General features: G+C 60.0%; 219 protein-coding genes, 2 tRNA genes and 1 riboswitch (1 of these 222 only partly in view). Of the genes, 98 read left to right on the forward strand and 123 right to left on the reverse strand.

The features are described from left to right. The coding region (locus tag TL5118_RS18500) for an IS5 family transposase (RefSeq protein ID WP_058260712.1) at window positions 1-292 on the reverse strand (292 nt) is incomplete at its 3' end. A gap of 151 nt (window positions 293-443) precedes the next feature. Beyond that, on the reverse strand, window positions 444-1652 hold the full coding sequence (locus TL5118_RS18505; RefSeq protein ID WP_058242342.1) for an aminopeptidase P family protein: 1209 nt from the start codon (window positions 1650-1652) through the stop codon (window positions 444-446). 193 nt (window positions 1653-1845) lie between these two features. Here TL5118_RS18505 and TL5118_RS18510 point away from each other — a divergent pair, with 193 nt between their 5' ends. Continuing rightward, window positions 1846-2847, forward strand: coding sequence for a P1 family peptidase (locus TL5118_RS18510; RefSeq protein WP_058242341.1), 1002 nt, complete (start codon window positions 1846-1848; stop codon window positions 2845-2847). An 82-nt stretch (window positions 2848-2929) separates the two neighbouring features. On the opposite strand, the gene TL5118_RS18515 is transcribed toward TL5118_RS18510, so the two are convergent. Next, window positions 2930-3721 carry a hormone-sensitive lipase gene (locus TL5118_RS18515; protein ID WP_058242340.1) on the reverse strand — a complete coding sequence of 264 codons (792 nt, stop codon included), beginning with the start codon at window positions 3719-3721 and terminating at the stop codon, window positions 2930-2932. Between the two features lie 109 nt (window positions 3722-3830). Here TL5118_RS18515 and TL5118_RS18520 point away from each other — a divergent pair, with 109 nt between their 5' ends. Continuing rightward, window positions 3831-5312 carry an NAD-dependent succinate-semialdehyde dehydrogenase gene (locus TL5118_RS18520; RefSeq protein WP_058242339.1) on the forward strand — a complete coding sequence of 494 codons (1482 nt, stop codon included), beginning with the start codon at window positions 3831-3833 and terminating at the stop codon, window positions 5310-5312. Window positions 5313-5369: 57 nt separating this feature from the next. On the opposite strand, the gene TL5118_RS18525 is transcribed toward TL5118_RS18520, so the two are convergent. After that, entirely contained in the window at window positions 5370-6584 is a 1215-nt protein-coding gene (locus tag TL5118_RS18525) for an aminotransferase-like domain-containing protein (RefSeq protein ID WP_058242338.1), read from the reverse strand. A gap of 158 nt (window positions 6585-6742) precedes the next feature. Here TL5118_RS18525 and TL5118_RS18530 point away from each other — a divergent pair, with 158 nt between their 5' ends. Together TL5118_RS18530 and TL5118_RS18535 are read left to right on the forward strand one after the other, a co-directional pair. Next, window positions 6743-8929, forward strand: a complete 2187-nt coding sequence (locus TL5118_RS18530; RefSeq protein ID WP_058242337.1) for an esterase-like activity of phytase family protein — start codon at window positions 6743-6745, stop codon at window positions 8927-8929. A 64-nt stretch (window positions 8930-8993) separates the two neighbouring features. Then, window positions 8994-10067: an NAD(P)-dependent alcohol dehydrogenase gene (locus TL5118_RS18535; protein ID WP_082638150.1), complete on the forward strand. Its 1074-nt coding sequence runs from the start codon at window positions 8994-8996 to the stop codon at window positions 10065-10067. 94 nt (window positions 10068-10161) lie between these two features. On the opposite strand, the gene TL5118_RS18540 is transcribed toward TL5118_RS18535, so the two are convergent. From TL5118_RS18540 to TL5118_RS18560, 5 genes are all read right to left on the reverse strand, one after another. Then, window positions 10162-10632: an Hsp20 family protein gene (locus TL5118_RS18540; RefSeq protein WP_058242335.1), complete on the reverse strand. Its 471-nt coding sequence runs from the start codon at window positions 10630-10632 to the stop codon at window positions 10162-10164. A 122-nt stretch (window positions 10633-10754) separates the two neighbouring features. Beyond that, the gene (locus TL5118_RS18545) at window positions 10755-11636 is read right to left on the reverse strand and encodes a trypsin-like serine peptidase (protein ID WP_058242334.1); all 882 of its coding nucleotides are present in this window, start codon (window positions 11634-11636) and stop codon (window positions 10755-10757) included. Between the two features lie 78 nt (window positions 11637-11714). Continuing rightward, on the reverse strand, window positions 11715-13040 hold the full coding sequence (gene glcF, locus TL5118_RS18550) for a glycolate oxidase subunit GlcF (RefSeq protein ID WP_058242333.1): 1326 nt from the start codon (window positions 13038-13040) through the stop codon (window positions 11715-11717). Between the two features lie 3 nt (window positions 13041-13043). Next, window positions 13044-14165: an FAD-binding protein gene (locus TL5118_RS18555; protein ID WP_058242332.1), complete on the reverse strand. Its 1122-nt coding sequence runs from the start codon at window positions 14163-14165 to the stop codon at window positions 13044-13046. A 101-nt stretch (window positions 14166-14266) separates the two neighbouring features. Next, window positions 14267-15706, reverse strand: coding sequence for an FAD-linked oxidase C-terminal domain-containing protein (locus tag TL5118_RS18560; protein WP_058242331.1), 1440 nt, complete (start codon window positions 15704-15706; stop codon window positions 14267-14269). 118 nt (window positions 15707-15824) lie between these two features. On the opposite strand from TL5118_RS18560, the gene TL5118_RS18565 reads away from it, so the two are divergent. From TL5118_RS18565 to TL5118_RS18575, 3 genes are all read left to right on the forward strand, one after another. Next, entirely contained in the window at window positions 15825-16235 is a 411-nt protein-coding gene (locus tag TL5118_RS18565) for a CopD family protein (protein WP_058242330.1), read from the forward strand. 15 nt (window positions 16236-16250) lie between these two features. Next, complete coding sequence (locus TL5118_RS18570; RefSeq protein ID WP_058242329.1) at window positions 16251-16982, forward strand: DUF599 domain-containing protein; 732 nt, start codon at window positions 16251-16253, stop codon at window positions 16980-16982. 69 nt (window positions 16983-17051) lie between these two features. Further along, window positions 17052-17420 carry a hypothetical protein gene (locus TL5118_RS18575; protein ID WP_058242328.1) on the forward strand — a complete coding sequence of 123 codons (369 nt, stop codon included), beginning with the start codon at window positions 17052-17054 and terminating at the stop codon, window positions 17418-17420. 2 nt (window positions 17421-17422) lie between these two features. Here the strand turns inward: TL5118_RS18575 and TL5118_RS18580 are convergent, their stop codons facing one another. Genes TL5118_RS18580 through TL5118_RS18595 form a run of 4 tightly spaced genes read right to left on the reverse strand, consistent with a single transcriptional unit; the run spans window position 17423 to window position 24115 of the window. Next, window positions 17423-19471, reverse strand: coding sequence for a hypothetical protein (locus TL5118_RS18580; RefSeq protein WP_058242327.1), 2049 nt, complete (start codon window positions 19469-19471; stop codon window positions 17423-17425). After that, window positions 19468-22236, reverse strand: coding sequence for a DUF4159 domain-containing protein (locus TL5118_RS18585; RefSeq protein ID WP_058242499.1), 2769 nt, complete (start codon window positions 22234-22236; stop codon window positions 19468-19470). Before TL5118_RS18585 ends, TL5118_RS18580 begins: the two co-directional genes overlap by 4 nt. Then, the gene (locus TL5118_RS18590; protein WP_058242326.1) at window positions 22236-23111 is read right to left on the reverse strand and encodes a DUF58 domain-containing protein; all 876 of its coding nucleotides are present in this window, start codon (window positions 23109-23111) and stop codon (window positions 22236-22238) included. The genes TL5118_RS18585 and TL5118_RS18590 overlap by 1 nt, the downstream gene beginning before the upstream one ends. Then, window positions 23108-24115: an AAA family ATPase gene (locus TL5118_RS18595; protein ID WP_058242325.1), complete on the reverse strand. Its 1008-nt coding sequence runs from the start codon at window positions 24113-24115 to the stop codon at window positions 23108-23110. Before TL5118_RS18595 ends, TL5118_RS18590 begins: the two co-directional genes overlap by 4 nt. 68 nt (window positions 24116-24183) lie before the next feature. Here TL5118_RS18595 and TL5118_RS18600 point away from each other — a divergent pair, with 68 nt between their 5' ends. The 3 genes from TL5118_RS18600 (at window position 24184) to TL5118_RS18610 (ending at window position 25941) form a co-directional block, all read left to right on the forward strand. Continuing rightward, the gene (locus TL5118_RS18600; protein ID WP_058242324.1) at window positions 24184-24777 is read left to right on the forward strand and encodes a DUF1285 domain-containing protein; all 594 of its coding nucleotides are present in this window, start codon (window positions 24184-24186) and stop codon (window positions 24775-24777) included. Between the two features lie 85 nt (window positions 24778-24862). Next, complete coding sequence (locus TL5118_RS18605) at window positions 24863-25255, forward strand: VOC family protein (protein ID WP_058242323.1); 393 nt, start codon at window positions 24863-24865, stop codon at window positions 25253-25255. Then, window positions 25255-25941, forward strand: coding sequence for a helix-turn-helix transcriptional regulator (locus tag TL5118_RS18610; protein WP_058242322.1), 687 nt, complete (start codon window positions 25255-25257; stop codon window positions 25939-25941). Before TL5118_RS18605 ends, TL5118_RS18610 begins: the two co-directional genes overlap by 1 nt. Window positions 25942-25949: 8 nt before the next feature. Here the strand turns inward: TL5118_RS18610 and TL5118_RS18615 are convergent, their stop codons facing one another. From TL5118_RS18615 to smpB, 4 genes are all read right to left on the reverse strand, one after another. Next, entirely contained in the window at window positions 25950-26831 is an 882-nt protein-coding gene (locus TL5118_RS18615; protein WP_179945274.1) for an acyl-CoA thioesterase, read from the reverse strand. Window positions 26832-27003: 172 nt separating this feature from the next. Beyond that, complete coding sequence (locus TL5118_RS18620) at window positions 27004-28188, reverse strand: amino acid aminotransferase (protein ID WP_058242321.1); 1185 nt, start codon at window positions 28186-28188, stop codon at window positions 27004-27006. A 4-nt stretch (window positions 28189-28192) separates the two neighbouring features. Beyond that, complete coding sequence (sseA, locus tag TL5118_RS18625) at window positions 28193-29050, reverse strand: 3-mercaptopyruvate sulfurtransferase (RefSeq protein WP_058242320.1); 858 nt, start codon at window positions 29048-29050, stop codon at window positions 28193-28195. A gap of 227 nt (window positions 29051-29277) precedes the next feature. After that, entirely contained in the window at window positions 29278-29757 is a 480-nt protein-coding gene (smpB, locus tag TL5118_RS18630; protein WP_058242319.1) for an SsrA-binding protein SmpB, read from the reverse strand. Between the two features lie 150 nt (window positions 29758-29907). Between smpB and TL5118_RS18635 the strand changes: the two genes are divergently transcribed. From TL5118_RS18635 to TL5118_RS18650, 4 genes are all read left to right on the forward strand, one after another. Then, the gene (locus tag TL5118_RS18635) at window positions 29908-30747 is read left to right on the forward strand and encodes an RNA polymerase sigma factor (protein ID WP_058242318.1); all 840 of its coding nucleotides are present in this window, start codon (window positions 29908-29910) and stop codon (window positions 30745-30747) included. A gap of 62 nt (window positions 30748-30809) precedes the next feature. After that, window positions 30810-31295: a YybH family protein gene (locus tag TL5118_RS18640; protein ID WP_058242317.1), complete on the forward strand. Its 486-nt coding sequence runs from the start codon at window positions 30810-30812 to the stop codon at window positions 31293-31295. A gap of 126 nt (window positions 31296-31421) precedes the next feature. Beyond that, window positions 31422-33173, forward strand: a complete 1752-nt coding sequence (locus tag TL5118_RS18645; RefSeq protein ID WP_058242316.1) for a SulP family inorganic anion transporter — start codon at window positions 31422-31424, stop codon at window positions 33171-33173. An 81-nt stretch (window positions 33174-33254) separates the two neighbouring features. Then, window positions 33255-34142 carry a DMT family transporter gene (locus TL5118_RS18650; RefSeq protein WP_058242315.1) on the forward strand — a complete coding sequence of 296 codons (888 nt, stop codon included), beginning with the start codon at window positions 33255-33257 and terminating at the stop codon, window positions 34140-34142. A 56-nt stretch (window positions 34143-34198) separates the two neighbouring features. On the opposite strand, the gene dapA is transcribed toward TL5118_RS18650, so the two are convergent. Continuing rightward, window positions 34199-35071 (reverse strand): 4-hydroxy-tetrahydrodipicolinate synthase, encoded by an 873-nt coding sequence (gene dapA, locus TL5118_RS18655; RefSeq protein ID WP_058242314.1) that lies wholly within the window; start codon window positions 35069-35071, stop codon window positions 34199-34201. A gap of 171 nt (window positions 35072-35242) precedes the next feature. On the opposite strand from dapA, the gene TL5118_RS18660 reads away from it, so the two are divergent. Continuing rightward, window positions 35243-37216: a lytic transglycosylase domain-containing protein gene (locus TL5118_RS18660; RefSeq protein ID WP_058242313.1), complete on the forward strand. Its 1974-nt coding sequence runs from the start codon at window positions 35243-35245 to the stop codon at window positions 37214-37216. Here TL5118_RS18660 and TL5118_RS18665 read toward each other — a convergent pair. Both TL5118_RS18665 and mnmC2 read right to left on the reverse strand, forming a co-directional pair. After that, the gene (locus TL5118_RS18665; RefSeq protein WP_058242312.1) at window positions 37190-38056 is read right to left on the reverse strand and encodes a DMT family transporter; all 867 of its coding nucleotides are present in this window, start codon (window positions 38054-38056) and stop codon (window positions 37190-37192) included. The genes TL5118_RS18660 and TL5118_RS18665 overlap by 27 nt on opposite strands. 22 nt (window positions 38057-38078) lie before the next feature. Then, window positions 38079-38768 carry a tRNA (5-methylaminomethyl-2-thiouridine)(34)-methyltransferase MnmC2 gene (gene mnmC2, locus TL5118_RS18670; RefSeq protein WP_058242311.1) on the reverse strand — a complete coding sequence of 230 codons (690 nt, stop codon included), beginning with the start codon at window positions 38766-38768 and terminating at the stop codon, window positions 38079-38081. Window positions 38769-38834: 66 nt separating this feature from the next. Between mnmC2 and TL5118_RS18675 the strand changes: the two genes are divergently transcribed. Beyond that, on the forward strand, window positions 38835-39887 hold the full coding sequence (locus tag TL5118_RS18675) for an NAD(P)/FAD-dependent oxidoreductase (RefSeq protein WP_058242310.1): 1053 nt from the start codon (window positions 38835-38837) through the stop codon (window positions 39885-39887). 225 nt (window positions 39888-40112) lie between these two features. Here TL5118_RS18675 and TL5118_RS18680 read toward each other — a convergent pair whose 3' ends face one another. The 3 genes from TL5118_RS18680 to TL5118_RS18690 form a co-directional block, all read right to left on the reverse strand. After that, window positions 40113-41099: an adenosine kinase gene (locus TL5118_RS18680; protein ID WP_058242309.1), complete on the reverse strand. Its 987-nt coding sequence runs from the start codon at window positions 41097-41099 to the stop codon at window positions 40113-40115. Beyond that, a complete protein-coding gene (gene nth, locus TL5118_RS18685; protein ID WP_058242308.1) occupies window positions 41096-41740 on the reverse strand; it encodes an endonuclease III in 645 nt (214 codons plus the stop codon). The genes TL5118_RS18680 and nth overlap by 4 nt, the downstream gene beginning before the upstream one ends. A gap of 91 nt (window positions 41741-41831) precedes the next feature. Continuing rightward, entirely contained in the window at window positions 41832-42710 is an 879-nt protein-coding gene (locus TL5118_RS18690) for a serine hydrolase domain-containing protein (RefSeq protein ID WP_131727461.1), read from the reverse strand. 101 nt (window positions 42711-42811) lie between these two features. On the opposite strand from TL5118_RS18690, the gene TL5118_RS18695 reads away from it, so the two are divergent. From TL5118_RS18695 to TL5118_RS18705, 3 genes are all read left to right on the forward strand, one after another. After that, entirely contained in the window at window positions 42812-43666 is an 855-nt protein-coding gene (locus tag TL5118_RS18695) for a methylated-DNA--[protein]-cysteine S-methyltransferase (RefSeq protein ID WP_058242306.1), read from the forward strand. 171 nt (window positions 43667-43837) lie between these two features. Continuing rightward, window positions 43838-44494 carry a YiaD family glycine zipper/OmpA-like lipoprotein gene (locus TL5118_RS18700; protein ID WP_058242305.1) on the forward strand — a complete coding sequence of 219 codons (657 nt, stop codon included), beginning with the start codon at window positions 43838-43840 and terminating at the stop codon, window positions 44492-44494. Between the two features lie 149 nt (window positions 44495-44643). Beyond that, a complete protein-coding gene (locus TL5118_RS18705; protein ID WP_306345403.1) occupies window positions 44644-45120 on the forward strand; it encodes an NADPH-dependent FMN reductase in 477 nt (158 codons plus the stop codon). A 61-nt stretch (window positions 45121-45181) separates the two neighbouring features. Here TL5118_RS18705 and TL5118_RS18710 read toward each other — a convergent pair whose 3' ends face one another. Beyond that, window positions 45182-45580, reverse strand: a complete 399-nt coding sequence (locus tag TL5118_RS18710; RefSeq protein ID WP_058242304.1) for a VOC family protein — start codon at window positions 45578-45580, stop codon at window positions 45182-45184. Between the two features lie 41 nt (window positions 45581-45621). Between TL5118_RS18710 and TL5118_RS18715 the strand changes: the two genes are divergently transcribed. Next, window positions 45622-46449 (forward strand): HTD2 family dehydratase, encoded by an 828-nt coding sequence (locus tag TL5118_RS18715; protein ID WP_058242303.1) that lies wholly within the window; start codon window positions 45622-45624, stop codon window positions 46447-46449. Window positions 46450-46474: 25 nt separating this feature from the next. Here the strand turns inward: TL5118_RS18715 and TL5118_RS18720 are convergent, their stop codons facing one another. Continuing rightward, a complete protein-coding gene (locus tag TL5118_RS18720) occupies window positions 46475-47293 on the reverse strand; it encodes a sulfotransferase family protein (protein WP_058242302.1) in 819 nt (272 codons plus the stop codon). A 143-nt stretch (window positions 47294-47436) separates the two neighbouring features. On the opposite strand from TL5118_RS18720, the gene TL5118_RS18725 reads away from it, so the two are divergent. From TL5118_RS18725 to TL5118_RS18735, 3 genes are all read left to right on the forward strand, one after another. Continuing rightward, window positions 47437-49014 carry a DUF5928 domain-containing protein gene (locus TL5118_RS18725; RefSeq protein WP_058242301.1) on the forward strand — a complete coding sequence of 526 codons (1578 nt, stop codon included), beginning with the start codon at window positions 47437-47439 and terminating at the stop codon, window positions 49012-49014. A gap of 8 nt (window positions 49015-49022) precedes the next feature. Beyond that, window positions 49023-49406, forward strand: coding sequence for a histidine triad nucleotide-binding protein (locus TL5118_RS18730; RefSeq protein WP_058242300.1), 384 nt, complete (start codon window positions 49023-49025; stop codon window positions 49404-49406). Between the two features lie 69 nt (window positions 49407-49475). Continuing rightward, a complete protein-coding gene (locus TL5118_RS18735) occupies window positions 49476-49943 on the forward strand; it encodes a DUF1203 domain-containing protein (protein ID WP_058242299.1) in 468 nt (155 codons plus the stop codon). Between the two features lie 9 nt (window positions 49944-49952). Here the strand turns inward: TL5118_RS18735 and rsmD are convergent, their stop codons facing one another. Continuing rightward, the gene (gene rsmD, locus TL5118_RS18740; RefSeq protein ID WP_058242298.1) at window positions 49953-50510 is read right to left on the reverse strand and encodes a 16S rRNA (guanine(966)-N(2))-methyltransferase RsmD; all 558 of its coding nucleotides are present in this window, start codon (window positions 50508-50510) and stop codon (window positions 49953-49955) included. Beyond that, a complete protein-coding gene (locus TL5118_RS18745) occupies window positions 50507-51718 on the reverse strand; it encodes an NAD(P)/FAD-dependent oxidoreductase (RefSeq protein ID WP_058242297.1) in 1212 nt (403 codons plus the stop codon). Before TL5118_RS18745 ends, rsmD begins: the two co-directional genes overlap by 4 nt. Before the next feature lie 91 nt (window positions 51719-51809). Here TL5118_RS18745 and TL5118_RS18750 point away from each other — a divergent pair, with 91 nt between their 5' ends. After that, on the forward strand, window positions 51810-52298 hold the full coding sequence (locus TL5118_RS18750) for a peroxiredoxin (RefSeq protein ID WP_058242296.1): 489 nt from the start codon (window positions 51810-51812) through the stop codon (window positions 52296-52298). 39 nt (window positions 52299-52337) lie between these two features. On the opposite strand, the gene TL5118_RS18755 is transcribed toward TL5118_RS18750, so the two are convergent. Next, entirely contained in the window at window positions 52338-52985 is a 648-nt protein-coding gene (locus TL5118_RS18755) for a hypothetical protein (protein ID WP_131727611.1), read from the reverse strand. A gap of 386 nt (window positions 52986-53371) precedes the next feature. Between TL5118_RS18755 and TL5118_RS18760 the strand changes: the two genes are divergently transcribed. Next, window positions 53372-54487, forward strand: coding sequence for an EF-hand domain-containing protein (locus TL5118_RS18760; RefSeq protein ID WP_131727463.1), 1116 nt, complete (start codon window positions 53372-53374; stop codon window positions 54485-54487). A gap of 64 nt (window positions 54488-54551) precedes the next feature. Here the strand turns inward: TL5118_RS18760 and TL5118_RS18765 are convergent, their stop codons facing one another. The 7 genes from TL5118_RS18765 to TL5118_RS18795 all read right to left on the reverse strand — a co-directional run bounded on the left by TL5118_RS18765 (window position 54552) and on the right by TL5118_RS18795 (window position 61291). Further along, the gene (locus tag TL5118_RS18765; protein WP_058242293.1) at window positions 54552-55400 is read right to left on the reverse strand and encodes a mechanosensitive ion channel family protein; all 849 of its coding nucleotides are present in this window, start codon (window positions 55398-55400) and stop codon (window positions 54552-54554) included. Then, window positions 55397-55693, reverse strand: a complete 297-nt coding sequence (locus tag TL5118_RS18770) for a 4a-hydroxytetrahydrobiopterin dehydratase (protein ID WP_058242292.1) — start codon at window positions 55691-55693, stop codon at window positions 55397-55399. Before TL5118_RS18770 ends, TL5118_RS18765 begins: the two co-directional genes overlap by 4 nt. Continuing rightward, window positions 55690-56886 carry a GNAT family N-acetyltransferase gene (locus TL5118_RS18775; RefSeq protein WP_058242291.1) on the reverse strand — a complete coding sequence of 399 codons (1197 nt, stop codon included), beginning with the start codon at window positions 56884-56886 and terminating at the stop codon, window positions 55690-55692. Before TL5118_RS18775 ends, TL5118_RS18770 begins: the two co-directional genes overlap by 4 nt. Before the next feature lie 49 nt (window positions 56887-56935). Beyond that, a complete protein-coding gene (locus TL5118_RS18780; RefSeq protein WP_058242290.1) occupies window positions 56936-57703 on the reverse strand; it encodes a glycerophosphodiester phosphodiesterase family protein in 768 nt (255 codons plus the stop codon). Continuing rightward, on the reverse strand, window positions 57700-58164 hold the full coding sequence (locus tag TL5118_RS18785; protein WP_058242289.1) for a RidA family protein: 465 nt from the start codon (window positions 58162-58164) through the stop codon (window positions 57700-57702). The genes TL5118_RS18780 and TL5118_RS18785 overlap by 4 nt, the downstream gene beginning before the upstream one ends. 95 nt (window positions 58165-58259) lie before the next feature. Continuing rightward, window positions 58260-59555, reverse strand: coding sequence for an HlyD family type I secretion periplasmic adaptor subunit (locus TL5118_RS18790; protein ID WP_058242288.1), 1296 nt, complete (start codon window positions 59553-59555; stop codon window positions 58260-58262). Beyond that, entirely contained in the window at window positions 59552-61291 is a 1740-nt protein-coding gene (locus TL5118_RS18795) for a type I secretion system permease/ATPase (protein WP_058242287.1), read from the reverse strand. Before TL5118_RS18795 ends, TL5118_RS18790 begins: the two co-directional genes overlap by 4 nt. A gap of 310 nt (window positions 61292-61601) precedes the next feature. Here TL5118_RS18795 and TL5118_RS18800 point away from each other — a divergent pair, with 310 nt between their 5' ends. Beyond that, on the forward strand, window positions 61602-62273 hold the full coding sequence (locus TL5118_RS18800; RefSeq protein WP_106404246.1) for an MlaA family lipoprotein: 672 nt from the start codon (window positions 61602-61604) through the stop codon (window positions 62271-62273). Beyond that, complete coding sequence (locus TL5118_RS18805) at window positions 62274-62879, forward strand: MlaC/ttg2D family ABC transporter substrate-binding protein (protein WP_058242285.1); 606 nt, start codon at window positions 62274-62276, stop codon at window positions 62877-62879. Window positions 62880-62937: 58 nt separating this feature from the next. Here the strand turns inward: TL5118_RS18805 and TL5118_RS18810 are convergent, their stop codons facing one another. Beyond that, window positions 62938-65163 carry a transglycosylase domain-containing protein gene (locus TL5118_RS18810; RefSeq protein WP_058242284.1) on the reverse strand — a complete coding sequence of 742 codons (2226 nt, stop codon included), beginning with the start codon at window positions 65161-65163 and terminating at the stop codon, window positions 62938-62940. Window positions 65164-65469: 306 nt separating this feature from the next. Here TL5118_RS18810 and TL5118_RS18815 point away from each other — a divergent pair, with 306 nt between their 5' ends. Together TL5118_RS18815 and TL5118_RS18820 are read left to right on the forward strand one after the other, a co-directional pair. Then, window positions 65470-65808 carry a P-II family nitrogen regulator gene (locus tag TL5118_RS18815; RefSeq protein WP_058242283.1) on the forward strand — a complete coding sequence of 113 codons (339 nt, stop codon included), beginning with the start codon at window positions 65470-65472 and terminating at the stop codon, window positions 65806-65808. A gap of 26 nt (window positions 65809-65834) precedes the next feature. Beyond that, on the forward strand, window positions 65835-67172 hold the full coding sequence (locus tag TL5118_RS18820) for an ammonium transporter AmtB (protein ID WP_058242282.1): 1338 nt from the start codon (window positions 65835-65837) through the stop codon (window positions 67170-67172). A 133-nt stretch (window positions 67173-67305) separates the two neighbouring features. Here TL5118_RS18820 and TL5118_RS18825 read toward each other — a convergent pair whose 3' ends face one another. Together TL5118_RS18825 and TL5118_RS18830 are read right to left on the reverse strand one after the other, a co-directional pair. Continuing rightward, window positions 67306-67803 carry a DUF2478 domain-containing protein gene (locus TL5118_RS18825; protein WP_058242281.1) on the reverse strand — a complete coding sequence of 166 codons (498 nt, stop codon included), beginning with the start codon at window positions 67801-67803 and terminating at the stop codon, window positions 67306-67308. A gap of 27 nt (window positions 67804-67830) precedes the next feature. Beyond that, window positions 67831-70170, reverse strand: coding sequence for a Tex family protein (locus TL5118_RS18830; RefSeq protein ID WP_058242280.1), 2340 nt, complete (start codon window positions 70168-70170; stop codon window positions 67831-67833). A 147-nt stretch (window positions 70171-70317) separates the two neighbouring features. Here TL5118_RS18830 and ade point away from each other — a divergent pair, with 147 nt between their 5' ends. Then, window positions 70318-72024, forward strand: coding sequence for an adenine deaminase (gene ade / locus TL5118_RS18835; protein WP_058242279.1), 1707 nt, complete (start codon window positions 70318-70320; stop codon window positions 72022-72024). 151 nt (window positions 72025-72175) lie between these two features. Continuing rightward, a complete protein-coding gene (locus tag TL5118_RS18840) occupies window positions 72176-74275 on the forward strand; it encodes a 3-hydroxyacyl-CoA dehydrogenase NAD-binding domain-containing protein (RefSeq protein WP_058242278.1) in 2100 nt (699 codons plus the stop codon). Between the two features lie 88 nt (window positions 74276-74363). Here TL5118_RS18840 and polA read toward each other — a convergent pair whose 3' ends face one another. The 3 genes from polA to TL5118_RS18855 form a co-directional block, all read right to left on the reverse strand. Then, entirely contained in the window at window positions 74364-77174 is a 2811-nt protein-coding gene (gene polA, locus TL5118_RS18845) for a DNA polymerase I (protein WP_058242277.1), read from the reverse strand. A gap of 357 nt (window positions 77175-77531) precedes the next feature. Continuing rightward, window positions 77532-78218 carry a TIGR02117 family protein gene (locus TL5118_RS18850; RefSeq protein WP_058242276.1) on the reverse strand — a complete coding sequence of 229 codons (687 nt, stop codon included), beginning with the start codon at window positions 78216-78218 and terminating at the stop codon, window positions 77532-77534. 21 nt (window positions 78219-78239) lie between these two features. Continuing rightward, the gene (locus TL5118_RS18855) at window positions 78240-78422 is read right to left on the reverse strand and encodes a zinc-finger domain-containing protein (protein ID WP_058242275.1); all 183 of its coding nucleotides are present in this window, start codon (window positions 78420-78422) and stop codon (window positions 78240-78242) included. 76 nt (window positions 78423-78498) lie between these two features. Between TL5118_RS18855 and TL5118_RS18860 the strand changes: the two genes are divergently transcribed. Then, complete coding sequence (locus tag TL5118_RS18860) at window positions 78499-79452, forward strand: ABC transporter ATP-binding protein (protein WP_058242274.1); 954 nt, start codon at window positions 78499-78501, stop codon at window positions 79450-79452. 2 nt (window positions 79453-79454) lie between these two features. Here the strand turns inward: TL5118_RS18860 and TL5118_RS18865 are convergent, their stop codons facing one another. Then, window positions 79455-80153 (reverse strand): SDR family oxidoreductase, encoded by a 699-nt coding sequence (locus tag TL5118_RS18865; protein WP_058242273.1) that lies wholly within the window; start codon window positions 80151-80153, stop codon window positions 79455-79457. Between the two features lie 109 nt (window positions 80154-80262). Between TL5118_RS18865 and TL5118_RS18870 the strand changes: the two genes are divergently transcribed. The 4 genes from TL5118_RS18870 to TL5118_RS18885 all read left to right on the forward strand — a co-directional run bounded on the left by TL5118_RS18870 (window position 80263) and on the right by TL5118_RS18885 (window position 85339). Beyond that, entirely contained in the window at window positions 80263-81141 is an 879-nt protein-coding gene (locus TL5118_RS18870; RefSeq protein ID WP_058242272.1) for a LysR substrate-binding domain-containing protein, read from the forward strand. Between the two features lie 70 nt (window positions 81142-81211). Further along, a complete protein-coding gene (locus TL5118_RS18875) occupies window positions 81212-81913 on the forward strand; it encodes a 2-dehydro-3-deoxygalactonokinase (RefSeq protein WP_058242271.1) in 702 nt (233 codons plus the stop codon). Between the two features lie 36 nt (window positions 81914-81949). Continuing rightward, window positions 81950-82951 (forward strand): deoxyribose-phosphate aldolase, encoded by a 1002-nt coding sequence (gene deoC, locus TL5118_RS18880; RefSeq protein ID WP_370701694.1) that lies wholly within the window; start codon window positions 81950-81952, stop codon window positions 82949-82951. A gap of 42 nt (window positions 82952-82993) precedes the next feature. Then, on the forward strand, window positions 82994-85339 hold the full coding sequence (locus TL5118_RS18885; RefSeq protein WP_058242270.1) for an aldehyde dehydrogenase family protein: 2346 nt from the start codon (window positions 82994-82996) through the stop codon (window positions 85337-85339). 86 nt (window positions 85340-85425) lie between these two features. Here the strand turns inward: TL5118_RS18885 and TL5118_RS18890 are convergent, their stop codons facing one another. Beyond that, window positions 85426-86586 (reverse strand): helix-turn-helix domain-containing protein, encoded by a 1161-nt coding sequence (locus TL5118_RS18890; protein ID WP_242601826.1) that lies wholly within the window; start codon window positions 86584-86586, stop codon window positions 85426-85428. Window positions 86587-86944: 358 nt separating this feature from the next. On the opposite strand from TL5118_RS18890, the gene TL5118_RS18895 reads away from it, so the two are divergent. Continuing rightward, window positions 86945-87271, forward strand: coding sequence for a hypothetical protein (locus TL5118_RS18895; protein WP_058242269.1), 327 nt, complete (start codon window positions 86945-86947; stop codon window positions 87269-87271). Between the two features lie 62 nt (window positions 87272-87333). On the opposite strand, the gene TL5118_RS18900 is transcribed toward TL5118_RS18895, so the two are convergent. From TL5118_RS18900 to TL5118_RS18930, 7 genes are all read right to left on the reverse strand, one after another. Then, entirely contained in the window at window positions 87334-88635 is a 1302-nt protein-coding gene (locus tag TL5118_RS18900; protein WP_058242268.1) for a M16 family metallopeptidase, read from the reverse strand. 2 nt (window positions 88636-88637) lie between these two features. Next, entirely contained in the window at window positions 88638-89981 is a 1344-nt protein-coding gene (locus tag TL5118_RS18905) for a M16 family metallopeptidase (RefSeq protein ID WP_058242267.1), read from the reverse strand. Window positions 89982-90078: 97 nt separating this feature from the next. Continuing rightward, the gene (locus TL5118_RS18910) at window positions 90079-90600 is read right to left on the reverse strand and encodes a DUF3035 domain-containing protein (RefSeq protein WP_058242266.1); all 522 of its coding nucleotides are present in this window, start codon (window positions 90598-90600) and stop codon (window positions 90079-90081) included. A gap of 52 nt (window positions 90601-90652) precedes the next feature. Next, a complete protein-coding gene (gene lspA, locus TL5118_RS18915) occupies window positions 90653-91123 on the reverse strand; it encodes a signal peptidase II (protein ID WP_058242265.1) in 471 nt (156 codons plus the stop codon). 128 nt (window positions 91124-91251) lie between these two features. Then, a complete protein-coding gene (gene purH, locus TL5118_RS18920; RefSeq protein ID WP_058242264.1) occupies window positions 91252-92841 on the reverse strand; it encodes a bifunctional phosphoribosylaminoimidazolecarboxamide formyltransferase/IMP cyclohydrolase in 1590 nt (529 codons plus the stop codon). Window positions 92842-92863: 22 nt separating this feature from the next. Beyond that, complete coding sequence (locus TL5118_RS18925) at window positions 92864-94555, reverse strand: heparinase II/III family protein (protein ID WP_058242495.1); 1692 nt, start codon at window positions 94553-94555, stop codon at window positions 92864-92866. Window positions 94556-94794: 239 nt separating this feature from the next. After that, window positions 94795-96060: an RsmB/NOP family class I SAM-dependent RNA methyltransferase gene (locus TL5118_RS18930; RefSeq protein ID WP_058242494.1), complete on the reverse strand. Its 1266-nt coding sequence runs from the start codon at window positions 96058-96060 to the stop codon at window positions 94795-94797. 223 nt (window positions 96061-96283) lie between these two features. On the opposite strand from TL5118_RS18930, the gene TL5118_RS18935 reads away from it, so the two are divergent. Next, window positions 96284-96463 carry a DUF1674 domain-containing protein gene (locus TL5118_RS18935; RefSeq protein ID WP_058242263.1) on the forward strand — a complete coding sequence of 60 codons (180 nt, stop codon included), beginning with the start codon at window positions 96284-96286 and terminating at the stop codon, window positions 96461-96463. 20 nt (window positions 96464-96483) lie between these two features. Here TL5118_RS18935 and TL5118_RS18940 read toward each other — a convergent pair whose 3' ends face one another. Both TL5118_RS18940 and dapB read right to left on the reverse strand, forming a co-directional pair. Then, on the reverse strand, window positions 96484-96867 hold the full coding sequence (locus TL5118_RS18940) for a hypothetical protein (RefSeq protein ID WP_058242262.1): 384 nt from the start codon (window positions 96865-96867) through the stop codon (window positions 96484-96486). A gap of 95 nt (window positions 96868-96962) precedes the next feature. Beyond that, a complete protein-coding gene (gene dapB, locus TL5118_RS18945) occupies window positions 96963-97772 on the reverse strand; it encodes a 4-hydroxy-tetrahydrodipicolinate reductase (protein ID WP_058242261.1) in 810 nt (269 codons plus the stop codon). A gap of 91 nt (window positions 97773-97863) precedes the next feature. Here dapB and rbfA point away from each other — a divergent pair, with 91 nt between their 5' ends. The 3 genes from rbfA to truB all read left to right on the forward strand — a co-directional run bounded on the left by rbfA (window position 97864) and on the right by truB (window position 100042). Continuing rightward, window positions 97864-98295 carry a 30S ribosome-binding factor RbfA gene (rbfA, locus tag TL5118_RS18950; RefSeq protein ID WP_058242493.1) on the forward strand — a complete coding sequence of 144 codons (432 nt, stop codon included), beginning with the start codon at window positions 97864-97866 and terminating at the stop codon, window positions 98293-98295. Between the two features lie 6 nt (window positions 98296-98301). Then, window positions 98302-99054 carry a phosphodiester glycosidase family protein gene (locus TL5118_RS18955; RefSeq protein ID WP_058242260.1) on the forward strand — a complete coding sequence of 251 codons (753 nt, stop codon included), beginning with the start codon at window positions 98302-98304 and terminating at the stop codon, window positions 99052-99054. 76 nt (window positions 99055-99130) lie between these two features. Then, window positions 99131-100042, forward strand: coding sequence for a tRNA pseudouridine(55) synthase TruB (gene truB, locus TL5118_RS18960; protein WP_058242259.1), 912 nt, complete (start codon window positions 99131-99133; stop codon window positions 100040-100042). 15 nt (window positions 100043-100057) lie between these two features. Here truB and TL5118_RS18965 read toward each other — a convergent pair whose 3' ends face one another. Then, window positions 100058-101410: a calcium-binding protein gene (locus TL5118_RS18965; protein ID WP_058242258.1), complete on the reverse strand. Its 1353-nt coding sequence runs from the start codon at window positions 101408-101410 to the stop codon at window positions 100058-100060. Between the two features lie 114 nt (window positions 101411-101524). Further along, window positions 101525-102337 carry a calcium-binding protein gene (locus TL5118_RS21440; RefSeq protein WP_058242257.1) on the reverse strand — a complete coding sequence of 271 codons (813 nt, stop codon included), beginning with the start codon at window positions 102335-102337 and terminating at the stop codon, window positions 101525-101527. A gap of 182 nt (window positions 102338-102519) precedes the next feature. Here TL5118_RS21440 and TL5118_RS18975 point away from each other — a divergent pair, with 182 nt between their 5' ends. The 4 genes from TL5118_RS18975 to rpsO all read left to right on the forward strand — a co-directional run bounded on the left by TL5118_RS18975 (window position 102520) and on the right by rpsO (window position 105026). Continuing rightward, entirely contained in the window at window positions 102520-103035 is a 516-nt protein-coding gene (locus TL5118_RS18975; protein WP_058242256.1) for a DUF1643 domain-containing protein, read from the forward strand. Window positions 103036-103054: 19 nt separating this feature from the next. Continuing rightward, window positions 103055-103378, forward strand: a complete 324-nt coding sequence (locus tag TL5118_RS18980) for a DUF5665 domain-containing protein (protein ID WP_058242255.1) — start codon at window positions 103055-103057, stop codon at window positions 103376-103378. Between the two features lie 99 nt (window positions 103379-103477). Next, a complete protein-coding gene (locus TL5118_RS18985; RefSeq protein ID WP_058242254.1) occupies window positions 103478-104575 on the forward strand; it encodes a calcium-binding protein in 1098 nt (365 codons plus the stop codon). Window positions 104576-104756: 181 nt separating this feature from the next. Further along, window positions 104757-105026, forward strand: a complete 270-nt coding sequence (gene rpsO, locus TL5118_RS18990) for a 30S ribosomal protein S15 (protein WP_058242253.1) — start codon at window positions 104757-104759, stop codon at window positions 105024-105026. Between the two features lie 61 nt (window positions 105027-105087). On the opposite strand, the gene TL5118_RS18995 is transcribed toward rpsO, so the two are convergent. After that, a complete protein-coding gene (locus TL5118_RS18995) occupies window positions 105088-105945 on the reverse strand; it encodes an NAD(P)-dependent oxidoreductase (protein WP_058242252.1) in 858 nt (285 codons plus the stop codon). 105 nt (window positions 105946-106050) lie between these two features. Between TL5118_RS18995 and TL5118_RS19000 the strand changes: the two genes are divergently transcribed. Further along, a complete protein-coding gene (locus TL5118_RS19000) occupies window positions 106051-106971 on the forward strand; it encodes a LysR family transcriptional regulator (protein WP_058242251.1) in 921 nt (306 codons plus the stop codon). Here the strand turns inward: TL5118_RS19000 and TL5118_RS19005 are convergent. After that, complete coding sequence (locus TL5118_RS19005; protein WP_058242250.1) at window positions 106925-108283, reverse strand: pyridoxal phosphate-dependent decarboxylase family protein; 1359 nt, start codon at window positions 108281-108283, stop codon at window positions 106925-106927. The two genes, TL5118_RS19000 and TL5118_RS19005, sit on opposite strands and share 47 nt — an antisense overlap. 58 nt (window positions 108284-108341) lie before the next feature. Here TL5118_RS19005 and TL5118_RS19010 point away from each other — a divergent pair, with 58 nt between their 5' ends. The 5 genes from TL5118_RS19010 to pnp all read left to right on the forward strand — a co-directional run bounded on the left by TL5118_RS19010 (window position 108342) and on the right by pnp (window position 113393). After that, a complete protein-coding gene (locus TL5118_RS19010) occupies window positions 108342-108671 on the forward strand; it encodes an ArsR/SmtB family transcription factor (protein WP_082626156.1) in 330 nt (109 codons plus the stop codon). Window positions 108672-108747: 76 nt separating this feature from the next. After that, window positions 108748-109467 (forward strand): sterol desaturase family protein, encoded by a 720-nt coding sequence (locus TL5118_RS19015; protein WP_058242249.1) that lies wholly within the window; start codon window positions 108748-108750, stop codon window positions 109465-109467. Between the two features lie 107 nt (window positions 109468-109574). Next, window positions 109575-110813, forward strand: a complete 1239-nt coding sequence (locus tag TL5118_RS19020) for a GTP-binding protein (protein WP_058242248.1) — start codon at window positions 109575-109577, stop codon at window positions 110811-110813. After that, a complete protein-coding gene (locus TL5118_RS19025; RefSeq protein ID WP_058242247.1) occupies window positions 110813-111094 on the forward strand; it encodes a DUF6525 family protein in 282 nt (93 codons plus the stop codon). Before TL5118_RS19020 ends, TL5118_RS19025 begins: the two co-directional genes overlap by 1 nt. A 172-nt stretch (window positions 111095-111266) precedes the next feature. Continuing rightward, a complete protein-coding gene (gene pnp, locus TL5118_RS19030; RefSeq protein WP_058242246.1) occupies window positions 111267-113393 on the forward strand; it encodes a polyribonucleotide nucleotidyltransferase in 2127 nt (708 codons plus the stop codon). Window positions 113394-113512: 119 nt separating this feature from the next. Here pnp and TL5118_RS19035 read toward each other — a convergent pair whose 3' ends face one another. Together TL5118_RS19035 and TL5118_RS19040 are read right to left on the reverse strand one after the other, a co-directional pair. Next, on the reverse strand, window positions 113513-114505 hold the full coding sequence (locus tag TL5118_RS19035) for a polysaccharide pyruvyl transferase family protein (RefSeq protein ID WP_058260818.1): 993 nt from the start codon (window positions 114503-114505) through the stop codon (window positions 113513-113515). A 98-nt stretch (window positions 114506-114603) separates the two neighbouring features. After that, entirely contained in the window at window positions 114604-115230 is a 627-nt protein-coding gene (locus TL5118_RS19040; protein WP_131727464.1) for a hypothetical protein, read from the reverse strand. Between the two features lie 48 nt (window positions 115231-115278). Here TL5118_RS19040 and TL5118_RS19045 point away from each other — a divergent pair, with 48 nt between their 5' ends. Both TL5118_RS19045 and TL5118_RS19050 read left to right on the forward strand, forming a co-directional pair. Further along, window positions 115279-116316 carry a hypothetical protein gene (locus TL5118_RS19045; RefSeq protein ID WP_242601821.1) on the forward strand — a complete coding sequence of 346 codons (1038 nt, stop codon included), beginning with the start codon at window positions 115279-115281 and terminating at the stop codon, window positions 116314-116316. 112 nt (window positions 116317-116428) lie between these two features. Then, the gene (locus TL5118_RS19050; protein ID WP_242601822.1) at window positions 116429-117175 is read left to right on the forward strand and encodes a glycosyltransferase family 2 protein; all 747 of its coding nucleotides are present in this window, start codon (window positions 116429-116431) and stop codon (window positions 117173-117175) included. A gap of 54 nt (window positions 117176-117229) precedes the next feature. Here TL5118_RS19050 and TL5118_RS19055 read toward each other — a convergent pair whose 3' ends face one another. After that, complete coding sequence (locus TL5118_RS19055; RefSeq protein ID WP_058244435.1) at window positions 117230-117883, reverse strand: peroxiredoxin; 654 nt, start codon at window positions 117881-117883, stop codon at window positions 117230-117232. Window positions 117884-118195: 312 nt separating this feature from the next. Here TL5118_RS19055 and TL5118_RS19060 point away from each other — a divergent pair, with 312 nt between their 5' ends. The 4 genes from TL5118_RS19060 to TL5118_RS21450 all read left to right on the forward strand — a co-directional run bounded on the left by TL5118_RS19060 (window position 118196) and on the right by TL5118_RS21450 (window position 120701). Continuing rightward, window positions 118196-119635 carry an aldehyde dehydrogenase family protein gene (locus TL5118_RS19060; RefSeq protein WP_058244436.1) on the forward strand — a complete coding sequence of 480 codons (1440 nt, stop codon included), beginning with the start codon at window positions 118196-118198 and terminating at the stop codon, window positions 119633-119635. A 186-nt stretch (window positions 119636-119821) separates the two neighbouring features. Beyond that, the gene (locus TL5118_RS19065; RefSeq protein WP_058244437.1) at window positions 119822-120298 is read left to right on the forward strand and encodes a TetR/AcrR family transcriptional regulator; all 477 of its coding nucleotides are present in this window, start codon (window positions 119822-119824) and stop codon (window positions 120296-120298) included. Window positions 120299-120358: 60 nt separating this feature from the next. After that, window positions 120359-120511: a MerR family DNA-binding transcriptional regulator gene (locus tag TL5118_RS21805; protein ID WP_370701691.1), complete on the forward strand. Its 153-nt coding sequence runs from the start codon at window positions 120359-120361 to the stop codon at window positions 120509-120511. A 52-nt stretch (window positions 120512-120563) separates the two neighbouring features. Continuing rightward, the gene (locus tag TL5118_RS21450) at window positions 120564-120701 is read left to right on the forward strand and encodes a hypothetical protein (RefSeq protein ID WP_165590069.1); all 138 of its coding nucleotides are present in this window, start codon (window positions 120564-120566) and stop codon (window positions 120699-120701) included. Here the strand turns inward: TL5118_RS21450 and TL5118_RS19070 are convergent. The 6 genes from TL5118_RS19070 to TL5118_RS19095 all read right to left on the reverse strand — a co-directional run bounded on the left by TL5118_RS19070 (window position 120698) and on the right by TL5118_RS19095 (window position 125701). Beyond that, window positions 120698-121348 (reverse strand): RluA family pseudouridine synthase, encoded by a 651-nt coding sequence (locus tag TL5118_RS19070; protein WP_179945298.1) that lies wholly within the window; start codon window positions 121346-121348, stop codon window positions 120698-120700. The two genes, TL5118_RS21450 and TL5118_RS19070, sit on opposite strands and share 4 nt — an antisense overlap. Before the next feature lie 36 nt (window positions 121349-121384). Continuing rightward, window positions 121385-122287 carry an EamA family transporter RarD gene (gene rarD / locus TL5118_RS19075; protein WP_058244438.1) on the reverse strand — a complete coding sequence of 301 codons (903 nt, stop codon included), beginning with the start codon at window positions 122285-122287 and terminating at the stop codon, window positions 121385-121387. Window positions 122288-122392: 105 nt separating this feature from the next. Beyond that, window positions 122393-122776 carry a GFA family protein gene (locus TL5118_RS19080; RefSeq protein WP_058244439.1) on the reverse strand — a complete coding sequence of 128 codons (384 nt, stop codon included), beginning with the start codon at window positions 122774-122776 and terminating at the stop codon, window positions 122393-122395. Continuing rightward, complete coding sequence (gene msrC, locus TL5118_RS19085) at window positions 122777-123247, reverse strand: free L-methionine (R)-S-oxide reductase MsrC (protein WP_058244440.1); 471 nt, start codon at window positions 123245-123247, stop codon at window positions 122777-122779. 111 nt (window positions 123248-123358) lie between these two features. Further along, window positions 123359-124393 carry an alpha/beta hydrolase gene (locus TL5118_RS19090; protein WP_058244441.1) on the reverse strand — a complete coding sequence of 345 codons (1035 nt, stop codon included), beginning with the start codon at window positions 124391-124393 and terminating at the stop codon, window positions 123359-123361. 135 nt (window positions 124394-124528) lie between these two features. Beyond that, window positions 124529-125701, reverse strand: a complete 1173-nt coding sequence (locus TL5118_RS19095) for a thiolase family protein (RefSeq protein WP_058244442.1) — start codon at window positions 125699-125701, stop codon at window positions 124529-124531. Window positions 125702-126057: 356 nt separating this feature from the next. On the opposite strand from TL5118_RS19095, the gene TL5118_RS19100 reads away from it, so the two are divergent. Then, a complete protein-coding gene (locus tag TL5118_RS19100) occupies window positions 126058-127632 on the forward strand; it encodes a gamma-glutamyltransferase family protein (RefSeq protein ID WP_058244443.1) in 1575 nt (524 codons plus the stop codon). Between the two features lie 61 nt (window positions 127633-127693). Here TL5118_RS19100 and hspQ read toward each other — a convergent pair whose 3' ends face one another. Continuing rightward, window positions 127694-128020: a heat shock protein HspQ gene (gene hspQ / locus TL5118_RS19105; RefSeq protein WP_058244472.1), complete on the reverse strand. Its 327-nt coding sequence runs from the start codon at window positions 128018-128020 to the stop codon at window positions 127694-127696. A gap of 83 nt (window positions 128021-128103) precedes the next feature. Between hspQ and TL5118_RS19110 the strand changes: the two genes are divergently transcribed. Further along, window positions 128104-128985 (forward strand): AEC family transporter, encoded by an 882-nt coding sequence (locus tag TL5118_RS19110; RefSeq protein ID WP_058244444.1) that lies wholly within the window; start codon window positions 128104-128106, stop codon window positions 128983-128985. A gap of 98 nt (window positions 128986-129083) precedes the next feature. Beyond that, window positions 129084-129668, forward strand: coding sequence for a transglycosylase SLT domain-containing protein (locus TL5118_RS19115; protein WP_058244445.1), 585 nt, complete (start codon window positions 129084-129086; stop codon window positions 129666-129668). Between the two features lie 84 nt (window positions 129669-129752). Here TL5118_RS19115 and TL5118_RS19120 read toward each other — a convergent pair whose 3' ends face one another. The 4 genes from TL5118_RS19120 to TL5118_RS19135 form a co-directional block, all read right to left on the reverse strand. After that, window positions 129753-130355: a LolA family protein gene (locus tag TL5118_RS19120; protein ID WP_058244446.1), complete on the reverse strand. Its 603-nt coding sequence runs from the start codon at window positions 130353-130355 to the stop codon at window positions 129753-129755. A gap of 110 nt (window positions 130356-130465) precedes the next feature. Next, window positions 130466-133552: a DNA translocase FtsK gene (locus TL5118_RS19125; RefSeq protein WP_058244447.1), complete on the reverse strand. Its 3087-nt coding sequence runs from the start codon at window positions 133550-133552 to the stop codon at window positions 130466-130468. 15 nt (window positions 133553-133567) lie between these two features. Further along, on the reverse strand, window positions 133568-134746 hold the full coding sequence (locus tag TL5118_RS19130; protein ID WP_058244448.1) for an aminotransferase class I/II-fold pyridoxal phosphate-dependent enzyme: 1179 nt from the start codon (window positions 134744-134746) through the stop codon (window positions 133568-133570). Window positions 134747-134905: 159 nt separating this feature from the next. After that, window positions 134906-136240 (reverse strand): amidase, encoded by a 1335-nt coding sequence (locus TL5118_RS19135; RefSeq protein ID WP_058244449.1) that lies wholly within the window; start codon window positions 136238-136240, stop codon window positions 134906-134908. A gap of 48 nt (window positions 136241-136288) precedes the next feature. Here TL5118_RS19135 and TL5118_RS19140 point away from each other — a divergent pair, with 48 nt between their 5' ends. Continuing rightward, window positions 136289-137542: a UbiH/UbiF/VisC/COQ6 family ubiquinone biosynthesis hydroxylase gene (locus TL5118_RS19140; protein WP_082626355.1), complete on the forward strand. Its 1254-nt coding sequence runs from the start codon at window positions 136289-136291 to the stop codon at window positions 137540-137542. Between the two features lie 127 nt (window positions 137543-137669). Here the strand turns inward: TL5118_RS19140 and lpxK are convergent, their stop codons facing one another. The 7 genes from lpxK to TL5118_RS19175 all read right to left on the reverse strand — a co-directional run bounded on the left by lpxK (window position 137670) and on the right by TL5118_RS19175 (window position 144493). After that, the gene (gene lpxK / locus TL5118_RS19145) at window positions 137670-138689 is read right to left on the reverse strand and encodes a tetraacyldisaccharide 4'-kinase (RefSeq protein ID WP_058244451.1); all 1020 of its coding nucleotides are present in this window, start codon (window positions 138687-138689) and stop codon (window positions 137670-137672) included. Further along, window positions 138689-139906, reverse strand: a complete 1218-nt coding sequence (locus TL5118_RS19150) for a 3-deoxy-D-manno-octulosonic acid transferase (RefSeq protein WP_058244452.1) — start codon at window positions 139904-139906, stop codon at window positions 138689-138691. The genes lpxK and TL5118_RS19150 overlap by 1 nt, the downstream gene beginning before the upstream one ends. 12 nt (window positions 139907-139918) lie before the next feature. Further along, window positions 139919-140161: a DUF4170 domain-containing protein gene (locus TL5118_RS19155; RefSeq protein WP_058244453.1), complete on the reverse strand. Its 243-nt coding sequence runs from the start codon at window positions 140159-140161 to the stop codon at window positions 139919-139921. Window positions 140162-140272: 111 nt separating this feature from the next. Further along, window positions 140273-140662, reverse strand: coding sequence for a rhodanese-like domain-containing protein (locus TL5118_RS19160; protein WP_058244454.1), 390 nt, complete (start codon window positions 140660-140662; stop codon window positions 140273-140275). Between the two features lie 13 nt (window positions 140663-140675). After that, complete coding sequence (locus TL5118_RS19165; protein WP_058244455.1) at window positions 140676-141470, reverse strand: inositol monophosphatase family protein; 795 nt, start codon at window positions 141468-141470, stop codon at window positions 140676-140678. Continuing rightward, the gene (locus TL5118_RS19170) at window positions 141457-142803 is read right to left on the reverse strand and encodes a TldD/PmbA family protein (RefSeq protein ID WP_058244456.1); all 1347 of its coding nucleotides are present in this window, start codon (window positions 142801-142803) and stop codon (window positions 141457-141459) included. The genes TL5118_RS19165 and TL5118_RS19170 overlap by 14 nt, the downstream gene beginning before the upstream one ends. A gap of 184 nt (window positions 142804-142987) precedes the next feature. Beyond that, window positions 142988-144493: a DUF2125 domain-containing protein gene (locus tag TL5118_RS19175; protein ID WP_058244457.1), complete on the reverse strand. Its 1506-nt coding sequence runs from the start codon at window positions 144491-144493 to the stop codon at window positions 142988-142990. A 131-nt stretch (window positions 144494-144624) separates the two neighbouring features. Between TL5118_RS19175 and TL5118_RS19180 the strand changes: the two genes are divergently transcribed. The 3 genes from TL5118_RS19180 to TL5118_RS19190 are packed head-to-tail and all read left to right on the forward strand — an operon-like array spanning window position 144625 to window position 146546. Continuing rightward, a complete protein-coding gene (locus tag TL5118_RS19180; protein ID WP_058244473.1) occupies window positions 144625-145371 on the forward strand; it encodes an SDR family oxidoreductase in 747 nt (248 codons plus the stop codon). After that, window positions 145368-145991 carry an enoyl-CoA hydratase/isomerase family protein gene (locus TL5118_RS19185; protein WP_058244458.1) on the forward strand — a complete coding sequence of 208 codons (624 nt, stop codon included), beginning with the start codon at window positions 145368-145370 and terminating at the stop codon, window positions 145989-145991. Before TL5118_RS19180 ends, TL5118_RS19185 begins: the two co-directional genes overlap by 4 nt. A gap of 3 nt (window positions 145992-145994) precedes the next feature. Then, on the forward strand, window positions 145995-146546 hold the full coding sequence (locus TL5118_RS19190) for a hypothetical protein (RefSeq protein WP_058244459.1): 552 nt from the start codon (window positions 145995-145997) through the stop codon (window positions 146544-146546). Between the two features lie 54 nt (window positions 146547-146600). Here the strand turns inward: TL5118_RS19190 and TL5118_RS19195 are convergent, their stop codons facing one another. Further along, on the reverse strand, window positions 146601-146900 hold the full coding sequence (locus TL5118_RS19195) for a hypothetical protein (RefSeq protein ID WP_058244474.1): 300 nt from the start codon (window positions 146898-146900) through the stop codon (window positions 146601-146603). 94 nt (window positions 146901-146994) lie between these two features. On the opposite strand from TL5118_RS19195, the gene TL5118_RS19200 reads away from it, so the two are divergent. Further along, a complete protein-coding gene (locus tag TL5118_RS19200) occupies window positions 146995-148317 on the forward strand; it encodes a mechanosensitive ion channel family protein (protein WP_058244460.1) in 1323 nt (440 codons plus the stop codon). Continuing rightward, complete coding sequence (locus tag TL5118_RS19205; protein WP_058244461.1) at window positions 148314-149486, forward strand: TIGR03862 family flavoprotein; 1173 nt, start codon at window positions 148314-148316, stop codon at window positions 149484-149486. The genes TL5118_RS19200 and TL5118_RS19205 overlap by 4 nt, the downstream gene beginning before the upstream one ends. Window positions 149487-149602: 116 nt before the next feature. Here TL5118_RS19205 and TL5118_RS19210 read toward each other — a convergent pair. Beyond that, a tRNA-Lys gene (locus TL5118_RS19210) sits at window positions 149603-149678 on the reverse strand. 248 nt (window positions 149679-149926) lie between these two features. Here TL5118_RS19210 and dapF point away from each other — a divergent pair. From dapF to TL5118_RS19235, 5 genes are all read left to right on the forward strand, one after another. Then, window positions 149927-150763, forward strand: coding sequence for a diaminopimelate epimerase (dapF, locus tag TL5118_RS19215; protein ID WP_058244462.1), 837 nt, complete (start codon window positions 149927-149929; stop codon window positions 150761-150763). Then, on the forward strand, window positions 150760-152019 hold the full coding sequence (gene mtaB / locus TL5118_RS19220; RefSeq protein ID WP_058244463.1) for a tRNA (N(6)-L-threonylcarbamoyladenosine(37)-C(2))-methylthiotransferase MtaB: 1260 nt from the start codon (window positions 150760-150762) through the stop codon (window positions 152017-152019). The genes dapF and mtaB overlap by 4 nt, the downstream gene beginning before the upstream one ends. Continuing rightward, window positions 152016-152654: a glutathione S-transferase gene (locus TL5118_RS19225; protein ID WP_058244464.1), complete on the forward strand. Its 639-nt coding sequence runs from the start codon at window positions 152016-152018 to the stop codon at window positions 152652-152654. Before mtaB ends, TL5118_RS19225 begins: the two co-directional genes overlap by 4 nt. 57 nt (window positions 152655-152711) lie before the next feature. Continuing rightward, complete coding sequence (locus TL5118_RS19230; RefSeq protein WP_058244465.1) at window positions 152712-153335, forward strand: FMN-binding negative transcriptional regulator; 624 nt, start codon at window positions 152712-152714, stop codon at window positions 153333-153335. Window positions 153336-153419: 84 nt separating this feature from the next. Further along, a complete protein-coding gene (locus tag TL5118_RS19235; protein WP_058244466.1) occupies window positions 153420-154025 on the forward strand; it encodes a glutathione S-transferase in 606 nt (201 codons plus the stop codon). Between the two features lie 68 nt (window positions 154026-154093). Here the strand turns inward: TL5118_RS19235 and TL5118_RS19240 are convergent, their stop codons facing one another. Further along, a complete protein-coding gene (locus TL5118_RS19240) occupies window positions 154094-154759 on the reverse strand; it encodes an outer membrane protein (RefSeq protein ID WP_058244467.1) in 666 nt (221 codons plus the stop codon). 228 nt (window positions 154760-154987) lie between these two features. Between TL5118_RS19240 and petA the strand changes: the two genes are divergently transcribed. Genes petA through TL5118_RS19255 form a run of 3 tightly spaced genes read left to right on the forward strand, consistent with a single transcriptional unit; the run spans window position 154988 to window position 157693 of the window. Beyond that, window positions 154988-155551 carry a ubiquinol-cytochrome c reductase iron-sulfur subunit gene (petA, locus tag TL5118_RS19245; RefSeq protein WP_058244468.1) on the forward strand — a complete coding sequence of 188 codons (564 nt, stop codon included), beginning with the start codon at window positions 154988-154990 and terminating at the stop codon, window positions 155549-155551. Window positions 155552-155561: 10 nt separating this feature from the next. After that, entirely contained in the window at window positions 155562-156887 is a 1326-nt protein-coding gene (gene petB / locus TL5118_RS19250) for a cytochrome b (protein WP_058244469.1), read from the forward strand. 14 nt (window positions 156888-156901) lie between these two features. Then, complete coding sequence (locus TL5118_RS19255; RefSeq protein ID WP_058244470.1) at window positions 156902-157693, forward strand: cytochrome c1; 792 nt, start codon at window positions 156902-156904, stop codon at window positions 157691-157693. A 168-nt stretch (window positions 157694-157861) separates the two neighbouring features. Here the strand turns inward: TL5118_RS19255 and TL5118_RS19260 are convergent, their stop codons facing one another. Continuing rightward, on the reverse strand, window positions 157862-158362 hold the full coding sequence (locus TL5118_RS19260; protein WP_179945284.1) for a L,D-transpeptidase family protein: 501 nt from the start codon (window positions 158360-158362) through the stop codon (window positions 157862-157864). Then, the gene (gene ribA, locus TL5118_RS19265) at window positions 158359-159450 is read right to left on the reverse strand and encodes a GTP cyclohydrolase II (protein ID WP_058243638.1); all 1092 of its coding nucleotides are present in this window, start codon (window positions 159448-159450) and stop codon (window positions 158359-158361) included. Before ribA ends, TL5118_RS19260 begins: the two co-directional genes overlap by 4 nt. Before the next feature lie 159 nt (window positions 159451-159609). Between ribA and TL5118_RS19270 the strand changes: the two genes are divergently transcribed. Then, entirely contained in the window at window positions 159610-160296 is a 687-nt protein-coding gene (locus tag TL5118_RS19270) for a response regulator transcription factor (RefSeq protein WP_058243637.1), read from the forward strand. A 199-nt stretch (window positions 160297-160495) separates the two neighbouring features. On the opposite strand, the gene TL5118_RS19275 is transcribed toward TL5118_RS19270, so the two are convergent. The 3 genes from TL5118_RS19275 to TL5118_RS19285 all read right to left on the reverse strand — a co-directional run bounded on the left by TL5118_RS19275 (window position 160496) and on the right by TL5118_RS19285 (window position 162863). Continuing rightward, the gene (locus TL5118_RS19275; RefSeq protein ID WP_082626278.1) at window positions 160496-161197 is read right to left on the reverse strand and encodes a sugar transferase; all 702 of its coding nucleotides are present in this window, start codon (window positions 161195-161197) and stop codon (window positions 160496-160498) included. 113 nt (window positions 161198-161310) lie between these two features. Further along, entirely contained in the window at window positions 161311-161556 is a 246-nt protein-coding gene (locus tag TL5118_RS19280; protein ID WP_058243636.1) for a hypothetical protein, read from the reverse strand. Window positions 161557-161756: 200 nt separating this feature from the next. Further along, window positions 161757-162863, reverse strand: coding sequence for a TauD/TfdA family dioxygenase (locus tag TL5118_RS19285; RefSeq protein ID WP_058243645.1), 1107 nt, complete (start codon window positions 162861-162863; stop codon window positions 161757-161759). A 300-nt stretch (window positions 162864-163163) separates the two neighbouring features. On the opposite strand from TL5118_RS19285, the gene TL5118_RS19290 reads away from it, so the two are divergent. From TL5118_RS19290 to TL5118_RS19305, 4 genes are all read left to right on the forward strand, one after another. Then, entirely contained in the window at window positions 163164-163952 is a 789-nt protein-coding gene (locus TL5118_RS19290; RefSeq protein ID WP_058243635.1) for an exodeoxyribonuclease III, read from the forward strand. A 93-nt stretch (window positions 163953-164045) separates the two neighbouring features. After that, on the forward strand, window positions 164046-164972 hold the full coding sequence (locus TL5118_RS19295; RefSeq protein WP_058243634.1) for a thioredoxin family protein: 927 nt from the start codon (window positions 164046-164048) through the stop codon (window positions 164970-164972). A 28-nt stretch (window positions 164973-165000) separates the two neighbouring features. Then, entirely contained in the window at window positions 165001-165648 is a 648-nt protein-coding gene (locus TL5118_RS19300) for an LON peptidase substrate-binding domain-containing protein (RefSeq protein ID WP_058243633.1), read from the forward strand. Then, window positions 165645-165827, forward strand: coding sequence for a Trm112 family protein (locus TL5118_RS19305; RefSeq protein ID WP_058243632.1), 183 nt, complete (start codon window positions 165645-165647; stop codon window positions 165825-165827). Before TL5118_RS19300 ends, TL5118_RS19305 begins: the two co-directional genes overlap by 4 nt. A 4-nt stretch (window positions 165828-165831) precedes the next feature. On the opposite strand, the gene thiQ is transcribed toward TL5118_RS19305, so the two are convergent. Genes thiQ through thiB form a run of 3 tightly spaced genes read right to left on the reverse strand, consistent with a single transcriptional unit; the run spans window position 165832 to window position 169038 of the window. After that, window positions 165832-166527 carry a thiamine ABC transporter ATP-binding protein gene (gene thiQ, locus TL5118_RS19310; RefSeq protein ID WP_058243631.1) on the reverse strand — a complete coding sequence of 232 codons (696 nt, stop codon included), beginning with the start codon at window positions 166525-166527 and terminating at the stop codon, window positions 165832-165834. Next, window positions 166514-168058: a thiamine/thiamine pyrophosphate ABC transporter permease ThiP gene (locus TL5118_RS19315; protein WP_058243630.1), complete on the reverse strand. Its 1545-nt coding sequence runs from the start codon at window positions 168056-168058 to the stop codon at window positions 166514-166516. Before TL5118_RS19315 ends, thiQ begins: the two co-directional genes overlap by 14 nt. Further along, complete coding sequence (gene thiB / locus TL5118_RS19320) at window positions 168055-169038, reverse strand: thiamine ABC transporter substrate binding subunit (protein WP_058243629.1); 984 nt, start codon at window positions 169036-169038, stop codon at window positions 168055-168057. The genes TL5118_RS19315 and thiB overlap by 4 nt, the downstream gene beginning before the upstream one ends. Before the next feature lie 47 nt (window positions 169039-169085). After that, a riboswitch (TPP riboswitch) is annotated at window positions 169086-169188 on the reverse strand. Window positions 169189-169384: 196 nt separating this feature from the next. Between thiB and aroC the strand changes: the two genes are divergently transcribed. From aroC to TL5118_RS19335, 3 genes are read left to right on the forward strand one after another with little or no spacing between them, the layout of a single operon-like run. After that, on the forward strand, window positions 169385-170491 hold the full coding sequence (aroC, locus tag TL5118_RS19325; RefSeq protein ID WP_058243628.1) for a chorismate synthase: 1107 nt from the start codon (window positions 169385-169387) through the stop codon (window positions 170489-170491). After that, complete coding sequence (locus tag TL5118_RS19330) at window positions 170491-171153, forward strand: HD domain-containing protein (RefSeq protein ID WP_058243627.1); 663 nt, start codon at window positions 170491-170493, stop codon at window positions 171151-171153. The genes aroC and TL5118_RS19330 overlap by 1 nt, the downstream gene beginning before the upstream one ends. A 1-nt stretch (window position 171154) precedes the next feature. Beyond that, the gene (locus TL5118_RS19335) at window positions 171155-172099 is read left to right on the forward strand and encodes an AEC family transporter (RefSeq protein WP_058243626.1); all 945 of its coding nucleotides are present in this window, start codon (window positions 171155-171157) and stop codon (window positions 172097-172099) included. Window positions 172100-172115: 16 nt separating this feature from the next. Here the strand turns inward: TL5118_RS19335 and TL5118_RS19340 are convergent, their stop codons facing one another. The 3 genes from TL5118_RS19340 to TL5118_RS19350 form a co-directional block, all read right to left on the reverse strand. Then, a complete protein-coding gene (locus TL5118_RS19340; protein ID WP_058243625.1) occupies window positions 172116-172523 on the reverse strand; it encodes a thioredoxin family protein in 408 nt (135 codons plus the stop codon). A 14-nt stretch (window positions 172524-172537) separates the two neighbouring features. Beyond that, on the reverse strand, window positions 172538-173251 hold the full coding sequence (locus TL5118_RS19345; protein WP_058243644.1) for a cytochrome c biogenesis CcdA family protein: 714 nt from the start codon (window positions 173249-173251) through the stop codon (window positions 172538-172540). 75 nt (window positions 173252-173326) lie between these two features. Further along, window positions 173327-174196, reverse strand: coding sequence for a DMT family transporter (locus tag TL5118_RS19350; RefSeq protein WP_058243624.1), 870 nt, complete (start codon window positions 174194-174196; stop codon window positions 173327-173329). A 91-nt stretch (window positions 174197-174287) separates the two neighbouring features. Here TL5118_RS19350 and TL5118_RS19355 point away from each other — a divergent pair, with 91 nt between their 5' ends. Beyond that, window positions 174288-174656: a VOC family protein gene (locus TL5118_RS19355; RefSeq protein ID WP_165590070.1), complete on the forward strand. Its 369-nt coding sequence runs from the start codon at window positions 174288-174290 to the stop codon at window positions 174654-174656. 78 nt (window positions 174657-174734) lie between these two features. Here the strand turns inward: TL5118_RS19355 and TL5118_RS19360 are convergent, their stop codons facing one another. Then, complete coding sequence (locus tag TL5118_RS19360) at window positions 174735-175022, reverse strand: HU family DNA-binding protein (protein ID WP_058243622.1); 288 nt, start codon at window positions 175020-175022, stop codon at window positions 174735-174737. A 133-nt stretch (window positions 175023-175155) separates the two neighbouring features. After that, on the reverse strand, window positions 175156-176640 hold the full coding sequence (locus TL5118_RS19365; protein ID WP_058243621.1) for an AMP nucleosidase: 1485 nt from the start codon (window positions 176638-176640) through the stop codon (window positions 175156-175158). 244 nt (window positions 176641-176884) lie between these two features. Here TL5118_RS19365 and TL5118_RS19370 point away from each other — a divergent pair, with 244 nt between their 5' ends. Both TL5118_RS19370 and TL5118_RS19375 read left to right on the forward strand, forming a co-directional pair. After that, complete coding sequence (locus TL5118_RS19370; protein ID WP_058243620.1) at window positions 176885-177313, forward strand: DUF1810 domain-containing protein; 429 nt, start codon at window positions 176885-176887, stop codon at window positions 177311-177313. A 25-nt stretch (window positions 177314-177338) separates the two neighbouring features. Then, the gene (locus TL5118_RS19375) at window positions 177339-178196 is read left to right on the forward strand and encodes an SDR family oxidoreductase (RefSeq protein ID WP_058243619.1); all 858 of its coding nucleotides are present in this window, start codon (window positions 177339-177341) and stop codon (window positions 178194-178196) included. A 49-nt stretch (window positions 178197-178245) separates the two neighbouring features. On the opposite strand, the gene TL5118_RS19380 is transcribed toward TL5118_RS19375, so the two are convergent. The 8 genes from TL5118_RS19380 to TL5118_RS19415 form a co-directional block, all read right to left on the reverse strand. After that, window positions 178246-178461, reverse strand: a complete 216-nt coding sequence (locus TL5118_RS19380; RefSeq protein WP_058243618.1) for a hypothetical protein — start codon at window positions 178459-178461, stop codon at window positions 178246-178248. Between the two features lie 183 nt (window positions 178462-178644). Then, window positions 178645-178863: a hypothetical protein gene (locus TL5118_RS19385; protein ID WP_058243617.1), complete on the reverse strand. Its 219-nt coding sequence runs from the start codon at window positions 178861-178863 to the stop codon at window positions 178645-178647. A 119-nt stretch (window positions 178864-178982) separates the two neighbouring features. Next, on the reverse strand, window positions 178983-179195 hold the full coding sequence (locus TL5118_RS19390) for a hypothetical protein (RefSeq protein WP_131727465.1): 213 nt from the start codon (window positions 179193-179195) through the stop codon (window positions 178983-178985). A 254-nt stretch (window positions 179196-179449) separates the two neighbouring features. Further along, a complete protein-coding gene (dxs, locus tag TL5118_RS19395) occupies window positions 179450-181378 on the reverse strand; it encodes a 1-deoxy-D-xylulose-5-phosphate synthase (RefSeq protein WP_058243615.1) in 1929 nt (642 codons plus the stop codon). A 21-nt stretch (window positions 181379-181399) separates the two neighbouring features. Next, window positions 181400-182269 carry a polyprenyl synthetase family protein gene (locus TL5118_RS19400; RefSeq protein ID WP_058243614.1) on the reverse strand — a complete coding sequence of 290 codons (870 nt, stop codon included), beginning with the start codon at window positions 182267-182269 and terminating at the stop codon, window positions 181400-181402. After that, window positions 182270-182512: an exodeoxyribonuclease VII small subunit gene (locus TL5118_RS19405; protein WP_058243613.1), complete on the reverse strand. Its 243-nt coding sequence runs from the start codon at window positions 182510-182512 to the stop codon at window positions 182270-182272. 91 nt (window positions 182513-182603) lie between these two features. Next, a complete protein-coding gene (locus tag TL5118_RS19410; RefSeq protein ID WP_058243612.1) occupies window positions 182604-183305 on the reverse strand; it encodes a response regulator in 702 nt (233 codons plus the stop codon). Continuing rightward, the gene (locus tag TL5118_RS19415; protein WP_058243611.1) at window positions 183302-183799 is read right to left on the reverse strand and encodes a MarR family winged helix-turn-helix transcriptional regulator; all 498 of its coding nucleotides are present in this window, start codon (window positions 183797-183799) and stop codon (window positions 183302-183304) included. Before TL5118_RS19415 ends, TL5118_RS19410 begins: the two co-directional genes overlap by 4 nt. Before the next feature lie 173 nt (window positions 183800-183972). Here TL5118_RS19415 and TL5118_RS19420 point away from each other — a divergent pair, with 173 nt between their 5' ends. Next, window positions 183973-184839 carry a branched-chain amino acid aminotransferase gene (locus tag TL5118_RS19420; RefSeq protein ID WP_058243610.1) on the forward strand — a complete coding sequence of 289 codons (867 nt, stop codon included), beginning with the start codon at window positions 183973-183975 and terminating at the stop codon, window positions 184837-184839. Between the two features lie 177 nt (window positions 184840-185016). Here TL5118_RS19420 and TL5118_RS19425 read toward each other — a convergent pair whose 3' ends face one another. The 7 genes from TL5118_RS19425 to TL5118_RS19455 form a co-directional block, all read right to left on the reverse strand. Further along, the gene (locus TL5118_RS19425) at window positions 185017-186228 is read right to left on the reverse strand and encodes an ABC transporter permease (RefSeq protein WP_058243609.1); all 1212 of its coding nucleotides are present in this window, start codon (window positions 186226-186228) and stop codon (window positions 185017-185019) included. A 5-nt stretch (window positions 186229-186233) separates the two neighbouring features. Continuing rightward, window positions 186234-187517: an ABC transporter permease gene (locus TL5118_RS19430; protein ID WP_058243608.1), complete on the reverse strand. Its 1284-nt coding sequence runs from the start codon at window positions 187515-187517 to the stop codon at window positions 186234-186236. An 80-nt stretch (window positions 187518-187597) separates the two neighbouring features. Continuing rightward, window positions 187598-188701 carry an extracellular solute-binding protein gene (locus tag TL5118_RS19435; protein ID WP_058243607.1) on the reverse strand — a complete coding sequence of 368 codons (1104 nt, stop codon included), beginning with the start codon at window positions 188699-188701 and terminating at the stop codon, window positions 187598-187600. Between the two features lie 120 nt (window positions 188702-188821). Then, window positions 188822-189922 carry an ABC transporter ATP-binding protein gene (locus TL5118_RS19440; RefSeq protein ID WP_058243606.1) on the reverse strand — a complete coding sequence of 367 codons (1101 nt, stop codon included), beginning with the start codon at window positions 189920-189922 and terminating at the stop codon, window positions 188822-188824. Between the two features lie 213 nt (window positions 189923-190135). Beyond that, entirely contained in the window at window positions 190136-191212 is a 1077-nt protein-coding gene (locus tag TL5118_RS19445; RefSeq protein WP_058243605.1) for an SMP-30/gluconolactonase/LRE family protein, read from the reverse strand. 38 nt (window positions 191213-191250) lie between these two features. Beyond that, entirely contained in the window at window positions 191251-192648 is a 1398-nt protein-coding gene (locus TL5118_RS19450; protein WP_058243604.1) for an aspartate aminotransferase family protein, read from the reverse strand. 111 nt (window positions 192649-192759) lie between these two features. Next, the gene (locus TL5118_RS19455; protein WP_370701692.1) at window positions 192760-193455 is read right to left on the reverse strand and encodes a GntR family transcriptional regulator; all 696 of its coding nucleotides are present in this window, start codon (window positions 193453-193455) and stop codon (window positions 192760-192762) included. A gap of 128 nt (window positions 193456-193583) precedes the next feature. Here TL5118_RS19455 and TL5118_RS19460 point away from each other — a divergent pair, with 128 nt between their 5' ends. The 4 genes from TL5118_RS19460 to TL5118_RS19475 are packed head-to-tail and all read left to right on the forward strand — an operon-like array spanning window position 193584 to window position 197559. Further along, window positions 193584-194669 (forward strand): polyamine ABC transporter substrate-binding protein, encoded by a 1086-nt coding sequence (locus TL5118_RS19460; RefSeq protein ID WP_058243602.1) that lies wholly within the window; start codon window positions 193584-193586, stop codon window positions 194667-194669. A 60-nt stretch (window positions 194670-194729) separates the two neighbouring features. Then, window positions 194730-195857, forward strand: a complete 1128-nt coding sequence (locus TL5118_RS19465) for an ABC transporter ATP-binding protein (RefSeq protein WP_058243601.1) — start codon at window positions 194730-194732, stop codon at window positions 195855-195857. A 2-nt stretch (window positions 195858-195859) separates the two neighbouring features. Further along, window positions 195860-196750: an ABC transporter permease subunit gene (locus TL5118_RS19470; protein WP_058243600.1), complete on the forward strand. Its 891-nt coding sequence runs from the start codon at window positions 195860-195862 to the stop codon at window positions 196748-196750. Then, a complete protein-coding gene (locus TL5118_RS19475; protein ID WP_058243599.1) occupies window positions 196747-197559 on the forward strand; it encodes an ABC transporter permease in 813 nt (270 codons plus the stop codon). The genes TL5118_RS19470 and TL5118_RS19475 overlap by 4 nt, the downstream gene beginning before the upstream one ends. A 200-nt stretch (window positions 197560-197759) precedes the next feature. Here the strand turns inward: TL5118_RS19475 and TL5118_RS19480 are convergent, their stop codons facing one another. Continuing rightward, a complete protein-coding gene (locus TL5118_RS19480) occupies window positions 197760-198683 on the reverse strand; it encodes a DMT family transporter (protein WP_058243598.1) in 924 nt (307 codons plus the stop codon). A 94-nt stretch (window positions 198684-198777) separates the two neighbouring features. On the opposite strand from TL5118_RS19480, the gene TL5118_RS19485 reads away from it, so the two are divergent. Then, entirely contained in the window at window positions 198778-200286 is a 1509-nt protein-coding gene (locus tag TL5118_RS19485) for a malonate--CoA ligase (RefSeq protein ID WP_058243597.1), read from the forward strand. Window positions 200287-200539: 253 nt separating this feature from the next. Next, complete coding sequence (locus tag TL5118_RS19490; protein WP_058243596.1) at window positions 200540-201118, forward strand: outer membrane protein; 579 nt, start codon at window positions 200540-200542, stop codon at window positions 201116-201118. A 77-nt stretch (window positions 201119-201195) separates the two neighbouring features. Here the strand turns inward: TL5118_RS19490 and msrA are convergent, their stop codons facing one another. The 9 genes from msrA to TL5118_RS19535 form a co-directional block, all read right to left on the reverse strand. Then, on the reverse strand, window positions 201196-201693 hold the full coding sequence (msrA, locus tag TL5118_RS19495) for a peptide-methionine (S)-S-oxide reductase MsrA (RefSeq protein ID WP_058243595.1): 498 nt from the start codon (window positions 201691-201693) through the stop codon (window positions 201196-201198). Further along, window positions 201693-202139, reverse strand: coding sequence for a peptide-methionine (R)-S-oxide reductase MsrB (msrB, locus tag TL5118_RS19500; protein ID WP_058243594.1), 447 nt, complete (start codon window positions 202137-202139; stop codon window positions 201693-201695). Before msrB ends, msrA begins: the two co-directional genes overlap by 1 nt. A 62-nt stretch (window positions 202140-202201) precedes the next feature. Then, entirely contained in the window at window positions 202202-203257 is a 1056-nt protein-coding gene (gene queG, locus TL5118_RS19505; RefSeq protein WP_058243593.1) for a tRNA epoxyqueuosine(34) reductase QueG, read from the reverse strand. 74 nt (window positions 203258-203331) lie between these two features. Beyond that, window positions 203332-203997: an FtsZ-binding protein FzlA gene (gene fzlA, locus TL5118_RS19510; RefSeq protein WP_058243592.1), complete on the reverse strand. Its 666-nt coding sequence runs from the start codon at window positions 203995-203997 to the stop codon at window positions 203332-203334. A gap of 73 nt (window positions 203998-204070) precedes the next feature. Next, on the reverse strand, window positions 204071-204811 hold the full coding sequence (mtgA, locus tag TL5118_RS19515) for a monofunctional biosynthetic peptidoglycan transglycosylase (protein ID WP_082626276.1): 741 nt from the start codon (window positions 204809-204811) through the stop codon (window positions 204071-204073). A gap of 67 nt (window positions 204812-204878) precedes the next feature. Beyond that, the gene (locus tag TL5118_RS19520) at window positions 204879-205250 is read right to left on the reverse strand and encodes a DUF4189 domain-containing protein (RefSeq protein ID WP_058243591.1); all 372 of its coding nucleotides are present in this window, start codon (window positions 205248-205250) and stop codon (window positions 204879-204881) included. 168 nt (window positions 205251-205418) lie between these two features. Next, the gene (gltB, locus tag TL5118_RS19525; RefSeq protein ID WP_058243590.1) at window positions 205419-209954 is read right to left on the reverse strand and encodes a glutamate synthase large subunit; all 4536 of its coding nucleotides are present in this window, start codon (window positions 209952-209954) and stop codon (window positions 205419-205421) included. Next, window positions 209951-210730 (reverse strand): alpha/beta hydrolase, encoded by a 780-nt coding sequence (locus tag TL5118_RS19530; protein ID WP_058243589.1) that lies wholly within the window; start codon window positions 210728-210730, stop codon window positions 209951-209953. The genes gltB and TL5118_RS19530 overlap by 4 nt, the downstream gene beginning before the upstream one ends. A 61-nt stretch (window positions 210731-210791) precedes the next feature. Beyond that, window positions 210792-212231, reverse strand: coding sequence for an NAD(P)-dependent oxidoreductase (locus TL5118_RS19535; protein ID WP_058243588.1), 1440 nt, complete (start codon window positions 212229-212231; stop codon window positions 210792-210794). 223 nt (window positions 212232-212454) lie between these two features. Between TL5118_RS19535 and TL5118_RS19540 the strand changes: the two genes are divergently transcribed. Further along, entirely contained in the window at window positions 212455-213261 is an 807-nt protein-coding gene (locus TL5118_RS19540) for an undecaprenyl-diphosphate phosphatase (protein WP_058243587.1), read from the forward strand. Window positions 213262-213324: 63 nt separating this feature from the next. Here the strand turns inward: TL5118_RS19540 and TL5118_RS19545 are convergent, their stop codons facing one another. After that, window positions 213325-214302: a complex I NDUFA9 subunit family protein gene (locus TL5118_RS19545; protein WP_058243586.1), complete on the reverse strand. Its 978-nt coding sequence runs from the start codon at window positions 214300-214302 to the stop codon at window positions 213325-213327. A 147-nt stretch (window positions 214303-214449) separates the two neighbouring features. Here TL5118_RS19545 and TL5118_RS19550 point away from each other — a divergent pair. The 3 genes from TL5118_RS19550 (at window position 214450) to TL5118_RS19560 (ending at window position 216039) form a co-directional block, all read left to right on the forward strand. Further along, window positions 214450-214536, forward strand: a tRNA-Leu gene (locus tag TL5118_RS19550). 163 nt (window positions 214537-214699) lie between these two features. Continuing rightward, complete coding sequence (gene speB / locus TL5118_RS19555; protein WP_058243585.1) at window positions 214700-215644, forward strand: agmatinase; 945 nt, start codon at window positions 214700-214702, stop codon at window positions 215642-215644. Window positions 215645-215754: 110 nt separating this feature from the next. Next, a complete protein-coding gene (locus tag TL5118_RS19560; RefSeq protein ID WP_058243584.1) occupies window positions 215755-216039 on the forward strand; it encodes a DUF2218 domain-containing protein in 285 nt (94 codons plus the stop codon). Window positions 216040-216063: 24 nt separating this feature from the next. Here TL5118_RS19560 and TL5118_RS19565 read toward each other — a convergent pair whose 3' ends face one another. Further along, a complete protein-coding gene (locus TL5118_RS19565) occupies window positions 216064-216540 on the reverse strand; it encodes a hypothetical protein (protein WP_058243583.1) in 477 nt (158 codons plus the stop codon). Between the two features lie 167 nt (window positions 216541-216707). After that, on the reverse strand, window positions 216708-217280 hold the full coding sequence (locus TL5118_RS19570; protein ID WP_058243582.1) for a hypothetical protein: 573 nt from the start codon (window positions 217278-217280) through the stop codon (window positions 216708-216710). 371 nt (window positions 217281-217651) lie between these two features. Between TL5118_RS19570 and TL5118_RS19575 the strand changes: the two genes are divergently transcribed. Together TL5118_RS19575 and TL5118_RS19580 are read left to right on the forward strand one after the other, a co-directional pair. Further along, on the forward strand, window positions 217652-218581 hold the full coding sequence (locus tag TL5118_RS19575; protein ID WP_058243581.1) for a carbohydrate kinase family protein: 930 nt from the start codon (window positions 217652-217654) through the stop codon (window positions 218579-218581). Window positions 218582-218701: 120 nt separating this feature from the next. Further along, window positions 218702-220081, forward strand: a complete 1380-nt coding sequence (locus TL5118_RS19580; protein WP_058243580.1) for a DUF3179 domain-containing (seleno)protein — start codon at window positions 218702-218704, stop codon at window positions 220079-220081. A 27-nt stretch (window positions 220082-220108) separates the two neighbouring features. Here the strand turns inward: TL5118_RS19580 and TL5118_RS19585 are convergent, their stop codons facing one another. Both TL5118_RS19585 and TL5118_RS19590 read right to left on the reverse strand, forming a co-directional pair. Next, window positions 220109-222397: a hypothetical protein gene (locus TL5118_RS19585; protein WP_058243579.1), complete on the reverse strand. Its 2289-nt coding sequence runs from the start codon at window positions 222395-222397 to the stop codon at window positions 220109-220111. 1213 nt (window positions 222398-223610) lie between these two features. Then, window positions 223611-224457, reverse strand: partial view of a mannitol dehydrogenase family protein gene (locus TL5118_RS19590; protein WP_058243578.1) — the 3' portion only. The gene runs 611 nt beyond the window's last position; 847 of the gene's 1458 nt are visible here — the last part of the coding sequence; its start codon lies beyond the right edge, outside the window — the gene reads right to left on this strand; it ends in the stop codon at window positions 223611-223613.

Below are 224457 nucleotides of genomic sequence, written 5' to 3' on the forward strand. Positions count from 1 at the left end.
TCAGATAAGTGGCGTCGATCATCACGGTCTTCTCTTCCCCGTGCTCGGCTGCTAAACCCGCCATCATCCGAGCAAAGATTCCCTTGTCGCTCCACCGCTTCCAACGGTTGTACAGCGTCTTGTGAGGGCCATAGGCAGCAGGCGCGTCACGCCATCGTAAGCCATTGCGATTGATGAAGATAATTCCGCTTAACACACGACGGTCATCAACGCGTGGCTTGCCGTGGGACTTCGGGAAGAAGGGCTCAAGACGCGCCATCTGCGCTTCGCTTAACCAGAAAAGATCAGACATGTTCACCGCTCGTTTTTCGAACTGTGAATCACGCCCCTACGCGGAAATCAATGGGTCCTGACCCTAGCAATCAGCATATAGCGCCCCTACTCACAGCCACAAAAAAAGGGAGGGCAATTCGCCCTCCCTTCCTTGCTTTTAGAAAGCGGCCTCAGCCAACCACGTTGAACTCCGGTCCGTAGGGGTAGCCGGTGATGTTTTCATTGCCGTCTTCGGTGATGATCAGGATGTCATGTTCGCGGTAGCCACCCGCGCCCGGCTGGCCGTCTGCAATGGTCAGCATCGGCTCCATCGAGATCACCATGCCCGGCTCCAGCACTGTGTCGATGTCTTCGCGCAGTTCCAGACCCGCCTCGCGGCCATAGTAATGCGACAGCACCCCGAAGGAATGGCCATATCCAAAGGTCCGGTATTGCAGCATGTCGCGTTCGGCGAAGAACTCATTGATCTGATGGGTCACCTCGGCGCAGCTGGCCCCGGGTTTCAGCAGCGAAATCCCCAATTCATGGGCGCCGACATTGGCCTGCCAGTAGTTCAGGCTGGCGTCATCCACCTCACCAACAAACATCGTGCGTTCCAGCGCGGTGTAATAGCCCGAAATCATCGGGAAGGTGTTCAGCGACAGGATATCGCCGCGTTGCAACCGGCGCGAGGTCACCGGGTTGTGGGCGCCATCGGTGTTGATGCCGGATTGGAACCAGACCCAGGTGTCACGGTATTCGGCATCGGGGAAGCGTTTGGCAATCTCCAGCTCCATCGCGTCACGGCCGGCCATGGCCACGTCAATCTCACGCACGCCTTCCTTCACGGCGTCACGGATCGCATAGCCGCCCACATCTGCCACAGCGGCCCCGGCGCGGATCATCTCCAGCTCGGCGGCAGATTTGTGCATCCGCTGGCGCATGGTCGGCTCATAAAGGTCAACGGTTTTGGCGGGGCTCAGGAAGGCATCCAGCTTGGATTTCTGCAGCAGGCTCAGGTGGTCGCTCTCATAGCCGATCACCTTGCCAGACCCGGTGACCGACAGGATGGCGCGCCAGTAGTTGTCACGCTGCCAGTCGGTGTAGGTGATGTTGTCGCCATAGCAGCGCCGCCAGGGCTGACCGGCATCAATACCGGCCGAGATGGTCACACATTCGCTGGCCGTCACCACCAGCGCATAGGGCCGTCCAAAGGCGCAGTAGGTGAAGCCCGAATAGTAAGAGATGTTGTGCATTGAGGAAAACACAGCCGCGTCAGCCCCTGTGTCGATCAGGATCTTGCGCAGCCCTGCGACACGCGCGGCATATTCGCTGTCTGCAAATTGCAGGGCAGCTTTTTCCCCATTGTGGAAACGATAGAACTCAGGACGAGATGTCATTTGTTGACCCTCCTTAACGAAAAGAAAGGTCCCGGCGTTCAGGACGGATTGCACGGTGGCCCATTGTTCTGGCTTGCCTCAGGCAAGCAACAATGCGGGCGACGCCATCGCCCAGCCCCGTATATGCCACAACTTGCCGATCCCGCAGATTCAGGCAAGATGTTTTGCGACCTATTTGACGGAAAAACGAACTATGCCCGAAAAATCTGACCCCGGCCCACGTAATCTGATCACCGACGTAGCGGGGCTGCGTGTTGGCAACGCCGAAGATCCCCATATCAAAACCGGTGTGACCGTGCTGCTGGGCGATCAACCCTTCACATGCGGGGTGCATGTCATGGGCGGCGCGCCCGGCACCCGCGAAACCGATCTGCTGGCGCCGGATAAAACTGTGGAACAGGTCGACGCGCTGGTCTTGTCCGGCGGTTCGGCCTTTGGGCTGGATGCGCCCTCGGGCGTTGCCGACGCACTGCGGGCCCAGGGGCGCGGCTTTAAGGTGGGCGATCAACTGGTGCCGATCGTGCCCGGCGCGATCCTGTTTGACCTGATCAACGGGGGGGACAAGAACTGGACCGAAAACCCCTATAAGCGCCTCGGCGCCAGCGCGTTGACCAATGCTAGCGAAGATTTTGCCCTCGGATCCGTCGGGGCTGGCACCGGCGCAACCACCGCCAATCTGAAAGGGGGGCTTGGATCGGCCTCCTTCACCCTACCCTCAGGCCACACCGTGGCGGCGCTGGTTGCGGTGAACGCGCTGGGATCCGCGGTTGTCGGCGACGGCCCGCAGTTCTGGGCCGCGCCCTTTGAACAGACAGCGGAATTTGGCGGTAAAGGCGTGGCGCAGCACTACCCTGAGACCCACGTGCCGCCCACAAAACTGGCTGCCCATGCCAACACCACCATTGGTATCATCGCCACGGACGCTACATTGACCCAGGCGCAATGCACCCGTTTGGCCACCGCCGCCCATGATGGCTACGCCCGGGCGCTGTTTCCGGCCCATACGCCGATGGATGGGGATCTGATTTTCGCCGCCAGTACCGGCAAGAAACCCCTGACCGATCCAGTTGCCGATACGCTCTATCTGGGCCATGCGGCCGCAACCGTGATGGCGCGCGCCATTGCCCGCGCGATCTTTCACGCCAGCGAACAGCCCAATGACGCCCAGCCCACCTGGGCCGCGCGCCACGGTTAGGGCCGTGCCTCTTTCAACGTTTCAAAAATACTCCCGCCGGAGGCTCCGACACAGCCACCGGCGGGATGCTTAATACGGGGCGCTAGCCCAGCAACCGGGTGATCATCCGCCCGTCGCGCTCCTGCAAACCGTCGATCACGTCGAAATGGTGTTTGCCAGCATCGATCACACAGTCACAGCCCCAGGCCTCCCCAAGGGCGGTGGCCTGTTCCAGAAACACCGGACGCTCTTCACCGCCAACCCAGGCGATGACCTCAACACCCTCCAGCGGTTGCTGTAGCACCGGGCTTTCGGCGCGGGCATCGCTGTCGTCCATCTTGAACTTTTCATTCATGGAGGTCTTCAACAACGGGCGCAGGTCGGCCACCGGCGAAATTGGCATCACCCGCTTGACCCGGGCTGCCACGGCCTCCGGCAACAGCCCCGGCACCACCATCCGGGCCACCAGATGCCCCCCCGCCGAATGACCCGCCAAATGGATCGGTCCAGCCACCATTTCTGCCGCCACCGGCACCATACGGGCAATCTGATGGGTGATCTCGGCGATCGAGACATCGGGGCACAGATCATAAGACGGCATCGCCACGGCCCAGCCGGCCTCCACCGCGCCTTGGGCAAAATGGGACCAGCTGGATTTGTCAAAGGCCAGCCAATAGCCGCCGTGCACAAAAACCAACAGCCCCTTGGCCTGACCTTCGGGCTTGAACAGATCAAACCGATGCCGCGCGCCCTCGCCATAGGACAGGTCCAGTTCGGCCAGCCCGGCCTCCATCATACCTTCGCGAAACCCAGCAGCGGCGGCGGCCCAGCGGGGCGGGAATGCCTCAGCTCCTTCGATATAGGCGCCATTGGCATATGCGTCGTCCAGTTCCATCACGTCTTCCCTGTCGAATTTGATCACTTTTTCTGGACAATCCTAGCGCCAGATGCTCTGCCTGTGCCAGAGCTAATCAGCGCCATGAGAATTTCCGGGAGGGTACCACATGCTCGATAAAGCCACCGATCTGAAATCGCTTCTGAAGGACCCAAGCCTGCTGGCCACGCAGGCCTATATTGCAGGGGACTGGGTCGACAGTGACACCGGTGCGACCTACCCGGTAACCAACCCGGCCCGCGGCGATGTGATCGCCGAAGTAGCAGACCCCAGCCGCGCGCAGGTGGCTGAGGCCATCGCCAAGGCAGAGGTTGCCCAGAAAGAATGGGCCAGCTGGACCGGTAAAGAGCGCGCTGCAGTGCTGCGCCGCTGGTTTGACCTGATGATGGAACATCAGGACGATCTGGGCACCATCCTGACCGCCGAACAGGGCAAACCGCTGGCTGAGGCAAAGGGTGAGATTGCCTATGGCGCCTCTTTCATTGAATTTTTCGCCGAAGAGGCCAAACGAGTCTACGGCGAAACCATTCCCGGCCACCAGCGCGACAAGCGCATCATGGTGATGAAGCAGCCTATCGGCGTTGCCGCCTCGATCACGCCGTGGAATTTCCCCAACGCGATGATCACCCGCAAGGCAGGCCCTGCACTGGCCGCCGGCTGTGCCTTTGTGGCCCGCCCGTCCGAGCTGACACCGCTGTCGGCGCTGGCACTGGGTGTACTGGCCGATCGCGCCGGTCTGCCCAAGGGCATCTTGTCGATCCTGCCAACCACGGATGCCCCCGGCACCGGCCAGGAATTCTGTGAAAACCCGATTGTGCGTAAACTGACCTTCACCGGCTCCACCAATGTGGGCCGCATCCTGATGCGTCAGGCCGCCGATCAGGTGATGAAGTGCTCGATGGAACTGGGCGGCAACGCGCCATTCATCGTCTTTGATGACGCCGATCTGGACGAGGCGGTGGCGGGTGCCATCATGTGCAAGTTCCGCAACAATGGCCAGACCTGCGTCTGTGCCAACCGGATCTACGTGCAGGACGGCGTTTACGATGCCTTTGCAGCCAAGCTGAAGGCAGCCGTTGAGAAAATGACCGTCGGCGATGGTCTGGAGGCCGGCACTGACTTTGGTCCGCTGATCAACGACAAGGCCATCGCCAAAGTGCAGGAACATATCGCAGACGCCACCGCCAAAGGCGCTGAGGTCATCCTAGGGGGTGGTGAGGCGCTGCAGGGCGCGGGCCACTTCCTGCCGCCAACCATCGTGACAGGCGCCACCAAAGACATGCAGTTTGCCACGGACGAAACCTTTGGCCCGCTGGCCCCTCTGTTCCGTTTCAAGGACGAAGACGAGGTAATTGAACTGGCCAATGACACGATCTTCGGTCTGGCCAGCTACTTCTACGCCAAAGACCTGAGCCGTGTGTACAAGGTGGCCGAGGCGTTGGAATACGGCATCGTTGGCGTGAACACCGGCATCATCTCAACCGAACTGGCCCCGTTTGGTGGCGTCAAACAGTCCGGTCTGGGCCGCGAAGGCAGCCGCCACGGCATGGAAGACTACATGGAAATGAAATACGTCTGCCTGTCGATCTAAACAGACGCATCCGTATGGACCAGAAACGGCCCCATCTTGGGGCCGTTTTTTGTGGACTTAAGCCAGTGCCTCTGTGATCACCCGGCCCAGCCGGGCAATGCCTTCATCGATCTGTACCTGGTCCGGGCTGGAGAAGTTGAGGCGCAGCGTGTTGCGCCCATCGTCATCGGGGTAAAACGCCCCGCCGGGCACAAAGGCCACCTTTTCATCCCGCAGCGCCGTCGCCAGCAGATCAGCGCCATCCATCCCCGCAGGCAGGGTCATCCAGACAAACATGCCGCCCTCAGGGTGGGTCCAGTCAACGCCGTCTGGCATGTGACGCGTCAAAGCCGCCAGCATCCGATCCCGCCGCGCCTTGTAATGGGCACAGAGCCGTTGCGTGTGCTCCTCAAACCCGTCCGCAGCGACATGGGCCACAGCCATCTGGTTCAGCGTTGCCGTGTGCAGATCTCCCGCCTGTTTCAACAGCACCATCTGATCAATCACCGGCCGCGCCGCACAGACCCAGCCGATACGCAGCCCCGGCGACAGAGTTTTGGAAAAAGACCCGCAGTAAATCGTGCGACACTGATCCAGATCACCCTTCTCAGCCAGTTCCAGCGCCAGGATCGGCGGGATATCTTCGCCCTCATAGCGCAGCGATTGATAGGCGGCATCTTCGATCACCACGCAATCCAAGGCCTCGGCCTGGGCCAGAACTTTTTGCCGTTCCTCCAGTGACAAGGTGATGCCTGTAGGATTGGCGAAATCTGGGGACAGGTAGCTGAATTTCACCCGCCCCCCTGCGGCCTCTGCCTCGGCGCGCAGCTCATCGGCGGATCGATTTCCCATCGGGTCCAGCCGGTCAAAACGGGGTTCATAGGCGTTAAACGCCCCCAGCGCGCCCAGATAGGTTGGCCATCCAACAAGGGCCGTGTCGCCGGGTGATAGGAACAGTTTACCCAGATAGTCCAGCGCCTGCTGCGAGCCTGAGGTGATCAGGATATTGTCCGCGCCGCACGGCACCCCCAGCTGCGTCATCCGTTCCGCGATCCACTGCCGCAGGGGTGGATAGCCTTCTGAGGTGGAGTATTGCAGCGACAGGGCGTGCTGCCCGTCAGACAACGCAACCGCCATCGCATCGCGGAATTTTTCGGCCGGAAAAAGCGCCGGATCAGGAATGCCCCCGGCAAAGGAAATCACATCCGGCTGATCCAGAAGTTTCAAAAGCTCACGGATTTCCGATGCTTTCATGCGCGAATTGCGGGTTGCAAAGAACGAATCGATCTTCATAAGGCTGCCTCCATGGGTTTGGACCCTGCGCGGCGACCTGAGGTAAGTCAATATAGCTGACATAAATCGTGATCAGTCTGAAATGCTTCATCAAACCGTCACCTGCCTGTCATCCGGCCCGTGCAAGGCCTGCCACAGATATGACAAGGGAGAGCCCTATGACCTTTCGCACGATCTGCCTGACCTCCGCGATTGCCCTAACGGCGGCAGCGGCCAGCGCTGAACAGAACTTCAACCGCATCGCCTCTTTCGCGACGCCGCTGAACATGGCCGCAGGCGAAGACCGCAACCGCGAAACCTCGGCTGAAATCATTGCCGCCACCGCCGATGGCATGACGCTGGCCTATACCGACAGCCCGCTGGGCGTGCTGGGCCTGATCGACATCACCGATCCCGCCAACCCACAGCCGCTGGGCAATATCGCGCTGGACGGTGAGCCGACGTCGGTCGCGATTATCGGACAAACCGCCTATGTGGGCGTGAACACCTCGGAAAGCTACACAGCGCCGTCGGGCCACCTGTCGGTCATTGACCTGACCAGCAAGGCAGAACTGGCCCGTTGTGATCTGGGTGGCCAGCCTGACAGCGTAGCCGTTGCCAAAGACGGCAGCTTCGCCGCCATCGCAATTGAAAATGAACGGGATGAGGATCTGGGTGACGGCCGCACCGGCCAGCTGCCCGCCGGCTTCCTGTCGCTGGTGCAGATCAAAGATGGCACTGCCGATTGCGGCACCGTGCAGGCGGTTGATCTGACCGGTTTGGCCGCAGTGGACGGCCACGATCCTGAGCCGGAATTCGTTGACATCAACACCAAGGGTGAGGTTGTTGTATCGCTGCAGGAAAACAACCACATGGTGGTGGTTGCCAAAGACGGCAGCATTCTGAACCACTTCTCCGCAGGTGCCGTGGATCTGGACGGGATCGACACCAAAGACGAACGCGGCGCGCTGATCTTCACCGATGCGCAGGCGCAGGTGGCGCGTGAACCGGACGCAGTCAAATGGCTGGATGATGACCACTTCGCCACCGCCAACGAAGGCGACATGGACGGCGGTTCGCGCGGCTGGACCCTGTTCCACAAGGATGGCAGCGTTGTTTACGAAAGCGGTGTCAGCTTTGAACACGCGCTGGTTCAAATCGGCCACTACCCCGACAAACGCTCAGACAGCAAAGGTGTTGAGCCCGAGTCGATCGAAACCGCCACCTTTGGCGGCACGCCGATGGTCTTTGTCGGCTCCGAACGCGGCTCTGCTGTTGGGGTCTATGACGTGACCACCCCCGCTGCGCCTGAACTGACCCAGATCCTGCCCTCAGGTGTTGGTCCCGAAGGCTATGTCGCGATCCCGGCGCGCAACCTGCTGATCTCGGCCAATGAAAAGGACCTGATCGAAGACAAAGGCCCGCGCAGCCATGTGATGATCTACGAATATCAGGACGCGCCCGCACAGTATCCGATGCTGACCTCCGAAGGCACGGATGAGCTGATCGGCTGGGGCGCGATCTCCGGCATGGTCGCGGACAGCGACGGCATGATCTACGCGGTGAACGACAGCTTCTATGGCTTCCAGCCGTCGATCTTCAAAATTGATCCCAGCCAGACGCCCGCCCGCATCGTGGATGTGATCCGCGTGCACCGTGCCAACGGTCAGCCGGCACAGAAACTGGATCTGGAAGGTATCACCCTGGACGGCAAAGGCGGCTTCTGGCTGGCCTCAGAGGGCCGCACGGACCGCGCCATCCCACATGCGATCTACCACGTTGACAGCAAGGGCCTGATCAAGAGCCACAAGCAGGAATTTGGCCTTCCGGCTGAGCTGATGGCGGTGGAAAAACGTTTCGGCTTTGAAGGCATCACCAAGGTTGGTGACACGCTGTGGATGGCGGTGCAGCGTGAATGGAAAGATGATCCCAAGGACCACGTCAAGCTGGTCGCCTATAACACCAAGACCAAGGAATGGGGTGCCGTGCATTACCCCAAAGCCGCACCTGCCAAGGGCTGGGTCGGCCTGTCCGAGATCGTGGCGCATGGCAACTACGTCTATGTGATCGAACGCGACAACCAGATCGGGGCCAATGCGGTGACAAAGAAGATCTACCGTATCCCCGCCGCCGACATGGTGCCGGCCCCGCTGGGTGGTGCGCTGCCTGTGGTCAGCAAAGAAGAGGTGCGCGACCTGCTGCCCGACCTGAAACAGCTGAACGGCTACGTGCAGGACAAGGTGGAAGGTCTGGCGATCCTGCCCACCGGTGAGGCCATCGTCTCAACCGACAACGACGGGGTGGATGACCATTCGGGCGAAACCCTGTTCTTCTCCATCGGTCAGATCAACAAAGACGCCTCCTAAGCGACGGTCTGATCTGATGTGAAGGGCGCCCTATCTGGGGCGCCCTTTCTATTTGGCGAAGGCGATGATCCAAACATTTCTGCATGGAACCCAACCGAAGTTCGCCAATTCGCAGGCTTGGATCTCGCGCCTATGTTGCGTGCAACCGATGTTGACCAAGGACACTCCGATGCGTGCGATGATCTACCGCCACTATGGCCCCGCCGAAAACGTGCAGCCCGCCGAACGCCCCAAACCCAGCCCCCGCCGGGGTGAGGTTTTGGTGAAACTGACCACCAGCAGCGTGACGACCGCCGATTGGCGTTTGCGCGCTTCGGCCTTTCCAGGGGGCCTCTGGCTGCTGGGCCGGTTGATGTTTGGGCTGTTTCGCCCCCGCCAACAGGTGCTGGGCGGCGAGTTTGCCGGCCGGGTTGAGGCCTGTGGTGAAGGTGTCAGCGATTTTGCCCCCGGCGACCGCGTCTTTGGCTTCGCCGGCCACGGGGCACATGCGGAATATCTGACCATCAAGGCCAAAAGCTGCATCGTCAAAACCCCGGAAACCCTCAGCGATGAAGAGGCCGCGGCCCTGCCCTTCGGCGGGTTGGCCGCTTTGGTGTTCCTGCGCGATATCGCCAAGGTGCAACCGGGTGAAGAGGTCCTGATTCCTGGCGCCAGCGGCGGCGTGGGTCTTTATGCAGTGCAGATCGCCAAGGCACTGGGGACCAAGGTGACCGCCGTGGGCAGCACCGGGTCCCTGGCCCAGCTGCGTCAGCTGGGCGCGGACCGGGTGATCGACTATACCCAGCAAAACCTAAGCGCCGCCGGACGTGACTATGACGTCATTCTGGATCCTGCTGGTTTCCTGCCCTTCCCCAAAGGGCGCAGCCTGCTGAAACCTGACGGTCGCTTTGTAGCGTTGAATTTTGGCTGTGCCGAATTTGGTCAGATGATCGCCAATAAATTCCGGCAAGGCCCGCGTCTGATCATCGGGGTGAATGAGGACAAGCAGGAGGACCTGCGCGCTTTGCTGCGGATGGTCCGTGATGGTCAGGTCCGTCCGGTGATCGGTCACCGGTTTGACCTTGCCGATATTCAATCCGCCTACCGTCTGGTCGAAAGCCGCCGCCGCAACGGTGCGGTTCTGCTGCGGATCGCCTGACCCACAAACGAAGAAGGGCAGAGCCGAAGCTCTGCCCATGGCCCTGACAGGCCATCCGACGGGGAACGTCGGGGGGGGAGGAGTATGGAGGGGGTTAGTTCACCGCTTTGGCGTCAACCACATCCTTCTCAACCGCAGCACCGGTGGTGATGGCAATGCGGCGCGGCTTCAGTGCTTCGGGCACTTCGCGGGTCAGTTCGATATGCAGCAGACCATCCTGATGGATGGCGCCGGTGACACGCACGTGATCGGCCAGGGTAAAGCGGCGCTCAAAGGCACGGGTGGCGATGCCACGGTGCAGGTACTGAGCGGCTTTGTCATCTTTTTCACCCTTACGGGCAGCGATGATCAGCGCGTTTTCCTTGACCTCAACGGTCAGGTCGCTTTCGGAAAAACCAGCAACGGCAATCGAGATGCGATAGGCGTTTTCGTCGGTTTTTTCGATGTTATAGGGGGGGTAGCTCGGCTGCGGCGCGTCATTGGTAAAGACGCGGTCCATCATGTCGGCGATTTGGTCAAAACCAACAGAGGCGCGGTAGAGCGGGGCAAAGTCAAAAGAACGCATTATGGGTATCCTCCATCTGAGCGAAACCAGTGTTAACTGCCTTCCATCTTGGACAGGCAGGGGGTCCGAGGCCCATCATTGGCGCCCCGATGCATCAGATGTGGGAAGCGTTTTTCGGGGTTTCAACCCCCTCCGACAGAAACGAATTTCGCGCCGATATTTGCGCGGTTTTTCTCGGTTGCGGCATTGCCACGGGTGACGGTTGGGCGGGTGACACCCACCCCGGATTTCAACTGCGTCCGCAGCAGATCCACTGACGCATCCAACTGGCTGCCCAACGCCACTTTCTCACCCTCAGCTTCGGCCTTGGCCGAGATCACCGAAACGATCCGCGGGATGCCACCAGACATGGAAAACACCGGCGCCCCGGAGGAGCCAAAATCAACATCGCAGGACAGAACAAAGACCCCCTGCTGCTGCCCCATGACCGAACAGATCTCTTGCACAGACGGGGCTTCGGCCCGGTCATGCGCGTAGGAGACAACGCCCACCCGGTCCCCGGTGCCTGCGTCGCGCATCACCTGAAACGGCTCAATCGCTCCATTGCGGATGGGATGCGCCAGTTCCAGCAGGGCCAGGTCAGCGCGCACCCGTTCGGCGGTCACCGGCCCTTCGAACCGGTATGAGGGATGCATCACCACCCGGCGCACCTGGCGGTAGGCCTCGGCCCGGCCGTTGCGCATACCGGCCTGAAACTCAATCTTTGAGGTATCGATCTGCGCGCCGCTTTGGCGGTCAAACAGGCAATGGGCCGCGGTCAGCACCAGATCCGGCGCAATCAGCGCCCCGGTGCAAAATCCACGTCCGGCCAGATCCAGCCGACCGACCGCTTCCCAGCCTTTGCTGTCCTCACCGGTATCCAAACGGCGCAGGCGACTGTCCTGCGCGGCCAGTTGCCCAGCCCCCATCGGAACGGCCAGCATCACGCCAAACACCAATAAAGGTGCCTTTTTGACCAACGGGGTCAGGGCTAATTCAATCGCCGAAGCCAAGAAACGCAGCATACAAGAATCCTCTCTCTGCGACCCTCTTAGCCAAGGCTTAGGGCGAAAATGGGGCAGTGAAGCGCCCCATTTCCGACGTCACTTCAGGATCGGCACGCCGGTATGGCGCTTCTCTGCCCCGTCGCACAGGGCTGGCGGCTTGGGGCCACCATTAGCCCAATCCAGCAGCTCAACCGTATGTACAATCGGCACTTCGGTGGCAGATCCGATCTGCATCATGCAGCCAATATTGCCTGCAGCGATGACATCAGGGTTCCTTGCCTCCAACGTCCGCACCTTGCGCTGTTTTAGCTGGCCCGAGATTTCAGGCTGCATCAAATTGTAGGTCCCGGCCGAGCCACAGCACAGGTGGCTGTCGGCAGGTTCCACCACGGTGAAGCCCGCCTTTTTCAGCAAGTCCTTGGGATAGGTCTTGATTTTCTGCCCATGCTGCAGTGAACAGGCGGCGTGATAGGCAATGGTCATGCCTTTGTCCGCACCTTCCGGCAGGTCCAGTTTCATCAAGACCTCAGAGACATCCATCGCAATCTCGCTCACCCGTTTGGCCTCGGCGGCTAGGGGATCATTGCGGAACATGTGGCCGTAGTCCTTCACCGTGGTGCCGCAGCCTGAGGTGTTGATGACAATGGCGTCCAGCCCTTCACCATCCATCTCCGCGACCCAGGCGAGGATATTCTTGGCCGCCGTTGCGTGGCTGTCAGATGTTTTGCCCATGTGATGGGTCAGCGCACCGCAACAACCTGCTCCTTCGGCAATCACCACGTCACAGCCCATGCGTTTCAGCAGCCGGATGGTGGCATCGTTGATATCGGTGTTCAGCGCCTTCTGCGCGCAACCCGTCATCAGGGCCACACGCATCTTGCGCGGCTGTTCAGCAGGGAACGTCTGCGGATCATCATTGCGGCTCACTGGCGGGATCACCTTCGGCGCCATCTCCAGCATCGCCCGCAACCGCGCATCCGGCATCAACCGGGCAAAGGGCCGCCCGATCTTGGCCCCCAGCAGCGCCATACGGAAGCGCATGGGATAGGGCAGGATCTGCGCCAGCACCCAACGCAACGCCCGGTCGGTGAAGGGGCGCTTATAGTTGTTCTCAATATACTCACGCGCATGATCTACCAGATGCATGTAGTGCACGCCCGAGGGGCAGGTGGTCATACAGGCCAGGCAGCTGAGGCAACGATCCACATGTTTCACCGTCTTCTCATCCGGCACCCGTTCGTTTTCCAGCATATCTTTGATCTGATAGATCCGCCCACGCGGGCTATCCAGTTCATCCCCCAGTACCTGATAGGTTGGGCAGGTTGCGGTACAAAAGCCGCAATGCACACAGGCGCGCAGGATTTCATTGGCCCGCTGGATGCCGGGATCCTGCAGCTGTTCTTCGGTAAAAGTGGTCTGCATATCTTACCCCATCAGCCCTGCGTTCAGGATCCCGCGTGGATCGTATTTCTGCCGAATGCCCTTGCTCAGCGCCGCCACGGGGGCCGGTTCAGGCTGCAACATCGCCACCCGCGCTTTGGTCTCGGATGAGGCGCGCACCAAACTGGCATGGCCTCCCATATCAGACAGCGCTGACCGAATATCGCGTCCCGCAGGCATCAAGACCCAGACGAGACCTCCGCCCCAATCATAGACCACCGCCTTGGCGTCCAGCGCCGCAGCCACCTTGGGCCCATCCGACGGTTTCACCGAGATCCGCCAAACATCGCCCTCCTGACCGGCAAAGGCCTCGACATCCCGGATCCACTTCCAGCCTGCCGCCAAACGCTCTGGCGCGGTCTCCACGCTCAGGTCACCAAAGCCCCCCAAGAGACTCTTCAACTGCTCCGCCCGATAAGCCACGGAGCCTTCAAAGCCTTCAACGCGGATCATCGTCACCGGCGCGCCGTCTACGCCCACAGGTGCATGGGCCGCACCCGTCACATCAAACGGCGATCCTAACGCCGCCGACATCGCCTGTACCGCCACGTCATCTGACAGCCCTTCGATCAACACGCAGGCAGCAGCTTCGGGCTGCGGCAACACCTTGAAGCTCACTTCGGTCAGCACCCCCAAAGTGCCGTAAGATCCGGCCATCAGCTTGACCAGATCGTAGCCGGTGACATTCTTCATCACCCGCCCGCCATTCTTCAGCGCAACACCGTTGCCATCGACAAACCGCACGCCCAGCAGATAATCCCGACAGGCCCCCGCCTGGACTCGGCGCGGGCCCGAGATATTGGCAGCCACCACACCACCCATCGTCGGCACCCCCGTAGTGCCCAGCAGCGCGCGATGATCCATCGGTTCAAAAGGCAGGCGCTGGCCTTCGGTCGCCAGCAGCGCCTCAACCTCAGCCACCGGGGTGCCGGCCTTCACCACCAGCGTCAGCGCGCCGGGCTCATAAAGCTCCACCCCCGACAATCCGCCGGTTTCCAAAACGTCACCTTCAGGCGCCATGCCCCGTGTATTGCCGCCCCGGATGGACAGCGGCGCAGCGGCGCCTTTGATGATCTCGGCCAGTTCGGCCTCTGTTTCAGGTCTCATGTTCACTGTTTCCAAAATGCTCCGGGGTGAATGGGGTCATCGCCAGATGACCGCAGAGGGGCAGCGCCCCTCTCACCACTGCAAAACCCCGATTGTCCCTGTCACTCTGCCGCGATCCGGCGGGTTTCACTGGTCGCCAGCGGGAAGACCTTGGCGGGATTGAGCAACCACTTCGGGTCAAACACATCCTTCACCGCCATCTGTGCTTCCATGTCCTGCGGTTCAAACTGGTCGACCATCAGGTCCCGTTTTTCGATACCAACGCCATGTTCACCGGTCAGGCAGCCGCCCACCTCCACACAAAGCTTCAGGATATCGGCGCCAAAGGCTTCGCATTTCTCCAGATCGCCCGGCTTGTTGGCATTGAACAGGATCAGCGGATGCATATTGCCGTCGCCCGCGTGGAACACATTGCCAACACCCAAGCCATATTCTTGGCTCATCTCGCCAATCCGGCGCAGCACATAGGGCAGCTGGTTCACGGGGATTGTGCCATCGAGACACATGTAATCGTTGATCTGCCCCATCGCACCAAAGGCCGATTTCCGGCCCAGCCAGATGCGGGCGCTTTCATCGGCACTGGTGCTTTCGCGCAGCTCCACCGGGTTGTGCGACCGGGCGATGGCCAGGATCTTGTCCAGCTGTTCGGTGATTTCCCCGTCGCTGCCTTCGACCTCAACGATCAGCAACGCCTCGCAATCCGGGTAGCCTGCCCCGGCAAAGGCTTCGGTGGCGCGGATACAGGGGCGGTCCATGAACTCAATCGCCACCGGCAGCACGCCGGCCTTGATGATGTCACTGACGCATTGGCCGGCCACTTCATTGCTGTCAAAGCCCATCAGAACCGGTCGCGCCCCTTCAGGTTTGCGCAGGATGCGCAGGGTGGCTTCGGTCACCACACCCAGCTGCCCTTCGGATCCGCAGATCACCCCCAGCAGGTCCAGCCCACCGCTGTCCAGATGGGCGCCGCCAATCTCGACCACAGTGCCATCCATCAGCACCATGGTGACCCCCAGCAGATTATTGGTGGTCACACCGTATTTCAGGCAATGCGCCCCGCCCGAGTTCATCGCGATATTGCCAGAAATGGCACAGGCCAGCTGCGACGAGGGATCAGGCGCGTAGAAGAAATCCTCTTCCTCCACCGCGCCGGACACGCTGAGGTTGGTGCGGCCGGTCTGCACCCGAATGAACCGGTTGTCATAGTCGGTTTCCAGCACGTCATTCATCCGCGCCACGCCCAGGATCACCGAATCCGCCGTGGGCAGGGATCCTCCCGCCAATGAGGTGCCCGCCCCGCGTGGCACCACAGGCACATTCATGTCGTGGCAGATCTTCAGAACCGCTGCGACCTCTTCGGTATTGCGCGGCAAAACGGCGGCAAGTGGCGGGCAGCGATAGGCCGTCAGCGCGTCACACTCATAGGCGCGGGTCTCGGCCTCTTCATGGATCACCGCATCCTGCGGCAGAACCTCTTGCAGTTTTTTGACCAATACCGGCTTCAGAGCCAGCACATCTGGGTCGGGTTTGGGCATTTCCATAAGCACCTCCCTGGAATTGGTAAGTTTATATAACCAAAAATTTCCGCACTGCAAATCTTTTTGCAGATGTGACCGGGGCGCACTTGTGCAGGTATCCACAAAACGGGCAGAAGGAGGCATGGAATGGGTCAAAATTATACATATCCTCTGCGTCATGGGCTGGATGACCAGCATCTTTGCGGTGCCGCGTGCGCTGATTTACTGGAAACGGGAATATGACCGGCTGGGGGAATTTGGCCCCCTGGGCGATCTGACCGTGCGGCTCTATCGATTCTCAGCGGGGCTTGGCGTGATTGCGCTGGGAACCGGGCTGTGGCTTGGATGGGATCTGGATTTCCCGGCATGGGTCTGGCTGAAGCTGACGCTCGTCGGTGCCCTCGCCGCGCATTACATCTGGACCGGCAAACTGGTCATCGCCGCGCGCCGGGGCGTCTTTCGCGAAAGTGAGATGTTCCTGCGCATCTTCAACGAAGTCAGCGTCTTCGGTGCCATTGCCATCCTCTGGGTGGTGGTGGTTAAACCGTTCTGATCCGGAGCGGCCGCAATGACCCCCAGCCTCACCCCTGTTGAGATTGCCCGCCTGTTTGACTGGCTGGATCTGGCCGCGTTGGGACTGTTGTTCTTTGCCTGGATGCTGATCGGCTGGCTGATCCAAAACCCTCCGAAATCACGACCCTCCGTTTCCGTTCTGATGGCGGAATACCGGCGCGAATGGATGCGCCAGATGGTGACACGGCAGCCGCGGATCTTTGACGCGCAGACCCTTTCTACCCTGCGGCAGGGCACATCGTTTTTTGCCTCAGCCGCGATGCTGGCCATCGGGGCGGCGCTGGCGGCCATTGGCAATGCCGAACAGCTGGTTGGGGTGGCCAATGACCTGTCGCTCAACAGCGATCCTAAGTTTGTGTTCGAAGCCAAGCTGATCGTGGTGCTGTTTTTCCTGACCAATGCGTTTTTGAAATTCGTCTGGTCGCACCGGCTGTTCGGCTACTGTGCCGTCCTGATGGGCGCGGTACCGAATGAAGTGGACGATCCGGTTTCAATCCCACGGGCGATGAAGGCGGCGGAGATCAACATCACCGGCGCGCGCAGCTACAATCAGGGCCTGCGATCGATCTATTTCGCGCTGGCCAGCACCGTCTGGATGATCGGACCCATCGGGCTGATCCTGGCCACATGCATCACCTTCGGCGTGTTGTGGCGGCGCGATTTTGCCTCGCGTTCCCGCGAAGCATTGATGGCGCTGACAGATGACATAGGGCACCGCAAATCCTGAAGCAGGGCTGACATATCTCACACGCCATCGTGACCCCTGAATGCCACCCGGGCTGATACACTACTGCACATGACCTGTTTCCTTCGTTCCGTGATCGCCGCGCTGTTGATTTGCAGCGCCACCGCCACCCTGGCCGACGCGCCAGAAATCATCACTGTCAGTGCCGAACGCTCTGGTATGGGGTGGCGCATCGATGTCACCATCCGCCACAATGACACGGGCTGGGATCACTATGCTGATGGTTGGGAGATTCTGGATGCCAATGGCAAACGTCTGGGTCTGCGCAAACTGATGCATCCACATGTGGACGAACAGCCTTTCACCCGCTCACTGCGCTCGGTCATGGTGCCCGATGGGACGGAGGTGATCTATATCCGCGCCCGCTGTTCAACCGATGGCTGGCACGGCGATCAGGTCGCCGTCCCCCTCAGCCACTAGGCTCAGCGCCGGCCTTCCCGCAGCCAGGCGGCCAGGGTCAGCCCCAAAACCAAAAGCATTACCAGCCAGGGCGGCATCAGCGGCAGACGGGTCACCGCCAGTGTCTCCGTCGCTTCGCGCGGGGTCAGCCCCAGCCAACCACGCCCCGCCGCGGGGCGGCCCGGGCGCACATCGCGCAAGCGGGGGGTGCCCTCCTCCATCAGCCACACACCACCGCGCGCTTCAGCCATCAGCGGGGCCAGCGGCGCCGCACTGGCAATGGTTTCTTCAAACTCACGTGGGGCGGCCGGGCCAAGGCCAATCACCGCTTCGACATCGTCCTGATTAAGACGATAAAGCCCGATCTCCGGCCCCTCATAGGTGGCCTCATAAGACCCCGGGCCAGTTTGCAGCATCTCAACATCCACCACATCCCCGTCAGGGGTCGTGATGCTGAGCGGCCCAACCTCTTCGCCCAAGGTGCGGCGCAGGATCCGCATTTCCTGCCCAATCGCGCTGGCGGACAGGGTTTCCTCCTCCAGCTCAGGTTCTTTCATCATCCAATGGGCCAGACGGCGCAGCAGCTCCAGCTGCGGTCCACCGCCCTCAAAGCCGCGATCCCACAGCCAGGCCTGATCCGAACCCAAGAGCGCAATCCGCCCTTCGCCCACCCGGTCAAGGATCAGCAGCGGCTCATCATCAACGCCGGACATCACAACCGATCCGGCCTCCGGCGCCAGTTGCACCTGCCGCATCCAGCGCCCCCAATCCGGACCATCAGGCGCCTGCAGCCCCGCCGTTACAGGGTGGCGTTGCCCCAGATCGGTGACCTCAGGCTGATAGCCCTCATCAATGACACGCGCTGTAGGACGCCCCGGAAGAATAGTGCCAAGCGGGGAGCGATAGAGCGAATCCGCGCTGGCAAAATCCGGCCCCGCCGCCACCAGTACCGCACCGCCATCACTGACATAACGCCGGACGTTTTCCAGATAGATCGATGGCAGGATCCCACGCCGTTTATAGCGGTCAAAGATGATCAGATCGAAATCATCGATCTTTTCCAGAAACAGCTCACGCGTCGGAAAGGCAATCAGCGACAGTTCCGCCACTGGCACGCCATCCTGTTTTTCAGGCGGACGCAGAATGGTGAAATGCACCAGATCGACCGAGCTGTCTGATTTCAAAAGGTTGCGCCAGGTGCGCCCACCCGGATGCGGCTCCCCGCTGACCAGCAGGACCCGCAGGCGGTCCCGCACCCCGTTGATCTGCACGATGGCGGCATTGTTGCGCGCCGTCAATTCCCCCGCCGCTTCGGGCACGGCGAACTGGATCACGTTGCGCCCACCATGGCTAAGGGTGATCGGCACCTCAAAGGTCTGCCCCAGTGGCACTGCCGTCACGAACGGCGCCTCACCATCGACAGACAGGGACAGCTCCACCAACCCGATGCCGGGCGGTGGGTTGCCCTGATCCTCCACCCGCAGGGACAGAACAACAGGTTCGCCCAGAATCGCAAAGGCCGGGGCGTTTTCGACGATCAGACGGCGGTCCCAGTCGCCCGCGACCCCGCTTTGCAGCAGATGCATCGGTGCAGGCAGATCGGGCACCTGATCCAGATCGTGCACGCGGCCATCACTCAAAGCAAAGACACCGGCGATGCGGGCGCGTGGCTCCTCTGCCAGGGCGGCGTTCAGGGCGCTCAGCAGCTGGGTGCCGCTGTTGTCGGCGCCGTCGCCCACGGTGATACGGCGCACCTCCGTGTTAGGGCGGGCGGTCAGCGTCGCCTCAAGCGCGTCTGCAGCGGCTTGCGTTTGTTGTGCCCGCGCCGCCAGAGTCTGACTGGCAGACTGATCCACCAACATCAGCACAATATCCGAGAGCGTCGCGCGCTGCTCCTGCCGCAGCGACGGTCCGGCCAAGGCTGCCAGCACAACCAACCCGGCCAGAAGCCGCAGCGCCCAACCAGACAGTCCGCGCGCCCAGGCCAGCACCGCTGCGCCCAGAACCACCGCTGCCAAAACAGCAATCAGCGTCAGCGACAGAAGCGGGTCAAATGTGATCTCAGCCGTCATTGTCCCAACCTGTCCAGCAGCGCAGGCACGTGCACCTGATCCGATTTGTAGTTCCCAGTCAGCACATGCATGACCAGATTGACCCCAAAACGATAGGCCAGTTCGCGCTGGCGTTCGCCGGAAAACCCACGCCCGATCGGGAACATCGCATTACCCCGCGCATCCATCGCCCAGGCCGCAGCCCAGTCATTGCCGCCAATCACCACCGGGGTGACGCCATCATTCAGGTTGCGAAACGGCATGCCCTCAACCTGTTCAGCGTCTGCCGGTGCGGCCTCCACCCAAATGTCACGCCCCATATGGCGGCCGGGGAAATCCTGCAGCAGATAGAAGGTGCGGGTCAGTACATGGTCCACCGGCAAAGGCTCCAACGCGGGGATGTCCAGCGGTTCCGCCAACCGGCGCAGTTTGCGCCCATTGGGGCTGGAGGTGCCAAATCCCGCCACATCAGCGTCACGAGTGTCAAACAGGATCATGCCGCCAGACCGCAGGTAGCGGTTCAGCCGCGCATAGGCCTCCACCGAGGGGATCGACTGCGCCTCTGTGATGGGCCAGTAGAGGAAGGGGAACAGCGCCAACTCATCCCGCTCCAGATCCACGCCGATGGGCTCGGCAGGCTCCACCGAGGTGCGGAAAAACAGGGTTTCGCTGAGGCCACGCAAACCAGCCTCTGACACTTGATCGACGCCCGCATCACCAGTGCGGATATAGCCCAAAGCCAGTTCAGCCGTGGCCCGCAGTGCAAAGGAATCATCGGCATGGGCAGGCTGCGGTTGGGCCAGTGGTAAGGCCAACAGAAGCAGGACCGCCGCCTTGTTTGGCCGAAGGGCCAGCCGCCCCGAAAGGGCCAAGGCCGCAATCACATCCAGCAACAACAGGATCAAAGCCAAGGCCAACAGATAGCCCGCCAACATCAGCGGTTCGGCCCGTTCCAGCCCCTCAACCCGGACGGAGGAGGGCCATTCAGCCGCCACGATCTGTTGATCCGGCTGCATGACATTGCGTGCCAGCGTGCGTGTCGGCCCTTGATAAAGGCCGGGGTGCACCTGCGGCCCCAAAGGCGCCTCGACCAGATCTTCGCCCGCGATGCCCGGCAAGGTGCCTGCGTCGTGCAACCGGCCAAAACCATCCAGCACCCGCTGCGGCTGCCAGGTGGTGCCGGCCAGATCCGCAGCCTCCGGTTGCCCGGTGACGGAGGAGACCGCCAGACGGTCCAGCATCTGCACAAACAGCCCCGACAGCGGCAAAGACGACCATTCCGCATTGGCCGAGACATGCACCAGCACAACCCGTCCCTGCCCTAAAGGTTTGCGTGTCACCAGGGGGGTGCCATCACTCAGTTCTGCGATCACACGTTCGGCCAGCGTTGGGTCCGGCTGCGCCACCACCTGGGCGGAGATCGAAACATCCTCTGGCACGGGCAGGCCGTAAAACGGGCTTTCTTCTTTGAAAGGGGCCAATGCCTTGGGCGCGCCCCAGCTCATCGCGCCGCCAACCGTGCGCCCACCTGAACGCAAACGCACAGGCAGCAACGGGTGTTCTTCGCTGCGGGCCAGATCGCTGGCCGCCAGACGCGGCCCGGCAAAGCGCAACAGCAGCCCACCCTCTTCGACCCAAGTGACCAGCGCGGTTTCCTCCGCCGGGGTTAGGTCCGCCACATCCGCCAGGATAATCACATCCGGGTTTGCCGGAATGACCTCTTCAATCGCGCCGTCCAGCAGATCAGCGCTGGGGGCGAGGGCTTGATGCAGGTAATGCAGCGGCGACAGCAGCTCCAGCCCTTCGCGGTCCTGCCGCCCGGTGATCAGCGCCACTTCGCGCCGGCGCAGGCTGTCATCGCTCAGCACCACGGCACCGGCGCTGCGGGTACCCTGCAGATCAAACCGGCTGACCCGCGCCCGCAGTTCCGCCGGCAGCGACAGGCGCACTTCAGCCGCATCCTGCCCCGCAGCAAACTGCAGGGGCACCGTCGCCAACACCCGACTGACGCCTGCCGGATCCCGCCCATGGGCGCGCATCACATGGTCCGAGGCCAGCGAGGACCGGCTGCGGGTGGCGCTGATCAGGATCTCACCATCCGCAAACTGCGCCGGGTGCAGCGCCACCACGGCACTATCGCTTTCAAACACGGTAACCGGGCCGCGATCCTCCGCCATCTGCAGGACCGCCGCGCGTCCGGGGTAGCTCACCCCGTCTGACATCCACAGGGTTTCAAACTCGCCTCCCACGACGGACAGGATAGCTGCAGCACGTGACAGGGTTTCAGCACTTGGCCCCCAGGCACGGGGTTCAACCCCTTCCAACTGGCTGGCGATCACATCTGCGGGCTGAAAGCTGACCGGGCGCGGATCGCTTAGCGACAAAACAGCTGCCACACGGCCCTCACGCCCAGCCTCACGCAGCAATTGCCCCGCCAGTTCCATCCGACGTGGCCACCCTTCGGCACCTGCCCAGCTGCCGTCAAAAATAACCACCAGTGGCGCGTCGCCCTGTTGCTCAGCCGTGTCCGGGTTCAGGATCGGCCCGGCAAGGCCGATGATCACCGCTGCCGCTGCCAGCATGCGCAACAGGATCAACCACCACGGTGTCTTGTCGCTGACGGTGTCTTCGTCGCTCAACCCCAAGAGCAGGATCACCCCAGGGAAGCGGCGCCGGATCGGCGCAGGCGGCACGGCGCGCAACAGGATCCACAGAACCGGCAGCCCGACCAGCGCCCAAAGCAGCCAGGGCGTGGCAAATCCAATGTGCGACAGGGTGGCGAACATCACGCGGTCCCCCGGTTTATCGCCTGCCACAGCCACATCAGCGCCATCTGCGCGGCGTCATTGCTGTGATGACAGTGATATTGCCAGCCCGTCCGCAATGCCAATTGACCCAACTCATCCTTGCGCTGCGCCAGCCGACGCAGGTAGCGATCCCGCAGTTCACCCGCTTTCAGCGTTTCATGGCGCAGGCTGCCACCCATGCTTTCAAAAATGGTGCGCCCGCGGAAAGGAAAGGATTCCTCACTGGGGTCCAGCACCTGTAACAACACCCCGCGCACACCGCGATCTGCGGCTTTGGTCAGCGCCTCGCGCAGCGGTGTCAAATCCCCCATGAAGTCTGAAACAAACAGACCCCGGGCCTGCGGCAGCATCGCGCGGGCCTCCGGTACGCCGTAATCCTCTGCGCTCTCGGTGCTGAAAAACTCGGCCAGACGCAGGATCTGATTGTTGCCCCGGCGCGGTGGCAACAGGGTGCCAGACAGGCCCACACGTTCGCCGCCACGGATCAGCAGGATCGCTGTTGCCAGTGCCAAAACACGGGCCCGCTCCAGCTTGCTGGGCAGTGATTTATCGGATGAAAACTGCATCGAGGCCGATTGATCCACCCAGAGGATCACACTCTGCGCGATCTGCCATTCACGTTCGCGCACAAACTGCGCATCCCCCCGTGCCGAGCGGCGCCAGTCAATCATCCGGCGGCTGTCACCAGCCTGCACCGGACGGTACTGCCAGAAATCATCCCCCATGCCCGCGCGACGGCGGCCATGTTCGCCCAGCAGTACGGTTCCGGCCAGATGTTCAGCCCGCGCCAGCAGAGGCGGCAGGCTGGCGGCCTGCGCCTCGGCGCGCGCCCTGAGGGATGCCTCTGGACTCACGCGGCGGCCTCAACCCGCATGATCCGGGCAACGGTTTCCTCAATCAGCTCAGCCAGGCTATCGCCGCGCGCCCGGGCGGCAAAATTCAGCGCCATCCTATGGCTCAGCACCGGCTGCGCCATCGCCGCCACATCTTCGACGGAGGGGGCCAAACGCCCCTGTAACATCGCGCGCGCGCGCACTGTCAGCATGAGCGCCTGCGCCGCACGGGGGCCGGGCCCCCAGGCCACGGTTTCACGCACCCGCGCATCGGCGCTGTCATCTTCGGGCCGGAAGGCCCGCACCAGATCAAGGATCGCCTCTACCACGCTGTCCCCGACGGGCATCTGCCGCAGCAGGGTTTGGGCACGGATCAGCTCCTCAGCGGTGAACACTTCATGCGCCTCTTCTTCCTCGACACCTGTTGTGGCCAGCAGAATGTCACGTTCCGTTGCGCGGTCAGGATAATGCACGTCGATCTGAACCAGGAATCGGTCCAGCTGCGCCTCGGGCAGCGGATAGGTGCCTTCTTGTTCAATGGGGTTCTGGGTGGCCAGCACGTGGAACGGCGGTGACAGTGGCCGATCCTCACCCGCGACGGTCACGTGCCGTTCCTGCATGGCCTGCAGCAAGGCCGATTGGGTCCGTGGCGAGGCGCGGTTGATCTCATCCGCCATCAGCAATTGGCAAAAAATCGGTCCCGGCACAAAACGGAAGGCCCGCCTGCCATCACCTTCGGTGTCCAGTACTTCAGACCCCAGAATATCAGCAGGCATCAGGTCCGGCGTAAACTGGATGCGGTTGCCGTTGAGCCCCATCACAGTGCTCAGCGTGTCAACCAAACGGGTTTTCCCCAAACCCGGCAGGCCGATCAGCAGCGCATGGCCACCGCACAGCAAGGCAGATAGCGTCAGGTCCACCACCTGTTCCTGCCCGATGAAACGCCGGGTGATCGATTGCTTGGCTTTTGCCAGTTTTTCCTCGACCGCTTCGATTTCGACCACCAGGTCGGTTGCGTCACTCATGGTCAAACTCCACTCTCGGCCCTATCTTTGACTTAACTCTATCGCAGCAAATTCAAATGGCAAAAGTTATGAGCGAACAAATGCGTGAGATTCCCTCGGCCGATGGCATCGCCAAAGCGGCCAAAGCCGCCGCAAAGGGCAAAGGTCTGCCGCCGGTACATCTGTGGAACCCTGAGTTTTGTGGCGATCTGGACATGCGGATCGCCCGGGATGGCACATGGTTCTATCTGGGCACCCCAATCGGACGGCCCGAGCTGGTGCGGCTGTTTTCCACCATCCTGCGCAAAGACGACGATAAATACTTTCTGGTCACCCCGGTGGAGAAGGTTGGCATCACCGTCGATGACGCCCCTTTTGTTGCGGTCGATTTTACCGTGACGGGCACAGGTGCCGAACAAAAGCTGCAGTTTGTCACCAACCTTGGCGATGAAATGACCGCCGGGGCGGCGGCGCCGATCAGGGTGGTGCGCGATCCCGACACGGGTGAGCCATCGCCCTATGTGCTGGTGCGCAGCAACCTCGAAGCGCTGATCGACCGCAAAAGCTTCTACCGGCTGGTGGACATCGGCGCGCACAAAGATCATGAGGGCAGCCGTTGGTTTGGCCTCTGGTCCTCCGGGCAGTTTTTCCCAGTGATCCCCTCCGACGAACTGGAAGAATAAATCACCGACGCTGACAGGCTCCTGACAGAAGGCTGTCAGGAGGGCTGTGCCATTAAGACGCCGTCATTAAACAAAGGAGATTCCCATGACGGCTGCAGAAACCCTCCCTGAAACCGCGCGTCCCGTTCTTGTCTGGGCGGAAATCCCGGTCACCGATTTGGAGAAGGCAATGGAATTTTACGCCAAGGTCTTTGATTACAAAATGACGGTCGACACCAACGGCCCGAACCCCATTTCGTTTTTCAACAACGATATGAACGGCACCGGCGGCCACCTTTATCCCGGCAAAGCGGCCAAGGAAGGTCAGGGCCCGACTGTGCATCTGCAGATCCCCGACACGCTGGAAGAGGCAACAGTGCGCGTGACCGAAGCAGGTGGCACCTTGATCGGTGGCCCCGTGCCGCTGCCCGTGGGCCGGTTCCACTACGCGCAGGATCTTGATGGCAACTCCATCGGCCTGTTTGAGGTCACCGCCTGATGCGCCGCGCCGACCGCCTGTTTCAGATCGTGCAGTACCTGCGCGGCGGGCGGTTGGTCACGGCTGCGCAATTGGCCGAAAAGCTGGAGGTCACGCCGCGGACGATTTACCGCGACGTGGCCGATCTGATCGGCTCAGGCGTGCCGATTGAGGGGGAGGCAGGTGTCGGCTACCTGATGCGGGACGGCTACGATCTGCCGCCGCTAATGTTCACCTCAGACGAAATTGTGGCACTGGTGGCAGGTGCCCGGCTGCTGCGCGCCTTTGGGGGCGCCAAAATGGCCGCCAGCGCCGAAGAAGCGCTGGTCAAAATCAACGCCGTTCTACCCGACACGGCCCGCGCCCGGTCCGAGGCGGTGCAGGTCCATGCCATCAACGCTGAGGAAATGACGCCAGAGCTGCGCAATCGAATCGATCAGATTGAGGCCGCCGTCAACGCCCAGCTGTTGCTGCACATGGCCTATGCAGACGAAGACCAACGTCCCAGCCAGCGCGTGGTACGTCCGCTGGGTCTGTGGTTCTGGGGCAAGGTCTGGACGCTGGTTTCATGGTGTGAGCTGCGACAGGACTTCCGCATGTTCCGCATTGATCGCATTCAGACCCTGCAGGAAGGCGACCGGTTCAAACACCGCCCAGGCCAAACGCTGCGCGATTTTTACCGCCGCGATGCCTGCTGGGATGACTAAGTCGTCCGTTACCCTTTCGGCGTCACCTCCCGCACCAGACCTTCCTGTGCGGTGCTTGCCACCAGGCGACCGTCACGGCTGTAGATCTGACCACGGTTAAAGCCACGCGCGCCACCAGTCCAGGGGCTGTCCATCGAATAGAGCTGCCATTCATCCATGCGGAAATCGTCATGGAACCAGACCGCGTGATCGAGGCTGGCAAATTGCATATCCGGATCGATGAAGGCTTTACCCCAGGGCAGAACCGAGGTGCCCAACAGGCCAAAGTCCGACACATAAGACAGCGCCGCGCGATGCATCGCCACGGTATCGCCCAGATCGCCACGGATGCGCATCCAGATATGCTGCATCGGGCCTTGTGCTTCGCGGGTGAAAGGCGGACGCAACCCAACCGGCCGCAACTCAATCGGGCGCGGTGATTTCAACCAGGCCAGATAGGCCTCAGGCAGCTGCTCGGCGAAACGTTCGCCCAGCTGCACCTCATTTTCCAACTCTTCCGGGGCGGGCACATCGGGCATGGTGGATTGCTGGAACAGCCCTTCTTCTTTCACATGGAACGAGGCCGCAAGGTTCAGGATCGGCTTGCCCGACTGCACCGCCACCACCCGCCGGGTGGCAAAACTGCGCCCGTCGCGGTCCCGCTCCACGCGGTAAAGCACCGGTTTGGTGGCATCTCCGGGGCGCATGAAATAGGCGTGTAGCGAATGCACCGGGCGGTCGTCCCCCACGGTTTTGATCGCAGACATCAGCGCCTGCCCAATCACCTGACCGCCGAAACTGCGGCCGCGCCCTTTGGGGGTTGCCATACCGCGGAAGAAATTGTCTTCGACCGCTTCAACCTGCAACAGATCGTGCAAATAGCGGGTGATGTCAGAAGGGGAGGTGCTCATGGGGTTTGCCTTTGGTGTGCTCTGCCGGGAAGTCCCCATTCGATGCGATTTTCCAAGCCACCGCAAGCCGCAACATAACGGCACATCCAAGCGGCAAGCGGTTCTGACCGGCTGCCAGAAACAACAAAGGGCGCCACCTGGGCGCCCTTGCAATCTTCGTCAACTCAGTGGCTTAGACGCCGGCGTCGATGATCGCCTTGGCCAAAATCGGCACCGAGGTTTTGTTGAGACCGGCAATGTTCATCCGCGAATCGCCCACCATGTAGATGGCGTGTTCTTTGCGCATGACCTCAACCAGCTCCGGCGTGGTGCCAAGACGTGAGAACATGCCGCGGTGCTGCGCCAAGAAGCCGAAACGGTCCGAGCCCGACAGGCGCTGCAACTCACCCGCCAGCTGCTCACGCAAGCCCAGCATCGAAAGGCGCACCTCTTCCAGCTCAGCCGCCCAATCCGCGCGCAGCGCCGGATCCTGCAGGATCATGGTGACAACACGGGCGCCGTGATCCGGCGGGAAGGAGTAGTTCTGACGGTTGAGGAAATTGAGCGAGCCCTGGGTCAGACCCTTCAGGCCTTTGTCCGCAGCAATCGCCATCAGGATACCGGTCCGCTCACGGTAAACCCCGAAGTTTTTCGAGCAGCTGGCCGCGATCAGGCATTCCGGTACCGAGGAGGCCACCAAACGGGTTGCCTGCGCATCTTCTTCCAGACCATCGCCAAAGCCCTGATAGGCAATGTCGATCATCGGGATCGCGCCGGTCTCCAAGAGAACCGCAACAACCTCTTTCCACTGCGCCAAGTTCAGGTTGGCACCGGTCGGGTTGTGGCAGCAGCCATGCAGCAGAACCACGTCGCCTTTCTTGGCCTGTTTCAGATCCGCCAGCATGCCTTCGAAATCCACCCCACGGGTGTCATTGTCGAAATAGCGGTATTCCACAGTCTCGATGTTCAGGAACTTCAGGATCGAAATGTGGTTCGGCCAGGTCGGGTTCGACACGAAAACACGCGCCTCAGGATTGGCCCAACGGATCATCTCAAACGCCTGACGGCAGGCGCCAGTGCCGCCGGGGGTCGCCGCCGCGGCGATGGTGTCACGCGCAACGCTGTCGCCCAGCACCAGATCGATCATTGCATCGGCAAAACCGGGATCGCCGGCCAGACCAACGTAGCTTTTGCTGTCCTGCTGTTCCCACAGCTGCTTTTCCGCAGCTTTCACCGCGCGCATCACCGGGGTCACCCCTTCGGCGTTTTTATAGACCCCAACCCCAAGATCGATCTTGGTGTCACGCGGATCTTCGCGATAGGCCTGCATCAGGGCCAGGATTTTGTCGGCGGGTTGTTGTTTCAGATTGCTGAACATGGTCTCAGGCTTCTCCAGTGGCGACGGGGACAGTGGGGAAGGCCCCCCATTCCGTCCAGGATCCGTCATAAAGCGAATGATCGGTCTTGCCCGTGGCTTCCAGTGCCAGGCTCAGCACTGCGGCGGTCACGCCAGAGCCACAGCTGGTGATCACGGGTTTAGAAAGGTCAACGCCCGCAGCCGCAAAGATCGCAGTGACCTCGGCCGGGGATTTCATGGTCTGATCGCCATTGAGCAGCGATTTGAAAAACACGTTCTTGGAGCCAGGAATGTGGCCGGCGCGCAGGCCTTCGCGCGGCTCCGGCACATCGCCGCGGAACCGTTCCGGGGCGCGGGCATCAACGATTTCATAATCGCCCAGCTTCGCGGCTGAGCTGACCTGGGTCACATCCTTCACCATATCGGCGCGGCGGCGCACGGTCATATGGCGATCCCGGATCACCGGCTCCTCATCACTGACCGGGCGGCCTTCGGACTGCCACTTGGGCAGACCGCCGTCCAGAACCGCGATATTGTCCTGGCCCATCAGCTTGAACAGCCACCAGACCCGCGCCGCCGAAAAGATGCCTGAACCATCATAGACAACCACCTGATGGCCATCACCGACCCCCATGGCGCGCAGCCGGGACATAAACTTTTCCACCGGCGGCGCCATATGCGGCAGATCCGAGCGGTGATCGCTGACATCATCGATATCGAAAAAACGGGCGTTCGGGATATGCGCCTTATCGAACTCCGCCTTCGCATCCCGCGCCTCAGCCGGCATATACCAGCTGGCATCCAGAATACGCAGATCGGGATCTTTCAGATGCGCGGCCAACCATTCGGTTGAGACCAGCGTCTTCGGATCATCATAGGCCATCACTACCCCCCTCGATCAGTTCACAACCGACCTACAGAACAAGGGCGATAGAGGCAAGAGGGCCGCGCGGCCTGCGCCCAGGGCTCAGACCGAAACGCGGATCTAAATGGGGGAATTTGAGTATTTAAGGATCATTGAAAGGCGCTTTCAACGTTTCGAAAAATACTCCGGGGGTTGAATTGGCGTCAGCCAAGAAGGGGGCAGCGCCCCCTTGCCGCCCTTGCCCCTTACTCGCCGTGGCGCAGCAGGCGCTGTTTCTGGCGGCCCCAATCGCGTTTGGCTTCGGTGGCGCGTTTGTCGTGCAGCTTCTTACCTTTGGCGATGCCGATCTTCAGCTTGGCCAGACCTTTGTGGTTGAAGTAGAGCACCATCGGCACCAGCGTCATGCCCTTGCGCTGGGTGTCGTTCCACATCCGGGCCAGCTCTTTCTTGCTGACCAGCAACTTGCGGCGGCGGCGCTCTTCGTGGCCCCAGGTCTTGGCCTGCTCATAAGGGGCGATGTAGCCGTTGATCAACCACAGCTCACCATCTTCGACCGAAGCGTAGCTTTCGGCGATATTGGCTGAGTTTTCACGCAGGGATTTCACCTCGGATCCTTGCAAGATGATACCGCATTCGATGTCATCCTCGATCGCATAGTCAAAGCGGGCGCGCCGGTTTTCGGCCACCACTTTGTAGTTCGGATCTGCGTTTTTCTTCTGTGCCATGGGGCTGTCCTACTGCGCTTGGGGGCCACTGTCCATGCTGCGGCCTCTCCTCAGATCGGCACCCGATGAAATTTTTTCAAGAAAATCTGTCACACCTCGGCACATCGCGCGGTCTAACCTTATATCAGTCATTGAGATGAGGGCGCAGAGATGGCCAAAGAGAGCAAACAAATCCCCCCCACTGTGATCGCCGCAGCGCAGGCCGGTGAGGCACAGGCGCTTGAGGCGCTGGTGCGTGCGGTGCAGGACAGGGTGCATCACCTGGCCCTGCGGATGCTGGCGGATCCGGCCCTGGCGCAGGATGCGACGCAGGAAATTCTGATCCGTGTGGTTACCAAGCTTTCGACCTTTCGGGGGGAGGCGCGGTTTTCGACCTGGGTCTACCGGATCGCCACCAACTACCTGCTGACCGCCCGCAAGGTGCTGGCCCGCGATCCCGGCCTGAGTTTTGAGATGTTTGAGGTAGATCTGCTGGATGGTCTGGCGGATCCGGCACAGGCCGCGCCTGAAGATCATGTGATGCTGAATGAGTTGCGGCTGCGCTGCACCATGGCGATGCTCCTGTGCCTCGACCGCGACCATCGCGCCGCCTATGTGCTAGGCGATATTCTGGAACTGTCACAGTCAGAGGCCGCGGATGCTCTGGAGATCACCCCTGCCAATTACCGTCAGCGCCTGAGCCGGGCCCGCACCAAAGTCACCGATTTCACCGCCCGCAGCTGTGGCGTTGCCCGCGCCGGGGCGGCCTGTTCCTGCCCCCGGCGCCTGCCGGCGGCACAGACCATGGGCCGGCTGGGGGACCAGCCCGATCCCCTGTTGGCAGGCGCGCAGGGCTATGAAGCGGCCGTGCAGATGGCCCGTGAGACCAGCGCCGATCTGGTCGCCAGCAAATTACAACAGGGTGCCGCCCCGAAGGAGGCGCCGGTGGACTACGCCCGCGCCATCCTGCGCATGGTCGAAACCCATGCGGAAACGCCGCCGCCCAGCTAACACGACCGGTTAAGCCCACCGGCTAACCACAACATTCCCAACCATCAGAACAGGAGATCCTGATGAAACACGTCCCGACGTGGCTGAAGACCTGCGCGCTTTCGATCGCGCTGCCCTTGGCCAGCCTGCCCCAAACCCTAACCGCAGAAGGAGAGATTTCCATGCAAGACCAAGCCATCCTCACCGCCATTGAAACCATGACCAGCGCCTTTGAGGCCGGCAATATGGACCGGGTGATGCAAAGCTATGAGCCTGAGGCCGCAATTGCCTTTGAGCCCGGCCAGCCGATCAGCGATGCCGCGATGGCCCGCGCCGCCTTTGAAGGGTTTGCTCAGGTGAACCCGGAGTTCACATACTCAGGTCATGAGGTCATCCGAGCCGGTGACATCGCCCTGCATATCGCGCCCTGGTCGATGGTGGGCCAGACCCCGGACGGGCAGGAAATCCGGCAGTCCGGACTGTCGGTTGCGGTTTTGCGCCAACAGGGTGACGGCAGCTGGCGCATGGTGATCGACAATCCGCACGGCGCACATCTGATGCAGCGGTAAGCCGCTTCGGGCGGGCTCTTGCGGCCCGCCCCCTCCCTTCAAGAAAAGCTACATTTCAAATTTACCCCTTCACTTATTCTTCTTTTTGAATATATAAGCATCCTTAACACGTACAGGATGACCCCCATGCCCTTCTCAACGCCCCTTGCCGAAACCCTGCGGCGCAACCTGCCCATCCTAAACTGGGCCAAGGACTACGATCGTGACACGCTGACCAGCGATCTGGTGGCGGCGGTGATTGTAACGATCATGCTGATCCCACAGTCGCTGGCCTATGCCTTGCTGGCTGGCCTGCCGCCTGAGATGGGGCTTTATGCGTCAATCCTGCCGCTGGTTGCTTATGCGATTTTCGGCACCAGCCGCGCGCTGGCCGTTGGGCCGGTGGCGGTCGTGTCGCTGATGACCGCAGCAGCGGTGGGCAATCTAGCGCTACAGGGCACTGCGGAATATGCGCTGGCGGCCATTACGCTGGCCTTCATGTCCGGTGTGATGCTCTTGGTGATGGGGATCTTCCGCCTTGGGTTTCTGGCCAATTTCCTCAGCCATCCGGTGATTGCTGGGTTTATCACCGCTTCAGGCGTGCTGATCGCCACATCACAGCTGAAACATATCTTTGGCATCGATGCCCATGGTCACACGATGGTCGAGTTGCTGGGATCGCTGTTTGAAAACCAACATCTGACCAATCCGATCACCCTGTTGATCGGCGGTTTGACTGTTGGTTTCCTTTTTTGGGTGCGCAAGGGCATGAAATCGATGCTGCTGGGCCTGGGTCTGAAACCACGGCTGGCGGACGTTTTGACCAAAGCAGGCCCGGTTCTGGCTGTGGTGGTCACCACATTGGTCACCTGGGGCTTTGATCTGGAAGCGCAGGGCGTCAAGATCGTGGGGGAGGTGCCTATGGGCCTGCCGCCGCTCAGCGCGCCATCGTTCAGCGCCGAAATCTGGGGATCGCTGTTTGTCTCGGCATTGCTGATCTCGGTCATCGGGTTTGTTGAATCGGTCTCCGTGGCGCAAACCCTGGCCGCCAAAAGACGCCAACGCATTGTTCCCGATCAGGAGTTGATCGGTCTGGGTGCATCGAACATCGCCTCGGCGATTTCGGGGGGCTACCCGGTCACTGGCGGCTTTGCCCGGTCGGTGGTGAACTTCGATGCCGGGGCTGAAACACCGGCAGCGGGGGCCTTCACCGCAGTTGGGATCCTGCTGGCCGCGCTGCTGCTGACACCGCTGCTGTTCTTCCTGCCGAAGGCAACGCTGGCCGCCACCATTATCGTTGCGGTGCTCAGCCTGGTGGACTTCTCAATCCTCAGCAAAGCCTGGACCTATTCCAAAATCGATTTCACCGCCGTGGCCGCGACGATCTTCCTGACCCTCGGCATGGGGGTGGAGATTGGGGTCTCAGCCGGGGTGGCGCTGTCGATCTTCCTGTTCCTCTACAAAACCTCGCGCCCGCATGTGGCCGAGGTGGGGCTGGTGCCTGGCACCCAGCATTTCCGCAATATTCTGCGCCATGAGGTGGAAACCCATCCTGAGCTGGTGACGCTGCGAATCGATGAAAGCCTCTATTTCGCCAATGCGCGGTTCCTGGAGGACTACGTTTATGACCGCATCGCCTGTGATGAGCCGATCAAACATGTGGTGCTGCTGTGTTCGGCGGTGAATGAGATCGACATGTCCGCGCTGGAAAGTCTGGAAGAGATCAACCACCGCCTGCGCGATGTTGGCATCAAGCTGCACCTGTCTGAGGTCAAAGGCCCGGTGATGGACCGGCTGCAGCGCAGTCACTTCCTCGACGAACTGACAGGAACTGTCTTTTTGTCGCATTATGAGGCGGTCTGCGCTCTGACCGGGGATTGCGCAGAGGCCGCGAAGTAAGGGGCGCGACCTCTGCGCCCCTTGCACCTACCCACAATCTGTGGTGGCTCTTGCACGACACGTCTCGTGAAAGGCCACCGCATGACCACCGCTGCCACCGACCTGCGCCAAGCAAATTTGATCGGCGCCCTTTGGATGGTGCTGGCTATGGTGCTGTTTGCCATTGAAGATGCGCTGCTGAAACAGGCGGCGCTGACGGTTTCCGTCGGGCAGGTGATGCTGTGTTTTGGCTTTGGTGGGGCGGTTGTGTTTGCACTGCACCTCTTGGCCACCGGACAACGGCTGTTTCACCCTGATGTGCTGTCCCTGCCGATGCGCATCCGCGTGGTGTTTGAGGTGCTGGGCCGTCTGTTTTACGTGCTGGCCGTTGCCTTGGCCCCGCTGTCCTCGGCCACAGTGATCCTGCAGGCCACGCCGCTGGTCGTTGTGGCCGCGGCGGCGCTGATTTTTGGCGAAAAGGTGGGCTGGCGGCGCTGGTTAGCGATTCTGATCGGCCTGACTGGCGTTCTGGTGATTCTGCGCCCGACCGGGGACAGTTTCACCATGTTATCGGTTCTGGCGGTGCTGGGGATGCTGGGGTTCGCCGGGCGCGATCTGGCCAGCCGCGCCGCGCCAGGAACGCTCAGCACATCGACGCTGGGGCTTTACGGGTTCCTGTCGCTGGCCACGGCGGGCGGGCTGTTCCTGATTTGGGAAGGCAAACCGCTGGTAACACCCACACAAACCGACCTTGGCCTGATGGCCATTGTGATCTTCGTTGGCATCTTCGCCTATAGTTCCCTGATGAAAGCCATGCGCACCGGCGAGGTTTCCGCCGTCACCCCCTTCCGCTATTCGCGCCTGCTGTTTGGCGTCGGGATCGGCGTGGTCTGGTTTGACGAAAGCTTTGACGGCTATATGGCCATCGGCAGCGGTCTGATCGTCCTCTCCGGCCTGTTCATCCTGTGGCGCGGCAAACAGGCGCGCTAAACGAAAACACCCGGACCAAAGGCCCGGGTGATCCGTATTTCTAACAACGCTGCGGCTTAGAGCAGACCAGCGTGGGCCAGCGCGGCGTCCAGCGCCTCTTTGGTGCTGTCGCTCAGGCCGGTCAGCGGCAGACGCACCTCTTCGCTGCACAAGCCCAGTTTCGACATGGCGTATTTGGCGCCAACCAGACCTGGCTCGATAAAGATCGCTTCGTGCAGCGGCATCAGCTTATCCTGATATTCCAATGCTTTGGCGTAATCGCCTGCCAGGGTGGCGGCCTGGAATTCGGCGCAGAGCTTCGGCGCAACGTTTGCAGTGACCGAGATGCAGCCAACCCCGCCATGCGCGTTGAAGCCCAGTGCGGTCGCGTCTTCACCCGACATTTGCACAAAATCTGCACCGCAGGCAGCGCGCTGCTGGCTGACGCGGGCGATATCGCCGGTGGCATCTTTCACACCGATGATGCGCGGCAGTTTGGCCAGCTCACCCATAGTTTCCGGGGTCATGTCGATCACCGAACGACCCGGAATATTGTAGATGATGATCGGCAATTCGCAGCAATCATGCAGCGCGGTGAAATGCGCAATCAAGCCGCGCTGAGTCGGCTTGTTGTAGTAAGGGGTCACAACCAGTGCCGCATCTGCACCCACCTTTTCGGCGTGCTGCATGAAACGGATGCCTTCCAGCGTGTTGTTGCTGCCGGCACCTGCGATCACCGGCACACGGCCAGCGGAGGCTTTCACCACCTCTTCGATCACAGTTTCATGCTCTTCATGCGTCAGGGTGGGGCTTTCGCCCGTGGTGCCAACCGGCACAAACCCGTTGGTGCCTTCACCAATATGCCACTCGATCAGCTTCTTGAGCGTCTCCAGATCCAGCTCGCCGTTTTTGAACGGCGTGACCAATGCAGGAAAAGATCCTTTGAACATGCGACACTCCTTCTTCGTCGTGGCGGGCAACAGGCCCGGATGATTAATCGTGGCTTACCGGCGGGATGGTCCAAAGGGTGGCGGGATGTCGCCGTCGTGATTTGCCCCATAGGACCGCCGGACATAAGCTGCGGTTGTCTATCCCCGGATCCTTTGGAAACGCAAGTCATCATGCGCCTCTTTCCCCTTCTTCTTTGCATTTCCTTGTCCAGTGGTGCGCTGGCGCAAGCGTCTGGCACCCCCGAATCGGGGGCAGCGGCCGGGCCCAAGCCCCTTGCGGCGGCACTGAATGCGGTTGCCTCCAAAGATTGGACCAAGGCCGAGGCACTGGCGGCCCGCGCGGGTGGTGCGGTGGCCACGGATCTGGTGGAATGGCATCGGCTGCGCGCTGCTGAGGGCACCGCAGCTGACGTTAGCGCGTTTTTGGAGAGGCGCGGCGATTGGCCGGGGCTGAAACTGCTGCGCAAACGGATGGAACCAGCGATGGCCAAGGGATCCGCGGCGCAGATCATCACCTTTTACGCGCCGCAGCCACCGCAAACCGGTGTTGGATTGCTGAGCTATGCCAAAGCCTTGCAGTCCGCCGGCAAACAAGCTGAGGCTGAGGCCGCCGTGATTGCAGGCTGGCGCAGCATCTCGCTCAAATCTGGCGAAAACACGGCCCTTAGGGCGGAATTTGGCAAGGTTCTGGCGCCCCATCACACCGCACGGCTGGACATGGCGCTGTGGAAAGGCTGGCAGCAAAACACCGCAGATATGGTGCCCCTTGTCGGAAAAGACTGGCAGGCCCTGGCCGCCGCACGGCGCGGTTTGCAGCGCAATGTCAAAGGGGTCGACGGTCTGATCGCCGCTGTGCCCGCAACGCTCGCGAATGATCCCGGGCTGGCCTATGAGCGGTATCAATGGCGGCTGCGCAAAGGGCGGCGCGCGGATGCGATTGAGCTGATGTTGGACCGCAGCCCCGACCAGCTGGGGCAGGCGGACAATTGGGGCCGGTCGCGCCGCGACCTGACCCGCCGCTTGATGCGCGCTGGTGAGATGAAGAAGGCCTATCAGCTGGCCTCGCAACACGGGCTGACGACGGGGCGCAACTTTGCCGATCTGGAATGGCTGTCGGGCTATCTGGCGCTGCGGTTCCTGAACCGCCCCGATCTGGCCAAGACCCATTTTGAAAACTTCCGCGCGGACGTCTTCACCCCCATTTCGCTGGGTCGCGCCGGCTATTGGCAGGGCCGCGCTGAGGAGGCCATGGGCAACTCCGAGGCTGCCAAAGCCGCATATGCGTTTGGAGCGCAGTATCAGACCAGTTTTTACGGTCTGCTGGCGGCCGAAAAGGCTGGGGTGGGGTTTGATCCCGCGCTGACCGGACAGACGCGCCACCCGGGCTGGCAGCAGGCTGGCTTTGCGGGCTCCAGCAACTTTGAGGCCGCACTGCTGCTGATAAACGCCGGGGACCTGGTGCTGGCTGAACGATTCCTGCGCCATATGACCGAAACCCTGCCCGAAGCTGAGATTCACCAATTGGGGGATCTGCTGATCGAGCTGGGACAGCCACATCTGGCGGTGATGGTGGGCAAACAGGCTGCCCAACGGGGGTTGACCATCGCAAACCCCTATTACCCGCTGCACCCGTTGACCCAGACCCAACTGGCGGCGCAGCCGGAAATGGCATTGGCCATCGCCAGACGTGAAAGCGAATTTGATCCCTCAGTGGTGTCCCATGCTGGGGCGGAGGGGCTGATGCAGGTGATGCCCGCCACTGCCAAACTGGTGGCGAAGCGGATAGGCGTCAAACATGATCCGGCGGCGATGCTGACGAACTGGCAGTATAACGCGCTGCTAGGGGCGGCCTATCTGGCGCAGTTGGGGGAGGAATTTGATGGCAATGTGCTGCTGGTCTCGGCGGGCTATAACGCCGGGCCGAAACGGCCGATCCGCTGGATGCAGGACCGCGGCGATCCTCGATCAGCCAAAGTGGATGTGATCGACTGGATTGAGTTCATCCCGTTTAATGAGACCCGCAATTACGTCATGCGCGTGGCCGAAAGCCTGCCGATCTACCGCGCGCAACTGGGCAAGGATCCCCTGCCGCAGCCCTTTACCGATGAGCTGAAAGGCTCAAGCGTTTTGCCGCTCTCGCCATAGGGTGAAGAGGCCTGCCGCCACAATGATCGAAGCGCCAAGCGCCACGTTCCAACGGATCGTTTCGTCAAAGAGCGTGACCCCTAGCGCAGAGGCAAAAACCAGCTGCAGATAGGCAAAGGGCTGCACTGCGCTGGCCTCGGCCACCTCATAGCATTTGATCAGCAGGAAGTGGCCAAAGGCGCCGCTGACACAGAGGGTTGCCATCCAGATCCAATCCCCGCCTGACATCGGCTGCCAAAACCAGATGCCTACCGCGGTCATCGCCACCGAACCCACCGTGCCGGTCCAGAAAAATGAGGTGCTGGCGCTGTCCTTGCGGGCCACATAACGGGTCAGCAGACCGTAAAGTGCAAACATCAGGGCCGACAGGAACGGCACCAAGGCCTCAACCTGAAAGACACCAAAGCCGGGCTGCAGAATGATCAGTACTCCGACAAAGCCAAAGCCGATCGCCACCCAGCGCCGCCAGCCGACGCTTTCGCCCAGAACCGGCCCGCTGAGGGCGGCAATCATCAGGGGATAAGCGGCAAAAACCGCGTGGCTTTCGACCAGGCCCAACAGGGTAAATCCGTAAACCGCCACACAAATTTCTGCCACCAGCAGCACCGCGCGAAAGCTTTGCATCAGCGGTTGATCCGTACGCGCCGCCTGTTTCAGACCGCCCGAGGCGCGGCTGGCAATGGCGATCACAAAGGCCGCAAAGAACCAGTAACGGATCATGATCACCATGAAGGTGTTATATTCCGCCGCCAGATGTTTCGAGATGCCATCCTGCAGTGCAAAGACCAGCGTCGTGGCGGCCATCAGAATGATGCCCAGCTTGGTGTTATTGCCACTCATGCGCTGCCCTCCGCTGCTGTGGTTAGCCCTGCGCGGCCGGCCCAGACATGCGAGCCACCGTCATATGCCTTTTACGGCCATAGCCAGGGATACGCTCTACCGTAAAACCCGCATCGGTCAGACCACGCCGCACGAAACCCGCCGCAGTGTAAGTTGCCGCCGTTCCATCCGGTGCCGTATGGGCGCCAACCGCCCACATCAGCTCGGGCGACCAAAGCTCGGGATTTTTGGCCGGCGAAAACCCATCCAGGAACCAGGCATCCGCCCTGCCCTGCCACAGCGGCAAAGTTTCGCGCGCATCGCCACGCACCATTTCAAATTCCAGATCGGGCAGGGAAATCCGATGCAGATCGTCAGACCAATGCGGTTCCAGATCCGCCGCCACATCCGCAATTTCGGGGAAGGCTGCCTGCGCCCGGATCATTTCCGCAGGCGTCATCGGAAAGGCCTCAAACGTGGTGAAATGCAGCTTGCCCGCCACGCCGGAGGCGCGCCACATCTGCAACGCTGCCAGCAGGTTGAGACCGGTGCCAAAGCCCAGTTCTGCCACATGAAACCCATCGCGGAACCGCGCCGGCAGGTCATTGCCCGCCAGAAACACATGGCCGGTTTCAGCCAGGCCGTTTTCCAGTGAGAAATACGGATCATCAAACCGGGTCGAGACCGGAATACGGTCCTCGCGCCATTCCAACTCGGCACGCTGGTCTTGCATCTGGGGATCCCTTAAGGAAGCTGGTGAACAAGGCCGGGACAATGCAGCGGGGCGAGGGTAATGGCAATGGCGGATGTGACGATCTATGGCGCAGGCATCTTTGGCCTGTCGATCGGCTGGACCTGCCTGCAGCGTGGCGCAAGCGTGCGTGTCATCGATCCTTTTGGGCCGGGGGCCGGATCCAGCGGCGGGGTCGTCGGCGCCTTGGCCCCGCATGTGCCCGAAAACTGGAACACCAAGAAGGCGTTTCAATTCGACAGCCTGATCATGGCGCAGGGGTTCTGGCAGGCGGTGGAGGATGCCGGCGGCAAAAGCGCGGGCTATGGCCGGACCGGGCGGCTGCAACCGATAGCAGATGAGCACGCGCTGGACCTAGCAAGGGCAAGGGCCGAAACCGCGCAGGATCTGTGGCGCGGTCTGGCGCAGTGGCTGGTCATCCCGGCGGCTGAGGCCGGTGATTGGGCCCCGATCAGCCCAACAGGGTTTCTGATCCACGACACGCTGACCGCCCGGATGCATCCCCGCCGCGCCTGCGCCGCCCTGGTCGCCGCGATCCGCGCCAAGGGTGGCGAGGTTGTCAGCGAAGGCGTGGCAGAGGGTCAGGTTCTATGGGCCACCGGTGTGGCGGATTTGCAGGCAATCACTGCGGCGCGACCGCGGATTTTTGGCAATGGTATCAAGGGGCAAGGCGCCTCGCTACGGGTTGAGCCGGATGCGCGTGACGCCTTGAAGACCGCACCACAGCTTTTTGCTGATTCCGTTCATGTCGTGCCGCATGCGGACGGTACGGTGGCCATCGGCTCGACCAGTGAGCGTGAGTATGAGGATCCAACATCGGTTGATGACCAGTTGGAGGCCGTGATTGAACGTGCCCGTCAGGCGGTGCCCCTTTTGCGCGACGCCGAAGTTGTTGATCGCTGGGCGGGGGTGCGCCCACGCAGCCGGTCCCGCGCCCCGGTTCTGGGGGCCCATCCGCTGCATCCCGGTCAGTTCATCGCAAACGGTGGCTTCAAGATCGGCTTTGGCATGGCGCCAAAGGTGGCCGAGGTCATGGCCGATCTGTTGCTGGAGGATGTGGATAGGATCCCCGAGGCATTCCGGCCAGAAGCAAGTTTTTAGACGGAAGCAACCAACAACCTCAGGTTCGCGCCCGAACCCGAGGGCGGCTCAATGCAGGCGCACACGCTCTTTTCACCCGCGACATTTCGATGGCTAACACCGTTGCAAATCGCGCCCGCCCTTGGGGGCGGGGTCGGGCGCGAACCGGACCGCTTCGCGATCCGGTGGATCGAAAAAGGGGCGCCGCAGCGCCCCTTTCCAAACTCCCGAAGGTCCCTCAACCCATCAGTCGATCAGACCCGCCTGACGGAACAGGCCGGGCAGGTTTGCCTCGGGCCGGGCACCGAAGTGGCTGATCACCTCGGCCGCGGCGATACAGCCCATGCGGCCAGCAACCTCCAGCGAGGCACCGGTGGCATAGCCATAGAGGAACCCGGCGGCGAACTGATCACCTGCGCCAGTGGCGTCAACCGGGGTGATTTCATTTACGGGCACGCTGACCTTTTCATCGCCGCGCAACAGAACCACATCGTGGCCGGACCGGGTGCAGACCACCATGCCAGCATCCTGCGCGGCCTGCTCGAGGGCGGAGGACAGATCGGTTTCATAAAGCGAGGACCATTCGTGCTCATTGCCGATCACGTAATCCAGTTCCTTCACCAGACGGCGGAAATCGCCCCGGTGACGGTCCACACAGAACGGATCAGACAGGGCGATACCGGCTTTACCACCGGCGGCCTGGCACAGTTTGGCTGCGCGCTCAAAGGCCTCTTTGCCTTTGGGCTTGTCGTAGAGATACCCCTCAAGGAACAGGATCTCGGTATCACCTGCAACCTCATCCGAGACGTCATCCGGGCCCAGCTCGGACGAGATGCCAAGATAGGTGTTCATCGAGCGTTCGCCATCGGGCGAGACAAAGATCATCGAGCGTGAGGTGGGCAGTTCGCCCCCGGCCACCGGTGGGTTCACGAAGGTGGAGCCGTCTTTTGCCATTTCCTCAGCATAGAACCGGCCCAGCGCATCGTCATGAACGCGGCCGATGAAGCCGGTGGTCAGCCCCAGATTGCCAAGCCCCGCCAGCGTGTTGGCAACAGAACCACCCGGCACCTGCTTGCGGTTTTCCATGGCGCCATACAGCAGTTCACCACGTTCGCGTTCAACCAGCTGCATAATGCCTTTCTGAATGCCCATCAGATCCAGGAAACTGTCATCTGACTGGCTGAGAACATCAACGATGGCGTTGCCGATGCCGACAACCTGATACTTTTTCATGGGGTTTTATCCTCAAATTGGCACAGGTCACGGATGTGGCATGCGTTGCATTTGGGCTTGCGTGCTGTGCAGATGTAGCGCCCATGCAGGATCATCCAATGATGGGCGTGTTGTTGAAAGTCGGTGGGGATGTGATCCTCGATGGCGCGTTCCACGGCCACCACATCTTTGCCCGGGCAGACGCCCGAGCGATTGCCGAAGCGAAAGATATGGGTGTCCACCGCCTGTGCGGGGTAGTGCCACCACATGTTGAGAACCACATTGGCTGTCTTGCGACCGACCCCTGGCAGGCTTTCGAGGGCGGCGCGGCTGTTGGGCACTTCGCCGCCGTACTCTTCGACCAGAATGCGGCTGAGCTTGATGACATTTTTGGCCTTGTTGCGATAAAGGCCGATGGTTTTGATATGCTCGATCAACTGTTCTTCACCCAGATCCAGCATCTTTTGCGGCGTGTCTGCGATCTTGAACAGCTCCGCCGTTGCCTTGTTGACCCCCTTGTCCGTTGCCTGCGCCGAAAGGGCCACAGCCACCACCAGCGTATAGGCATTCACATGATCCAGCTCCCCTTTGGGTTCGGCTTCGGAGGCCTGAAACCGGGTGAAGATCTCGCGGATGGTGTGATAGTCAAGTTGCTTGGCCATAAGAAAGGGCGGGTCCGATTGCTGTTGGCGTCTGGCTGTCGAAGTCTGCCCGGTGGGGGCCTTCTTCCAGTAACGGCTCACCCATTGTTTTTCAACGAGAAGAGATCACCCGCAACGCTTCCCATTCGGCTGGGGCCTCATCCCCGCCGCGGGAAAAACTGGCGACGGTGACGCCTGACTGCGGGAAATAGGCCACCAGATTGCCCGACATCGGGCCACACCCCGCATGACCGATCCCCAACCCGTGGTGTTCCGTTTGCCCGATCATCAGCCCCAGACCATAACCGGCGGTGCGCCATATCCGGCCATCAATTGCCCCTTCGTTCAGCGACAGCTGCATCATCTGTTCTTTCTCAGCCGCGCTGAGCAGATCACCGTGCAAAATGCCGTAAAGCAAACGCGCCGCATCTGCAGGCGACCCGATCATACACCCGTGGTAGACCCAACCGGGATGGTAACCATCCGCATCCCAGGTGAGTGCGGCAAAATCCGCAGGGGTCATGGCCATACGGGGGGATTTCAGGCCAAGCGGCGCGATCAGGCGGCGATGGATCACCTCCCCCAGCGGGGCGCCTTCGCTGACCTCTAGGGCAAAGCGCAGGAACATATAGCCGATGTTGGAATAGCACCATTTTCTGCCCGGCGGGCCCAGCGGATCGTCGGCGCGGGCCTCCTGCAGCAGTTTGGCCACCGGCCAGGGATCTTCCCCAGCGGAAACCGCCTGCTGATAGGTGCCCACCGGCCCGTAATCCCGCAGCCCGCTGGTATGGGTCATCAACTGACGCAGGCTGTAGGGCCGGCCCGGCATTTCCGCATCCAGATCCATAAACCCTTCGCGCGCGCGGATCAGGACACAGGCCGCAATCAGCGTTTTGGTAAAGCTCCACCAAGGCAGCAGCGCCCCGGGCGCATCATCGCGAAAGACACGGCCGTCACCGTCCAGCCCGGCAGAGAGAAATCGATCTGTCATGTCGGCCACCTTGCGCAGGTCTGGCGCATTGCGCAAGATCCGGGTCGTGCATCGGCGTGACGCCCCCTAAGGTCGGATCGCAAGACACGAGGGAGAGCAAGATGAGCACCGAGGATCAGAGCTACCATTATCAGGTGATGCGTCGGGCCATTGATCTGATCGACGATGGTGCGCCCAATCAGAGCCTCAGCGATCTTGCCGCCCAATTGGGGATGAGCCCGGCACATTTCCAGCGGATCTTTTCGCGCTGGGTCGGTGTCTCGCCCAAACGCTACCAACAATATCTGACGCTGGACCACGCCAAGTCACTGCTGCGCGATCACATGACCACGCTTGAGGTCAGCCATGAGGTGGGCCTGTCGGGCAATTCACGCCTGCATGATCTGTTCATCCGGTGGGAGGCGATGAGCCCCGGCGAATATGCCCGTGGTGGGGAAGGTCTGACCGTCTATTGGGGCTGGTATGACAGCCCCTTTGGGCTGGCGCTGGTGATGGGCACGGAAAAGGGGCTGTGCGGCCTCGCCTTTGCCGCCGAAACCGGCACAGAACCGGCGATGGAGGATATGCTGTCCCGTTGGCCCAAAGCGACCTATGTGGAGGATCCAATGATGCTGCGCCCGCTGGTCGATGCCGCCTTTGCCCAGAGCGGTCAGACCGCACTGCATATGATCGGCGCTCCCTTTCAGATCAAAGTCTGGGAGGCGTTGCTGCGCATTCCATCGGGTCAGGTCACCACCTATTCGGAAATCGCCCAGTCGATCGGCAATCCCAAAGCGGTGCGCGCCGTCGGCACAGCGGTGGGGCGCAACCCGGTCAGCTGGCTTATTCCCTGCCACCGCGCGCTGCGCAAATCCGGCGCACTTGGCGGCTACCACTGGGGTCTGCCGGTGAAACGTGCGCTGCTGGCCTATGAGGCCGCTCGCGCCGAAGGTGACAGCCAGAGCGACGCAGCCTGACAGGCGTGACACCGCGCCGCTGTCACAGGGTGCACAGGATCAAAGATCACAGGGATTTGCGCGGAATACTGCCGAGTTTTTCCCCCTGATCTGGTCAAGCGCTATTATGATAGGTCTAAGATACCGCCAACCCGCGTAGGCGGAGCGACAATTATGATATTGAGGCCTCACATGATCCGAGCATCGAAACTCTCCCTTCTTTTGGCAGGCGCGTCGTTGCTGACCGTCACCGCCTGTATGGACACCCGTTACCTGGGTGAGGATGACCCCAACAAAAACACCCGCGAAGGCGCCATTCTGGGTGGTCTGGTCGGCGCTGTCTCCGGTGCGATCATCGCGGATGACAACAAAAAGGGCGCGATCATCGGTGGCATCGCAGGGGCCGCGCTTGGCGGTGCAATTGGTCAGCGTCTTGACGCCCAGGAGGCCGAGCTGCGCCAAAGCCTGGACAACCGCGTCACCATCACCAACACCGGCGACCGCCTGATCGTGACCATGCCGCAGGACATCCTGTTTGCCGTCGACAGCACCTTTGTATCCGGCGCGCTGCGCGATGATCTGGCCGCTATGGCCACCAGCCTGAACCGTTACCCGGAAAGCACCGTGCAGGTGCTGGGCCACACCGACAACACCGGTTCGGCCGAATATAACCTGGATCTCAGCCAGCGCCGCGCCAATTCTGTGGCGGCCATTCTGGTCGATAGTGGCGTCAGTGACTACCGCGTCCGCCCCATTGGCCGCGGCGAAGATCAGCCGGTGGCTTCAAACCTGACCCCGGAAGGGCGGGCACAGAACCGTCGGGTCGACATTGTGATTCTGCCGAACTGATCGACGCAACATCCAAACGCACAAGAGCGCCCCAAAAAGGGCGCTCTTTTTGCATCAGCGCACAGTCGCTTTGCGCTGCAGGCGGTTTATTTCTGTGCCCCTACAGAGTTAGATCGCCCTCAGCGAACAAGACATTTTGAGGAAATATCGTGAACATTCTCACCATTTCCGGCTCCCTGCGGGGTGACAGCGTGAACCGCAAACTTCTGGCCGAAGCAGCAACGCTTTACGGCGGTGAGGTGGTTGAAGCCGATCTGAACCTGCCGCTTTATGATGGCGATCTGGAAGCCGCCGAAGGCCTGCCCGCAAAGGTAAAAACCCTGGCTGATCAGGTGCTGAACGCTGAGGCCATCCTGATTTCCACCCCGGAATACAACAAGGCCCCGTCAGGCGTGTTGAAAAACGCGCTGGATTGGTTGAGCCGCGACAGCCGCAAGGTGCTGTCCGGCAAACCCGTTGCCGTGATGTCGGCCGCCGCTGGTCGCACCGGGGGTGAGACAGCACAATATGTGCTGCGCAACTTCCTGACGCCGCTGCGCGCCAATGTCGTGGCCGGGCCAGCGGTCTGCGTGGCCTTTGCAGGCAAGGAACTGAAACAGGTCGGTTGGAAAACGAACGCTACCTGATCGCCCTGGAAGAACTGACGACCCTGCTGAAAGACACGGTCGCCAACCAGAGTGTTCCGGCCTAAGCGCGATTGCTGACTTCGATCAGATTGCCGTCAGGATCCCGCAGATAGAGTGAGGTGATCGGCCCTGTGGCGCCGCTGCGCGGCACCGGGCCATCCTCAACCGCAATGCCCAGCGCGGCGAAATGGGCCAGCCAGTCCGCCAGCGGTTCCTCACTGAGGAAACACAGATCGGCGGATCCGGGGGTGGCCAACCGGGCCTTAGGCTCAAACTCATGCCCTGCCTGATGCAGGTTGATCTTCTGCGCCCCAAAGCGGAGCGCCCAGCGGTTGCTGCCATCCGTCGCCCGGAACCGCTGCATCTCCATGCCCAGAACATCAGTGTAAAAGGCCACAGTTGCAGAAAGATCCGCAACGGTGAGCACCAAATGATCCAGCCCCGAAACTTTCACAGCCATATCGGTTTGCCCCTTTGCTGACAGACGCCTAACCTGACGCCATGGAAAATCTGGCCCAAAATGCCCCGCCCCATGAGATGCGTCAAACCGATGTGATGGACCCTGCCCGTGCCGCCGCCTTGCTGGCGACACTTGGCCGTCCGGCTGCGGTGCAAACAGGTGACGCGCTACCGCCGTTTTTTCATCAGATCTACTTCTGGCAGGCGCTGCCACCGGCTGAGTTGGGCCGCGACGGTCACCCAGCCACGGGGGCCTCAGACAACAGCGTGATCCCCGACCTTGGCCTACCCCGGCGGATGTGGGCCGGTGGGCGGTTGGAGTTTCACGCCCCCCTGCGTGCAGGCCTTGCGGCCGAGAAGATCACCACCGTTGCCGATATCAGCCGCAAGACCGGGCGCAGCGGGCCCTTGGGCTTTGTCACGCTGCAGCATGACATTATGCAGGACGGCCAGCTGACCACCCGTGAGTATCAGGATCTGGTCTACCGCGAAGACCCCGCACCTGATGCCGCCAAGCCGCAGCCGCCGATTGCCCCGGTTGATGAGACACATGCGGAGCCCGCAATCTTCGATACCACGCTGCTGTTTCGCTATTCCGCCCTGACCTTCAATGGCCACCGCATCCATTATGATGAGGCCTACAGCCGCCAGACCGAGGGCTATGATGGGCTGGTCAGCCACGGCCCTTTGCTGGCGCAACTGTTGATGTTGCTGGCGGAACGTCAGCTTGGCCCGCTCAGCCGTTTTGAATTTCGCGCCACCTCACCGCTGATGCATCATGAGGCGGCGACGCTGTGTTGGCGTGAAGATGGTACGCTGTGGGTGCGCGGCCCGGACGGCCGTCAGAACATGACGGCCAAAGCCAGCTGATCCTGGTGCGGCAAAAACTCAGTGCTTAATCGCCGAGTTTGGCGTGCACCTCATCCAGATCGATTTCCCCGATGGGCATCTTGTTGCCGGGGTTTTCGAAGTCATATTTGAACAGCTCAAAATCCCGTTTGTAGATTTCATAGACCAAATGCATCGACAGGTCGTCGAAGTAGTCTTCGACCGGATGCGCACGTTTGGGGCCATGGCCTTCGGACTCGTTGAACCGCGGGATTTCGCTCAGGTCGACCTCAAACGGGGTTTCGATGTGATCCAACACCTCTTGCATGCCGCCATTGAAATCCTCGGTCCAGAAGATCTGATCATACTGGCCGCCATTGGCGATAAAGGTCGAGACATGGCCTGACATCGCCGACCAGTGGATATCGGGATCCATCGGTTTGCGCCACCGAATGGTGTCGCGCGCAAACAGCAGGAACCGGCGGAAGCTGGCGATCTGGTCAAACTCCTGCTTGCCGTCATCGCCGCCTACCTCAATCCCGTATTTCTGCACCAGCATCGGCACCAGATTGCCGCGATAGCGGCGGCCGTTGCGCTGGATGCCGCAGATCTTGTCAAAGAAGCTGGACAGGATCCGGGTGTAGGGATTGCGCACGCAAGTGAACGCATAGGACTGATGGCTGGTCACATTGTGACTGATCGGGCCGTGGCTCTCTTCGAAGGCCCATTTGTGCATGCCCGATTTTGCGTCATGGATATCGCCATCAAAGAACGCACCATGGTCGGAATAGAACATGATCTGTCCGATGGTCGAACAGGCGCATTTGGGAACAACGCGGTACACCACGCTTTCACTCTCGGTCATCCAAGTGCCGGGAAAACCCATACTGCTGTGCCTCCTTGGCCTCACCCCATGTGGGGGAACTTTATGCTTTTGTTCACAAAACCAAAGTTAACTGGTTTATTCAATCTCACTTCCGCCGTATCTATATAAACAATCTTGGATTAAAGGGGCGATCGTTTCCAAAAATGGCAAGAATTGCGTTCATCCTTCTGTGCCATAAGGATCCAGAGGCGATCATCCAGCAGGCTGAGCGTCTGACGGCGGCTGGCGACTATATGTCGATCCACTTTGACGCGCGTGCCAAACCGGCCCATTTCCAGCAGATTCAGGACGCGTTGGGCGACAACCCCAATGTGACCTTCGCCAAAAAGCGCATCAAATGTGGCTGGGGTGAGTGGTCGCTGGTGCAAGCCTCGCTAAACGCGATTGAGACCGCGATGGAGGCGTTTCCGCGCGCCACCCATTTCTACATGCTGTCCGGCGACTGTATGGCGATCAAATCGGCGCAGTACATTCACCAGTTCCTGGAACAGAATCACCGCGACTTCATCGAAAGCTTTGATTTCTTTGAAAGTGACTGGATCAAAACCGGTATGAAGGAAGACCGGCTGATCTATCGCCACTACTTCAACGAACGCACCCAGCCCAAACGCTACTACTGGGCCTATCAGTTGCAGAAGAAATTCGGCCTGGAACGTGAGATCCCCCATGACATTCAGGTGCAGATCGGCAGCCAGTGGTGGTGTCTGCGCCGCCGTACGATTGAATGGATCATCGATTTCACCAAGAAGCGCAAAGACGTCATGGCGTTTTTCCGCACCACCTGGATCCCGGATGAAACCTTCTTCCAGACCCTGGTGCGCCACCTGATCCCGGAAGAAGAGATTGAAACGCGTACGCTGACCTTCCTGATGTTTTCCGACTACGGCATGCCGGTGTCATTTTACAATGACCACTACGATATGCTGCTCAGTCAGGACTTCCTCTTTGCCCGTAAAATCAGCCCCGAAGCACGGGAGCTTCGGGCGCGGCTGGGCGCGCTCTATGCGGCGGAAGGGGTTGAGTTCAAAATCTCGGGCGAGGGGCGCAGCCTGTTCAAGTTCCTCACAGGTCGGGGCCGTGTCGGGCGGCGGTTTGGAATGCGCTTCTGGGAAACCGAAAGCTCACTGGGGCGCGAACGTGAGCTGCTGATCGTGATCTGCAAAAAATGGCACGTGGCCAAGCGGCTGGTCGAGCAGATCCGCCAGCAGACCAACATCCCAGCCATTGAATACCTCTTCAACGAAGAGGGCACCCCCCTGCCCGATCTGGGCGGCATTCAGAAAACCATCGGCAAACGTCACCGCCACCGCCGGGCGCTGATGCGAATGCTGTTTGACTATTTTGAAACCGATCGCTTGATCATTTGCCTTGATCCGGACGCGCTGGATCTGCTGCGTGACTTTTGTGGCGACCGTTCGACCACCCGCCTGTTGGAGGTTGAGGTCAACTTCTCCGAGGATTACCTGAAAGGCCACGCCATGCGTATCGGACTGGCCGGGGATCAAACACCGAAGGAAACGCTGGAACGGCTGCTGCCCACCATCCGCCACGACCTGACCTTTGAAAGCGATCAGATTCGTGACGCAAACTTCGGCAATCATGACTACCTGCGCGAAAGTGATGGGCGCGATGCCCATGCCCGGGCCGTGTCACAATTTCTTGCCATTCCCGAATCCACGGCGCATGACATTGTGAACATTGACTATCTGTTTACCGACTGAGGTGCCCCATGGCTTATGTCTATGACGAGCAAAATATTTTCGCCAAGATCCTGCGCGGAGAGATCCCCAATAAAACCGTGCTGGAAACCGAGCATGCGCTGGCCTTCCATGACATCCAGCCACAGGCACCGGTCCATGTGCTGGTGATCCCCAAGGGGCCTTACGTCTGCTACGATCACTTTGCCCTGGAAGCATCGGACGCGGAAATCGTTGGTTTCAACCGCGCGGTTGGAGAGGTCTGCAAAATGCTGGAGATTCAGCCCGGCGAAGGCGGTGACGGGTACCGGGTCATTTCGAACGCTGGCGAAAACGGCGTGCAGGAGGTGCCGCATCTTCATGTGCACGTTCTGGGTGGTCGCTGGTTGGGCCGCATGCTGAAGAAAGCCGATTAAGCAAGAAACGGATCGTTTGCGCGGTCGCGCTGCGGCTAGGACTCTCCACAACGAATAAGGAGAGACCTGATGCCATTGTCCTATGAGGCCCTGCCGACTGAGATCGCCCGCCACTATCAACGCGGTGGCGCTGACGCGAACGGCCAATCCCCGGAACGCGCGCTGAGTGATGGCGCCGGGGTGCCGTGCCGCCATTGCATGAAGATCGTGCCTGCCGGACAGGAATATCTGATCCTCAGCCACCGCCCATTCCCGGCCCCGCAGCCCTATGCGGAACAGGGTCCGATCTTCGTCTGTGCGCAGGAATGTAAGCGTGGGGACACCGCCGCCTTCCCGGCATTCCTGCTGTCAGACAGCTACATCCTGCGGGGTTATTCAGATACGGACCGGATCGTTTACGGCACCGGGGCTGTCACCGCGACCACGGATATTCCTGACGCGGCCGAAACGCTGCTGGCCCGACAGGATGTCGCCTATCTGCATGTGCGATCGGCCCAGAACAACTGCTACCATCTGCGCATTGAAAAGGCGGGGTGATCAGGGCGCTTAAGCTTCCAGAATGGTGATCGTGGTATCGCCATAACGGCGCTCATCCAGATAGGTGAGCGCCTTTGGCACGGTGATCGCAGCGCTTTCTTCCCAGACGACCAGCGCCCCCTCGGCCAGCCAGCCACCGGCCAGCGCGACCTCAATCGCTTTTTCGCCCAGCCCCTTACCATAGGGGGGATCCAGAAAGATCAGATCACAGGGCGCACCGGTGTTTTCCGGCAGTTTGCGCGCATCGCGGCGGATCACCTGCACCTCATCACGGGCCTGACAGATCTGTATGTTTTCCTTAAGCAGCGCGTTTGATTTGCGGCCGTCATCCACGAAGGTCACATGCGCTGCACCACGGCTCAGCGCCTCCAACCCCAAGGCGCCGGTTCCGGCAAAGAGGTCCAGCACACGGGCGCCATCAATCGGATCGCCGAAACGGCCACCGCCCAGCATGTTGAACAGGCTTTCCCGGGTGCGGTCCGTGGTTGGGCGCAGATGCGCCGCCGGATCACCCTTGCCCACCGCGGCCAGTGCCCGGCCTTTGAAACGGCCCGCGACAATCCTCATGCGCGCAGCAGGGATTTGAGGTCCGTGGCAGGATCTGCCAGCAGATCGGGCGCGGGCGATTTACCGCCGTCAATCAAACGTTTGCCCACCATGTAGGCGCGGGGATCATTGGCTGCATCAACCGCCAGCAGCGTGTCCCCCTGATAATACCAGAAAGACATCGCACCATCTTTGTCACCGGCACGGGTGATGATGCGATCATAACCAGTGTTCAGCCCGGCAATCTGCAGTTTGACATCATACTGATCTGACCAGAACCAAGGCTGCGGCACATAGGTCTTTTCAGCGCCCAGCAGGTTTTCGGCGACACATTCCGCCTGATCAATGGCATTCGGCACCGATTCAAGGCGCAGACGCCCGTCCCGATAGGGGAAGGAGGCACAGTCCCCCGCTGCCCAGATCGCCGGATCCGAGGTGCGCCCCAGCGCATCGGTCTTGATGCCATTGTCAATCTCCAGACCGGCAGCTTCGGCCAGATCGGTGCCGGGGGTGATGCCAACGCCAACGATGACGAAATCAACCTCCAGCGTGGTGCCATCACTCAGCTCAGCGCCCGACACACGCGTGTCGCCGGTCAGTCGTGTCAGCCCCACACTTTCCAGGATCTCGACCCCATGCGATTGATGCAGGGCCCGGAAATAGTCCGAGGTTTCTGGCGCCGCGACACGTTGCAAAATGCGATCTGCCATTTCGACCAGCGTGACCTTCAGGCCTTTCTTGGCGGCCACCGCTGCAGCCTCCAGCCCGATGTAGCCGCCGCCGACGATCAACACCGATTTGCCGTCGCCAAACTCAGGCCCCATCGCGTCAACATCTGCCAGACCGCGCACCACATGAACGCCCTCCAGCGCGCCACCAATGGCGGCGGGCAGATGCCGTGGCGCAGACCCGGTGGTCAGGACCAGTGCGTCATAGTCAATCGCGCCCTCGGCCAGTTGCACCGTTTTGGCAGCGCGATCAATACTGGTGACCTCAGCCCCCAGACGCAGGGTGATGTTGTTGTCGGCATAGAAGCTCTCCGGCCGCAGGTAGAGCCGTTCCAGCGCCATATCCCCCAACAGATAGGCCTTGGACAGCGGAGGCCGTTGATAGGGCAGCACGGGTTCGGCCCCAATCAGGGTCACCTCACCGTCAAACCCAAGGCTGCGCAGCTTGGCCACCAGCGATGCCCCGGCCTGCCCGGCCCCCACAACAACAATCTTCTGCATTCCGGGCCCTTTCTGCGGAATTTTCTGGCTGCAACTTGACGCGACCCTATATGAGGCGTGAGTGAAAACGCAAACAGGGAACGATCACAAAATGACACTGAATGTTGGTGATAAACTGCCAGAAGCCACCTTTCCAATGATGGGCGCCGAAGGGCCCGGCACCATCGCTCTGGCCGAGAAGCTGGCCGGTCGCAAGGTGGTGATTTTCGGCCTGCCCGGTGCCTTCTCGCGCACCTGTGACGCGGCGCATATGCCCAGCTTTATCCGCACCAAAGATGACTTTGCCGCCAAAGGTGTGGATGAGATCATGTGCCTGTCTGTGAACGATCCCTTCGTGATGAAGGCCTGGGGCGCATCAACCGGCGCGGACGATGCCGGGATCACCATGTTGGCCGATGCGGATGGCGGGTTCACCAAAGCGGTTGGTATGGATTTTGACGCCGGTGTCGTTGGGTTTTACGGCCGGTCCAAACGTTACGCGATGGTGGTAGACGATGGGGTTGTGACCCACCTCAACATCGAACCCGAACAGGGATGCACCATCTCCGGCGGCGAGGCGCTGCTGGACACGATGAGTTAAGGATCAGAGGTTAAGGCGTGCTGGCGGTAGCGGCAGGCCTCAGCCCACCAACAAAACCTCTTGCAGCGCGTCATAGCGCTGCTGGCTTTCCGGGGTGAGGTTTTCAACCTCAAACGCGGTAAGCTTTGGCATTTGAGCCCGCGGGTCAAATGCTGTCGGCAGGTCCAGCGGCACATCCTCTGTGGCATCCGACAACAGAGACAGAGATTGCACCTCAGGCAGTTTGGACATCATCAGATTGGTGAAGGTTTGCTGCGAAATCACCGCCTCCTGCCCTGATGATGCGTCCACATGCACGCTGACCTCTTGCAGATGGGCGTGCTCCACCGGGCGGGTCAGGAAAAACGGGCCACACAGATCCAGCATCCGCAGATTGGGCGCAGCATTAAACACAGGCGTGATGTCGCCAATGCGGCAGGCCCGCACCGAGCTGTTGTAGAGGACAAACATATCGCCAAGGCAGAGGCTGCGCAGATTGGGCAGGTGGCGGCCTTTGAACAGGCTCATCACCTTGCCCAGATCAAACCCCTCGGCAGGTCTGCGCGCTGCATAGAGCTGTGAGGTGCCGATTTTCAGGGTCGAGACCTGCTGCGCCTCAGGCGATTGCAGGAAATCACTGATCAATTCGATCTGTGCGGGGCCTTCCAGAAAGGCCACGGTATCCAACTGATCCGGGAGATTGCGCACCGCGCTACGTAACTCACCCTCCGGGCCGAGACCGACCAAAAGCGCACCCTGCATGCTGCTGCATCGACGATAGCCAAACCGGCGCAGCGACCGGCCAAACCGGGTGGTTGACCGATGGCAGCCAGACTGCCGGATAACTTTTTTTAAAGGCTTAAACGCCGCTGTGACCCTGCACATCTTCCACTCGATCCCCTGCTACCCCTTGCAATCTAACCAACTAGAATCGTGCAGGAATAGAGGAAAACCATGCCTTGCTGATTGTAAAACTTGAATGTCAAAAATCCACCGTAGCCGCAAAAGGCGCCTTCGCAGGGATTAAACAGAATCGGGCAACAGTCCGTATGGGTAGATCAGTGATTGTTGTGTTTTCGGAAAGGGCTGCGGCGATGCAAGTCTCATCCTCGGTATCCATGTCAGCGAGCTATGCCTCGGTAAGTTTCAGCGCCACCCGAGTGAGCGCCAGCCAGCAGGCCAGCCAGCAGGTCAGCCAGGCTGCGCCAGAAGTTGCTGATGAGAAACCCAAATCAGACGTCTCGATTGACGTTGGCAACCAGCGCAAACGTGGCCATGGCGGTGGACACGCCTATGCCCATGGTCATGAACGGGGGCATCGGGCCCGCGGTTATGGTGGCGGCCTTGCGGGCAACCTCATCCGCAAAATGGATGAAAATCGCGACGGTGGAGCCTCCCTTTCTGAGGTGCAAAACTCACGCTTTGGCAATCGAATCAGCGAAGAGAAATTCGCCAAAATTGACAGCGATGGTGACGGTCAAATGACGGCCAAGGAGTTGCGCTCGCACTTCCGCCAGTCACTTTTTGGCGAAAGCGGTAGCGGTTCGGTCGATGAATCCCCGGAAGTAAGCGATCCCGCCGAAACCGGCAGTGCCGGCAGCGTGGCCCAGATTGCCAGCCAGCAAGCACTGGCGACGGTTACATCGGTTTCGGTTTCTGTATCGGTGGCCTCTGCGTCCTATTCCAGTACCTCTGGCAGCTTTGGTGGCACGGTTGGGGATGCTGAGGTCCCGCAGGAACCGATGGTGGGGGAGGCTCCAACCGAACTGGCCCCGGTTGGCGATGACAAGCCAAGCGCAGCCATGGAAGAACTGGCCAAGATCAAAGCCGAAGCTGCTGCCGAAGCTGAAGAGGTGGATGATGACGGCGATGATGTTGAGATCGAAGATCTTGGCGACCTGATGGAGATGATGGCCTCGGGCGCATTGGATGAGATGGATCCGATGAAACTGATCGAGGAAATCGCCGAGTTGATGGGCGTTGAGTTTGAGGTCGAAGATGACGGCGAAGAGGGTATGAACATCGGCTCCCTTGGTGGTGAGGTCGATGCCAGTTTTGCCGCTTCTGAGGTCTCGCTGGAGGCGTTCAGCTTTGAGGCCAGCCTGACCACAGCAACCTTTGCGGACGGATCCTCGGCCACGTCAATGTCGGTGAACTTCACCGCCATCTCGGCCTATGCGCGCACAATGGAATTTAGCGCCGCAGCCTAACACAATTTCCCAGAACCAGATGCAAAAGGGGCGGCCTGTTGAGCCGCCCCTTGGTGTTTGATGATCAGCTTGGCTGAATAAGCGTCTGCGTCGGGAAGGGGATATCGACCCCGGCCTCATCCAGTGCCTCTTTCACGGCCCGTTTCATATCAGCCTGATAGGCAAAGTAATCAGACGACTTGACCCAGACCCGCGCCAGAAAATCGACCGAGAAATCGCCGAGATTGTTCACCTGCAGGAAGGGTTCCGGATCCTGCATGGCGCGTGGGTCACTCAGCAGGGTTTTGCGAATGACCTCTTCGGCTTTTTTCAGATCAGCGTCATAGGCCACGCCAAAGATCCATTCCGCCCGGCGGGTTTCATAGATCGAGAAGTTGGTGATCGTGTTGCCCCAGACATTGGCGTTGGGGATGATGGTCTGCACGTTGTCGGTGCTGGCCAGCTCGGTATAGTTCAGTGAGATCGATTTGACCGTGCCGCTCTGGCCGCCCACCGTGACGAAATCCCCCAGTTTGATGGGGCGGAAGACGATGATCATCACACCCGCTGCCACGTTGGAAAGCGTGCCCTGCAGCGCCAGACCGATGGCCAGACCAGCGGCACCGATGACGGCCACGATGGAGGTGGTCTTGATCCCAAATGTGTTCAGCACGAACAGCAGCGCAAAGCCGATGATGGCATAGCGGGTGATGTTGCCAATGAAGATGAACAGCGTGTCATCCAACGCCTCATACTGGAGGCCCAGCTTGGTAATCCGCCGTCGGGCCCAGCCCGCGACGATGAAACCAAGGATCAGCATCACCACCGCGCCCAGCAATGAGCCGGCAAAAGAGGTGAGAACGTTAAGCGTCATCAGGTCTGCAAGGCTTTGGCCATTCCAGATCTGGGTATTCAGAATGTCAGTGAGGGTCATGTAACCAATTGATCCAATTTTCGCGCCAGCTTGGCATCCAATGCGCTCAAGCCGCCGACGTCATGCGTTGTGAGGGTCACATGCACTGTTTTGTAAACGTTTGTCCATTCCGGATGATGGTTCCATTTCTCCGCCCAAAGCGCCGCGCGGGTCATAAAGGCGAAAGCTTCGGTGAAATCGGCAAATTGGTAGGTCTTGGAAATCGCATCCCGATCCGCCTCAATCTGCCAGCCGGCCTTGCACAATGGGTCCAGCATGGTTTTGCGGCCCGTGTCGCTCAGAAGTTCGGTCATTCTCTTTCCTCCCCTTGATCCTTTCGAAACGGGCCATAGGCGGTAAGGATTTCAATCTCCTCCTCCACCGCGGTCCGTTCAGCCTGCAGAAACTGTGCAACCGCGCCTGCAAATCCGGGATGCCCGACCCAATGCAGCGAATGGGTGGTCACCGGCAGATATCCCCGCGCCAGCTTATGTTCGCCCTGCGCTCCCGCCTCAACCCGGGCCAGACCCTGATCAATGGCGAAATCCATAGCGCGATAATAGCACGCTTCGAAATGCAGACAGGCATGATCTTCGATGCAGCCCCAATAGCGACCATAAAGCGTTTGGGCGCCGATGAAGTTCAAGGCACCGGCCACTGGCTGCCCCGCGCGGCTGGCCAGCACCAGCAGCATGTCGTCACGCAGCGTTTGCTGCGCGATGTCAAAGAAGGCGCGGGTCAGATAGGGGCTGCCCCATTTGCGCGCGCCGGTGTCCTGATAAAACCGCCAGAAAGCATCCCAATGATGTGCTTGGATCTGATCGCCGTTCAGCATCTCAATCTCACCGCCAAAGGCATTGGCGGTGCGGCGTTCCTTGCGGATCATCTTGCGTTTGCGGCTGCTGAGACTGGCCAGAAAATCATCGAAACTGGCGTAGCCGGCGTTTTCCCAATGGAACTGCTGCCCGGTGCGAGCCATCAGCCCCATCTGTTCCCCTGCCAGCGCCTCGGCCTCGGTGCAGAAGGTTACGTGGAGCGAGCTGAGTTCGTTTTCCGCGGCCAGATGCACCGCCCCCTGCACCAGCGCTGAGGTGCCTGCCACCTCAAATCCGGGTCGGGTCAGAAAGCGCCGCCCCGTGGCCGGGGTAAAGGGCACCGCCAGCTGCAGCTTGGGATAATAGCGCCCGCCCGCATTCTCAAACGCATGAGCCCAGGAGTGGTCAAAAATATACTCCCCCTGGCTGTGGGACTTGGCGTAAAGCGGGGCGCATCCGATCAGCTGCCCGTCCTGATGCGCGGTCAGATACTGGGGCTGCCAACCCGTGCCCGGCCCGACAGATCCGCTTTGTTCCAGGGCCAGCAGAAACCGATGGGTGGTGAACGGGTCCAAGGGGCGCGCGGATCCGCCATCTGCCGCGGCTTCGGGGCAGGCGCAGGCATCCCACTCGGCCGCAGGGATCTGCGCCAAACTGCCATGCACCTGAATTTCGACTGTCTTTTCCGTCATTTCCCTGTTCCTCGCGCCCGTCCACTATTTGGGGCGGGCGCAGGTCTGTTCAAGCGGGAATCTGTGCCGGATAGCTTTCGAAGGTGACGTTATGCGCCACCTGCCGCGCTGCGGTCTCTTCCGCTTGGGATTTGATCGTCCAGCACAGGATTTGCGCACCGCGACGTTTCAGATCCTGCACACGGTCCGCATCCAGATCATCGGCCTCATGGCTGATGAAGCTGCATTTGTTTGCCTCATAATCCGGGATCCGGGCCAGACGGTCCCGGGTGCCTTTAGGCAACAGCGGCCATTTGTCAGCGCCAAAGGCAGCGGTGGTCAGGCCACGGGCCCGATCCGGGCAGAGGCCCGACATCACGCGCACACTATGCGGGTTAAAGGACATCAGCGCCACTTCGCCCTCATAGCCAGCCAAGGCTTCGGCGGTGGCTTTTTCCAGACGGCCGATATTGGCGCCCATCAGCCCGTCCTGATCTTTCAGCTCAATCAGCAACGGCACGCGGCCCGCCACCAGCGCCAAAATCTCAGTCAGGGTTGGGATGGTTTCCTCGCCGCCCAGCAGCGTGATCTCTTGCAGTTCAGCGGCAGTGCGGGTTTGCACTGCCCCTTGCTGGCCGGTCAGGCGCCCCATGTCATAATCATGGAACACCATCGCCACACCGTCCTTGGACAGCTGCAGGTCCAGCTCAATCCCATAGCCCGCAGCAATCGCGGCCTCAAAGGCCACGCGCGAGTTTTCAGGCAGGCCTGCAGACACATCATGCAAACCACGATGTGCAATCGGCGCCTTTAAAAAGGCTTCGGACAACTGGATCATTTGATCTGGAAAATCGCTTCGATTTCGACGGCCACACCCAGAGGCAGCGATGCGGCAGATACGGCCGAGCGGGCGTGACGGCCCTTGTCACCCAGCGCTTCGACCATGAAGTCCGACGCGCCATTGATGACCTGGGGCTGTTCGATGAAATCGGCGGTGGAGTTCACAAAACCCACCAGCTTCACAACTTTCACCAGCCGGTCGAGGTCACCGTCACAAGCCGCCTTGCACTGTGCCAGCAGGCTGATCGCGCAGGTTTTCGCCGCGGCGGCCCCTTCGGCAGTGCTGAGGTCATCGCCAACACGGCCTTTGATCAGCTCACCATCCGCGTTGGAAATCTGGCCAGAGACATAGACCATGTCGCCCACAACAACATAGGGCACATAGTTGGCAGCGGGGGCCGGGGCGTCCGGCAGGGTCACGCCCAATTCGGCAAGGCGGGTTTCAATGTGTCCGGTCATATTACTTCTCCCATCCAGACATGAGTCGCGCGCGACGCTACAGGAGCTGCACACGTTTTCATAGGCGTGGAACGGCGCATTTGCGCACAATCACGTCAGCCCTCGCGGAAGGCTTTCGCAAAGTAATCTGACAGTGGTTTGACAAGATAGGCCAAAGGTGTGCGATCGGCGGTTCTGATATAGGCTTCGACCGGCATGCCCGGCACCAGGGTCACGCCCTCTGGCAAGGCGGCAAGCGCCTCAGCCGAGACGGATATTTCCGCCCGGTAGTAAGAGGCGCGGCTGGCTTCATCCGTAAACGCATCTGCCGAGACCTGCGCCACCGTGCCGGGCAGTTCCGGCGTGGTACGCTGATCCAGCGCCGGGAAGCGCAGCATCACCGACTGGCCCGGGTAGACCTGATCGATGTCTGTTGTCTGCACCTGCGCCGCAATCACCAGTGGCCGGTCCTGCGGCACCAGATAGAGCACCGGATCGGCCGGGCGCACCACGGAGCGTGGGGTGTAGAACTGCAAGGCGTGCACGATGCCAGAAACCGGTGCGCGGATGTCCATCCGGCTCAGCTGCAGTTGCAGCGCGCGCCGGGTCTCAGCCAGTTCCAGTTCACGGTATTGCAAATCGCGAAGCTGGGTCACCGCCTCCTCACGGCGGGTGCTCTGTAATTTCAGGATCTCGATATCAATCTCGGTGATCCGGCCCTCAGACTGTGCCACCTGCGCTGCCAGCTCCCCCACCTGACCGCTGAGCCGGGCCTGTTCACGTTGCAGGCTCAGCACCTTTGAAGCCTGTGCCAGCCCCCGGTCCAGCAGGCTTTGCTGATTGGCCATTTCTTCGTTGATCAGGGCCAATTGCTGGCGCAACGCCTCTTGCTGCGCATTGATGCCCTGAACCTGACTGTGGATCTGCGCCTGCCGCTTTTCCAATTGCTCAGTTTCGCGCGCGATTGAAGCATCCCGCGCGGTCAAAAGGCGCAGCTGACCGTCGATCATTTCCTGCACCTCGGGCTGGCCCGTCGCAGCGCTCAGCAATTCAGCGTCAAAGCGCACCTCGCTTTGGCCATCCTGTTCGGCCTGCAGCCGCCCACGCCGGGCCATGATTTCAAACAGCTGCCCTTCGGTGATCGCCAGCTGTGAGGCCAGTTCGGTCGGGTCCAGACGGACCACCAGTTGATCCTGTTCGACAAAGTCGCCCTCATCCACCAGCAGTTCTGCAATCACACCGCCGTCGGGGTGCTGCACCACCTGCCGGTTCTGATCGACCTCAATCTGGCCGGTGGTGACAATTGCGCCTGCGATCTGGGTCATGGTGGCCCAGGCCCCAAACCCACCCAGCAGCAACGCCAGAGAGATGCCGCCGATCAACAGCGGGCCACGGGGGGAATACTTACTCATTGCACACCTCCGGCGCCGGCGCTGCGTTGGATCTGCTGGTGGTTCTGCACCACGCTGCGCAACACTTCATCCTTGGGACCAAAGGCCCGCATTGCCCCATTTTCCAACATCAAAATGGTGTCACATTCCTTAATTGCGGCCGGGCGGTGGGCCATGATCAAAACGGCTTTGCCCGCCTCTTTCTGGGCCCGGATTGCGCGGTTCAGTGCCTCTGACCCTTCGTTGTCAAGGTTTGAGTTTGGCTCATCCAGAACCAGAATCACCGGATCCATATACATGGCCCGGGCCAGCCCGATCCGTTGGATCTGACCACCCGACAGGCGCCCACCCGCGGCCCGCACCTGGGTGTCGTAGCCATCAGGCAGCTTCAGGATCATCTCATGGGCGTCAGCACGGCGCGCGGCCTCAACGATTTTGGCAGGATCAGGGTCCGGGGAGAGGCGGGCAATGTTTTCCGCGATGGATCCATCAAACAACTCAATCCGCTGCGGCAGGTAGCCGATCAGCTGGCCCAGCACCGAAGGATCATATTGATCCAGCGTTGCCCCGTCCAATCGGATCTTACCGCCCGCAGGCCGCCACAGCCCGGTCAGCGCCCGCGCGAGTGAGGATTTGCCTGCCCCTGACGGGCCAATCACGCCGCAGGCCTGGCCCGGTTCCAGCTTGAAGGTGACCATGCGCAGCGTTGCCTGTGCTTCGCCGGGGGGCACAAGGGTCAGCCCCTGCACGCTCAGCTTGGCCGCTGGGGTCGGCAGCGGGGTGCGCTGCCCTTCGGCGGGCACTTCGCTCAGCAGGGTGGCCAGACTGTCCCAGCCTTTGGTCGCCCGCTGCACCACGGCCCATTGGTTGATGATCAACTCAATCGGCGCCAAGGCCCGTCCCATCAGGATCGACCCCGCAATCATCGCGCCCGCCGTCAGCTCCCCCTGCAGCACCAGATAGGCGCCAAGGCCCAGCATGGCGGATTGCAGAAACAGACGAAACGTTTTGGTGGTGATCGAAAACCCATTGCCGGTGTCGGAGGCGTTGAGCTGTTCTTGCAAAGCGCGATCGCGGGCCTTTTGCCAGCGATAAAACGTTGCGTCGCGCATGCCCATGGATTGCACCGACTCGGCTTCGCTCTGCAATTGGCTGGCGATCTGTTCAGACAGGACAACGGCGCGGCTGGCCTCGGCCAAGGGACGGCGGGAAAAGATCTGGTTGGCAATGGTGATCATCACCAAAATCACACCGCCCCCGATGGCCAGATACCCCAGCCAGGGATGGAAGATCAGAATGCCGGCCAGAAACAGCGGCGTCCAGGGCACGTCAAACAACGCCGTGAAGGCCGGCGCGCTGAGGAAGCGCTGCACACCCTCCAGATCGCGCAACCCGGATGAGGGCGGCTGATCCGGGCGTGACGCAGATTTGCGAATCACCGCATCAAACACGCGGCGATCCAGCCGTGCCTGAAACCGCGCCCCGACCCGCGTCATGATCCGGCCCCGTGCCAGATCCAACAGGCCCATCATCAAAAACAGGAAGGCAATCAGCAGCGTCAGACCCAACAAGGTCTCCTCAGATCGACTGCCCAGCACGCGGTCATAGACCTGCAACATATAAAGGGGCCCGGTCAGCATCAGCAGGTTCACAAAAACGCTGAACAGCGCTACCGCCCAGAAAAGGCTGCGATTTTCGCGACGCGCTGCGCGCAATTCCTCACGTCCGGGTTGAGAATTCAAAGGTCTGGTCGGCATGCGGCCTCTTTATCAAATGCTACAGGGCAGAATATGCACTGCCCCGGTGTTGCTCTTGCAATTCCCGTTCCTATCTAAACTAGGGCACGCAACACGCTGTCTCAAATCTGCCACAGCAACCCGCCACGATGTGACAAACCGCATAACGGGCTGGGCCAGCCTAACGGTTGATTTAGATAGACGTCAAAATGTTAACTCTCGGTTCAGATCAGTGATTTCTCCTCTCCAAAGCCGCTTCCTCCGCGCCCCCGCACTCCTTACCGCGACCGCCATTGCGCTGGCAGGCTGCGCCTCTGTTGAGGGCGCAGGCATGTCTGATGCGGGCGTCTATGACCCGCATGAGCCGACCAACCGCGCCGTACACCGGTTCAACGTTGGTCTGGACCGTGCCGTGCTGCGCCCGGTGAGCAAAGGCTATGACGCGGTGGTGCCCGATGGGGTGCAGACCATGGTGGGCAATGCCAGCGATAACCTTGGCGAGCCCAGCAATCTGGTCAACCGCACCCTGCAGGGCGACCTGCGCGGCGCCGGTGTTGCGCTCTACCGGTTTGTGGTGAATTCGACCGTGGGACTGGGCGGCATCTATGACGTGGCTGCCGAATTTGGCGTCACCGCCGACGACACCGACTTTGGCGAAACGCTGCACACCTGGGGTGGCGGTGAAGGCGCTTATGTTGAGCTGCCGGTGCTTGGCCCCTCAACCACCCGCGATGCAACAGGCCGGGTGGTGGATGCGGTGCTGAACCCGCTGTCGACCGTGATGAACAGCGATCAGAAGACACCGCGCACCAGCTTGAAGGTGGCAGATCGCGTCGGCAGCCGTGCCCGTTATGGTGATACGCTGGACTCGGTGCTGTACGAAAGCACCGACAGCTATAGTCAAACACAGCTTCTTTACCTGCAAAACCGCCGCTTCGAACTGGGAATCGAGAATGAGGATTCCTATATCGACCCTACCGAGATTGATACTGAGGGTTTCTAAATGGCACCGCTTTTCAGCCGCCGCAGTTTTATCGCCACCGCCAGCGCCACCGCGCTGATGCCCGCCCTGCCCACCGCGGCCTTTGCCCTGAATGAGGCAACCGCAAAGGGTCTGGTGGAAAAGCTGGTACAGGAAATCAACAAGGTGATCGCATCCGGCAAGTCCGAAACGGCGATGATTGGTGATTTTGAACGCATCTTTAAACGCTACAGTGACACCTCCTATATCGCGGCCTATGCGATGGGTGTGGATGGTCGCCGTGCCTCGGGCGCACAGAAGAAAGCCTTCTCCACCGCCTTCACCGCCTATGTGGCGCGTAAATACGGCAAACGCTTCCGTGAGTTCATTGGCGGCCGTCTGGAAGTGCAGAGCGTGAAGAAGGTGAAAAGCTTCTATCAGGTGCGCACCATTGCCTATCTGAAAGGCGAGAGCCCCTTTGAGGTCGATTTCCACGTGTCAGACCGGACCGGCAAAGACTTGTTCTTCAACCTGTACATTGAAGGCATCAACATGCTGCTGACCGAACGCGAAGAAATTGGCGCGATGCTGGATCGTCGCAAAGGCAACATTGACCAGATGATCACCGATCTGAAAAAGGCCGGTTAAGGATCACATTCCTTCTAATGCGACGGGCGGGGAATTCCCCGCCCGTTTTTCGTTGCACCTAGTTGCCACCAAAGATCCCGCGCAGCAGGTCATCGATGCCATTTCGGGTATCACGATCCCGCTGCGGGTCTGGTGCCACATGGCGGGCGGGTGATCCACCGCGCAGCATCGGCAGGGGTTTCGGGGTCAGCCCCTCATGCACACGGCGCATGGTTTCGTGCCAGATCTCAGCCGGCAGGCCGGACCCAGTCACCCCGGTCAGCGGGGTGTTGTCATCATAGCCCATCCAGACGCCCGCCACGTAATCAGCGGTAAAGCCGATGAACCAGGCATCTTTGGCTTTTTGCGAGGTGCCGGTTTTCCCGGCCACCTGCCAGTCAGGCAGATTGGCGCGACGGCCGGTGCCCTCAGAAGCGACCACATGCATCATCCATGTCAGTTCACGCGCGGCATCTTCGCTGATCACACGCTCACCGATCCCGCCGGTAGAAGTCATCAGCGCCTCATCATCGCCCTGCATCTTCAGCTCCACCAACCCGTAGGGCCGAACCGAGCTGCCACCGTTCAGGATCCCCGCATAGGCGCCCGTCACCTCCAACAGGCTGGTGTCAGACGCCCCTAGCGCCAGGGACGGGCCAGCGGCCAGATCGGATTCAATGCCAAAGTCGCTGGCCACCTTGCGCACGTTTTCCAACCCGGCATCCTGCGCGATCTTCACCGCCGGGATGTTCAATGAGACGCGCAGCGCCTCGGTCAGGGTCACGGGACCGTGGAACTTGCGATCATAGTTCTGTGGGCTCCATGGGGATGATCCGGGGATGTTGATGGTGATCGGCTCATCCACAACGATATCATTGGCCGACCAGCCCAGCTCCAACGCGGTGGCATATACAAAGGGTTTGAAGGCCGATCCGGTCTGACGTTTGGCCTGCACAGCCCGATTAAAGGCGCCGGTCACTTTGGTTTTGCGGCCGCCTACCATGGCACGCACCGCGCCGTCTGCCGACATGACAACAATGGCCGCCTGCGCTTTGGAGCCTTCGCGCACTTTTTCTGAGAAGATGTAGTTCATCGCCTCTTCGGCGGCGTCCTGAATGCGCTGATCCAATGTGGTGCGGATCACAACGTCAGAGGTTGAGTTGCGGGTGAAGAACTCAGGCCCCGACGACATCACCCAATCGGCAAAATACCCCCCGGCCCGTGCCTGAGCGGCCGGTGACAGTTTGGCGGGGTTGTCCCGTGCCTCCTGCGCGGCCTTGGTGGACAGGTAACCCTGATCCTCCATCAGTCCGATGATCACCCCGGCGCGGTTTTGGCTGCGGGTCAGGTTGCTGGTGGGCGCCAGCGTCGAGGGCGCGGTCAGCAGACCGGCGATCATCGCGCCTTCGGCAGCGGAAAGCGCCGCGGCGGGTTTGCCGAAATAGCGCTGCGCTGCCGCCTCGGACCCATAGGCGCCACCGCCCATGTAGGCGCGGTTCAGATAGATCGAGAGGATCTCATCCTTGGTGTATTTCACCTCCATCGCCAGCGCGTATATGGCTTCCTTGCCCTTGCGCCAGAGCGACCCGCGGCGACAGTCTGCCTCATAAGCGGCTTCGCTGTCCCATTGTGTGTCATCATAGACAACGCCCAGACACAGCAGCTTGGCCGTCTGCTGGGTAATGGTCGATCCGCCGTGGCCCGACAGCGGCCCGCGCCCTTCGCGCAGGTTGATGCGCACAGCGCTGGCCACGCCCCTTGGTGAAATCCCGAAATGGCGGTAGAACCGTTTGTCTTCGGTCGCAACAACGGCGTTTTTCAGATGCGGTGACACGCTGTCAGCGGTCACCACGCCGCCAAACTGATCACCACGCCAGGCAAAGACCTCACCGGTGCGGTCCGTCATCACCACCGATCCATTGGCGCGCCCATCCAATAGCGCGGTCACCTCAGGCAGCGTGGAATAGACATAGCCGACCGCCAGACCGACAACGATCATCGCCAGCGCAGTGATCCGCCAGGTAAAGGCCCAGATCAGCCGGAACAGCCAGCCAAAGATCGCCCGGAAAAAACGCACAATGGGATTGCGCGAGGGTTTTGCCGGTTTCCGGCGGGCGGTTTTCTTACGAGCGGGTGTTTTGCGCGCGGCGGGCTTGGCCGTGGATTTACTGGCAACGCGTTTGGTCGCAGCCGGTTTACGCCCTGCCGCGGCTCCCTTGGTTTTGCCACCGGATTTGCCTGCCGGTTTTGACCCATAGCGACGCTCGGCCACCAATGGCGGCTTTTTGCGACCTGAATCACTCATCTCTTGCCCTGCCCGTGCAACCTGTTTTGCCACAGCATACCGCCCCGCGCCCCAATTGTAGAGACGGTGATTCCTGCTCTGGCAGTTCTTTGCTTGATGATTTTTTGTGCATATTTCACATAACGCACAAAATTTAAACAGCACAGCTGCGGAATTCCTGTGCAACTGCAGCATTTCCTTCACCTGAACCCACCCCGTGATGTTGGTTGAGACCGTAATTCTGCGGGTCTGGCAGACGGGTGAGTGCGTGAGCGAACGCCAACAACCGGCCCCGCGTTTTCGACAGGCTGAACTAAGGGGAACAAGGTGAAACTGATTATTGCAACGATCAAACCGTTCAAGCTGGAGGAGGTCCGTGAAGCACTGACCGAAATCGGCGTGCGCGGCATGATGGTCACTGAAATCAAAGGCTTCGGCTCGCAGTCGGGTCATACGGAAATCTATCGCGGCGCGGAATACGCAGTGAATTTCGTACCCAAGATCAAACTGGAAATCGTGGTGAGCGCGGCGATGGCAGACCAAGCCGTCGAGACCATCACCAACACCGCCCGCACCGGCAAAATCGGTGACGGCAAGATCTTTGTGCTGGACGTGGCACAGGCCGTACGCGTGCGTACCGGCGAAACCAACGACGACGCGATCTAAGCGTGGACGGGGAAAGGACAATGGAAATGAACCGTATTACCAAACTTGGTCTGGCCAGCGCTGTTGCGCTCCTGCCGACCCTGGGCCTGGCCGAAGATGCCGCCCCGGTTGCAGGCGTCGACGCCTCGACCGACACCATTTTTATCCTGAACTCGCTGCTGTTCCTGGTTGGCGGCTTCCTGGTGTTCTGGATGGCCGCAGGTTTCGCCATGCTGGAGGCCGGTCTGGTCCGTGGCAAAAACGTAACCATGCAGCTGACCAAGAACATCGCGCTCTTCTCGCTGGCTGCGATCTTCTACTACCTGATCGGCTACAACCTGATGTACCCGCTGGGCACATGGTCGGTTGACGGCATCCTGTCCGGCGTCTGGGGCCCCGGCGTTCTGGAAGCTGTGGGTGTTGGCCGCGATGGCGCTGACGATTACGGCTATGCCTCCACCGGTTCGGACTTCTTCTTCCAGCTGATGTTCTGCGCCACCACCGCCTCGATCGTTTCGGGCACCCTGGCTGAACGTATCAAGCTGTGGCCCTTCCTGATCTTCACCATCATCCTGACTGCCATCATCTACCCGCTGCAGGCGTCGTGGAAATGGGGCGGCGGCTTCCTGGATCAGGCTGGCTTCCTGGACTTTGCTGGCTCGACCGTTGTGCACTCGGTAGGTGGCTGGGCCGCTCTGACCGGCGCGCTGATCCTCGGCCCGCGTATCGGCAAATACAAAAACGGCAAAACCATCCCGATCCCCGGCTCGAACCTGACGCTGGCGACCCTGGGTACCTTCATCCTGTGGCTGGGTTGGTTCGGCTTCAATGGCGGCTCGCAGCTGGCCATGGGCACCGTGGGTGACGTTGCAGACGTAAGCCGCATCTTCGCCAACACCAACACGGCCGCTGCAGGTGGCGCCATCGCCGCGCTGATCCTGACCCAGGTTCTGTACAACAAGCCGGACCTGACCATGGTTCTGAACGGCGCACTGGCTGGTCTGGTGTCGATCACCGCAGAGCCGCTGACCCCGTCGCTGGGTGCAGCCACCCTGATCGGTGCCGTGGGCGGTGTGATCGTTGTCTTCGCCGTACCGTTCCTGGACAAGCTGAAGATCGACGACGTTGTTGGCGCCATCCCGGTTCACCTGATCGCCGGTATCTGGGGCACCATCGCGGTTGTCTTCACCAACGCGGACGCCTCGCTGGGCACGCAGCTCTACTCGATCGTTGTGGTCGGCATCTTCACCGTGGTTGTTTCGGCAGCTGTCTGGTTCGTGCTGAAAGCAGTGATGGGCCTGCGCGTCGACGAAGAGACCGAAATCAACGGCCTCGACATGGCAGAGCTGGGCATGGAAGCCTATCCGGAATTCTCCAAAGGCTAAAACTCGCCTCAGGAGAAACGCAAAGACCGGGCCCTTGCGGGGGCCCGGTTTTCTTTTGTGCAGTCGCCTTTTTTGAAACGCGACTGCGTCGCGTGGCCTTCGGCGAGAGTATTTTGGAAACAGTGAAAGCGGTTTAGGTCGCTAGCCAGGCACGCAACGCGGCGGGCGAATCCCCTGCCTGTTCCGCCGCACCGCCGGTGAAGTCCTGAAAGGCGGCGAAGTTCGTTTCATTCACCCCGACAAGCACCGGCACCTCCAATTCCAGCGCCAAAGCGATGGTGGAGCGGAAGCCGCGCCCCTCGGCCTCATGCTTGCCGAATTTATTGATGATCACCAGTTTGGGGGCCGCATCGTTCAGCTGTGCCTCGGTCAGACCAACGGCCTGTTCCAGTGCCACCGGGTCCAGACGGCAGCCGCGCGAATCCTTGCCAAGGTTCTGTGAAATGCGCACCACGGGTCCTGCGGGCAGGATCTGCAGATCCATATCGCATTTGCCCTCAGGCGCGCATTCAATGTCATGCTGCACAGCACCAGCCAGCGCCACACCCTCGGCCGCCAGATCGGCCGCAAGCCCAGCCAGCAGGCGGTTCATTTCGCCCCGTTCCGAGATTTTTACATAGCCGATCTTCATATCTCGCTCCTAAGTGCTGCGAAAGCTTTAGCGCTTTTTCATCGCATCCATCAATGCGGCACCGAGTGCACCTGTGTCATTTCCCTTACCCTGGGGCTTGCTGGAAAACTTGCCACCGCGCGGGCCACCACGGGATCCACCGGGCCCGCCGGAACGGCCACGATCCGGCCGATCACCCTGCCCGCCCCGTGCAGCCGGGGCGGCGCCCCCATCTTTGCGCATGCTGAGGCCGATGCGGTTGCGGGGCACGTCCACCTCGGTCACACGGACCTTCACCACATCGCCCGCCTTGACCACCTCATGCGGGTCTTTGACAAAGCGGTCGGCCAATTGGCTGACGTGAACCAGACCATCCTGATGCACACCGATATCCACAAAGGCGCCGAAGGCCGCAACGTTGGTCACGGTGCCTTCCAGTGACATGCCGGGCTTCAGGTCCTTGATGTCATCAATACCATCTGCAAAGCTGGCGGTTTTAAAATCCGGACGCGGGTCGCGGCCCGGTTTTTCCAGTTCCGACAGGATGTCGCGCACCGTGGGCAGGCCGAAAGTATCGTCAACAAAATCCTCAGCCCGCACCCGGCGCAGCTGCGCCTCATCCCCCATCAACTGGCGCAGATCGCGGCCACAGGCGGCCACGATTTTGCGCGCCACGCCATAGGCTTCTGGGTGGACCGAGGAGGCATCAAGCGGCTCATCCCCCTCGGCGATGCGCAGGAAGCCGGCGCATTGTTCAAAGGCGCGCGGACCCAGACGGGCGACATCCAGCAGCTCTTTGCGGGTTTTGAAGGCGCCGTTGATGTTGCGATGGCTGACGATGGCCTCAGCCAGGCTCTCGCCCAGGCCCGAGACCCGCGCCAACAATGGTGCGGAGGCCATGTTGAGGTCAACGCCCACCGCGTTCACCGCATCCTCCACCACCGCATCCAAGGAACGGGCCAGTTGGAATTGATCGACATCGTGCTGGTACTGGCCAACGCCGATCGACTTCGGCTCAATCTTCACCAATTCGGCCAGCGGGTCCTGCAGACGCCGGGCAATCGACACGGCGCCGCGCAGGCTGACATCCAGATCAGGGAATTCACGCGCCGCCAGTTCCGAGGCGGAATAGACCGAGGCCCCCGCCTCGGACACCACAACCTTGGTGGGTTTGCTGCCCGGCAGTTCCCGCAGCAGGTCGGCGACCATCTTTTCACTTTCACGGCTGGCGGTGCCATTGCCGATGGCGATCAGCTCCACGCCGTGCTGCTTGATCAGCTTGGCCAGGGTGACCTGCGAGCCGCGCAGATCGTTTTTCGGCTGGAACGGGTAGATCGTATCGGTCGCCAGCACCTTGCCGGTGGCATCCACCACCGCCACCTTGCAGCCGGTGCGAATGCCCGGATCAAGGCCAAGGGTGGCTTTGGCCCCTGCCGGCGCGGCCAGTAGCAGATCTTTGAGATTACGGGCAAAAACCTTGATCGCCTCATCCTGCGCACGTTTGCGTAGATCCGCCATCAGATCCAACATCATCGAGAGCGACAGTTTCACCCGCCAGGTCCAGCTGGCCGCCTTGCGCAGCCATTGATCCCCGGCGCCCGTGCCGCTGACATCCAGTGCCGCCGCGACCATATCGGGGGCGCGATCGGCGTCTTCTTCAGCCGGGGCGATATCGACGCTCAGGATGCCCTCATTGCTGGCCCGCATCATTGCAAGGGCACGATGGCTGGGCGCATCTTTCCATGCCTCCTGATGATCGAAATAATCCGAGAACTTGGCGCCCTTGGCCTCCTGCCCTTCGATCACCTTGGCCTTGATCAGCGCATTGCCTTGCATGAAGCCGCGCAGCCGGCCAATCAGATCAGCGTTTTCGGTCAGCCGTTCTGCAACAATATCCCGGGCGCCGTTGAGGGCCGTTTTGGTATCCGCAACAGCCTCAGACAGGTAGCCGTTGGCCAGTGCCTCAGGATCGGCGTGACGGTCGGCCAGAATAGCATCCAGCAACGGCTCCAACCCGTTTTCCCGCGCGATCATCGCTTTGGTGCGGCGCTTGGGTTTATAGGGCAGATACAGGTCTTCCAGCTGGGCCTTGGTTTCCGCCGTGGCGATAGATTTCGCCAACTCATCCGTCAGCTTGTCCTGCGATTTGATCGATTCAACGATGGCGGCGCGGCGCTGTTCCAACTCACGCAGATAGACCAGCCGTTCAGACAGGGTACGCAGCTGGCTGTCATCCAGACCGCCTGTCGCCTCTTTCCGGTAACGGGCCACAAACGGCACGGTGGCGCCCTCATCCAGAAGTGTCACAGCAGCGCCGACCTGACTGGCCGCAGCGCCGATTTCTTTGGCGATGATCTGGGTGATACGTGGGGCAGTGTCGAGCGCCATTTTTGGTCCTCTCAGTCTTTGGGAGGGCCACCATAGAAGCGCGCGCGAAGGAGGGGAAGGCGAAATAGAAATGACGCAGGTTTGCCCTACCGCTGGCCCCGGCGCCATGGCATGCTGCGCCATTGTTTTGAGGAAGGAGCGCAGCACATGAGCAGCAGCACAGGGCATTTGGCACAGCGGATCGCACAGGGGCGCGGGCAGGGAAAGGCGGATCTGGTGCTGAAGGGCGGCCAGATCTTTGACCTGATGACCGGCCAAATGCTGCAGGGCGATGTGGCAATTTGTGGCGACCGGGTGGTGGGCATCTGCGAGAGCTATGAGGGCACGCGTGAGGTGGACGTCAGCGGCAAGGTGCTGGTGCCGGGCTTCATCGACACCCATCTGCACATCGAAAGCTCCCTTGTGACGCCGTTCGAATTTGACCGCTGTGTGCTACCGCATGGGGTGACCACCGCGATCTGTGATCCGCATGAGTTTGCCAATGTGATCGGCCCGGCAGGCATTCGCTACTTCCAGCAGGCGGCCGGCAACACCCTGATGGATATCAAGGTGCAACTGTCCTCCTGCGTGCCCTCAACCGATATGGAAACTGCAGGGGCGACCATTCTGGCTGAGGATCTTAAACCGCTGATGGGGCATCCCAGCGGCATCGGTCTGGCAGAATTCATGAACTTCCCCGGCGTGTTGTTTCAGGACCCGGAGGTGATGAAAAAGCTGGACCTGTTTGAGGATCAGCATATCGACGGCCATTGCCCGTTGCTGTCTGGCAAGGATCTGAACGGCTATATCGCCGCCGGCATCCGCACAGAACATGAAGCAACCACGGCCGAAGAGGCGATGGAAAAACTGCGTAAAGGCATGCGGGTTCTGATCCGCGAAGGTTCGGTTTCCAAAGACTTGCATGCGCTGGCGCCAATCCTGACCGATGTGACCTCGCCCTATCTGTGCCTGTGCACCGATGACCGCAATCCGCTGGACATCGCGGAACAGGGGCATCTGGATTACATGATCCGCACGTTGATTGGGCTGGGGGTTTCCCCATTGGCCGTATACCGCGCGGCCAGCATTTCGGCGGCCGAGGCCTTTGGCCTGAAGGATCGTGGCCAGATCAGCCCGGGCAAACGTGCTGACATCGTGATCCTGAATGATCTTGAGACCTGCGATGTGGCGGATGTGATCTGCGGCGGGGTCTGGGTTGACGATGCCGCCTTTGCAGCCCGTGAGCTGATTGATCCCGTCGGCCGCCACTCGGTCAACGCGCCCAAGGTCGGGCCGCAGCATTTCCGCACTGCCGGCAACCGCGAAGACACCGATGTGATCGGCATTCTGGAAGGCAAGATCATCACCGAACATCTGAACGAAGTCATGGTGATTGAAGATGGTGACAAACGCCCTGACCTCAGCCGCGATCTGATCAAGATCGCCGTGATCGAACGGCATGGCAAAAACGGCAATATGGCCACCGGCTTTGTGCGCGGGTTCAAACTGAAGCGTGGGGCGATTGCTTCCACGGTCTGTCACGACCATCACAACATCGCGGTTGTTGGCGCCGATTACGATGACATGGCACTGGCCGCCAACCGTTTGGGGGAGATTGAGGGCGGATTTGTGGTCGTCGAAGGTGGCAAGGTTTTGGCCGAACTACCGCTGCCCGTTGCCGGGCTGATGAGCCTTGAAAGCCATGAGGTGGTGCATGACCAACTGGTCGATCTGCGTGCCGCTGCGCGGGATCTGGGGGTGACATTGGAAGAGCCGTTCCTGCAGCTGGCGTTCCTCGCATTGCCGGTCATTCCCAACCTCAAAATCACCGATCGCGGGCTGGTGGATGTGAACAAGTTCGAGATCATTTCGTAACGGTCGGAATCACCCAAATGGATTTGAATTTCGCATTGCGGAATAAGATTTCGCAACGTTGACGTGATCCTTTTCGGGCACTAGCTTAGCGGCAAATCAAAACCGGCCTTCGGGTCGGTTTTCCCACTTTCCAACAGCCGGGGCCGCTGACATGACCACCTCTTCCGCCGTCAACGCCAATATTTCCATCGAACAGCTGGGTGACATCGCCCTGATCTGCATCGACAACCCGCCCGTCAACGCCTCAGGCCAGCTGGTGCGCCAGGGGCTGTTGGATGCGGTGACGCAGTTGAACAGTGCAGCGGACGCCAAGGTGATTGCCATCTATGCGGCGGGCCGCACCTTTGTGGCGGGCGCCGACATCAAGGAATTCGGCAAGCCGCCGCTGGAACCCTATCTGCCCGATGTGTTCAACGCGATTGAAGCCAGTGCAATCCCGGTGATTTCGATCCTGCACGGCACCGCATTGGGCGGCGGGTTCGAACTGGCGCTGTCGACCCATGCCCGTATCGGCCTCAAAGGGCTGAAGGTTGGCCTGCCAGAGGTCAACCTGGGCCTGTTGCCCGGCGCCGGGGGCACCCAGCGCCTGCCGCGTCTGGCTGGCATGGGTTTCACCCTTGATATGGCGCTCAGCGGCAAACCGGTCAGCGCGGAAGCAGCCCTTGAGGCCGGTGCCATCGACCGTCTGGTCGAGGGTGATCCGCGCGATGTTGCCCTGGCCATGGCGCAGGAAGTCATCGACGGCACGCTGGCGACCCGCCCGACCGGGTCACTGCAGGTTGCGGCCGATGAAACCCTGCTGGAAGAGACCGCCAATAAGCTGCGCATGAAGCAACCGCACCTCTTCTCCCCACACAAAATCGTTGAGGCAGTCGCGGCCTCAACCCTGCCACTGGCTGAGGGTCTAAAAGTTGAACGCGCCGCCTTTATGGACGCGATGCAAACCCCACAGCGCGGCGGCCTGATCCACGCCTTTTTTGGGGAACGCGCCGTTTCGAACATACCTGAGGCCAAGGGGGACGCCCGCGATATCGCCAAAGTTGGCATCATCGGTGGCGGCACCATGGGATCGGGGATCGCAACCGCCTGCCTGCTGGCCGGGCTGCCGGTGCGCCTGATTGAGGTGGCACAAGACGGGCTGGATCGCGGGGTCGCCACGATCACCAAGAACCTTGAGGGCGCCGTCAAACGTGGCAAGCTGACCCAGGCCAAGAAAGCCGCCGCACTGGCTGCGCTGGAGCCGTCATTGGCGATGGAGGATCTGGCCGACGTGGATCTGGTGATTGAAGCCGTGTTTGAAAGCATGGACGTCAAACGCGACATCTTTGGCAAGCTGGACACGATCTGCAAGGACGGGGCGATCCTTGCCTCCAACACCTCTTACCTCGACATCAACGAAATTGCTGCCTGCACCAGCCGGCCCGGCGATGTTTTGGGGCTGCACTTCTTCAGCCCGGCCCATGTGATGCGCCTGCTGGAGATCGTGCAAGGTGCCGAAACCGCGCCCGAGGTTCTGGCCACCGGCTTTGCCTTTGCCAAACGGCTGAAGAAAGTGGGCGTGCTGGCGCAAGTTTGCGATGGCTTCATCGGCAACCGGATCATGAACCACTATGCCAAGGCCGTGGGCTATCTGGTGCTGGACGGCGCATCACCGGCTGAGGTGGATCAGGCGCTGGAAGGTTTCGGCCTGGCCATGGGCCCCCACAAGGTTGGCGATCTGGCGGGGCTGGACATCGGCTGGGCCAACCGCAAACGCACTGCGGACCAGCGCGACCCCGCAGACCGCTACGCCACCCCACATGCGGATCGCATCTGCGAACAGGGCTGGTTTGGCCGCAAAACCGGATCGGGATATTACACCTATGAGGACAAGCATCCCAAGGTGAACCCTGAGGCGATCAAGATCATTGAGGATCTGCGCAGCGAATTGGGCATCACGCCGCAGGACTTCTCGGCCGAGGAGATTGTGGATCGTTACCTGACCGCGATGATCGTGGAATCGATCCGCGTGATCGAAGATGGCACCGCAAAACGTCCGGTGGACGTCGATATGGTCTTCCTGTTTGGCTATGGCTTCCCCCGGTTCCGGGGCGGGCCGCTGCATCAGGCGGATCAGATCGGCACCAAGGCACTGATCAAGCGGATCGAAGGCTATGCCGTAGAAGATGCCCGTTACTGGCAGGTGCCACAACTGCTGCGTGACATGGATGCAGCCGGTCAGACATTTGCTGACCTTAACAAGAAAGCGTAAACCGATGAGGTTCAGCCCCCCGGGGCTGAGCCATCAATGCCAAGGATCGATGGCACCCTGATCCCATCAGCCAGATCGGCAGGGGCGCTTAATGCGCCTCCGCCCAATTGGCGCCACGGCCTGCATCCACAACCAGCGGCACTGACATATGCAGGGCCGGCGCTGCGGCACCTTCCATCACCTCACGGGCCACTGCGATCACCTGATCCGCAGCATCCTCTGCCACCTCAAAGATCAATTCATCGTGGACCTGCAGCAGCATCTTGGCGGGCAGATCTTTGATCGCGTCGGGCATACGGATCATCGCGCGGCGGATCACATCAGCCGCGGTGCCCTGGATCGGTGCGTTGATCGCAGCTCGCTGGGCAAAGCCAGCGCGCGGCCCTTTGGCGTTGATCTCCGGCATGTGGATTTTGCGGCCAAAGAGGGTTTGGACGTAAAGGTTCTCTTTCGCAAAGGCCTTGGTGTCATCCATATAGGTTCGGATGCCGGGAAAGCGTTCGAAGTAGCGGGTGATAAACGCCTGTGCGTCCCCGCGCGGGATGTGCAGATTCCGCGCCAGACCAAAGGCCGAGATGCCATAGATCACACCAAAGTTGATCGCCTTGGCCTGTCGGCGGATTTCTGGCGTCATTTCTGACATCGGCACATCAAACATTTCCGAAGCGGTCATGGCATGAATGTCATGGCCATCCTTGAACGCCTGTTTCAGCGCATCAATGCCGGCCATTTCCGCCAAAATACGCAGTTCGATCTGGCTGTAGTCCAGCGACAGCAGCACCTTGCCCTCATCCGCAACAAAGGCTTCGCGGATTTTGCGGCCCTCTTCGCTGCGCACGGGAATGTTCTGCAGGTTCGGATCGTTTGAGGCCATCCGGCCGGTGCTGGCACCGCTTTGCAGATAAGAGGTATGAACCCGACCGGTGTCAGGGTGGATGTGATCCTGCAGCGCATCGGTGTAGGTCGATTTCAGTTTTTGCAGCTGACGGTAATCCAGCACACGGCGGGCGAAGGTATGTTCATTGGCCAGATCTTCCAATACGTCAGCAGGGGTGGACCACTGGCCGGTTTTGGTTTTCTTGCCACCTTCCAGCTCCATCTCTTCAAACAGGATTTTGCCAACCTGAGCGGGGCTCTGGACGTTGAACTCATGGCCTGCCAACTCATAGAGCTCGGCCTCATAGCCAGCCATTTTCTGCGCAAAGCTGTTGGACATCCGGCTGAGCACATCGCGGTCCACCTTGATGCCGGTCATTTCCATGTCTTTGAGGACATGCACCAGCGGGCGTTCCAGCTTTTCATAGACCGTGGTCACCTGTTCCTGATGCAGCTGCGGTTTCAGCTTCTGCCACAGGCGCAGGGTGATATCAGCATCTTCGGCGGCGTATTTCACCGCATCCTCAATTGGCACCCGGTCAAAGGTGATGGCGGATTTGCCGGAGCCCAGCAGAGATTTGATCGGGATCGGCGTATGATTCAGATAGCGTTCGGACAGCGCATCCATCCCATGGCCGTGGATCCCCGCATGCAGCGCGTAGGAGAGCAGCATGGTGTCATCAATCGGCCCCACCTCAATCCCGTAGCGTGAGAAGATCTTGGCGTCATATTTCATGTTCTGGCCGATCTTCAGGATGCTTTCATCCTCCAACATCGGTTTCAGCATCGCCAGGGCCTGCTCCAGATCCATCTGACCTTCCGCCAGCTGGTCAGACCCAAACAGATCATCCGATCCGGCCTTATGGGTCAGCGGCACATAGCAGGCCTGCCCCGCCTCGGAACTGAGGCAGATCCCCACCAGATCCACACGCATTTCGTCCAGACCGGTGGTTTCCGTGTCCACCGCGACGTAGCCGCGTTTGTAGGCCGCATCGATCCAGGTCTGCAGACCCTCAGCATCTTTGACCCATGCGTAGGCTTCGGGGTCAAAGGGCAGATCTTCCGGCACATCCACCTCCCCCGCGGCACTGGCACCCTGCTGCGGGGTGTCGTTGATCACCGGCGCCTCAACACCCAGCTGTTCGGCAATGCGTTTGGTGAGGGTGCGGAACTCCATCTCAGCGAGGAAATTCATCAACTCCTCAGACACCGGATCTTTCACCTCCAGGTCATCCAGGGTGAAATCCAGCTCCATCTCACAGTCCAGCTGCACCAGCCGTTTGGACAGCTCAATCTGATCGCGTTTTTCAATCAGGGTCTGACGGCGTTTGGGCTGTTTGATCTCTTCGGCACGGTCCAGCAGGCTTTCCAGATCGCCAAATTCATTGATCAGCAACGCGGCGGTTTTGATACCGATCCCCGGCGCACCGGGCACGTTATCGACCGAGTCCCCGGCCAGCGCCTGCACGTCGACCACCCGTTCCGGGCCAACGCCGAATTTTTCAAACACCCCGTCACGATCGATGCGCTTGTTCTTCATCGCATCCAACATTTCCACACCGTCGCCCACCAACTGCATCAGGTCCTTGTCCGAGGAGATGATGGTGCAACGCCCGCCCGCTTCGCGTGCCTGACAGGCCAGGGTGGCGATGATGTCATCGGCCTCGAACCCCTCAATTTCCTTGCAGGCGATATTGAAGGCACGGGTGGCGTCACGGGTCAGCGGGAACTGCGGGCGCAGATCCTCAGGCGCCGGCGGACGATTGGCCTTGTAGAGGTCATACATGTCATTGCGGAATGACTTGCCCGAGTGATCAAAGATCACCGCCACATGGGTCGGTGCGTCCGGGCCAGTGTTGCCCTCCACATAGCGGTGCAGCATGTTACAAAACCCCGCAACAGCGCCAATCGGCAACCCATCCGATTTCCGGGTCAACGGCGGCAATGCGTGATAGGCGCGGAAGATAAAGGCCGAGCCGTCGATCAGATGCAGGTGGCAGCCTTTGCCGAATTCGGTGCTCATGAGGGTCTCCGCGCTTGGGGGAACATCGGGGGTGTTCTAGTTATGTCCAGCCCCTGTGATCGCACGGATCACGCCCGACGGCTAGGCTCAGGACCCACTAATTTTCCGCACCGGCGTCAAAATCGCAAAATATCAATGATTTGAGGTGCGCCGGAAAGAGTGGTTCTCTTTTCAAGCGCCTCACGCCGTTGAGATGCAGCGATTTTGACGTCTGCGATTTGGCGGTTTTTCGAACTAAGCGGCGTCACATGGCCTTGAAATAGATCACTATTCCTGCGGTCATGTTCCTTGTCAGTTCGAAAATCTGCCAAACCGGTGCCGGAACATTAGTGGGTCCTGAGCCTAGGGCGCAGGCGATCAATTTCCGCCAGAATGGAACCGCCACAGCGACAGGGTGACCGAGGTGGGGATTGGCGTCCATCGCCCAAAGGCCACACCTGCATTGCGCAGCTGCGCGCCAACCCAGGCATTGCAGGTGCGCAGCAGGTTAAAGCGCCCCTCGGCCAAAAAGAACTTTCCTTGCGATCCAGTTTGCACCGGCACCTCTTGAGGCGTTTCGCCGAAACTTTGGCGGATCCCGTGCCGCAGCGCGCGATATTGCGCGGGGCTCAATTGCAGCCAGGTCACCACATCCGGATCCCCAAGCGCGCCATAGACGTCCACCCGCAGCACGGAGTGATCACCAAAAATAGCCCGGCGCGCCGCCGTCCAGGAGACATCGCTGTAATCCCCAACAGTGGTGTAAAATTCGCGCGCGCCCCACCCGACCATCAGCCATGCAGCTTGGGGATGGGAAATCGGCACGTCGCTCAGGCTCAGCACCGCAAACTGGTCACGGGTTTCCGCATCTAGCGGCAATAGGAAATCATTGTGGATCGGGCCTGCGACCAGCCCGATGGTCACCGCATCGCCATCCGGCAGATCCGCGTGATCACCTGCAATCACACCGCCCAGCAGGGCGCCGGCCAGATAGATCATCATCAGCGCCGAGAGCGCGGCCAGCAGACCCAAGAAAAGCTTGCCCAACCGGGACAGGAGCGCCATCAGACCCAGCGCCCCACCCTGTTAAGCCTGATCAGCCTTGGAGCCCTTCAGGATGTATTTCGCATCGCAGTAAGGGCATTCAACAAAACCATCTTCGGCCGGGATTTGCAGCCAGACGCGCGGATGACCCAATGCCCCTTCGCCACCATCACAGGCGATCTTGGATGTCTCGACAATCTTGGTCTCTGGCGCTTGGGTCGTCATCTGGGACGTTTCCTTTTGGCTACAAAACTACTAGGTGCTGTTATGAGCGATCACACCAGCAGGGGCAAGAGTGGCCATGACCGACAATGCGAATGGAACGGCGATTGAAAACGCAATCGAGATCCGGGGTCTAAAAAAGACCTATCGCGGCGGCAAAGGTGAACCCGAAAAACACGCGCTGAAAGGCATCGATCTTGATATCCCGCGTGGATCTGTGTTCGGGCTGCTGGGCCCAAATGGCGCCGGCAAATCGACGCTTATCAACATTCTGGCGGGTCTGGTCACCAAAACTTCAGGGCAGGTGAACATCTGGGGCTTTGATCAGGATGTGAACCCACGGCAGTCGCGGGCCTCCATCGGGGTGATGCCGCAGGAACTCAACATGGATCCGTTTTTCAGCCCGCGCGGCGCGCTGGAGGTGCAGGCGGGTCTTTACGGTGTGCCAAAGTCGGAACGCCGCAGCGATGAAATCCTGCGTCTGATCGGCCTGGAAGACAAAGCCGAAGCCTATGCGCGCACCCTGTCTGGCGGGATGAAGCGGCGCCTGCTGTTGGGCAAGGCCTTGGTGCATGCGCCGCATGTGCTGGTGCTGGATGAACCCACCGCCGGGGTTGATATCGAGTTGCGCCAGATGCTGTGGACCAATGTGCGCAAACTGAACGAACAGGGCATGACGATCATCCTCACCACCCACTACCTCGAAGAGGCTGAAGAAATGTGTGATGAGATCGCCATCATCAATCAGGGTGAGGTGGTCGCGCGTGACAGCAAGGTCAACCTGATGGGTCAGATGGATGCCAAGACGATGGTCATCCACCCCGAATCGCCCATCGCCACCCTGCCGGATGCGGCCGAAGTCAGCGCCCAAATGCGCCCCGACGGGGCATTGGCCCTGTCATATCACGCCAAACAAACCAGCGCCGAACAGGTTCTGGCCATCGCCCGCAGCGCCGGCATCCAGATCCGCGACCTGCGGATCGAAGAGGCGGATCTGGAAGATGTGTTCCTTGAGCTGACCAAAAGCCACTGAACTTAGACGGACCGGGTCAGCCCGCCATCGATGCGCCAGTTTTGACCGGTCACATAGGCCGCGGCGTCTGAGGCCAGATAAGACACCATCGCAGAGACCTCCGCCTGGGTGCCGTAACGCCCCATCGGGATGCGGGCACGGCGGTCTTCGGTTTCAGGCAGGCTGTCGATGAATCCCGGCAGAATGTTGTTCATCCGGATATTGTCAGCTGCGTATTTATCGGCAAACAGCTTGGTGAAACTGGCCAACCCGGCACGAAACACGCCCGAGGTCGGGAACAGCGGATCCGGCTCAAAGGCCGCAAAGGTCGAGATGTTGAGGATCGCGCCACCGCCCTGCGCCTGCATGATCGGGGTCACCAAACGGGTCGGGCGGATCACGTTCATCAGGTAATATTCCATCCCCTTGTGCCAATCCTCATCGCTGATCGACAAGAGATCGCCCTTGGGCCCGTGCCCGGCGGAGTTCACCACCACATCAATCCGGCCCCAGCGCGCCATGGTTTGATCCACCAATATCTGCAGCGCCTCGGGATCCAGATTTGATCCTGTCACCCCAACGCCACCCAGCTCCTCGGCCAGATCGGCGCCTTTGCCCGATGACGACAGGATCGCCACCTGAAATCCATCCGCATGCAAACGGCGCGCGGCATCTGCACCCATGCCACTGCCTGCGGCGATCAAGAGGGCTGTTTTGGTCATTTCCGGTCTCCTTCTATGCTTCAGGCAGCAGCATTCCTGATCCGTGCAGACTTGACCAACCATGTTTAAAGGCGCATGGCTGTAGGAAACCTCCTGCCTTGGATGCGATATGCAGATCCCAAACCTCAACAACCTACGGGCCTTTGAGGCCGCCGCGCGCCACCTGAACTTCCGTCTTGCCGCGGAGGAGTTGCTGGTCACCCAGGGCGCCGTGGCGCAACAAATCCGCCGGTTGGAACAGGATCTGGGCACCCAGCTGTTCCATCGGGAAGCCCGTGGCGTCAGCCTGACCGAAGCGGGCCGGCGCCTACAGCCCAATGCCAGTCAGGCGATTCAGCTGCTGCATCAGGGCCTGTTGCACCTGCGGGAGGGCGCGACTGTCACCCTGTCAGTGCCGCCCAGTTTTGCCACCAAATGGCTGCTGCCGCGCCTGCCTGATCTGGCCAAGGACCACCCGGCAATCACCCTCAACCTGCGGGCTGAGGAACGCGTCGCAGATCTGGCGCAGGGCATGGCGGATCTGGCAGTACGTCTGGGGCCACCACCGCAAGAACGCGGGCTGACCAGCATCGAACTGGCCCCCCTGCGACTGGTTGCGGTGGCCCAGACCGGGTTGTTTGACCCGCAAACAGAGTTGAGCGGGTTTTGTGACCTACCACTCATCCAGGATGGTCATCGCGATTGGCAACGCCTCATGAACGCAGCCGGGGTGGCGCATAGCGGGGCGATGTTGCAGGTGAACCAGACCGGGCTGGCACTGGATGCAGCATTGCAGGGTCAGGGCATCGCACTGGTGCCAGATCTGTACCTGCCCGAATTGCTGGCCGCGCGGTTGATTACCCCCCTGTGGCACGCTCCGCAGGATGATACAGACGTGACGGCATCCGGGTTCCATCTGGTCTGGTCCCCGCGTCATGATCGTGCTGAAATAGCAACCGTGCGAAACTGGCTGATGGACGTGGCCACTGGAACAGGCCGCGACCGGTGAAGCCCTTGCCGCAAAGCAGTTGACAGCGCAAACAATTGACCCTTTGGTCAAAAATTCATAAGAGCAAAACATGACGAAATTCGACTGGATCGGTGTGGTTGAAGACCACGGCAGCCGCCTCGCGTGGGGGTTTGTTGGCAACAGCGCTGAGGGCGAGGCCCCGGTGGGCGCTGATGCCGCGCGCCTGGTGACCTTTGGGGGCGCCGCCAGCCAGCCGGTCCCGGCCAAAATCACCGCCACTGCCCCGGGTGGCGCGCTGACCCAGACGCAACCGCTGGGCCTATTGCCAATAACCAGCCGTCTGGCGCTGGCCGGGCTGTGCCGGACCATCAAGGACTTTGACGGTGTGGCCTGTGTGGTCGACGGTGATCAAAGCCATTGGGTCCAGATCAGCGCGGATGAGGCGGTCAGCTTTCAAAGCTATCTGACCCCAACGCTGGCCCGCGGGTTAAACGCCGCCGAGGCCGCTACTGCCGATATCGACGCCCTGTCAGACACGCTGTCGCGCCCGGAACGGCTGGCAACACAGCTGTCCAGCGCGCAACTGGCCGAAGATCCCAGCGCCACAATCGGTCATCTCTTGGGGGCCGAACTGTCCGCCACGCGCCCCTACTGGCTGGGCCAGCGGGTGGCGCTGATTGCCGCCGGCCCCTTGGCCAAGGCCTATGCCGCTGCCTTCACCAGCCAGCACCTGATGGTGGAGCAACGTGATTTGCGCCAGCTGCAACAGCAGGGCATGATCGCTTTTAACAGCCAAGACGAAGCCGTCTGAGCCGACATGGACCAGACGCCCTTTCAACCGCAGTCCATGGAGGACAAGGTGACAACCGAAGTGAAAGAAAACACCGCGCAGCTGCCGCAGCTGCATGAGCCGCGCAACCCCGGCATGGAACTGGACCTTGATTGGGTCGCGCGCGTGCAGGCCAATACCTCGGCCATCGAACGCCGCTGCGCCACCCTGCCCGGCCGCCGTTCGGTCAAGAAGGACTATCAGGCGGCATGGCTCCTGAAGGCGATCACCTGCATCGACCTGACCACACTGGCCGGTGATGATACGGTGGGTCGTGTGGCGCGGCTTTGTGCCAAGGCCAAAACACCTGTGCGCTCCGAAATTCTGGCCGAACTGGGCGTTGAGGGCATCACCACCGGCGCGGTCTGCGTATATCACGACATGATCGAAAGCGCCGTGGCCAACCTAAAAGGCACCGGCATTCCTGTCGCGGCGGTTTCCACCGGTTTCCCGGCCGGCCTGTCGCCCTTCCACCTGCGCGTTGAAGAAATCCGCGAAAGCGTCAAAGCGGGGGCCGAGGAAATCGACATCGTGATATCCCGCCGCCACGTACTGAGCCAGAACTGGCAGGCCCTTTATGATGAGATGAAAGCCTTCCGTGAGGCCTGTGGTGACGCCCATGTGAAGGCCATTCTGGCGACCGGCGAACTGGGTTCGCTGCGCAATGTCGCGCGCGCCTCGCTGATCTGCATGATGGCCGGGGCGGATTTCATCAAGACCTCCACCGGTAAGGAAAGCGTCAACGCCACCCTGCCCGTCAGCCTGGTGATGATCCGCGCTATTCGCGACTACTACGACCGCACCGGCTACCGTGTTGGCTACAAGCCAGCAGGCGGCATTTCCAAAGCCAAAGATGCGATCACGTATCTGGCCCTCATCAAAGAGGAGCTGGGCGATCGCTGGCTGCAACCGGATCTGTTCCGTTTTGGCGCGTCGTCACTGCTGGGCGACATTGAACGCCAGCTGGAACATCACGTCACCGGCGCCTATTCGGCCAGCCACCGTCACGCAATGGGATAAGGGCGGCAGCTGCCCCCGGATCGTTACAGAAAGTCACGTACAATGACCGTTAAAGAGATCTTTGAAACCATGGACTATGGCCCCGCCCCCGAATCTGCCGCCGAAGCACTGGCATGGCTTGTTGATCAGGGTGACCGTTTTGGCCATTTCATCGACGGTGCCTTCACCACGCCCGGTGACGGCTTTGATAGCAAGAACCCCGCAACCGGTGAGACGCTGGCGACGCTCAGCCAGGCCACGCAGGACGACGTGGATGCCGCCGTTGCCGCCGCCCGCAAAGCACAGCCCAAATGGGCCAAGCTGGGCGGCCATGGTCGGGCCAAGCACCTCTATGCCATCGCCCGTCTGCTGCAGAAACATTCACGCCTGTTTGCCGTGCTGGAAACACTGGACAACGGCAAACCGATCCGCGAAAGCCGCGACATCGATATCCCGCTGGTGCAGCGCCATTTCTATCACCACGCAGGAATGGCCCAGTTGATGGAAGAGGAACTTCAGGGCCGCGAGGCGCTTGGCGTTTGTGGTCAGGTGATCCCGTGGAACTTCCCGCTCCTGATGCTGGCGTGGAAGGTGGCCCCGGCGCTGGCCATGGGCAACACCGTGGTGCTGAAACCTGCGGAATACACCTCGCTCACCGCGCTTTGCTTTGCTGACCTCTGCCGCAAGGCGGGTCTGCCCAAAGGTGTTGTGAACATCGTCACCGGCGACGGCGCCGTGGGTGAGATGATCACCACCCATGAAGACATCGACAAGGTGGCCTTCACCGGTTCCACCGCCGTGGGCCGCCACATCCGCCGCGCCACGGCCGGTCAGGGCAAGGGCCTGACGCTGGAGCTGGGCGGCAAGTCGCCCTACATCGTCTTTGACGACGCCGATATCGACAGCGCCATCGAAGGGCTGGTTGATGCGATCTGGTTCAACCAGGGTCAGGTCTGCTGTGCCGGGTCGCGCCTGTTGGTGCAGGAAGGCATCGCCGAGCAGTTCCACGCCAAGCTGAAGGCCCGCATGGACAAGCTGCGCGTTGGCAACCCAATGGACAAATGCATCGACATGGGCGCGCTGGCCGATCCGGTGCAGCTGGCGACGGTGACCAAAATGGTCGACGCCTGCGAAGGCGGTGAAATTTACCGCGCCGATGGTGGCATTCCGGCCAATGGCTGTTTCTACCCGCCGACTCTGATCTCGGGCCTCAGCCCGGCAGATCCGCTGATGCAGGAAGAGATCTTTGGTCCGGTGCTTGTCACCTCCACCTTCCGTACCCCGGCTGAGGTGGTCGATCTGGCCAATAACACCCGTTACGGCCTGGCAGCGACACTCTGGACGGAAAACGTGAACCTCGCGCTGGATATCGCGCCCAAGCTGGTCGCCGGTGTGGTCTGGATCAACGGCACCAACATGTTTGATGCCGCCGCTGGCTTTGGTGGCGTGCGCGAAAGCGGCTTTGGCCGTGAGGGTGGCTGGGAAGGCCTGGGCGCCTACACGAAACCCGCACGCAAGACCAAGGCGCTGAAGAAGGTGGAGCCCTTCACCGGCAGCGAAATCGCACCCGCTGGTGTGGATCGCACCGGTAAGCTGTATATCGGCGGCAAACAGGCCCGTCCTGATAGCGGTTATTCGCGCGACGTCTGGTCCAAAGCAGGCAAACATCTGGGCGAGGTTCCGATTGCCAACCGCAAGGACATCCGCAACGCGGTTGAGGCGGCGCGCGGCGCTAAAGGCTGGGGCAAAACCACCGGCCATCTGCGGGCACAGATCCTCTACTACATCGCCGAAAACCTCTCGGCCCGTGCCGATGAGTTTGCGCGTCGGATCAACGATCTGACCGGTGGCAAGGAGGGCGCGAAAGAGGTTGAAGCCTCGGTGCAGCGTCTGTTCACCTATGCCGCCTGGGCCGACAAATACGATGGGGCCGCCAAAGGTGTGCCGATCCGTGGTGTCGCTCTGTCGATGAAGGAACCCGTGGGTGTGATCGGTGCGCTGTGCGCCGATGAGGCACCGCTGTTGGGTCTGGTTTCGGCCATGGCCCCGGCCATTGCGATGGGCAACCGTGTGGTGCTGACCGCAAGCGAAGCCTTCCCGCTGGCGGCGCTGGATTTCTACCAGATCCTTGAAACCTCGGACGTACCGGGCGGCGTGGTCAACATCGTGACCGGCAGCCATGAAGAACTGGCAGACACCCTGGCCAAACACATGGATGTGGACGCGCTCTGGAGCTTCTCCTCCTCGGATGTTTCCGCGCTGATCGAACGCGAAAGCGCCGGCAACCTGAAACGCACCTGGGTCAACAACGGCCAAAGCCGTGACTGGATGGGCGCCGAGGGTCAGGGCAAAGAGTTCCTGGAAGCCGCAACCGAGGTGAAAACCATCTGGGTACCCTACGGCGAGTGATCCGCCGGGCCTTGCCCATTAGGAAAATCAAAACGGCAGGTCCTGACATAGGGCCTGCCGTTTTCGTTTCGCGATACCGCCGACACCTACTTGCGCAGATCAGACGGGGTTTTGCCGGTCTCACGCTTGAAAGCCTTGTAGAACGCCGAGCGGGAATTGAAGCCAACGTCATAGGCGATGACCAGGATCGTCTCGTCCGAGGTGGTCAATTGCTGGATGGCGTCCTTCACCCGCCAGCCGTTTACCAGGTCAAAGAAGCTTTTGTTCAACTGCGTGTTCAGCGCCTGTGACACGTAATGCGAATTGGCCCCAACGTGTTTTGCCAGATCCCACAGCGACAGGTTGGGATCACGGTAGAGCATATCCTGCGACATGGCCGCGTCGATCTTTTCGGCGATGCGTTGCGCGCGGGCGTCATCAAGGGCGGATTTTTCGTATTTGGGCTCAACTGGCGTTTCAGGCAGCGGGCGCTCATCCTGCATCTCTCTGACCAGCCCCGGGCGCTGCCGCAGGCCCCAGATGCCCAACACCCAAAACAGAGCCAGCAACGCCAGACTGTTCAGGACCAGCGCCTCTGCTTCGAAATCGGTTTCACCCAAGGCCCCGACGAAGATCGAAACGCTGTGCAGCACATTCAGCACCAGATAGAGCGCAGCCGACACTAGGATGGCCCAGATCCACGTGAGTTCCTTATTTTCAGTGCTGGCAAACACATCCTTCAGCCGCGCCTGATAGGCGATGAGACGGCGCACCGTCAGATAGGTGTAACTGGCAATCATGATCTTGAAGGACACATCCCCCACCAACACCAGAAGCGCCATCACCAGCAACCCGGGGATCCGAGGGTCATCCTCTGCTAGATCTGCCTCAATCAGATCGGCCGGGAAGAACAGCGCAGACCAAAAGCACAGTACAACGGCGATGATCGGCAGGATATGCCGGCGCAGCTTGGGGATCCGTATCAGATCCCCTTCGCTGGTCAGGCCGCGGACATAGAGCCAGAACAGAAACGGGCTGGCGACCTCAAGCCCGGCCAGCAACAGGCCAAGGCGGGCAACCCAAACCGGCATGCCCTGCACCTCTGACAGTTCCAGAACGCCTGTCGCCAGGGCTTTGAACAGCAAAATCAACGCAAGCGGCAGGTAGACCCCCGGGTCGCGCCGCCGCAAGAGCAGCAGGTTTGCGCAGAACAGACACACCGCAACGGTGGCAACATTCAAAGCCGTATCGACCGAGGCAAAATTCATTTTCAAACCCGTTTCCAGAGCCGCGCAAATAACCGCCATAGCGGATTGCCAGCATTTTCACTGCCGAGCAACTGTTGAGGCTGTTCTCATCGCACTGATTACCAGCCCCACACCGTTGTCCCCCTCCCAATAGCGTTTGTGTCTTTCAACGGTCGTCCACATCGACCGGAAAGGACATGCAAGAAAATTCAGCGCCGCAAATCACGGTCAAAAATGTCCTTCCCGATGGAAGGAGACGACATCAGAACGCCCCCCATGCTGTGTGTGGGCGCAGCCGGACCAGCAACCGAAGCGCGGGCATGATGCCCAGCGCAATTGTCTGGCTGACGGTCAAATGAGATACTTTATGAGGAACACCATGCCCCTTCGCACCATCCAGCTTCCCCTGATTGGCCTTATTGCGCTCGGCGGTCTTGTCGCTTGCGGTGAATCGAAAACCCAGCTTGCCGCGGCGAACTCTTACAGCTGCACCGAGCTTGCGCGTGAGATTGGAAAACGCGAACAACGCAAAACTTCCGCGCAGGTCGACGGTTTCGCAAATTCAATGGTTTCGATTTTCACCAGCGATAAGGAATTGCGCACCGCAGCGGATGTTGAAACCGGCGTCAACCTGATCGATGAAATCGATGCTGGCAAATCCCTGAACCAGCTACAGAAGATCTATGACGCCAAGGGCTGCGTTTAAGCATCAGAAGAGACGCGCACAGCCCTTAGCGGGCTGTGCGCCTTAGTCCCTTTTGGGGATCATCACTCCAGCCCAACGGGCTGACCAACGACGACAAAGGTCAGTGCCTCGGGATCCAGCAGGCGTTTGGCCACCCGGTTGATATCCTCCAGCGTGACAGCGTTAACCCGATCATTGCGGGTGGCGATATAGTCGATCGGCATGTTGTCCATCTGCATCGCCACCATGATGTTGGCGATTGAGGCATTGCTGTCAAAACGCAGCGGATAAGCACCGGTCAGATAGGTTTTGGCGTCCTGCAGCTCTTCTGCAGTCACGCCGTCCTCAGCCGCCTTGGCCCATTCATCACGAATGACCGAAACCGCCTGTGCCACCCGGTCATTGGCTGAGGCCACCGATCCCATCCACAGTTTTGCCTGATCCTTATCAGCAAGGAAAGAATAGACACCGTAGGTGAGGCCCCGCTTTTCGCGCACCTCCTCCATCAGGCGGCTTTCGAAGGACCCGCCACCAATGATCAGGTCCAGAATAAAGGCCGGGAAGAAATCAGGATCTTCGCGCTCAATCCCACCCTGGGCAAACAAGGCGACCGACTGCGGGGTTTCAAACTCCACCACCTCAGTGCCGCCGGGCAGGTTCAGACTCGCCGGGCCCGGCAATGGCACGGTGGCCTCAGGCAGGTCCGCCAGCAGGCTATCCAGCAGCGCCGACAGTTCATCGGCAGTGATGTCGCCAACCGCAGAGACATAGACCCGATCCCGGGTCAGGCTATTTTGATGTGCAGTGACCAGATCGTCCCGGCTGAGCGCCTCAACACTGTCCAGTGTACCCATCAAAGGCAGCGCATAGGGGTGATCGCCATAAAGCAGCTCTGACATCGCCTGACTGGCAATATCACGGGGCGATTTCAGGTCCGAACGAATCGCCGATAGGACCTGCCCCCGCACCCGTTCCACTGCATCCTCATCAAACCGCGGCGCCACAAGGGAACCGCGCAACAGCGCCAGCGCCTCATCCTGATTTTCGGTCAGAAAACGGGCCGAGACGGTCACCGCGTCATCGTAAACGTCATACTCAAAGGACGCCGCCAGCCCTTCAACCTCACGGGCGAAGCCACGGGCATCCAGATCCCCGGTGCCCTCCTCCAACAGACCAACCATCAGGTTGGTCGCACCCTTTTTGCCCGGTAGATCCAGTGCAGCGCCGCCTTTGAAGCGCAGTTCCAATGCAACAAAAGGGATCGAATGCTCTTCGACAAGCCATGCCTCAAACCCACCGGGGGAGGTCACGGGCTGAATATCCACCGCCGCGCGGGCCGGGGTGGTGACGATCAGGGTCAAAGCGATAAGACAGTAACGCAGCATGATCAGCCCTCCTCGGCCATCAGGTATCCGGTGACGGATGTTTTCGGGTTCAGCACCTTACGGGCGGCTGCCATGATATCTTCGGCAGTGACCGCCTGCAGGACATTTGGCCAGTCCTGCACATCCTGCACGGTCAGCCCCTGCGTCAGCGAACGGCCGTAGCGATTTGCCAGACCTTCGACATCATCACGCGCATAGATTTCCGAGGCACGGATCTGGGTTTTGATCCGCTCAAGATGTGCTTCATCCACCCCCTCTTCCAGAAACTCGACCAGCACCTGATCCATGGCCGCTTCTGCCTCTTCCAGGGAAACACCGGGGGTCGGGACCACGACCAGATCAAAAGTTGTCCGATCCAGCGAAGTGCCGCCGTAGAAGGCGCCGGAATAGACCGCCTGCTGGGTTTCAAACTGCAGTTTTTCGGCCATCACAGCGGTCTGACCACCACCCAAGACCTCGGACAGCATGCGCAACGCTGCCGCCTCAGCCTGATCACCGGAATTGCGTTCCGGCGCCAGATAGGAACGGCTGACATAGGGCTGCGCCACACGGGGGTCGACAAAGGTCATGCGGCGTGCGGCGGTTTGCGGCGGCTCCTGACTGCGCAGGCGTTCCGTCGGCAGATCCGGGTTTGCCGGGATCACGCCGTAGTATTTCTGCGCCAAAGCCTCGACCTGATCGGGTGTCACATCACCAGCGACAACCAGGATCGCGTTGTTGGGAGAATAGTATGTGCCGTAGTAGGAAAGCGCATCTTCCATGCTCAGCTCCTCCATCTCATGGCGCCAGCCGATGATCGGCACGCCATAACGATGGTTCAGATACTGCACGGCACGCTTTTGTTCGCGGAACAGGGCGGAGGCATTGTTTTCCACCCGCTGGTTCCGCTCTTCCAGGATCACGTCACGCTCAGTCGCGATATCTTCTTCGGTCAGACGGATATTGACCATACGGTCACTCTCCATCTTCATCATCAGCTCCAGCCGGTCCGCGGCAACACGCTGATAATAGCCGGTGTAATCATAACTAGTGAAGGCGTTGTCCGTGCCACCGTTCTTGGCCACTGTGGCGGAAAATTCACCCGGCTCCAGTGTCTCGGTTCCTTTGAACAGCAGGTGCTCCAGGAAATGGGCTACGCCCGATTGGCCCACGGGCTCATCCGCGGATCCGGCGCGGTACCACAGCATATGCACCACGACAGGGGCACGGTGGTCTTCGATCACCACAACCTCCAACCCGTTATCCAGGGTGAAATCGGTGACCAGATCGCTGGTGTTATGGTCGGCGGCCTGTAACGGCTGGCTGAAAGTCATCAGCGTGGCAAGAACGGCGGTGAAACGCTTCATGAGCATCCTCCTATAGATAACAGGAAGATACGCCGCTTGACGTACGCTTCAAGCAGGCATTACCAGATCTGACGCTGTCGTGAGCCGCCGTAAGCGGTTAGTTGCGCGGCGGGGAGGTTGGGGTCAGCACGCCAAACTGGCGCCACTTCTTCGCCTCGACACTGGGGTTCAGCGTGAACTTGCGATAGGCGCGGGCGTAGCGGTCAACCTTCACAAGCTTCAGCTTGGTGAAGCGCGAACTGAAGCGGCGGAACTCTTCATCCTCTGCGGCCAGTACCTGCCGGATATCACCGCTGACACCGTTGCGGCTGACATGAGACACCAGCGCTGCATCACTGGAGGGAATGCCATCCGTCATCGCCAGCGCCGAACCACGGCCACCGAGGGCTTCGACGCCATCAGCCAAAGGGTTCTGGTCTGTCAGGTTGCTGCCACCCGGGGTAGGGGTGGGCAGAGAGGCGTAATCAGCAGGTTGCTGCAGGTCCTTGCCGGGCAGGACCATAAACTCATCCGGTCCCCCGGAGAAGGAGCGCAGATCGCGCAAGCCAATATCCCGGTCCTGACCCGAACATGCCGAAACGGCCAGCACGGCCATCATCAATACCAATGCACGCGGCATTGCCACCCTCCTGCAAATACTGAAACCGTCTTAACGGATCAAACCGGCCCCGTCACGTGGCCTTTTGCGGTCCCCCCCACAGAACCAGCCCAAAAGCGCCGATGAAAATGGTGATATCAGCAACATTGAACGCATAGGGGTTGGAAATCCCGCAGCAGGTCATGTTGAGGAAATCCGCCACCGCGCCGTAAAGGAACCGGTCCACCACATTGCCCAAGGCGCCACCGATCAGCAAACCGGCAGAAATCAGCCCCAACCGGCCCGGGCGGTCCTTATGCACCCAAAACAGCACCGCTGCACAGATCACAAAGGCCATGCCGATGAGGAACCAGCGCGCCACATCACCGTTGTCAGCAAAAAGGCCAAAGTTGATGCCGGTGTTCCAGGCCATGCGCAGATTGATGAAGGGTGGCAGCACGTCAATTTCACCGCGCACCCGCAGGTCAAGGAAATGCACCACGAAATACTTGCTGGCCTGATCCAACAAGAACGTCCAAAACCCCGCCCAAAATACGGTTGTCATCTGCTTATCCTCAACTGGGGGCCGCTTTTCCGGGCCCTCTCATCGTTTGCCTGTTTCCGGCAAGTGTATCACAAACCAGCCGGAAACAAGCATTTTTTCAAATCAGCGCCCGCAGGCGCGATCACACATTAGTGACGGAAGTGGCGCATGCCGGTCATCACCATCGCCAGACCCGCCTCATCCGCGGCGGCGATCACCTCATCGTCGCGCATCGAACCACCGGGCTGGATCACGCAGGACGCGCCAGCAGCCGCGGCTTCCAGCAGGCCATCAGCGAAGGGGAAGAAGGCGTCAGACGCCACAGCCGAACCTTTGGTCAGCGGTTCAGACAGGCCCATCGCCTCGGCCATACGCTCGGCCTTTTTGGCAGCGATCAAAGCGCTGTCGAGGCGGCTCATCTGGCCGGCGCCCACGCCAACGGTCGCGCCGTCTTTGACGTAGACGATGGCGTTGGATTTAACGTGTTTCGCCACTTTCCAAGCGAAGAGCAAATCGCGCATCTGGTCTTCGGTGGGGGCAACTTTGGTCACCACCTTCAGATCGTCCATACCGATGAAACCATTGTCACGGTCCTGCACCAGCATGCCGCCCGAAACCTGACGGTAGGCCAGGCCTTTGTCCAAAGTGTTAGCCAGCGCAGGCGTGGTCAGCAAACGCAGGTTCTTCTTCTTGGCAAAGATCTCACGCGCGGCATCATCAGCACCGGGGGCAATGACAACTTCGGTGAAGATCTCGGTGATCTTGGTGGCGGTGGCCGCATCCAACGGCTGGTTCAGCGCAACGATGCCGCCAAAGGCAGAGGTGCGGTCACAATCAAATGCCTTCTCATAGGCTTCTTCCAGCGAGGTACCGCGCGCAACACCACAGGGGTTGGCGTGTTTAATGATTGCACAGGCCGGACCATCGGTCGGCAAGAACTCAGACACCAGCTCAAAGGCAGCGTCGGTGTCGTTGATGTTGTTGTAGGACAGCTCTTTGCCCTGATGCTGTTCTGCCGCGGCCACACCCGGACGGCCCGAGCCGTCGCTGTAAAACGCTGCACCCTGGTGGCTGTTTTCGCCGTAGCGCAGACCCTGCACATAGGTGCCAGCAAAGACACGGCGGCGCGGGGTTTCTTCGCCAATTGCGCTGGCCATCCAGGTCGAGACAGCCGCGTCATAGGCACCGGTGCGGGCATAGGCGATCTGGGCAAACTTCTGACGGAAGGCATAGGTGGTGCCCCCCTCGTTGGCGTCCAGCTCGGCGATCAGGGCGTCATAATCTTCGACATCCACAACCGTGGTGACAAAGGAATGGTTCTTGGCCGCAGCGCGGATCATTGCGGGGCCACCGATGTCGATGTTTTCGATCATCTCATCATAGTCCGCACCGCGGGCCAGCGCGGCCTCAAACGGGTAGAGGTTCACCACCAAGAGATCAATTGCGCCAATGCCATGTTCGTCCATCGCGGCGACATGGGCGTCATTGTCACGCAGCGCCAGCAGGCCACCGTGGACCTTGGGGTGCAGCGTCTTCACCCGCCCATCCATCATTTCAGGGAAGCCGGTCACATCGGCAACATCCGTCACCTCGATCCCTGCGTCGCGGATCGCTTTGGCGGAACCGCCGGTGGACAGCAGCTCAACGCCGCGCGCGTTCAGGGACTGGGCCAGGTCGATGAGACCGGTCTTGTCGGATACGGAAATAAGCGCACGGCGAATGGCAGTGGGATTGGTCATGGGAGGGTAGCTCTCTGCTTGTTCAGGTCAGGTCCAGCTCTTCCCGGTTCAAGTCGCGTATGCTGATCGGCGTTTCCTGTGCCTTGGCAAGCGACCACCGGATGCGCGTCGCATAATCCATTGCGCGCCCGGATAAAACGATTTGTTTGGTCGCACGCGGCTTTAAACGGCCTTTTTCCAGATAAACCGACGGTTCCAGCGTCATTTTCAGGCTGCCATCATGGCGAAACACCCAAAGCTCCCCGCTTTTCAGCGCCAATGAGATGGCGCTGCCGCCCATATCGATGGTCGCATCCACCTCAGGGTGCAGATGGAATCGCACCTGAAAGGGAATGCCCTGCAGGCTGACCTTATCCATCTTCTTGTCGAAACGCTGCTTGTCAGCGCCTTCCAGCGCCACCAACAGATCCTCACCCGCCATGCCGCGCCCGTCAAAAGTCAGCTCCAGCGTGCGGGCATGGGTCAGACCGTGGGTGCGGCCATAGCCATCATGCCCGCCCTCAAACCGGATCCCGTCGGGCGCTTGGCTCATCTGCACCGGCACCCGCGATGGAATGGCCGCCAGCAGTTCCTGCCGGCCGACACGCGGGGCCAGACGGGAGGATGAATAGCCTTCGATCGACAGGGTGGAATGGCTGGGGGTGGCACGGCCCGCGCGCCGCCAGTCGGTGCCAAACACCGCACCTGATCCACAGTTCACCACCACGGGCCGGCGGCCCGATGTCAGCTCCAGCGCCAGGGTTGAGGCATGACCGTTGCCCGAGGCCTTGCCGGCAGGCGGTGGCGCCGCATCCACAATGACCGAGGTGCGCCCGGCGCTGAGGCGCGCATACCCCATCGACAGGCCATCTGGCGTGCGATCCTTCACCCCAGACGCCGCCAACGCCGCGTCCAGACGTCCCTCCAACCCGCGACCACCGCCGTGGAACCGGGCCAAGCCGCCATCTGCGTGTCGCAAGGTGCGCAGGGTTGGCGCAATCCGGTCAATGGCAGCGGCATGATCGGCATGCACCGCATGCCCGGCCTCATGCAGGGCAGCGGCAGCCCAGGTCAGCAGGGTAAACACTTCAAGCAACTCATCGGGATTGCGGGTTGGGATACCGCCCTGCTCATCCACCTGCGCGGCGCATTCCTTGGCCAGCGCCTTCACCGCCGGATCAACATGCTGATCCATCCCCTGCAATGACAACCCGGCATAAAGCAGCCCGGTCAGCGCCTCAAACCGGGGCAGGCCCGGCGTGGTCTTGTGCCAGCGCCGACTGAGGAAAATCGCCTGATGCGCCAGCGAACGGTAAAAGGCTTCAGAGGCCTCAGCATCCTGCGAGCGCAGGACAAACAGCGCGTGATGGATCCAGCGAATGATCCGCCGTCCGGTCAGATCCGGCGTCCACCCGGGGCCGATCCCTTTGCCATAGATATCGATCCAGGCCCACAGCCACTCAGACGCCAATTCACGGGTACGCGGATCACCAACAGCGGCCAGATCATCCAGCCAGACAAAGCCGTGAATGTCCTCTTCCCACATCTGATCCGGCGCTGGAATGTCCCAGATTTTGGTGCCCTTGGCCTCAATCAGGTGACCGGCAAAAAGGTAGTTCCCGGCCAGCAATTGCCGGCCCCTTGCAAAGGTCCCGATGGTGCGTGGTTCAGGTTGGCTGACGAATCCGGTGGCGGGCCGCGCCATACCGGCCCAGCGCGCATGCATCTGATGCATCCAGCGCGTATAGCGCGCCATCATTCCTTCACGGGGCGGCTTGGCGGCCCCTGATGCTGTCCCGTTGGACATTCAATATCTGCCTCTTGCGCGGTTAAGCCGCGAATTTTCACCGCAACTTTACCCTGCGAATTTTTCACAAGGATAGCGCGCAAAGGGGCAAGCTGTCACCGCTGAATTCCACGGTGGCTGCACATCGGCAAAGACGGGCCATAGCGGGGCTACAGCCCTAACAGAGCTTAGGATTTACGGCGCAGGCAGGCCATGTAGAAGCCATCCATGCCGCCCATGTCACCCCAATAGTCAGGGCGCAAGCGCAGGCCGCCTTCCTCAGTGATCCAGCTGGGATCGATGCCCGGCAGGTCCAGCGATTCGCGGTCAACCTCCCATTCAGGATTGCGTTCCAACGCCTCTTCGATCTGGCATTCACCCTCATCCGGCAGCAGGGAACAGGTGCAAAACACCAGCCGCCCGCCGGGTTTCACCAGGGACAGAGCGTGATCGATCATCTGCACCTGCAGGTCGATCAGCCCACCAAATTCGGACCCGTCTTTGGCCAGCGGCAGGTCAGGGTGGCGGCGGATGGTGCCGGTGGCGGAGCAGGGCGCATCCAGCAGGATGGCATCATACTGGCCTTGATGTTCCAGCGCGTCGCCAGTGACAATGTTGGCTGTCAGACCCGTACGGCCGAGGTTTTCAGAGACACGCGCCATGCGCGATTCCGACAGATCCAGCGCGGTCACATCCGCGCCCGCTGCGGCCATCTGCATGGTTTTGCCGCCCGGGGCAGCGCACATGTCCAGAACGGTTTCGCCCTTCTGCACGTTCAGCATCTTTGCCGGCAGGGCGGCGGCAGCATCCTGTACCCACCAATCGCCCGCCTCGTAGCCCGGCAGCGCCGACACCTGACCGGGGTTTTCCAACCGCACCGATCCTGTGGGCAGCAGCGTGCCCCCTGTTGCCTCAGCCAAGGCCGCAACATCGCCTTTGGCGGTCAGGTCCAGCGGAGCGCCTGCTAGATGCGCACGCTCCATACCGTTCACCGCCTCAGCGTCATAGGCCATCACCAAAGGATCGCGCAGCCAGCGCGGCAGGCGCGGCACCCGCAGCTTGGCCCATTCGGCCTCACCTTCGCCGGCCACCTTGCGCAGCACCGCGTTGACCAGACCTTTCAGGCCCACAGTTCGTTTGTTCGCTGCGGTCAGCGCCACCGCTTCATTCACCACGCCGTGCGCATCACCACCGGTGCATAGCTCCACGGCACCAATCCGCAGGATATTCTGCACCCTGAGAGGCGGTGCCTTGCGCAGATGTTTCTTCAACACGCGATCCGCCCGTTCCAGATTGCGCAGCACCTCCAGCGTCAGACGCTGGGCGCGGGCGCGATCTGCGGGCTCCAGCCGGTCCAGCGCACCCTGCCCCAACAGTTCGGACAACAACCGCCCTTCGCCAAGGATCTGCGTCAGCAGGTAGAGCGCCGCCCCCCGCGGCGTCAGCTTGCCCATTGGCCGCTCAGGTGCATCCCCCTGCGGTTTGTCACCTGCACGTTGCTGCGGCTTGCCGTGTGGACGGCCCTGAGGGCGGCCTTGCGGTTTGCGCGATTTGCCCTGAGGCTTACCGGAGCGGCGGTTTTGGTCGGGTTTGGGCATATGTTGATCCTTCGGCCTCTTTGCCTTGGCGCGTGAGGGGCGTATATCAGCGCTATAGTTCCTTAGAAAGGACACATGAATGAGCGAGATTGAGAAAAAACTGCCCCCCGCCGCCCAGCGCGCGCTGGCTGAGGCAGAAGCACGTCGCAAGAAGGCCGAAGCCGAGGCACCACTACCCAAGGAGCTGGGTGGCCGCGACGGGCCGGAACCCGTCCGCTATGGCGATTGGGAAAAGAAAGGCATCGCGGTCGATTTCTGACCGCCGCCTGCCCTCAGGGTTTAATCCGCTTTGATGCTATAGCGCTGACGTTCACCGCGACCTTTGTCCGGCACAATGTACAGCGTTGCACCGCTGGAGCGCACCACGCCGCAGAACTCACCCTGATCAATGGTGCCGTGGAAAATCCGCGTACAAAGCTGGCCGTCTTTCCAGTGCCAGTTGCCCAGCAGCGGCCGGCCCCAGACCCGGCCTTTGACCTGCCCCAGATCATCAAACCGCATCCAGAGGCCAGACTGGCTGATATATTTGCCCCGCATCTGCTGCAGGAAATCCGTGCGGTCCTTCATGGTAAAGAACCCCTCAGCCTGCGCGGGTTGCAGCGGTGGCATCACAAGGGTCGCAAGGGCGGAGAAGGACAGCAGGAAAATAGCAGTGCGCAGCATGGGTCAGCCGTGGTTGATCTCAGGTCGCTGGGCGATCTGCAAGATCCGTACCGACTCGCTGCTGCGGGGTCACTGCCTTTGGAACAGACTTGGGGTCAGAGGCCCAAAACGTCGATCATATCGTATTCACCCGGGGCCTTGCCCTGCCCCCAAAGCGCCGCCTTCAGCGCACCACGGGCAAAGATCGCGCGGTCTGTCGCCAGATGACGCAGAATAATACGTTCGCCCGCCGCGGCAAACAGCACGTCATGTTCACCCACAATGTCGCCACCACGGATCGCGGTGAAGCCGATATCACCCTTCTTGCGGGCGCCGGTGATGCCGTCGCGCCCCGAATCGCGCACATCTTCTAGGTTTACACCCCGGCCTTCAGCTGCAGCCTCCCCCAGCATCAGCGCGGTGCCGGAAGGGGCATCGACCTTTTTGTTGTGATGGGCTTCGATCACTTCAATGTCGAAATCTTCATCCAAGGCCGCAGCAACCTTTTTGGTCAGCTGCACCAGAAGGTTCACACCCAATGACATATTGCCGGCACGGATCACCGTGGCGTGGCGAGCGGCGGCGTTCACCTTGGTCAGGTGCTCCTCGCCCATGCCGGTGGTGCCGATGACATGCACCGCGCGGGCCTGCGCGGCCAAGGCGGCAAATTCAACCGTTGCCTCCGGCGCGGTGAAATCGATCACCGCCTGCGCTTTGGAAAACGCCTCCAACGCATCGTCGGTCACGGCCACGCCTACGGCGGCCCCGCCCATGCATTCGCCCACATCACGGCCCACCCAATCGTGGCCTGCGCGTTCCACAACGCCGACCAGCTTGGCCTTATCGCTCTCCAACACGGTTTTGATCAGCATCTGCCCCATACGGCCCGATGCACCCGTGATGACGATTCCCGGCAGGTTGGTCATGGTTCTGAAACTCCTAGAAAACATGGTTTTCGTCTGCATAGACCAGCATTGCCCGCTTGGCAAAGGGGACAAGACGCCTTAGATGCAGCCCATGGCCAAAGGAAACTCATATGGCGCCGGGCCCAGCACCCGGCAATTGCGCGTCGGCGAACTGATCCGCCGGACGATGTCCGACCTGTTGATGCGGGGCGAGATCCACGATGATGATCTCAACCGCATGTCGATCACCGTGGGCGAGGTTCAGATCACCTCGGACCTGCGCGTGGCGACCTGCTATGTGCTCCCCCTGGGCGGCAAGGACGGGGCCGAAGCGGTCAAGATCCTGGCCCGCAACCAGTGGGAACTGCGCCGCACCATTGGTAAGAAATGCGGCCTGAAACATGCGCCTGAGTTGCGCTTCAAGGTCGACACCTCCTTTGACCGGATGGATGAGACCCGCGCGTTGCTCAATCGCGAAGATGTGCGCCGCGATCTGGACAAGCCCGACTCGGGCGAGCCTGACACCCCCGAGGATGAGGGCTAACCCCAAATGCGCCAGCTTGCTTCCCTGTTGACGCTGGCGCTTTCCCTATTTGCTGTCCCTGTTCAGGCGCTGGAATGTCAGCGCCTGTCTTATTTGGACACCCCCTATACAATCTGCGAGGCTGATCCAGCCGCCGAGGATCTGCGGCTGTTTCATAGCGATGCCCGTGGCCTGTTGGGTCACTACGCGCGGATCAATCAGCTGCTGGAGGGCGAAGGGCGTGAGCTGTCCTTTGCGATGAATGGCGGCATGTACCACAGCGACCGCAGCCCGGTTGGCCTCTACGTAGAAGAGGGGGTTGAGAAAACGCCACTGCTGACCGGGGCCAGCAAGGGCAATTTTGGCCTGCTGCCCAATGGCGTCTTCTGTCTGCGTGACGGCCGCGCGGATGTGATCGAAAGCCGCGCCTTTGCGGCGGCCCGTCCGGATTGTCGATTTGCAACGCAATCCGGCCCGATGCTGGTGATCGATGGCGCCCTGCATCCGCGGTTTATCCCCGGCGGCACCTCACGTCATATCCGCAACGGCGTGGGCACCTCCGCCGACGGGCGGCGCGTGGTCTTTGCGATTTCAGACGCGCGGGTCAATTTCCATGATTTCGGCCGTCTGTTCCGCGATCACCTGAAGCTGCCGAATGCGCTGTTTCTGGATGGCAAAGTATCCAGGGTGTTTATCCCTGCCGAAGGCCGCCGCGACATTGGTTTCCCGGTGGGGCCAATGATCGGTGTCACCGTCCCCCTTGGCAGCGCCCGCAACTGAGCGCATGTTTGACAGAGTTCCGCGTCTGCGGTAACTGGCGCGCCTCGCATCAATCCAAGCTACATCGGGGATCACAATGGGTCGCAAACGCAAGGGACGTGACATTTCAGGCTGGCTGGTTATCGACAAACCGGCAGGCATGACCTCGACCGCTGTGGTGAACAAAGTGCGTTGGGCGCTGGAGGCCAAGAAGGCCGGCCATGCAGGCACCCTTGATCCCGAAGCCACCGGTGTGCTGGCCGTCGCCCTGGGCGAAGCCACCAAGACCGTCCCCTTCATCACCGATGCGCTGAAAGCCTACCGTTTTGTGGTACGTCTGGGTCAGGCGACCAACACTGACGATGCCGAAGGTGAAGTGATCGCCGAAAGCGATGTGCGCCCGACGGATGAACAGATCAAAGACGCGCTTGGCGGGTTTCTCGGCGACATCATGCAAGTGCCGCCCAAGTTTTCGGCCGTAAAAATCGACGGTGAACGCGCTTATAAGCTGGCCCGTGATGGCGATGAGGATTTTGAGATCGCCGCCCGCCCTCTCTGGGTCGAGGAACTGGTGATGACCGACCGGCCTGATGCCGATCATGTTGAGCTGGAAATGACCTGCGGCAAGGGTGGCTATGTGCGTTCTATCGCACGGGACCTGGGCGCGGCACTGGGATGCCATGGCCATGTGCTGCACCTGCGCCGCATCTGGTCCGGCCCGTTTGAGGCCGAGGATGGTCTGACCCTGGATCAGGTGATCGAAATGGAGCGCACCCCGGCGCTGGATGAGCATCTGCTGCCGTTGGAAGAAGGTCTGGCCGATCTGCCCGAGGTGAAAACCACCGAACAGGGCGCCGCCAAGATGCGCAACGGCAATCCCGGCATCGTGTTCGCAAACGATGTGGAATACGGCGATGAATGCTGGGCCAGCCTGAACGGCGAAGCCGTGGCTGTCGGCGTATTCAAAGCCGGTGAACTGCACCCCAGCCGGGTCTTTGTGCGGGGCTAAACCCCACGATCCCGGTTACCAGCCAAACAGAGCATACTCCGACCCGCCGACAAGCTGAATGTCCGCAGCCTGCCCTGTTGCCGCATCAATCTCGTTGCCCGCAACATCCAGCCAGGCCAGCGATTGCGAGGAATAGTACCCCCTGCGCACTGCGATGCTGGCATCGGTTTGATCGCCATTGACCTGCGCAATGATCTGCCCTGCAATATCAATGCGGGTGACATCCGCAGCGCTGTCATAGCTGAGCGTCAGGCCGGTGCGGACAGCATCTGCTTCCCCGTCAGTTTGATCGCGGAACTGAATAACCAACTGATCTTCGGCCGGGTCAAAATCGGTCACCTCAGCGTAGCCGTCAGCGCTGGACCGGTTGTCATAAAGCATGAAAAACTGATCTTCGCCCGCACCACCCGTCGCGGTTGAGGACGCACCGATATACATTTGGTCATTGCCTTCGCCGCCAAACAGAGCGTTGTCAGACCCGTAGAGCGAGGCAGAACCGGGGGCATGATTCCATTGGCTTTCGTAAAACCCCAAGGACGATCCGCTATACAAACGGTCGTTGCCCTCGCCCCCGATCAAGGTATCTGCGCCGCCGCTAGGTGCGAAGGCATCATTCGCAATGATCAGGTTCGCGCCCGCGTCGCCCTCGATCACCTCAGCCTCAGCGCTGGCGCCGATCATCGCGTCAATGATCGCGGGGCCCGCATCCTCGGGCGCGGCGTAGCTGCGCAGGGTGTCTTCGCCGTCATAGCGTTCGATCACCTCCAGAGACTCGCCCGGTTCCAGGGTCACGCCCTCCAGCGTCAGGATGACGCTCATGTCCTCTTCGTCCACGAACCGCAGACCGGCCCCATCTGGCGTCTGATAAAGCGCTATTGAGTAATAGTCGTCTTCCAGAACCAGCTGATCCTCAGCCGGATTAAAGTCGCGGATCACAGTGCCCTCAGCCGGCACCCAAGGCACAAAGAAGCGATCAGAACCCTCGCCACCTTCGGCCGTGTTTTGCCAGTCGACATGCAGGATATCATCACCTGCGCCCCCCAGCAGAATGTCCGCCTCCCCCGCGGTGCCAATCAACACATCTTCGCCGTCGGTGCCGGTCACGGTATCCGCCACACCGCTTTCAGACAGCAGCAGCGACGGTTCAACCGCCATTGCTTGGGTCAGCAGATCAAAGGTTGGCGCAGCGGTGACAGGTCCGGCATCGCCCGGTGGCTCATCCGTGTTTCTGGCGCTGGGAGTGTCATCGCCGCCTTCACCACTTGGCGCGGCTGATGTGCCCTCCGCCACATCATCATCCAGCATCTCCACCAGACCCCAGCCAAACGCGGCGGAACCGAGCGTCAGCAGCATAAACAGTGGTCCCATGCCCCCCAGAACCCCCAAATATCCTAAATCAATAGGCGGAGCTTACGGCGCAACGCGGCTGACAAATAGTCCGGAATTCCAGTAGATTTCAGGCAGATCGCAACAGGGGCGGGATCAGGCGCCTGCGATCTCTTCCAGGGTGCGGGCCACCAGGATCAGGTCTGCGGCTTCGCCTTCTTCTTCGCTGATCTCATTGCCTTCGACATCCAGCCAAATAGGCGCTTCGGCGTCGGTTTCAGCGTCATAGAAAGCAACTGTCAGATCGGTCTGATCGCCATTGAGGTGCAGCACCTCATCGCCGTCCAGCTCAACCACGGTGGTGTCGGTTTCCGCGTCATGGGTCATCATGAAGGTGTCAACAGCGTCTTCGGTGCTGAAGTCGGTGGTGTAAACGCCCTGATGCAGCGCGAAGTCAATTTCCAGCGTGTCTTTGCCAGCGGTGAAATCGGTGATCTCTGCGGCCTCATTGGTGCCAAAGTAGTTGTCGGCATAGGCCACAAACAGATCATCGCCTTCGCCACCAGTGGCGGTGCTGTTCGGCCCAACATAAATGGTGTCATTGCCTTCACCACCGTTCAGCACGTCGCCGTCATTGTCGGTCAGGCTGATTTCGCCCGGCTGGTGGTTCCACTCTTCAGTGAACAAAACATCGGAGCCGCTGAACAGCAGGTCGTCCCCATGACCGCCGTTCAGCGTATCTGCTCCTTCTGCGCCGAACAGCGTGTCGTCCCCGGTGCCCCCACCCAGAACATCATCGCCGCGCCCGCCGGTCAAATACAGGTCCAGATCAGTGATGATCTCAACCTCGTCCCCTTCAACCTCGGGCGTTTCAACATCGTCAGACTGTGCCTCCTGATCGGACTCATCCAGATCCGTCAGACCTACCGCACCGGCCACCATCGCACTTAGCAAAATCAGAAAGGTCACTGCACACCTCTTACGAATTGTCGTTTTCGACTTATGGAGAGTTTTTAGCACATCCCTAAGAGCAGCCCGAGTCATCTAACTGACGACAATTGACAGGGGGCCAACAGGACCAAAGCCCTAAGGTGTGGCGCCTAAAGGTACAGCGCATTGCACTAACGTCGGAAATATGGCCAATAACAGCCATGATCACACGCGAATTCCAAAAGGGCGACGCCCATTCCACTGCTGTCTACTCCGACTGCGAGAAGTATCGCTACCAGCTGACCCGAATCTGGGATTCGGGTGGGCGCAAGGCGCTTTTTGTGATGCTGAACCCGTCCACCGCGACTGAGGTGCAGAATGATCCAACCGTGGAACGCTGTGAACGCCGGGCGCGGGCGTTGGGGTTTGGCGCCTTTCGGGTGACAAATATCTTTGCCTGGCGGGACACCGATCCCCGTGCCATGCGGGCCGCCGCAGATCCCATTGGGCCAGCCAATGATCAGACCATTCTGGAAGGGTGTGACTGGGCCGATCAGATCATCGCCGCCTGGGGCAGCCACGGCGATCACCTGAACCACGGCGCCTATATGGCCAAACTGCTGCGCGGCACCGGCCGTGACATTTATGCCCTTGGCCTGACCAAGGCGGGCCATCCCAAACATCCGCTTTACATCGCCTACACCCAACAGCCAGAGTTGTGGCAGATCCCCGACTGACCCACCTGAAGGAGCTGTGATGACTGACCCCACCCCTGCCCCGGCTGAAACGCTGCCAGAGACCGCAGCGCTGACACGTCTGGCCGAGGAGGTTGAGCGGTTCAACAATCACCGTTTTGTTGCGGTGCAAAACTCCCTCTGGCGGCTGCTGATGTTTCAATTCCTGCGCGGGCTGGCCTTTGGCCTCGGCTCGGTCATGGGCGCGACGATCCTCGTGTCCATGATCGCTTGGTGGCTGTCGCAGTTTGAATTTCTGCCTTTGATCGGCGACTGGATGGTCATCCTGTCGGATGAGTTTGAACGCGCGCTTGGCAATGGGAACGGGACCACATCCGACCCTTAAATCCGCGTTAACCACGCACCGCGATTGATTTTGACCTGACCGCATCGCCTCCGGCATCCTGACACTGGGTTGGTGGTTCTAGTGGTGAGGTAGGGTTCGATGTGGATCATGGCAGGCATGGTGGGTGCAATGATGGCCGGTATGGCGCTGGTTGGGTTGACCGCTGTGCCGCCGGTTGATGATGAACCTGATGATCTGGAAGACGATGGATTTGGCCCCGAGGCCTCTGGCCTGATGCAACGTGTGGGCGCCCTCATCGGTGACACATATGAAGACGCCGGCAGATCAGAAGGGAATGCCCGGTCTGACAACCTGCTGACCCAACTGCTGGACGATACCCCAGATGGCAGCGCCCCACTCCCCGAAGCCAAAAGTTTCGACATTCTGGTGGATGACACCCCTACGCAGACCGGCACCGCAGAGGATGATATCCTCGCCGGTACTGCTGAGGATGAGGTGCTGGAGGGGTTCGCGGGCGATGACCAAATCAACGGTTATGGCGGTGACGATCTGGTGGACGGCGGCGGCGGCCAGGATGAGCTGTTTGGCGATACGGGCAATGACACCCTGCTTGGCGGCGATGACGCGGACCAGCTGCACGGGCAGGATGGGGACGACCTGCTGAAAGGTGGCGCAGGGGACGATGCGCTATCGGGCCATCTGGATGCGGATACCCTCGATGGCGGCGCGGGCGATGACAGCCTGCAGGGCGGTGACGGGCAGGATGTACTGATCGGCGGCGAAGGGGATGATGCGCTGCTTGGCGGCATGGGGGATGACACGCTGGACGGCGGATCCGGCGCAGACGTGCTGTTCGGTGGCTCAGGTGAAGATCAGCTGAGCGGCGCAAGCGACGGCACGCAGGACTTTCTGAATGGTGGATCGGGTGCTGATGTCATCGACTTTGGCACACAGGACGTGATCAGCACCGGCACCGGGGCGGACCTGCTGACCACGATGGCTGACACCACGGGGGCCGAAGTGATGGATTTCGACACCTCTGAGGACACGCTGGTGCTGCTTTTTGATGACAGTCAGGATGCCACTCCACCGATTTTGGACCTGCGCCCAGACGGCACGGATTCTGAGGATCTGGGCGTTTGGATCAACGGCGAACAGGTCGCACTGCTGCACGGCGTCAGCGCCACCGAACAGGCCGATATCCGGCTGGTGCCGCAATCCCAGTTCGTGGCATAATCCGCCTGACCCGGACCTGCGCCTTCGTCAGCCCTGCCGCACGCACGATTTCCCTTTCCTTTATGGCGATTTTCCCTTATCAGCGCGCATCGCTTCCGCTTTGCGGGGCGATTCCTCCATAGGACCTTGTCTGGACGACATCCCGGCTTGTGCCCTGAACCCTCTAACTAGGAGAACCCCGATGTCGATCACTGCTGAAGAAAAAGCACGCGTCATGAAAGAATTCGCAACCAAAGAAGGCGACACCGGTTCGCCCGAAGTACAGGTTGCTATTCTGTCCTCGCGCATCGCGACCCTGACCGAGCACTTCAAAACCCACAAAAAAGACAACCACGGCCGCCGTGGTCTTCTGATGATGGTTGCTCAGCGCCGTAAGCTGCTGGACTACCTGAAGGGTAAAGACGAAGCCCGTTACGCTGACCTGATCAAACGTCTGGGCCTGCGTCGCTAAGGTTTTCGGATCTTTCCGATCCAAGGAACGCCCGCTCTTCTGAGCGGGCGTTTTTTGTTGCTCAGCCCCGTGCGGCGCTGTCGTAACGTTGAATGATGCCGGTGATATTGTCGGCGCCTAACCCTTCGGCCACGGCTTGCGCGTAGACCTCTGCCACCCGTTCCGCAACCGGCATCATGGGGCCAGAATGCGCAACATAGGTGAAATCCTTCGCCACCAGATCGATTGGAAAGGCTGGCGCCCATTGCCCGGCCAACATCGCACCACCAGCACCTGCAGCGACAGGCGAACAAACGGGGGTCTCTGCCAGCGCTTTCAAAATCGATTGCGCGTCAAACCCCTGTGCCTTGGTTGCCGCCATCAGTTCTGCCAAAACCGCCAGTTGGGTGCCAAACATCGCGTTCACCACCAGTTTCGCCATAGCGCCTGCCCCCGCAGGACCGCAGTGCAGCCTCTTGCCGCCCATCACGGCAAAAAGCGGATCCAGCGCCGCGATGACCTCCGCAGCGCCGCCTTGCAGGAAAATCAGTTGTCCCGCTTCAGCCTGCGGGCGCGATCCGGCGACTGGCGCATCAACAAAGGCCACACCCCGCTCCGCAGCGGCAGCGTGCAGCTTTTGCACGTGGGGCAGGCTGAGGGTTGAGCATTCCACCGCAACCGCACCGGTCGGCAGCGCGGCAAGTGCCCCCTCTACCCCAAGCCACACATCAGTGGCGGCCGCATCATCGCGCAGCATGGCAAAGACCACCTCAGCCGCAGCCACTGCATCGGCCGGCATCGCAGCCTTGGCCGCCCGCGCATCAAAGCCGTCGCGCACGGCGGCGTTGCGGTTCCACACGGTCACATCATGCCCAGCGTCCAGCAGGCGCGTGGCCATACGTTGCCCCATCGCGCCCAAACCCAAAAACGTTACCTTCATGTTCAATCTCCTTTGATGAGGGCTGAACGTGGCGGATGCGGCATATTTGGGAAATCAGAGCAACTGCACTACATTCGTGCGAGATATGCACGAATGAGGGCATCGATGGATCTGGATACGCTTGAAACCTTCCGCGCTGTTGCAGCGGCCGGGTCGTTTGCAGCCCATGCACGGCAGGTGAACGTTGCGCCCTCCTCCGTCTCGCGGCAGATCGCTGGGCTGGAAGAGGCACTGCAGGTGCGCCTGTTTGATCGAACCACACGACGTCTGGTGCTAACAGAAGCCGGGGCAACCTATCTGCAGCGCATCACCCCATTGCTGGAAGATCTGGCACAGGCGGGTGAAGCGGCCCGCGATCAGCTGACAGATCCCGCCGGCAGGCTACGCGTGGCAACCTCGGTCGCATTTGCGGAGCGCTGGTTGCTGCCACGGCTATCGGGCTTTGCGCCGCGCTATCCAAAGATCCAACTGGATCTACAGCTCAGCGACACTCAGGTGGATCTGCGCAGCGAAGGTATTGATCTGGCTATTCGCTTTGGTGCTGCGATCCACGGCGATTACGTGGTGCGCCGGCTGCGGGCGACCCGCTATCATCTGGTCGCCAGCCCCGGCTATCTGACGCAGCAGGGCCGCCCAAACCAACCGCTGGACCTGCAGACCCACAGCTGCCTGCAAATGCCCTATCCGGGGTTTGAAACCAACTGGCAGATCCGCCAATCAGACCAGCCCCCCATGACTGTTCCACTGGGTCCGGGCAGCGTGATCTCTAACCCGCTGGCCCTGCGTCGGGCGGCGCTGTTGGATTTGGGGATCGCGATGCTGGCCGATTGGATGGTGGAGGAGGATCTGGCCGCAGGGTCGTTGATTGACCTTTTCCCAGACCACGAAGCCTCCCCCGGTGGGTTCGACACGGCGGCTTGGATCCTTTACCCGACGCGCAGCTATGTCCCTGCCAAGCTACGCGCCTTTGTGGATTGGATCACCGCTGCGCAGCCCCATCCGGCCCGATCTGTCGCAGCAGATTAATCAAGCGATCCACGTTTTCCTGTTCCGTCCGGAAGGACGACAAGCTGATCCGGAACGCCGGACGGCCCTGCCAAACAGTTCCGCCAAACCACACCTGCCCGCTGCCCTGTGCCTGCTGCAAAATCGCGGCCGTCGCCGCATCATCGCGGCCGCGGACCAGAACCTGGTTGAGGACCACGCGGTTCAGCACCTCAAATCCGGCGGCACGCAGCCCCTCCCCAACCTGCACGGCCTGCGCGTGATGTTTTTCCACCATCGCGGCCACGCCTTTGCGGCCCAGCGCCCGCAGCGCGGCCCAGATCGGAATGCCGCGCGCTCGGCGCGAAAACTCCACCGTCAGGTTCTTTTGGGAATCCGCTGAGGCCGTGGAATAGGCCGCATCTGCATTCATCACCCGCGCCAGGGCCTGCGGATCCCGGCAAATCGCCATCGCCCCGTCATAAGGCGTGTTGAGCCACTTATGCCCATCCGTCGTCCAGCTGTCCGCGCCCTCCACCCCGTCGGTCAGGCCTTTCAATGCCGAGGCACGTGCCCAGAGGCCAAACGCCCCATCCACATGCACCCAAGCCCCCGCAGCCTTGGCGCGTGGAATGATGTCGGCAAAGCGATCAAACTCACCGGTGTTCACCTCACCGGCCTGCAGGACCAAGATGGTGCGATCGTCCATCTCTGGCATCTGATCCGGGATCACGCGCCCCTCCCCATCGACGGGCAGTTTCACTACGTTGGCCCAGCCAAACCCAAGGATCTGCAACGCCTTGCGCACGGTCACATGAACGGTTGCAGGCACCATGACCTTGATTTCAGGCGCGCCGATCAGCCCCTGTTCGCTGTAGTCCCAGCCCTGCCGCGCCAGCAGCGTTGCCCGCGCGGCGGCCAAAACGCTCAAGCCACAGGCGGTGGCGGAGGTGCCAAAGGCAACGGCGCTTTCACGGGGCAGATCCAGGATCTCCAGCAGCCAGGCACCGGCCTGTTTTTCCAGAACATCCGCAACCGGCGCATTGTCATAAGAAGATGCGCATTGATCCCAGGCACCCACCATCCGCTCTGCCGCAGCAGCGGCCGGCAGGGTGGCCCCGATGACAAAACCAAAATAGTTCGGCCCGTTGCTGACCACCGTTGCCGGGGAGCCGAGCCTGTCGAGCATCTGCACTGTGTCCAGCGCGCCGTTGCCCTCATCTGGCAGCGGTTCGGCAAAAGCCGAAAGCGCTTCCAGCGCTTGCGCATCGGGAAACACGGGCTGTGTCGCGACACCAGCAACATAGCGTCGGGCCAGTGCATCGGCTTCTTCTAGTAACTCTAACTCATTCATGGCATGGTCCTGAAATGCGAATCTATATCGGAAAATATCAATATAGAGGATTCTCTATATGAACAACGGTTTTGTCGACATGGTGCCCGCTTTGCGGGCTTTGGCCAATCCGCACCGTGCCCAGATCATGGATTGGCTGCTGGACCCGCTGACCCATTTCCCGCCGCAACGTGATGGGTGCCGGCTGAAGGATGGCGTCTGCGTGGGGTTCATCACCGACAAAACCGGCCTCAGCCAGCCGACGGTCACCAGCCATATGAAAGCATTGGAAGCGGCCGGTTTGGTGACCTCAAAAAAGATCAAGAACTGGGTGTTTTACAAGGCTGATGCTGCGCAACTGCAGGCGCTCTCGGCCGGTTTTGATCAAGGCGCACGGACGCAAAGTTGACGCCAAGTCCCAAGTGACAGGACCAAATCGCGTGCTACCCTCATCTGTTGAGGACAGTTGCGGGAGGATCTGAATCATGGGCGCGACCTTACGTGTATTGATGAACATGGGCACGCTGCACCGGCTGGCGCCGCTGTGGATCGCCGGGATCGTGGCGCTGGTGGTGTTTTGGACCCCATGGTTGCTGCTGGCCCTGGTTTACGGCGCGGTGATGCAGTTCTTTGTTGAATATGCCATGCATCGGTTTCTGCTGCACCGGGAACCGCCAACCGATCAAAGCCCGTTCAATGAGCTTTATCGCAGCCACATCGGCCATCATGAGTTCCCCAATGATCCGGAGTTCTTCACGGGCGATCAGCATTGGTATCCGGTGAAATTTGCCAGCAAATCGCTGGTGGTGCATTTCCTGATCCTCTGGCCCTTTGTTGGCTGGCAGATGGCGCTGCTGTTTCCCTTTGTGGCGCTGACCGTTGGGTCGGTGAGTGCCTTCACCTTCTATGAATATTGCCACACGCTGGCGCATCTGAACGTGCCCAAGGGCTGGTTTGGCGAACGGGTGACGCGCAGCCATCTGCGCCATCATTTCAACGATCACGAAGCCACGTTCCACGTCAGCTTTGGCATGGAATGGATCGACCGGCTGTTTGGCACCAAATACGAGCGCGAAGCGGCGAAGGAACGGTTTGATCGCAAAACGATTCTTTCGATGGGGATGGATCCAGACGATCTGAGGTTGGTCACCGCACGCAAAGCTTTCGGCATCAAAGATCATCCCACAAGGCGCAAAGAGGCCTAAACCCCACCAAGATCCGCACTGCCCCGCCCTAGAAACGGCGGGGCTTGTCATTTGGGTCCGCTGGATTCTATATATGTTATGTTATTACATTTTATCCAGCGAGCCCCATGTCAGATACAGCGCCCGATAGATCGACCGACCCCCGCCTGCCCGTCACCGTCCTTTCCGGATTTCTGGGTGCCGGCAAAACAACCCTTTTGAACCGATTGCTCAACAACCGCGACAATCATCGCATCGCAGTCATCGTGAACGATATGTCCGAGGTGAATATCGACGCCGACCTGGTGCGCAGCGACAGCGGATCGCTGAGCCATACCGACGAAACCCTCGTTGAAATGTCCAACGGCTGCATCTGCTGCACCCTGCGCGAAGATCTGTTGCTTGAGGTTCGGCAACTGGCTGAGGCCGGGCGATTTGACTACCTGTTGATCGAGTCCTCCGGGATTTCCGAACCCATTCCCGTCGCGACCTCTTTTGCCTTTCGCGATGAAGAAGGACGCAGCCTGTCCGATGTTGCCCGTCTGGACACAATGGCCACCGTGGTGGATGCGGTGAACCTGTTGGAAAACTACTCCAGTCACGATTTTCTGGCTGACCATGGTGAAACCGCGGGCGAAGGCGATGACCGCACCCTGGTGCATCTGTTGACCGACCAGATCGAATTTGCAGATGTCGTTGTGCTGAACAAGGTCAGCGCCGCCGGCCCGGAGCGCACCAAAGCCGCCCGGCAAATCATCCGCAGCCTGAACGGGGATGCCAAGATCATCGAAACGGATTTTTCCGAGGTCGCGGTTGCGGATCTGCTGAACACCGGGCTGTTTGACTTTGACCGCGCCTATGAGCACCCAATGTGGGCGAAGGAGCTTTACGGCTTTGAAGACCACGTGCCCGAAACCGAAGAATACGGCGTGGCCTCCTACGTGTTTCGCGCCCATGCGCCATTTGATCCGCGCCGCATTCATGACCTGCTGAACGGACCGCTGCCCGGTGTGATCCGGGCCAAGGGTCATATGTGGCTCGCAAGCCGTCCCAAATGGGTGGCCGAGTTTTCATTGGCGGGTGCGCTTTCTTCGATTGGCCCGATTGGCACCTGGTGGGCCTCCGTCCCTGCGGACACCTGGCCGAACCACGAAGGTCTGCGCAAATACATGCAGGACCACTGGCGCGAACCATTTGGCGACCGCCGGCAAGAGTTGGTCTTTATCGGTGCTGGCATCGACTGGCCCAAACTGCGCGCCCAGCTCGAATCCTGTCTGATCCCGCAGGCCACCCTGGAAACCCTGCCAAACTACGCCGAAATGCCGGACCCGTTCCCGCCCTGGCGTCAGGCGGAGGCGGCTGAGTAATGCCCAGCAATGCACAGGTGGGCAAACGGGCCCGAAAGTGCGGCAACCTGGGTCAAACCGGGTTGCGCCGCCGCAAGCGGCGTGGCGATCCCATGCGCGATTATGACAGCCTGCCACCTGCGCTGCGAAGCTGGTTACAACAGGCCGTCTTGCCCTGGTCGCCACACTCCTGCCGACGCATCTGGGCCACCGCCCTGCAGACAGGTGCAACCCAGGCCGAAGCCCTTGCTCAGTTGGACCGGCTGGAAGCAGCGACTCTCAACCGCGCCCGGACGGCCTGAGTCTGATTGTTGTTTCAAAACTTACAAAAAACATGTATGGCCCCGCTATCTGAGACGTTGTGCCCGGACCCTGGCACTCGGAATGAAGATAATGGGGTCGGCGGCAATGGGGCCGTCATTTACACAAGGCAGCGCGGGATACGCCCGAGATGCTGCCAACTAGGATACGCATATGTTTGACGTAACGACCAAATCGATGCAGTGGGGCGAAGAAACCCTCACTCTGGAAACGGGCAAGGTTGCCCGTCAGGCCGACGGCACCGTCATCGCCACTCTGGGCGAGACTTCCGTCATGGCCAACGTGACCTTCGCAAAGGCGCCAAAACCCGGTCAGGATTTCTTCCCGCTGACCGTACATTACCAAGAGAAATACTACGCCGCCGGTAAGATCCCTGGCGGTTTCTTTAAGCGCGAAGCGCGCCCGACCGAAAAAGAAACCCTGACCGCACGTCTGATCGACCGTCCGATCCGCCCGCTGTTCGTCCCCGGCTTCAAACACGAAGTGCTGGTGATGTGCACCGTGCTGTCGCACGACCTGGTCAACGACCCCGACGTTGTTGCCATGATCGCCGCCTCTGCTGCGCTGACCATTTCCGGCGCGCCGTTCCGGGGCCCGATCGCCTGTGCCCGTGTTGGCTTTGAGGATGGTGAATACATCCTGAACCCGACCGTGGACGACATGGATCAGCTGCGCAACAACCCCGAGCAGCGCCTCGACCTGGTTGTCGCCGGCACCAAAGACGCCGTGATGATGGTCGAATCGGAAGCCTACGAGCTGACCGAAGCTGAGATGCTGGGTGCGGTGAATTTCGCCCACGAACAGATCCAGCCGGTGATCGACCTGATCATCGACCTGGCCGAAGACGCAGCCAAAGAACCGTTTGAATTCGTATCGCCCGACTACTCGGAGCTGTTCGAAGTGGTGAAAGCCGCTGGTGAAGAGCAGATGCGCGCCGCATACGCCATCACCGACAAGCAAGAGCGCGTTGCCGCTGTTGCCGCTGCGCGTGAAGCCATCATTGCTGGTCTGAGCGAAGAACAGCAGGAAGATGCGGATCTGGGTTCGGCCCTGAAGAAGCTGGAATCCACCGTTCTGCGTGGCACCGTTGTAAAAGAAGGCAAGCGGATCGACGGCCGTGCGCTGGACGAAATCCGCCCCATCGTTGCCGAAACCGGCATGCTGCCGCGGACCCACGGTTCGGCCCTGTTCACCCGTGGTGAAACTCAGGGTCTGGTTGTGACCACTCTGGGCACAGGCGATGATGAGCAGATCATCGACGCGCTGCACGGCAACTACCGTTCGAACTTCCTGCTGCATTATAACTTCCCGCCCTACTCGGTTGGTGAAGTGGGCCGCGTTGGTTCGCCCGGTCGTCGTGAAATCGGTCACGGTAAACTGGCATGGCGTGCGCTGCAGGCTGTTCTGCCCGCCCCGACTGACTTCCCCTACACCGTGCGTGTGGTTTCCGAGATCACCGAATCGAACGGCTCCTCCTCGATGGCGTCGGTCTGCGGTGGCTCACTGTCGATGATGGACGCGGGTGTTCCGCTGAAATCGGCTGTTGCCGGTGTGGCCATGGGTCTGGTTCTGGAAGACGACGGCTCCTACGCGATCCTGTCGGACATTCTGGGCGACGAAGATCACCTGGGCGACATGGACTTCAAAGTGGCAGGGACCGAAAACGGCATCACCTCGCTGCAGATGGACATCAAGGTTGCAGGCATCACGCCTGAAATCATGGAGAAAGCTCTGGCACAGGCGAAAGCCGGCCGGATGCACATCCTGGGTGAGATGAACAAAGCGCTGTCCGGCGCCTCGGAATTCTCGGTCCACGCACCGCGCATTGAAACCATGCAGATCCCGACCGACAAGATCCGTGAAGTGATCGGCTCGGGCGGTAAAGTGATCCGTGAAATCGTTGAAGTGTCCGGCGCCAAAGTCGACATCAACGACGACGGCATCATCAAGATCGCATCGCCCGACGGTGAGTGCATCAAGAAGGCCTATGAGATGATCCACTCGATCGTCGCTGAGCCGGAAGAAGGCGCCATCTACAAAGGTAAAGTTGTGAAGATCGTCGACTTCGGCGCCTTCGTGAACTTCTTTGGCAAGCGCGACGGTCTGGTGCACGTGTCCCAGATCGAAAACCGCCGCCTGAACCACCCCTCCGACGTTCTGAAAGAAGGTCAGGAAGTGTGGGTCAAACTGCTCGGCTTCGACGACCGCGGCAAAGTCCGCCTGTCGATGAAAGTTGTCGATCAGGAAACCGGCGAAGAGGCCAAAAAAGAAGAAGAGTAATCCTCTTCCTCTTGCCAGAAATAATAAAGCCCCGGTCATCTGGCCGGGGCTTTTGTTTTATACGGCGCATCAAGCTGGGATGTTGAAAGGCGTTTTTTGTGCTCAGGGTTAGCGGCACATTATCCAGCGGATATTTTGCTGAACATCTCGGCTGCGCTTTCGCGCGCTGCAAGAAGCGCCGCATCAATATTGGAGAGTTCAACATCAGAATACTCCCAGTCGGACGGAGACAGTCCCTCATTGAGATCTGCAACGGCAATCAAGCGAGAAGCTGAAAGGCCAAGATCACTTAGCAACGCCTCAACTTTCCAAGAATTGGACTGGAGCGCGACAAAGGGCGTTTTTGAAAGCAGTGAAAAACAAACCCCGTGGAAGCGGCCGGTCACATGCAGCTCTGCACGCGCCAAGTAACGCGCGTATTCATCAGGTGTTTTAGCAAGATGTAGTTGAGGAAATTCTTTCTTAGCGCTTCGTTCGAACCTGGCGATATAAGAGTTCCGCAAAAACCGGCTAAACGGATTCCGACCTTTGGGCCTTTTCAAATGGCTCAGACTGGGAAGGAAAGTCGCGTTCATTTGCTGTGACAGCTTACGCAACCCGGCAGTGATACTGGTATCTACACTATCACCCACGATCGTACCCATGCGTCGCTGCTCAAAACCAGAGATAGCGCCATCGCACAGAGTGAGGTCTGGTAGCATCCCGTCACACCTTACACCAGCAGCCTCCAGCTCCGCAGCACTCTGGCTGTCCCTCACCCAGATACCCCTGAACTTTTCGAGAAAGCGAGACCAGTCAGCAGGGTTCTCTTGATAGATCGCATTTGCCAAGAACACCGGTGCGCGACATGCGTCGTGATCAACAATTTTCAACAGGTCGGCCCCGGCACCGCGCCCATGGTGCAACGTACCTTCCCCATTGATGACAACTCTGTCAGCCTGAGCAAGATGACGAAGGAAATTGCGATCTTGCCACCAACGATGGCGTAGCGGACTGGTTGCTGTAACGCTCATCCCTTGTGCGCGCAAACCTCGCTCCAAAACACTCATAACCCGTGTACACCCATGATGGAAATCAAGGCGTGTATCGTTGAGTATCACCACTTTCGTCATCATTCGTCCTTAGCGAGGCAGTTTTCAAAAATGGGGCACACTGTGTTCCAGACCTTTTCAGCTGGCTCACCGCGCAACGCACCCGTGCTCTTCCGATACTAAGAGTTCAACGCAGCATCAACTGCACCACACAGCTCAACTTTGCGGCCTGAGCGTTCGGCATTGTCGATTAACTTCCGAACTAGCGCCCTTTCTCTTTCAGGATTGTGGTGCCCCAGAGACTGAACGCGCGATTTACTGTCGTCGTCATTAACATCACGATCATCGTAGCCCGCTTGATACTTCGTCTGGAAAAAGGTGAAGCCCGCGACCACTGTTCTGGCTGAGTTGCATCCAAGCAGAAAGTCGAGACAAACCAAACCTGTCGTTGGGGATGCGCCTCCGAGCTCCTCTGACAACGCTTTATATCGTGCTGGAGGGACTATTTTCACGCTTCGCTCGTTCGACCCCAATGAACGCAAAGCATCTAGCGTCAGGGGAAAGCGGCCCTTTCCTGTTGTACGATGGACCAAACAGCGCACACCGGCGTCGTCAAGAACCTCTCTGGTTGGCGGCAGAATGTCCTGGGTCAGGCTGTGAAACAACACGTCGCAGCGATGACTGTCTCCGTCACCGAACGGGATGGGAAGCCAGATACCGTTGTTCATCTTGATAACAACATCAAAATCGTCCGACCGAAAACTCGCCAAGTCCTCGCCAAGTGTTCGGGCGGGGCCCGCCACCAAGATAGACTTCCCTTCGAAGCAGCTTGAGGACAAAAGCATTCCTGACGCGTGCCTTTTGAAGAGATAGTTATATCTTATTACCTCAAAGAGTTTTGGACGGCGCAATCGAGGCAACTTCATGCCCATTCTTCCTCTTTTCTTGAGCAAAATGTTGCGCAAAGCTCAACTAGGATCCTATGCGGCGAACAGGCCAATACAATCCAAATATTTGCCCTTGCGCACTACTTGCTTTTCTGCGCATTTCGGCGCCAAATTGTGCACTCCCCCCCGAAAGCACCCCAAATGCCATCCCACGTCCAGAACAATAATGATCCTGTGCTCATTTTCACGATGAAATGGGGCGGCCTTTATGGCCCACACTATGTGAACAATCTTGCGCGCGGCGTCAAAAAGCACCTGAAACGCCCTCATCGCTTCATTTGTTTCACTGACGACCCCAAAGGGCTGGATAATGGGGTTGAGGCGATGCCTCTGCCCGAATTAGGTCTGCCTGAAGGACACAATGACACCCGTTGGCAAAAGCTGGCCCTTTTTCGCAAAGATCTCATGGGCCTGAAGGGCACAGCCCTGTTTCTGGACCTGGATCTGGTCGTCGTGGATGATCTGGAGCCATTGTTCGAAATTGACGGAGCTTTCCGTATCATCCGCGACGATGATCTGTTCCGCTCCAAGCCACTTCGGAAAGTGAATCCTTCGCGCGATGCCTTCCTGCATTCGGTCGGCAACAGTTCCGTCTTCCGTTATGAGGTGGGTGCGCACAGCTACATTCTGGACACGTTTGTGGCAGACCCTGACACCGTCACCAATAAGTTTGAAATCAGCCAACAGTTCCAAAGCGATCAACTGGCCACACACGCGCACCTAAGTTACTGGCCAAAGGAATGGTGCGTTAGCTTCAAAAACCACTGCGTCCCACGCGGTTTTTCAAGCTACTTTGCCGCCCCGAGCCTTCCTGAGGGCGCGCGGATCGTTGTTTTTGCAGGCTCACCCAAGATGGATGATGCCCTGAATGGTAAGGGCAGCAAATGGTACCGTCGCATCGGGGACGTTTCATGGCTAAAATCCCAGTGGATGAACGCCAGCTAAAGGAAAACGAATGCCGAGTCCCAATTGGTTATCCAACCTGAAGTGGCGCGTTCGGGTTAGCAAGAATATCCGTGAGATAGACTCTCGCAATGTAGCGCCAAAGAAGCACCCGTTGGACGCACCGCTCGCTATTTCCCTGACGAGTTTTCCAGCAAGGTTTGACACCCTCGCGCTGACGTTGCGGTGCCTACTTGCTCAAACTATTCGACCTGATGCGGTTATCCTATGGGTCGCCGAAAGCGATTTCCCTGAACTTCCCCAGGACGTACTGGATCTGCAGCTCTCCGGCCTAGACATTCAAACCTGTGAAGACATTAAGTCCTACAAAAAACTTATCCCTTGTCTGTTGGAAAATCCGGACCGGTATATCGTGACTGCCGATGACGACGTCCACTATGAGGCCGATTGGCTGGAAAAGCTGGTGTCATCGTCGATGCGGAACACCGGGAAAATCATTTCCTGTCGGTCGCATCGGATAGAATATGACACAGACGGCAAGTTGCTGCCCTATGCCCAGTGGAAAAAAAACATCGGTGTCGCCACTGCGTCGGGTGAGATCTTTGCAACGGGTGTCTGCGGCGTTCTTTACCCGCCACACTGCCTGGACCCAAGGGTCACTGATATCGAAACCTTTATGCGACTTTGCCCAAGTACGGATGACGTCTGGCTCTATTGGATGGCACGCTTAGCTGGGACAGAAGTTCACCACCTAGGCCCCAAACGTCGTATCGTTGAATGGCCCAGCTCTCAGACGGTTAGTTTGCGGCAAAAAAACTATGGCTCTGATCCGGACAACGGCAACGATAGGGCGATTGCTGCGATGATTGAACACTTTGGTCAGCCCGGTCAGCAAAAGTGAAAATTGGATCACCCCGCACTAAGACCGGGGTGATCAAAGTTTTTGGCTGAGCAATCACTTAGGGTTCTTTGCGAACCGCAGGTAGGGCAGTTTTTTGTCCAGCGCGCCGTATTTTTCTTCGGCGGCGGCGTCGTCCAGGGCAAGGGCAACGATCACGTCCTGACCCTGCTGCCAGTTGGCGGGGGTTGCCAACGGCTGACCGTAGGTGCGCTGCAAACCGTCCAGCGCACGCAGCACTTCGGCAAAGTTCCGACCAACCGACATCGGATAGGTCATGGTCAGCTGCAGCTTCTTGTCCGGCGAGATGATAAAGACCGAACGCACGGTGGCACTGTCTGCAGGGGTGCGGCCGTCGGGCAGATAGGCATCTGCGGGCAGCATGTCGAACAACTTGGAAACGTTCAGTTCTTCGTCAGCGATGATCGGGAAGCCCGCCTCGGCTCCGGCGAAGGATTCAATATCACCTTTCCAGCCCTTGTGCTCCTCCACACCATCGACCGAGACGCCGATCACCTTGGTGCCGCGTTTGGCCCATTCATCGGCCAGCTGCGCAACGGCGCCAAATTCGGTGGTGCAAACCGGGGTAAAATCCTTGGGGTGTGAAAACAAAATGGCCCAGCTATCGCCGATCCAATCATGAAACGAAATGGTGCCGTGATCCGTCTCGGCGGTGAAATTCGGCACGATGTCGTTGATGCGCAAACCCATTTTTCAATGTCCTTTCAGGTAAAGCGACAGGTTGTTTGGTAGAGATAGGCACGCCTCTCTTTCCTGCAAGCCATCATCACCAGTGCGGCCGTTCACGCAACCGTGAATCCGGCCCCAAGCGTCAGAAAGCGGCCCTCGAATTGACAGATACAATAATTTGATCAAATTATTGTATCGGGTACATGAGCAGGGCTTGCACCTGTGCCGCAGCCCTGACAGAGTGCGCGGGATTCTGGTAAGATCTTCCACATCGTGGAACTTTCCAGCGCAAAGACAGAACATACGCAATTTGCGTCTCATGGAGGTCATGCAATGATCGAGAAACGTCAGTTCTATATCAACGGTGCTTGGGTCGACCCGATCGAGGGCGCGGATCATCACGTGATTGATCCCTCAACCGAAGAGCCCTGTGCCGTCATTTCGATGGGTGGTCAGGCCGATGCCGATGCCGCCGTTGCGGCGGCCAAAGCGGCCTTCCCGGCGTGGATGAACACCCCGGTCGAAGAGCGGATTGCCCTGGTTGAGAAATTCCTTGAGGTCTATCAGCGCCGCAACGATGAGATGGGCGAAGCCATCTCGCTGGAAATGGGTGCGCCGATCGATATGGCCAAAGCCTCGCAAGCGGGTGCCGGGTCCTACCACGCGGCCAACTTCCTGCGCGCGGCCAAGAAGTTCGATTTTTTCAAACCGCTGGGCGATCACGCACCAAACGACCGTATCGCGATGGAGCCGATCGGCGTCTGTGCCCTGATCACCCCGTGGAACTGGCCGATGAACCAGGTGGTTCTGAAGGTGATCGCCGCCGCCATCGCCGGCTGCACCATGGTGCTAAAACCATCGGAAGAAAGCCCGCTGAACGCGCTATTGTTTGCAGAGTTCATGGACGAAGCAGGCTTCCCCGCCGGTGTCTTCAACCTAGTGAACGGTGACGGCATGGGTGTTGGCGCGGCGCTGACTGGCCACAAGGACGTAGATATGGTGTCCTTCACCGGTTCCACCCGCGCAGGCATCGCCATCTCGCAGAATGCGGCCCTGACGCTGAAGCGTGTGCACCTGGAACTGGGCGGCAAAGGCGCCAACCTGTTGTTTGCAGATGCCGATGACAAGGCCGTCAAACGTGGTGTGCGCCATATGATGGAAAACTCGGGCCAGAGCTGTAACGCCCCATCGCGGATGATGGTTCAGCGTGAGATTTATGATCGCGTAGTGGATGAAGCAGCTGAGATTGCCAACAGCACCAAAGTGGCCAGCGCCCACGAAAGTGGCCGCCACATCGGTCCGGTGGTGAACGAAGCTCAATGGAACAAGATCCAAGGTCTGATCCAGAAAGGCATCGACGAAGGCGCCCGTGTGGTTGCCGGTGGTCTGGGTCGCCCCGAAGGTCTGAACAAAGGCTTCTTCGTGCGCCCTACCGTGTTTGCGGATGTGAACAACGATATGACCATCGCCCGCGAGGAGATCTTTGGCCCGGTGCTGTCGATCATCCCCTTCGACACCGAAGAAGAAGCCGTGGAAATGGCCAATGACACCGTCTATGGCCTGACCAACTACGTGCAAACCCAGGACGGCGGCCGCGCCAACCGGATCGCACGTCAGTTCCGCTCGGGCATGGTGGAAATCAACGGCAACAGCCGCGGTGCAGGCGCACCTTTCGGCGGCATGAAGCAGTCCGGCAACGGCCGCGAGGGCGGCACCTGGGGGATTGAGGACTTCCTGGAAGTCAAATCCATCGCCGGCTGGACCGAAGAGTAATCTTCACCACAAAAGACCACAGAAACCGGGGCGGCGACGTCCCGGTTTTTTGTAACTCCAATTGCTATCCGCCTCGCCCAACTGCTTTCGTGCGCATTCTGGCTTTTATCGACCGGTTGGGCTAAGTCGTTTGTGTGCCCACTGGCCCGGATATGTGCGACCAGTCCCAGGAAAACGGTTGAGAAAATGCCCAAGATTGTTGATCACGACGCCTACAAACTGGATCTGGCACAGCGGGCGGTCTCATACTTCTCGGAACATGGATACGGCGGCACCAGCATGCGCAAGATCGCCGATCACCTGGGCCTGTCCAAAAGCGCCCTCTATCACTACTTCCCCACCAAAGAGGATCTGTTCCTGGCCTGCACCAAACAGGTGATGGCGGCCTTTGACAGTGACCTGATCGATCCTGAGGCCTCGGAGGCCGAAAACCTCAGCCGTCTAACAGCGGTGCTGCGCAGGGATTTCGACACGGAGATGGCGCTGATCTTCGACTATCTGCGTGGCAAATCAGCGGATGAAATCGCGGCGGATGAGGCCATGCAGATCGCGATGCAGGCCTATCGCAACGTGATCACCGCCATCGTAGGACCAGAACGGGCCGAGGAAACCCTGGCCCGCCTGATGGGGGAACTGCTGCTGGACTACCTGTCTGGCCGCTGAGGTCTGGCTGCTCAGATTCTACGTCGCGCACACGGGCAGATATGGCCCCTCGCGCAGGGCGTGGCTGCCCCTTGTCGCACTCTTTCCAAAAGAGCAACTATTTTGACCAAAGACGCCGCATCGCTCCTTGAAATATCGCAACGCATGCTGCGCCACTTCGAAACCGCGGGCCTGCTGGAGGTGCCGCGGCACACAAACGGCTATCGGACATAGCGACTGTCTGACCGATCAGGGCACCGGCCCCTGTGAGGCCGGCATCAAAAAGATGCAGAAGAAGCTAGATCATATCGACCGGCTGCAGAGCGACCTGTCAAAACGGCGCGCCACGATCCTGTTGCTCATCAAAGATATGCAGGCCGGGTTGGCCGACGCAAAGGCGCCCACGCCCGAAATGGTGGATTAAAACGGCGCTTTTGCGCGGAACGACATGCCCTTGCCGCTTTCCGGATGATTGATCCGCAGCTCCTCAGAATGCAGCATCAATCGCGGATGATCCGCGGCCGCCCCTGTTGCGTAGAGCGGATCGCCAAGGATCACATGACCCACCGCCAGCATATGCACCCGCAGCTGATGGCTGCGGCCCGTTTTCGGGGTCAGACGCACCCGGGTTTCCGCATCTGACGCCTTCAACACCCGCCAGTTGGTGATCGCCTCTTTGCCGTTTTCATGGTCCACCATCTGGCGCGGCCGGTTGGGCCAATCCACAATCAGTGGCAGATCCACCGTGCCGGTTTTCTCAGCGATGCGGCCGTCGACACGGGCGATATAGCTTTTCTTGGTGGTGCGCTTTTCAAACTGCATCGACAGGCTGCGCTGCGCATGTGGTGTCAGGCCGAAGACCATCACCCCTGAGGTATCCCGGTCCAACCGATGCACCAGCAGCGCCTGCGGGAAAACAGCCTGCACCCGGCTGATCAGGCAATCGGCCAGATGTTCACCGCGCCCCGGAACCGACAACAGGCCGGAGGGTTTGTTAACAACCACGATCTCATGATCCTCATGCAGGATCTCCAACGGGTCGTTTGGCGGGGCATAGGGTGTGATTTCCATGCCGCGCTGATACGACTTTGCCCTGTGTGAGGCAAGTTAGCCGCGCGATTTGCGCAGCCCCTGCACCATCGGCACCGTGTAGATCACCAAGGCGGCCCAGATCAGTGGGAAGGCAATCATCCGCGCCCGGTCAAAGGGTTCGTCAAAAACCAGAACCGCCAGCAGGAAAATCATTGTCGGGGCGCTGTATTGCAGGATGCCAATGGTCGACAACCGCAGCAGTTTGGCACCATTTGCGTAAAGGATCAGCGGCACAGCCGTGACCACCCCCATCCCCAAGAGGAGTGAGGTATCGCTGAGTGACGCGCCAAGATGCCCCTGACCCGCCGCCGCCAGATAGCCGACATAGCCGATCGCAAAGGGCAGCAGGATCAGCACCTCCAGCAGGAAACCCTGGTTCGGACCGATCGGCAGGCTTTTCTTGAAAAACGCATAGAACCCCCAGCTGACCGTCAGGCCAACCGCAGGCCAGGGCAGCGAACCGGCGTCATACCACAGCACCCCAACAGCCACAGCCGCCAGTGAGATGGCCAACCACTGCGCCCGGCTCAGCCGTTCGCCCAGCAACATTGCCCCCAGTGCCACGGAAAACAGCGGATTGATGTAATAACCGAGCGCTGCATCCAACGCCCGGTCCGCCGCAATCGACCAGACGTAGATGCCCCAGTTGATCGACACCAGAACAGCCGTCACACAGGCCATCGCCAACATGCGCGGCGTGCGCAGGGCCAGGAAGAGATCGGCGGTGCGGCGGCGATAGATCAACAAGGCGGCGGCCAGCGGCACCGCCCAGATCACCCGGTTGGCCACAACCTCAACCGCGGGAATATGATCCACCAGCTTCATGTAGAGCGGCAGAAAACCCCAGATCACATAGGCGCCCATCGCATAGGCAAGGCCCTGCGGTGTATCGACATTCTGATCGCTGCTCTGAGACATCTATCGCTCCTCCTGAAACGGCCCTATCGGCTATGGCCGGGATTGGAAAGACCGCAAGGCTGCGGTCTTGCCTTTGTGGAACACGGGCGTAAGCTTGCGCCCCGCTCAGCCTTCCTGTTTCAGGCCGTCATTGAGCAGGTAGTAATCTGCCTTGTCGGAAACGAAGATATGGCGCCCCAGTGTGATCCCCGTTGGCCCATCAATCGCCCCCAGGGCAAAGCTGATGTATTCGGGATCCTGCGCGCCAACCCAGAACAGGAACGATCCACAGTCCGGGCAGATGCCGCGTTCGGCTTTCTCGCTGAGGCGCAGCCATTTGATCGGCCCCTCAATCTCAAACTCTTCGCGGCGCACATGGGCCGAGGCCCAGGCGTGGCCTGACATCTTGCGGCACTGGCCGCAGTGGCAGACCGCTGCCCCTTTCGGTGCACCGCGACAGGTGAAATGGATCTGCCCGCAGGCGCAGCAGCCTTTCAAAACATCGCCCATTTACACGCCTTCACGGTTGGAATTGGCAAAGCTGGCTTTCAGGATCACCGCCAGTTGATCCGCGTCTTCTTGGGTGAAGGCATCAGGCTGATCGCTGTCGAGGTCAAACACCCCGATCAACTGCCCCGCACCATTCCAGACCGGCAGCACCAGCTCTGATCGGGTGGAGGAGGCACAGGCGATATGACCCGGGAAGGCTTCGACGTCGGGCACCAGCTGCACCTCACCGGTGCGCGCAGCGGCGCCGCAGACGCCACGGGCAAAGGGGATCACCAGACAGCCATGACCACCCTGATAGGGGCCGATCTTCAACAGCTCCGGCGCGGTCACGCGATAAAACCCCGTCCAGTCAAAACGATCATCGCTGTGATGCACCTCACAGGCCAATGTAGCCATGATGGCAACCTCATCGCTTTCGCCTTCCACAAGGGCAGCGATGGTTTTGGACAGGGTGTCATAGTCGACGCGCATGGGGGGCCTCCAACTGAATTACCCGCCAATCTATCCGGCGCAATCGCCAAAGGTGCAAGGGGAGCTACGCCAAATTCTTGTGCCTCATCGCACAGGGCACGGTGCGCCGGTTTATCCCTGCAAGACCTGTCTGAGCCACGCTGCCGCCTGATCAATGGCCACATCGGCCTCAGGGATCACCTTGGTGAGGTTAAGGAAGCCATGCACCTGCCCCTCAAACCGGGCCAGGGTCACGGCGCTGCCGGCCTCTTCCAGACGTTCGGCATAGGCTTCCCCTTCATCCCACAGGGGATCATGGCCGGCAATCAGCACAAAGGCGGGCGGCTGCCCGGACAAATCCGGCGCTAGAAAGGGGGACACCCGGGGCTGTAGACGGTCCACATCCGGGCCCAGATATAGGTCCAGATAGCCTTCAATCCGGGCCAGCGACAGCAGGGGATGATCAGCAAAGGCCTTGATCGACGGGGTTGTCAGCCGCCCATCTACGGCCGGGTAAAACAACAGCTGCGCTGCGGGCATCCGGCGCTTGTCCTGCGACAGACTCCAGAGCAGGCTTGCCGTCAGGTTGGCGCCCGCACTGTCACCACCCACCGCAATTTTATGACGGTCCACGCCCAGTGTTTCGGCTTGGGCATAAAGCGCCTGATAGGCCATCATCACATCGTCGGGGGCCGCCGGGAACGGGTGTTCCGGCGCCAGGCGGTAACTGTAGGAGAGCACCTGCATCCCCGCCCGCCGCGCCAGTTTCGCACAGAGCGCATCATGGGTGTCCAAACTGCCCTGAACCCAGCCCCCACCGTGGAAGTAGAGCAGCGTCGGCAAAGGCCCCTCAGCCGCATCCAACGGCCGGTAGATCCGCGCGGGCCGCTCCCCGGCTGCGCCCGGCAGGGTCACGTCACGCCGCTGGACCTGCGGTTCCGGTCGATCAAACCGCGCAACAAACCCAGCCATCTGCACCCGGCTTTCTGCAACCGAGGGCGGCTGATTGGGATCCCGCACCAGCCCCACCAACTGCGCGACAGAGGCCGCTTTGGGATCTGCCCGCCGCCCCATACGCACCGGCAGTGCCGCATCCCAGAAATAGCGCGCCAGCCCACTGGGCATGCGCACCAGCATCAATGCCCAGATCAGCTTTAACGTCTTCATGGTCCCACCTACCTTGCCTCGCGATACATTGGGCATTGCACGGGCATCGCGCAACAATAAGGCGAGGCTATCAAGCCCAGACATAGAAAAACCGGCCCGAAGGCCGGTTTGATCTTTCCACATGAGGGAGCGAGGTCAGACCCGTTCGATCGCAATCGCCGTGCCTTCGCCACCGCCGATACAGATCGCTGCGACACCCCGCTTCAGCCCGCGTTTTTCCAACGCGTTCAGCAGGGTCACCATGATCCGCGCGCCCGAGGCACCAATCGGATGGCCCAACGCACAGGCACCGCCGTTGACGTTCACAACATCGCGGTGCAGCCCCATTTCACGCATGAAGGCCATCGGCACCACGGCGAAAGCTTCGTTCACTTCCCAGAGGTCCACATCCTCAACCGACCAGTCCAGACGCTCCAACAGTTTCTTGGCCGCGGGAACCGGGGCGGTGGGGAACTGTGATGGCGCATGGGCATGACTGGCATGCCCCATGATCCGGGCACGCACCTTGAGGCCCTGCGCTGCAGCCGCCTCTTCCGAGGCCAGCACCAATGCCGCCGCCCCATCCGAGATGGAGGAAGAGTTTGCCGCCGTCACCGTGCCATCCTTGCGGAAGGCCGGTTTCAGATGCGGGATCTTTTCCGGGCGGGCTTTCGCGGGCTGCTCATCGGTGGTGATGACATGTTCGCCGGTGCGGTGGCGCAGGGTCAGCGGCGCAATTTCGCCCTCAAAGGCACCGGAACGTTCTGCCTCCAACGCGTTTGACAGCGAAGCCAGCGCATATTGATCCTGCTCTTCACGGGTGAACTGAAAAGCCTCAGCGCAGTCTTCGGCAAAGGTGCCCATCAGGCGGCCTTTGTCATAGGCGTCTTCCAGTCCATCGAGGAACATGTGATCCAGCGTCTGCTGGTGACCGATCCGGGCGCCACCGCGCATTTTGGGCAAAAGATAAGGCGCGTTTGACATGCTCTCCATCCCGCCCGCAATCATCGTGTCTGCGTGCCCCAGCGCGATCTGGTCAAAGGCCATCATCGCCGCCTTCATGCCTGAGCCACACATCTTGTTCAGCGTGGTGGCCGGCACTTCTTCGCCCAGACCACCGGCAAAGCCCGCCTGACGTGCCGGGGCCTGGCCCTGACCGGCAGGCAGAACGCAGCCCATAAGCACCTCATCCACGGTGCTGGCACCAGCATCCCCCAGGGCGGCACGGATGGCCGCGCCGCCCAAAGTGGCGGCCTCCACCCCGTCAAACACCCCCTGAAATCCGCCCATCGGCGTGCGGGCCGCCCCTGCGATGACCACTGGTTTCATCTTGCATTCCTCCTTTGGCGCTGCCCCGGCCCGATGCTGAGTGCGGCGCAAATCCAAGTCATTGGCATTTTGTCTGGTGTGAATTGAACAAGTGTTCACTTAAAAGTCCAGAGCGTCTTGCCGCCATTTTCCTGCCCGGATCCCAGCAAACCATAGCATATCGCCCAAGAATCGCCCCATTGCGCCCGCAAAGCGGTCGAGAATCGCTGTCATAACAGGGTCTGTAGCTGCAATGGCTTCCCTCGGTGCCGCGCGAACACAGCCCCCACCCAGTGTGCGGCACCGAGGCATTTTCTTCCTTGAACTCAATCGCATCGCCTCTACCCTCTGCCCAAGTTTAAGGAGGGGACCCCCGAATGCGCGATTTTCACCAACCCGGTCGATCCGAGGTTTATGCCGCCAATGGCATCTGTGCCACGTCACACCCGTTGGCGGCCAATGCCGCCGTTGATGTGCTGCGCCGTGGCGGCAATGCCATGGATGCGGCGATTGCCGGGGCTGTCCTGTTGGGGATTTGCGAACCGCAGATGACAGGAATCGGTGGCGACTGCTTTGTGCTGTTTTCGCCGGCAGGGTCAGATGACATTCTGGCGCTTAACGGTTCTGGTCGCGCGCCCGCAGCCGCTGATGCGGCCGCCCTGCGCGCCCGCGGGCTGAAAACGGTGCCGCTGACCGGACCCGAAGCGGTGACGGTGCCCGGCGCGATTGATGCCTTCTGCACCCTCAGCGAAGATCACGGCAAACTGGGCTTGGACGCCATTTTGGCCCCCGCCATTCACTATGCCGAAACCGGTGTGCCCGTGGCGCCCCGGGTTGCCTTTGACTGGGATGAAAATCAGGCGACCCTGCAGGGTCATGGCCGCACCCATTATCTGATCAACGGTGCCGTCCCCAAACTGGGCCAGCTGTTCGCCGCCCCCGGTCAGGCCGAGGTGCTGCGCCGCCTGGCCAAGGACGGGCGCAAGGCCTTCTATGAAGGGGAAGTCGCCGAAGATATGGTCGCTTGCCTGCGCGAGTTGGGCGGCGTCCACACGGTTGAGGATTTCGCCAACACCCGTTGCGATTACACCGATCCCGTCAGCGGTGATTACAAAGGGGTGGATCTGGTGGAGCACCCGCCAAATGGTCAGGGTGCCACCGCCAACCTGATGCTGAACATCCTTAAACACTATGACATCGCATCGATGGATCCTTTCGGCACCGAACGTGCCCATATCGAAGCGGAGGCGGCGAAACTGGCCTATGACGCCCGCAATCGCTTCATAGCGGACCCGGCGATGACCACCATGCTGGAGCATATGCTGGCGCCGGAAACGGCGGCAAAACTGGCCGCGCTAATCGATCCGAAAAAGGCCATGGCCAACCCGCACAGCCTGTCGGAATCGGTGCATAAAGACACGATCTACATCACCGTTGTGGACAAGGACCGGATGGCGGTTTCGCTGATCTATTCGATCTTCCACGGCTTTGGATCTGGCATCGCGTCTGAGAAATTCGGTGTCTTGATGCAGAACCGCGGTGCCGGCTTCACGCTGGAGGAAGGTCATCCAAACGAAATGCGCGGCGGCCACCGACCGCTGCACACCATCATCCCCGGTATGCTGCGCCAGAACGGCAAGGTCATAATGCCCTTTGGTGTGATGGGCGGCGCCTATCAGCCCAACGGCCACGCGCGGTTCCTGTCAAACATGGTTGATTTCGGCATGGGCCCGCAGGAGGCGATTGATGCGCCGCGCTGTTTCTCGGACGATGGCGTGATGAAGGTCGAAAAAGGCTACAGCGATCAGGTCCGCCAGGAGCTGAGCGATTTGGGCCACAAGGTTGAGGTGCCCCATGGCCCTATTGGCGGCGCGCAGGCGATCCGGATTGAGGACGACGTGCTGATCGGCGCCTCGGACCCGCGCAAAGACGGCTGCGCCATCGGCTACTGACCAAACCAAAAAGCGGCCCTCACCGGGGCCGCTTCCACTCCGCCTGTGATAGGCAGTCGGATCAGTTCAGCGAGAAATGCAACGGGTAATGGCCATCCTCAAAGGGGCCAAAAAGGTCCGGAATGTCCGGGTGACTGACCGGTTCGCCCGAGTAGTCGGCCACCAGGTTCTGCTCTGACACATAGGCCACATAGTAGCTCTGATCGTTTTCGGCGAGCAGGTGATAGAACGGCTGTTCCTTGCGGGGGCGGCTGTCCTCGGGGATGGAACGATACCATTCCTCGGTGTTGTTAAACTCAGGATCCACGTCAAAAACCACCCCACGGAAGGGATGTTTTTTGTGCCGAACAACTTGGCCCAAATGATATTTCGCGCGCGATCTTAGCATCATCTTGCAGCCCCCATATCCCAGAGATAGACCTTTCGGGGGAGGCTGTCCATGTCTGACGGCGAATCTGAGGGAAACAGACTGTGAACCTAATTCTGACAGTGTTGGAAATCACCGCACCGGTGTTTTTCCTGGCGATGATCGGTTTTGTCTGGGTGAAAGCCGGCTTTGAATACCGCATCCGCTTTGTCACCCAGCTGGCGATGAACCTTGGTATTCCCTGCCTGATTTTCACCGCGCTGATGAAAACGCAGATTGAGCCGCAGGCTTTGGCGGATCTGACGCTGGCCTCTATCGCGGCCTATGGGGCGGTGACGGTGGCCGCCTACGGGCTGGTTAAACTGACCCGGCTGGACGTGCGCACCTATCTGGCGCCGATCATTTTTGGCAACACCGGCAACCTGGGTCTGCCGCTGGCGATGTTCGCCTTTGGTGAGGTGGGCCTCAGCTACGCCGTGGTGGTGTTTGCGGTCATGGCGATCTGGTCTTTCACCTTCGGGGTCTGGCTGGTGGCTGGCGGTGGATCGCTGCTGAAGGTGATTAAAGAACCGCTGGTATCGGCAACCCTGCTGGGGGCGCTGTTTTTGTGGCAGGGCTGGCAGACGCCCCTGTTCTTGACCAACACGCTGGAATTGATCGGCCAGATGGCAATTCCTTTGATGCTGATCACGCTGGGGGTTGCGGTGGCGCGGCTGTCGCCGGGGCAGATCGGGCAGGCCACCTGGATTTCGCTGGTCAAATACCTGCTGTGCTTTGCGCTGGCCTATGTCATCGCGCAGGCCTTCCAGCTGGAACCGGTTGCCGCCGCGGTGCTGGTGATCCAGATCGCAACGCCGGTGGCCGTCTCATCCTACCTGCTGGCCGAGAAATACGGCGCGGATTCGGGATCGGTGGCGGGTCTGGTTGTTGTCTCAACCCTGATGTCGATCTGCGCAATTCCGCTGATGCTGGCGCTTTTGATCTGAAAATGGGGCAATTGTGATCACCTGCCCCATTTGCAGGACAGCCCCTTTGCGATAAACTGAGCCAAAAGAACAAATATAAAATTGAGAGCACGAGGCAGATGAGCAGAATCCTACGCCTGTTTGTGCTGATGATGGTTTTGGCGTCCTGCGGCGGTGGCAACTATTCGGCCCCTCGCAATCTGGACAATGCCTGTTCGATCCTCAGCCAACGCCCAAAATACGCCCGCGCCTTCCGCGCGACCGAGCGCCGTTGGGGTGTGCCAATGCATGTGCAGATGGCCACCATCTATCAAGAAAGCAAATTTATCGGTAACGCCCGCACCCCATACCGCTACGTGCTGGGGGTGATCCCGATGGGCCGCGTCAGTTCCGCCTATGGCTACAGCCAGGCGCTAGATGGCACCTGGGCCGAATATCAGCGGGCCACCCGCAGCTATGGGGCGCGGCGCGACAATATCTTTGACGCCTCGGACTTCATGGGCTGGTACATGAACAATTCGCGCGACCGCAACGGTATCGCGCTGAACAATGCCAAGCACCAGTATCTGGCCTATCACGAAGGTCAGACCGGCTATAAGCGCGGCACCTATAAGCGTAAAAGCTGGCTGGTTCGGATCTCAAATGAGGTCGACAGCCGCGCCAAGATGTATCAGGCCCAACTGCGCAGCTGCTCGCGGTTCTAACGATTATCTGTTGCATGAAAAACGCCAGCGTGCCCCGGCCCGCTGGCGTTTTGCGTTTTGGCTTGTGGCCTGAGGCGCCGGCGCTCAGCGGCTGCGGCGCTCTTTCTCCACCCCGATATCAAAGATCTGGTTTGACAGTTTCACCGAACTGTCCAGCGCGCCCAGAACCACCGTGGTGGCCGAACCGGCATCATCGCGCACGATCCACTGGCGCAGCTGCACGGGATTGTCGGTGAAGACCAAGCTAAGCGTGCCGTATTCCGGATGCTCAGGATCCTGCGCCACAACTGTGGTGGCGGTGCCATCATAGCTGTGACCCACCACCATATTGGCGCGGCCCAGATTGATGTTGCGATCCAGGATCAACTTCAACGGTGTTTTCCCCAGCGGGTAGGTTTCCGGCTGCGGATTGCCGCGTGGATCGAAAATGGCCACGGTACGTGCCTCGGCCAGAACCAAGGTTTTGTCCTGATCATATTCGAACCGGATCTTCCACGGCCGTTTCAGCATCAGCTGCCCGGTCATGATGGTGCCGTCATCGCTGATCTGGGTAAAATCCGCCTGTGCGGTTTTCAGATCGTTCAGATAGGCCGACAGCTGGTTCAGCGAGATCTTCTCGGCCAAGGCCGGCAGCGCGCTGAGGCTCAACGCCGTCAGTGCGGCGACTGTGTAACGAAGTGTTTTCATACCAATAACCTAAGCAATTTCAGGACCGTCACCAGTGGGTGGTGGCTCACAAACATGTCAAATGGCAAAAAGCGGCCCATCTCTGGACCGCTTTGCAATATCTCGCTGATTTACCCGACCTCGGGCACCAGCACCTCTCGCTTGCCGACATGGTTGGCGGCAGAGACGACCCCTTCGTCCTCCATCTGCTCGACCAGTCGGGCGGCTTTGTTGTAGCCGATCGCCAGTTTCCGCTGGATGTAGGAGGTTGAGCATTTGCGGTCCTTGGCCACAATGGCCACTGCCTGATCATAAAGCGCATCTTCGCCATTGGTGTTGCCACCAAGGCCCAGAACCGCATCGATATTGTCGGCTTTTTCGTCCTCCGGACCTTCGACCACGCCACCGATGTAATCCGGCGGGCCGTAGCTCTTCAGGTGGTTGACGATTTCCTCAACCTCTTCGTCGCTGACAAAGGGACCGTGGCAACGGGTGATCTTGGCGCCACCGGCCATGTAGAGCATGTCGCCCATACCCAAGAGCTGCTCTGCCCCCATTTCCCCAAGGATCGTGCGGCTGTCGACTTTGGAGGTCACCTGGAACGAAATCCGGGTCGGGAAGTTAGCCTTGATCGTGCCGGTGATCACATCGACCGAAGGTCGCTGCGTCGCCATGATCAAGTGAATGCCCGAGGCACGTGCCATCTGCGCCAGACGCTGGATGCAGGCTTCGATCTCTTTACCCGCCACCATCATCAGATCGGCCATCTCATCCACGATGACCACGATGTAGGGCATTTTGACGGGGGTGATTTCCTCGGTCTCAAAGACGGGTTCACCGGTTTCATCGTCAAATCCGGTCTGCACCGTGCGGCTGAAGGTTTCACCTTTGGCCAACGCGTCCTCCACCCGGCTGTTGTAGCCGTCGATGTTGCGCACACCCATCTTGGACATCTTGCGATAGCGATCTTCCATCTCGCCCACAGTCCATTTAAGGGCAACGACCGCCTTCTTCGGGTCGGTCACAACCGGCGACAGCAGATGCGGGATGCCGTCATAAACGCTGAGTTCCAGCATCTTCGGGTCTATCATGATCAACCGGCATTCCTCAGGTGTCAGCTTGTAGAGCAGGCTGAGGATCATCGTGTTGATCGCCACCGACTTACCCGAACCGGTGGTCCCTGCGATCAGCAGGTGGGGCATCTTGGCAAGGTTGGCGACAACCGGGTCACCGCCAATGTCCTTGCCCAGTGCCAGCGGTAGTTTCTGGTTGCCGTCACCAAAATCGCGGGCAGCCAAAATTTCACGCAGCACCACTTTTTCGCGGTTTTCATTCGGCAGTTCGATCCCGATCACGCTGCGGCCGGGAACGGTCGACACACGTGCCGACAGCGCCGACATGGATCGCGCAATATCATCAGCCAGACCGATCACACGGCTGGCTTTCAGGCCCGGTGCGGGCTCCAGCTCATACATGGTGACAACGGGGCCGGGGCGGACGCTGACGATCTCACCTTTGACGCCGTAGTCATCCAGCACGTTTTCCAACATGCGTGCGTTTTCCTCCAGCGCCTCATCACTCAGATGGTGGCGTTGGATCAGCGACGGGTTGGCCAGGAGGCCAAGCGGCGGCAGCTCATATTCCGGCCTATTCTCCTCAAAGCTCAGCGCTGGCTGCGCCTCGGCTTTGGCGCGGCTGGAGGGCTGGATCGGCTTGCGGTTCAGTGGCTGCACAACTTTGCGCGGCTCAGGTGTGGGGATCGCGGTGCGCGGTGCGGCAACAGGCTGCGGCGCAGGTTGTGGGGTGGGCTGCACGGCAACGGGCTCCGCTGCAGGTGCCACAACACCTTCATCAATCGAGGCTGCGATTTCCGCAATATCCGCCGCCAAAGGCTCCGCCACCGGTTCAGGCGCAGATTGCCACTGGGCTGCAGAATAGGGCACCCCATCCTGCGGCATGCCCTCTTGCGGCACGGCCTCGGCAAAGGGGTTTGTGCTGATCGTTTGCGTCGTGTCGGCAGTTTGCACTGGCGCTGCGGCGGGGGCCGCTGCAACAGGGGCAGCCGTAACGGGTGCAGTCAGGGGCGGTTCAGCCCGCAGGCCTGCGGTCAGGGGCGGCTCAGGTGGCAGTTCAGCCGAGCCGGCCGGTTGCGCCGGGCCTGCATCGGGGTTGAACACCAGGGGATCCGGCCCGCGGCCACGGCCCTTGGTCAGCGGTGCGACGGTTTCCACCTGCACCGCCGGGTTTGACCGCACGCGCGACTTGATCACATCAGCGATCTTGGCCTTGATCCGATCATCACCGGGCGCCGGAACATCCGGGGCCAGGCCAGGCTGCACCATTTCAGGCGCTGGCAATTCCTCAGCCTCAACCGGATCCGGTCGGCGGATCAGGGTGGGCATACGTTTCAGCAAGCTTGGCTTTTCGGGCGCAGGTTCTTCTGCGGCCTCTTCCATAAACTCGATATCGTCTTCGTCCGTGACCTTCCATTCCTGCTCCTCGGCGAGGCGCTGTTTTTCTGCGCGGCGTTCGGCACGGCTGGCCTGCATGGACTGCGCCTTGCCCATGGCACCATGGGCGCCACGGCCCAACAAGGTCAGCAGCGCGGCATAGGTCATGATGACGCCAACAAGCAGGAAGCGGCCACCGCGTTTGACCTCTGGCAGGGTAAACCCAAGCACAAAGATGCCCAGAACCAGCATCGCCACGGCGGTCAGCGCCGACAGCAGTTTCAGCGCCAGCGTCGACGGTACGATGGTCAGGGCAAAGCCAAGGATTGCATCGCCAAACCGCCCGCCCAGACCATAGCCATGGTTCCAGCCTTCACCAGGCAAGAGGGTGGCGGCATAGACCGAAGTCACGGCAATCAGGATCGGCAGGAAGACCAGACGGCCCACCGCCCGATCCACACCATGATGCATCACCAGACGCGCGCCCCAGGCCAAAGTGGTCATCGGCAGCACCCAGGCGCCCAGACCCAGCATCACCGACAACAGAGCCGATATGGAGGCCCCAGGACGGCCCAGCCAGTTCTGCACCGGCGCATCAGTGGAGGACAGGAAAGACGGATCCTCGGGCGTGTAGGAATAGATCATCGCGCCCATCGCCAGACCAACGAGGATCAGGACAATCCCCAGAAGCTCCTTGCCGCGTTTTTCCATTGCGGCCTGCATGTCACTGCCAAAAAGCGGATCGCGCCCACGTGCTTGATATGCCATCGCTGCCCTCGTTCCTTAACCGTAAATACATGACCGCAACGCTGTCAGCGCGCGTTCGACATCTTCGTTTGAATGCACCAAAGCGACCCGGATGTATTCCTTACCCGGGTTAAACCCATCCACCTCACGCGCCAGATAGGCGCCGGGCAGAACCCGCACCCCAGTCTCCTGCCAGAGCTTCAGCGCCGAGGCCTCACCATCCTTGACCGGCAACCACAGGAAGAAGCCCGCTTCGGGACTTTCATAGCCGGGAATGTCCCCGAAGATCCTGTCTGCGATGGTGAATTTCTGCTGATAGAGGTGGCGGTTTTCCACCACATGCCCCTCATCCGCCCAGACGCGTTCAGCGGCGCGCTGCAAGGGCAGCGGCAAAGGTGCGCCCGAATAGGCCCGCAACTGTTTGATACGTTTCAGGCTTTCAGGGCCACCGGCCACAAAGCCCGAGCGCAGGCCGGGCAGGTTCGATCGCTTCGAGAGCGAATGAAAAACCACCACCCGTTCGGGATCCGCACCCAGCTCCTGCGCTACCTCCAGCGCACCGGTTGGGGCTTCACCCCGGTAAATCTCAGAATAACATTCATCCGCAAAGATGCGGAAATCATACTGTTCGGCCAAACGGATCAGATCCGTCCAATACTGCCGGCTGGCCACGGCCCCCTGGGGGTTGGCCGGTGAACAGATATAGGCCGCAGCGACCCGGTTCAGCACCTCGGCCGGCAATGCGGTGTAATCGGGCAGATGACCGCTTTCTTTGGTGGCGGGCACCATCAACGGTTCCGCCCCCACCGAAATCGCACCGATCATATAGACCTGATAAAAGGGGTTGGGCAGCAGGATCACCGGGCGATCGCCGCCCTTCTGCTCAGGCACCAAGGCCATACAGGCGTTATAAAGCCCCTCACGTGTGCCGTTGAGCGCCATGATCTGGCTCCCGGCATCCAGTCCTACACCGTAGCGGCGCTGGACCCAATCGCGAATCGCCTCCAGCAACTCGGGGGTGCCGTCATTGGGCGGGTATTTCCCAAAACCTTCGGCATTTTCCGCAATGATATCAGCCACCCACGCCGGGAAAGCGTGTTTGGGTTCGCCAATGGTCATATGCATGGCTGCGCCGCCCGGTTCATGCACGTCCAACAAGGCGCGCAGACGCGGGAATGCATAAGCGGGAAGGTTCGAAAACCGCTCAGGAAACATCAGATTTTGCCTCAATGTATCGGGATCATTGTCGCCCCGTTTGGATTGAGACTAGCCAAAAGGGCCCGCCGCGTCCAGTTCCGACGCGGCGGGCCCCTTTCTGTTGTGACCTTTTTGACGAAGCGGGCCAGGAATTTAGCCCGGGGGGTGACCCCGTTCTTAGCCGAGGGCCAGCGCCGCCTCTGCCGCTGCGGCAACGCGCAGCAAACGCTCCTCCTGCCCCGGCAGACCGTTTAGCAAAATACCGCAGCTTGGCACGCCCGTGGGCAGGGTCACGCCGCAGTTGCCCATCAGATTGCCCACCCGGGTGTTTTGCAACGCCAGCAGGTTTTCGGTGACAAAATAGGCATCGTCCTGCATCAGGCGATCCACCTTGGGCGGCAGAATAGGCGCTGTTGGGCACAGCACCGCATCAAAGCCCGCAACCCGTTCATACCAGACCGCCCGCAGCCGTTCGAGTTTCTGCCAAGCGGCCACGTAATCCGCGGCGCCAACATCCTTGCCACCACGGAACCGTTCCAACACGCGGTCAAACATCAGGTCCGGATTGGCCTCAATCACATCACGCCATCTGCCATAGGCCTCAGCGGTGTAAAGCGGGCCGGCCATCGCCATGGCGTCGGCCACCTCAGGCGCATCGATTTTGACGATCTCTGCCCCAGCCTCAGCCAGTTTCGCAACCGCATCGTTAAAGGCCTGCATCGGCACCTCTCGGGTGTCTTCCAGCACCACGGTCTGCAACACGGCAAAGCGTTTGCCTTTCAGCGTGGCCCCTGTCAGATTGGCGGCTCTGCCCCCTTCCAGCATGGCCAGCATCAAGGCGGCATCTTCAACCGAACGGCACAGCGGGCCGATGGTGTCAAACTTGGCGCAGAGATCAACCACACCCTGCAGACCAATCCGGCCCGCGGTGGTCTTAAGCCCCACCAGATCATTCCAGGCCGCGGGGATCCGCACCGATCCCCCGGTGTCAGATCCGATCCCGCAGGCCGCCAGATCAAAAGCGACCGAGGTCGCCGCACCTGACGAAGAGCCCCCTGAAACCGCATCGTGATCATTCACACAGGGCGGCGTTGCTGTGACCGGGTTCAGCCCCAAGCCCGAAAACGCCAGTTCGCTCATATGGGTTTTGCCCAGACAGACCAGCCCCAGGGCTGTCGCGTTGCGCAGCACCGGCGCGTCCACCTCAGGGGTCCGCCCCTTCAACAGGGCCGATCCCGCCTCTGTCGCCACACCTGCCGAATCAAACAGATCCTTCCAGGAAATCGGCACACCATCCAAGGCAGACAGGCGCTGCCCCGCCTTGGCGCGGGCACTTGCGGCCTCAGCCTCGGCCATGGCGCGATCTTCGGTGACCCGGGCATAGATCCGATCCGCAAACGGATGTGAGGCAATGGCGGTCAGATAGGTCTCCGTCAGGGCAACGGGGTCAATCTCACCGCTGCCAATGCCCCGCCCCAGATCCGCGGCGCTTGCCTTCAACCAATGATCCATTTTTTGCCTCCTGTTCCTCTTGTCGCGACCGTAGCGACGCTGAGGCGCATGGACAATCCCGTGAAGCCACGCATATTGAGGCACATGAAACATGACAGCGATATCCTGATCGTCGGCGGCGGCCTGAACGGCCCCGCTCAGGCCCTGGCTCTGGCGCAGGCGGGCTTCACCGTCACGGTGATCGATGCCCTGCCCCGCGCGACGCAGCAGTCCGATAATTTTGACGGCCGCGCCTATGCGCTGGCGCTGGCGTCAAAACGTCTGTTGGACCGGATCGGTATCTGGGATCACGTGGCTTGCATTGCCCAGCCGATGCTGGATATCAAGGTCAGCGATGGCCGCGCGGGTGAGGGCCCGCTCAGCCCGTTTTTCCTGCACTTTGACCACAATGAGCTGGAAGAAGGCCCGATGGGCTACATGCTGGAGGATCGCTTCCTGCGGCGGGCGCTGGCGGATGCAATGACGGCGGAGCCCCGCATCACCGTGATGGATGGTACCAAGGTTGTGGCGCAGGACACCGGGCCGGCGGGCGTCACGCTGCATCTGGACACAGGCGCAACGCTGACGGGCAAGTTGTTGATCGGCGCAGATGGGCGCAAATCCGGCACCGCAGAACGGGCGGGCATCAAGCGCAGCGGCTGGGACTATGGCCAGACCGCGCTGGTCTGTGCCATCTCGCACGAGCTGCCCAACAACGGTGTGGCGCATCAGTTCTTCATGCCGCCGGGTCCCTTGGCGATCCTGCCGCTGCCCGGCAACATGTCCTCCATCGTCTGGTCGGAAACCCACGAAAACGCCGCAGCGATCCACGGCCTGAGCGATGCAGATTACATGCAGGTGCTGCGCCCGCGTTTCGGCGATTTCCTGGGCAAGATCGAACTGGCCGGGCAACGTTTCACCTATCCGCTGAACCTGACGCTGGCCGATCGTTTCACCGCAGAGCGGCTGGTGTTGGTGGGTGATGCCGCCCATGGCATGCATCCCATCGCCGGTCAGGGGCTAAACGCCGGGTTGCGCGATATCGGCGCGCTGACCCAGGTGCTGCGTGACGCAAAACAACGTGGTGAAGATATCGCCAGTGAGCTGGTACTAGACCGCTATCAGGAATGGCGCCGGTTCGATACCGCCAGCCTGGCCCTCAGCACCGATCTGACCAACAAGCTGTTTTCCAATGACAATCCGCTGCTGCGCTTTGCCCGGGATCTGGGCATGGGGGCGGTAAACGCCATGCCCGGCCTGCGCCGCGGTTTCATGCGCGAAGCGGCGGGCCTCACCGGGGATTTGCCCGACCTGATGCGCTGACTGTTACAGAGTCTGCACCTTTCAACGTTTCCAAAATACTCGGGGGTGAATGGGGGCATCTTTGATGACCACAGAGGGGCGCAGCCCCTCACGGCCCATCTATCAGACAAAACCGCAATAATAGCGCTTAGCCCTTACCGGGCGCCCCTGCGATCACCTGATCCAACGCGGCTTTCAGCTGATCCTCTTGATGCACCCGCAGCCGCACCGGCACGGTCACCACTTTCATCCGGAAGCTTTCAGGCAGTCGCACCGCATCCTTTTCGGTGGTGACCATCTGCAATCCCCGCAGCGCCGCCTCTTTTTCCAACCGGGTCAGCAAACCGGGTGTCAGCGCCTGATGGTCATCCAACGCCTCCGCCCGCACCAGATCAGCGCCCAGACCGCGCAGCGTGCGGAAAAACTTCTCAGGGTGGCCGATCCCGGCAAAGGCCAGAACCCGCATGCCGTCAAACTCGATCCCCATCTGCAGCGGCTCCAGCGCGGCGGTGATATGGGGCAGGTCATATCGCTTGATCTCATCGCCCCATTGGGCCGCAAACGTGGCCTGCGCCGCATCGTCGCCGATTGACAGCAGCAGATCGCCGCGGCGCAACCCCGCCGCCACCGGTTCCCGCAAGGGCCCCGCCGGCAGGCACCGGCCATTGCCAAAACCTTTATTCGCATCGACCACGATGATCGACAGATCCTTTTGCAGGTCCGGGTTCTGGAAACCATCATCCATGATGATCACACCGGCCCCCAGTTCCACCGCCAGACGCGCCCCGGCGGCACGATCTTTGGCCACCACCACCGTGGCAAATGCCGCCAACAGCAAGGGTTCATCACCGACATCTTCGGCGCTGTGGTCCAGCGGATTGACCTGAACCGGACCTTCAAGCTGGCCGCCATAGCCACGTGACACCACAATGGGGCGCACACCGCTGCCCATCAGCATCATCAGCAGCGCAATCGCGGTCGGCGTCTTGCCGGTGCCACCCGCGTTCAAATTGCCCACACAGATCACCGGCACCGGCGGGCGATAGCCCTGTGTCTTGGCCAGTCGTTTGGCTGTCAGATGAGCATACAGCGCCCCGAGCGGTGCCAACAGGCGGGCCCGCATTCCCGGGGCCTCAGGCGGGCGATACCAGAAACGGGGTGGCTGCATCAGACCGTCCCCCCCAGATCCAAGGTGTCTTGGATCATCTCGATCACCTCATCCGTCACCTCCGCGCCAAGCGAACTGACCTCCCAGCCCGCATGGGCCATCGCGGCCACCTGATCAGCCGCCGAGAGCGTGTTCAGCGCCGAGGCAAGGCTGTCGGCATCCTTCACGATCCGCGCCGCCCCCGCGCTGACAAAGCGGCTGTAGGCATTGAGGTAGCGCCCCACATTGGGACCATAAAGAATGGCCGAGCCCAGCGCCGCCGGCTCATAAGGGTCACGCCCGCCAAACCCCGGCACCAGGGAGCTGCCCATGAAGGTGACAGGCGCCAATCGGTACCAAAGACCCATTTCCCCACGCGTATCGGCCAGCAGAACCTGCGTGTCCTCTTCAGGCGCTTGCCCTTCGGACCAGCGGGCCACTTGCCAGCCCCAGCCGCGCAGCTTCTCCGCCATTTGAGAGCCTTGGGTTTCATCGTCAGGCACAAGGATCAGCAATTGCCGGTGTGACAGGCGCAACGCCGCCTTATGGGCCTGGCTGATCATGCCCAACTCATCAAACTGCGCCATGGCGGCCAACCAGACAGGGCGGTTGCCCAGGCATTTTGCCAAATCTTCGCGGGTGGCCTCTTCGCAGGGCAGGGCCGCGCCGCCTTCTTGCATCGCGCCGGAAACCTGAAGGTTGGCGCGCGAAATTCCGATCCGGCCCAGCCGTTGGGCCGCCGCCTGATCCACCGCGACAATCCGCGAAAATCGGTGCAGCACTGACCGGCTCATATCCGGCAGCCAGCGGAACCGCACATCCTCCAAAGCGTCCGCTTCGGCATCCAGCAGGAACATCACCAGATCCCGCCGGGCTGCCATCTCAATCGCCGCGGGACGCAGATCACCACTGGACCAAAGCCCCAGATCAGGCCGCCAATGATCAAAAAACCGGGTGAGGTCCGGCACGGTGTCTTCGGGGATCACCTGCCAGTGCATATTGCCCTTCACATGATCCGGCCGGGGCAGCCCGGGCGGTGTGGTCAGCAACAGATGGACGCCGGGGCGCTGCGCTTCGAGCAGGGTAAACAGCTGCATCAGCGCCGCGGCTTTTTCCAATGTGGGCGCATGGGCCCAGATCAGCTCGCCCTCGGGGCGGGGATTGTCAAACGTCGGCGCCTCACGCGATCCGCGCCGGGCCAGGGCCATATAGGCCGCAAGACTGAGGGATCGCGCCATGACTTACCGATCTTAGCCGAGTTCTTCGGTCGCCGAGATTTCACGCTCTTCGTCACGCAGGCGGTGAATATGCGCGATGTAGTAACGCATATGCGCGTTATCGACGGTTTTCTGGGCTTCCGCCTTCCAGGCGTCATAAGCGCTCTGGTAGTTGGGGAACATGCCGACGATGTGAATGTTGTCGACGTCCTTGAACACGTTCTTGGACGGATCGACAAGTTCACCACCGAAAACAAGGTGCAGGCGTTGGGTCATGAGGAGATCTCCTGAAAAGGTCAGGCGCAATTTAGGCCCTGTGGGTTAGGGCTGCAAGCCACCGGGGCGTTGCCTGGCACCAAGATGCCTAAAGGTCTGATTAGGCGGGGTTTAACGCGGCTCCCGCTGTGCCTGCGGCAGGTCCGCACGACGCCAGTCGCCAAAGCCCCCACGCAGGGAGGCCACCTTCAGCCCCATACGTTGGGCAATCTGCGCCGCCAGCAGCGAACGCCACCCCGAGGCACAGTAGAACAGAAAGGTCTGATCTGAGGCAAACCAATCCTTATGGTAGGGGCTTTCGGGATCGATCCAGAACTCCAGCATGCCACGGGGGGCATGTTTGGCGCCGGGGATCAGGCCATCCCGTTCCAATTCGCGCGGGTCGCGGATATCGACGAAGACCAGACCGGGATCCTCAAGCCGCGCCGCGGCCTCTTCGATAGTAAGCGAGGAAACCTCGGCATCGGCTTCCGCCAAAAGCTGTTTGTACCCAATTGCCATATTGTGTTCCCCCTCAACCCGTTTGCTGCGTGCTGACCAACCGTTTTGACAGATCCGCGTGCAATGCGGGGCCAGCGGCCACCACCCCTTTGACCTGGGGATGGGCGTTGTTGAACCGCAAAGGTGCGCCATGCATGTCCGTCACCTTGGCGCCCGCTTCGGTCAGGATCAGCGCGCCCGCTGCAATGTCCCATTCCCAGCTGTCGCGCAGCGTCAGCATGGCGTCAAACCGACCCTGCGCCACAAGGCTCAGCCGATAGGCCAGTGACGGGCGGTAGACCCGCTTCACATCCGGTACAACGCCATCAATCCAATGTTCCGGCGCATAGTTCGGCCGCGCCGACAGAACCGAGGCACCGCTGACCCCTTCACGTGCCGTGACGCCAACCTGCGTGCCGTTCAGTGTGGTGCCCTGCCCTTTGGCCGCAGCATAAAGGCGATCCTTGGCCGGCAGCAACACAACGGCCGCGGTGACCTCGCCCCCTTGGGCCACCGCGATCGAATGCGCCCAGGCGTTTGAGCCTTCGATGAAGCTGCGGGTGCCGTCGATGGGATCGACGATAAACAGTTTTTCCTGATCCAAGCGGGTTCTGCCATCCTCGCTTTCCTCGGACAGCCAGCCATAGTCAGGCCGGGCACCCAGAAGTTCGCGGTGCAGCACATCATTTACAGCCAGGTCCGCCTCAGTCACCGGGCCCAGATCGCCCGGCTTGTCCCAGGATTTCGCCTGTGGTCCGCTGTATTTCAGGGCTGTTTCCCCCGCCAGTCGGGCGGCGTGGATCAACAGGTCAAGATCAGTCGCCGGCAAGGGTCAGCCCCTCTACCAGAAGCGATGGCACAACCCGGCTGAGATGCAGCCGCGCATCATTGGCCGGGATGATCCGGCCCAGCATGTCGCGCAGATTGCCAGCGATGGTGCATTCATTCACCGGATACTGGATCTCACCGTTTTCCACCCAGAAGCCCGACGCCCCACGAGAGTAGTCACCGGTATTGGGGTTGATGGTCGAACCAATCATCGAGGTGACCAACAGACCCGTGCCCATCTGTTTCAGCAGATCATCCCGGCTGACATCGCCTTGGGTCAGGGCAATGTTCCACGGGCTTGGCGACGGTGGGGCCGAGGTGCCGCGCACTGCGTTGCCAGTGGATTGCAGCCCCAATTTGCGGGCTGTTGCCAGATCCAGCGTCCAACCGGTCAGCACACCGTCGTCAATGATCTTGCGCGGCTTGGTCGGCAGCCCTTCGGCGTCAAACGGGCGCGAGCCCGAGGTGCGCGGACGATGCGGATCCTCCCGCAGATCCAGACCTTTCGGCAGCAGCTGCGTGCCCTCAGCGCCCAGCAACCAGGACGAGCCGCGGGCAATGGCGCTGCCGTTGGCGGCGGCCAGCAAATGGCCGATCAGCGTTGAGGAGATGCGCTCATCAAACAGCACTGGGTAGCTGCCAGTCTGCGGTTTGCGCGCGCCCACCCGTTCCACACAGCGCTTTGCGGCGGTTTCGCCGATGTCCTCAGGGCTGCGCAGATCGCCCTGAAAAATCCGCATGTCACCGTCATAATCGCGTTCCATGCCGGTGCCGGTGCCAGAAATGGCCACACAGCTGACCGCACGGTCGCTGCGCTGATAGCCGCCGGCAAACCCGTTGCTGGCGGCCAGATAGACCTCACGACTGCCATAAGCGGCGGAACTGGATTGCACCTGAGTAACGCCGTCAACCGCCTGCGCAGCCGCTTCGGCGCGGCGGGCATCTTCCTCCAAGGCGGCGGGGGCAGGCTCGGCGGTGTCGTCATAAAGTTCCAGCGCGGCCAGATCCCAGTCACGGGCCAGCTGATCGGGATCCGCCAACCCGATATGGGGATCCTCCGGCGCCTCTTTGGCCATTGCAACAGCCCGTTCCGCCATGGCCGCCATGGTTTCCAGCCGGGTGTCTGAGGCCGAGACATTGGCCTGCCGCTGCCCCACAAAAACCCGCAAACCGATATCGGTGCCCTCAGACCGTTCTGCCTGCTCCAGCACCCCATTGCGCACATCGATATTGACCGACGTGCCCGCCACCGCCATTGCATCCGCCGCATCGGCACCCGCATCTTTGGCCGCTTTCAACAGGGCTTGGCTCAGCTCGGCAAGGGATTGGGTCATGGAAGCCTCTTTTTATCTCACCCCCTTGAGGTAGACCTTGCCGGGATCAGGTGCAAGTTTTGCGCGGGAAAACTTGGGGGGACTGCGGGATTTGACCCGGACTGCCTGCCCACAGTACAGGCGAGTCGCACGCAAAAAGGCCGGGGTTTCCCCCGGCCTTTTCATAAAGTTATCGAAGCAGCGCTTATTTCAGGCGCATGCCGTTGGCCATCACGTGGCCTTCGGCGTTCACCTCAATGGTGGATTTCAGGCTGTCTTCGCCTTCACCCGGCACGGTGAACATGCCCATCATCATGCGTGCGCCCATCACGTCCTCTTCCGAGGCAAGACCCATCGCAACCGCTTTGTCCATCAGCGCGTTGCCACCGGTCAGCGACAGCTCAACCGAACCTTCGGGGCGCGGCATACCGTCAAAGCTGACCTTGTCTGTGTTGTCGAAGGTAAAGGCGCCGGCGCCGGTCAGTTCTGCACCAACCATGCTGACGTGGATGTCGTTGATCGAGACCGAGTGCAGTTCACCCGGCTCATCCATCATCATCGCTTCGGGCGCAAACAGATCGGCCAAGATCTTCACGGTGCCGGTCACGTCGAAGCTGACGGTGGCCGGGTCGCGCGGCAGTTGGGCGGTCGGATCAAAGACCGACCACAGCATGTCAGGCACAGCAAAATCAGCCAGCGTCACCGCCAGTTTGAAGTCCTGCTCTTCATCAGCCATGGCCAGCGGGACGCTGATTTCCATGCTGGCTTCACCCAGTTCATAAGACACCGGGAACGGCAGATCCGGCACCTGCATGCTAACGGCCGCATCAAAGGCCTGCTGGTTCAGCGCGAACCCTTCGGCGTCAAAGGCCAAGCCAAATTCACCGCTGGCCGCCTGCTGGGTGCCGGATACACGCTCACCATCTGCGTTAATGTCAAAAGCGATATCTGCCCCGTTGTGGGCCAGGCCAAAGTCCATTGCCAGACCCTGCGCCATGGCTTTGCCGAAGTCTTCCGGGTCCATCGCCATTGGGAAGGCCGTCAGGCTGTCAAAGGTCACATTGCTCAGCGTGGCGTTGATGATCGCGCCTTCTTCGCTGCCCGTCGGGTCCTTGACGTCTACGTTAAGGATCAGCTGATCAGCGCTGAACTCCTGATCCGAGCTCATCAGATCAGTGCCGGAAATCAGCGAGTTGCCATTGGCATTCACCATGGTCACGCTGATATCGCCCAGATTAATGGTCTGGCCTTCCGCCATGATCTCACCAACCGACATCTCAACCGAAGCCGCGGAATAAGCGTAGTTAATCGCATCAGGCTCACCCGAGGCAACCATGCTCAGACCGGTGGTGTTGTAGTTGATGTTGACCTGACCCTCTTCGCCGTCACCGGAGAATTTGGCCACAATCGGGTAGATCGCCGGCATTTCCAGCGCCACGGTGCCGTCGCCTTTGTCCACAAAGGTGAAGCCGGGCATCGACACTTCGACGGTCGCATCTTCTTCCGGAATGGCAATGTTCATCACCAGATCTGAGATCTCCAGATCATTGCCCATCTGGGTCTCGGTCGCGCTGACCTCATAACCGAACGGCTCCATCTGCGACAGCCAGCTTTGCCAGACCTCCTGAGGGGTTACATCGGCGTGGGCGACGGGGGCGCCCAGCATCAAAGCGGCAATCACCGGCGAGCAAAAAGTGAGTGGTTGTTTCATGAAATCGGCCTTTCTCTGTAAATAATTAATTGCCAATAGCTTCTGCCTTAAAGTGAGTCTGGTCAAGGTCTGGGACTCTGGACCATCGGCCCTGACCAGTTTACCACTTGGGGTCAACAAGGGAGTTAATGATGGCTGAATTCAAGAACAAGACCGTTTTGATCACGGGCGCCTCTCGCGGCATTGGCGAGGCGGCTTCCCGCCTATATGCCGAAGCGGGTGCCAATGTGGTCATGATGGCCCGCAGCGGCGACCGGATTGCCGCCATCGCCGAGGAGATCGGCGCCATGGCGCTGACCGGTGATGTGGCCAGCTACGCTGACATGCAGGGCGCAATTGCCCAGACCGTCGCAAGATTCGGCAGCCTCGACATCCTGATCAACAACGCTGGCGTTATTGAACCCATCGGACCGCTGGCAGATGTCACCCCCGAAGGCTGGGGCGCGGTGATCGATATCAACGCCAAAGGGGTGTTCAACGGCATGCACGCGGCCCTGCCCGTGATGGCCCAAGCCGGTGGCGGCACTATCATCACCATCTCTTCAGGCGCGGCGCATAACGCCCTGGAAGGCTGGAGCGCCTACTGCACCTCCAAGGCGGGGGCGGCGATGCTGACCCGCTGCGCCGATCTGGAATACCGCGGCAAAGGCATCCGTATCATGGGCCTGTCGCCGGGCACCGTGGCCACCCAGATGCAGAAAGACATCAAAGCCAGCGGCATCAACGCCGTCTCGCAGCTGAATTGGGAAGATCACATTCCCGCCGATTGGCCCGCACGCTGCCTGATGTGGATGTGCGGTCCGGCTGGCGATGATCTGCTGGGTCAGGAAGTCAGCCTGCGCGACGAAGATGTGCGCAAGGCGGTTGGCCTCGTATGATTGAGGTCATCGATCAGGACGGCTGCCGGATCGTCACCATCAACCGCCCTGACAAGGCAAACTCGCTCACCTCCGCGATGCTGGAACGGCTGTGCGAGATTGCCGAGGGCGCGCATGAGGTGCCGGTGCTGATTCTGACGGGGGCCGGCAAAGTGTTCTCCGCCGGTGCGGATCTGGATGAGGCCCGGGCGGGCCTTGCCACCTCGCCTCTATGGGAACGACTGTCGGGCGCAATTGCAGCGCTGCCGGGTCTGACCATCGCGGCGCTCAACGGCACTTTGGCGGGGGGTGCCAACGGCATGGCGCTGGCCTGTGATCTGCGTCTGGCGGTTCCGACGGCGAAATTTTTCTATCCGGTGATGAAGCTGGGCTACCTGCCCCAGCCGTCTGACCCGGCGCGTATGGCCGCCCTGATTGGTCCGGCCCGCACCAAGCTGATCCTGATGGGGGGGCAGAAAATCATGGCTGAAGAGGCCCTGCGATTCGGGCTGATCGACCGGATCATTGACGGTGACGTCGTGGCCGCAGCACGCGACATTGCCGAGGATACGCTGAACGCTGACCCCGATGTGGCCCGTGCGATCAAAGCCATGTGCAGTGGCGCGTCCGGCGGGCAGTGACCTGTGGACGAGGATTGGCGCAATTGGGAAGAGGACGGGCTAGAGTTTGAAGACGCTCTTGCCGAGGCGATTGAGGCCTGGGATGGCAAATCCAAAGCCGATATTGCCGAGGTCCATGACACCCTGTCCCAGGCGGACGAAGACTACTTGGATATTCTGGTCGACTATGTGGCTGAGGATGACCTGTCAGACGGGGCAACCTGGCTGTTGAAACACGCCTTGGAAAAAGGCGCCGCCGTCAGTGACTTGCCCGATCTTTCCAGCGCATTGGAGGCGGCGACACGGTCCACCCGATGGCCGACACAGCTGCATCTGCTGCAGATCCTGCCCCGTCTGGACCTGGCGGGTGACCTGCGAAAACCCGCGCAGGGTTTGGTGTTCACCACCCTTGCCAGCCCCCGCGCCATGGTGCGGGCCTGGGCCTATGCGGGGGCGGATCAACTGGCCGTAGCCCATGCCGACCTGCGGATGCGGGTGATGAAAATCCTCGACCGGGCCCGGGAAGAAGAAACCGCAGCCTCAATCCAGGCCCGGCTGCGGCAGTGCAAATTCTGACGCTCCGCACGGGCAGACCGGGGCATTTGAGTATTTTGGGCAAGATGAAACGGGTCAGCGCCCGCGCCGATTTCCAGTGCTGCGCGAGGTGAAGCCGGGCGGGCGTTTTGCGACCCATCGAAAGAACTTGGCCAAATGCGGGTGGCTGCGCAGCGCCTCAACCGTGGTGTAGCTGCGGGCAATCTCAGCCTCGCTCAGGGTGGCGTGGATTTCCTTGTGGCAGATGTGGTGCAGCAGCACGGTTGCCCCGCCTTTGCCGCCCTTTAGTTTGGGCAGCAGATGGTGGCGGCTTTGCGGGACGTCCGGTGGAATCGGGCGCTCACAAAGCGGACAAATCGGGGGATCATCGGACAACGGGGAACACATCAACACTGTTCCCGCTTGTTCTTGAGGCAGAGGCACGGCATGAGGTCTATATATTTCAAACGGCGCCGGGGGCGAGTGGCCAATGAATTTTGACATATCCGAACAGCCGCAGATCGTGCAGCAGGCTTATGATCTGTTGGTCCAGCTTTGGGTCCTGGCCGAAGGGTGGTTGCTGTCACCGGCCGCATGGTCACAGTTTGCACTGCTGCTGGTGGCCTGGTTCGCGGCGCGGTTTGCCAACAAACGGCTGCAACCCTTCTTGAAAAAATGGCTGAGCCCCGAGACAAGCACCGGCTACTTGGACAAGGCGCGGCTGTTCCTGCGTCAGTTCCTGCCGCTGCTGCTGCCGCTTCTGGCCTATGTCTTTACCGGGATCGGCGAAAGTGTGGTGCGGTCGCTGTTTGACAGCGGCGCTGTGATCGCCTTTGGCAAACGGCTGTTCCTGTTCATCGCAGTGCGCGCCATGGTGCGCGATATCATCAAGGACCCGCTGTTTGGTCTGTTGGGACGCTACGTTCTGCTGCCCATTGCGGCGCTTTATGCGCTGGGGCTTTTGGACTTTGCCACCGCCTGGCTGGACGGGGCTGTGGTGCCGCTGGGCAACCTCTCCTTCTCGCTGCTGGCGCTATTGCGGTTTGTCATCATTGGCGGGATCATCTTCTGGCTGGGCCGCTGGTCAAATGATCAATCCGCCACCCTGATCCACAAACAAGAGGCCATGCGCCCCGCCACCCGCCAACTGGCTGTGAAAGCCGCCGAAATCGGCATTTTCGGCGTCGCCTTCCTGATCTTCCTCAACATCATGGGGATCCCGCTGACCTCACTCGCGGTGCTGACCGGTGCCATTGGTGTGGGTCTGGGGTTTGGCCTGCAAAAGATCGCGTCGAACTTCATCTCTGGCGTGATCCTGCTCCTGGAAGGGCAGGCTACGGTTGGCGACTATGTGGAGCTCGATGGCGGCGAAGCGGGCACAATTGTCAAAATGACGGCCCGCGCGGCGATTCTGGAAACCTATGATGGCCGCTGGATCGTGGTGCCAAATGAGGATTTCATCACCACCCGTGTGGTCAACTATTCCGATCAGGGCAGCGCCAACCGCTATGAAGCGCCGTTTTCGGTCAGCTATAACACGGACATCAACAAAGTGCCCGACATCATCGAGGCCGCCGTGGCCAAGCTGGATTTCGTGCTGGATGATCCGGATGGCCCCGATTGTGAACTGCGCGGCTTTGGCGACAGTGGCGTTGATTTCGCGGTGGAGTTCTGGGTGAACAGCATTGACGATGGCCGCAACAAATACACCCCGAAGGTGCTGTTTGCCATCTGGAACGCCCTGAAAGACGCCGGGATTGAGATCCCCTATCCGCATCGCGTGGTGGAAATCAAAGGCGGGCCGCTGTCGTGAGCTTTGCGCTGGTCATCGGGGCCGGCCCGGCCGGGCTGATGGCGGCCGAGGAGCTGGGCCGTGCCGGTCACAAGGTTGTGGTGGCCGAGGCCAAGCCATCGGTCGCGCGCAAGTTCCTGATGGCGGGGAAATCCGGCCTCAACATCACCAAGGACGAACCGTTTGAGGCATTCCTGGCCCATTTCGAAGAGGCCGCAGCTTGGCTTCGCCCGATGCTGCAGGCCTTTGGCCCGGAAGAGGTGAAAACCTGGGCTGAGGAGCTGGGCCAGACGGTCTTCACCGGCTCCTCTGGTCGGGTGTTTCCCAAGGTGATGAAAGCCTCCCCGCTGTTGCGGGCTTGGCTGACCCGACTGGCAGAATACGGGGTGGAGGTTCGCACCCGCTGGCGCTGGACCGGCTGGGATCAAGCAACCCGCAGCTTTCACTTTGAAACCCCAGAGGGCGCCCAGACCTTGCAGCCCGCCGTGACCGTTCTGGCCTGTGGTGGCGCCAGCTGGGCGCGGCTGGGCTCTGACGGGGCATGGGCCGACTGGGTGCCGGGCACTCGTCCCTTTCAACCCGCGAACATGGGGTTTGAGGTCAGCTGGAGCCCGCATATGCAGCCCCACTTTGGCCAGCCACTGAAAAACATCGTGCTGAAAGCAGGCGGTCAAGAGGTGCGCGCCGAATGTGTGCTGTCCGCCCGCGGAATTGAGGGCGGAGGCATCTATGCCGTATCGCGCCGCTTGCGCGACGGGGCTGGTCTGTACCTGGATCTGGCGCCAGACCTCAGCGAGGCGGCGCTGCGATCGAAACTGGCGGCTGTGGGCAAGAAACAAAGCGCAAAGAACAGGCTGCGCAAAGGGGCGCGGCTGGATGCCGCCAAACTGGCCCTGGTGATGGAGGTGGCGCGTCCGCTGCCGGTGGATCTGGCCCCGCTGGTGAAAAACCTGCCCGTGCCGCTCATCGGTCCGCGCCCGATGGACGAAGCGATCTCAACCGCCGGGGGCATTCCACGGGACGCTCTGGACGACAGGCTAATGTTGCGCGACGTTCCGGGGGTCTTTGCCGCCGGTGAGATGCTGGATTGGGAAGCCCCGACAGGCGGCTATCTACTGACCGCCTGTCTGGCAACGGGCCACCATGCGGGAATCGCAGCTGCAGCGGCGATGGCAACAGCGCCCTGCTGACGTCACTGTTGAAGAAATGACGGGCCGCGCCAAGGCTTAGCCGCAGAAATGTGCCAGCGTGAGAAGCCCCTAGAACCACAAAATCCCAGCGTTTTCGCCGGGGTTTTTGAGGAAAGTGGTGAGCCGTGAAGGATTCGAACCTTCGACCCACTGATTAAAAGTCAGTTGCTCTACCAACTGAGCTAACGGCCCACTCTCTCGTGTGGGGCGCTTCTAGATAGACTGGCGCGGGGGGTCAAGCGGATTCGGGAATTTTTTGGCAAGAAATTTGAATCTTTTTTCGCGACTGATTTTCGGCCCCTATTCTGCATCGCGTTTACCCGCCCGGCGGGGCATTTGTAGCGGGGAAACCTGGGTTGCATTTGCCTCATGGGGGCTATGCAGGTCTGTAATCCGCACCATATCTGGATTGATTGGGGAATCACGCGTATAGGGACGCGATGGAACAGAACCGCCAAACCGCTTTGCCTTTCATGAAAATGCATGGGCTGGGAAACGACTTTGTGGTCGTGGATGCCCGCACGCGTGCCGTGCCGCTGCCTGCGGCATTGGTGATCGCGATTGCAGACCGGCACAAAGGTGTGGGCTACGATCAGCTGGCGGTGATTGAGGCAAGCGACAACGCCGATGCGCATCTGGTGTTTTACAACGCCGATGGCTCGACCTCGGCGGCCTGTGGCAATGCCACCCGCTGCATTGCGCGTCATCTCATGGATGAGACCGGCAAAACCGATCTGCACCTGACCACGGATCGTGGGGACCTTTATGCCCGTGACGCGGGCGATGGGCTGACCTCGGTCAATATGGGCCAGCCTCAGCTGAGCTGGGATGAGGTGCCGCTGGCACGGGCAATGGACACGTTGGAGCTGCCGATTGACGGTGCCCCAACAGCGACCGGCATGGGCAATCCACATTGCACCTTCTTTGTAGAGGACGCCGAGGCGGTGGAACTGGAGGCGCGCGGCGCCACAACAGAACATCACCCGCTTTACCCTGAGCGCACAAATGTGCAGTTCGCCAGCGTCATCGGCAAGGACCATCTGCGGATGCGGGTCTGGGAACGTGGGGTTGGGGTGACTTTGGCCTCTGGCTCGTCCTCCTGCGCGACAGCCGTGGCGGCGGCCCGGCGGGGCCTGACAGGGCGCAAGGTGCAGATCGAGCTGGACGGCGGCACCATCTGGATTGACTGGCGCGACGATGGCGTCTGGATGACCGGTGCCACCATGCATGTCTTTACCGCCGCGCTGACCCCCCAGTTTCTGGAGTCCGCGTCATGACGAAACCGCCGGTCTTCGCCACCCTTGGCTGCCGTCTCAACGCCTATGAGTCTGAGGCGATGAAGGACCTCGCCGCACAGGCGGGCGTCGAAGGGGCCGTTGTGGTGAACACCTGCGCGGTCACGGCTGAAGCTGTGCGCAAATCCCGCCAGGAAATCCGCAAGCTGCGCAAGGAAAACCCCAACGCGCGGGTGATTGTGACCGGCTGTGCGGCACAGACTGAGCCTGAGACCTTTGCCAATATGGATGAGGTCGATCTGGTCATCGGCAACACCGAAAAGATGCAGCCAGAAACCTGGCAGAACATGGGGCCGAACTTCATCGGCGAGACCGAGAAGGTGCAGGTAGATGACATCATGTCGGTCACTGAAACCGCCGGTCACCTGATTGACGGGTTTGGCACCCGGTCGCGCGCCTATGTGCAGGTGCAAAACGGCTGCGATCATCGCTGCACCTTCTGCATCATCCCCTACGGCCGCGGCAATTCGCGGTCAGTGCCGGCCGGCGTGGTGGTCGATCAGATCAAACGTCTGGTGGATAAAGGGTATAACGAGGTGGTGCTGACCGGGGTCGATCTGACCTCCTGGGGTGCCGATCAGCCGATGCAGCCGAAACTGGGCGATCTGGTGATGCGGATCCTCAAACTGGTGCCGGATCTGCCGCGCCTGCGGATCAGTTCAATCGATTCGATTGAGGTGGATGAAAATCTGATGCAGGCCATCGCGACCGAACCGCGCCTGATGCCGCACCTGCACCTATCATTGCAGCACGGGGACGACATGATCCTCAAGCGGATGAAACGCCGCCATCTGCGCGATGACGCCATCCGCTTTGCCGAAGAGGCCCGCAAACTGCGCCCGGATATGACCTTCGGCGCGGACATCATCGCGGGCTTCCCGACCGAGACCGAGGCACATTTTGAAAACTCGCTGAAGCTGGTTGAGGAATGTGATCTGACCTGGCTGCATGTCTTCCCCTATTCCAAACGCGAAGGCACCCCGGCGGCCAAGATCCCGACCCAGGTGAACGGCAATATCATCAAGGAACGGGCCGCACGTCTTCGCGCGCTTGGTGAACAGCAGGTGCAGCGTCACCTCAAGGCGCAGCTGGGCCAGACCCATCAGGTGCTGATGGAAAACCCACATATGGGCCGCACCGCACAGTTCACCGAGGTGCATTTTGAGACGCCTCAGGTGGAGGGTTCCATCGTGCCCGCGACGATCAAAGGTGTTCAGGGGCATCAGCTGACTGTATGACACCAATCCTCTATTCCTTTCGCCGCTGTCCATATGCCATGCGCGCCCGCTTGGGCGTTGCCGCCGCAGGGATTGAGGTGGAGCTGCGCGAAATTCTACTGCGCGACAAGGCGCCGGAGTTTCTGGCCACCAGCCCGTCGGCCACTGTGCCCTGTCTGGTTGTCGGGGACAAGGTGATCGACGAAAGCCTCGACATCATGATCTGGGCGTTGGAACAGTATGACCCTGCGGGCTGGCTGGATATGCCTGACGCGGGCCATGCGCTGATTGAAACGGCGGATGGACCGTTCAAACAGGCGCTGGATCGCACCAAATACGCCACCCGCTACCCGGATGCGGACCCTGAGGCGGAGCGCGCCAAGGCACATGTCTTTCTGCATCAGCTGAACGATCAGATTGGTGCAAAGCCTTTCCTTTTTGGGGATCATCCGACGCTGGCCGATATGGCGATCCTGCCGTTTACACGCCAGTTTGCCTTCATTGATAAGTCCAGATTTGACGCCGAAGACTGGCCAAACCTGTCCCGCTGGCTTGAAGGTTTCCTGCAATCCCAACGCTTTAACTCGATCATGCCGAAGCTAGCGAAGTGGCAGGCAGAAGATGCCCCAATCACCTTTCCGTTTCACCCGGCTTGATTCGTTACCGCAAACGCGGGACGGATGGCGCAACCCCTTGCCAGCCGGAGGCCCGCCATGCATCCCAATCCGATTTTTCACAAGGCTGAGGCTCAGCAGAACCTGAGCTTCGCGGCGGATCAGGGGTTTGGCATGTTGGCCGTGAACGGGCCGGATGGCCTGCCATTGCTGTCACACATCCCATTTGTGATTGAAGGCGACAGGGTTCTGTTTCACCTCGTGCGGTCAAACCCGATTGCGCGGCTGCTGAAATCAGGTGCCAAGGCGCGCCTGGCCGTGCGCGGCCCGCATGGCTACATTTCGCCGGATTGGTATGGCATCCAAGATCAGGTGCCCACCTGGAACTATGTGGCCGTTCAACTGGACGGCCCTGCACAGTTGCTGCCGCAGGACGAGATTGGGCAGGTTCTGGAAAAGCTGTCAGACCGGTTTGAGGCAGACCTTGCCCCGAAACCAATCTGGAAAATGGCCAAAATGGATCCCGACGCCCTGCACCGGATGATGCGCATGATCGTACCCGCTGCGCTGCAGATTGAGACGATCGCTGGCACCTGGAAACTGTCCCAAAACAAGGAAGAGGCGGCGCGTCTGGCCGCCGCTGACGGGGTGCAGGCCGCCGCGCTGGATCCATCTGCCCAGGCCCTGGCTGCCTTGATGCGCGATCTGCCGGTGCCGGACTAACCCGTCCCGCGACAGACCTGCGCCAGATCATAGACAGTTGGCCCGTAGCTGCTAGGCTGCGCCCCAACGTGAGGAGAACATCAAATGAAACTTGTCTACGCATCCGCCTCGCCTTTTGTGCGCAAAGTCCGGGTGGTTCTGGCTGAAACCGGTCAGGCCGATGATGTTGAGCTGCTGAACGTGGCCACCACCCCAGTTTCCACCCCGGAAGAGGTCAGCGCCGCCAACCCGGCAGGCAAAATTCCGGCATTGATTCGTAGCGACGGTCCGGCGATCTACGACAGCCGGGTGATCTGCCAGTATCTGAATGACCGCGCCGGGGGCGGCCTTTACCCAGACAACAGCCGCTGGGAGGTGATGACGCTGGAGGCCACAGCCGATGCGATCATGGATGCAGCGGTGCTGATGGTCTACGAACACCGCATTCGCCCACCTCAGTTCGTTTACCCAGAATGGGAAGAGGCGCAGTGGACCAAGGTCGCGCGCGCCGTTCAGGCGGTAAATGACCGCTGGATGGCGCATCTGGCCGGCCCGTTGAACATGGGGCACATCGCTGTGGCCTGTGCCCTTGGCTACCTTGATTTCCGCCACTCCGGCCGGAACTGGCGCAAGGGCTGCGATGCACTGGATGACTGGTACGCCGTCTTCTCAGAACGCGACAGCATGAAAGACACCATCCCAGAGGGCTAAGACCTCAGATCAGCAGACACAAAAAAGGGCCCCGCGGGGCCCTTTGATTTTGTCAGCGCTGCGGCTGATCAGAAGCTGTAGCTGATGCCGAAGTTCACCGAGTTGGTGATGATTCGGGTCGACAGGTCGCCGCCGCCTTCCAGATCTGCATCGTTTTGCGACCAGGTGAACTGATACTCGCTGAACAGGTTCCAATTGTCGTTCAGCGCGTAGGAGGCACCGGCGGTCAGACGCGCCGCGGGGCCGGTCTGCTGGTACTCATAGGTGCGGCCGCCATCCGCGGGATCGGCCGGGGTCACGTCAACATGCGGCAGCGCGATACCGACACCTGCGCTGACATAGGGGGTGAACTGGTTCCACTTGCCCGGCCAGCGTTTAGCGTAGTTCACGGTGATGATGTTCAGACCATCGGTGAACTCCAACCGGTCAAACAGGGCGGAATCGTCGGCGCCGTAAACCTTGGCGTGGGTCCATTCCAGCGCAAAGCCGCTGTTGTTTTCACGCCAGTAGGTGGCGCGAAGACCGTAATAGGGCGGGGCAGCAAAGGGTTTGCCCTCCCAGCCGATCAGTTCGCTGTAATCCCCGGTGTTAGGCAGGGTGCCTTCGATCCGGCTGTGCGGCGACGTCTGGTAGCCACCGTAGATGCCCAGCTCAATCTCAGCCAGAGCAGATGTTGCAGCAGACGTGGCAATCAGCGCGGCCACAGCAGTGGTGGTAAGAAATTTGGCGGACATGGGAGAATCATCCATTCGACATGAGTAAATCTGGTGTGAAGATACGGTGCGAACGGTGCCCTCACAACCGCGACACATAGGCACCTGTGACCATTGTGCAACCCCTGCGCCGCAATGTCTTCTGGACGGACACGGATTCGCCCGCTAAATACCGGCTCGGAAAGGCTGCGTCATGCGCGGCCCAAAACCGTATAGGCCTGTCATGGGCTGTAAAATGGAGAGAACCTCGTGTCCCACGCAGAAGATCACGAAGGCACCCGCAGGGACTTCCTGTACTACGCCACCGCAGGTGCCGGTGCCGTAGCCACAGGTGCCGCAGTCTGGCCGCTGGTCAATCAGATGAACCCCGCCGCGGACGTCCGCGCGCTGGCGTCGATTCGCGTCGACATTTCGGGCATCGAGCCCGGCACCCAGCTGACCGTGAAATGGCTGGGCAAACCGGTTTTCATCCGCCGCCGTACCGCTGAAGAAATCGAAGCCGGCCGTGCCGTTTCGGTGGATGAGCTGACCATCGACAAAGGCGCCCAAAACGCCAACAAGCCCGATGCTGACGCCGCCGACGAAAACCGTTCGCTGGATGAAGCGGGCGAATGGCTGGTCATGATCGGCGTTTGTACTCACCTCGGCTGTGTGCCGATCGGTGACGGCGCTGGTGACTTTGGCGGTTGGTTCTGCCCCTGTCACGGTTCGCACTATGACACCGCCGGCCGTATCCGTAAGGGACCTGCGCCGCGGAACATGGACGTCCCGATCGCCGTCTTCGAAGACGAAGCCACAATTAAACTGGGTTAAGGAGCGTAATATGTCCGGAATTCCCCACGACCATTACGAACCGAAAACCGGTATCGAAAAATGGGTCCATTCGCGCCTGCCGATCGTTGGCCTGGTCTATGACACCCTGATGATCCCCACCCCGAAGAACCTGAACTGGTGGTGGATCTGGGGCATTGTGCTGGCCTTCTGCCTGGCACTGCAGATCGTCACCGGTATCGTTCTGGTGATGCACTACACCCCGCATGTTGACCTGGCCTTCGCCAGCGTTGAGCACATCATGCGTGACGTGAACGGCGGTCATATGATCCGCTACCTGCACATGAACGGCGCCTCGCTGTTCTTCGTTGCTGTTTACATCCACATGTTCCGCGGCCTGTTCTATGGCTCCTACAAGGCGCCCCGCGAAATCACGTGGATCATCGGCATGCTGATCTACCTGATGATGATGGGCACCGCCTTCATGGGCTACGTTCTGCCTTGGGGTCAGATGTCGTTCTGGGGTGCTACCGTGATCACCGGCCTGTTCGGCGCGATCCCCTTCATTGGTGAGCCGATCCAGACCTGGCTGCTGGGCGGCCCGGCGGTGGACAACGCCACCCTGAACCGCTTCTTCTCGCTGCACTACCTGCTGCCGTTTGTGATTGCTGGCCTTGTGATCGTTCACATCTGGGCGTTCCACCACACCGGCAACAACAACCCGACCGGTGTTGAAGTGCGCCGCGGTTCGAAAGAAGAAGCCGAAAAAGACACCCTGCCGTTCTGGCCCTACTTCGTGATCAAAGACCTGTTCGCGCTGGCCGTTGTTCTGCTGATCTTCTTCGCGGTTGTTGGCTTCATGCCGAACTACCTGGGTCACCCCGACAACTACATCGAAGCCAACGCTCTGGCGACGCCTGCGCACATCGTTCCGGAATGGTACTTCCTGCCGTTCTACGCGATCCTGCGTGCCTTCACCGGCGACGTTTGGGTAGTGATGTTTGCCAGCTGGATCACCGGCGGCATCGTTGACGCCAAGTTCTTTGGTGTTCTTGCGATGTTTGGCGCGATCGCCGTGATGGCTCTGGCCCCTTGGCTGGACACCTCGCGCGTGCGTTCGGGTCAGAACCGTCCGATGTTCAAATGGTGGTACCGCCTGCTGCTGCTGGACTTCGTTGTCCTGATGTGGGCCGGTGCAATGCCTGCTGAGCCGCCGTACTCGACCATCTCGCTGATCGGCTCGACCTACTGGTTCGCCTACTTCCTGGTCATCCTGCCCCTGCTGGGTGTGATCGAAAAGCCGACCGCCGCGCCGGCCACGATCGAGGAAGATTTCAAAGCCAAAGTGGCCAAATCGGCCGCAAAAGCCGCCAAGTAAGAGGAAACGGGATAATGCTTAAAAAACTCGCGATCTCCGCAGTTGCCGCCCTGACCCTCGCAGCCGGTGGCGCAATGGCCGCCGGTGGGGCAGGTCACATCGAAGATGTGGACTTCTCCTTCGAAGGTCCGTTCGGCAAGTTTGACCAGATGCAGCTGCAGCGCGGTCTGCAGGTCTACACCGAGGTCTGCTCGGCCTGTCACGGTCTGAAATACGTGCCGATCCGCACCCTGGCCGATCACGGTGGCCCACAGCTGCCCGAAGATCAGGTGCGCGCCTACGCGGCTGAAATGTCGATCTACGACGCAGATCTGGACGATGATCGTCCCCGGACCCCGGCGGACAAGTTCCCCGAATCCGGTCTGGAAACTGCCCCTGACCTTAGCCTGATGGCCAAGGCACGTGCCGGTTTCCACGGTCCTTACGGTTCGGGCATCAACCAGTTCGTACAAGGCATGGGCGGTGCGGAATACATCTACTCGATCCTGACCGGTTACACCGGCAAGGAAAAAGAGCAGGCCGGCACCACCTTCTATGAGAACACCGCCTTCCCGGGTGGCTGGATCTCCATGGCGCCGCCGCTGGCCGGTGAAGATGTTGAGTATGCCGATGGCCATTCCAACAGCGTTCACCACGAAGCAGAAGACGTTTCGGCCTTCCTGATGTGGGCGGCAGAGCCCAAGATGATGGACCGCCAGCACACCGGCTTTATCGCCGTGCTGTTCCTGGCGCTGCTGTCGGTGCTCTTGTACCTGACCAACAAACGCCTGTGGGCGCCGATCAAAAAGGCGGCCAAAGAGGGCTGATCGCCCCGAGGTTTCTAAGTGCATAAAGCCCCGCCACTGGCGGGGCTTTTTCTTTGCGCGCGCGCTGGAGGAAGTGTGGCTGTGTCAGCAACAGTGGACAAATAGGGGCCTTGCCCCCTTGGCCTACGGCCAATTCCCCCAGAGTATTTTCGGAACGATGAAAGCGGTTTAGCGCTGCGGTACAATCAGCCGGGTTCCAGGCAGGATGCGGCGGGACAGCTGCAACAGATGATCGCGGCGAAAGGCGATGCAGCCCTCCGTCGGGTAATGCGGTCGCCGCCACTGATGCAGAAAAATCGCCGACCCCCGGCCCGGGGTGGCCTGCGGGTAGTTCCAATCCGTGATCCAGACCACGTCATAAAGCGGATCGGCGCGGCGCAGCTGTTCGTGGCTGGCACCATAGGGCGCGCGGACCTTTTGGTTATAGGCCGGATCATCGCAGGCATCGGACCAGAGGTCATTAGGACCAATTGGTTCCGCCCAAGGGGCAGGTCGAGCAATGCGGTCGGCGCGGTAAAGCATACCAACCACGTGATGGATACCACGCGGCGTTGCGCCGTCGCCTTCGCGTTTGTCCTGACGCAGACCACCCTTGCCGATCGAACAGGGGTAATAGCGCCCCTGATAGCGCACCCCACGCGGTGTCAGGACCAGATCGAAGGGTGTCACAGCAGGTGGCCCGATTTCCGCGCCTTGGTGGCCAGATAATCGGTGTTGTAACGGTTCTCCCCCACCTTCAGGGGCACACGGTCCACCACTTCGATGCCGTTCTTTTCCATCATCGCGATCTTGCGCGGATTGTTGGTCAGGAGGCGCACCTTGGAGAACCCCATGGAGCGTAGCATCTTGGCGCCCAATTTGAAGTCCCGCTCATCATCCTCAAAGCCCAGACGATGGTTGGCTTCCACCGTGTCAAACCCCTGATCCTGCAGCGAATAGGCGCGCATTTTATTGGCCAGGCCGATGCCCCGGCCTTCCTGGTTGAGGTAGAGCAGCACCCCCGCACCTTCGCCGCCCATCTGGGCCAGCGCGCCGCGCAGCTGCGGGCCACAGTCACATTTCAACGAGCCCATGACATCGCCGGTGAAACAGGCCGAATGCAACCGTGCCAGAACCGGTTCATCCCGCGCAGGGGCACCGATTTCGAAGGCGTAATGTTCCTCTCCGCCGTCCTCAGGGCGGTAGATATGCAGGCGGCCGGCTTCGCTGGCCTCCACCGGCAGGCGGGCCGAAACCACGGGGTGCGGCTGCGGGGAGGCGCTGAGGATCGGGCCGGCCAGATCCGCCGGCACTGCAGTCAACATATTGGCCGCGGCAAATCCTGCCGGGTTTGCCAGATCCAACAGCAAGGCCGCGGGCAGCAGACGCGCCGATTTGACCAGCGCGATGCCAACACGGGCCAGATCCGCCGGGCCGTTGCGCAGCGTCTGTAGCGGGCCTTTCATAGGATTTGACAGATCATCCGCCGGATCGGCGATGGCCTGCAGCCAATCGCAGGGCGCCCCATCAGGCACCTGAACGCGGGCCAGATCGCCATCATAAACCCGCGCCTTCAACGTTTCGGCCCGACGTGCGGTGATCGCCAGAACCGGCTGCCCCCCCATCGCCCGCAGATCCGCGAGGCGCTGCGCCTCAAGCGTTTCCACCGACACCATCAGCGCCCCACCCGTCCCCGAGGTCAGAACAACCGGCACGCCCATCCGCAGATCGGCACGGGCGCGGGCGATGATTTCTGTCACATCGGGGGCAAATGGCATCGGTTCTATTCCCTTACTTGAGGGCTTCATGTAGCGCTTTTGGCAACAGATTGAAACATTTCGCCGGGCTGAAACACGACCGCGTGAGCCGATTGCAGCAAATCTTGTCGCACCGCTTTGGCGAGCGCATGTCTATGCCAAGCAAACGGAGGGCCACCCATGGCACAGCTGAAGAAAATCCTGCTTGTCGATGATGACGACGATCTGCGCGAAGCACTGAGCGAACAGCTGGTGATGACCGAGGACTTCGACGTCTTTGAAGGCGGCAATGGCGCTGAGGCCATGGTGAAGGTCAAAGAGGGTCTTTACGATCTGATCATCCTGGATGTGGGCCTGCCGGACACCGATGGGCGCGAGCTGTGCAAGCTGATGCGAAAACAGGGTGTCAAAAGCCCGATCCTAATGTTGACGGGTCATGATTCTGACGCTGATACCATCCTGGGCCTGGATGCAGGTGCCAATGATTACGTCACCAAACCCTTCCGTTTCCCGGTGCTTCTGGCCCGGATTCGCGCCCAGTTGCGCCAGCATGAGCAAAGCGAAGATGCGGTGTTCCAGTTGGGGCCGTATTCCTTCCGCCCGTCGATGAAACTCCTTGTGACAGAGGACGATCGCAAGATCCGCCTGACCGAGAAAGAGACCAACATCCTGAAGTTCCTCTACCGCTCCTCCGAGGGTGTGGTGCCGCGGGATGTGCTGCTGCATGAGGTCTGGGGCTACAACGCGGGTGTCACAACCCATACTTTAGAGACTCACATCTATCGTTTGCGTCAAAAAATCGAACCTGACCCTACGAATGCGCGTCTTCTCATCACCGAATCCGGCGGCTATAAATTAGTTGCCTAAAGACTATTCGGCGTTATCTGAATACCAAATATCAATGGCAACTTCCTCCCTCCCCCGCCATTGATTGGGTTGCCGTCGCACAACCGGCTAATGTTGTGCACCTCCCTGTTGGACTGACCCGGGCTTTGCCCGGGTACTTTTTTGGCACAACAAAAAATGACAGTTTCACTACGAGTGATCGGGCTTTTGTCGCGTCACTTCATTGCCCCGATGCTTTGGCAACAACCGGCAGGGTCGCCCCGATCAAGCGCAGGTCGGAGCTGAGGCTCATCTCATCAAGATAGCTGCTGTCAAACCCGGCGCGATCGGCAAAGCCGCAGGCATTTCGGTCAGAGACTTGCCATGGCCCGGTCAGACCCGGGCGCAGGCTGTAATAGGCCTGCCCGGTATAAAGCGATTGTTGTTCGGGCAACATCGGACGCGGGCCCACAAGGCTCATCTCACCTTTCAGCACATTCCACAGCTGGGGCAACTCATCCAGCGATGTACGGCGCAGTACGGCACCGACTCGTGTAATCCGGGGGTCCTGTTTCAGTTTCTGGTAATGATGCCACTCCGCTGCGGCGTCCGGGTATTTCACCAGATGGGCCCGCAGCATCGCCTCGGCCTCAGGCACCATACTGCGAAACTTCCACATGCGGAACAGCCGACCATGCCGACCGACACGCCACTGGCGAAAGATTGGGGATGATCCATCCAGTGAGACCAGAACAGCGATGACAATCGCAGCCGCCAGAACCGCCGGGGCAGCCAGCAGCACCAATGTGATATCCATCAAGCGCTTGCCATAGTGGGTGTAGAATCCACCGGCCAAAGCGGCGCGGCGCAATTCATTACCAGCTAAAAACCGTTGGTTCGACGGCACCTCAGCCTGTTCATTTTTGAGATCAACAAAGGACATCTATCCCCCCTCTCCACACACAAGGGCTCAGGCCCGCAAAAGCGGTTACCGCGCCTGAGCGCTTGGCGGTGATTCATTCAAGTGCGTGCTGGCGTGTTGGCCGCTTGCGGAAGCTATGTGCCCTTTTTCACCAGATCCCGGCGCGGCACGGGCCGTGTTGGTTCGTCAGTGAAAAACCCGGCGTATTGGCCCAGCGCCATGACAGCGACCACCAAGGGCCAGACCAGGCAGAGGCAATAGCCGATCAGCGTAAACACAGGCGTGATCTGGCCGCGGCGGCGCTGTTCGCGGTAGGTCATGCAAAGTGCAAACACCGTCGCCACCACATACATCACTATGACAAAATCCATGACGTCCATTGGCGCCCCCGAAGACAGAATGAGTTTCATAAAAACTTGGACAACTTCGAGATAAATTTTGGCAAAGCTTCCTTAACGCGCTGTTAACGGGCCGATTAACCCTTCCTTAGGAAAGGTTACCGAAGGGCTTCAAATTGAAAAGGGGCAGCCCGCTAGGAACCGCCCCTCTCTCTTAAGATCAAAGATCTCGGTCGCCAGCTCTAACGCGCCAGAACGCGCAGGCGGCTTTCGAACTCACCCCGATCCACATAGCATCCGCGCAAGTGGCGATAGCCGGTGTTGGGATCAAACGCCTCGCGCCCATGCAGGACACGGCGGTTGTCAAAGATCACCATTTCGCCAGCCTTCAGCTTGAAGGTCACCAGATAGGCCGGATCGCGGCTCATCTGCATGAAGGTGCGATAAGCGCGATAATATTGCGGCATCAGATCAGGATCGATGTCGAGGATGCTGGCAATATGCGCGTTGAAACAGATCTCTTTCAGCGCGCCATCTTCATCCAGCGTAATCACCTTCTTGCGTGACCGGATGTCATATTCACCATCGTGGAACCGGAACGGCACCGAAATGGTCGACAACAGCTCAAAGGCTTCCGGGTCCTGCGTGCGCAGATCCTCAGCGACAGCAAAACCATCGCTGAACAGCGATCCACCGCCCGTCGCCTCATTGGCCAGACAATGCAGGAACTGGAATCCGGGCGGCAGTTCCTGATTGGTCAGGTCGGTGTGCAGCGGCAGGGCAATCGGGGTGTAGGCCAGATTGTTGGGGTTCGGTTTTGACTTCACCTCAAAGGTGACGCCAAAGTTGGTTTCGCGCAGAAACCCGATGCGTTTGGCCACATCAATTCCGGCCTCACGATCATCGGGCAGACCATCGATCACTGACAGGCCACTGCGCTGCGTGGCCATCAGCCAATCGCGCAACGCCGCATCTGAGGCCAACACATCCGCAGCATGCAGGCGTGGCACCGCATCGGCCACCATATCCGCGCGCCACGTGGTGACGCCGGTTTTTGCAGGATCCGCAAGACGATGCCCGGGGCGGTGGGCCGCCAGCCAGTCAAGGCTATAGCGGGTAGCGGTTTCATCTTCCCAGGTCAGGGACAGATCGGTGTCCTCGATCAAGGCTTCGGTCACCCGAATATCCAACGGGATCGCTGTCAGATCAGCGACACGTTCCTTGGTGTCGGGGTGAAATCCTGCGGGATCATTATCGCGCAGCCACAGGAAGGGGTAGGTGCCCGTTGCACCATCGGAAAAGGTCAGCTGCACCACGGCCTTATCGGCGCAAAGCGTTGCGTGCGTCATGGGGTTCTCCATGAAAGAAAGGTTTGATTTTAAGGGGGAATTCCTATTCAGGCGGCACGCACCGCAGGCGGTGGCCACCAGTCATGAACCTTTTTGTAGGGGTGCCCCGATTGGCGCCCAACCACAACTGGCATCTGACTTCCTTTCATGGTCTTGTCGGAAAACGGTGATCGCAATCGCCGGTGTTTGGCAAGAAAAAACTGCATCTGTGAGGCAAGAATTGATTGCTGGGCCAGAGGGGGTGTTCACGCCCTGTTCTCCGTGCTACCCCTATCGCAACCCCAGTATCGGAGCAGCCTCATGTCCTTCACCCTTGCCACCTGGAACATCAACTCGGTCCGCCTGCGTGAACCGATTGTCCGCAAGCTGATGGCAGAAGAAAGCCCCGATGTACTGTGCCTGCAGGAGTGCAAGAGCCCGGTTGAGAAGATCCCGATGGAGGCCTTCAAGGAGCTGGGTTACCACCACATGGTGGCGCGTGGCCAGAAGGGCTACAACGGTGTGGCGATCCTGTCGAAACTGCCGATTGAGGAGGCCGGCAGCGAAGATTTCGCCAGCCTCGGCCATGCCCGTCACATCGCGGGGCGGCTGGAAAACGGGGTGACGATCCACAATTTCTACGTCCCTGCGGGCGGTGACAAACCGGATCGTGAGATCAACGAGAAGTTTGGCCAGAAACTCGACTACCTGACCGAAATGCGCGACTGGTTTGCCAAGAACGCACCGGAAAAATCCATTCTGGTCGGCGATCTGAACATTGCCCCGCGCGAAGATGACGTTTGGGATCACAAAAAATTGCTGAAAATCGTCAGCCACACACCGATTGAGGTCGATCACCTGCATGAGGTGATGGAGGCCGGTAAATGGGTTGATGTGACCCGTCAGGACATTCCCGAAGGGCTGCTCTACAGCTGGTGGTCCTACCGCGCCCGCGACTGGGACGCCGCCGACAAGGGCCGCCGTCTGGATCACGTCTGGGCCACGCCCGACATTTCAAACGCCGGTCACGGCAGCCGCGTGTTGCGCGACGCCCGCGGCTGGGAAAAACCGTCAGACCACGCGCCGGTCTTTGCGACGTTTGACCTCTGAGGTCAGCAAACCCGTCTAAGACGCATTTGCCCCTTTGAATTCGACGCATTGCCCCTCATATAAGGGGCAAACGAATTTAGCCGGGATAGCACCATGCTGGAACTTGGACAAAACGCGGCCCCTGCGGCTGATCTGATCAAAGACGTCACCGAAGCCAACTTCATGGCAGATGTTGTCGATGCCTCCAATGAGGTGCCGGTGATTGTGGATTTCTGGGCGCCCTGGTGTGGCCCCTGCAAGACGCTGGGCCCGATGCTGGAAGAGGCCGTGACCAAGGCCAATGGCGCGGTCAAGATGGCCAAGATCGACGTAGATCAGAACCAGCAGCTGGCCGCGGCTTTGGCCCAGCAGGGTCTGCCGTTGCAATCGATCCCAACCGTTGTCGCTTTTGTCAAAGGTCGCCCGGTGGACATGTTCCAGGGGGCGGTGCCCGCCTCGGAGCTGGATGCTTTTGTGAAAAAAGTGATCGAGGCCGGCGGCGGCGATGCCAGCGGTGGTCTGGACGGTGCGCTGGAAGCGGCCGAAGAGATGCTGAACGACGGTGCCGTGGAAGATGCCGCGCAGATCTACGCCGCCGTGATCGAAGAAGATTCCAACAATGCCATTGCTTATGGCGGCCTGGCACGGTGCCAGATCGCTGTTGGTGAGTTGGATCAGGCCGAGGCCGTGTTGAACGGCGTTCCTGCAGAAATCTCCTCGGAGGCGCCGATTGAAGCTGCTTTTGCTCAGCTGGAACTGGCCCGTCAGGCCGCCAACTCGGGCCCGCTGGATGAGTTGAAAGCCGCACTGGCCGCGGATGAGAACAACCATCAAGCCCGCTTTGATCTGGCAGGCGCGTTGCATGCCGCAGGTCAGGTCGAAGAGGCGGTGAATGAGTTGCTGGAACTGTTCAAACGGGACCGCGAATGGAATGACGGCGCGGCCAAGCAGCAGCTGTTCACCATCTTTGATGCGCTGCCCGGAAATGACCCGGTGGTTCTGAATGGCCGACGCAAACTCAGCTCATTGATATTTGCCTGAGCCACGGCGCGGCCTATCTTACTCAGCCATGACACCCAAGGTCGCACTTCCAGACACGATCCCCGTGTTCCCGCTCCCCGGGGCGCTTCTGCTGCCCCGGGCGCGCCTGCCGCTCCATATCTTTGAGCCGCGCTATCTTGCCATGCTTGAGGATTGCCTGAAAACGCCGTCCAGACTGATCGGTATGGTGCAACCCTGCGCCCGGCCGGGCAGCAAGGATGACGGTAAGCTGCACAAGATCGGCTGCGCGGGGCGTGTCACCCAATTCTCGGAAACCGAGGATGGGCGCTACATGATCACCCTGACCGGCATTTCCCGGTTCCGCGTGCGCGGGGAGATGACCACCTTCAGCCCCTATCGCCGCTGCGAAGTGCGCTGGGACGGGTTCGAAGCGGATCGCGGCCCCGAAGAACATGACCCTTTGTTCAACCGCAAATCCTTCCTTGGCCTGCTGGAGCGGTATTTCACCCTCAAGGGGCTGGACACCGATTGGGAAAGTCTGGGCGATACCGACGATGAGTTGATGATCAACTCACTGGCGATGATTTTGGACTTCGCACCAGAGGATAAACAGGCCCTGTTGGAGGCGCCCAGCCTCTCAACCCGGCGGGAAACCCTTGTCACCCTGATCGAATTTGCGCTACGCGGGGGGAAAGATGAGGAAATCCTGCAATGAGCGACACCCACAGCTTTGACCGCCGCATGCTAGAAGCGCTGATCTGCCCCGTCACCCATGGGCGGCTGGACTATGACGCCGAGGCACAGGAGTTGATTTCCAAACCGGCCAATCTGGCCTTCCCGATCCGCAATGGCATCCCGATCATGCTGGTCGACGAAGCCCGCAAACTGGACTGAGGCGTCAGCCCCCCAGATAATCGCGCAAGGCCTGTGGTGGATTGGCAAACAGCTGATCCGTCGCAATCGGCGCGGTGACGGTGCCCCCGGCCACCACCGAAACATGGCTGGCAATGGCTTTGGCATCTTCGGGCTGATGGCTGACCATGATCAGCGTCCCGCCGGTTTCCTGCACCACCTGATCCACCAGTTGCAGCATCTCAACCTTCAGCGCCGGCCCCAGCGCAGCAAAGGGCTCGTCCAACAAAATCAGCGGCCGTTTCTGAACCAGCACCCGCGCCAATGCCGCACGGCTCTGCTGCCCGCCGGACAGGGTGCCGGGCTTGCGCCCCTCCATGCCTGAAAGCCCCACATGGTGCAGCGCCTCGCGCACCTGACGCTGTTCATCCTCGGACAGTTTCAGATCAGGGCGCAGCCCCAGCCCGACGTTCTGCGCGATGGTGAGATGCGGGAAGTGATTGTTGTCCTGAAACAGGATCGACACTGGTCGTTGCCCCGGCGGCAGATCCGTCAGATCCGCATCCTGCCACAACACCCGCCCCTGATCCGGCGCGGAAAACCCGGCAATGAGGTTCAGTAGGGTCGATTTCCCCGCCCCTGAGGGGCCGATCAGCGCCAGTTTGCTGCCGGTCGCCACCGACAGATCCGCGCTGAGGGCAAAGCCCCCTTGGGTCAGGGTCAGATGCTCAAGCCTCAACATGGCCACGGCCTCCTCGGTCAAAAATCCAAAACAGCGCGAGGCTGGAAAACAGCAACAGCAACCCGGCCCCTGCCGCAGCCTCCATCCGGTAGGCGCTCATCAAGCGGAACATCTGCAGGGGCAAGGTCGCGCGGTTGGGATCTGCAAACAGGGCGATCACCCCCAGATCCCCCATCGACAGGGCCGCCGTCAGCCCGGCCGCAAACCCCAAGGGGCGCCGCGCCCGGGGCAGCAACAGATACCGCAACCGCGCCCAGCCGCGCAGATCCAACGTATCGGCCAGGCGGCCAAAATCCGCCTCACTCTGCCGCAGCGCGGGCACCAGAACCCGCAGGGCAAACGGCAGCGCCATCAAGGCATTGACCAATGTGGTGACCGCAAAGGCCAGATCGATCGGGTTGGCAAAGGGGTGGGTCATCAAGAACAGCCCCGTACCCAGCACAAGGGGAGAACTGACGATGCCCAACAGGCCGACAGCCTCCAACCGGGGATGACGGACTGCGCCCAGCGCAATCGGCACGGCCAGGGCCAGACACAGTGCGGTTGAGCTCAGCGCCACGATGGTTGAGATCCGCAAAGCCGCCCAGACCTGCGGTGGTAATTGCGCTAGCCCCAGCAGCCCATCCCAGACCAACATCGCGATGGGCAGGATCAGAAACGCAGTTGCCAGAAACAGAGCACAGGCATCCAAAGCCCGCGCCACAGCGGTGCTGGCATCCCAGCGCTGCACCACGCGGTCCAGCCCCCCGCCCAGCGCCTGACCGGCGTCATGACGCAGGGCGACAAGCGCAACGATGCCCACCAGCAGAGTCTGCACCATCGCCAACATAGCAGCGCGGGCCAGATCGAAATCAAAGCGGAAGGCCTGATAGATCGCCAACTCAATTGTGGTCGCCTTGGGGCCACCACCCAGAACCAAGACCACCGCAAAGCTGCTGAGACACAGCGCAAAGATCACCAGCCAGGCACCGGGCAGGGCCCGGATCAGCATCGGCGCTTCCAGCACGCGAAAGCTCTGCCAGCCGCGCAGGTTCAGCGACGCCGCCAGCCGAAACCGTTCTGCCGGGATATCCTGCCAGGCCTGCAACAGGATGCGCGTGGCCAGGGGCAGATTGAAAAACACATGGGCCAGCACCACACCGTGCAGCCCGTAGATCTGCACAGGTGGCAGGCCAAAGAGGGCCAGCAGATCCGATAGGATGCCCGAACGCCCAAAAACCGCCAGCAACCCCATGACGGCGACAATCACCGGCAAGATAAACGGCGCGCCCAACAGGGTGATCAAGATCGCTCGACCGCGAAACCGCCGCCGCGCCAGGGCCCGGGACACCGGGATCGCCAACAGCACCGATAGGCTGGCAGACAGGAACGATTGCAGTAAGGAAAACCGAAGCGCCGCCTGATCGGCGGCGCTGAAGGAGAGGTCAGAAAATCCAGCCTCTCCGGCGCGGAGAAACACCGCGATGAGTGGCCCGATCAGGCTCAGCAGGACGAGCCCTGCCGCCAAGAAACCGGGCCAGCTGCGGATCATTTGCTCAGCGCGCCCAGCCACTCGGCCAACGCCGCATCACGCACGGGCTGGGCCTCGGCAGATGGCAGAATCAGAGACTTTTCCGGCTGAATCAGCGTCTCAAACCCCTCAGGCAGGCCAGCGGCAGGCACAACAGCCGGGTACATCCAGTTGGTGGTCGGAATGATCGACTGGAATGCGTCCGAAACCATGAAGGACAGGAACTGATCGGCCAGTTCAGGCTGATCGGACCCGGCGATTTTACCCGCCACTTCGATCTGCATGTAGTGACCTTCGCTGAAGGTAGCTGCAGTTTTGCTGTCATCCTCTTCGGCGATCAGGTGATAGGCTGGCGAGGTGGTGTAGGACAGCACCATGTCGGCCTCCCCTTCCAGGAACAGGCCATAGGCCTCGGACCAGCCTTTGGTCACGGTGACGATATTGTCCGCCAGACCAGCCCAGATCGCCGGGGCCTCATCCCCATAGGCGGTCTTCACCCACATCAGGAGGCCCAGACCGGGGGTCGAGGAACGGGGATCCTGAATGACGATTTTCAGGTCACTGTCAGCCAACGCTTTGAAGTCCGCAGGACCGTCCAGATCGGCGTTCTGAACAAAGGCAAAATAGCCCCAGTCATAAGGAACAAAGGTGCTGTCTGCCCAGTCGATCGGCAGGTCATACTCGGCCTCAACCGAATGTTCAGCAAAGAGACCAGTGTCCAGCGCGGCGGCGGTCAGGTTGGTGTCGAGACCCAGCACAACATCCGCCTCAGTGCGGGCGCCTTCCAGCTTCAGGCGGCCCAGCAGGGCGGCGCCGTCACCGGCACCAACCAGCTGCAGATCGCAGCCGCAGGTTTCCTCAAAAGCCTTTTCAACGGCAGGGCCCGGGCCCCAGTCGGACACAAAGCTGTCATAGGTATAAACAGTCAGCACGGGCGTGTCGGCCACAGCGACGGTGGCGGTGGTGGCAAGCAGTCCCGTGGCAAGGGTAAGATACTTCATCTGTATCACTCCATTCTTGGCAGGGCGGAGTGTGGGGACGTCTCGAATCTGAGATGCCGGGCCTTCCCTCCGCCGGTGTTAACCGGATCAGGTTCTACGGGTTCGCATGATGCATCTCAGCCTGTGGTTCAGGCACCCCGAGGTGGGGCAGAACCTAGTGCGGCGCGCCGGTGATGACAACGCCTGAATGCGCCTGTGCGCTTTGGCTGCGCGATAGGACCGCTGGCAGCCCCCGAAGGTGGTGATTTATGTCTCAGCATGGCGCTCTGGCCTCACTTTCTTGCCTTCTCCCTTCCCCCTTATGTGCAATCCCGCTAAAGGGGTTGAAAACAAAGAGGGCGCCCACATGAGCATGAATTCTTTCGGTCATCTTTTCCGTGTCACCACCTGGGGCGAAAGCCACGGGCCGGCCCTGGGCGCCACCGTGGACGGCTGCCCGCCTGAGGTGCCCGTTACGCCCGAAATGCTGCAGGTGTGGCTGGACAAACGCCGCCCCGGTCAGAACAAAAACACCACCCAACGGAACGAACCCGACGCGGTGAAAATCCTATCTGGCGTGTTTGAAGGCAAAACCACCGGCACGCCGATCCAGCTGATGATCGAAAACACCGATCAGCGCTCAAAGGACTATGGCGACATCGCCCAGACCTTCCGCCCCGGTCATGCCGACATCACCTATCACCAGAAATACGGCAACCGCGATTACCGCGGAGGCGGCCGCTCTTCGGCCCGCGAAACCGCGGCCCGTGTCGCGGCCGGTGGCGTTGCGCGCGAGGCAATCAAGGCGCTGGTGCCGGGGCTGGAGATCAAGGGCTACATGACCCAGATGGGGGAGATGGAGATCGACCGCGACGCCTTTGACTGGGACGCGATTGAGCAGAACGATTTCTGGATCCCGCAAGGCCCAGAACAAGCGCAGAAGTGGGAAGATTACCTGCAGAAGCTGCGCAAGGATCATGACAGCGTTGGCGCAGTGATCGAGGTGGTTGCGCGTGGCGTTCCCGCCGGGATTGGCGCACCGATCTATAACAAGCTGGACACCGATCTGGCGGCCGCGATGATGTCAATCAACGCCGTAAAAGGTGTTGAGATCGGCGAAGGCATGGCCGCAGCGCGCCTGAAAGGCACCGAAAACGCCGATGAGATCTACATGGGCAATGATGGCCTGCCGCATTATTCCTCGAACCACGCGGGTGGCATTCTGGGGGGTATTTCCACCGGGCAGGATGTCGTTGTGCGTTTCGCGGTGAAGCCCACTTCATCGATCCTGACCCCGCGCCAGTCGATCCGCAAAGATGGCTCACCGATTGAGGTGATCACCAAAGGGCGCCATGACCCCTGCGTCGGCATCCGTGCCGTGCCTGTCGCCGAGGCGATGATGGCCTGTGTGATCCTGGACCACCTGCTGCTGCATCGTGGCCAGATCGGCGAAAACCGCGGTCAGATCGGCTGATGGACGCGCTGCGCGAGGCCTTGCGGGCTATTGCCGCGCGGGAGATGGCGCAGGACAGCGCCCATGATCTGGCGCATCTGGACCGGGTCTGGGCCACCTGCCAGCGCATCGCCGCTGCTGAGGGTGGCGATCTGCGGATCCTGCTGGCCGGGGCCTATCTGCATGATCTGGTCAACCTACCCAAGGACGCCCCAAACCGGGCCGAGGCCTCAACCCTGGCCGCTGCCGCCGCAGCGCCACATTTGCAGGCTCTGGGCTATAGCGCTGCGGAGGTTTCCGCAGCCCGCCATGTGATCGAAGCACACAGCTTTTCGGCTGGAATAGAGCCTAAATCGCTTGAGGCACAGATCCTCAGGGATGCCGATCGGCTGGACGCGATTGGGGCGATTGGGCTGGCCCGCTGTTTCGCTGTTTCAGGCGCGCTGGGGCGGCCGCTTTACGATCCAGCGGACCCGTTTGCGCGACAGCGTGACCTGGATGACAAGGAGCAGGCGCTGGATCACTTCCCGCTGAAACTGCTGCGTTTGGGTCAGGGTATGCTGACCCGCACCGGGCAACAGATCGCATCGGAACGCACGGCGCTGATGCAGGCATTTCTAAACGATCTGGCGGCGGAAATCGGGGCGGATGCGCCTGCCCATTGGGCCCCTGAAGAAAGCTGACATGTTCGACATCCTTGGCATCACCTTCCCGATCTTCGCCACCATTGCGCTGGGATACAGCGCGGTGCGCTTTGGCGTCTTTGCCCAGAGCGATATGAAGATCCTTGGCAAATACGTGTTGAACATCGCGCTGCCGGCGCTGCTGTGTGGTGCGGTGGCGAAACGCGATCTGGCTGATGTGCTGCAACTGGACTACGCGCTGGTCTTTGCCCTCGGGGGCTTGGCCACCTTTGGTCTGGTCTATCTGGTGCTGTGGCTGCAGGGCACCGGCCCTGCACGGCGCGCAATTGGCGCGATGGGCAGCTGCTGCCCCAACTCGGCCTATGTGGGCTATCCTGTGATGTTGCTGATCCTGCCGGACCATGCCGGCATCGTCCTGGCGCTGAACTTTATCGTGGAAAATTTTCTGCTGATCCCTCTGGGCCTGATGTTCCTGGAGGGCGCGCGTGACCGGGATGATCGCACCAAGCTGCAGATGCTGAGCGGGCTGTTTCTATCCATCCTGAAACGGCCGATGTTCATCGGGTTGCTGACTGGGCTGTTGCTGCTTCTGTTGGATATTGATCTGCCGGATGCGGGCTATCGCCTGCTGGATATGCTGGCCGCATCAGCATCGGCCCTGGCGCTGGTGATGATCGGCGGTTCGCTGGTCGGGCTGCCGCTGCGGGGGGAAATGTCACTGGCGGTGCAGATCCTGATCGGCAAGCTGATTGTGAACCCGGCGATGGTGATCCTTGCCGCTGCTCTCTTGCCGCTCATCGGCATGCCGGCGCTCAGCCCAGATATGTGGACCGCGGTGGTGATCTCCGCCGCGATGCCAATGCTGGTGCTCTATGTTGTCTTTGCGCAGGAATACGGCCATGAAGGCGTGGCCTCCATAGCCCTGCTCACCGCAACGGTGGGGGCGTTTTTCACGCTCTCCACCCTGTTGTTTGTGCTGACCTGACGCGCAGCGCTTTGCCTTAGGAGTAAGCCGCCAGCGCCTGATCCATCAGCGCCTTGATGGTGCTTTTCTTGGTATCTGCCACGATACGGCCAATCTCCGCATCACCCTGCAGCGCCACCAGGGTGGAGCGGCGGGGGATCCGCAGCTCTTTCACCAGATCGGACCGGCCAAACTGGTCCCAGTCAACGTTGATGAAGGTTATCTTCTCAGCATATTCGGGGTTTTCCGCCATCAGCGCCGTGATCGCACGTTCCTGCGCCGCACAGGTCGAACACCAATCCGCCTTGAAGTCGAGGAAGACCACCTCACCCTTGGCCAGATGCGCCTTGGCCAGACCTTCGGTGTAGTCCAGCGGTTCTGCCCATGCCGCGCCGGCGGTCAGCAGTGTTGCGGCGCCAAGGGCCATAAAATCGCGACGTTTCATAATCTTATCCTTCTTCAGAAGCGAACAGAGAGATCCTGCAACCAATAAGGCAAGGCGTTCACCGCCCAGGCCTCAGCATAGTGTTGCAGACGGAATAACAAGGCCAAACCAACCGCCAGGAACACGATACCCATCACCGGTCGCGCCTTTTCGGCGATCAGGCGCATGGCGCCTTTGTGGCGGATCAACAGCCCGCGTGCGCCATAGCCCAGCGCCAGAATGATCGTGCCTACGCCAGCGGCGAAGCTGACCATGATCGCCCCTGCCCAAAGCAGGCTACCCCCTTGTGAGGCCAGCGAGATAGCGCCGCCCAATGTGGGGCCGATACAGGGGCTCCAAACCGCGCCCAGCAGCAGGCCACCTAGAAACTGGCCGCGCAGGCTGGTATGATCAACGCTGTTCATCTGACCATCAGCAGAAGCTGCGATGCCCGCGGTTGCGGTGCTGAATGCGCTGGAAAACCGGGGCACCAGCAGGATCAGACCAAAGCCGATCATCAAAACCGCACCCGCGTCGGAAATCATCTGCGCATCAATGCCGAGGGCAAAGCCAAAGCCGCTGACCAACAGGCCGAAGCTGACAAAGCTGACCCCCATACCCAATGCCAGCGCGACGGGCCCCAGCCGATGCGCCTGCAAGGCACCCGCCAGAACAATCGGCAGCACTGGCAGCACGCAGGGGTTAATCAGGGTCAACAGACCGGCAAGATATCCAAACACCAATTCCATGCTGCCAAAATGCTTGGACCGGCGCGCAAAGTCATCCGACAATACCCTGACGCGGGATCACGTCCTCGTGGGGGATTATGTCGCTTTCTGTTTGGAGAGCTGTACCGCCAGAATGCCCGCTGCAATCACCGCCACACCGATCACATCCAGCACGCCCAGGCTTTCGCCCAACAGGGCGGCGGCAATCGCCACGCCGAAAAACGGGTTGAGGAAGTGGAAGGTTGCCGCCTTCACCGCGCCGATGCGATTGACCAAGGTAAACCAGACCCAGGTTGCCGCCAGTCCCGGCACAAATGTGGTGTAGAGGAACGCCACGATAAGTTGCCAGCTGAAGGTCACCTCGATCGTTTCCAGCATCGCTGCGGGCACGGCCAGCACGGCGGAGCCGATCAGCATTTGCAGGCCAACGATGACCATCACATTGCCACCGGAGGACGCACCGCGCACCGCCAGCGTGGCAATGGTCAGCGCCACGGCGGCGATGAAACACAGGGCAACCCCCAGCATATCGACACCCGCCCCCATCCGCGCGCCCATGATCAGGACCACACCGATGATGCCCAGGATCAGGCCAGCCATGGCAAGTTTCGGCAGTTTTTCACGGAACACCACCCAACCGGCAACCGCCACCATCAGCGGCATGGTTGAGGCGATGATCGACGCGAGCGAGGCCTCAACCCACTGCATCGCAACAAAATTAAGGCCAAGGTACAGCGCATTCTGACAGACCCCGAACAGGATCGTGGCGCGCCATTGTGCAGGGGGCAGGCGGAAACTCTGCCCTAGCGCGCGGGCGATGGCGATACCGATCAGCCCCGACACCAGAAAGCGCAGAGACAGCGATGCCATCGGCGGTGCATATTCCACAATCACCCGCGCAGAGGTGAACGCCGAAGACCACATGAAGGCAAAGGCCAGCCCCAGACCAATCGCACCTGCGTTCATTCCTTGCCCTGCCTTCTGCCTGATGATTTCCTGCGCGTCAGCTAACACGCGCAAATCAGCAATCACAAGCCGCAGAACTACGGAGTGGACGATGCAGCAAACAGGAACAGATGCGGGAATGATCACCTGGGTCTATTGCAAAGATCTGGAGGAAGCCGCCCGGTTCTACGGCGACGTGCTGGAGCTGCCGCTGTGGCGCGATGCAGGCGCGGCGCGGATTTATCAGGCGGGCGATCAGGCGCTGATCGGCGTGTGCCGGGAATTTGAAAACCGCCGCGCCAACCCGGAGGGCAGCATGATCACCCTGCTGCGCGAGGATGTGGATGGCTGGCATTCCCGGCTGCAGGCCAAGGGCGCCACATTGCATGGCGCCCCTGAAAAGATCGAACAGTTCGGCATCTACAGTTTCTTCTGCGAAGATCCGAACGGCTATGTGATTGAGGTGCAGAAGTTCCTGTGAAGGCGGCAGCGGCACATCCCAAAAACCAAAAAGGGCCGCCCTGAGGCGACCCTTTCCGTAATTCTGACAGATGCAGACTTAGGCGTTTACGCTGTCTTTCAGCGCTTTCGCGATGGTCATTTTCACAACCTTGTCCGCTTCTTTTTTGATCTGCTCACCGGTGGCAGGGTTGCGCACCATGCGCTCAGGGCGCTCACGGCAGTAGATTTTGCCGATGCCGGGCAGGGTTACGGCACCGCCGCCCGATACTTCTTTGGTGATGATCGACACAACAGCGTCCAGTGCAGCGCTTGCGGTTTTCTTTTCCGCGCCCATTTCCTCGGCCAGCGCAGCTACCAGCTGAGTCTTGGTCATCGGTTTTGCCATTTTTTAGGTCTCCTTAATTCGCCCGATCACTTGGGCCTCTTCGCGCATAGTTAACGTTATATAGCGTATAAACACAACGAATTGTGTTCTGCAACCACGCCAAAACTAGCAAAAAACACTGGTTTACCCTCAGTCAAAGGAACGCTGTTTCATCGAAACTGCGCAGTTTCCGACTATGGATGCGTTCCAACGGCATATTTCTTAGCCTTTCCATGGCCCGAATGCCAATAAGCAAATGCCTCGAAACCTGTGTTTTATAGAAGTCTGAGGCCATTCCCGGCAGTTTCAGCTCACCATGCAGCGGTTTGTCGCTCACACAGAGCAAAGTTCCGTAAGGCACCCGAAACCGGAAGCCATTAGCGGCGATTGTGGCGCTTTCCATATCAAGGGCGATGGCACGTGACTGGCTGAGACGCTGAACCGGTCCGGTTTGATCGCGCAGTTCCCAGTTTCGGTTGTCAAGACTGGCCACAGTCCCGGTGCGCATGACCCGTTTCAGGTCATAACCATCCAGCTGCGTTTCCTCAGCCACGGCCTGTTCCATCGCCACCTGAATTTCCGCCAAAGCCGGCACCGGCACCCAGACCGGCAGGTCGTCATCCAGCACCTTATCTTCGCGCAGATAGGCGTGGGCGAGGACAAAATCACCAAGGCTCTGGCTGGAGCGCAGACCGGCACAATGGCCGACCATAATCCAGGCGTGCGGCCGCAGCACCGCGATATGATCAGTGGCGGTTTTGGCGTTTGACGGCCCCACCCCGATATTGACCAGCGTGATGCCCGACCCGTCCGCCCGTTTCAGGTGGTAGGTTGGCATCTGCGGCATCTTCTCAGACTTGGCCAAGGGCTGATCAGCCGCCGTGATCTCAGCGTTGCCAGTGGCAACAAAGGCGGTATAGCCGCTGTCAGGATCCGCCAGCATTTTGCGGGCGTAGGCTTCGAACTCGGACACGTAGAACTGGTAGTTGGTGAACAGCACGTGGTTCTGGAAATGCTCAGGATCTGTCGCAGTATAGTGGCTGAGACGGGCCAGTGAGTAATCCACCCGCTGCGCCGTAAACGGGCCCAGCGGCATCGTGCCATCGGCGGGCACCTCATAGGTGCCGTTCACGATGTCATCATTGGTGGTGTTGAGATCCGGCACATCAAAGACATCACGCAGAATAAACTGCGCCGCGCCTTCCTGCGGCACGGTGATGTCGCCCTGTCCCGCCACTGCAAAATGCACCGGAATCGGCGTGGTCGACAGGCCCACCTCTACCGCAACGCCGTGGTTGTGGATCAACAGGCCAATCTGTTGCTGCAGGTAATTGCGGAACAGATCCGGGCGGGTGATTGTGGCGGCAAAGGTGCCGGGCTGTGACACGTGGCCAAAGCTCAAGCGGCTGTCGACCTTGGCATGGGTGACCGTGGTGATCCGCACCTCGGGATAAAATGCCCGATACCGGCGATCTGCCTGGCCCGAGGCCAATGTAGCGCGAAAGTGCTGGGACAAAAATTCAGTCGCCCCGCGATAAAGCAACTCCAGCCGATCAACGGCTTCGGCTGCGTCTGAAAACTGTTCTGCGGCCGGCAGCACCGGCGTTTCAATCAAAACATCCTGTGAAGTATTGGGCATTGCGCGTTCCCTTTTTCGCCTGACGTTGACATGGGTAGATCGCAGGTTCAACCATTCCCCGTGACAAAGCGGCCGATGAGGCAACAAAAGAAGGGTGCACGGGGTGCTTGATGCTTTGTGGCAGGGGGACCCAACGCTCTCTTTGGTATGGAGGTCTTTCGCCTCAGCGCGGATTTCGCCATTCTGACCGTGACACCGCTAGATGCGCCTGGGTGCCACCCCACCCGCTGACGTTTGAGGACCGATGAACTACGATCTATCCCGCTTTGTGCAGGCGCAATCCCGCAACTATGACGATGCCGCGCGTGAGATTTCACAGGGCCGCAAGATGTCTCATTGGATGTGGTACATCTACCCGCAACTGGTTGGTCTGGGGCGGTCGGACTATGCAATTTACTATGGGATCGAAAACCTGGCCGAAGCAGAGGCTTACCTGCACCATGATGTGCTGGGGCCACGTCTGGTGCACATGATGGATCTGCTGTTGCAGCATCTGGATCAGCCCGCCGAAATGATCATGGGCAAGGTCGACGCCCGAAAGCTGCGCAGCTCAGCCACGCTCTTTGCCACAGTCAAAGAAGCCCCACCGGTCTTTGCCCAAGTGCTGGATATGTTTTATGACGGGCAGCGCTGCGAGGTGACCGATGCCCTGTTGGGGCCGGACCCAGCCTAAAGGACACATAGAAAATAGGGACGACATGACCAAGACACTGCTTTCTTTCGGCCATGGATTTTCCGCTGTGGCGCTGGCGGCACGGCTGGTGCCGCAGGGCTGGCGTATCATCGGCACCACCCGCAAGGCTGAAAAATGTGATGCGCTGCGCGCCGCCGGTGTTGAACCGGTGCTCTGGGACGAGGATCTGAGCAATCACATCGCGAGTGCCAGTCACCTGCTGATCTCAGCCGGTCCTGGGCCAGACGGCGATCCCGTTTTGAACCGCTACCGTGATCAGATCACCACCCCTGCGGCGGCATTTGACTGGGTGGGTTACCTCTCGACAACAGGTGTTTATGGCGACCATCAGGGCGGCTGGGTGGATGAGGCCACGCCGCTGACCCCTTCGACCAAACGTGGCCAACTGCGGGTCGAGGCCGAAGCCGCCTGGCAGAAAATCCCAAACCTGCCGCTGCATATTTTCCGTCTGGCTGGGATCTACGGGCCCGGCCGTGGGCCCTTTGCCAAAGTGCGCAACGGAACCGCGCGGCGGATCATCAAAGAGGGCCAGGTTTTCAGCCGCATCCATGTCGATGACATCGCGCAAGTGCTGGAGGCCTCCATCAACCGGCCCAATCCCGGCGCTGCCTATAACCTCTGTGACAATGACCCTGCCCCGCCCGAAGATGTCATCGCCTATGCCGCAGAGCTGTTGCAGATGCCGGTGCCCGAAGCCGTTGATTTCGAAACCGCCGAAATGACGCCGATGGCGCGCAGTTTCTACGCCGAGTCCAAGCGGGTGCGGAACGATCGTATCAAGGATGAATTGGGGGTCGTGCTGCAATACCCCGATTATCGCAGCGGTTTGTCTGCATTGCTGAAAGCGGAGCAGCAGACATAAAAATGGCCCCAGCGGGGCCATTTCTCAAACTTCAGCGCTAAGGATGCCCTTACGGCAACAGAGTGGGCGCTGGTGTGTTCGAGCTGAGTGCAGCCAACAGAAGCGCGGCAACCATGATGCCCATTACAGCAAGGCCACCGTCCGAAGAGGAGGCAGCGGCGGCTTCAATCACTTCCGGATCCATGACAGCTGGGTCCATGTTGCCGGCGAAGGCAGGAACAGTCATTGCAGCAATGGCAAGAGTGGCGGTGGCGAGACGTTTCATCGGGGGCTCCCTAAAATACGATTCTATTTTCCGGCCACAGTGGTGCCTGTTTCACCCGCCACTCTCAAGCAATGGGGCACCTCCCTCGATTATGAATCGGAAGCTGTTGATTTTGCGCCTCAGTATCGTTTTACGTGCGCGGCGCGATGCCCCACACGCAATATGAGCTGGAACTGATTGATCTCAGCCGTCGAGGGCGTACATCGAAGGCGAACTGCTGTTCAAAGCTGCCAGAAGCAGGATGGCCACCATGATGCCCATCACAACAAACCCCTCATCCGATGAGGATGCCGCCGCAGCCTCGATCACTTGAGGATCCATCGCAGCTGCTTCAACGCTACCTGCAGCAGCCGGTGATGCCAGCAGGACCATCAGCGCAGGGACGACAAAAAATTTCTTCATTTCAATTCCTCCAGTTGGATTGGGTGGATTTGAGACGCCGAAGATGGGCGGAAGCCGCCCACCATAAACCAGGGAACCCTGGAAACGGGTACGGGTCAAACTTGCAGATAAACTGATGCTTAGGTGGGCACAGGCGGCGTGCTCGTGCTGCTGAGTGCTGTCAGCAACAGTACAGCAACCATAATCCCCAGAACAACCATTCCCCCATCGGATGAGGCGGCAGCGGCCTCGATCACTTCGGGATCCATCGCAGCCGCTTCAACGTTCCCGGCAAACGCGGGAGCACAAAATGCAGAAAGGCTGGCAACAGAGGCGAGCAGTGTCTTCATCATCAAATCTCCAAAACAGGCTTCGGCCGGTCACGGCCGGCGTTTCAGGTTGGCTTTGAATAAACGTGGAGCAGCCCCACAAAGCCGATAAAAAATTTGAACTGGTATCTTACCAAACTGCCCCAAAATTCGGAAAAAAATCAATGTTTTTCCGGTTTTGGGCTGATTTGACGTCAATTTCGTCCGTGTTGGCCCCTAATAACGCAAAACGCTACCCCTAGAGGTAGCGCTCTATAAGCCTTGGGTTGTGCTGCGAGTCAGGCGCGCTTTTCACCGATCGAGGCGATGTTCAGCGTTTTGAGCACCTTCGCTTCAATATCCGACGCATTCAGACCCGCCACATCATACATCGCTTTCGGGCTGGCCTGATCGATGAAGATGTCCGGCAGCACCATCGAGCGGTACTTCAGACCGTGATCAAAAACGCCCTCTTCGGCCAGGAACTGCGCCACGTGGCTGCCGAAACCGCCAATAGCGCCTTCCTCAATCGTCAGCAGAACCTCATGGTTCGCAGCTAAATCGCGGATCAGATCCTCATCCAGCGGTTTGGCGAAACGGGCATCAGCCACGGTTGGGGTGATCCCCTTGGCCGCCAGCCGGTCACAGGCCTGCATGACCTCCTGCAGGCGGGTGCCGAAGGACAGGATCGCAACACGGCTGCCGTCCTGAATGATGCGGCCCTTGCCAATTTTCAGCGGGGTGCCACGTTCGGGCAGGTCGATGCCGACGCCTTCACCACGCGGGTAACGGAAGGCAATCGGCCCCTCATCATGCGCAGCGGCGGTCGCCACCATATGCATCAACTCAGCCTCATCCGCCGCAGCCATGACCACCATCCCCGGCAGGTTTGCCAGATAGGCCACATCAAAGCTGCCCGCATGGGTGGCCCCATCGGCGCCAACCAAACCGGCGCGGTCGATGGCGAAACGGACGGGCAGCCGCTGAATGGCAACATCATGCACCACCTGATCATAGCCGCGCTGCAGGAAGGTCGAATACATCGCGCAGAACGGCTTCATCCCCCCGGCCGCCAGACCGGCGGCAAAGGTCACGCCGTGCTGTTCAGCAATGCCCACGTCAAAACAGCGGCTGGGATAACGTTCCGCGAACAGACCCAGACCGGTCCCGTCCGGCATCGCAGCTGTCACTGCGGTGATCTTGTCATCCACCGCGGCCTCCACCAGCAGGGCCTTGGAAAACACGCTGGTATAGCTGGGCGCGTTGGACGCGGCTTTGTGCTGCTTGCCGGTCAGCACATCAAACTTGGCCGTGGCGTGCCCCTTGTCCGATGCGGCTTCGGCCGGGGCATAGCCTTTGCCCTTTTTGGTTTGCACGTGGATCAGCACCGGGCCGGTCGCGCGCGCCTTCAAGGTGCGCATGACCTGCAACAATTGCGGCATGTCGTGGCCATCAACTGGCCCCACATAGGTGAAGCCCAGCTCTTCAAACAACGTGCCGCCAATGGTCATGCCTTTCAGCATTTCCTTGGCGCGTTTGGCGCCCTCGCGGAAAGGTTCCGGCAACAGGCTAACCGCCCCTTTGGCGGCCTGCTTGATATCCTGCAGCGGCTCAACGGTATAAAGACGGTTCAGATAGTTCGACAGCGCGCCCACCGGCGGGGCGATCGACATGTCATTGTCGTTCAGCACCACAAACAGACGTTTGCCCAAATGGCCCGCGTTGTTCATCGCCTCAAAGGCCATACCAGCCGACATGGAGCCATCGCCGATCACCGCAATGGCATCGCCAAGACCGGCCTCAGGGCTGCCCCCCAGATCCCGCGCCACCGCAAAGCCAAGACCTGCCGAGATTGAGGTGGAGCTATGCGCCGCGCCAAACGGGTCATAGGGCGATTCAGAGCGTTTGGTGAAACCAGACAGCCCGTCCTGCTGACGCAGGGTGCGGATCCGATCGCGACGACCGGTGATGATCTTATGCGGGTAGCTCTGGTGACTGACATCCCAGATCAGCTTGTCCCGCGGGGTATCAAAGACCGAATGGATCGCCACGGTCAGCTCAACCACCCCAAGGCCTGCGCCCAGATGGCCGCCGGTTTCCGACACGGCGGAAATGGTTTCCTGCCGCAACTCATCCGCTATCTGGCGCAGCTGAGCGTCGTTGAAACGCTTCAGATCGGCAGGCACATTCACCTGGTCCAAAAGCGGTGTATTGGGTCTATCTGACATGGCCCCCTCCGGGGTGGGATTCTAGCTGTGTCGCGAGATAACGAAACGCGCTGCTTGCCGCAAGGTTTCGCCCTCATCTCCGTAAGAACCTAGCGCAACACAGGCCTCTTGCACGAGGGTTTGCGCGCGGGATTTTGCCGCATCCAACCCCAGCAGCGAAACGAAGGTCGCTTTGCCGGCATCGGCGTCTTTGCCCACCGCCTTGCCAACGGTTTCCACATCCCCTTCGACGTCCAGCACATCGTCCCAGATCTGAAAGGCCAACCCCAGTTTCTGGGCATAGATGCTCAGCGCTTCGGTGTCCGCCCCCGCCAGCACCGCACCGGCACAGGCCGACCATTCAATCAGCGCCCCGGTTTTCCCGGCCTGCAGTTCGGTGATCTGTTCCAGCGTCAGCGGTGTTGTCGCTGTTTCAGCTGCAATATCCAAGGCCTGGCCTTTGACCATGCCCTCAGCACCCACCGCACGGGCCATCCGCAGCACCAGTTCCGCCCGCACCAGCGGATCGGCTGAGGCTTCTGGCCGCGCCAGCAATTCAAACGCCAGCGTCTGCAACGCATCACCCGCCAGAACCGCGGTGGCCTCATCCCATTTCACATGGACGGTCGGCAAACCGCGCCGCAGGTCATCATCATCCATCGCCGGCAGATCATCATGCACCAGCGAGTAGGCATGCAGCGCCTCAACCGAGGCCGCAGCCCAAATCGCCTGTTCCGGCGCAATTCCATGCAACCGGGCGCTTTCCAACACCAGAAAGGCCCGCAGCCGTTTACCGCCCGCACTGGCATAGGACATCGCCTGCACCACCGGCAGATCACCCATGGCGCCAATCACATCATCCAGATGCGCCTGCACCTGCGATGCGGCGTCTTTCAAACGGGTTTCAAACACTTAAAGACCTTCGACCGCATTCAGGCCGTTGGGCTGGCCCTCACCATCCAAAGTGATCGCAGCCACTTTTTCCTCGGCCTCTTTCAGCTTAGCCTCGCAGCGCTTTTTCAACTTTGCGCCACGCTCATAGAGCTTGATGGAATCCTCAAGCGCAACATCGCCACGCTCCAGCTGGCCAACAACGGTTTCCAGCTCTCGCATCGCATCTTCAAAGCTCATCTCACTGACGGGTTTCTCGCTCATGCGGCCTCTCCATCCAAACCTGATCGTTACGCGCTGTCAGACCATATTTTGCGGGTGAAGTCGAGACCGGCGCCCTGCCCAAGATGGCGCTTTAATCCGGCGCCAGCATGTAGCCTGCACCGCGCACCGTTTGCAGATACCGCGGCTGTTTCGGATCGCTTTCCAACTTGCGCCTCAGCCGGGTGATCTGCACGTCCACAGCACGTTCCTGCGCCTGACCCCGGTCACGGCCCAGATCCTCCACCAGCTTGGCCCGGCTAATCGCCTCACCCGGCAGGGCCGAGAAGATTTTCATCAACTGGCTTTCGGTGGCGGTCAAACGCACGATCTCATCGCCGCGCCACAATTCGCCGCGATCAATATCGTAGCGGATCGGGCCAAGGCTCAGCACCTTGGGGGCGGCATCCTTGGCCTCTGGCTCGGGCATACGGCGCAGAATGGCATTGATCCGCAACAGCAGTTCTTTCGGCTCAAAGGGTTTTGACAGGTAGTCATCTGCCCCCGCCTCCAACCCGGCAATCCGGTCGGTGGTTTCGCCCTTGGCGGTCAGCAGCAGGATCGGGGTGCTCATGGTCTGGCGCAGATCGCGGGTCAGGCTGACGCCATCCTCACCGGGCATCATCACATCCATCACGATCATATCGAAATCAAGACCCGACAGCAGCCGTCGCGCATGCGCCGCGTCACGCGCCGCCGACACCAGGAAACCGTTGCGGATCAGAAATTTCTGCAACAGGCTGCGAATCCGCTCATCATCATCAACAATCAGCAGGTGGGCGTCTATGTCACTCATGCGCCGCTCTCCCTCAGGGCGTGGTATTTGCGGCGCATTTCAGGATCCATCATCGCTTCCAGAACCTGCCGGAACCCGGCCACCGCTTGCGGCCCCGCCGCCCGGTAGGCCGCGCGCATACGGGCGCGTTGGGCATCCGACAGTTTGCGTTCCAACTCCTGACCTGCATCGGTCAAATAGAGGTTACGCTCGCGCTTGTCGCTGACACCAACGCGGCTTTCGACCAGCCCATCCTCAATCAGGGTCCGCAGAACCCGGTTCAGCGACTGTTTGGTCACCCCCAGCAGGATCAGCAGGTTGTTCACCGTTGTGCCTGGGGCACGGTTGATAAAGTGGATGGCCCGGTGATGGGCGCGGCCATAGGCCATGCCGGTCAAAATCCGATCGGGATCCGCGGTAAATCCACGATAGGCGAAGAACATAGCCTCGATCCCCTGTCGCAGCTGCTCATCCGTCAGAAAGAGGAGATTCTCGCCCGTACCAACGTCGCTCATCCAATCCTCCAAAACTCACCTACTGCCAATGGTTTCATCAGCTTATGTCAGTCTTATTGACTTTCCAAGATCGGAATGCTACCGAATCGCAGTTTTCGCGCAAGAATATGTCCGCTCCGGTCCAATTCGGCGCAATTTTCGCAAACACCCCATCTAGGGCAGGAGAGACGACAATGGCCGGTTATGACGATCGCGACGGCAAGATCTGGATGAATGGCAAACTGGTGGAATGGCGTGACGCCAATGTCCACATTCTCAGCCACGCGCTGCACTATGCCTCCTCGGTGTTCGAAGGTGAACGCTGCTACAATGGCAAGATCTTCAAATCGGTGGAACACTCCGAACGTCTGATCAAATCGGCTGAACTGCTGGACATGGAAATCCCCTACTCGGTCGAAGAGTTGGAAGCCGCCAAATACGAGGTGCTGAAGGCCAACGGCTGGCAGGACGCCTACGTACGGGCCGTCGCCTGGCGCGGCGCGGGTGAAGACATGGGCGTTGCGTCGCGCAAGAACCCGGTGCAGGTCGCCGTCGCCGCCTGGGAATGGGGCAACTACTATGGCGACGCCAAGATGAAAGGCGCCAAACTCGACATCGCCAAATGGCGCCGTCCTGACCCCGCCACCATCCCGCATGAAGCCAAGGCCGCCGGCCTCTACATGATCTGCACCATGTCGAAACACGCCGCCGAAGACAAAGGCTGCTCAGACGCAATGATGTATGACTACCGCGGCTATGTGGCTGAGGCGACCGGCGCCAACATCTTCTTCGTGAAAGACGGCGAAGTGCACACCCCCAAGCCTGACGCCTTCCTGAACGGCATCACCCGCCAGACCGTCATTGGCATGCTGAAAGACCGTGGCGTGAACGTCATCGAACGCCACATCCTGCCGGAAGAGCTGGCCTCCTTCGAACAGTGCTGGCTGACCGGCACCGCCGCCGAGGTGACCCCCGTGGGCCAGATCGGTGATTTCACCTTTGAGGTCGGCACGCTGACCCGTGAAATTTCTGAGGCCTATGAGGCGCTGGTGCGCGCCTGATCCATCAGGACCAACTGACAGCAAAGGCGGCCCCAATGCGGAGGCCGCCTTTTTCATGTCTTTCAATGATCCCCAAATACTCCCGCCGGAGGCCCCCCGAGGGGCCAAAGGCCCCGAGACACAAAGCGCGCGCCCCGAAGGGCGCGCACCGTTTGATTTCGCGATGCTGAGGTCGGGTTAACCCGGGCTCATCCCGCGCAGACGCTCGGAGCGACGGCGCAACAGTTCCACCGTGGTCAGCAGACCGATCGAGATCACAACAAGGATCGTCGCCACCGCCAGAATGGTCGGTGAGATCTGCTCGCGCAGGCCGGTAAACATCTGCCATGGCAGCGTCTTCTGGCTGGCCGAGCCGACAAACAGCACCACAACCACTTCGTCAAACGAGGTGATGAAGGCGAACAGGCCCCCTGAGATCACGCCGGGCAGGATCAGCGGCATCTGCACCTTGAAGAAGGTGGTCACCGGGTTCGCCCCCATGTTCGCCGCCGCACGGGTCAGTGAGTTGTCAAAACCCACCAGCGTTGCGGTGACGGTGATGATCACAAAGGGGATGCCCAGCACAGCATGCGCCAGAACCACTTTGATGTAACCGACAAAGGTCTTGTCGAGGCCCAGCGATCCTTCCAGCCAGTTGCCGATCTGGCTGTAGAAGAAGAACATGCCGGTGGCCGAAATGATCAACGGCACAATCATCGGCGAAATCAGGATCGCCATGATCGCCCGTTTGAACGGCACGTGGCTCTGGCTGAGGCCAATGGCCGCCAGGGTGCCCAGGCTCACCGAGATGACCGTCGCAATCGGCGCGATGATCAGCGAGTTCTTGAACGAGCGCTGCCATTCATTGTTGGTGAAGAAGTCACGGTAATGCTTCAGCGAATAGCCTTCCGGATCCAGGCGCAGCATTTCAGGCGTGAAGGTAAAGAAGTCCTGCGCGTTGAACGACAGCGGCATCACCACCAGGATCGGCGTGATCAGGAAGGTAAAGATCGCCCCACAGATCACCCGGAAGCTGTAGTGCCACAGCACCTGACGTGGTGTCAGGTAAGGCAGCAGGCGCTGACGATAGCGCCCTTCATAGAGCCAATAGATGAACCAGTGGAACAGCCAGCCAAAGACGGCGCCCAGGATCACCCCCGGCACACCACCGAAGACAAAGCCCAGAACGGCCAGCAGCGCGATGGAGATCCACTTGGCAAGGCCTTCGTTCTTCAGGCCGAAGATGAACACCGCAGCCATGGCCACGATCAGTGCCGCGCCGATCACGATGCCGGCAAGACCAGATCCGTTTGCAGTGCCGACAAAGAGCCCCAGAAGCGCCCCGGCCGCGCCCACGGTGGGCATGACCAGTGACATGGGTTTGCGAGAGATGGGAGTAAGTGCAGCCATGTTCGTTACCCCAGCTTCACGTTGTCGATGCCAACGATCTTATCGTAGGCCCAGTAGAGGATCAGAACCACCGCCAGCAGAATGGTGCCAAGCGCCGCTGCCAGACCCCAGTTCAGTGAGCTGGAAATGTGGTATGCGATCCGGTTCGAGATGAAGACACCTTTGGTGCCGCCGACGATTTCAGGCGTGATGTAGTAGCCAATCGCCAGAATGAACACGAGGATCGACCCCGCCCCGATGCCCGGAATGGACTGCGGGAAGTAGACGCGCCAGAAGGCCGTCCAATCGGTGGCGCCCATCGATTTTGCAGCGCGCACATAATAGGGTTTGATCGTCTGCATCACCGAATACATCGGCAGGATCATGAACGGCAGCAGGATGTGGGTCATCGCAATGATCGTACCGGTCTGGTTGTTGATCAGTACAAGGCGTGAGTCATCCGCAACCATGCCAAGCCACACCAGCACCTCATTGACCACCCCCTGTTGCTGCAGCATCACCTTCCACGCCGAGGTTCGCACCAGAAGCGATGTCCAGAAGGGCAGCAAGACCAGGATCATCAGGATGTTGGCGGTGCGCATTGGCAGGTTGGCCAGAATCCAGGCCACCGGGTAGCCAAGAATGATACAGGACACGGTGATGATCACCGACATGATCAGCGTCCGCTGGAACAACTTGATCAGGATCTGTTTGTCTTCGGGCTGCGATTGCGCGCCCTCAGGGGTGCGGCGCATGTCCACGGCGTTCAAGAAATAGCCGTTTGTCAGCCGCACAGAATGCGTTTTGATTGTCCGCCAGGTCTCAACATCGCCCCACTTCTTGTCGATATCGATGATCTTTTCTTTGAAAGGCGCATCGGCTGCAGGGTCAAGTTTTTTCAGTTTGCGGCCGGACTTTCTGAACAGCGACGACATGCCGGTCTGCTCATAGTTCAGACGGGTGCCCAGACGTGTGTGCTTTTTGGCTTCAATCGCAGCGACCATATCAGTGGCGAAGGCCGCATAAAGCGCCTCATCCGGCAATTCGCCGCTTTCGGCGTCCCAATTGCGCAGTTCAACCACGGTCAGCGGCAGCGTATCAGCAACGATGTCATTTTCCACCGAGCGGAACAGCATCGAGCCGATAGGAATGATGAATGAAACCAGGACGAAGATCAGCAGCGGTGCAATCAGCATCAATGCTCGCATCTTCTGGCGGCGAAGGGCGCGGCTGAGGCTGCGCTTTAGCGGTGTGCCGTCTGCGGCCAACACTGGGCCCGTAGCTTGGCCGGTATCGGTTGTAACGCTCATGGTGTCCCCGTCGGAAATTTGGTGTGGATGGGCCGTACGTTGCGGCCCATCCTTTATATCAAAGCTGAGGGTTCAGCTTCTTACTTGGCCAGCCAAGCCTGGAATTTCGCGTCGATATCGTCGCGATAGTCCGCCCAGAACTCATAGTTGTTCAGGAAGGTGTTCTTGGCGTTCGCCGGATCGGTCGGCATGTGCGGCGCCATGTCGATGCCCAGTTCGGCGTGCTTACCTACCAGCGGTGCCGAGGAGGCACGGGCCGGACCGTAGGAGATGTACTTGGCCTGATCCGCCAGACGCTGGGTGTCGGTGGCGAAGTAGATGTAGTCCAGAGCACGGGCTTTGCGCTCTTCGCTCAGACCGGTCGGAATGATCCAGCCGTCGATGTCAAACACCTGAGCGTCCCACAGCATCGCAACCGGCTGTTTCTGCTCTTCGATGACCGAGAACAGACGACCGTTGAAGGTCGAGCCCATTACGATTTCGCCGTCAGCCAGCAGCTGAGGGGTGTCGGCGCCAGCGGACCACCAGATGGTCTGGTCTTTGATGGTGTCCAGTTTCGCCAGTGCGCGGTCCTGACCTTCGGAAGTTTCCAGAACTTCGTAGATCTCGTCCTTCGGAACACCGTCACACAGCAGCGCCCATTCTACGTTGCCGATCGGCTTTTTCGCCAGCGCGCGCTTGCCCGGGTAGGCTTCCAGGTCAAAGACGTCACAGACCGAGCTGGGCGGGGTGTCGCCAACCAGGTCGGTGCGGTAGCCAAAGGTGGTCGAGAATACGATCTGCGGGATGAAGCAGTCGGAAACCAGCATTGCGCCGAAGTCATCTTCGGCCGAGGTGCCATCAGGCGCCGGGGCCAGCATGGTGTTGAAGTCGATTTCTTCGGCCAGGCCTTCGTCACACAGACGCATGGCGTCCGCCGCTTCAACATCCACAACGTCCCAGGTCACGTTGCCAGCTTCGTTCATGGCGCGCAGCTTCGATACCGCTTCGCCCGAGCTGTCATCGTTGATGATGGTAACACCGGTGTTCGCCGAATAGGGCTCGTGGTAGGCCTTCAGCTGCGACTTGGAGTAGGCACCACCCCAGGACACGATGGTCATTTCGTTGGCCATATCAGCCGCCGCCACTGCGCCAGCTGCGAAAGCCAGAGCGGTAGAGGTCATAAAGATCTTGGTGAGTTTCATACTTATTCTCCCAGAGTTGATCCCGTTAATTTATTGTTTGGGCCCGTCGTCACGGGGGAAACGACAAAGGGCCTCAGGCGGTCTGCACCCCCAGCTAGGGGGATGCAGAAGTTGTCCGCATCACGCGTCGAGCGCGCGACAATCCTGCGGCAGCCAACCGATCTCGATCTGCTGACCTGGCTGCAGGCGCACCTGATCCGGGGCGTTACGGGTCTTGACGATGAACTCGTCATTGCCAGCAACCCGCAGACGGGTGCGGAAAATGTCACCCATGTAGATGAATTCCAGCACTTCGGCTTTCAGGGTGTGGGCGCCATCTTGCAGGCGCTCTTTGTTAAATTCGACGCGCTCAGGGCGGATCGACACGCGGGTGCGATCGCCAACAGCGCTGACGTTGACCGGCTTGGCGTCGATCAGCTCACCGTCGTCCAGCTTCACAACACATTTGTCACCGCTCATTTCAGTGACCACACCTTCGAGGGTGTTGTTTTCACCGATGAACTGCGCAACGAAGCTGTTCTTGGGCCCTTCGTAAAGCGTATCTGGCGGATCCAGCTGCTGAATGCGGCCATCATCAAACACCGCAACGCGGTCCGACATGGTCAGCGCTTCGGTCTGGTCGTGGGTCACGTAAACCGTGGTGATGCCCAGGTCATGTGCAAGGCGGGTGATTTCGAACTGCATGTGTTCACGCAGCTGCTTGTCCAGCGCGCCCAGCGGTTCGTCCATCAGAACCAGTTCCGGTTCAAACACCAGCGCACGGGCCAGGGCGATCCGCTGCTGCTGACCACCGGACAGCTGCGCCGGGCGACGGCCCCCAAAGGCCCCCATTTGGACCATGTCCAAGGCGCGCTTCACCTTCGCCTCACGGTCAGATTTGCCCATCTTGCGCACTTCCAGCGGGAAGGACAGGTTTTCGGCAACCGTCATGTGAGGGAACAGAGCATAGTTCTGGAACACCATCCCGATGCCGCGCTTGTGCGGGGGGATGTTGTTGATCGGACGCCCATCAAGAAGGATTTCGCCGTGGGTGGCGGTTTCAAAACCGGCCAACATCATCAGGCATGTGGTTTTTCCGGACCCCGACGGGCCAAGCATCGTCAGAAACTCGCCCTTGGGCATGGAAAGGTTCAGGTCTTTTACGACCAGGTTCTCACCGTCGTAACTCTTTTGCACGCGTTCGAAGGCGACAAAAGCATCGCTAGAAGATCCGTCAGGCAAAGCAACTCCCCGCTTTTATGTTCGGCGATTTTCTCGCTCGTTTCCCAAGACTAAAACGCGACTTCCGTTAGGTTGCAACCAGATCGCGGCATTTTTGAGCAAAAAAGCGACGTCCTTCGTCGCAATTAGCCTTTTGACTGACGCGAATTCGATCAGGAGGCTTCGCCGATTCCACCAATCCGCACCCGCTTCAGACCGTTGTATACAAGTAAATCACTGCCCCAACGGCAAGATTCCAAGCCGCGGTTCGGTCAGCGAAGTGACCACGAACCGCCCATCGGGCAAATCCACAGCGCCTGTGATCAAAGCATAGGCACCAGTGGGATCCTGAAGGGTCTGAAGGACCGCGCCGGACGAATCAGTTCGAATCAAAAAACCATAACGTGTGGGTGCCGGTTTCATCGCATCAGGCAGACGCATCACCATCCGGCGCAAGAACGGTGACCCAGACAAACGGTCCATGATCGCATTTCGCGGGCTGACCAGCCCCATGGCGAAACTGCCATCATTCAGCCGGTTCAGGTTGTCGGGAAACCCGGGCAGATCCTGCAGGATGACCTCCCCTGCGCCACCATCGATCGGATAGCGCCACATCCGGTAGCCGCCGGTTTCCAGCACCAGTATCGCGCTTTCATCTTCGGTCAGCGCCAGCCCATTGGCGAAGCTCAGGCCGGTTGCCAGCACCTCGGTCCCCCCACTGGCAGGATCAAAGCGCAGCACCCGCCCCGTTGCGGAATGTTCCACCAGATCCAACACCGATGCCGCCAGCGTGCTGCCCTCTGCCGCGGCAGAGAAACGCATCGAACTGTCGGTGAAATAAATCCGACCATCGGACGCAATATCCAGATCATTGGGATAAAGGATCGGCGTGCCATCCACCTGATCGGTCAGCAGGCGCAGCTGACCATCCGCAGATACCGCCATCAGCCCGCGGAAGGCGTCTGCCACATACAGCACCCCATCCGGGCCAAATTCGATCCCCAGTGGCCGACCGCCGGTATTCACCCAGACCTCAGCCGGGCCATCCACAGTGCTACGCAGGATCTCCCCGTCATGGGTGGCCATATAGATCAGACCATCCGGGCCGATATCGGCATCCTCGGGCCCTTTGCGCCCCTGCAGATCCACAAATCTCAACCCGGCCAGGCCGTCATTGGGCGCAAAATCCCCAACATACCCGGGGTTTTCCGGCGCCTCCCAGGCCACTGGATCAACAGAGACCGGCCAAAAACACAAATAGGCCCCACCCAAAATCAGGATGAGGCCTATGAATTTCGCAAGTGCACGCATGATATCCCCCTCAGGTTCAGGGGGCATCACGGTTCAAATCAGGATGCAGCCACCCACAGGCCTTCATCCTTGGCGCGTGCCATGCCTTCGTCAAGCGACTTGACCGCGCGTTCGAACAGAATGTCCACCTCGGCGCGTGTCATCACCAGCGGCGGCGAGATGATCATCCGGTCGCCCACATGGCGCATCACCAGATTGTTGGCAAAGCAGCGCTCACGGCACATGTAGCCCACAGTGCCCGCATCAGCGGCAAAGGCGGCGCGGCTTTCTTTGTGCGGGGTCAGCGCGATAGAGCCCATCATGCCCACGATGTTGGCTTCACCAACCATCGGGTGATCCACCAGCGATTCCCACTTTTCTTTCAGGTAGGGGCCAACGTCGTTCTGCACATGCTCAACAACGTTTTCTTCCTGCATGATATTCAGGTTCTCCAGCGCCACAGCAGCGGCAACCGGGTGGCTGGAATAGGTGTAGCCGTGGTTGAACTCACAGGCGCCGATGACCTCTGCCACCTCATCGCTGACAATCGAGCCACCGATCGGCGCATAGCCCGAGCTGAGGCCTTTGGCGATGGTCATGATGTCCGGGGTCCAGCCCACGGTCTGCGAGCCAAACCAGTTGCCAGTACGGCCAAAGCCACAGATAACCTCATCCGCGATCAGCAGGATCTCATACTTGTCGCAGATCCGTTTGATTTCCGGCCAGTAGGTTTCTGGCGGAACGATCACGCCGCCCGCACCTTGAATCGGCTCGGCGATAAAGGCTGCAACATTGTCTTCGCCAATGTCATGGATGGCCTGTTCCAGCTGGCGCGCGCGCTCCAGACCAAACTCTTCGCGGCTCATCTCACCACCTTCGGCCCAGTAGTTGGGCTGATCAATGTGATGGATGTCAGCGATCGGCAGGCCGCCTTGTGCGTGCATACCGGTCATCCCACCCAGGCTGGCCGAACCGACCGAGGAACCGTGATAGGCGTTTTTACGGCTGATGATCACCTTTTTCGAAGGCTTGCCCTTCTGCGCCCAATAGGTGCGCACCATGCGGATATTGGTGTCATTCGCTTCCGACCCGGACCCGGCGTAGAAGACGTGGTTCAGATTACCCGGCGCCAGCTCTGCCAGTTTCTGGCTGAGCGCAATCGCGGGCACGTGGGTCGTCATGAAGAAGGTGTTGTAATAGGGCAGCTCTTTCATCTGGCGGGCCGCAACCTCGGCCAGACGATCCCGGCCGTAGCCGACGTTCACGCACCACAGGCCGGCCATGCCATCAATGATCTGGTTGCCTTCGCTGTCATGGATCCAGACGCCATCGGCGCGGGTGATCACCCGCGCGCCCTGTTTGGCCAGATCGTCCTGCGTGGTGAAGGGATGCATATGGTGCGCCGCGTCCAGCGCCTGCAGTTCTGCCGTCGGCATATGATTCGAGATTACAGTCATCTGACACCTCATCTGAATAGAAAACACACCGACTCAGCCCGCGCGGCCGGCTCATATTTCAAGAATATGATCAAATTAACGAATGTCAATCGAATCAGATGCGCCTAAAATTTAGGCAAGCATCTCGCGCACCTGTTCCATTCCTTGCATCATATCTTCCAGACAGGCGGCTGCAGCGCGCGGCCCATCCCCGGCCGACATCGCCGCCAAAAGGTCCTTGTGTTTGTCCGGCAGATTCTGGGTGCCAACCCGGCCACAGACCACCCGCAGCGAGGGGCCAAACCGCAGCCACAGACCCTCGGCCAGATCGGCCAGAATGGGGGCATCGGCCAGATCGTAAATTAACCGGTGAAAGCGATAGTTATACTCCAGATACGCCTGCAGATCGCCGCGCACGATGGCGGCATCCAACTCGGCATCCAGCCGCGTCAACTCGGCCACGTGATCACCGGTCATGCGGTGGGTGGCGCGCTCGGCCAATTCACCCTCAACACATTGACGTGCAATGATAATCTCTTCGATGTTTGCAGCCGTCAAATGCGGCACAATCACCCGCCGGTTGCCCTGAAACTTCAGCGCACCTTCGGCGGTCAGACGGCGGATCGCCTCCCGCACCGGGGTCATCCCTGCCTCCAGCCGGGCGGTCAACCCCTGGATGGTCACAGGCTCCCCCGGAGCGATCTCTCCAAAGAGGATTTGCTCGCGCAGTTTTCGGTACACAATCTCATGCGCTGGCAGCCGCGGTTCGCCCGCTGTCTCGCCGGTCAATTTCTGGGCGTCCCCGTCCATAATGACGCTTTTCTCCATACTCTCTCAGTTCCCTCGCTTGCGAGTTTAACGACAGCGTGGAAACATTACCATATTGCCATGAGCGGCAAAACTTGATCAAATTCGATTGTCGGGCGGAAGACCCGTGATCAAAGGGAGTGTTACCTATGAAAAAACAAATCCTGTCGGCAACTGCCGCAGTGGCTCTGATGGCGGGCGCAGTCAGCGCCGAGGAAGTCCGGGTCTATAACTGGTCCGATTACATCGACGAAGATCTGCTGACCAAGTTCGAAGCCGAAACCGGCATCGACCTGATCTACGACGTGTTTGACAGCAACGAACTGTTGGAAACCAAAATGCTGGCCGGTGGCTCTGGCTATGATGTTGTGGTTCCCTCGGGCACCTTCCTGCAGCGTCAGATCCAAGCGGGTGCGTTCCAGAAACTGGACCTGGCCCAGCTGCCGAACCACGGCAACCTCTGGGACCTGATCAAAGACGTGACCTCGGGCTATGACCCCGAAAACGCCTACTCGATCAACTACATGTGGGGCAGCACCGGCCTTGGTGTGAACGTCGGCAAGGTCAAAGAGATCCTCGGCGACGACGCACCGCTGAACAGCATGGAACTGGTGCTGAACCCGGCCAACATGGAAAAGCTGGCCGCCTGTGGCGTGCACATTCTTGATGCGCCGTCCGAAATCATCCCGATGGTGCTGCAGTATCTGGGTGAAAACCCCGACAGCCACGACAAAGCCGTTATTGAGAAGGCTGAGCCGATCCTGACCGCGGTCCGCCCCTACATCCAGAAATTCCACAGCTCGGAATATATCAACGCGCTGGCAAACGGTGACATCTGTGTGGCTGTTGGCTGGTCCGGTGACATCCTGCAGGCCCGTGACCGCGCGGCTGAAGCCGAAAACGGTGTAGACATCGCCTATAACGCCTTCGCCGAAGGCTCGCTGATGTGGTTTGACCAGATGGCGATCCCAGCCGACGCCCCGAACCCTGAAGGCGCGCATAAGTTCCTGAACTTCATCCTGGATGCGCAGAACATGGCGACGGCGTCGAACTATGTTTACTACGCCAACGGCAACATCGCTTCGCAGGAACATCTGGTTGAGGATGTGATTGGCGACCCGGCGATCTACCCGGATGCCGACACCATGTCGAACTTCTACATCACCTCGCCTTACCCGGCGAAAATCCAGCGGGTTGTGACCCGTCTGTGGACCAAAGTGAAATCCGGCACCTAAGCCATTTCCAATACGGGCCCGCCCCATCAAGGGCGGGCCTTTTTTCTGACAGGGACAGGCATGACACAGACCGTTTTTGCACCTTGGGAAGACCCCAATGAAACGCCGCTGATCCAGTTCAAAGGCGTGACCAAACGATTTGGCACCTTCACAGCGATTGATAACCTGACACAGGATATCTACGCCCGCGAATTCTTTGCGCTGCTTGGGCCTTCGGGCTGCGGCAAAACCACGATGATGCGGATGCTGGCCGGGTTTGAAACCCCCACCAAGGGCCAGATCCTGATCGCCGGCCAGGACATGGCCAATGTGCCGCCCAATGAACGTGCTGTGAATATGATGTTCCAATCCTACGCCCTGTTCCCGCATCTTTCGATCTGGGAAAACATCGCTTTCGGCCTGAAGCGGATGAAGATGCCCAAGGATGAGATGAACGCCCGCGTCGATGAGATGCTGCGCCTCACCCGGTTGAGCAAATTCGCCAAACGCAAGCCGCATCAAATTTCCGGTGGTCAGCGTCAGCGTGTGGCCCTGGCCCGTTCGCTGGCCCGTGCGCCCAAACTGCTGTTGCTGGATGAACCCCTTGGCGCGCTGGACAAAAAGCTGCGCGAAGAGACACAGTTTGAACTGATGGACATTCAGGAAAAGACGGGCACCACCTTCGTGATCGTGACCCACGATCAGGAAGAGGCGATGACCGTCGCAAGCCGCGTTGCGGTGATGGATGACGGCAAGATCATGCAGGTCTCAACCCCGGATAAGATCTATGAAGAGCCAAACTCGGTCTATGTGGCGGACTTCATTGGGGATGTGAACATCATCGAAGGCACCGCCAAGAAGACCAGCGAAGATGGCTATGACATCCTGTGGCACGACGGGCAGGAGCCCTTCCATGCCAAAACCACCCGGCAGCTGAGCGACGGTCAGAAAGCCTTTGTGGCGATCCGGCCGGAAAAGATCGGCATCAGCCCGGAAAAACCCGAAGGCGCGATGAACGCGGTGAAGGGTAAGATCATCGACATCGGATATCTGGGCAACATCTCAACCTATCACGTTGAACTGCCTGGCGGTGTGATGATCAAGGCGCAGCAAACCAACACCCGCCGTCTGTCACGGCGCACATTTACCTGGGAAGATGAGGTCTGGCTCAGCTGGACCCTGACCGCCGGGTCCGTGCTGGAGCGCTGATTATGCGGCGTCTTTTCCTCATATCAGTGCCCTATCTGTGGCTGCTGGCGCTCTTCCTGATCCCCTTTGTAATCGTGTTGAAGATCTCGCTCAGCGACACGGCTCTGGCCATCCCGCCCTATACCCCGCAGCTCGATCTGACGACCGGCTGGGAGGGGATCAAATCCTTCTTTGGCGCGCTGGACTTTGAAAACTTTGTCTGGCTGACCGAGGATGACCTCTACTGGAAGGCCTATGTCTCCAGCCTGCAAATCGCGGTGTTTTCGACCCTGTTTGCGCTGCTGGTGGGCTATCCGATCGCCTATGCGATGGCGCAGGCGCCGGAACAGTGGCGTGCAACGCTGATGATGCTGATTATCCTGCCGTTCTGGACCAGTTTCCTGATCCGAGTTTACGCCTGGATGGGTATCCTCAGCCAGGAGGGTCTGCTGAACCAGTTCCTGATGTGGCTGGGTGTGATCAATGAGCCGCTGATCATCCTGAACACCAACAAGGCCGTCTATATCGGCATCGTTTACACCTACCTGCCCTTCATGATCCTGCCGATTTATTCGGCGCTGGAAAAACTGGATGGCAGCCTGCTGGAAGCGGCCGAGGATCTGGGCTGTTCCCGGTTCACCGCCTTCTGGCTGGTGACCATTCCGCTGTCGAAAAACGGCATCATCGCGGGCTGTTTCCTGGTGTTCATCCCGGCCATCGGGGAATTTGTGATCCCCTCCCTTCTGGGCGGATCCTCGACCCTGATGATCGGTAAGGTTCTGTGGGAAGAGTTCTTTGCCAACTTGGACTGGCCGGTGGCCGCAGCGGTGGCTGTTGTGCTCCTCCTGATCCTGATCATTCCGATCATCCTGTTCCAACGCAATGAGCAGAAGCAGCGGGAGGCTGAGCAATGAAGCGTTTCACCTGGTTCAATGCAACGGCCCTGACTTTGGGCTTTGCCTTCCTTTATCTGCCGATGATCATTCTGGTGATCTACAGCTTCAACGCCTCAAAGCTGGTGACGGTCTGGGCCGGCTTTTCGACCAAATGGTATGGTGAGCTGCTCAACAACACCCAGATGCTGGATGCGGCCTGGGTCACCATCAAGGTGGCGGTGGTCTCCTCAACTCTTGCGACCGTTTTGGGCACGATGGCCGCCTATGTCATGGTGCGCGGCGGGCGTTTTATGGGGCGGACGCTGTTTTCCGGCATGATCTTCGCGCCCCTGGTGATGCCAGAGGTGATCACCGGCCTGTCGCTGTTCCTGCTGTTCAAACCGGTCTTTACCCAGTTCAGCGCCCAGACCATCATTCTGGCCCATGCCACATTTTCCATGTGCTACGTGTCGGTTGTAGTGTCCTCGCGGCTGGTGGCCTTTGACAAATCGCTGGAAGAGGCGGCGTTGGATCTGGGCTGTACCCCGTTTGAAAGCTTCCGTCTGGTGACCCTGCCGATCATTGCCCCGGCGGTGATTTCCGGCTGGCTACTGGCCTTTACCCTGTCGCTGGATGATCTGGTGATTGCCAGCTTCACCACCGGCCCCGGCGCCACCACCCTGCCGATGAAGATCTGGTCCGCCGTGCGTCTGGGCGTCAGCCCTGAAATCAACGCGCTGTCGACCATCATGATCGCCATTGTGACGGTTGGGGTGATCACCGCCTCGATCAGCACCAAACGCGCCGCCCTGCGCCAGCGCGCCGAAGAACGCGCTGCGGCTGGGTAAGCTGACATATATAAAATACAGAAAAGCCTCCGCCCCTCGGGTCGGGGGCTTTTTTGTAGCTCCGGGCTTCAGCCAACACATCAATTCCAAGTACCGCCCAACAGGCACTGTTGGGCCGCGCCGTCCCGCCCCCACAGGGCGGCGCGATTGCGCCACCCCTCGGGACGGCGCCAATCTTCAAACCCAAGAAAGTCTCAATCTCACCCCTGCGGCGTCATGCCGGAACGTGCTTTGGACCGGCGTAGGCCCAGCGCATGTTCACGCAGGATGATCAACACGCCAGCAAAGACAACAAGCGCAGCGCCCCCCATCATCTGACCGGTCGGCACCTCATCAAAGACGAAGTAGCCAATCGCCAGCGCCAGGATCATCGACGCATAGTCAAACGGCGCCACAACCGACGCGCCTGCAAAACGGTAAGATGAGGTCAGGAAAATCTGCCCAAACCCGCCAAGAATGCCCGCCCCGATCAGCAACATGGCTTCAGGCCCCGTCGGCACCACCCAGCCAAACGGCAGTGTCAGCAACGACAGGCCCGTCGCGGTGAGGGAGAAGTAAAACACAATTGCTGAGGTTTCCTCGCTCTGGACCATATTGCGGATGTGGATCTGTGCCAGCGCCGCAAAGGTGGCGCCCATCAGGGTCAAAACCACCCCCAAGGCCTGCGCCGTTTGCACCGTTTCACCCTGTAATAGGGTCAATCGCGGCTCAATCACGATCAAAACCCCCAACAGGCCCAGCCCCACGGCAAACATCCGAAACAGCCGCACCTCTTCGCCAAGGAACATCGCGGCGAAGACAACGGTCAGCAGCGGCGCGGCGTAGCCGATCGCGGTCACCTCCGGCAGCGGCAGCAGCCCCAGACCGGCAAAGCCCATCCCCATGGCGGAGGTCCCAACCAAGCCGCGCCAGAAATGCGCCATCTTGGATTTCACCTTCAACCCGGTTTTCAGATCCCCGCGCAGCGTCAGCCAGGCGATAATGACCGGCAGCGCAAAAAGGGAACGGAAGAACACCGCTTGCCCCGGCGGCACATGTTCCGATGCCGCCTTGATCAGCGACGCCATGGTGATGAACATCACCACTGAGCAGAGTTTTAACGCGATGCCTTTGACGGGGTTCATGTGGGATCCTTTCGCATGTGTATTCCTACCGTCTTGCGCTGACAGAAAACCATGCCCAAAAAGCCAGTAACAGAATTTAAAGCCGGAGCGCGCCATGTATGACAGCAACCACCTGATCCACCGCCTGTCCCATATGGCGGCACGTGCGCCGGAAAAATGCTTTGCCCAGCGCCCGGGTCAGGCGGACGTCAGCTATAGCGCCCTGTTTGAGGGCGCCCAGCGTCTGGCACAGCGGTTGATCGCCCTTGGGCTGGAACCGGGGGATCGGGTGGCGGTTCAGGTGGAAAAGACACTGGAGGCGGTGCAGCTCTACCTTGGGACAGTGATGGCCGGCGGGATCTTTCTGCCTCTCAATACCGCCTACACAGGCTCTGAAATCGCTTATTTCGTCTCTGACGCCACGCCGCGCATTCTGGTCTGTGACCCCACCCGTGCGCCGGAACTGACCCCACTGGCTGAAGGGGCCACCGTGCTGACGCTGGATGCGGATGGGCAGGGCGGCCTGACCGCCGATTTGCCTGAAACAGAGTCTGATTTTACCCCCGTGACCCGCGGTGCAGATGATCTGGCCGCGATCCTTTACACATCAGGGACCACGGGCCGATCCAAAGGCGCGATGCTCAGCCACAAGAACCTGGCCAGCAATTCTGAGGCGCTGGTGGACCTGTGGCGGTTCACCTCTGACGATGTGCTGATCCACGCGCTGCCGATCTTTCACACCCACGGATTGTTTGTGGCCACCAATGTGGCATTGCTTTCGGGCGCTTCGACCGTGTTCCTGCCCAAATTTGATGCTGAGGCCATTTTGGACGCCATGCCCGGGGCCACCGCGCTGATGGGGGTGCCGACCTTTTACACCCGCCTGTTGCAGCAGGACCGCCTGACCCCGGAACATGCCGCCAACATGCGCCTATTCATCTCAGGCTCCGCCCCTCTGTTGGTGGACACGCATGAGCAATGGCAAGCCCGCACCGGACACCGGATTTTGGAACGCTATGGCATGACCGAAACCAACATGAGCACCTCCAACCCCTATGACGGCGAGCGCCGTGCCGGCACCGTGGGCTTCCCACTGCCTGGCGTGGAGCTGCGCATCATGGAAGGCGAGACTGAGGTGCCGCAGGGTGAGATCGGTGTCATTGAAGTGCGCGGTGACAATGTATTTCAGGGCTACTGGCAGATGCCTGAAAAAACCGCTGAGGAGCTGCGCCCGGATGGCTGGTTCATCACCGGGGATCTGGCCCAGCAGGACGGCGATGGCTACGTCACCATCGTGGGCCGCGCCAAGGATCTGATCATCACCGGCGGCTTTAACGTCTACCCGAAAGAGCTGGAAAGCCTGATTGACGATCTGCCCGGCGTGTTGGAAAGCGCCGTGATCGGCGTGCCGCATCCCGACTTTGGCGAAGCGGTGGTGGCGATTGTGGTGCCGAGTGCTGCGGACCTCAGTAGCGAAACCATCGCGGCAGCCTGCGCCCGCGATCTGGCCAAGTTCAAACAGCCAAAGCAGATCCTGCTGGCATCAGAACTGCCCCGCAACACGATGGGCAAGGTTCAGAAAAAAGCCCTGCGCGAAACCCATGGTGATCTGTTCACCGCCTAACGGCCTGAACGCCCCAAAAAGTCCCGATCGTTGGCATGCGCTATCCCTTCTTAAAGGGGGCGGCGTTTCACATTTATGGGATCAACCCGTTAGCTGGCAGCTTTTGGCGCATCGAAAGATCCGCCTTGGGCAGAGTCTCGCCCAAACTAAACGAAACAGTTCACTTTGCGACAAAACTGCCTATCTACCGCCGTATCGCAAGACGGCGTCGGCCATCCCCAGCGGCGCCACCATGGTACAAAGGAAAAAACGAATGACCGTGACCAAACTGATGATTGCAGGCGTTGCAGCAACCCTGACCGCCGCCCCCGCCTTCGCTGGCTCAATCGATGCCGCCCCCGCTGACCCGATCCCAACCCCGGTTCAGGTTGTAGACACCACAGGTGACTGGACGGGTGGCTATGTAGGTCTGAACCTCGGCTATGCCGATCTGGAAGCAGGCGGCAGTTCGGGCGATGGCAACTTCTACGGCCTCTCCGCAGGCTATGATCAGGACCTTGGCAATTGGGTTGTCGGTGGTGGCATCGACTATGACAAGCTGGACATCGGCCTGGGTGGCTCTGACGTGGAAAACGCGCTGCGCCTGAAACTGCGCGCCGGTTATGACCTGGGCAATGGCCTGGTCTACGGTACCGCAGGTGCTGTCCGCATCGACGTTGAAGGCGTTGGTGACGACACCGGCTTCTTTGTTGGTGCTGGCTATGAACACAAGGTGACCGAACAGGTCTCGCTGGGCACCGAAGTGCTGTACCACAAGGTCAACGACTTCAACAATTCCGGCTCGGATGTTGAGGCCACCACCGTAGCGGCGAAGGTAAACTTCCGCTTCTGATCTGACGAGCAGATCGACAAAAGAACGGGCGCCAGTGGCGCCCGTTTTCGTCTCTATCAGCTGGGATAGTCTCTAACTCAGCCGCGTTTCGGCAGCACCCAATCGGGCCGCGGGAAATGGCAGGTATAGCCGTTGGGATGCTTTTCCAGGTAGTCCTGATGCTCTTCTTCAGCGTCCCAAAACGCGCCCACAGGCTCCACTTCGGTAACCACCTTGCCCGGCCACAGGCCCGAAGCCTCCACATCCGCGATAGTGTCCAGCGCCACGGCTTTCTGATCCTCATCCACATAGTAGATGGCGGAACGGTAGCTCATCCCCAGATCATTGCCCTGACGGTTCACCGTGGTCGGGTCATGGATCTGAAAGAAGAACTCCAACAGGTTGCGATAGCTGGTCAGGGACGGATCATAGGTGATCTCAATCCCCTCGGCATGGGTGCCGTGGTTCTTATAGGTCGCGTTTTCCACGTCGCCGCCGGTGTAGCCCACCCGGGTGCCGGTGACGCCGGGCAACCTGCGGATCAGGTCCTGCATGCCCCAGAAACAGCCGCCAGCCAATACTGCACGTTCGCTCATCAGATTTCCTCCACTTGGTTGAGGTAGTCGCCGTATCCTTCCGCCTGCATGTCATCGCGATGCACGAACCGCAAGGAGGCGGAGTTGATGCAATAGCGCAGGCCCCCGCGATCCTGTGGTCCATCAGGAAACACATGCCCCAGATGGCTGTCACCATGGGTCGAGCGCACCTCGGTCCGCACCATCCCGTAGGTGCGATCCTCCAGCTCGGCGATATGGGCCGGCTCAATCGGTTTGGTAAAGCTGGGCCAGCCACAGCCCGAGTCGTATTTGTCGGATGAGGCAAACAGCGGCTCGCCCGAGACCACATCGACGTAGATCCCCGGTTCCTTGTTGCGCAACAGCCGCCCCGTCCCGGCCCGTTCAGTGCCGTTTTCCTGGGTCACCCAGCGCTGCTCATCGGTCAGATTGGCGATCACATCCGGATCTTTGGTATATTTGGACATTTCGGCCCTCCTGTTCTCACCCGCAATAAATAGGCAGTTGCCGGCGCGAGGGAAGCCTTGTTTCAGCGCGCTGGCGATTTCGTGTGAAGCTGCCCCACCGCCCAGCGCGCCGCATCCTGCACCGTGGCATCCTCATCCTCACAAAGGCTCTGCGCCACCTCACGCAGGGCCGCATCGCCGGAATTGCCAATCGCATAAAGCACATTGCGCACAAACCGGTTGCGCCCGATCCGCTTGATCGGTGAGCCGCTGAAAAACGCCCGAAACCCGGCATCATCCAACTGCGCAAGCTCAGCCAGCTTCGGCGCCTTCAGCTCATCCCGCGCGGCATAGCGCAATTCCCGCGCCTCCACCGCAAACTTGTTCCAGGGACAGGCCGCCAGACAGTCATCGCAGCCATAAATCCGGTTGCCCATCTTGGCGCGCAGATCCTCATCCACCGGGCCATGGTGTTCGATCGTCAGATAGGAAATGCAGCGCCGCGCATCCAACTGATAGGGGGCAGGAAACGCCTCCGTCGGGCAGGCCACCTGACAAGCCACACAGGACCCGCAACGGTCGATTTCAGCTGGATCAGAGTCTATTTCCAACGTGGTGAAGATCGACCCGATAAAGAACCAGCTGCCCAAGTCGCGGCTGACCAGATTGGTGTGTTTGCCCTGCCAGCCAAGCCCTGCCGCCTGCCCCAAGGGCTTCTCAGGCACCGGCGCGGTGTCCACAAACACCTTCACCTGGGTCTCGTCCCCGGTCTCAGCGATCAGCCAGCGCGCCAGCCGCTTCAGGCGCTTTTTCACCAGATCATGGTAGTCTTTGTTCTGCGCATAGACGGAAATCGCCCCCAGATCGGCATGCTGCAAAATCTCTGTCGGATCATGTTCCGGCGTGTAGCTTTCGGCCAGCATGATCACCGATCGCGCCTCAGGCCACAGCGCCGCCGGGTTTTCGCGCCAATGCACCCGCTCCGCCATCCAGCCCATCTGGCCGTGATAGCCGGCCTCCAGAAAGGCCTGCAACCGGGCGGGCACCTCCGGCACATCCCAGGGGCGGCAGATCCGTGCGGCATCAAACCCTTCGGCATGGGCCTGTGCAACCAGTCTCTGTTTCAGCCCATCTGCCATTTCATCTTGCCCAAAATACTCCGGGGGAATTGGCCTTCAGGCCAAGGGGGCAGCGCCCCCTCCCCGCGTGAGGATCAGAAATCCAGGTCTGCATAATGCGGCGGCGGCGGGAAGCCCGGCACCTGATCGGCCAGGATCGACCGGAAAGCCGGACGCGATTTGATCTTGGCGTACCAGTCTTTCACCACCTCATGCCGGTTCCAGTCCACATCACTGATATAGTCCAGCGCAGACAGATGAGCCGCGGCGGCGAAATCGGCGATGCTCATCTGATCACCGGCCAGCCAGCGGCGCTGATCCAGCAGCCAGGCCATGTAATCCAGATGATACTTGATCCGCTGCGCCCCGGCTTTGATGTTTTTACTGTCGGGATAACCCTGCCCCATGACCTTCTTATGCACCCGCTCATAAAGCAGCTTTGAGGTCACCTCATGATGGAATTTGTCATCAAACCATGCCGCGATACGGCGCGCTTCGAACCGGGCCGGTGCGCCGCGCGGCAGCAGCGCCGGCTCGGGGTAGGCTTCTTCCAGATATTCCACAATCGCGGTGCTTTCCGACATGGTCATGCCGTCCAGCTTCAGCACCGGCACCTTGCCGGCGGGATTGCGACGCATGAAATCGGGATCCTGTTCCCAATAGCGCTCCTCGCTCAGCTCCACCTCAATCCGCTTTTCCGCCAGCACCAGACGCAGCTTGCGGCAGAACGGGGAAAGCGGGAAATGATAAAGCTTAGCCATGGGCACAGATACCTTGCGAGAGACCTTAAGAAACAGGGATTGATGCCCTCCATGCCCGTTTAGCGGGCGGTTTTCAATCCTCGAAACAGGCGGCGCGGCCGTCCCGGCGGATTGTCTCTGCCCCGTCCAGGATCTGCGCGGCCCGGCGGCGGGTGAATTCCGCAGGTTTAGAGGCCGAGCGTGATTTGGGCGACGGCAGGATCGCCGCCAGCCGCGCGGCCTGAGTTTTGCTCAGTTCCGCCGCACCAACGCCAAAGTAATGCTGCGCAGCGGCCCCGACGCCAAAGACACCTTCGTCAAACTCAGCCACGTTCAGATAGACCTCAAGGATGCGGCGCTTGGACCAGAACAGTTCCACCACCGGGGTCAGCATCGCCTCCAGTGATTTCCGGGTCCAGGTGCGCCCATGCCAGAGAAAGGCGTTTTTCACCACCTGTTGGGTCAACGTGGAGCCGCCACGCCGCCCGCCTTCGGCCAGTGCGGCGCGGATCGCTTTGACGTCAAACCCCCAATGGGCGCAGAAATTGGCGTCTTCGGCGGCCACCACCGAACGCTGCATCGCCGGCGCGATCTGATCCATCGGCACCCATTCGCGTTTGACGGAGCCCAACCGGGATTTTTCCTGCTGAATATAAAGCGTAGTGGGCGGGGTGATCACGCTGTAGGCCGCCACCCAGAGCACCACCAGAACAGCAAACCCCAGGAACCCGCGCCAAACCCAGCGCAGCAGCTGCCGCACCTCATCCGAGAGCCAGCCAAACAGGCGTCCCCAGAACCCTTTTTTGGCCTTGCGCGATTTTCTGGCTTTCGCCATGCTCGTTCATCCTCAACCAGTGATCCGCCCTTTGGCGGCCCGCTCTGCGGCGGGATTGGTCAGGATTTTACTTAGAACAGGACCAGACCACCACCCGGCAATCATTACCGTGTTGCAAACAATAGCCAATGGCCGAGTTTTCGGCGCGTTCCCGCGTGTTGTCCCAGGCCCAGCCCCAGGCACCACTGGGTGAGCGCGCCATTGCGCCACAGGTGTTGTAGAAGGTCTTAATCTCAGTGCACTGGCCCTTACAGCTTTGCTGTACGGCACTATAGGCCTGCTGTTCGCTGGGATAGCTGTGGGCCCAGCCGTAGGCCCCATTGGCGGCGGAGCCAACCGCCCCCCAGCAATATTCATAACCGCAGCTGCCCGCCATTGCGGTGCTTGCGGTGATCAGGGACAGAATGGTCCCGGCGGCGAGGTCCTTCAATGATAGCATTGTTGGCGCTCCCTTTCGCTCTCAGAGGGTAGTACGACGCAACCCGAAACTATTTTCCAACATTTTATCAGAAATCGGCATTTTCAGGAACAACTGGCCCGCATTTGCCACCCCAAACGCAAAACCGGGGCCACAGGGCCCCGGCTTCTGGTTTCGCTCTGGATCAGCTTATTCAGCCGGCACAGCGGTGTCTTCGACCGTCAGCGGATGCGGGATGTGGACCAGCATCTCTTTCGGGCAAACCTGGGTGAAGTTCTTCACCTCCGTGTCCCAATGCTGCAGGATCCGCGCGGCTTTCTGGCTGCCGGTTTCCGCAAGATGCTGCTCAACCAGCGCTTTCAGCTGCTCTTCCCAATGGGCCACAGTCACCGGGCAGGTCACCAGGGTTTCCATGTTCATCAGCTCTTCGACCTTGCCTTCGGGGTCATAGAGGTAGGCCATGCCACCGGTCATCCCGGCGCCAAAGTTTGCCCCAATGGAGCCAAGGATCACCGCCACACCGCCGGTCATATATTCACAACCGTTGCTGCCGCAGCCTTCGATCACCACTTTCGCGCCCGAGTTCCGGACCGCAAAACGCTCACCTGCGCGACCAGCGGCAAAGAGGTAGCCGTCGGTTGCACCATAAAGAACGGTGTTGCCGATGATGGTGTTTTCAGCCGCAACCAGCGGGCTGGCCATCGGCGGACGCACCACGATGGTCCCGCCCGACAGGCCCTTACCCACATAGTCATTGGCATCGCCAGACACTTCCAGTTTCAGGCCCGGGGCGGCAAAGGCGCCCAGCGCCTGACCGGCCGAACCTGTCAGTTTGACCGTCAGGTGATCGGACTGCAGCGCGTTGCGCATGCCGAAGTTCTTGACGATGTGGCTGGAGGTGCGGGTGCCCACGGTCCGGTGCGTGTTCTGCACCGCATAGGACAGCTGCATCTTTTCACCATCTTCCAGGAAGCGGCGTGCATCACGCACGATTTCGGCGTCCAGTGTGTCAGGCACCGCGTTGCGGTCCTTGTCACGGTTATAGACGATCTCATGCGCACCATCGACGGTGATCAACAGCGGGTTGAGGTCAAGATCATCCAGATGGGCAGACCCACGGCTGACCTGGCTCAGCAGATCGGCACGGCCGATCACCTCATCAATGCTGCGCGCACCGATGGAGGCGAGGATTTCGCGAACTTCCTGTGCATAGAAGGTGATCAGGTTCACCACCTTGTCAGCATTGCCGGTGAACTTGCCACGCAGCGCCTCATCCTGGGTACAGACGCCCACCGGACAGGTGTTCGACTGACACTGACGCACCATGATACAGCCCATTGCGATCAGCGCAGCGGTGCCGATGCCGTATTCCTCGGCGCCCATCATGGCGGCGATCACAATGTCACGACCGGTGCGCAGACCACCGTCGGTCCGCAGGGTCACGCGATCCCGCAAGTTGTTCATTGCCAGAACCTGATGCGCCTCGGTCAGGCCCATCTCCCATGGCAGACCCGCGTATTTGATCGAGGTTGCAGGCGAGGCCCCGGTGCCGCCGTTGTGCCCCGAAATCAGGATCACGTCGGCTTCGGCTTTGGCCACACCGGCCGCGATGGTGCCAACACCAGAGGCGGCCACCAGTTTCACGGTCACTTTACAGCGCGGGTTGATCTGCTTCAGGTCGTAGATCAGCTGTGCCAGATCCTCGATCGAGTAGATGTCGTGGTGCGGCGGCGGCGAAATCAGGGTCACCCCTTTGGTCGAGTGACGCAGACGCGCAATCAGGTCGGTAACCTTCATGCCCGGCAGCTGACCACCTTCACCCGGTTTTGCACCCTGAGCGACCTTGATCTCCAGTTCTTCACACTGGTTCAGGTATTCGGCGGTCACGCCGAACCGGCCCGATGCCACCTGTTTGATCTTGGCCGACGGGTTGTCACCGTTCGGTTCCGGCACGAAGTGTGCGGGATCTTCACCGCCCTCACCCGAATCCGACTTGGCACCGATGCGGTTCATCGCGACGTTCAGCGTTTTATGTGCCTCAGGGCTCAGCGCGCCCAGCGACATGCCCGGGGTGACGAAGCGTTTGCGGATCGCGGTGATGCTTTCCACTTCTTCAATCGGGATCGCAGTGCCCAGCGGTTTGAACGCCAGGAGATCACGCAGATGGATCGGCGGCATCGACTGCATCTTGGCCGAATACTGTTTCCACAGCTCAAACGAGGCGCGATTACAGGCGGTTTGCAGGATGTGCATCGACTGCGCTTCCCAGGCGTGGGTTTCGCCCGATTTACGCGCCTTGTAGAAACCACCAATGGGCAGCACATCACGGCCACCGCCCCAACCTTGGGCGTGCACCTCTTCAACCTTTTTCTGAATACCGGAGACACCGATACCGGAAATCCGGCTGGTCATGCCGGGGAAGAATTCGGCACACATCGCGCGGCTGAGGCCAACCGCCTCAAAATTCAGACCACCACGGTAGGAGGAAATCACCGAAATCCCCATCTTGGCCATGATTTTCAGCAGGCCCTGATCGATGGCGTCACGGTAGCGTTTCACCGCTTCCGTCAGGGTGCAATCCAGCAGGTCGCGTTCGATGCGATCGGCCAGCGAATCTTCGGCCAGATAGGCGTTCACAACGGTGGCACCGCAGCCGATCAGAACGGCGAAGTAATGCGGATCCACACATTCAGCCGACCGTACGTTCAGCGAACAGAAGGTGCGCAGACCTTTGCGGGTCAGATGGCTATGCACGGCCGAGGTCGCAAGGATCATCGGCATCGCCACCTTATCCTCACCCTGATACTCATCCGTCAGAACGATGTGACCGGCGCCGGACCGCACGGCATCTTCGGCCTCACCGCGAATCCGCTCCAGCGCGACATGCAGCGCCGTGTCGTCACCACCTGCCGGGAAGGTACAGTCAATCTCAACCAGTTCGGCGTTGAACTGGCGCACCAGCTCATCCCACTGGGCGTTGCCCACAAAGGGGCTTTCCAGAACCAGAATTTCGGTCTGGGCGCTGCTTTCGTCCAGCACGTTCTTGAGGTTACCAAACCGGGTTTTCAGCGACATCACGCGGTATTCCCGAAGTGAGTCGATCGGCGGGTTGGTCACCTGGCTAAAGTTCTGGCGGAAGAAGTGGCTCAGCGGACGGTATTTGTTCGACAGAACCGCCGACGGGGTGTCATCCCCCATCGAGGCCAGCGCCTCTTTGCCATCTTCGGCCATCGGGGCCAGGATCTGTTCCAGCTCTTCAATGCTGTAGCCGGCGGCGATCTGACGCTTGCGCAGTTCGGCGCCGGTGAACATCGGCTTTTCGCTCAGACCAGTCAGGGCCTCTTCGAGGTCGGTGATCTTGCCAACCCAGTCACCAAAGGGCTGCGCCGCGGCCAGTTTGTCCTTGATCGCAGTGTCATGGTAGAGCTTGCCCTCTTCCATATCTACAGCCAGCAGCTGACCCGGGCCCAACGCGCCTTTTTCTTTCACGCTGGATTCATCGGTCGGGACCATGCCCGCCTCGGAACCCGCGATCAGCAGATCGTCACCGGTCACAACATAACGCATCGGGCGCAGACCGTTACGGTCCAGACCGGCACAAACCCAGCGGCCATCGGTCATTGCCAGCGCGGCGGGACCATCCCAGGGTTCCATCACTGAGTTGCAGTAGGAATACATATCGCGCCAGGCCTGCGGCAGTTCCTGTGCCTGTTTGGACCAGGATTCCGGCACCAGCATGGTCTTCGCCATCGGCGCGTTGCGGCCGGCACGAACCAGAACCTCAAACACCGAATCCAGCGCTGCCGAGTCGGACGAGCCTGCCGGGATGATCGGCTTGATGTCTTCGGCCAGATCACCAAAGGCGCCCGAGGCCATGCGGATCTCATGGCTCTTCATCCAGTTGACGTTGCCTTTCAGCGTGTTGATCTCACCGTTGTGGGCCAACATGCGGAACGGCTGGGCCAGCCACCATTCAGGGAAGGTGTTGGTGGAATAACGCTGGTGATAGATCGCAAAGGCGCTTTCAAAACGCTCATCCTTCAGGTCGGGATAGAAATCCGCCACCTGTTCAGCCAGCATCATGCCTTTGTAGATGATCGAACGGCAAGACAGCGAACACAGGTACATGCCGTTGATGCCCGCAGCGGCTGCGGCTTTTTCGATCCGGCGACGGATCACATAAAGCTCCCGCTCAAACTCTTCTTCGCTGATGTCCTTAGCGTTGGAGATCAGGATCTGTTCAATCTCAGGACGGGTGGCGTTGGCCTTATCGCCCAAGCAGGACACATCCACCGGCACATGACGCCAGCCGTAGATGTAATGCCCCATGCGCAGCACTTCGCTTTCCACGATAGTCCGGCATTTTTCCTGCGCGCCGAAATCGGTACGCGGCAGGAAGACCTGACCAACCGCGATCAGCTTGCTCTCATCCGGCTCATGGCCGGTGCGCTGGATCTGGTCATAGAAGAACGGCACCGGGATCTGCACGTGAATGCCCGCGCCGTCACCAGTTTTGCCGTCCGCGTCCACAGCACCACGGTGCCAGATCGCTTTCAGCGCGGTGATGCCAGATTCCACGACCTTCCGGCTGGGTTTACCATCCAGAGAGACCACCAAACCGACACCGCAGGACGAGTGTTCAAACTCGTCACGATACATGCCGTTCTCTTGCATGAAGGCACGCAGGGCCTCTTGCTGGGGGGCGTAATTTTCAAGGTTTTTCATGATGATACCTCTGATGAGGGCGCAAGCGCCGGGTATTTATTCATATCGCGCCGTACGGCGCCCATTTTCTCGGCCATCAACAGGCGAACCTGTTTGACCCTATTGTCAAAGCTCAGCTGGATAATCTGATCCATGATGCCGAACCGTTTCATGCGCTGCGGTACGTTGTGCACCGTCTTTGGCATGATCATGTGATAAAGCGACGGAAACTTCGGGAACCGGTCCCGCTGGGGCCGTTCGCGCCCGTGGCTGCCGTGGAAGACGTGATAGGTGGTCTCCTCGGTCAGGTAATCGCTGAGGTCGCGGATGCGATGGTCAGCGATGCGGTCGCGATAGTCGCGCCAGCGCGGATCGTCATCGGCCACCTCAGGATGAACCGAAAACTGCGGCGCCAGACCCACTGCCGATTTGATCGGCAGGAACTTGGCGATCAACAGCGCTGAATAGCCCCCCATGGAATGGCCCAGGGTCACAATCTCCTGCGCATCCACCTCACGGGCGAACAGGCTGACATGTTCAACGATCTGTTCGATCAGCTCAGACCCGTTCAGCCAGGTGCGTTTGGGATCGATGATGAACAACACATTGTCCCGCCCATTGGCGGTGGCCGTGCGGGCAAATTCGATCCCCGGCACCTGATCCGGCTCAACCCCGATACCCGTGAAACACAGCACCAGACGATCCGACGCGCCACGATGCGCATGGATGATCAGGTCATCCTGCGTCACATGGGGCGTGATCAATAGATCCTGCGAGGCTGCGGGCGTGGCGTTCACCGTGGCTCCTTCGGGTTTGATGTTTGGAAAGCCCCGCCAGCCTGTGCCGGGGCCGTGAGTTTTACTCTGCCGCGACGCTTTGCGCGTCATTCAGGTAATCGAGGATCGCTTCGGCGCTGTCGCGGCCGTCTTTGATCGCCCAGACCACCAGCGAGGCACCACGCACGATGTCACCTACGGCATAAACACCGTCCAGCGCGGTCTTACCGGTGGTGAACTCGGCTTTGATGGTGCCCCAGCGGGTCACTTCCAGACCGTCGGTGTTCCAGAGTTTCGGCAGATCCTCCGGCTCAAAGCCCAGCGCCTTGATGACCAGATCGGCCTCTTCAACGTAATCTGCGCCTTCGATCACCTCCGGGGCCTGACGACCCGAGGCATCCGGTGCGCCCAGACGCATCTTCTGCACCATCACACCGTTGACCTTTCCATCAGCTTCGGTGAAGCCCTTCGGCGCGGCCAGCCAAACAAATTCAACACCTTCTTCTTCGGCGTTCTGCACCTCACGCTGCGACCCGGGCATGTTAGCACGGTCACGACGGTAGAGGCATTTGACCGAGGTCGCACCCTGACGGATCGCGGTGCGCACACAGTCCATCGCGGTGTCACCGCCGCCGATGACCACAACCTTTTTGCCGGCCGCGTTCATGGTGCCGTCATTGTATTCGGCCACATCATCGCCAAAGCTCAGCTTGTTCGAAACGGTCAGATAGTCGATCGCACGCTCAATGCCGGTTGCGGTGGAACCGGGGCCGGACAGATCACGGGTTTTGTACACACCAGTGGCAATCAACACGGCGTCATGCTTGCCGCGGATCGCGTCAAAGCTGATGTCTTCGCCCACATTGCAGTTCAGCACAAACTCAACGCCGGATTTTTCCAGCTGTTCGATCCGGCGCATCACCACGTCTTTTTCCAGCTTGAAGCCCGGAATACCGTAGGTCAGCAGACCACCGGCGCGGTCATAACGGTCATAGATGGTGACCTGCACACCCTGACGGCGCAGAATGTCCGCAGCGGCCATGCCGCCCGGACCGGCACCGATGATGCCTACCGACTGATCCCGCTCTGCGGTGGGCACGATGGGTTTCACCCAGCCGTTTTCCCATGCGGTGTCGGTGATGTATTTTTCAACCGAACCGATGGTCACGGTACCGTGGCCCGACTGTTCGATCACACAGTTGCCTTCACACAGGCGGTCCTGCGGACAGATGCGGCCACAGATTTCCGGGAAGGAGTTGGTCGCTTGGCTGATCTGATAAGCCTCTTCCAGACGACCGGTGGCGGTCATGTTCAGCCAATCGGGAATGTTGTTGTGCAGCGGGCAATGCGACTGACAATAGGGCACACCACATTGGCTGCAGCGGCTGGCCTGCTCTTCAGCTTTGGCCTTTGCATATTCTGCATAGATCTCGTTGAAGTCTTTGTTACGCTCTTGCGCGTCACGCTTTTCGGGCATGTCACGGTCAACGGTCACAAATTTCAGCATCGGTTGCTTGGCCACGGCGCTGCCTTTCTGAACAAATTCGAGTGTCTGTGCCTTTTACGGCAGCAGAAAATCAAATAAAAGTCAGAACTACTTACCTAAATGAGGGAAATTCGCGCTGCACAGCAGAATAATCCGCTCTTTCTGTCCAAATTTAGGACCGATTCGGACACTTAATATTTCTTCTGCCGTAAACTCAATAAGTTATACAGTGACAAACATCGCATTTTGAAAGCACCACATGCCGCTTCTTTATTTGATAATTTTGGCACTTATTCAGGGCGTTACCGAATTTCTGCCGATTTCCTCCTCCGGCCACCTGATTCTGCTGCCGAATCTCAGCGGTCAGGCGGACCAGGGGCAAGTGATCGATGTGGCCGCGCATGTCGGCACCTTGGCGGCGGTTGTCATCTACTTCTGGCGCGATGTGCGGGTGGGCCTGGCGGGCGTGCCCCGCATGCTGACCGGGCGGATAGACACGCCGGGCAGCCGGCTGGCCTTCCTGTTGATGATCGCAACGATTCCCGTCGTCCTCTTCGGGTTGTTTCTGGCGCTGACCGGGCTGGACGACAAGATGCGGTCAATCACAGTGATCGGCTGGACCATGTTGGGATTTGGCCTGCTGCTCTACTTTGCTGACCAGAAAGGCGATGAGGGTAAGATGAGCGGTGACTGGACCGCCCGCGATGCGATCTGGATGGGGCTGGCGCAGATGCTGGCGCTTATACCGGGCACCTCCCGGTCAGGCATCACGATCACTGCCGGACGCTGGTTGGGATATGACCGCCACGGTGCTGCAAAACTATCCATGTTGATGTCGATCCCGACGATTTTTGCCTCAGGCAGCTTTCTGGCCATCAAAGTCGCGGCAGAGGCCGACATGCAGGCCGCGCGGGACGGTGCGATAGTTGCCGGACTGTCCTTTGTTGCGGCGCTCTTGGCGCTGGTCCTGATGATGCGCCTGCTGCGGACCGTCAGCTTCACCCCTTATGTAATCTACCGTATTGTGCTGGGCAGCGTGCTGCTGTGGATTGGCTACACGCAGTAACATCGCCAACACCAAAAAGGGCGCGCCTAAGGCACGCCCTTCACCAACCTTATTCAGACAAAATCAGCTCTGACGCAGGTTCTTGGCCGATTCCTTGATCGCCAGATACTGACCCGACGGGCGGAAGCGCCAGAGGTAGTCAGGCAGGACCGCTTCGGTGGCAGATGGGGTGAGACCCAAATCCGCAAAGCCCTTAGAGGTATCGGACACCACATTATCCTTGCGCAGCAGCTTCACTTGATCTGCGGTGATCGGTCCTTTGATCAAACCAAAGCTCAGCTTCTTCACCAGATCGAACGACCACCCCATGAGCGAACCCACAAAGAACGGCAGGTTCACAATTAGCTTGCGACGGCGGATCACCGACAGCATCTCATGCATCAGCTCTTTCATGCTGCGCACATCCGGGCCACCCAGCTCATAGATCCCCGGCTCTGCCTGACCTTCAACCGCCAGAACCGCGGCCTGGGCCACATCATCCACATAGACCGGCTGAAACTTGGTCTCGCCACCGACCAGCGGCAGTACCGGGCCCATCATGCCAGCAAAGCGGTTAAAGAAGTCATCTTCGGGCCCAAAGATAATCGACGGGCGCAGCACAACCGCCTTGGGGAAGGCCGCCACGACCGCCGCCTCACCTTCGGCTTTGGTGCGGGCATAATCGCTTTCGCTGTCTGCGTCCGCCCCGATGGCCGACAGATGTACCATCTGGCCCACACCCTGCTCCGCCGCAATCCGGGCCACCCGGGCCGCACCGTCAGCCTGCACGGCATCAAAGCTGTTTTTGCCAACCTCTGCCAGGATCCCCACGCAGTTCACCACCGCGTCCGAGCCATTCATCACAGACGCCACCGAGGCGTCATCGCGGATGTTGCACAGCACAGGCTCCACCTGACCGGGCACGCCGTAGGGTTTCACATGCATCGCTTCGTTGGGGCGACGCACCGCCACACGGACCCGCCAGCCATTTTTGGCCAAACGGCGCGCAACATAGCGACCAACGAATCCGGACCCACCGAAAATGGTCACGAGTTTCGACATAAGAAGGCCTCCGGCTAAATAATTTCGCTGCGGTTTTCTAACGCTGACAAGGGTTTTTCACAAGATGATTGGGGGCTGTGAAAAAAACTTCAAAAATCGCGTTGACACCCCCCGTGGCTAACCTTAGAACGCCCCTCACCAACCCGTGCCCAGATGGCGGAATTGGTAGACGCGCTAGCTTCAGGTGCTAGTGTCCGTATGGACGTGGAGGTTCGAGTCCTCTTCTGGGCACCATAACAAACCGGCCACTCGACCTTGATTTTCAAGACTTCGACGGCCGGTTTTTTTGTTTCCAAAGTCCTCTTAATTTGCGCACGTTGAGGGCAAAATTCTACCGACATCCCTGCGCTTGCGTGGTTTACTGATCTCAACAGATCATGACGACGTGAGGAATGTGATGAAAAACCAACCTCTTGGTGGCAATGAAATGCCCCGCTTTGCGGGGCCGGGCACGTTTATGCGCCTGCCCGCGCAGGAGACGGCCGAAGGGCTGGATGTGGCCTTCATTGGCATCCCGATGGACATTGGCGCCAGCCTGCGCCCGGGCACGCGGTTTGGGCCGCGCCAAATCCGGGCCGAAAGCACAATGATCCGCCCCTATAACATGTGGACCCGTGCAGCACCGTTTGAGTCGCTTCAGGTGGCCGACATCGGCGACGTGCCGATCAACACCTTTGACCTGAAGGATTCGGTGCGCCGGATCACCGCCTTTTATGACGAGGTGCTGCAACACGATGTGGTGCCACTGACCATGGGGGGCGATCATACGCTCAGCCTGCCTGTGCTGCGGGCCATCGCCAAAAAACATGGACCGGTGGCGCTGATCCACGTCGATGCCCATGCCGACATCAACGAACATATGTTTGATGAGGAAATCGCGCATGGCACCCCCTTCCGTCGCGCTTATGAAGAGGGGTTGATTGATGCGCAGAACACCTTCCAGATCGGGCTGCGCGGCACCGGCTATGGACCGGATGATTTTGACACCGCCCGTAACTGGGGTTTCACCGTCATTCAGGCAGAAGAGCTCTGGTATAAATCCGCAGCCCCGCTGATGGAAAAAATCCGCCAGCAGATCGGCGACCGACCGGTTTACCTGACCTATGATATCGACAGTCTGGATCCGGCCTTTGCCCCGGGCACTGGCACCGTTGAAATGGGTGGGCTGACCACCATGCAGGCGTTGGAAATTGTACGCGGCTGTCGCGGGCTGAATCTGGTGGGGTGTGATCTGGTGGAGGTATCGCCGCCCTATGACCCATCAGGCAACACCGCTCTGATTGCGTCAAACCTGCTTTATGAAATGCTGTGTGTTTTGCCGGGTGTCAGCTACGGCAGCTGAACCATAACCCATTGTGCAGGGCAGCACAGCTGCTCTGCTCGACGCAAGGCTTGTGTTCCAAAGCGATTTGCATGATTTATGTAGCTGACTAATTTAATCAGGATACCATCATGCTCAGCCTTCACGGCCACTTTGCCACCGCCAACGGTCCCAAATATCTGCAACAGCTCTGCAAACACTTCGGTCACAAAATTGAGGTCGAGTTCACCGAAACCGAGGGCACCTGCCATTTCGTCTTTGGGGCCGCCAAGATGACCGCGGATGAGGCCGGTCTGGATGTCCGGTTTGAGCTGGAGGATCCCGAGGCCGCCGACAGCGCCAAAGGTGTGATCGACAGCCATCTTGAACGCTTTGCCTTCCGCGAAGACTTCAAAAACATGGAATGGACGAGCTAAAGCACGACTGCTTCAGGCGGGTACTCAACCCGCCTCGCGGCCCTCAAACAGGGCAAAATCCAGCATCTCCAGCGCCACCAGCAGACGCGCCGGATCACGCCCTTCAACCAGCAGCATCGCCTGAACATAGGCGCGCGAACGTTTGCCGCGCCGCATGTTGTGGAAGGATGCAACCAACAGGCGCTCTTCCTGCGTCAGCTTGTTGCGGCAGCAGGCGCATCCATCGCGACCATAGATAAACGGGCTGCTGCGCAGGGCGCGCATGGCCTCAATCACATCCACGGTGTATCCAAGGATACGCTCTGCGCCGCCGTCACCATATTGCTGGCCAGCCAGACGATAGGCAGCAACCCAGATCTTCTGATCCTGTCCTGACATTGCCTCAAACAGCCGCCGGCACAGCGCCAGCATCTTCAGCTCCTGCGTGTCAAAGCCATAAGCGCTGACATTGCCTTCGGCATTGTTGAGATGAGGGGACGGGTTCTGTGTGTGATCGGTCATGGAAACTCTCCGGGTCTAGGGGTCATACCTGGCCGGATCGCTTGGCTGACATTTCCTTAGTAAATAAGTCAGAAATATACAAGTCCCCGTTTCGGGGTCTGAAAACAAAAGAACCGGGCGATTGCCCGGCTCCGTCTCAAACTCCTCCCAGGGTGCTGGACGGAGCGTTACTCTTTGTTGCGGTTGTTCTCGGTTGCGGCTTCGACGCACATCTTCAGGCGGCCCTGGGTCATCGGCAGGCACATCGAGGCATCCGAGATCGGGCTGCGGTCTTTGGTCATATCATCCGCCATGAACCCGGTGGAGAACATCACAACCGGCAGGTTGGAATGCGAAAAGCGCAGGGTCAGCAGGTCGGTCACCAGATGGTCCAGCGGCATCAGCCCATCGCGCATGATGAACAGAAGGTCCCACTCACGCGGGCTTTCGCGCAGGATGCGCTCCGCTTCGCCGAGGGTCGACACAGGCATCACATTGGCACCCAGCGCAATCGACATCTGTTCAACGTCGCAATTCGGTTTGGCACTGACACACAACACTTTTTTACCCAGCAGCGGGGCCGGGCCGATGCTTTGACGCTGGCGATAGGCCGAACGGGAAAGCGAGTCACGTTTCAAAGGCATCTCCGCAGTGGGTTGAGGGGCTTCCGCAGAATTGGCACCCTTCAGACCAAAGGTACGACGACGCGGGCTCGCGACGTTATAGGCGGTCTGATCGGCGATATCTTGAAACAATCCCACAGCTTCATCCCTCTGTTATGTCCGTTTCCGGCACTGCTCTCACCCAAAAGAACGCCGGAAGTGCTCTACTTTTTAGCGGGGTCACCCGAAAAAAGTTGCGCAAATGGATGTATTTGTCGGATTCCCCCGTAAAAATGGATCATCTATAAGGCGATTGATCGCCAATTTTCTCAATCTTTCCCTAAAATTGTATCGAAATGCGGCAACTAAACTGAACAGAGTCTCGGATAAAAGATTTTTGCACCCGGGTCCATAACGCTCTTTGGAGCAAGACCGTTGCGTGTTAGCGATAACGGTGCAATATGCCCCCGAACCCCAGCGGTAGATCCCTGTCCGCCGCATATCCCTCTGCATTTCCTCAGGAGAGCCCGATGATCCTTTGCGCTGGTGAGGCCTTGATTGACATGATCCCCGAACGCACCGTTTCCGGTGGCAGCGGTTATGTGCCCTATGCGGGCGGGGCCGTGTTCAATACGGCGATTGGTCTTGGACGACTGGGCGCTGATGTGGCGCTGTTTACCGGGATCTCCACCGATGGGTTTGGTCAGCTGCTAGAACAGGCCTTGACGGACAGCCGGGTCAGCACCGATTATCTGGTGCATTCGGATAGGCTGACAACTTTGGCTGTTGTGCAGTTGAAAAATGGGCATGCCACATACAATTTCTATGATGACAATTCCGCCGGGCAATCCCTACGCTCCAGCGATCTGCCGCAACTGCCGGACTCGGTTCAGGCATTGTATTTCGGTGGCATCTCACTGGTGAACGGACCCGCGGCTGACACCTACGCTGAATTCGCCACGCAAGAGGAGACTCGACGCTTGATCATGTTGGACCCCAACATTCGCCCCGGACTGGCCGAGGATGAGGCCATCTATCGCAGCCGGCTGGACCGCATGCTGACGGTGACAGATATTGTCAAACTGTCAGATGAGGATCTGGACTGGCTGGTGCCCGGCCCGGCCTCTCACGCGGAAAAAATTCAGGCGATGATCGCCAAAGGCCCGATGCTGGCGCTGCTGACCAAAGGCGCCGAGGGTGCTGAAGCCTTCCATCGCAATGGCTCCACCGCCTCGGTCGCGTCAGAAAAGGTGGAAGTTGTGGATACCGTTGGTGCAGGTGACACATTCAACGCCGGTGCGCTGGCCAAAATGCAGAGCCTTGGCATCCTCAGCCGTGACACGCTGAACGATGCCACCGAGGATCAGCTGAGCGATGTTCTGGCCCACGCGGCCAAGGTTGCGGCCGTCACGGTTTCGCGCGCCGGGGCCAATCCCCCTTGGTCAGATGAACTGAACTAGCTGAACGAACTGCGGGCCAACACATCTGCCTCACCAATTGATGAGGCAACGTGATTGGCCAGCCTCTGCCTTTCCTTCCCATGATAGCCAAACTGTCATGCCCGTGAGGAGGAAAGGCCGATGTTGCCCTACCGAAGTGTCAAATCCGTCACCCTTGCCCTAAGCCTCGCGCTTGGTGTGGGCCTTGGGCTTGGCGGCGCTGCGATGGCGCAGAGCCAGCTGCCAGATCACGTGGTCAGCCAGTTTGGCGCACCGCCCCCCGTGCCCGCCGGAGAGTTGCCCCCCGATCTGGCGCAGGCGGTGCAGGTTGCCTTTGTCGATAGCATCACCCAGTCAGGCTGGGGCCCGGATCAGACCATCGCGCTGGAAACGATCAAAGCCTCCGGCGATCCACGTCTGGCCTGGATCATTTCGGACCTTCTGCGTTTCGTCACCAATCGAGATCTCAGCCTCACCCTCGCCGATACGGCGGCGGCGCTGTTGCAGGTTGATGCCCCGCGCAGCAATCCCTGGGGCGCCATTACCGATCCGCTGATCGCCTGGGACATCCCCGCCCCGCCGGATTATCTGGCCATCAAACGGCAGATTTTCACCACGATCATCCCGGGGTGGGACCAAATCTTTGTCGATGGTGATGTGGACTGGCGTCTGGTGTCCTGGGGCGGCGTTTTGATCGACGACCGTCCTTTTGACACCACGGATGAGCGCTGCAACTGCATCCCGGCCGCCGACAATCCAGCAACGACCGATGCGGAGGGTGCCACGTGGCTGCAAGATGATGACATCATCTTCGGCATTGAGATCAACGGTGAGGCCCGCGCCTATCCGCGCCAGATCATGGAAGTGCGTGAAATGGTGAATGACACATTGGGTGGCCGCGATCTTGGCATTCCCTATTGCACGCTCTGTGGGGCGGCTCAGGCCTATTTCACGGATCAGCTGCCTGCGGGCATCAAACGGCCTGTCCTGCGCACCTCCGGGCTGCTCAGCCGGTCCAACAAGGTGATGTATGACCTGACGTCCTGGTCGGTGTTTGACACCTTCACGGGGGAGGCGCTGACAGGACCTTTGGCGCAGGCCGGGATCCAGTTGGACCAAGCCACTGTTGTCACCAGCACCTGGGGCGCCTGGAAAGCGGCCTATCCCGAAACCACGGTGTTGGCGGAATACCTGGCCTTGGGGCGGGACCCGGATTTCCGCAACACGCGGGATGCCAATGGCCCGATCTTCCCCGTCGGGGATGTCGACCCGCGCCTGCCCATTCAGGAAGATATCGTCGGGGTGATCACGCCTTCTGGTCAGCCTGTTGCCTTCCCCCGCGCCCTGGCGATGGCTGCGCTGCAAAAGGGTGAGGCGGTGACACATGACGGCGTCACCCTTGCCATTGATGCCGGTGGTCTGCGCGCGCTGGGGCCGTATGGCGGTGACCTGGGCAGCCATCAGGCCTTCTGGTTTGCCTGGTCACAGTTTCATCCTGATACGGTGCTCTGGCCGCAATGATCCGGGGCCAGAGCGCAGTGTTTGCGATCAGAACTGCATTTCCAGTGACAATGTGATGCTCTGCTGTTCGATATTGCCTACCTTGGTAAAGGCATAGTTGGCGTTCAGTTGGGCTCTCCCATCGGCGCTTTGGTTTGCGATACCCAGCTCGACCCCGCCACCACAATCCGAGCTACTGCTCTGCCCAGTTTCTTTGCGGCAGTTGATCGAGGGCGCCAGGGAAAGCGTTGTTCTGTCACCATCGCCCATGAACCACAGCACCTCAGTCCTGAACGCGGTCTCCAGCAGGGAGATTGATCCGAAATCTGCACTGACGGCGCTGCTGGTGTTGAACCCGGTGGCATCAAAGCCAACCACGCCAATATCGGTATAGCCGTAGTCCACTTTCAGCTCGGGCCGAACCTCCATCTTGGGAGCGGGTTCAATCACCCCGGTCACCTGAAAGCCTGCGTAATAGGATTTGCCTTCATAATCCCCGTCCAGCGCAAGGGTTGGGCTGGCAATCTGCATATCCGTCCAACTGTACCCCGCCCCCACATAGGCTGATCCAAAGATATTGTCGGTCAGCTCTTTGATGCCATAGACCCCGGCCAGCACCCCAAGTGTTGAGGCATCCCCTTCAAAGCCACCAGCCAAGTTAGAACGAGAAGCCCGCCCGCCAAGGAAATAGCCCACCGTGGTGTCATTGATCAGCTCACGTTCCCAAATGACCCGCGCGGACAGCTGCCCGGTGGTCGACCCATCCTGATCCCGTGACAGGTTAAAATCGCCAAACAGGAACCGCGATGCGCCGGAGCCTGTGACATCGCTGCCACCAAAGGTGCCCTGTGCCGTCGCGGCCTCATCCGTCACCGACAGGGAACCGGTCACGTCAAAGGATGCATTGCGCGTCACCCCATTGCCAGTCCTGCGGCCAAGGAATCGGTCCAATGCACCACCCATCATGTCCTGGTTGGCCGACACCTCATTCAACAACTCACGCCGCGCATCTGCCTGAACCGTGTCGATAATCTCCTCCAGCGTCTTTTCAAATTCGGTTTCAGGCGTGTCCGCCGTCACCCCAGACACAGTGATATTGAAGGTCGCCAGATCCGGGTCATTGCTTTGCAGGAACCAATCAAATTCAAACGCACCGCCGGCTGTTGCGGTGTAGCCGATCACCATTGTGGTGGAACTGTTCGGTGCAACGCTGGTGCTGTTCAGCGTTAGGCTATCCACCGTCACATTGCTGGTATAGCTGATGTTTGTCTCGATGCTTGGTGGGGTCAGCACCAGCGGGATCGTCCCGGCATTGCTGATCTGATAGGTCACTGTCTGCGGCGTCCCCACATCGACTGCCGACGAAACAGTGTCTGTGCCATTGTCCGCCACCGCACCACTTTCAGAAGAAGTAATCATGATATCCGATTGAGGCGGCAGAGCCGCATAGCCCGTGATTTCAAAGTTGAACGGGTTTTCGTCGCTATCATTGGTCACAAAGGTGACAGGCACGGTGAACGCACCAGCCGCCGTGGGCGTGAAGAGAACGCTGAAATCAGTATATGTATCAGGCGCCAGGCTGAGGCTGCCCGGCGGTCCATAAACCACGGCGCCGACATTCGCCGGTGTAGCCCCGCCATTGCCGGGCTGGCCGATCGTAAGGGTTTCAAGCCCCTCACTATGCACCCGAACGGTCAATGCAATCGGTGTGCCGGCGGTGGCGCTGTCAATCTGCGCACTTCCACCATCTACAATCACGCCCTTGTTAACAGTCACGCCCGAGGACGTGACAAAAATCTCAGGCGCAACCACCGTGGCACTGGACTCATAACTCGGCGCGGCACTTGCCGCCCCCGTCAGTGCGAACCTAAAGTCGTAGGCAGTGGCGCCATCCCCAGTGACCGAACCTGTTGTCGTCTGCACAACGGCCCCATGTGCCGGCACCCCACGAAAGGCAAAGCTGACCTCTTCGGTCAAACTATAAGTGGAATAGAACGGATTAGCCTGAAAATCACTAACCGAGGAAAAGCCACACGCCTCAATGTCACGCACAAGCAAGTTATTAAAGAACGAGTTAACCGCGATGTAGCCGTATCCCGTTGGACCATGGTTCGCTCCTCCAACAAATTCTCCTTGTAGTGGTGGGCTGGAAGCGATCTGCGCACTGCTCCCTATCCGGATGTGAGAATAGCCCGTTGGATCAACGGCAACGTCCACAAGACAGGTGCCAAAGGTGTGGGTCGTGCTGATGCTGCCACCAACCCAGGCCTTCACAGGGCCGCTGAAATAGGTGATCGCGCCAACGGCCATGAGGCCCTTCATCAATGATTTGAACATTTTCACCCTTCCACGCCCAGGTGAAATTCCCATGCGCCATTATGTGTTGAAAGGGTTAAGATCAGATGCCCTGCCGCCCCCCTCTGTTGTCCCCGTGCCCTAATCAATGCAATCAATTGCCAGGGCATCTCATTGATTTTTGCTACAAATACCCAGGCAACGAGACAATCACCCGAACGGGTGATCTGTTTGGATTTAGTGGTTTAGGAAGGGTCAGGTGTTACGTTTGTCGTGATCAAACTAACGCAAGAATTTCTGACATACCCGTGTCAGCGAAGGTCGCAAATCGCGTCCAACAAACGCAGAAAACCCGCCGAATCGGGTTATGTGTGGTCATTTCTGTTTAGAAAGTTTGGTTGCGGGGGCAGGATTTGAACCTGCGACCTTCAGGTTATGAGCCCATTATTGAGCGATTCCAATAACTTAATAATTTCAAGAGCATAGGCGACAACCCTTTGAATTCACAAATTTTCAGCCCTGAAACTCGCTTACATCGGCCAACATCCACCGTGTCTCACACTTAAAAAATGACGTACGTTCGTTGACATGGCGTTGACATGATGATCGTTCGACCGATGGGAAGATAATCGTTTTCGGCCCTTAGCTGCCACTCAGGCATCTTGCAGCGAACGACAGTTGAGAGCCCAACCCGTGAATTTGGTTTTCTCGCTGCATGCGCTTGCAGCACAAATTCTTCTGCATTTGCAAAATTTCTCGCGCTGCGGTGCTGCTCAAAAACCGGTCGTTGGCTACCCCCGCATCGTCCAGTTGCTCTCTGTCCGGCTGTCACTTTACCCAAATCAATAAGATTCTGCCGATTGGACGTCTTTTTGGAGGATTTTGCACTCTCAATTGCAATATATCTACAGGCTGTGTTTCAGGTCTGAGCTTGACGCTGACCGCTTTCTAGCAGGGCGATATCTAATTCGGCGCATCAACGCCAAGGAGACTTTTCCACAGATCTGATTGTCTGAAAATTAAGGGTACAGCCCGCTGCTAATAACAAACGAAATTTTCAACCAAGATGCTGGTTAATTAGGATACAGAGACAGTAATTATCGAGTTGGTCCGTGTCACAAAAACGTACCGAGAATTGAATCGTGCGTCACTTCCAATACTATCAGGAAAATATCACACTGAATCTGGCGATGCTCTACATCCTTGGCGAAAACGCATGGTAGTCCAGACAGCCATCAAAGGTTTCGAAAACTCGTCAAACAATTGGTTCGTAATCCTTGAGTACTTCTGAAACAACTTTTTCTATTCCCGAAACATGCAGTGTATCGCAACAGCTTACCAACTCTTCGATGGCTCTTATATTATCTTGCAGTTGCATCATTATCGCCGGCACTTCCTTGATGATTTTTGCATAATCACCCTCACGGGCAAGCGGGACTAAAACAGATTCAAGCGGGTCGTCGACCAATTCGGCCCCTCTGAGATACTCAACCCACATTGCAAAAATTACGCTATGTAAGCTGGTTTCACCTCCGATGTTATTCAACGCGTTCCACGGCTCGATGATACGTTGTGGAAGTTTCTGCGATGTATCGCTGACAATCTGAGACGTTTTGTGAAGCAGGCTTTCGTTCTTGAAACGCTCGGTCAGTTTTTCAACATAGTGGTTCAGGTCACCGTCCACGCGAAGAGATCTGATTGTATTTCGCCAATACCGTTGGAGAAAGGCAACGGCGTCTTTGGATTGCATGACTTCATTTACATAGGTTCGCCCCGTAAGTTCGCCATATAGCGCGATGAATGTGTGCGCTCCATTCAAGAGGCGCAGCTTCATTTCTTCGTAGGGCACGACATCTGTGACGAAGCTAACCCCGTCAGAGAGAGACCAATCCGGGCGCCCTTGAGGGAAATCATCTTCGATGACCCACTGGCTAAATGGTTCGGTTACAATTGCAGCTTGATCTTGAAGTGCCAGTTTCTTTGTTGCGGCAGAAATATCCGCCTCTGAGGTCGCAGGTACAATACGGTCAACCATTGAGCACGGGCAGGCCAATGAACTGGCAAGCTCTGCTGCAAACCTGGCATCTTTTCTTTGCGCAAGC

Source organism: Thalassovita autumnalis (assembly GCF_001458255.1).
GTDB lineage: Bacteria > Pseudomonadota > Alphaproteobacteria > Rhodobacterales > Rhodobacteraceae > Thalassobius > Thalassobius autumnalis.

What these genes read in the sequence shown, in the direction of transcription:
- rbfA (WP_058242493.1), top strand. Translation starts at nt 97,864, where the DNA reads ATGGCCAAAGGAAACTCATATGGCGCCGGGCCCAGCACCCGGCAATTG.
- TL5118_RS19350 (WP_058243624.1), bottom strand. Translation starts at nt 174,196, where the DNA reads ATGAACGCAGGTGCGATTGGTCTGGGGCTGGCCTTTGCCTTCATGTGG.
- rpsO (WP_058242253.1), top strand. Translation starts at nt 104,757, where the DNA reads ATGTCGATCACTGCTGAAGAAAAAGCACGCGTCATGAAAGAATTCGCA.
- TL5118_RS18940 (WP_058242262.1), bottom strand. Translation starts at nt 96,867, where the DNA reads ATGCTGCGCACTGCTATTTTCCTGCTGTCCTTCTCCGCCCTTGCGACC.
- purH (WP_058242264.1), bottom strand. Translation starts at nt 92,841, where the DNA reads ATGACCAATCCCACTGCCATTCGCCGTGCGCTTATTTCCGTATCCGAC.
- pnp (WP_058242246.1), top strand. Translation starts at nt 111,267, where the DNA reads ATGTTTGACGTAACGACCAAATCGATGCAGTGGGGCGAAGAAACCCTC.
- TL5118_RS18645 (WP_058242316.1), top strand. Translation starts at nt 31,422, where the DNA reads ATGCCCTTCTCAACGCCCCTTGCCGAAACCCTGCGGCGCAACCTGCCC.
- TL5118_RS19090 (WP_058244441.1), bottom strand. Translation starts at nt 124,393, where the DNA reads ATGAAGACGTTAAAGCTGATCTGGGCATTGATGCTGGTGCGCATGCCC.
- TL5118_RS18635 (WP_058242318.1), top strand. Translation starts at nt 29,908, where the DNA reads ATGGCCAAAGAGAGCAAACAAATCCCCCCCACTGTGATCGCCGCAGCG.
- TL5118_RS18700 (WP_058242305.1), top strand. Translation starts at nt 43,838, where the DNA reads ATGATCCGAGCATCGAAACTCTCCCTTCTTTTGGCAGGCGCGTCGTTG.
- TL5118_RS18715 (WP_058242303.1), top strand. Translation starts at nt 45,622, where the DNA reads ATGGAAAATCTGGCCCAAAATGCCCCGCCCCATGAGATGCGTCAAACC.
- TL5118_RS18770 (WP_058242292.1), bottom strand. Translation starts at nt 55,693, where the DNA reads ATGACCGAACTTCTGAGCGACACGGGCCGCAAAACCATGCTGGACCCA.
- TL5118_RS19060 (WP_058244436.1), top strand. Translation starts at nt 118,196, where the DNA reads ATGATCGAGAAACGTCAGTTCTATATCAACGGTGCTTGGGTCGACCCG.
- TL5118_RS19455 (WP_370701692.1), bottom strand. Translation starts at nt 193,455, where the DNA reads ATGGAGAAAAGCGTCATTATGGACGGGGACGCCCAGAAATTGACCGGC.
- TL5118_RS18850 (WP_058242276.1), bottom strand. Translation starts at nt 78,218, where the DNA reads ATGGCGCTCCTGTCCCGGTTGGGCAAGCTTTTCTTGGGTCTGCTGGCC.
- dxs (WP_058243615.1), bottom strand. Translation starts at nt 181,378, where the DNA reads ATGTCAGATAGACCCAATACACCGCTTTTGGACCAGGTGAATGTGCCT.
- TL5118_RS19015 (WP_058242249.1), top strand. Translation starts at nt 108,748, where the DNA reads ATGGGCGCGACCTTACGTGTATTGATGAACATGGGCACGCTGCACCGG.
- TL5118_RS19295 (WP_058243634.1), top strand. Translation starts at nt 164,046, where the DNA reads ATGCTGGAACTTGGACAAAACGCGGCCCCTGCGGCTGATCTGATCAAA.
- TL5118_RS19230 (WP_058244465.1), top strand. Translation starts at nt 152,712, where the DNA reads ATGCATCCCAATCCGATTTTTCACAAGGCTGAGGCTCAGCAGAACCTG.
- TL5118_RS18795 (WP_058242287.1), bottom strand. Translation starts at nt 61,291, where the DNA reads ATGCCGACCAGACCTTTGAATTCTCAACCCGGACGTGAGGAATTGCGC.
- polA (WP_058242277.1), bottom strand. Translation starts at nt 77,174, where the DNA reads ATGAGCACCGAATTCGGCAAAGGCTGCCACCTGCATCTGATCGACGGC.
- TL5118_RS19545 (WP_058243586.1), bottom strand. Translation starts at nt 214,302, where the DNA reads ATGTCGAAACTCGTGACCATTTTCGGTGGGTCCGGATTCGTTGGTCGC.
- TL5118_RS19080 (WP_058244439.1), bottom strand. Translation starts at nt 122,776, where the DNA reads ATGGGCGATGTTTTGAAAGGCTGCTGCGCCTGCGGGCAGATCCATTTC.
- TL5118_RS19200 (WP_058244460.1), top strand. Translation starts at nt 146,995, where the DNA reads ATGAATTTTGACATATCCGAACAGCCGCAGATCGTGCAGCAGGCTTAT.
- TL5118_RS18900 (WP_058242268.1), bottom strand. Translation starts at nt 88,635, where the DNA reads ATGCTGCGTTACTGTCTTATCGCTTTGACCCTGATCGTCACCACCCCG.
- TL5118_RS18675 (WP_058242310.1), top strand. Translation starts at nt 38,835, where the DNA reads ATGGCGGATGTGACGATCTATGGCGCAGGCATCTTTGGCCTGTCGATC.
- TL5118_RS18785 (WP_058242289.1), bottom strand. Translation starts at nt 58,164, where the DNA reads ATGACCGGACACATTGAAACCCGCCTTGCCGAATTGGGCGTGACCCTG.
- TL5118_RS18800 (WP_106404246.1), top strand. Translation starts at nt 61,602, where the DNA reads ATGTCTGATGCGGGCGTCTATGACCCGCATGAGCCGACCAACCGCGCC.
- TL5118_RS19185 (WP_058244458.1), top strand. Translation starts at nt 145,368, where the DNA reads ATGATTGAGGTCATCGATCAGGACGGCTGCCGGATCGTCACCATCAAC.
- dapF (WP_058244462.1), top strand. Translation starts at nt 149,927, where the DNA reads ATGGAACAGAACCGCCAAACCGCTTTGCCTTTCATGAAAATGCATGGG.
- TL5118_RS19290 (WP_058243635.1), top strand. Translation starts at nt 163,164, where the DNA reads ATGTCCTTCACCCTTGCCACCTGGAACATCAACTCGGTCCGCCTGCGT.
- fzlA (WP_058243592.1), bottom strand. Translation starts at nt 203,997, where the DNA reads ATGGCTAAGCTTTATCATTTCCCGCTTTCCCCGTTCTGCCGCAAGCTG.
- TL5118_RS19180 (WP_058244473.1), top strand. Translation starts at nt 144,625, where the DNA reads ATGGCTGAATTCAAGAACAAGACCGTTTTGATCACGGGCGCCTCTCGC.
- TL5118_RS19340 (WP_058243625.1), bottom strand. Translation starts at nt 172,523, where the DNA reads ATGAAACGTCGCGATTTTATGGCCCTTGGCGCCGCAACACTGCTGACC.
- TL5118_RS19155 (WP_058244453.1), bottom strand. Translation starts at nt 140,161, where the DNA reads ATGACCCAACGCCTGCACCTTGTTTTCGGTGGTGAACTTGTCGATCCG.
- TL5118_RS18805 (WP_058242285.1), top strand. Translation starts at nt 62,274, where the DNA reads ATGGCACCGCTTTTCAGCCGCCGCAGTTTTATCGCCACCGCCAGCGCC.
- TL5118_RS18780 (WP_058242290.1), bottom strand. Translation starts at nt 57,703, where the DNA reads ATGATCCAGTTGTCCGAAGCCTTTTTAAAGGCGCCGATTGCACATCGT.
- TL5118_RS18640 (WP_058242317.1), top strand. Translation starts at nt 30,810, where the DNA reads ATGAAACACGTCCCGACGTGGCTGAAGACCTGCGCGCTTTCGATCGCG.
- TL5118_RS18620 (WP_058242321.1), bottom strand. Translation starts at nt 28,188, where the DNA reads ATGTTCAGCAATCTGAAACAACAACCCGCCGACAAAATCCTGGCCCTG.
- TL5118_RS19375 (WP_058243619.1), top strand. Translation starts at nt 177,339, where the DNA reads ATGACCAAGACACTGCTTTCTTTCGGCCATGGATTTTCCGCTGTGGCG.
- glcF (WP_058242333.1), bottom strand. Translation starts at nt 13,040, where the DNA reads ATGCAGACCACTTTTACCGAAGAACAGCTGCAGGATCCCGGCATCCAG.
- TL5118_RS19450 (WP_058243604.1), bottom strand. Translation starts at nt 192,648, where the DNA reads ATGACTGTAATCTCGAATCATATGCCGACGGCAGAACTGCAGGCGCTG.
- TL5118_RS18660 (WP_058242313.1), top strand. Translation starts at nt 35,243, where the DNA reads ATGCGCCTCTTTCCCCTTCTTCTTTGCATTTCCTTGTCCAGTGGTGCG.
- TL5118_RS18540 (WP_058242335.1), bottom strand. Translation starts at nt 10,632, where the DNA reads ATGCGTTCTTTTGACTTTGCCCCGCTCTACCGCGCCTCTGTTGGTTTT.
- TL5118_RS19360 (WP_058243622.1), bottom strand. Translation starts at nt 175,022, where the DNA reads ATGGCAAAACCGATGACCAAGACTCAGCTGGTAGCTGCGCTGGCCGAG.
- TL5118_RS18570 (WP_058242329.1), top strand. Translation starts at nt 16,251, where the DNA reads ATGACCCCCAGCCTCACCCCTGTTGAGATTGCCCGCCTGTTTGACTGG.
- TL5118_RS19425 (WP_058243609.1), bottom strand. Translation starts at nt 186,228, where the DNA reads ATGGCTGCACTTACTCCCATCTCTCGCAAACCCATGTCACTGGTCATG.
- ade (WP_058242279.1), top strand. Translation starts at nt 70,318, where the DNA reads ATGAGCAGCAGCACAGGGCATTTGGCACAGCGGATCGCACAGGGGCGC.
- TL5118_RS18840 (WP_058242278.1), top strand. Translation starts at nt 72,176, where the DNA reads ATGACCACCTCTTCCGCCGTCAACGCCAATATTTCCATCGAACAGCTG.
- TL5118_RS18735 (WP_058242299.1), top strand. Translation starts at nt 49,476, where the DNA reads ATGCCATTGTCCTATGAGGCCCTGCCGACTGAGATCGCCCGCCACTAT.
- TL5118_RS18580 (WP_058242327.1), bottom strand. Translation starts at nt 19,471, where the DNA reads ATGACGGCTGAGATCACATTTGACCCGCTTCTGTCGCTGACGCTGATT.
- TL5118_RS18615 (WP_179945274.1), bottom strand. Translation starts at nt 26,831, where the DNA reads ATGAGCACCTCCCCTTCTGACATCACCCGCTATTTGCACGATCTGTTG.
- TL5118_RS19445 (WP_058243605.1), bottom strand. Translation starts at nt 191,212, where the DNA reads ATGCGTGCACTTGCGAAATTCATAGGCCTCATCCTGATTTTGGGTGGG.
- TL5118_RS19140 (WP_082626355.1), top strand. Translation starts at nt 136,289, where the DNA reads ATGGACAATCCCGTGAAGCCACGCATATTGAGGCACATGAAACATGAC.
- TL5118_RS19380 (WP_058243618.1), bottom strand. Translation starts at nt 178,461, where the DNA reads ATGAAACGTCTCGCCACCGCCACTCTTGCCATTGCTGCAATGACTGTT.
- TL5118_RS19415 (WP_058243611.1), bottom strand. Translation starts at nt 183,799, where the DNA reads ATGAGCGACGTTGGTACGGGCGAGAATCTCCTCTTTCTGACGGATGAG.
- TL5118_RS19175 (WP_058244457.1), bottom strand. Translation starts at nt 144,493, where the DNA reads ATGAAACAACCACTCACTTTTTGCTCGCCGGTGATTGCCGCTTTGATG.
- TL5118_RS19305 (WP_058243632.1), top strand. Translation starts at nt 165,645, where the DNA reads ATGAGCGACACCCACAGCTTTGACCGCCGCATGCTAGAAGCGCTGATC.
- TL5118_RS19000 (WP_058242251.1), top strand. Translation starts at nt 106,051, where the DNA reads ATGGATCTGGATACGCTTGAAACCTTCCGCGCTGTTGCAGCGGCCGGG.
- TL5118_RS19070 (WP_179945298.1), bottom strand. Translation starts at nt 121,348, where the DNA reads ATGGAAATCACACCCTATGCCCCGCCAAACGACCCGTTGGAGATCCTG.
- TL5118_RS18860 (WP_058242274.1), top strand. Translation starts at nt 78,499, where the DNA reads ATGACCGACAATGCGAATGGAACGGCGATTGAAAACGCAATCGAGATC.
- TL5118_RS18760 (WP_131727463.1), top strand. Translation starts at nt 53,372, where the DNA reads ATGCAAGTCTCATCCTCGGTATCCATGTCAGCGAGCTATGCCTCGGTA.
- petB (WP_058244469.1), top strand. Translation starts at nt 155,562, where the DNA reads ATGTCCGGAATTCCCCACGACCATTACGAACCGAAAACCGGTATCGAA.
- TL5118_RS18600 (WP_058242324.1), top strand. Translation starts at nt 24,184, where the DNA reads ATGAGCGAACAAATGCGTGAGATTCCCTCGGCCGATGGCATCGCCAAA.
- TL5118_RS19055 (WP_058244435.1), bottom strand. Translation starts at nt 117,883, where the DNA reads ATGGGTTTGCGCATCAACGACATCGTGCCGAATTTCACCGCCGAGACG.
- TL5118_RS19355 (WP_165590070.1), top strand. Translation starts at nt 174,288, where the DNA reads ATGCAGCAAACAGGAACAGATGCGGGAATGATCACCTGGGTCTATTGC.
- TL5118_RS18965 (WP_058242258.1), bottom strand. Translation starts at nt 101,410, where the DNA reads ATGGGACCACTGTTTATGCTGCTGACGCTCGGTTCCGCCGCGTTTGGC.
- TL5118_RS19540 (WP_058243587.1), top strand. Translation starts at nt 212,455, where the DNA reads ATGCCGCTTCTTTATTTGATAATTTTGGCACTTATTCAGGGCGTTACC.
- TL5118_RS19150 (WP_058244452.1), bottom strand. Translation starts at nt 139,906, where the DNA reads ATGGCGCGATCCCTCAGTCTTGCGGCCTATATGGCCCTGGCCCGGCGC.
- TL5118_RS18530 (WP_058242337.1), top strand. Translation starts at nt 6,743, where the DNA reads ATGACCTTTCGCACGATCTGCCTGACCTCCGCGATTGCCCTAACGGCG.
- mtgA (WP_082626276.1), bottom strand. Translation starts at nt 204,811, where the DNA reads ATGGCGAAAGCCAGAAAATCGCGCAAGGCCAAAAAAGGGTTCTGGGGA.
- TL5118_RS18545 (WP_058242334.1), bottom strand. Translation starts at nt 11,636, where the DNA reads ATGCTGCGTTTCTTGGCTTCGGCGATTGAATTAGCCCTGACCCCGTTG.
- TL5118_RS18680 (WP_058242309.1), bottom strand. Translation starts at nt 41,099, where the DNA reads ATGAAAAAGTATCAGGTTGTCGGCATCGGCAACGCCATCGTTGATGTT.
- TL5118_RS18560 (WP_058242331.1), bottom strand. Translation starts at nt 15,706, where the DNA reads ATGGAAATGCCCAAACCCGACCCAGATGTGCTGGCTCTGAAGCCGGTA.
- TL5118_RS19485 (WP_058243597.1), top strand. Translation starts at nt 198,778, where the DNA reads ATGTATGACAGCAACCACCTGATCCACCGCCTGTCCCATATGGCGGCA.
- msrC (WP_058244440.1), bottom strand. Translation starts at nt 123,247, where the DNA reads ATGCGCGTCGACTATGACACCCTGTCCAAAACCATCGCTGCCCTTGTG.
- dapA (WP_058242314.1), bottom strand. Translation starts at nt 35,071, where the DNA reads ATGTTCAAAGGATCTTTTCCTGCATTGGTCACGCCGTTCAAAAACGGC.
- TL5118_RS18690 (WP_131727461.1), bottom strand. Translation starts at nt 42,710, where the DNA reads ATGACAGATCGATTTCTCTCTGCCGGGCTGGACGGTGACGGCCGTGTC.
- queG (WP_058243593.1), bottom strand. Translation starts at nt 203,257, where the DNA reads ATGGCAGATGGGCTGAAACAGAGACTGGTTGCACAGGCCCATGCCGAA.
- TL5118_RS18925 (WP_058242495.1), bottom strand. Translation starts at nt 94,555, where the DNA reads ATGCATCAGATGCATGCGCGCTGGGCCGGTATGGCGCGGCCCGCCACC.
- deoC (WP_370701694.1), top strand. Translation starts at nt 81,950, where the DNA reads ATGGAGGACAAGGTGACAACCGAAGTGAAAGAAAACACCGCGCAGCTG.
- TL5118_RS18790 (WP_058242288.1), bottom strand. Translation starts at nt 59,555, where the DNA reads ATGAGTAAGTATTCCCCCCGTGGCCCGCTGTTGATCGGCGGCATCTCT.
- TL5118_RS19405 (WP_058243613.1), bottom strand. Translation starts at nt 182,512, where the DNA reads ATGAGCGAGAAACCCGTCAGTGAGATGAGCTTTGAAGATGCGATGCGA.
- TL5118_RS18510 (WP_058242341.1), top strand. Translation starts at nt 1,846, where the DNA reads ATGCCCGAAAAATCTGACCCCGGCCCACGTAATCTGATCACCGACGTA.
- TL5118_RS18710 (WP_058242304.1), bottom strand. Translation starts at nt 45,580, where the DNA reads ATGGCTGTGAAAGTTTCGGGGCTGGATCATTTGGTGCTCACCGTTGCG.
- TL5118_RS19270 (WP_058243637.1), top strand. Translation starts at nt 159,610, where the DNA reads ATGGCACAGCTGAAGAAAATCCTGCTTGTCGATGATGACGACGATCTG.
- TL5118_RS18575 (WP_058242328.1), top strand. Translation starts at nt 17,052, where the DNA reads ATGACCTGTTTCCTTCGTTCCGTGATCGCCGCGCTGTTGATTTGCAGC.
- TL5118_RS19460 (WP_058243602.1), top strand. Translation starts at nt 193,584, where the DNA reads ATGAAAAAACAAATCCTGTCGGCAACTGCCGCAGTGGCTCTGATGGCG.
- TL5118_RS19160 (WP_058244454.1), bottom strand. Translation starts at nt 140,662, where the DNA reads ATGGCAATTGGGTACAAACAGCTTTTGGCGGAAGCCGATGCCGAGGTT.
- hspQ (WP_058244472.1), bottom strand. Translation starts at nt 128,020, where the DNA reads ATGCTAAGATCGCGCGCGAAATATCATTTGGGCCAAGTTGTTCGGCAC.
- TL5118_RS18695 (WP_058242306.1), top strand. Translation starts at nt 42,812, where the DNA reads ATGAGCACCGAGGATCAGAGCTACCATTATCAGGTGATGCGTCGGGCC.
- TL5118_RS18885 (WP_058242270.1), top strand. Translation starts at nt 82,994, where the DNA reads ATGACCGTTAAAGAGATCTTTGAAACCATGGACTATGGCCCCGCCCCC.
- TL5118_RS18820 (WP_058242282.1), top strand. Translation starts at nt 65,835, where the DNA reads ATGAACCGTATTACCAAACTTGGTCTGGCCAGCGCTGTTGCGCTCCTG.
- TL5118_RS19120 (WP_058244446.1), bottom strand. Translation starts at nt 130,355, where the DNA reads ATGAAAACACTTCGTTACACAGTCGCCGCACTGACGGCGTTGAGCCTC.
- TL5118_RS19300 (WP_058243633.1), top strand. Translation starts at nt 165,001, where the DNA reads ATGACACCCAAGGTCGCACTTCCAGACACGATCCCCGTGTTCCCGCTC.
- TL5118_RS19170 (WP_058244456.1), bottom strand. Translation starts at nt 142,803, where the DNA reads ATGACCCAATCCCTTGCCGAGCTGAGCCAAGCCCTGTTGAAAGCGGCC.
- TL5118_RS18610 (WP_058242322.1), top strand. Translation starts at nt 25,255, where the DNA reads ATGCGCCGCGCCGACCGCCTGTTTCAGATCGTGCAGTACCTGCGCGGC.
- thiQ (WP_058243631.1), bottom strand. Translation starts at nt 166,527, where the DNA reads ATGTTGAGGCTTGAGCATCTGACCCTGACCCAAGGGGGCTTTGCCCTC.
- TL5118_RS19255 (WP_058244470.1), top strand. Translation starts at nt 156,902, where the DNA reads ATGCTTAAAAAACTCGCGATCTCCGCAGTTGCCGCCCTGACCCTCGCA.
- rsmD (WP_058242298.1), bottom strand. Translation starts at nt 50,510, where the DNA reads ATGAGGATTGTCGCGGGCCGTTTCAAAGGCCGGGCACTGGCCGCGGTG.
- TL5118_RS18905 (WP_058242267.1), bottom strand. Translation starts at nt 89,981, where the DNA reads ATGAAGCGTTTCACCGCCGTTCTTGCCACGCTGATGACTTTCAGCCAG.
- ribA (WP_058243638.1), bottom strand. Translation starts at nt 159,450, where the DNA reads ATGCCATTTGCCCCCGATGTGACAGAAATCATCGCCCGCGCCCGTGCC.
- TL5118_RS18650 (WP_058242315.1), top strand. Translation starts at nt 33,255, where the DNA reads ATGACCACCGCTGCCACCGACCTGCGCCAAGCAAATTTGATCGGCGCC.
- TL5118_RS18855 (WP_058242275.1), bottom strand. Translation starts at nt 78,422, where the DNA reads ATGACGACCCAAGCGCCAGAGACCAAGATTGTCGAGACATCCAAGATC.
- mtaB (WP_058244463.1), top strand. Translation starts at nt 150,760, where the DNA reads ATGACGAAACCGCCGGTCTTCGCCACCCTTGGCTGCCGTCTCAACGCC.
- lspA (WP_058242265.1), bottom strand. Translation starts at nt 91,123, where the DNA reads ATGACAACCGTATTTTGGGCGGGGTTTTGGACGTTCTTGTTGGATCAG.
- TL5118_RS18595 (WP_058242325.1), bottom strand. Translation starts at nt 24,115, where the DNA reads ATGAGTGACGCAACCGACCTGGTGGTCGAAATCGAAGCGGTCGAGGAA.
- TL5118_RS19370 (WP_058243620.1), top strand. Translation starts at nt 176,885, where the DNA reads ATGAACTACGATCTATCCCGCTTTGTGCAGGCGCAATCCCGCAACTAT.
- TL5118_RS19435 (WP_058243607.1), bottom strand. Translation starts at nt 188,701, where the DNA reads ATGAAACTCACCAAGATCTTTATGACCTCTACCGCTCTGGCTTTCGCA.
- TL5118_RS18605 (WP_058242323.1), top strand. Translation starts at nt 24,863, where the DNA reads ATGACGGCTGCAGAAACCCTCCCTGAAACCGCGCGTCCCGTTCTTGTC.
- mnmC2 (WP_058242311.1), bottom strand. Translation starts at nt 38,768, where the DNA reads ATGCAAGACCAGCGTGCCGAGTTGGAATGGCGCGAGGACCGTATTCCG.
- gltB (WP_058243590.1), bottom strand. Translation starts at nt 209,954, where the DNA reads ATGAAAAACCTTGAAAATTACGCCCCCCAGCAAGAGGCCCTGCGTGCC.
- TL5118_RS19475 (WP_058243599.1), top strand. Translation starts at nt 196,747, where the DNA reads ATGAAGCGTTTCACCTGGTTCAATGCAACGGCCCTGACTTTGGGCTTT.
- TL5118_RS19470 (WP_058243600.1), top strand. Translation starts at nt 195,860, where the DNA reads ATGCGGCGTCTTTTCCTCATATCAGTGCCCTATCTGTGGCTGCTGGCG.
- TL5118_RS18505 (WP_058242342.1), bottom strand. Translation starts at nt 1,652, where the DNA reads ATGACATCTCGTCCTGAGTTCTATCGTTTCCACAATGGGGAAAAAGCT.
- TL5118_RS21450 (WP_165590069.1), top strand. Translation starts at nt 120,564, where the DNA reads ATGCAGAAGAAGCTAGATCATATCGACCGGCTGCAGAGCGACCTGTCA.
- TL5118_RS18725 (WP_058242301.1), top strand. Translation starts at nt 47,437, where the DNA reads ATGGCAAGAATTGCGTTCATCCTTCTGTGCCATAAGGATCCAGAGGCG.
- aroC (WP_058243628.1), top strand. Translation starts at nt 169,385, where the DNA reads ATGAGCATGAATTCTTTCGGTCATCTTTTCCGTGTCACCACCTGGGGC.
- TL5118_RS19520 (WP_058243591.1), bottom strand. Translation starts at nt 205,250, where the DNA reads ATGCTATCATTGAAGGACCTCGCCGCCGGGACCATTCTGTCCCTGATC.
- TL5118_RS19585 (WP_058243579.1), bottom strand. Translation starts at nt 222,397, where the DNA reads ATGTTCAAATCATTGATGAAGGGCCTCATGGCCGTTGGCGCGATCACC.
- dapB (WP_058242261.1), bottom strand. Translation starts at nt 97,772, where the DNA reads ATGACCAACCTGCCGGGAATCGTCATCACGGGTGCATCGGGCCGTATG.
- rarD (WP_058244438.1), bottom strand. Translation starts at nt 122,287, where the DNA reads ATGTCTCAGAGCAGCGATCAGAATGTCGATACACCGCAGGGCCTTGCC.
- TL5118_RS19130 (WP_058244448.1), bottom strand. Translation starts at nt 134,746, where the DNA reads ATGTTTCCTGAGCGGTTTTCGAACCTTCCCGCTTATGCATTCCCGCGT.
- TL5118_RS19020 (WP_058242248.1), top strand. Translation starts at nt 109,575, where the DNA reads ATGTCAGATACAGCGCCCGATAGATCGACCGACCCCCGCCTGCCCGTC.
- TL5118_RS18585 (WP_058242499.1), bottom strand. Translation starts at nt 22,236, where the DNA reads ATGTTCGCCACCCTGTCGCACATTGGATTTGCCACGCCCTGGCTGCTT.
- TL5118_RS18980 (WP_058242255.1), top strand. Translation starts at nt 103,055, where the DNA reads ATGACTGACCCCACCCCTGCCCCGGCTGAAACGCTGCCAGAGACCGCA.
- TL5118_RS19235 (WP_058244466.1), top strand. Translation starts at nt 153,420, where the DNA reads ATGAAACTTGTCTACGCATCCGCCTCGCCTTTTGTGCGCAAAGTCCGG.
- TL5118_RS19100 (WP_058244443.1), top strand. Translation starts at nt 126,058, where the DNA reads ATGCGCGATTTTCACCAACCCGGTCGATCCGAGGTTTATGCCGCCAAT.
- TL5118_RS18525 (WP_058242338.1), bottom strand. Translation starts at nt 6,584, where the DNA reads ATGAAGATCGATTCGTTCTTTGCAACCCGCAATTCGCGCATGAAAGCA.
- TL5118_RS19385 (WP_058243617.1), bottom strand. Translation starts at nt 178,863, where the DNA reads ATGAAGAAATTTTTTGTCGTCCCTGCGCTGATGGTCCTGCTGGCATCA.
- TL5118_RS19335 (WP_058243626.1), top strand. Translation starts at nt 171,155, where the DNA reads ATGTTCGACATCCTTGGCATCACCTTCCCGATCTTCGCCACCATTGCG.
- TL5118_RS19330 (WP_058243627.1), top strand. Translation starts at nt 170,491, where the DNA reads ATGGACGCGCTGCGCGAGGCCTTGCGGGCTATTGCCGCGCGGGAGATG.
- TL5118_RS19575 (WP_058243581.1), top strand. Translation starts at nt 217,652, where the DNA reads ATGATCCTTTGCGCTGGTGAGGCCTTGATTGACATGATCCCCGAACGC.
- TL5118_RS19010 (WP_082626156.1), top strand. Translation starts at nt 108,342, where the DNA reads ATGAACAACGGTTTTGTCGACATGGTGCCCGCTTTGCGGGCTTTGGCC.
- TL5118_RS19225 (WP_058244464.1), top strand. Translation starts at nt 152,016, where the DNA reads ATGACACCAATCCTCTATTCCTTTCGCCGCTGTCCATATGCCATGCGC.
- TL5118_RS18765 (WP_058242293.1), bottom strand. Translation starts at nt 55,400, where the DNA reads ATGACCCTCACTGACATTCTGAATACCCAGATCTGGAATGGCCAAAGC.
- TL5118_RS19420 (WP_058243610.1), top strand. Translation starts at nt 183,973, where the DNA reads ATGGCCGGTTATGACGATCGCGACGGCAAGATCTGGATGAATGGCAAA.
- TL5118_RS19365 (WP_058243621.1), bottom strand. Translation starts at nt 176,640, where the DNA reads ATGCCCAATACTTCACAGGATGTTTTGATTGAAACGCCGGTGCTGCCG.
- TL5118_RS19560 (WP_058243584.1), top strand. Translation starts at nt 215,755, where the DNA reads ATGCTCAGCCTTCACGGCCACTTTGCCACCGCCAACGGTCCCAAATAT.
- TL5118_RS19580 (WP_058243580.1), top strand. Translation starts at nt 218,702, where the DNA reads ATGTTGCCCTACCGAAGTGTCAAATCCGTCACCCTTGCCCTAAGCCTC.
- thiB (WP_058243629.1), bottom strand. Translation starts at nt 169,038, where the DNA reads ATGAAGTATCTTACCCTTGCCACGGGACTGCTTGCCACCACCGCCACC.
- TL5118_RS18955 (WP_058242260.1), top strand. Translation starts at nt 98,302, where the DNA reads ATGCGCCAGCTTGCTTCCCTGTTGACGCTGGCGCTTTCCCTATTTGCT.
- TL5118_RS18865 (WP_058242273.1), bottom strand. Translation starts at nt 80,153, where the DNA reads ATGACCAAAACAGCCCTCTTGATCGCCGCAGGCAGTGGCATGGGTGCA.
- TL5118_RS18870 (WP_058242272.1), top strand. Translation starts at nt 80,263, where the DNA reads ATGCAGATCCCAAACCTCAACAACCTACGGGCCTTTGAGGCCGCCGCG.
- TL5118_RS19035 (WP_058260818.1), bottom strand. Translation starts at nt 114,505, where the DNA reads ATGACGAAAGTGGTGATACTCAACGATACACGCCTTGATTTCCATCAT.
- TL5118_RS19410 (WP_058243612.1), bottom strand. Translation starts at nt 183,305, where the DNA reads ATGAGTGACATAGACGCCCACCTGCTGATTGTTGATGATGATGAGCGG.
- TL5118_RS19465 (WP_058243601.1), top strand. Translation starts at nt 194,730, where the DNA reads ATGACACAGACCGTTTTTGCACCTTGGGAAGACCCCAATGAAACGCCG.
- TL5118_RS18935 (WP_058242263.1), top strand. Translation starts at nt 96,284, where the DNA reads ATGAGCGAGATTGAGAAAAAACTGCCCCCCGCCGCCCAGCGCGCGCTG.
- TL5118_RS18665 (WP_058242312.1), bottom strand. Translation starts at nt 38,056, where the DNA reads ATGAGTGGCAATAACACCAAGCTGGGCATCATTCTGATGGCCGCCACG.
- truB (WP_058242259.1), top strand. Translation starts at nt 99,131, where the DNA reads ATGGGTCGCAAACGCAAGGGACGTGACATTTCAGGCTGGCTGGTTATC.
- speB (WP_058243585.1), top strand. Translation starts at nt 214,700, where the DNA reads ATGAAAAACCAACCTCTTGGTGGCAATGAAATGCCCCGCTTTGCGGGG.
- TL5118_RS18565 (WP_058242330.1), top strand. Translation starts at nt 15,825, where the DNA reads ATGGAATGGGTCAAAATTATACATATCCTCTGCGTCATGGGCTGGATG.
- TL5118_RS19025 (WP_058242247.1), top strand. Translation starts at nt 110,813, where the DNA reads ATGCCCAGCAATGCACAGGTGGGCAAACGGGCCCGAAAGTGCGGCAAC.
- TL5118_RS19480 (WP_058243598.1), bottom strand. Translation starts at nt 198,683, where the DNA reads ATGAACCCCGTCAAAGGCATCGCGTTAAAACTCTGCTCAGTGGTGATG.
- TL5118_RS18875 (WP_058242271.1), top strand. Translation starts at nt 81,212, where the DNA reads ATGACGAAATTCGACTGGATCGGTGTGGTTGAAGACCACGGCAGCCGC.
- TL5118_RS18730 (WP_058242300.1), top strand. Translation starts at nt 49,023, where the DNA reads ATGGCTTATGTCTATGACGAGCAAAATATTTTCGCCAAGATCCTGCGC.
- TL5118_RS18750 (WP_058242296.1), top strand. Translation starts at nt 51,810, where the DNA reads ATGACACTGAATGTTGGTGATAAACTGCCAGAAGCCACCTTTCCAATG.
- TL5118_RS18975 (WP_058242256.1), top strand. Translation starts at nt 102,520, where the DNA reads ATGATCACACGCGAATTCCAAAAGGGCGACGCCCATTCCACTGCTGTC.
- TL5118_RS18895 (WP_058242269.1), top strand. Translation starts at nt 86,945, where the DNA reads ATGCCCCTTCGCACCATCCAGCTTCCCCTGATTGGCCTTATTGCGCTC.
- TL5118_RS19125 (WP_058244447.1), bottom strand. Translation starts at nt 133,552, where the DNA reads ATGGCATATCAAGCACGTGGGCGCGATCCGCTTTTTGGCAGTGACATG.
- TL5118_RS19280 (WP_058243636.1), bottom strand. Translation starts at nt 161,556, where the DNA reads ATGGACGTCATGGATTTTGTCATAGTGATGTATGTGGTGGCGACGGTG.
- msrB (WP_058243594.1), bottom strand. Translation starts at nt 202,139, where the DNA reads ATGTCCAAATATACCAAAGATCCGGATGTGATCGCCAATCTGACCGAT.
- TL5118_RS19315 (WP_058243630.1), bottom strand. Translation starts at nt 168,058, where the DNA reads ATGATCCGCAGCTGGCCCGGTTTCTTGGCGGCAGGGCTCGTCCTGCTG.
- TL5118_RS19065 (WP_058244437.1), top strand. Translation starts at nt 119,822, where the DNA reads ATGCCCAAGATTGTTGATCACGACGCCTACAAACTGGATCTGGCACAG.
- lpxK (WP_058244451.1), bottom strand. Translation starts at nt 138,689, where the DNA reads ATGCAGCCACCCCGTTTCTGGTATCGCCCGCCTGAGGCCCCGGGAATG.
- TL5118_RS19430 (WP_058243608.1), bottom strand. Translation starts at nt 187,517, where the DNA reads ATGAGCGTTACAACCGATACCGGCCAAGCTACGGGCCCAGTGTTGGCC.
- TL5118_RS19390 (WP_131727465.1), bottom strand. Translation starts at nt 179,195, where the DNA reads ATGATGAAGACACTGCTCGCCTCTGTTGCCAGCCTTTCTGCATTTTGT.
- TL5118_RS19095 (WP_058244442.1), bottom strand. Translation starts at nt 125,701, where the DNA reads ATGAAACCAGTGGTCATCGCAGGGGCGGCCCGCACGCCGATGGGCGGA.
- TL5118_RS18995 (WP_058242252.1), bottom strand. Translation starts at nt 105,945, where the DNA reads ATGAAGGTAACGTTTTTGGGTTTGGGCGCGATGGGGCAACGTATGGCC.
- TL5118_RS18910 (WP_058242266.1), bottom strand. Translation starts at nt 90,600, where the DNA reads ATGCCGCGTGCATTGGTATTGATGATGGCCGTGCTGGCCGTTTCGGCA.
- TL5118_RS19490 (WP_058243596.1), top strand. Translation starts at nt 200,540, where the DNA reads ATGACCGTGACCAAACTGATGATTGCAGGCGTTGCAGCAACCCTGACC.
- TL5118_RS19345 (WP_058243644.1), bottom strand. Translation starts at nt 173,251, where the DNA reads ATGGAATTGGTGTTTGGATATCTTGCCGGTCTGTTGACCCTGATTAAC.
- TL5118_RS18985 (WP_058242254.1), top strand. Translation starts at nt 103,478, where the DNA reads ATGTGGATCATGGCAGGCATGGTGGGTGCAATGATGGCCGGTATGGCG.
- TL5118_RS18810 (WP_058242284.1), bottom strand. Translation starts at nt 65,163, where the DNA reads ATGAGTGATTCAGGTCGCAAAAAGCCGCCATTGGTGGCCGAGCGTCGC.
- TL5118_RS18720 (WP_058242302.1), bottom strand. Translation starts at nt 47,293, where the DNA reads ATGGGTTTTCCCGGCACTTGGATGACCGAGAGTGAAAGCGTGGTGTAC.
- TL5118_RS18520 (WP_058242339.1), top strand. Translation starts at nt 3,831, where the DNA reads ATGCTCGATAAAGCCACCGATCTGAAATCGCTTCTGAAGGACCCAAGC.
- TL5118_RS18930 (WP_058242494.1), bottom strand. Translation starts at nt 96,060, where the DNA reads ATGGGCAAGCTGACGCCGCGGGGGGCGGCGCTCTACCTGCTGACGCAG.
- TL5118_RS18555 (WP_058242332.1), bottom strand. Translation starts at nt 14,165, where the DNA reads ATGAGACCTGAAACAGAGGCCGAACTGGCCGAGATCATCAAAGGCGCC.
- TL5118_RS19135 (WP_058244449.1), bottom strand. Translation starts at nt 136,240, where the DNA reads ATGGATCATTGGTTGAAGGCAAGCGCCGCGGATCTGGGGCGGGGCATT.
- TL5118_RS19565 (WP_058243583.1), bottom strand. Translation starts at nt 216,540, where the DNA reads ATGACCGATCACACACAGAACCCGTCCCCTCATCTCAACAATGCCGAA.
- TL5118_RS18890 (WP_242601826.1), bottom strand. Translation starts at nt 86,586, where the DNA reads ATGAATTTTGCCTCGGTCGATACGGCTTTGAATGTTGCCACCGTTGCG.
- TL5118_RS18535 (WP_082638150.1), top strand. Translation starts at nt 8,994, where the DNA reads ATGATCCAAACATTTCTGCATGGAACCCAACCGAAGTTCGCCAATTCG.
- TL5118_RS18830 (WP_058242280.1), bottom strand. Translation starts at nt 70,170, where the DNA reads ATGGCGCTCGACACTGCCCCACGTATCACCCAGATCATCGCCAAAGAA.
- smpB (WP_058242319.1), bottom strand. Translation starts at nt 29,757, where the DNA reads ATGGCACAGAAGAAAAACGCAGATCCGAACTACAAAGTGGTGGCCGAA.
- TL5118_RS18745 (WP_058242297.1), bottom strand. Translation starts at nt 51,718, where the DNA reads ATGCAGAAGATTGTTGTTGTGGGGGCCGGGCAGGCCGGGGCATCGCTG.
- nth (WP_058242308.1), bottom strand. Translation starts at nt 41,740, where the DNA reads ATGGCCAAGCAACTTGACTATCACACCATCCGCGAGATCTTCACCCGG.
- TL5118_RS18515 (WP_058242340.1), bottom strand. Translation starts at nt 3,721, where the DNA reads ATGGAACTGGACGACGCATATGCCAATGGCGCCTATATCGAAGGAGCT.
- TL5118_RS18825 (WP_058242281.1), bottom strand. Translation starts at nt 67,803, where the DNA reads ATGAAGATCGGCTATGTAAAAATCTCGGAACGGGGCGAAATGAACCGC.
- TL5118_RS18775 (WP_058242291.1), bottom strand. Translation starts at nt 56,886, where the DNA reads ATGACGGAAAAGACAGTCGAAATTCAGGTGCATGGCAGTTTGGCGCAG.
- TL5118_RS19275 (WP_082626278.1), bottom strand. Translation starts at nt 161,197, where the DNA reads ATGTCCTTTGTTGATCTCAAAAATGAACAGGCTGAGGTGCCGTCGAAC.
- TL5118_RS19115 (WP_058244445.1), top strand. Translation starts at nt 129,084, where the DNA reads ATGAGCAGAATCCTACGCCTGTTTGTGCTGATGATGGTTTTGGCGTCC.
- TL5118_RS19005 (WP_058242250.1), bottom strand. Translation starts at nt 108,283, where the DNA reads ATGAATGAGTTAGAGTTACTAGAAGAAGCCGATGCACTGGCCCGACGC.
- TL5118_RS19240 (WP_058244467.1), bottom strand. Translation starts at nt 154,759, where the DNA reads ATGTCCGCCAAATTTCTTACCACCACTGCTGTGGCCGCGCTGATTGCC.
- msrA (WP_058243595.1), bottom strand. Translation starts at nt 201,693, where the DNA reads ATGAGCGAACGTGCAGTATTGGCTGGCGGCTGTTTCTGGGGCATGCAG.
- sseA (WP_058242320.1), bottom strand. Translation starts at nt 29,050, where the DNA reads ATGGCCTATGATGATCCGAAGACGCTGGTCTCAACCGAATGGTTGGCC.
- TL5118_RS19285 (WP_058243645.1), bottom strand. Translation starts at nt 162,863, where the DNA reads ATGACGCACGCAACGCTTTGCGCCGATAAGGCCGTGGTGCAGCTGACC.